Source organism: Candidatus Obscuribacterales bacterium (genome assembly GCA_019744775.1).
Classification (GTDB): Bacteria; Cyanobacteriota; Vampirovibrionia; order Obscuribacterales; family Obscuribacteraceae; genus SBAT01.
The window spans coordinates 1-230,686 of the sequence record JAIETZ010000001.1; the positions used below are offsets into that span (position 1 = coordinate 1).

The window sequence follows — 230,686 nt, forward strand, 5'->3', positions numbered from 1 at the left end:
GTGGCGGTGGGGTAGGCGCCGGTGGTGGCGGTGGTGGTGGCGGTGGTGGTGGTGGTGGTGGTGGTGGCGGTGGTGGTGGCGGTGGTGGTGGTGGTGGTGGTGGTGGCGGTGGTGTAGGCGCCGGTGGTGGTGGCGGTGGTGGTGGTGGTGGTGGTGGCGGTGGTGGTGGTGGCGGTGGCGTAGATGTACTGTCTAAGTTATTAATAAGCGTTGTCATCTGTGGAGTATCCTGTCCATTTACAGGTTCAACTCCAAACATATAACCTTGCCACCACGGCCCAGCAGACCAATACGTATATCCGTCCCACTGGGCCGAGTTGGCATGCATGTACTGAAGCATTGCGGCAAGTGAGGCACACGCTCCAGCACTTGAAGTGACTCCGATCTCACTGAGGAAAGCAGTACGATTATTTGTCTTCAGCCAGTTCGTAAAGCCACTTAGAGTAGCAACTGCATCTGCAGGGCTTAAATAATCCGTATGAGAACCCGATCCATCATAGTCCAGGTATTGATGCACATCATAAGAATAATTATTCAAAGGATCAGTAACATTGATCATCACTGACGCATTTGCTTGCACAAAATCTTTTGGGTGTCCCCAGTACGTGGACGGGACAAGAATTAGATTCGTTGCACCTGTTGCACGAATTGCGTTTATTGCAGCTTGCGATGATGCAAGCCAAGTTGTAGAAGTCATGGTCGATCCGACAGGTTCATTCATCAAACCAAAAATAACTTTGGGGTAATTTTTGTAGCGTGTGGACAGACGAGTCCAGATGTCGGCAAACATAGAATTTGGATGTCCCCCAGGAACACCTACCGTTATGCCACGGTATGCGCCGTAATTGTGTAAATCAATTACAACGGCCAAATTTCTTGAAGTTGCTTTCACTACAACTGCATCTAGTCGTCCGAGATATGTTGCATCTAAAGCACCATTGGCTGAAGGTTGAATTCTTTCCCAAAGAATCGGCACGCGGATTACCCGCATGCCTTTATTTGCAAAATAGTCTATTTCAGTATCTGTTGGAAAAATATAGTGGACCATAAATGTACCAGGTATATTTGACTCACCCCATTCCGCCCCAGAGATATTCACTCCCTCGTAGACCATTCCACCGGGAGCTGCTTGGGCTGATTTCACTGTCGCACTCAGCAGAAATACCACGAACATCATCGCAACTAGCAACGTGAATAGTAAATGGAACTTTGATGTTCGAGATCGTCTTTCTTGCCATAGGCAAGCTAATGAATGGTCTGCCATGGAAATGCTCCTCCAGGCTTACACTCAACTGCCTATCGTTGGTTTCGCGCCAGAAAGACGCAACAACGAGAGTGAAACAGTATTTGTACTTACTGAAACAGTTTGGGCGTTTAGGGGGTTGATTTTAAGATTCGATCCAGCCGTTAACTAACGTATGCCCAAAGGTCGCATCAGACTAACGTTTCCGAGATTTTTCTAATTCCAATTCGAGTTTGCACCACATGCGGTGCTACAATTAAACGGATCCAATGGAGAATTTGCACTTACTTATGAAACAACTTACAGTTACACTAAGTTTGATATTAGGCACCACTCTCGCACTTACAAATTCAATTCAAGTAAATGCTAACGATGTTTCACCACTATGGGGTTATATAGATCGTTCAGGAAAGTTAAGCATTGCAGCACAGTATCAAGATGCTTACGCCTTTTCGGAAGGATTAGCTGCAGTTCAAAAAGATGGTAATTGGGGGTTCATCGATAAGTCGGGCGCGATGGTTCTTGATCCTCAATACGACAAAGTATGCCGATTCTCCGAAGGTCTTGCTTCCATACGTATTCCATCGAGTGGTCCATTGGCAGATGCCTACAAAGACGCCACAGGTAAATGGGGTTTCATCGACAAGAGCGGCAACATGACAATTGCCCCTCAGTTTGATGATGCCGCTTGGTTTGTCGATGGTCTTTGTCCTGTTCAAAAGAACTATCTTTGGGGTTACATCGATAAGACCGGCAAATTTGCAATTGCACCGACTTATTCTCAAGCTTGTCCTTTTGCCGACGGGCTTGCAGCCGTTATCAACCAGTCCACGCAATTTTATTCTCAACATTCAGACAGTTATTACGCAAGTGATTGCCAATTTCTCTACATTGATAGAAACGGCAATCAAGCAATCGAACCGCAATTCAATCAACAAATCACCTTCTCGGAAGGTTTAGCTGGAGTAGCAGTTGGTCACTTCCAGGGCAAGGATGTGCCGGACAAATGGGGCTACATGAATAAATTTGGCAAATTGGTTATCCGCCCGCAATTCACAAACGCACATCATTTTTCTGAAGGTCTGGCAGCTGTCCAAACAGGCAAATGGAAACCAACCGGTCTAGGCACGAAATCCTGGATCGTCGGCAAATGGGCCTATATCGACAAAACTGGAAAAATAGCCATCAAGGCGCAGTTTGATGCTGCCGATCCGTTTTCGGAAGGGCTTGCTGCCGTGAGGGTAGGCCGTCAGTGGGGATATATAGACACAACCGGAAATATAGTCATTGAGCCTCAATTTGAGGGAAATTGGGAGTTTTCCGGAGGTTTGGCGCCGGTCATGATTACTCCAAGTAACAAATAAGAACCCGCTCACTTGATAAGGCTGGCGAGGAATCGCTAAAAACTTCTATAATTAGACTTCCGGCAATGCAGGGCTACTTGCCTGCCATGTTTAGTTGGAAGAGTTAGGATGCCTACTCAGAATGCCTACAAAAAATAATCCAAAGCCAGAGACCACGGACGCTATTGTTGTTCGCGGCGCGCGCCAGCACAACCTGAAAAATATCAATGTGTCTATTCCGCGCAATAAGCTGGTCGTAATAACGGGCGTATCCGGTTCCGGCAAATCGTCTCTAGCTTTCGACACGGTTTTTGCCGAAGGACAAAGGCGCTACATCGAATCACTTTCATCTTATGCCAGACAATTTCTTGGACAAATGGATAAGCCGGATGTCGATCATATCGATGGCTTGTCGCCGGCGATTTCAATAGATCAAAAATCCACCAGCCACAATCCACGATCAACTGTCGGCACAGTAACTGAAATCTATGACTATTTGCGTTTGTTGTTTGCACGCATAGGTACACCGCACTGTCCTAAATGCGGACAACTAATCAATCCACAAACAATAGATCAGATAGTCGACCAAGTTCTCGAATTGTCCGAAGGCACAAAGATTCAAATCTTGGCGCCTCTTGTAACAGGACGGAAAGGTGAATACCAGTCCCTTTTCAACGATTTACGCAAAGAAGGCTTTGCCCGCGCCCGAGTAGATGGCGAAGTAATAGCGCTGGAAGATGAAGTAAGTCTCGACAAAAACAAAAAGCACACAATTGAACTTGTTATAGACAGATTGGTTGTAAAACAATCAATTGCCTCTCGCTTGGCCGACAGTCTTTCGTTAGCTCTTAAGTGGGGTAAATCAGTTGTTCTTGTCGATGTGCTCGATGAAAAACGCCAGCTCATGTTCTCCGAACAATTTGCTTGCGCCACCTGTAATATAAGTTTTTCCGAAGTAGCTCCACGTAGTTTCAGTTTTAATAGTCCGTATGGAGCCTGCGCTGAATGCCATGGACTTGGATTTTCATACGAAATTGATCCAAAGCTAATAGTGCCGGACAACAAAAAGACTTTGCGCGAAGGTGCCATTTACCCATGGGCGAAAACAGGCAACAAGTACTATCAGCAAATTCTGGAATCTTTGGCAAAACACTATAAGTTCAGTATGGATGTTCCGTTTGACCAACTGAATATTAAACACCGCCATGCTCTATTTTATGGATCTGCCGGTGAAAAAATAAAACTTGCCCATGATTCATTCGATGGAAGCGAATGGTGGGAATACCGCAAAGAATTCGAAGGCATCATCACGAATTTAAAACGTCGCTACGAAGAGTCGCAATCGGATAAGGTAAGGGCAGATCTCGGCAATTACATGACACAGATGCCTTGCGAAGACTGCAAAGGCGCTCGTTTAAAACCGGAATCCCTGGGAGTAAAAGTTGCCGATCTTTCCATTGCTCAAGTTTGTGCATTGCCTGTAATTGATGCTATACCGTTTTTCAATAAACTGCCAAGCAAATTGAGCGCCCGACAAAAAACAATCGCTCACCAAGTACTTATAGAAGTTAACTCGCGTCTAAAATTCCTCAATGATGTCGGCTTGGATTACCTTACTTTAGACAGACAAGCAAGTACATTATCGGGCGGGGAAGCGCAGCGAATTCGATTAGCCACACAAATTGGTTCCGGGCTTTCAGGCGTTCTATATGTGCTCGATGAACCATCTATTGGATTGCACCAAAGAGACAACAATCGCCTGCTCGACACTCTGAAACATCTGAAAAATTTAGGCAACACACTTTTAGTGGTGGAGCACGACGAAGAAACGATAAAACAAGCCGACTGGATTATAGATATAGGTCCAGGTGCCGGGCTTCACGGCGGCAATTTAGTTGCCGAAGGCTCGATCGAAGACATTATGGCTGCCAAATCTTCGTCCACCGGTGCCTATATTTCCGGGCGCAAGGAAATTCCAACGCCAAGGCATAGAAGACCAGGCAGCTTATTAAGCCTAAAGATTATTTCCGCCAAACGCAATAATCTCAAAGATGTTAGCGTCGATATTCCGCTTGGGAAATTTGTCGCAATTACAGGCGTATCCGGTTCGGGCAAATCCACACTGATAAATGACTTGCTTTACGAATACCTGCGCCATCATATGGGCGGTATTGTTCCCGCACCAAATGGACTTAAGGCAGTGGAAGGTCTTGAGCATCTGGACAAAGTAATTGATATCGACCAATCGCCTATCGGCCGCACACCCAGATCAAACCCGGCTACTTACACAGGCGTGTTTGATGTAATTCGAGAAGTGTTCTCGATGACGACAGAAGCAAAAACACGCGGCTATCAACCTGGACGTTTTTCTTTCAACGTCAAAGGTGGTCGCTGCGAAGCTTGCCACGGCGAGGGCATGAACGAAATTGAAATGAATTTCTTGCCTTCTGTTTTTGTTGCCTGCGATGTTTGCAAAGGCGCTCGCTACAACAGAGAAACACTGGAAGTAAAATTCAAAGGAAAATCTATCGCTGATGTTTTAGAAATGACTGTAGAAGAAGCTCTGGAATTTTTTGCCAACATTCCAAAAGCCGAATCCAAACTTGCCACATTGCACGAAGTTGGTCTCGATTACATAAAACTCGGTCAGCCGGCGACAACTCTGTCCGGCGGCGAAGCACAGCGCGTCAAATTAGCCGAACAGTTGTCGCGTCGCTCTACAGGCAAGACGATTTATATTCTCGATGAGCCGACAACCGGTCTATCATTTGCTGATGTCGACAAGCTTTTGCACGTGTTGAACAAGCTTGTCGACTCAGGGAACACAGTTGTTGTTATTGAACACAACCTCGATGTAATCAAGCAAGCCGATTGGATAATTGACCTGGGACCAGAGGGCGGTGACCGCGGTGGGCAAATAATTGCCCAAGGCACACCTGAGGAGATTGCAAAGTCTAATATTTCTCATACTGGCCAATTTCTGAAAAATATGCTCAAACATAGGTCAGTTAAGGTATAGAACCCCTTGTCAAGCCCTCTTTGAATCCGGTTGTCACTGTGGAGGCAAAGAGCTAAACTAAGAGCCCTCGTATTTGGCGGAACAAAACCCACTCCGGGTTCAAAACATGGCTGCTACAGAAGTCCTAAATCCAGCTCAACAAGACTCAGAACAAACCAATTCACAGGCTTTATTTGAGAGCTTGCGTAAGCGTGGGCACAGAATTACCTCTCAAAGAGAGACCATTCTGCAAATCTTCCGTGAGCTGCCACACGGAACCCACCTTTCAGCAGATGAGCTTTATTGCAAGCTGAATGAGCAAGGATCACCCGTCTCACTTGCTACAACCTACAGGACACTCAAACTTTTATCGTCACTGGGTCTCTTGCGCGAACTTGATTTTGCCGAAGGTCACAAGCACTATGAACTCAAGCTGGAAGATCTCCCTCACCAGCACATCATCTGTCTAAACTGCAATCTCACACTTGAATTCGAAGATCATTTCCTGGGAGAAGCCGGCGAACAAATTGGCGCACGTTACGGCTTTGAAGTAATTGATGCGCAATTCAAAATCTTCGGACTGTGTCCAGACTGCCGCAAAGACAAAGAAGAACAAAAATCCAAGAAGCCTTCAGTAGATGATGAAAATGTCCAAAAGTAACCCCTTATCTGAATCCAAAGAAGGGCAACTTCTAACGGTTACAAATATTACAAACGAAGAAATCACCTGGCAGGCTCTAAGATTCGGACTGGAAGAGGGCAGCCAAATTCGCATCGAAAAAAATATCAACGGCGGACCAGTAATAGTATCCAAGAACAATCTAGAGATTGCCATCGGGCGTAGAATAGCCGAGTCAATAGAAACCCGAATCGCGGAGTAGAAATGGAGACAGGAAAGCTATTAGCCGAAAAGCTCCTCTGCCCAAACTGCCTTTTTATTGTTGCCGAACCATCCGTCAAAGCGACAGGCGCCTATTGCCCGCGCTGTAATACTTGGCTTGATTTAGATCCACAATGCCTTGGCAGCTGCCTTAGTTGCCACAAAATGCAGGAGGCAAATCCTAGTCCCTGCCTAACCGAAAGCCAAGCGCAGCCGATAAAACTGGAAAGAGCTTATGGCGCCAAAAATATTGATGTCAAGCGCTTACTAAATGAAACTTTGAACAGGGTTCTGGGTAAGTAACATTAGGTAAGATGGAAGTTACCAACACCACTGGCAAAGAGTCAGGAGTCTATGAGTCCAGCGCCTCAAAAACCAATCAATCCGTGGAATCTACCGGGCTATAAGGCTGGTCAGAACGTCACGGCAAAGGTTTTAGGTCCTGAGCCGGGCGGCTATTCGGTGACTCTAGTTAAGGACAGTTTACCGGGATTCCTGCCCACCGAACAGAAGCTCAAGACTGGAGAAGAAGTCCTTGGACAGTTCGTTTGCGTGACAAACAATCGCATCCTACTTTCATCAAGATTTTCCTCTATGTCCTCCATGGGAGCAGGTGGCAGTCAGAGTGCGCCATCACAATGGCAACAACAACAAGCTCCCGTTGTTGACGGTGAGAATCCGCAAGATGCCGCCTTTCGCGTCTGGGCACAGACAAACCCTCGCAAGTTTCAGCTGAAGCGCGCCATTGACCTAATAATGCCGCCTCTTCAAGCTGAGGAGGCGATGAATTTCAATATCGGTGAATATGACCTCGAGTGGCTCATAACCGATCTTGAAGGAGGCATGCGCACTGCTTGCGTCAAAGCAATTTGCGAAGACCGTCTCTCACGCGCAGCTTTGCTCATTTACAAAGGGCGCTGCGTTGGCTGCATCTATGGATGCAAGTCGATGAACGAAGCATTTCCAACTGAGCAGTCCTTGCAATTCATGCTCAATGATTTGAAAGTCACCGACACAAAAGTTCAGGTGTATGACTTACCAGAAGCTGTAACTTTGGCAATGTCGGCTCTGTTTATGGGTTATCCGGTAAACAGATCAGACGATCTCGATGCTAAATCCTACATGGACTATTTGCTTGGCTGGTTTACTGAAAAAGGTCAGACAGCCTGTTTGGCAATTCAATTACCCTCAGCTGCAGCAACATGTCTGGTATTTGTCCATGGCGGCAAGTACATAGGCGCCTTTTATGTTGAAGATCAGCACTTCTCGGAAGACATCAATTATGTTTACGGACTTTTAGAGAAGGATCCCAGTGCCACCGTCGAAGCAAGCATTCTGCCTCCGGAACTAACATCCAATGCAGTTCGCTTCGGTTATAGCCTCTCCATGTATTCGAAAGCCCAACCGTAATTCATGCTTCATCGCCGAACAAAGCTAGCGCTAATTAGTTGCGGTCTGGGCAACGTGAATCGCGGCTTCGAAATATCAACCAATCGTTGGTACGAGGCTTTAAAAGATCATCCGGAATTGGACGTTCGCTTGTATTGCGGCGGCAAACACGAAAACGGATTACCGGTTAGCAATCTGCCCAGAAATGAGGTAATCAATTTTTTGGGGCCGCTCACGCGCATCAACGAGCAGCGCTTCTGGGAATTCAGCTATGTTATTGAGCAAATAAGTTTCGCTTCCTTTTTCTGGCCGGAGCTTACAGAATGGCAACCGGACGTAGTCTGGACAAAAGACGTCCCCTTTGCACATTTCTTGCCGCATATACGCACGCTCACACGTTCCAATTACAAGATCGTCTTTTCCAATGGCGGAGCATTCAGACCTCAAACATACAAAGGTTTTGACTTCATACAACATCTGACACCAAGCTCGTACGATGAAGCAATTCTTGCCGGCTTGCCTAAGGAAGCCATGACTATTTTGCCGAACTGCGTTGGTCATGACGATAGAGCCTATGATCGAAAAACTTTGCGTCAGCGCTTAGGCTATGCCGATGACGATCTGGTCATCATCTCCATTTCCGCCTGGAACTGCTATCACAAGCGGATAGACTATCTTATTGATGAGGTTGCATCAATCAATGATCGCCGCGTGAAACTATTGCTTTGCGGTCAACCGGAAACGGACATTGCTTATTTAAAAGACCTAGCTCATAAGAAACTAGGCGACAGAATTCAATGGCTGACAATCAACGAGAGTGAGGTTACAAGCTATCTCAAAGCAGCCGACATTTTCGCCTTAGCCAGCCTGCAAGAATCCTTTGGCAATGTAATTGTCGAAGCAGCACTTGCCGAAATTCCAATCATTTGTCACGCCCACGACGGCGGCAAATATATCCTGGAAGATGACTACTGGCTAAACGACCTTTCGAAGCCATCGGCTCTAAGCGCACGTATTTTGCAATTACGCAATGATGCAACTTGCGCCAAAAAAACTGTCTTATGCGCTCAGTCAGTGCGCGAAAGATTTGCTCCTTCAGTCCTTGTTGATAAATTTGTGGAGACGATAAGACTAGCAATGCGTTTGAAAAAACAAGAATCTCTGCGCGAACTGCACGTATTGAAAGACAACTAAACCATTTAAAAATGAATCCTCGCCCGGCTGACCGTGACGAGGATTCAAAATAATCACGATACGAAAATAGTTATTTCTCGTCGCTATCAGATACAGGCAGCTCCAACTGTTCACCTTGCCAATTGCTTGAGCCAAGCGTCAGCTGTTGCATGTCAACTGAACTTTCCAGTTCATCGCCATTGATAACAGGTATCGTCAGCATCTCTTCGTCTGCAGACGATTCATGATCAGGTTTTGCCTTTAGACGGAATACTCCGGCCATCGGCTCCGGTTCTGCTTCAAATGGACTGTAAGACGGCGCATCCATTTCGTCATTATCAGAATGCTCATGCTCCATTTCCGGCTCATCATGTCTATGGTCATGTGAAGCTTCTTCTGCCAACTCTTCTTCAAAAGCATGTTCTGCTTCAGATAGGCTCTCGTCATCAGTTTCCGTATCCAGGAAACGTCCAGCCTTTGATTCAAAGCTCGCTTCGACTCCAAATCGGCCGCCTTCACGTTGAGCAGCATGTTCGGAAATAAGTTCTTCAGGAACTTGTTCCAAAATTTCCTCAGGCACTACTTCTTCAACACGAGCAATTGTCGGTTGAATGCGTCCGCCTGATGCACTGGCTGCGCGGAACACTGCAGCTTGCTGCTGCCTGCCGCCGCCACGACGATTACGTCCTCTTAACATATTCTCGTCTTCTCTTGGCTTAAGGCTAATAATCTTACGTCCGTCAACAGAAGAAATTTCCAGAACAGGCGTTACACCTAAGCCGACACAATGCGAGCAATGAACAGTAAACAGCTCACGCAAGCTTTGACCCTGACGGCGACGCGTCAGTTCCACAAGTCCTAGATCGGACAATTGTCCAATTTGCGGTTTCGCGCGATCTTCTTCCAAATGGCGCTGGAACGCTTCCAATACCATTTGTTGATCCTTTCTCGATTCCATATCGATAAAGTCAACAATGACCATGCCGCCTATATTACGCAAACGCAGCTGCCTTGGAATTTCTTGTGCAGCTTCCATGTTTGTTCTGCGCACGGTTTCTGCTTGTGTTCTAGAGGAGGTAAATCTGCCCGAGTTAACGTCGATTACTGTTAGAGCTTCGGTCGGCTCTATATTTAAGTGCCCGCCGCTTGGCAGATCAACCTTTTCAGCCAGCGCATCTTCAATTTCCTTGTCGATACCTTTCGAGACTAGAATTGGCTCCTGGCTCTCGTGGCAGAGAACTTGAGTTGTTCTTGATGCCCAGCCGGACAAGTATTGCAATGCACGCTTTTGCCCGTCTTCGCTATCTACAATGACTTCGTTGATATCGGATGAATAAGCATCGCGAATGACACGATAAAGAAGATCTTGATCACGATAGATTAACGCCGGTCCTATTGACGCTTCGGCATTAGAGACAATTGACTGCCAACGATCCCAAAGAACTTCAAAGTCTTCAAACAGTTCTTGTTCGCCTTGTCCCTTGCCTTCTGTTCTGATGATGATGCCCACACCCGGTGGCTTCAGCAGGTTAACGACTGATTTTAAACGTGATCTTTCTTTCACTTCACTTATGCGACGTGAAACAGATACTCCTCTTTCCTCAGGAACCAGAACCAAAAAGCGACCAGGCAAGCTTATTGCTGTCGAGACACGTGGTCCCTTGTGTCCTGTCGGCTCTTTTGTAATCTGTACCAATAGTTTTTGTTTTGGAACAAGTCTTTCTTTCAATGGACCTTGTCCGGGCACATCATTGGCATGCAAGAATCCCATTTTGTCTTTGCCGAGATTAACGAAAGCAGCGTCGATACCAGGCAGAATATTTTCCACGGACGCCGTGTAAATGTCTCCAAGCAATAGTTCACCGCGATTGACAAAGAACTCAACTACCCTGTCGTTTTCCAGTAATGCCCCAATGTTATCTTGTTCTGAAATAACAATTGACTTCTTCATGAGTTGTGTTTTTCCTTATTACGATTGATCGGCCATCGCTAAGGTCTTGCCGGAATCTTGTGAAACCGCAAGGCCATCGTCGAGGTCGAATAGTGAAACCCCGCCCGAAGCAAACATCCCTGTACGGGTGATGCTCCAGATCACTTTTGGCCGGTTCAAAGAAGCATCTATCAAATTCAACACATCGGTTGGTTTGACATGCATTTTCGAGCCGGTTGCCAAATCTAGTTCTAGAGTCAGTGGTGACTCCTGAACAACCTTTAGGGCAAAAATGCCTGGTTTGATGTCCGTCATTTGCTCAACGCCGGATTTGGTTGTCTTTTGGACTTCCAGTTTCGGCTTTTGCATGAGTTCATCAATAAGCGTCTTTGCACGCAAAACTTCTTCCTGAGTTAATTGACCGTTAGCGACAACTCTATAAGAAGCGCCATTTAAACCGGTCGCCAAAGATGGTGAACGCAATGCCACCATTCTTGCTCTGACTATTTGAAGTTCAGAAGGCAGCATTGAATTTACACGTTGCATAAATTCATCAGCTGCAATTAACTCAGACAATTCTATCTCCGCCACCTCAGCTAAACTTTCCTGCAATAACGGAAGGGCACTGGCAAGCGCCAATTTCGGGCTTGGGTTAAAGCCTTCCGTATGGGCAATCTCAATTTGCGCGCGGCGAATTGCTCTCACCAGCGCATGCTGCAAATCAAGGTGTCCGACAAATTTCAGATCGCCTTGTTTTTTCAATTCAAAGCGAATCTTAGTTTTCGTCGCATTATCTTTTGGCTCTTCCGGCTTCATGAAAAAGAGCGATGGGTGACTGTCGTCTTCATGTTTATAGACAGCCAACTCTTTCACGAAGGGGTTCTTCTTGAGCTGCTCCGGTCGAGGCGCAGCCAATAAGTGTGTTGTATCAAGTTCCGTGCAGACTCCACAAGCGTGGCAAGTGTTTTCAGTACAGGGAGCCGTTTCTTTAACAGCTAATGCTTTTTCCCACTCTTTAACAAGCCACCAGTCAGACAGTCCTATATGGATAACGTCCCATGGTTGTTTCGAACCGACTTCTCTATCAAGGCAAGCCAGATCTTCAAGACTAACACCAAGTTCGCAAGCCGTATCGTGCCATAACTGAGGCTTGAAACGATCGTCCCAGGCATCAAAGTGGGCACCATTGCGCCATGCCTGATAAATCAACTTGCCGACTTTTCTGTCACCGCGGGAAATGACTGCCTCCAAAAGGCTTGTCTCAGGCAAAGTGAAGTTAAGGGTAACATTGCGCAAACCCATTTCTTTCATTTTCTGACGCATGACAGTATGTCGTCTTGTTGTTTCTTGCCTGGTTATTTGAGCAAACCACTGGAAAGGCGTAAATGGCTTTGGCACGAAGTTGGACATTGTGCAGGTAAATTCGATGCCACGGCGGTATTTAACTCTATCGGTGTTGCGAATAACTCGACAACGCTCACTTGCCTCTTTCAAAATGTCCAAAATGCCAAAGAGATCTTCGTCTGTTTCAGTGGGCAAGCCAAGCATGAAATAAAGTTTTACCGATGACCACCCGGAACTATAAGCAGACTCGATTGCGGAGATAATTTGATCGTGGCTAAGTCCTTTGTTTATGACAGCACGCAAGCGTTCAGTGCCTGCTTCCGGAGCCAAGGTAATTCCGCTCTTGCGGACTACTTTCAATTCTTCGGCAACATCAAGATTCATCCTATCGGCGCGTTGGCTGGGGAAAGAAAGTGATGCGCGTTTTTGACTATGCTCGCGATTCAAGGTGGAAACAGCTTCATGTAAAGCCGTGTAGTCACTTACGCAAAGCGACAACATGGAATATTCTTGGTGTCCGGATTTTTGCAAGGACTCTTTAGACAAACGCAGCAAGTCGTCAGCACTTCTTTCACGTACCGGCAAAAATGTATAACCTGGTTGGCAGAAGCGACATCCTCTATCACAGCCACGTCTTACTTCCAGCACCTGCCTGTCATGAACTAAATTCAGATAGGAGATAGGACCTTCTGTTGGTTGATTACTATCATTCAAAGGATAGATCTGCCGATGAACACGCTCAGGAATATTAAAGTCCTTTATCGGTTTTGCCACAGGACCATCTGTATATTCATAAAGACTTGGAACATAAACTCCAGGCACATTGGTAGCCAAATCGACCAGCAGATCATGCTTGGTCAGTTCATTTTTCAGAAGATTTTCTTTGAAAATCTTGATGCGTTCCATGATGGCGGGAATTGCCGCCTCTCCGTCACCAATTACGAAGAAGTCCAAAAACTCCGCCATGGGTTCTGGGTTAACTGTGGCTGGTCCGCCGCCAAATACAAGCGGGAAAATTCCTTTTCTTTCGCTTGCGACAACCGGCATTTGCGCCATATCAAGCATGCTCAACACATTTGTATAGGTCAATTCGTAAGCCAGTGAAAAACCAATTAGTTCAAATGCGCCTAATTCCTTACGTGATTCAAAACCCCACAAAGGCAATTTTTTATCACGCAATAGATATTGCAAATCAGTATTGGGACAATAGGTCCTATCGCAGAGGAAGTCCTCTTCACGATTAACGATGTTGTAGAGGATCCGTTGCCCAAAATTAGACATCCCCAACTCGTAGAGATCCGGAAAGGCTAAAGCCATACGCACAGAAGCTACATCAAAATCCTTATGCGCAGCACCCCATTCATTTCCGAGATACTGTCCTGGACGCTCTACCTGACATAGCAATTCATCCGTCAAAATGCGGCTAAATTGCTCGGTAGAAAGATTACTCAAATAGGGATAAATGCCGGCCAATTCCTGTGGGCCGACTACTGAATTACTGATGACGTATCTCCAAAAACTTCACTGGATGTCTCATTAGCCTAACGGCAAAACCTGAGCCAAAATTGGCGAACCAGGCAATTCATCGTCTGTCTTGAATATCTCAAGACGCCTTCAACTGAAGATGTCTGAATATTTCCCGGCAACCACTAACGTGGTTTATAAAACCTTGTGACGCACCAACTTGGCGCTTCAAGGATATTTTACAACAAACAGGCTCGTTTCTAACACATCTTGGCAAGATTTACTATAATTCGCCCCTTGGCAGCCCTAACTTGAACTAGCTTAAGCGCTTACAATACTAATATGGACATTTTGCAAGAGTTTTCTAGATATTTACAGGCAGCCGACCCCCAGAGACCTGCCAAGGAAGTCTTAGCCACCTGGTTATTCGAGCGCCTAGGCAAGTCTCCTGAATCCCTTGCCGATAAAGTCCTTCACTACGAAATTTCTATAAATCAGTTGGACACCAAGCTCATAAGCCCAAAAGAGCTTGAATTGGGCTACAAATCAGACCTAGACGGCAATTACTATACCTTTTCTGCCGGCTCTGAATCAGGGCAACGGCTTTTGAATTCGCTTTACCACTATTCAATGAGCTATGAGCACCAGAAGTGGGTGCGTTTTGTCCATGATTTGCGCGCTTCGGACTTCAGCGAGCCAGGCCAGGGCGAATAGATTTAGAACTCTTAATGGATTCAAGTCGCAGGCACTTTCCAATTTAGCCGGCGTCGATGTCCTACAATAGACCCGCTGGGAGATTGAGGCAGGAAAAATGTTCAAAAAACTACTGAAGCCCACTGTAGTAGCCGTATTGGCTCTTAACCCGGTCCTGGCGGCCATTGCCGCCGAAGATCTGCGTCTACGGGACGGCATTTCTTATTATCAGGACACCGACAGCGGTTTTCCTATTCTGGCAACAAAAATAGACGACACCGAACATGAAGTAGGACGTCCTACGTTTATATTTTTTGCCGCCTCAGGAGATCTCAATTCAAATCGACAAGCTAAACGTGTGGTCGATCTCTACAAACATTTCAAGGACAGCAAAATTAAGTTCATCGTGATAGATGTTGATCACGCAAAAACAGAATCAGCCAAACAAATGATCAAGAACTTTTATCAGGGCTATATCCCCCAGGAAGTTCTGCTGGATAAAACCGGACATAAAATCTGGAGCGCCAACGGCGAAGTCGACTCAAAAACAATCGAAAGTAAAGTTGCAGCATTAGTTCAGCAGTAAGCGCAGCATGAGATGACCCAGTGGGTCATCGACGCGGTAAGGTCGCCGCAAAGCGTTTTTGTAATGCCGGATGGCGAGCAAAGGTGCAGGCGATAGCCGAAACCGGAGCCTAAAACAATCAAAAAAGGTCGAAGACTCGCTAATCTAACTTGCCGTTGGATTGCTTGTATTGAACTCGACCGATCGAGACTGCCTTGCCGGAATTTATATCAATCACGCATTGCATTCCGTTGACCATGGCAGGACCGGCAGCTACTTCAAAGCGCGCCGGCAATTGATTGATCATGCGGCGAAATACCGACTGCTTGTCCATGCCAATAACACCGTCTGTTGGTCCACAGCATCCTGCATCAGTTAAATAAGCAGTGCCACCGGGTAATACTCTTTCATCTGCTGTTTGCACGTGCGTGTGAGTGCCGACAAGAACAGAAATTTTCCCATCAAGGTGCCAACCCATCGCCGCCTTTTCAGCAGTGGCTTCGGCATGCATGTCGACAAAAATTATTTTTGCTTCTTTGCTCATTTCAGCAATAAGCCGATCTGCCACCATAAAGGGAGAGTCCAAAGGCTCCATGAATATCCGCCCTTGAATATTCAAAATACCAACTTTTATCCCTTTTGCTTCAACGATACAAAACCCCTTTCCCGGAGTTCCTTCAGGGTAATTAGCTGGGCGTAATACATTGTTGTGTTTGTCGATGAAGCTAAAAATTTCTCGTTGATCGAAAGTATGATTACCGCCTGTGAACACATTCACACCGGCTTGCGTAAGTTCTTCAATATGCCTTTCTACCACGCCAAAACCATGAGCGGCATTTTCCACATTGCAGATAATAAGATCCGGTTTGTTTACAAGCTGATTGAGATATTCAACAACGACGCGCCTTCCTGGCTTGCCGATTACATCCCCCAGAAACAAAATAGTCAGATTTTTAGATGAGTCCATGAATTGAGAATACCCTACAATTAACAGTATGGCTAGTAAATCAAGAACAGATAAATCAATATCCAGGGCAAGCGCCGTGTGCCTTTTAACCCTTTTTATTGCTTTTCAATTTTCCACCCCGGCAATCTGTAAAAAGCCGAAAGCAGGGGCACTGGTGCCGCCACCGCCACCTATTGTTGTACCTTCAGGGTTCAACATGAATTTTCCCATGGCTACTCCCGTTGAATATTTATCAGAAGATCAACTAAAAACAACCAGACAAGATGTTGTAACAAGATTGGAAGCGGCACACTCCGATTTAGTTGAAAAAGAAGAGCGTAATCAGGAATTGGAAAAGCGTGCCAAGCTTTTCTTATCGCTCATTGAAGAAGGTGTAGTAAGCAAGCGCGAATTACAAACTGCCGAAAGAGAATCCAAATCAGCCGGACAAGATTTTGCCGGCGCTCAGGAAACAGCCAAAACACTGGAAGACGAATTAGCTCGAATTGATGCACAATTGGCTCGCCTGTCAAAAAAGAAGCAGCCGGTTTCAAATAAATCGAGTCAAAGCAAAAAACAATAGTTACAACACTATAAACGAGGCTTTATTGGAAACAGAAGCAATCAAATTGTTGATCGATAAAGAATTAGAACACACGCCGCCCTAGCTAGGTGGCTTAATTAAGTGCGGCAGTACACAGTCTGTTCTTGTCGAAAGGCGCTCTCAACGGACTTCTTAAGGCGGCACAAATATCGCAGAAACGGCCAAATAATAGCCTTCATTTCATCAAGCTCATAGCGTCCGATTACGCCACGCCCGTAGAGCCGGCAAACTTCTTCCCAGAGTTTTAGCAACTTATCCGGATAGCTTTCATCCCTGGCAAGCTGTTGATATTCAACCAAATCAATCAGACCTTTTCCGTCGGCAGTTTCTCAAGTGCTGCTTCCGGAAGATGGTGTTGGCGATAACCATAGGCAAAATAAATTGCCATGCCGGCAGCCAACCAGCCAAAAAATCGCAACCATGTAATAACCGGCAAGCTAAGCATTAAGACAAAACAAAATAGTATTCCCAGAATTGGAACAACGGGAACAAAAGGACAAGAGAAGGGACGATGGCGTGCGCTGTCTGTTTTACGCAATACAAGCACTCCGCCACAGACAATAATGAACGCAGCCAGCGTGCCTATATTGGTCAATTCGGCAGCTTGTCCAATGTCCATAAATAAAGCTGTAACACCTACAAAAACGCCCGTCAAAATAGTCGGCACAAATGGCGTGCGAAAACGCGGGTGCAATTTGCCGAACATTTTAGGTAAAAGCCTATCGCGAGCCATTGCCATAAAAATTCTTGGCTGACCAAGTTGAAAAACAAGAAGCACCGATGTCATACCGGCAAGCGCACCCAGGGCAACAACCATTTCCGCCCAGGGTTGTCCACTCTGTGCAAGAGCTGTCGCCACGGGAGCTGCGTCGTTAGCATATCTTTGGTAAGGCATGATGCCGGTTAAAACAAGCGAAACGGCAGCATACAAAATGGTGCATATGAACAAACTGCCAAGCATGCCAATGGGCATATCGCGCTGTGGATTTTTGGTTTCTTCAGCGGTGGAACTTACAGCATCAAATCCGATGAAGCTAAAAAATACAATGGCCGCTCCACCCATAACGCCGGCTAAGCCACCTGGAGCAAATGGCACCCAGTTAACAGGTTTTACAAATCCTGCGCCATAGCCTACGAAAAATAGCACTATGCCGACTTTTATGATTACAGCAAGTGTATTTACCCAGGCGCTTTCTTTTATTCCCACTACTAGAAGCCATGTGATAAATGCCACGATGGCAAATGCCGGCACGTTAATGGCAATTTGATGCCCGAATAAATTCGGCAAATCAAGACTGGAGTAAAGACTTTGTTGATGCGGCTGATTTGCCATCTGCGCAATCCGCGTCATTGCAGTTGTCGTATCAGTTGTCAGCCATAACGGCAATTTAAGTCCTGTAAAAGCGTTGAAAAAATGCAAGAAATAGTCCGACCAAGAAACAGCGACAGCAATATTGCCAACCGCATATTCCAGTATCAAATCCCAACCGATAACCCATGCCACCACTTGTCCAAGTGCAGCATAAGCAAATGTATAAGCTGATCCTGAGACAGGGATAGTGGATGCCAGTTCGGCATAACACAAAGCAGCAAAACCGCAGGCAATTGCCGCCAGGATAAATGAAATTACAATGGCAGGTCCGGCAGCAGCACGGCCCATATCCGAACCGAGAATAAAGTTCATGATTGGTGTGGATAGCCAATCATGAGTTTGCCCCACGCTTCCTGCAGCAGCAGTACCAGTAAGAGCAAAAATTCCGGAGCCTATTGTGGCACCGACACCAAAAGCGATCAGATCAAAAACCGACAAAGTCTTTTTCATCATCCGCTCGGGATGATAGGCCTCGTCAATGAGCGTTTGAGTATTTTTGGTGGCAAATAAGCGCTTGACCATCGCTAAATCCTAACACCAAGTGACCTTTCTATCCGGTGATTTACTTTATTTGCTACAATCAGCCTCTAAATAACCGATCAGTAGAGTTACTACAACAAATTGAGGGCACGCATGAAAACTTGTTCACCAACTTACTTACCGACAAGCTTGCGCAATCTCCTCCTTAGCAACAGCCTCCTGATTACTATAGGCTTTGCTTCTCAAGTACAGGCACAAGTGCCTTTGCCCGGTGGATTCGGTGAACAAAACAACTCCGCTCAAGTTCAAACTCAACAAGTTCAGCAGCCCAAAGTGACAGCGCCTATACCAGGCAATATGCCAATCCAAAATCCACAGAGTGCATATCAACAATTGCCTCTCAACCATCTTGATGCGCAAGCAAGAATTGAAAGTTTGAAACAGACAATTGCTACAGCGCGTCCAACAAAAGATTTGCAGGAAAGTGTTTATCAACTTTGTGAGTGGCTAACGGATATGGCAAATGCTCACTACAAGCTTTCATCAGTTTTCGCCAAGCATGAAGCAACTAAAGCCCAAGCTGAACTGGAACGCAGACAAGCTACCAAATTCTCGCAATTAAAAAACCAGGCACAACTTTTAAAGGCAGAACTTCTCATTCGCCAAAACCGTTATCCAGAAGCTCTTTCACCTCTTGTCGATATTGTCTCCAATGAGCCAAGATCAGTTACCGGTCAACAAGCTTACAAGAGACTGCAGCAAATTGGATTCTCCGAAGAAGTGCAGCTTGAAGAACCAAAAGCAACAGCTTCTGAGAATGCAGTTCAAAGCGCACAGAATCAAAACTCAAACGAGAATAAGGCAAGTGCCACCATTAGCCGCGCCGGCACTGTATCAGTTGAAGGCTATGTCGGCAGTCCAAATAGCGCAACAAAGCCAAAAACAAGTGTCGTAAACCAGCCGGCAAAAGTGCCCGTACCTGCACCAAACCAGGCACTGCCTAACCAAATATTGAGCCCTCGCTAGATTAACTTCGTTAGGCTTTTCTCCGCTTCTTCTGTACAATCGTTATAGATATAGGAGATTAAGCATGCGCAATGCCCTGGCAGCTCTATTTATCACTGCTTCTGTAATCACCTGTGCTCAGCCGAGCTTGGCTGATCCATTTAAGCTCGAAGTGCAAGAACAAGGCTACGTTCAGCAACAGCAAGCGTATCCATCCCCACAAATGGTCAACCCGCCTATGCAGGGCGGCACGTCCTTAAACAGGCAGTCTCAGCAAGGCGACCTGGACAGCGCACAATCAATGCAACCGATGCGTGCTTCAGCCAGACAAGTTGCATTGCCCAACGACTTTCTAGGTGTCTGGAATGTTTCAGGACAAAGAACCAAAGTCGAAGCACAACCTGAATTTGCCTCGGCCGCCCAAAATGCCTTTGCACAGTCAACAAATAATTCCTGGCAGATTATAGGCAATGCCTCAAGTGGTTATTCGTTAAAGTCAAACACCGGCGCTTCCATGCCCTTAATAGTGGACAAAGTGGAAGGACAAACCGCATTCATCCGTTACCAACACCAGGTTGGCGGCACAATGGCTCAGGAAGCTGTGGTTATGCAACTGGTTTCGGGCAACGCGCAATTCAATGGTCTGGAGCGCATTTCCATAGTGAAACAAGGCATGCCCGAGCCGCGAGCCCGTGTTACCTACAAACTTGTCGGACGCCGTCGTTAGTTTTCACGCACAAGCGTTTGCTTAATTGAACTCTTCAAATCATCGTAGGCTGCAGCAAGCTCGCTATGTAGTTGCTCAGCCGTTTTTTGCGCCTTTGCTACCTGTTGATACGTGCTCGATAAAAAACGATCATCGGCTCTACCACGGGATTTTGCATAAAATGCATCCGCTTGTTCAACCTGGCGAGTTGCTTTATCCAAAACACGGGCCATCGCTTGGGTTTCCTTGAGGGATTTCAAAAGATAAAAGCCTGCCGAATCCGGTCCTCGATTTAAGCCAAATACCATCATTTGAGCCCTGTCCAGCTTCAAAGCGCCGGAGCGGGGATCGTGCTTAGCGACGCCTGTTGGGGCGGCAAAGACAAAAAAGGTAATAGGGAGCAATAAATTAAAAGCAATTATCAGCCGCGAAAAGCTTAGTTTTGGTGGAGTCATTGTAAGATGGGTCCTTAGTCTACGGCGTTAATATACGTGGGGCAGCCCGGTTATGCAATCCTCAAGTAACAGCTCAAGTAATAAAACGGTTACAGCAATTCTGTCCCTGGCATTGAGTTTTGCCTTTTTGAGCCCAAGTCTAGCGCAGTCAAACCAATACAAATTAGCCAAACCGGATGTGTCTTCCGTGTTGCCGGCATTCACTTCCGTCAATGAACTCATAACCAAAGGCAATGACGCTTATCGCAAAGGCAATCTGGAAGAAGCAATCAACTTGCTTAAGACAGCCGCGCAAAGACAACCAAAAAATGTTGCCGTCCACAACAATTTAGCCATGTGCTTGAAGAAGCAAGGTAACCTGGATAAAGCCATTGAAGAATACAAATCAGCTATTGAACTCGATTCAACAAAAGCAGAATTGTTCAACAATCTTGGCACAGCCTATTTAGCCAAAGGCGACCTGGATTTAGCTCTGCCAAATCTCTATCAAGCTATTCGTCTAAAACCCGACTATACAAGTGCTCACTACAATCTTGGTCATTTGCTCTATTACAAAGGCGATTATGCAAGCTCGGTTAATGCTTACCAGGAAGCTTTAAAACTGGATCAAAATCAAGCTTCAATTCATCGCGATTTAGGCGATGCGCTTAGCGCTCAAGGCAACCAACATGGCGCTGTAATTGAGTTTGAACGCGCTAAGAGTTTAGGTGACAATTCAACAGACAATATTCTGAGAATTGCTCGCGCCTTTGAATCCATAGACGAATACAGCAAAGCAGAAGCTGCTCTCAAACAAGCTCTTTTACAGAATGCAAATAATGCAGAACTCTTAAGCGAACTGGGCTCTGTTGAATGGAAGCAAGAAAAATATCCACAAGCAAAGACTACCTTGGAAAAGGCACTACAAGCTGATCCTGGCTATGCGCAAGCGCGCAACAATTTAGCAATTGTGCTTTATGACCTAAATGAATTTCAGCCGGCTATTGCTTTCTGGAAACAAGCACTTTTATTGAAACCTGATTTTGCTGAGGTTCACTACAATCTTGGTTGCGCTCTCTACCAATCCGGTTTGTTCAGCCAGGCCGCGGAAGCATTTCAAGAATGCCTGAAAATGAATCCGAAAAACGTAAATGCTCTTAACAACCTTGGATTATCTTTGCTGAAGCAAGGCAATCGCCAACAGGCAATTGAAAAGTGGCGCGAAGCCAAGAAACTGTGCCCTGAATGCCCGCTCATTGCAGACAATTTGCAAATTGCTGATGAAGCAACAGGTAAAGACAGATAAATCAAGATGCGCTATTATTTGTGCCGCTTTTCTGGGGAACAAGTCAATGCCCGGACAATTGGAACATTTCAACTTAGATGCCACCCTGGCGATGGTTGGTCAGGCTTTTGCCGCCCTTATCTGCCACATTGGCTTTGATGCCGCCTACCATGGACTTATCTTTGCCGCTATCATAGGTATCTCAGGAATCATCATGGGTGCCAGAGGTCTGCGTTTCGGCAAACCACTTGTGGCAGTTTGTAAAAAGCTTTCTCTTTTTTGCGTGTTGCTGATAACACCAGGACTTGCCTGTCTGACGATAACCGGGCAACTGCCATCAACTGGCACATTCCAGATTTCCAGCGCCGGGTTTATCGCCTTCTGGAGTCTTATCTGCCTGCACTTGTCGGCCGAAGAAATGAATTATCAATGGTTTTAACTAGATAATTAAGCTTGTTAGTTGTGTATAAAGTTGAGGGAAGCTAGAGCTTCCCAACCTGGCTGACATTGGAGCCTGGGCTTTACACATGGACGAAGGGCAACAACTAAAACCACAAGCAGCCGGCGATCCAATTGGACTCAAGCCGGGAGAAATCTTTTGGAACAACTACCGCGTGATAAACATCGTAGGACGTGGTGGAGTTAGTACTGTTTACAAAGCGGAAAACGTCCAGAGCAAAGAAATAGTCGCCATTAAAGTTTTGCACACGCAAAAGGTGCATGACGAAGAATTAGTTAGACGATTTGTGCGTGAAGCGCAAAACACAATGCAATTGGACGAGCCTCACGTCGTAAGAATTATCGAATGGGGCATAGACAAGCTCGAGCGCCCTTTCATGATCATGGAATTTTTGAGCGGTGAAACATTATCCAAGCGCATTGAACGCTCCAGAGGCTTGAGTTTCCACAAAGCTGTGGACATCATGGAACAAGTGTGTTCAGCAATTGCTGAAGCTCACGCCAAAGGCATTATTCACAGGGACTTGAAACCGGAAAATATAATGCTTACAGCAGCAGCCGGACGAGATGATTTCGTCAAAGTATTCGATTTTGGAATTGCTAAGAAAGAACCTAAAGACGATACTGAAGAGGGACAAGTTGCTCTTACAAAATCAGGAGCAATTCTAGGAACTCCGCAGTACATGTCACCGGAACAACTGCGCGGCAAAAAGGCCGATGCACGTTCCGACATTTATGCTCTGGGCATAATTATGTACGAAATGATTACGGGCAGACCGCCTTTCTATTCTAAAAACACAGCCGAAATAGTCGTTGGTCATTTAAATGTCGTACCTGATTCGCCATCTCGCATGCGAATTGACATGGGGATTCCAGAACAACTAAGCGATGCGGTGCTGCGCGCCTTGTCGAAAAATCCCTGGGAGCGTCCGACGACAGTGCAAGAATTTCGCCAGTCGCTGCAACGAGCAATCGAGCGCTCAGCACCAAGGCCAAGTCCTGTTATGACTGAGACTCCAATGTCTCAGGCAATTAGCCGTCAATCTATTCCGCAATCGCCTGTCATGCCGGCACAAATGCCTGGCGATCCGGTGCGTCGTGTTTGTCCTAATTGCAAGACTCTTAATACTGGAGCCAATTTCCGTTACTGCTTGAAGTGCGGACAAGATAATATGAATCGCTGGCTGCCATACAAAGAAAAAGGCGTTGGTAAAGATCATAGTGATCTTGTCAGCAAATTTTTCAACATACGCATCCTGATTCTCGTTCTGCTCTTACTTGTGGTCTTTCAGGGCTATCAGTTTATTGCCAAGCCGGTTGATTTAAGCGGTAATTACAAAGCAACATTTGATCATCAACTCTTTGCCAACAATAAAGATTTCAGTGACGCATTGGCGAAGAAACTCTGTTTTGATAAGGCTGAAGTCGTCTTGAGTCAAGACGAAGATCAATTGGAAGGCGTCATAAGCACCAAGTACGGACAAGGTGCTCTTAAAGGTTCCGTTACGGTAGTTGATCCGCTCATTGTCGCCTATGAGGCAACTTGCTCCATCAGACGCCCTGAAGGACGACTAGACTTGGAAATAAAAGGCTCTTTCAATAAGCTTCTTAGAAGCGATCTCTGGCGGCTAAGCGCAAACTTCTTCGGCAGGCAAAAGACAGCAGTTGATACGGTACGAATGGAACTCGAATAAAATGAAGTTGCTCTGGTTGGTTTTGACCATTGCTTGTTTTGCAGGCGTCCCCGTTGAGGCGCAGAGTGACGACAACGGGCCGCCAATTGGCACTACGTATCCTAACAAAGGCACCTTAGGTCCAAGCTTCTACGGCGGATCAACCTTTTACGGGCGACAATATGTAACACCGTTCGGCACAATAAGCACGCCGACACCGTTTGGTTACGGACAAAACTACTACACCGTAAATACACCGAGAGCCAATTACCGCTTCTGGCGGTCACCATCAGGCTATTACTACCCCTGGTATCACTATCCGTCAGGCTTTGTGCCACCATACGGGTGGGCTGTGCCGATTTACATTTATCAAGGCAATATGCAGCCTCAAAAGCCGCCTATCTCGCAAATCTTCACCGACATGAAAACCTTTCTTAAACAATCACAGAATGAAGGAAAGCTCCAAGCATCTGATTATGCCCAGTTGAATAAACGGCTGAATGATCTGCAAAGCAAAGCCGACTATCTGAAATTCCAGGAAGGCGGAAGCGTATCAGATTCAACCGACGAAGACATACGTACGGACTTAGAGAACTTCTCAAAAGAAGCATCATTTCGTCTTAAGAACTAAACGGTAACGCCAAGCTTTTCGGCAATTATTGATTGCAAGTCTTCTTGTACCGCGGACATTGCGCGTCCAGCGTCAATAACACGCCATCGTTGCGGCTCTGCTTTGGCTAGCGCCAAATAACCATTTCGAACTCTCGTGTGAAAATCTGTTGCTTCGCGCTCAAGTCTATCGTGTCCGCTCGGGTGCAATCGTGAAAGACCCGCTTCGCTGTCAATGTCAAACAAGATCGTCAATTCAGGCATTAAACCGCCGGTGGCAATTTCATTCAGTTGTCGAATAAGACCGAGATCAATATTTCGACCATAGCCCTGATAAGCTAGAGTTGAATCGACATATCTATCACAAAGAACAACAAGTCCCTTCTTCAAGGCAGGTCCAATTATTTCTGAAACATGCTGTGCGCGATCTGCTTGATAGAGCAAAAGTTCAGCAACAGGAGAAACATCGCCCTCAGAATGTAAAACGATGCGTCGTATTTGTTTGCCCAAGGGCGTGCCACCCGGATCGCGGGTAATTATGTATTGGCAATTGACGGAATCCAAATACTTGGAAAGTAATTTCAACTGCGTGGTTTTTCCAGCGCCGTCAGGTCCTTCGAGGGATATAAAAATTCCGGAGTTCGACTTTACCATCGACGGAATTTTAACAGGATGTGCATGTTATGATCGCTTCAAACTATTTAGTTTTGTCGGCCGACTGACTTTGTTTTTCAAGCAAAGTCAGCACCAATCAGGTTTTTAGCAAAGCGGAGAATTTTTCTATATGACTCAGACTTTAGTAGAACCAAAAGTCAAGGTAGATCGAAAGTGGCAACTCTGGATAGATGGAAAATTTGAAGACGGAGAAACGGAAAGAGAGCTTTACAACCCGGCAACAGGTAAAGTTCTGACGAAAGTATCCGAAGCCTCCGGCAAGCAAGTAGAAAAGGCAATCAAAGCTGCCCGCAAGGCTTTTGATAAAGGACCTTGGCCGAGACTAACGGCAGCCGAGCGCTCACAGTTTCTCTTTAAGATTGCCGACAAGTTGGATGAAAACAAAGAAGAGCTGGCTCAGCTTGAAACATTGAATGGTGGCAAACCGATTCGTGAATCTCGCTATGACATAGGCGATGCAGCTAACTGCTTCCGTTATTATGCAGGACTTATAACCAAGCCATCCGGTCAACAAGTTGATGTGCCGGCACCATCTTTTACAACTGTAGTTAGAGAACCAATTGGTGTTTGCGGTCAAATAATTCCCTGGAATTATCCATTACTCATGGCTGCCTGGAAATTGGCTCCGGCACTAGCTGCAGGAAATACTTGTGTGCTAAAGCCCTCAGAATACACACCGCTTACTGCTGTCCGCCTTGCCGAAATTCTGAACGAATTGGAATTGCCTGCAGGTGTGGTAAACATTGTTCTTGGTGGCGGTTCGAATGTCGGACAACCGATTGCTGAAAGTACATTAGTCGACAAAATTGCGTTTACCGGCAGCGTGAAGACAGGCAAACTAATAGCATCAGCTGCTTTGTCGAACTTGAAGAAAGTGACATTGGAATTAGGCGGCAAATCACCAATGGTTGTCTTTCCTGATTTCGATCTCGATATTGCAGTCGACTATGCGCTCTTTGCTATTTACTGCAATGCCGGTCAAGTATGTTCAGCCGGCTCGCGCATGATTGTCGAAGAATCTATCTATGACGACTTCGTCAAAAAGATGGTTGCCCGCGCTAAGAAAATTAAAGTTGGACCAGGTCTTGATGAGAATACGGAAATGGGTCCGCTTGTTAGCGAAGCGCAACTCAAACGCGTCATGGAATACATTGAGGTAGGCAAAAAAGAAGGCGCCAAATTAGAAGTCGGCGGAGAGAGAGCTACAGGCAAAGATCTATCAAACGGCTATTTCGTAAGTCCAACAATTTTCAGCAACGTAAAACCGAACATGCGCATAGCCCAAGAAGAAATTTTTGGACCTGTTGTCGTCATAGAAAAATTCAAAACTGAAGACGAAGCAATTGAATTAGCAAACGACAGCCAATACGGTTTGGCTGGAGCTGTTTTCAGTAACGACATTACACGTGCACACCGTGTTGTGAAAGCAATTCGCGCAGGAATTACTTGGGTGAATGTGTATCACAACACTTATGCAGAATGTCCCTGGGGCGGCTACAAACAAAGTGGCTGGGGTAGAGAACTTGGTGTTGCCGGTCTCGAGGCATACACTGAGCTCAAGCAAATAAACATCAATCTTGATCCACAACCCGTTGGTTGGTTTGCAGAGTAATCGAGATTCAATAACGCTTTATTATCTTCATTCGTAGGGGCGCATTGCATGCGCCCGTGTTCCACGTTGTCAGAAGACACTTGTCAATAATGTAAGTTTTATCAAGCTTATCCTTTCTCAAAGGCCCAACTGCTGCCGGTTTCCGTTGCTTACAAAATAAGCACAAGTCAAGAGGGGCAATAACTTCTTGGCATGAGCTTCCACCATGTTAAAATTGCGGTCCATTGAGCTTTCCGCCGGTATTCATGAAACAGAGACGGTATCAAGCAATTACACTTTCCCTGACGGCTTTACTTAGCTGGCAGACACTGTCGCCTGTATTTGCCCAAGATTCTCTCGATTCGGCTCCAAGCCCGGATAGCATCCCGTCTGATCTGACCATTCACAACGTCACGGTTGAAGGCAACAGACTTATTCCGACAGAAGACATTCTCAATGTCGTTAAGACAAAACCCGGAGACAAATTCGATCGCGATCAGGTAATGACTGACTTAAAAGCGGTCAACTCTATGGGCTATTTTGACGATCGCAATTTGCAAGTTGTCCCGGAATTAAATTCAGGTGGCGTACTTCTCAAAATCCGTGTGCAAGAAAATGCGCCTGTAACGCAATTCGCCTTCCAAGGCAACAACGCTTTATCCACAGAAGAAATTTCCAAATCCTTCTCAGATCAATTAGGCAAACCGCAGAACTTAAATCAACTGTCTTCAGCAATTGATAAAGTCGAGCAAACCTATCATGAGAAAGGTTATTTGCTGGCGCGTGTTGTTGATGTAAAAGACGATCCTGACGGCAGTATCGGTATGACCATCAACGAAGGCGTAATTGAAAAGGTTGAAATTGTCGGCAACCATAAAACAAAAGACTTCATCATTAAAAACGCTATCAAAGTCAAACCCGGTTCCGTGTACAACGAGCGCGATCTAACAACTGCCTTGCGCAAGTTGTACGCCAATGGTTATTTCCAGGACATCAGAAGATCGCTTACGCCAAATCCGACTGACCCAAACAAGTACACGCTTAAGGTGGAAGTTGATGAAAAACGCACCGGCTCAGTAGGCTTAGGTGGTGGGGTCGACACAGTTGCCGGTCCATTTGGATCATTTAGCGTATCTGACGCCAACTTCCGCGGACGCGGACAAGTTGTGCAAATGAATGCGCAAATTGGTTCAGGCATGTTGAACTCGTTGTCGAACACTGTGAACAACGGCGGCAACAAATTCCTCTCCAACAGACGTACTTATCAGTTGGAAGGCTCGTGGATCGAACCGAACTTAATGGGAAGCAAAACATCACTTGCCTTAAATGCCTTTGCCCGAGATTTCAACTCGATGACGATTGATTATTCTCAGCAGCAGACTTTTGGTTTAGGCGCTACATTTACCAGACCTCTAGCTAAACACACAACAGCCAATTTAGGTTTACTTGGTGAAACAACCAAACTCTTCGATGTAGGAAATTTCGCCAATAACATGAACACTACTGAGTATCTAACTCAGCAAGCCCTTCAACAAGGCTTCACCAATAATCCGACAACCGCCTACCAAATGGCCAATCAGGTGCGCAACCAACAACTGCAAGGCGGCACTTATGCAACTTTTAGCCCGTCAATACAATATGACACCAGAGACAGCATGTCCGATCCGCATAAGGGATCAGTTGCACGCCTATCAGGAGGTCCTTCTCTGGGCTTGGCTGGACCAAGTTTTATGCGCTTGGGTGCAAGCGTTAGCAAATACGTACCAGTAACAAGAAATTCAAATCTTGCTTTCAACTTCCAGGGCGGTGCCGCGATGGGCGGCATGCCGCAATTTGCCATGTATCGACTAGGTGGCTATAACGGACTGCGCGGTTATCGTCAGTTCACTGATCTGGGAACTGGCTCTTCAATGCTTATGGCCACTGCGGAATATCGTTTCAAAATTCCTATGCCAAAAGGCAGCGGTTCTTCTGTTTATAACTATGTCGCCAACAAAGTAAATAAGCACGCAAGACTCGCATTGTTTACCGACGCCGGAGCTGTCGGTGGCAATGCCATGACAAACGACTTTTTCCAAAGAGGAACAATTGGTGCCTCGGCTGGTATCGGATTGCGTCTCAATTTGCCGATGGTCGGCGTAATCAGACTTGACTACGGTTTCCCTCTGTTAAGTACGGCTTTGGGCAAGATGACACCACGCTTTACAGTCGGCTTCGGAGACAAATTCTAGCTTGCCCATTACAGGGTGTTAATAGTGTGCAAATCACACTGGATGAAGCCTCTCCAATATTGTAAACTGTGCCCGTCGTTAATGCATGTGTGCACATGCCTGAGACATATCTTTTTGGAGAAAGAAATGCGTAACTCTCATAAGTTGCTTTCCATAGCCTTACTTGCCGCTACTATGGCTCTGCCAGCTAGCGCCCAACAAGCCGCTACAAAGATGTCGATTGGTCTTATTGACCGCGAAAAGCTGCTAACAAGCTACAGCAAAGCAGAAGCTGCTGCTAAAGATTTCAAATTGGCTCAAGACCGCGTACAGAAGATCATGGAAGATGGTCAGAAGCAGTACGACGAAGCCAAGAACGCCCACAAGCCACCAGCAGAATTGGAAGGCTTGAAGAAGCGCTTGGAAACCACCGTTGATGATGAAATGAAGAAGCTATCCGCAAAAGCTCAAGCCTTGGAAACACAATTGGAAGCTGACGTAGATGCTGCCGTTAAGGCAGAAGCTGCCGCTCGCAAGATTGATGTTGTGATGATCAAGCAAGCAGTCTTCATGGGCGGAACAGATATCACTGAAGGCGTACTGAAGCGCCTAACAGCAGGTGCTCCTGTTTCCACTGGTGCTGCCACAAGCAACGCCACCACGAAGTAAGGCACCGGCAAAAGCAAGTTCTATGAATTTGCTCTACACAAATTACTGCAAAGCCGGGTCGTTCAAGGCTCGGCTTTGCAATTTAGGAGATAAGTTATGAAGTTGCCGCAAGAGCTGAAGCTAAAAGACTTGGCCTTTTTCATTGGTGGAAAAGTTATAGGCGATGGTGATACGAAAGTATCAACATTTGCCATGAATCCGCTGGCTGCCAAAGAAGGTGATTTAGCAGTACTATTCGACAAGGCATATTTAAAGCGCATTGACGAGTGCAAAGCATCAGCAGCAATTGTTCCATCAGGGACAAAGTGCTCCATACCTCATATCGCAGTTGATCGTCCGCTACTAGCGATGCAAAAAATGCTGGGCGCCATGCAACCAAAACGCTTCATTCCTCCTAATGGAATTCATCCATCTGCTGTTATTGATGAAACTGCCACCATCGGTGAAAAGGTAGCAATCGGTCCGAATGTTGTTATTGGCCCCGGTTCAACAATTGGGGACAATACAACAATCATGGCCAACTGCGTAATCGGCGGCAAAGTAAACATTGGCCGCAATTGCTTATTACATCCAGGTGCCTTAATTGCAGATTACGTGCAAATCGGCAATCGTGTAATCATTCAGCAAGGTGCAAGCATTGGCTCCGATGGTTTCTCCTACGTCACTGAAAAAATGTCCAATATCGAGCGCAGACTGGCAGGTATTACACCGCTGTCAAAAGAGCAAAACAGCAACCTCAAAATTCCAAACATCGGCAATGTAATTATTGAAGACGATTGTGAGATAGGTGCAAATGCAACAATAGACAGAGCAACTGTCGGCTCCACAAAAATTGGTGCCGGTACCAAGGTGGATAACTTGGTCATGATTGCTCACAATTGCAATATCGGCAAGGATGTTTTGGTTATCGCGCAATCAGCAGTTGCCGGCTCTTGCAAAATACACGACAGAGCCATTCTTGCCGGGCAAGTCGGGCTCAAGGACCACATCACAATTGGTGCTGACGCAATTATCGAAGCACAAGCCGGCGTATTGTCCGACATTGCTGAAGATGCCGTTGTTGTCGGCTCACCGGCATTACCTGCACGTGAACACTTAACCAACGTTGCCTATGGCAGAAAAGGCGAGCAAATGTACAAACAGCTGCGCGCCCTGCAAAAGAAAGTTGATGAGTTAGAAGCACAACTTAACGGCAAAGCAATGGCGACGGCAAAGTAGAGGATTTATCTATGCAATCCAAAGTATTGGACAGAAAACCAATTACGTTTGAATCCAAAGGATTGACCTCCGGAAAAACCGTCAAAGTTGAGATCAATTTTGAAAAGCCAGGTCACGGCATTGTTTTTCAATTACCCGGTGGCATAAATGTTCCGGCTAACGCCGACAGCGTCGTCAATACTTTGCGAAACGTTGTGCTCGGTAAAGACTCCAATCGTCTATGCATCGTAGAGCATTTCTTGTGCGCCACAAGCCTCTTTGGCTTGACCGACCTGCTTGTAAAAGTAGATGGCCCGGAAATGCCCTTAGGCGACGGTAGCGCCAAAATCTGGTTTGACTTATTCGAATCAAATGGACTTAAACCAGAACCACCTGCGGCAACAGTCGAACTCAAAGAACCGGTTACTTGCGGCAAGGGCGATAGAATGCTTTTGGCTATTCCCGATGAAACATTTTCAGTCACTTACCTCATGGACTGGAACCATCCCAAGATAGGCAAGCGCTGGCAGACTTGGACAAGTGCCATGGCTCCCTCGGAAATATTCAATGCCAGAACTTTTGGTTCACTCAAGGAACATGAGATGCTTGGTTTGAGTCAAGATGTGGTAAGCCTAACAGCCGATGGTTTCACACAGCCATTGCACTTTGAGGATGAACCTGTCAGACACAAGCTTCTTGATCTAATAGGCGACCTGGCACTTTGCGGTATCAATCCACTGACGATAAAAGCTCGTTTCATCAGCATCAAAGCTGGTCACGAGATGGATGTCGTTATGGCTAAAAAACTAAAAGACATACTCAAATAGTCGGAGAAAAAATATGAACAATACATCCAAGCTAGCAACACTAGCATTAGCTTTAGCTTTGCTTGGGCAACCTGTCCAGGCAGAACAAACAGCCAGCGAGTCAAAAGGCGTCAGTCTCACAATCTACAATCAGAATTTCGGCTTAGTTAAAGATGTCCGAGCAATTGAATTGAAGGCAGGACTAAATGACGTTCGTTTTGAAGATGTAGCCGCCCAAATCGATCCGACATCTGTTAGCTTTCGCTCTTTGACAGCACCAAATTCGGTAGTTGTCAGAGAACAGAATTACCAATACGACCTTTTAAACCCAAACACTATTCTTGCTAAATCTATCGGCAAACAAGCCAGATTTCGTCAATTCCTAGGTAATGGACAAATAAATGACATTACAGGAACACTTCTGAATGCTCCCCAAGCAACAATTGCCGATGGCAACGGCAATTTGTCCATGACCACCCAAGGACTGGTAATCAAAACCGCCGATTCGATAATTCTAAATCCGGCAGGACAAATTGAATTGTCCGGACTACCTTTAGGATTAGTTTCCAAGCCGTCGCTGCTCTGGAAAATTGAGACTAATAAACCAGGAAATCACGAAACAGAAATTGCCTATCAAACTCAGGGGCTAAATTGGCATTGCGATTATATTGCCGTAGCCAATGAAGACGATACCAAGGTTGATCTAACAAGCTGGGTGACTTTGAACAACACATCCGGGGCCAGCTATAAAGATGCCGCCCTAAAATTAGTGGCAGGAACTCCGCATCTAGTGCCTGTTCCTGCGCCCCGTACAATGGCATTTTCGGCAGGTGCGAGCGATATGATGATGGCCAAAGAAAATTTTGCCGAGCAGTCCTTTGCTGAATATCACCTATATAAGTTAAATGGTGTGAGCGACGTTAATCAGAACGAGACGAAGCAAATAAGCCTGTTCAACGCCGCTGACATTCAAGCAACAAAAACACTGGTCACAGAGTCCCAGCCGATTTTTTGGCAGCTGCCTGATCAAGACGACAAGCAACCAGTAAATGTAAAACTGGAAATAAAGAACAACAAGGCAAATAATCTAGGAATGCCTCTGCCTCAAGGAAAAATTCGCGTCTATAAAAAGGACCAGGACGGTTCCCTGCAATTTGTGGGCGAGGATTCAATAGGCCATACTCCCAGGGACGAAAGCATAAAACTGCAACTGGGCACTGCCTTTGATGTTATTTGTGAGCACAAACAAATGAACTTCCAGCAGGTCTCGGATCGTATAAGTAGACTGTCCTGGGAAAGTAGCTTGCGCAATCAAAAGGACAAGCCAGTTACAGTTTTAGTTGTAGAGCACGCGCAAGGGCAATGGAAAATCCTAAATTCCAGCCAGCCCTTTGAGAAAAAGGACGCACGTACTTTTGAGTTCAAGGTACCTGTACCAGCTCATGGCGCAGCAAAAGTAACCTATCAAATTGAGATCAAGAATTAGGTTTAGTCTTGATCTCTTGATCTATTGGCCAGACTCGCCCTGCGTAGCAGAGCTATTCGACTGAGTTGACTCTGTCGTTCTCGTTTCTGTAGCAGGAAACAGAAACAAATTGAGTAATTGTGTTGCCTCAGATAAAGCCTCAGCGTCTAATGTTCCTATTCGCAAGGAAATCCTTAGAGATCAAGATCCTTAAGAGTCTTGTCTTCAGGTGTTTCTCGTCGTGGTACAGGCGAAGATACAGGAGAAGATACAGGACCGACCCCCGGTTCTATGACGCTCGGAGCCTTTGCTGGAGCCGCTTTCGGCATCTTGACTCCTAATGTATATGACTTATACAATGTGCCATCCAGATAGACTCTAAATTCATAACCGGATGATGCACCACCGGCACTAAATTGAAACGGTCTTGTCTCATCGCGAGACAAGGGAATTTCAAATTCATCAATAATTCTTCGTTCTTGCTGCCAAATGACTCTGCCTGATGCGGGATCGTATAAATCTGCTTTCAGCGAAAGTGTACTTATTTGATCTGGTCCTGGGTTCCAAACATTGCCCTTAATGGAGGCAACGCCACCTGAAAATGAGATATTGACACCACGCAAAGCAACCTTACCGCCGCCCATAGTCGTATCCATTTCCTTAGCTTGCTGCAAGTAACCGTAACCTGTGTCAGATTCGCCTTTATCAAGCAATTCTTTTCCGCGTCTTTCAAGAAGAATTGCCAGTTTTTGCTTTATCAAGTCTGCTGCGGGTTCTTGCCCATAGAGAATCATTGCCTTTTGATATTGATCAATTGCCAAATCCAGATCACCTTTTCGTTCATAGATAGCGGCAGTTCTTTCAAGATTTGCCGGACGCTCGACTGAAGTATTCAGCTTGGTCAAATAAGAAAGTGCCTTAGCGTCGTCACCTGAAGAGGCATATTTGTCAGCTAATTTTTGATCGATGGTAACAAGTCTTGCGTCCGCCTCAGCATAACGGCTTCCTTCAGCAAGCTGCTTAACCTCTTCCCAGCATTGCAAGGCCTTTTCCAGATCGCCATCGCGCAAGGCAATGTCTCCCCAGAGGGCATCTAAGTCGGCAAGCTCTCCCCGTTTTCCCGGCACTCCCGCCTGAGCAAGTGGGCGCAAAAGTTCAATCGCCTTTTCAAATTGTTCACGTTGCCTGTAGTAATTGGCCAATTCCGAAGCTAACTGTGGTTCGGCTATTACACTTACGCCCTGCTGTTGGGCTTGGGTAATCAACTGCCAGGCTTTGTCTACTTGATCGCAGCCAACATATGCGCGAGCCAGAGATAAAAGAACGCGTGGATTATTCGGGTGCGCGGCAAGTGCCTTTTCAAAGGTCTTAACGGCAAAAGCATATTGTCCATTGGCCAATTCCTTTTGTCCTTGAGAGACCATAAGATCAGCATCTGTCGGTCTGTTTAAAAAGAAAAATGTGCCGCCGGCAAATACAACAATTATGGCTACCGCTAATAGCACTCCCAAACCGACGGGAATATTGCTTCCATGCAACTTGTTTTTGAGACTGCCACGCTTTTGATGGTGATGTCGAGCATGGTCATGATTTTCATGAATATGCTCGCCTTCAGCTTGAGCCGCTGGAGGCTGCCCGCGTAAGAGACGATAGTCTTGAACCTGATCTCTGTTGCTGCTTACTTCTTGCTTGCCGCCTTCGACTTGGTGAGCAAGTGCCGCTCCACAGGAGACACACTCCTTATAATGAGCCGGCAAAAATAATCCACAAGAATGACACTGCATTTAGTAAAAAGGGCGGGTTGCCCCGCCCTTCCTTTATGATTCCGTCGAAATTACTTGATCTCGACTTTGGCTCCAACAGCTTCAAGCTTTTGCTTGATCTGTTCAGCTTCTTCCTTCTTAACCTTCTCTTTGAGCGGCTTTGGAGCTGCATCAACGAGGTCCTTAGCTTCTTTCAAGCCGAGGCCGGTTACTTCGCGGACGATCTTCAGAACTTCAATCTTCTTATCGCCAACGTTAGCCAAGATTGCATCGAAATCGGTGCGCTCTTCAGTTCCACCAGCAGCTCCGCCGCCAGCAGCACCCGGCATTACAGCCATTGCCATAGGAGCAGCAGCTGTTACACCGAATTTGTCTTCCATTTTCTTTTTGAGATCTGCAGCTTCGAGCAAGGTCAAAGAACCAATTTGATCGAGCAAATCATCAACTGATAGTTTAGTTGCCATTGTTTATCTCCTTAGATAAATGTCTTAACGAACGGATTCCCTAATTGCGCTAAGCCGCGTTGTTTTTCTTCGCGACTTCCTCAGACATGACAGCGATATCGCGGATGATCGCCTCTAGCATGCCAGCAATATTTCTGGCGCCAGAATCCAATCCACCCATGATGCTGGCCAAAAGTTGCTCTCTGGATGGCAACTCGGCAAGGTTTTTGACCTCTTTTTCCGAAATGACATTACCTTCAAGCACCGCACCACGAATCTCACCCTTCTTCAAATCCTTGATGAAGTTCACTGTGGTTTTTGCAGGAGCAGCTGGATCGTCTAAACCGATCACGAGGGCTGTTGGGCCCTTAGCTAAATCCTTTACCGAAGCAAACGGACCATCGTTGGATGCGATTTTGATGAGTGTATTCTTCGCGATATGGCATTTGGCATTGTCCTTATCCAACTTGCGGCGGAATTGCTGAAGCTCAGCCACCGTCAAGCCACTAAGGTCCGTAACAATGATGACTTTGCCATCATTTATTACGTCGCGCAAATCAGAGACGATCTCTTGTTTGCGTACTTTTGTAGCCATTTTCAAACTCCCCAATAAAGCAAAAATCCCGGGGTCTTTTCAGCTCCAGGATCACAAATGAGGGAGTTGCCTCCCCTTCGACATTTATCGATTTTGTGACCTCAAGCCGGCAGGTCATACGACCTATTACGCTCGGCTCTTACGAGCCTTGCACCAGACTGTCTTAAGTCCAGAAGGTAATTTTTGCAATTTCGCCATGCTTCGTCAAGGGAAAACACCGCTGCAGTGAGATATTATTAAGCGATGATCGAAATTCCTAATAATCCCTTTAGTAAGCACGTCTTCGTCTGTGTCACAGGCAAGACCTGCCCGGCACAAGGCTCCGAAGAAGTCCTGGATATCCTGCGGAAGGAAATCAAAGAACGCGGGCTGAAAAGCAAGATACGCATCAACAAGGCTGGTTGCTTTGACCAGTGCGGTAACGGTCCTCTAGTCGTCGTCTACCCGGACAACGTCTGGTACGCGCACGTCAAACCATCCGACTGCCACGAAATAATTGAGTCACATTTGCTCAATGACAAACCGGTTACGAGATTACTCTACGATGGGCGCGGCAAACATCATTTGTAGACTCCAGCTTCGACTTCGCTTGCCATCCGGCACTACTCGTTCGTTTCGCTAGGAAAACATGTTTTGTAGGGGCGCATTGCATGCGCCCGCTATCCAAAAGATATCTCTTTGTTAACGCCGCTTCATCTTAGCACTTTTCATTCTCGACACTTGATATCCAGCCTCAGCCACCACGGGTGGTGAGTTTCCCTTCAGAATTCCCTCCAGCTCTTGATTTCCTGGGTGAATTGTAATTTGTCACGTCCGAGAATCTAACTATAATTAGCGAGGTTGCTTGATTACCTGGGACAGACAAATGCTCGACGACTCAATAAGAAAATTGAGAATGCGCAAAGATGACCCGACAAGAGAGGGGCTTTACGCCAGTCGCTGGGGCATCATCAAAGCCTTGGCTCGCCAGATGGACAAGAAGAGTGGCGATCCAACTTGGCAGATACGCCGTGATTCTCTTTCTGAACTAACTGAGCAAATTATCTCAACCTACCAGACTGGTGCTAACTCAGATCGTTCGCATTGGGTTAGCCAACTGGCTCAAGACAGCGCCTCTTATGTCAGCGACTTACGCAGCGCTCAGAGTAAAAGGGCATCTGAAGAAATAAATCTACAGAAGTTCACTGAGGAAATGGTGCAAAACGCATTTACTCACCTTCGCACTTATGCCTTCGAATTCAACAACGCTGTCGGTCTGTCAGAGTTGCACGTGACTTGCACTAAACCGGACACGGTGACCGAAGTCACTCGTTACAGCGTTCGTCGCGAACCGATTGAAACGGTATCAAATTATCGAGCACGTATCTCAACTCGCTTTTTTAGTCTTATCGTACGCGGCAATGAAGGGACAGTTGAGTTTTACTTGATTCCAGTGCAAAAAGTTATCGGCATGAGTCGGACTGAAATAGCCTATAAACCAATTGCCCGCCTGATGGGTTCCCTTAATGGGTCGCAACCATCCTGGATGATTGGCGACCAAGAACTAGATTCCGAGCGCCTAGAAAACCTACTTTCGGACCTGTTTAAGGAACTCATCGAGCATAGCCGTCAATTTATTACGCGCGGGCGATAGAAACCAGCTCAGTCAGGGAAGATTTACACTGGAAAAGCCCAGAGTAAATATGTCAGAACCAATTACAGTACTCATCGTTGAGGACCATCAGGTAACGCTTGATGGTTTAAGTATGGGTTTGTCTCGCGAGCCTGATATTAAGGTTGTAGGCGCTGCCTCAGATTCAAACACCGGGCTTAATATTGCCAAAGACCTGCGCCCGGACATAATTTTGCTCGACTTGCACGTACCGGGAGACACCGGTCCTAAATCAATGGTGCAGTCTTTTCTTGCTATTCCTGGTTGCCGGGTCATTATCTTTTCCGGAGAAAGCCGCATGGCTTTCATTCAAGTCGTAATGGATTTAGGCGCTTCCGGTTATTTGCTCAAATCTGAAAGCGTCGCCAAAGTGGCTGAGACAATCAGGCAAGTGATGTCCGGCAAAAAGACTATTCTGTCCAACGAACTTGTCGTCGACAAAACGAAGCTAACTAAATCAGAAGAAGAGGTGCTTAAGTCCCTTGCCCGCGGCATGAAGTATCAAGACATTGCCGACACACGCAAAACGTCACCTGCCACAGTCAGGAAACAATGCGAGTTATTGCTCCTCAAATTAGGACTCACCAGTCGTGAAGAACTTATAGCCTGGGCCGTCAAGAAAGGCTTCGGCAGTCTGGAAAGCGAAAAATGAGTTGGCTTGATAAAGCTCTTTCGAAAATAGGTCTTGCGCCCCCAAGTCCTAGTTACCCTCAAGAAGAAAGAAGAAAGCAGGCTCGCCGCGCCTCCGATACACCGCAAACAAGAATGAAGTCAATTTGGGAGCATTCGCTGGACGAAATAGCTTCACCGCGTCCACCGGCCGTGGAAAAAGAAAAACCCACAGGACTTCGCTCACCGGGAGCAACCAAAGTCTGGTACGACCTCTGGCTTAAAGAGCTAATCAGACTCGTTGCATCTGAAAAGGCGACGGAAAAAGAAGCTGCGAATCCGGAACTAATCACGCAATCTACAAAGAGCATGATTGTCACCATCTTTGATGCCTTGACCACTTTAATCAGTGAGTTTAACGAAGCAGCCGGTGTGGCGTCACTAAAAGTGACAGTGACGGAACCGCACAAGGCACAAAACTTCTACCGCTTCCGCATCTCTACAGGCACCTGGAGTCTTACAGCTCGCGGACAAGCAGGAACAATAGAGTTCTTTCTCTTACCGGCCGGTGAGCTAATAAACATCTATGAAAATGAAACCTCGCGAAGACTTCGGGCTACCCTGCATTTAAATACACAAACTTCTCCATCTTTCTGGAGTGTTAACGGCATGCCTTTGGACGTTCACGAATCCAGAGTGCTTATTAGGAATCTATTTAAAGACTTAGTTGTGAAGTCATCCAACGAACTTCAATCAAGCACGCAGTCATTGACCCCCGCTGTTGATTTGAGCGGCGACAAAATGAGCCAGATACTTCATGACCTTGCCATGGAAAAACAAAATCTTGTCCAAAAGATAGTTATCCAACAAGAGGAAGTGCAAAAACGCATTGCTCGAGATCTGCACGACACAGTAATTTCAGATGTGATGATGCTCAAGCGATCACTGACTGAGCAATCAATGAATAAGGAAAAGGTGGTCGATACTCTGGACAGCATAAATGGAAAGCTCAGAGAAATTTGCCATGATCTTGCACCCCGTGACCTAATTGATTGGGGGCTCCAACCTGTAATAGAAGACCTCTTACAAAGGGTTGCCGAACAAACAGGAGCTGATTGTTCATTTAGTTGCGACTGCCAACTGCCTGAGCTTTCCGAAAGCGTTCAGCTGCATATTTTCCGCATCATCCAAGAATGCCTGAATAATGCAGTTAAATATTCCGATGCCAGCCGTATCCAGGTTAGAGTCGACAGAATACCCGGACAACTGTCCTTCATTATTGAGGACAACGGCAAAGGCTTTAGCCAAGATGAGGAAAGTGAACCTCAAACTTCTAAAGATGGCGGCTTTGGGCTGGGCGGCATGCACGAGAGAATTGACTTAATCCGCTGTTTTTACCCGGCTAGACTGGCTATTGAGTCTCAACCAGGAGCTGGAACCAGGGCTTCCATCATCCTAGCCATCGGTTGAAACGCCCGTGCAACTAGCTATAGCCCGGAATTATGAACAAAACGTTAACTAGAGTAGGCTGTTAGTTTTGCGCCCGGAAAGCCTTGTCCAACATAGCTTTGCTGAATTTTATACGCACTTTCGTTGACTAATTTCGGTGGATTCCTTTGACTCTTGGAAACCCTTATAGTGTTCGCAGGTTGAACGCAATGCGGCTTTGACCGCTAAGGGGAGTACGAGACATGTTAAACATTGGCAAAATAAAATTGGCGCCAACTGCCAATCCGGCAAGTAGAGAAGCTTTTTTGGATACGCGTTGGAGACATTCGGCAGACGAAATTAAAAGATACGACAAGGCATCATTTGGTTCAGGCAGCAATCGTTATTATGATGAAACAGCAGACTTAACTGAACAAATTCTATCGACTTACAATACTTGCGCCAACGGACGACGTTCCGACTGGATGCGTGATCTTGCTCGCGAATCTATAGAATTCATCGCTGATGTTCGCGGCATGCAGTACAAAGCCGTCAAGAAAGAAACTATCTTCAATCAATCCATAGCTCACATAGTGACCGAGCTTTATACAATGCTCAGAGCCTATGCCTTCGAGTTTAACCATTCAGTTGGCTGGAATGATTTATACATTACTTGTTCCAAACCCGGTTTTGTAACTGAAGTTACTCGCTACAACATTTTCCGTGAACCAGTGGAATCAGTTACTAATTTCCGTGCTCGTATGTCCACCCGCAGCTGGAGCGTAGTAATCAGAGGAAGGAAAAACAAAATAGATGTTCTGCTTATTCCTGTGTACAAGGTAATTGGATTGAGTAAAGCAGAAACCGAATTTCCTCCGATTCTCTCTTTGTCCGGAACACTTACTAAAAAACAAGTTCAATGGAGTCTCAACGGTCAACCTCTTCTAGAGGGTCAACTGGAAAACATTGCCATGGAAGTCTTCGCTGCCCTTATCACCAAGAGCAAGGAAGCCATTCAAAACAACGTTACTCCTGTAGTCGAAGACGACATGGACCAATTAGAATCTGCCTAAATCCTCCTCAATAGGCACTAGGAGAGACTGCGGTGAGTAAAATCACCGCCGTTTTTCTTCGAATTAGATTAAATCATACGCTCGTGCCACCACTTTTCTTAAATTCCTCACATGCATGAAAGCGCCATTCCATGCGCCTTTCAGCCTCCTCATACACGATTTAGTGCACGTACTTTTGCGAATTCACACCGCTTTGACCAAGCGGTATAAATATGAGCATGAAGGGATTAGCTCTCGCAAGCCACTCCCCAAAGAAGGATAAGACATCATGGCAAAGGAAGGATTGAAGCAAACGCTTCGTGCTAACCAAACAATTAACGCAGTTTTTCACGACTCAAAATGGCGCGATGAAAAATGCTCAGAAGTATATGACAAAGACGGTCTCTACCGCGGCATTCCTTACACGCACGACTACCGCAGTGCATTAAGAGAAGAAATATTGGCCAAGCATACGCCAAGCCAAGAAGCTTCTCGCTCGGACTGGATGCGCAGTCTCACTCAGACGTCGCTGTCAATGTTAGCTTCATCACGAGGCACTCGCCTGCAGGTTGTTCAACAACAGGCTAAATATGATAATTCAACAGCAGATCTAATAGGCAAAATATTCAGCATTCTTAGAACCTACGCTTACCAATATAATCACTCCATTGGTTGGTCGGAGCTTCACGTAACCTGCTCAATTCCAGGATTTGTCACTGAAGTCATGCGCTATAACATTTTGCGCGAAGCATCAGAAACTCTAACCTACTTTCGTGCTCGCCTCTCGACCAGCAGCTATAGCTTGGTAATGCGTGGACGCAATCACAAAATCGAAGTATTTCTGATACCGGTCAGCAAATCAATCGGGCTTACTCAATCTGAAAAGAACTTCAAGCCAATAGTTACATTCACTAGCCGCTTAGAAGGCAACTCCGTAGAATGGTCAATGGAAGATCAACCTCTTGTTGATGGACATATGGAATTAATTGCCATGGAATTATTCACCATGCTCATTTCTGCAAGCAACGAAAACATGCAGACTTATCAACCGGCGGCAAAAGCTGCCAGCGACCTGACCAGACTATCGCAAGAGAAGGTGTCATAGTCCCCAAAACGGAAGTGCCGGCAGGAGGTGCCCTCAGGACAATTCGTCTATTTGAGGCAGCGACCAATCCCGCCGGCTAAATTAGAGTTACCCTAGGCTCTAGCTACTTAAACTAGCACCACCAATGATATAAGACGGTCACTACTGGTTATAGTTAACGATATCAACACCTAAAAACCCTCGCCAGTATTGGCAAATAGGCTTAAGACCCAAGCGCTTTACCAAAGCAGCAGCAGGTAAAAACTCTTCACAGGGAGCGTTACAACAGGGCTTTAGCCGGCATCTGAAACAAGCGCCTGAGCGCAAGGCACACAGAGCTCCGAGTACGCACTTTCTTTGCCGATGTCGGTTGCAAATTTCCAGCAGCGTGGGCATTTTGTACCATCGGCTGGTAAAACTACAACCGTTACGCCTTCTTCGCTTAATTGCGCAAGACAATCATTTGATGACTTCATCGCATCTGGAACTAACTCACACTGCGACGTTATGAAAATAGCACTCAGCTCAGAAGCCAGGCTCAGAAGCTTTTTCTCGATGTCTTTATTTTCAATACTGATGAGAACTTTCGACTCAAGTGAGCTGCCAAATTTACGCGCGGCTCTCGCTGATTCAAGAGCTTTATTGACGACGTAGCGCACTTTTATAACGTCAGACCAAAACTCATCCAATTCAGCCTTTAGGTAGTCCGTCCTCGGTTTAGGGAAATCCGTCAGCAATACACTCTTTTGCTTGCCGCGCAGATTTTCCGGCATATGCTGCCAGATGTCTTCTGCCAAGTGAGGAGTGACAGGCACAAGCACACGCACAAGTGTATTGAGCAGTTCAGCTAATACAGTCTGTACAGCTCTTCTACTTTCAGATTTCTTGCCGCCCGTGTAGAGACGATCTTTAACGATATCAAAGTAGAAGCTGGATAGATCAACAACACAGAAGTTTTGCAGCAGTTGATAATATTTGAAAAACTCGAAGCGATCAAAGTCTTCGGTAATTTCTGTAGTTATCTCTTGCAGTTTGTGCAAAATGTATGCATCTAGCTTAGATAGCTTGTCGTATGAAACGGCGTCTTTTGCCGGGTCAAATCCATGTAAGTTACCCAAAAGATATCGAGCAGTATTACGCAGCTTTCGATAGACTTCGGACAATTGGGCAAGCAGATTCTTGCCAATCGGCACATCATCCGTGTAATTAACTGAAGCAACCCACAAGCGCAAAACATCTGCACCGTATTGTTTGATTACTTCTTCCGGCTCAACCATATTTCCGAGTGATTTGGACATTTTTCGTCCTGACTCATCAACAATGAAGCCATGTGTTAGTACCGTCTTGTAAGGCGCGCGATTATGTACTGCCACGCTTGTTAATAGAGAAGACTGGAACCAACCACGGTGTTGGTCGCTGCCTTCCAAATAAAGTTCGCACGGTGTTCCGCGCAACTCTGGTCGTTGATCGATAACAGCAGCGTGTGAGACTCCTGAATCGAACCAAACATCCATGATGTCGGTTTCTTTATCAAAGCTTGAGCTACCGCATTCGCACTTAAACTTCCCTTGCAAGAAATAGTCAGCATCCTTTTCCCACCAGGAGTCGGATCCTTCCTTTTCTACAATTGCTGCTACAGCGTCCACAGTTTCCTTAGTCAAAAGCGGTTTGCGACATGGATTACAGTAAAACACTGGTATCGGCACGCCCCAAGATCTTTGACGGCTTATGCACCAGTCAGAACGATTCTCCACCATTGTATAGATGCGATTACGGCCGGATGTCGGATGCCAGGAAACAGTATCTATAGCTTCTAAAGCTTGCTTACGAAAGCCATCAACAGAAGCAAACCACTGCTCAGTGGCTCTGTAGATAACAGGCTTTTTGCAACGCCAGCAATGGGGATAACTATGTCTGAAAGGAGCATGGAAAACAAGTTTGCCCGATTCTTTCAAAACTTCAATTATTGACTCATTGGCCTTGTTGTAACGCTGTCCTACAAATTGGCCACCTTCTTCGGTGAAGAAGCCGCGGTTATCTACTGGTGACAATACGCCTAATTTGTATTTGCCACCAACCTCAAAGTCCTCAAGACCATGCCCGGGAGCTGTGTGCACACATCCGGTGCCGGCTTCTGCTGTTACGTGATCACCAAGAATCACAAGTGATGTGCGATCGACAAACGGATGTTGTCCAGTGAGTTTTTCTAGTTTAGCGCCTTCAATTTTGGCAATTGTTTTTACATCGCCATTTGTCCAGCCATTGCTCTCACCAACAGTTGAAAGAAACGCTTCTTTCAAAGCATCGGCGACAACCAATATTCCCTGGTTGGGTGTTTGCAAGAAGTGATATTCAAATTGTGGATGAAGTGCGATACCTAAATTAGCAGGTAAGGTCCAGGGAGTTGTTGTCCAAATAACGAAGGAGACTTCTTGTCCATCTGGAAGTTGCACAGGCAATTTTGCACGGGATTCTTTTGTCACCGCAAATTTGACAAAGATAGATTCCGATGTGTGATCGGCATATTCAACTTCTGCTTCAGCTAGTGCTGTTTCGCAGTTGGCGCACCAATAGACCGGCTTTAATCCCTTGTAGAGGTAGCCAGCCTGCGCCATTTTTCCAAACACCCGCAATTGCGCCGCTTCAAATTTGGGATCAAGAGTCACGTATGGATGCGCCCAGTCACCCCAAATGCCCAGGCGACGGAAATTGACTTCTTGCCCTTTCAAGTTGGACAAGGCAAACTCTTTACATTTACGCCTCAGTTCCACCGGCGTAAAAGCTGCTTTGCCGCCTTTTACATCCTTTAGAACTGCGTTTTCAATAGGTAAGCCGTGACTGTCATAGCCAGGCACATACGGTGAATAGAAGCCCTGTTGAGCTTTGTACTTGGTGACGATGTCTTTCAACGTCTTGTTGAGAGCGTGCCCCATGTGGATTTTGCCGGCACTCAAGTAAGGCGGTCCGTCATGGAGGACAAATTTCTCCGCCTTATCTCTATTTGCAAGATTTTGCTCGTAAATCTTCTCGTCATCCCACATACGTTGGAATTCCGGCTCTCTGACGGCACTGTTGGCCTTCATGGAGAACTCAGTCTGCGGCAAATTTACGCTATAGGTCTTTTCAGCCATTTCTTACAAAACGCTCCAATGGTTATACGCCGCTATTTGGCGACGGTTAGACAAAATTGTAAACTAATTAGTCAATTACTAATAGCAATTGTGAACTTGGCATGACTACTGCTACACAATAGTGGTAGTCGTTATAAACCGTTCTAATGAGGTCCCGTGGACAAAGTCAAAAATACTGCTTTCAAAGCCGCCCAGGAAGCCGGAAAACTGCTGAAAGAACGCATGGGCAACATCAAGCAGGTCGATTATAAGAGCGCCTTCAATATCGTTACCGATGTAGACAAGGCTTCTGAAAAACTTATTTTGCAAATTATCAAGGACGCCTTTCCGGACGATGCCATCCTGGCAGAGGAAAGCGGGTCGTCAGTGCAGAAAAGCAATAGACGCTGGCTAATTGATCCTCTAGACGGCACAACCAACTACACTCATGCCTATCCGTTTTTTGCTGTCTCTATTGGTTTTGAGCTCGACGGAAAAGTCGTATTTGCCACAGTTTTCAATCCTGTTTCCAATGAAATGTTCTGGGCTGAAAGAGGCAAAGGTGCTTTTTTGAACGACAGTCAGATTCGGGTTTCCACTGTCGATAAGCTGGAAGCTAGCTTGCTCGCCACTGGTTTTCCACCAGATACAGGCGCAGAGTCCGACAACAACATCAATGAATTTGCCACCCTAACCTCAGCCTCGCACGGTGTGCGTCGCGACGGTTCTGCGGCTCTGGATCTTTCATTTGTTGCATGCGGACGCTTAGATGGTTTTTGGGAAACGAAACTTTCACCGTGGGACATAGCTGCCGGCGGTCTAATTGTTGAAGAAGCAGGTGGCAAATTGACCAATTTGACAGGTGGTCCGCTGGAATTAACCAGCGGCTATATTCTTGCCACCAATGGTCTCATTCACGATCAGGTACTTGGTTCATTGGCACAATTAAGACAAGCTACTCTCGTAAAGGAGGTATCTGGTGACTGAAAAATTATCAGTGTGCTTTATCTGGCACATGCACCAACCTCTTTACAAAGACCGAGTGTCCGGACAATACCTTTTACCATGGGTGCGCTTGCATGCCATCAAAGATTACTTAGACATGCCTTTATTGCTGAAGGAATTCAGCAATATTCGCCAGACGTTCAATATGGTGCCTTCACTGATAGAGCAACTGGAAGATTATGGTTGGCATAACGCCGTCGATAATCAATTACTACTTACGACGAAATCAGTAGATGAGTACACAACAGCCGACAAAGTGTATATCCTCACTCACTCTTTTCACACTCACCTCGAGCGTCAAATCAAACCGCATAAGCCATATTTTGAATTCTATCAACGCAGACAAAAGAATTTAGATCGCGGTCAGACTTTCCAGTCGATGGTCTCGGAATTCACCAATCAAGAATTTGCCGATATGGCTACATGGATGAATCTTGCCTGGTTCGATCCGCTTTGGTACAGCAAGATGCATGAGCTGACCAAATATCTTGACCAAGGCAAAGACTTTTCATTAGAGCAGCGCAAACGCCTAATTGAAATTGAACGCGAACTTATTCGCCAAATAATTCCTGTCTACAGGCAAATGCAGGAAGCCGGACAAATTGAAGTCATAACGTCGCCTTACTATCATCCGATATTGCCGTTACTTATTGACTCCAACGTTGCTCGATTTCCGGCACCCGGAGTAAAGCTGCCGGAAAAGCTTTATTTCCATCGTGATGACGCACGCAAACAGTTAGATAAGGCAGTAAATTTTTACGAAGACATGATGCACACTCGCCCGCGTGGTATGTGGCCATCCGAACTTGCTGTAAGTCCTCCCGCTATTGAACTCATTGCCCAAAGCGGTATCAAGTGGATTGTCCTCGATGAAGCCTTGTTGACTAAGACTACTGGACTGCCAATACTGCGCGATGATCATGGAAACTTGAACAATCCGGAACTCCTTTGCCAGCCGTATAGATTACAGATTGGCGAACAACACATAAATGTAATTTTTCGCGAAGTTGTTACATCCAACGAGATTAGCTTCTCCTATGGCGGCAGATCATCTGAGGAAGCAGCAACTGCTCTCTACATGCGCATCAAACATATCCAGCAAAAACTTTTCAACTGGCAAAGAGAAGGTATTGTGGCAATTGCCCTCGATGGAGAAAATTGCTGGGAAACATATGAGCAAGACGGTGATCCTTTCTTGCGGGAACTCTACAAACGATTGTCCGGCGACAACAGTCTCAATATTTGCACCGTCAGCGAATACCTAGACAATCACCCGGCGTCAGCAGAATTGCACAACATCCATAGCGGCTCTTGGATCAATGCTGATTATCATATTTGGATTGGCGACCCCATGAAAAACAAAGCTTGGGATTTGCTCAATCGCACAAGACATTTCCTTGCCTCGGCAATGCACAACGAAACACATTCAATGGATCAACTAACAAAAGCCTGGGAAGAAATCTATACAGCAGAAGGCAGTGATTGGTTCTGGTGGTTTGGCGAACCAAATACTTCTGCAGATGACGCCATGTTTGATCAACAATTCCGCCTGCGTTTGCAGAACGTGTACAAGATTCTCGGGCAATCTTATCCAGCTGATTTGGACATTTCCGTTCAAGAACAAGTCTATGGCAAGCCTCACACTCCTAGTGGCGTCACTCACTAGCGCATGGCATTTATCCTGCTTTTCAGTATAGTTATCCTATTTACCAGTATATTTATAATACTTTCTACAACTTGATACCAAACCAGTTGAGAATTTGAAGACTTCTATCCAGCAACTTGGCATTGTTTTCCATGCTTACTTTTAGAGTGCGTCGGTCGCGCATTGAAATAAGCGCCTTTTTCCAAACATCAACACCTGAATTTGGATCCTTGCCCTCACTAAGTAAACCATCAATTATGTCTCTTCTAGATGCTTCACACTGTCTGGCTTCTTGCAATCGAGACTGTGTTGTCTCAGCGCGTAGGAGCTTAGCGTAACTTTCAAGTATACTTGCCTCAAGAGCTTTGGCATCAGCAACCTTAGAGATCTTTTCCAACTCTAACCTTGCCGCCTTCAAACAGCTTTCTGCTTGATTCATCTTGTTTTGAACTCGGAATACTTCTCCAAGCCAACTTAAAACTCTAACTTTATCCTCAGAGTCAAACCTCTCGGATCTATCTGCTGCCTTGACCATATTGTATAGAGTCATAGCCCAGGCTTCTGCTTCGGCATATTTTCCTTGAGCAAACAATTCTTTGGAGAAGCTATGAGCATTATAAGCAACGTGCACCAGTGCATCTAGTTTCTCAGCATCGTTCGGCACTCTATCATCTGGTTGAGTTCTTCCTCTCGGATTAGATCTCCAAGACTCTAATTGACTTGTGATATCAGCAGGAAGCCTGTCGCCTTGTTCGAATTTTAAAACCCGGGGCTCAGCTGGACTCAAAGCAAACTGGTCAGCTATCGAAGCGCTTGTAGATTCCAAAGAGTCATTGACTGTTGAATTACGTTCATGTTTTGCAATCAACTCTTTGATCTTTTCATACCTAAGGGTCACTGATTCAAATTCTTCAGGAGACAATACACGACCTTCTTCGTTGCGATAGTGGTCATATAATCTACCCTCTACAACACGTCTTTCTTTGACAAGCTTGGACAATATCGCCTCAGCGGCACTTTCTGCGGCCTTAGCTTCTGAAACAACCTTACCTGGAACTCTCATCAAATCGCCGTAGGACACTTCCTTGTTCTGATCGAGAGCCCTTTTCATGGAGCCTGGAACTTCTCCACCAACCTCGACTACTTCAGTATCTGCTTGCGGTCTACCACCACGAGCATTTTGGCGATAGACAATTTCGCCGTCTCTAACTTTTGGCGCAACTCTCGCCCAACCTATAACGGAATTCTTCAATAACTCAACAGGAACCTTGCCAAAATGGAAATCAAGCTTCGTATTCATCATCGGACGTTCATTGCCATGAGCATCAGCGAAGTTGACACGCTTTATCAGATTGCCGTCGCGTACGAAAAAGACCAGTTTATCTCCAGGAATTTCTTTGCTTCCTGCATTTGCCGAAGCAAAAGCATCAGCAAGAAGTTCATTTTCCAGACGCAAATCTAATTCCATCGCGTCATGATCATCTTTGTTATAGAACTTCTTCTGTCGTGTTTGCGGCTTTTCTACTGACGTTTCGACCTGGGACTCGCTCTTGGTCTGAGACTCATGAGCTGCTTGCTCTTGCGGTACTGAATTCGTACTTTCAGACTGCCCTGCAGCAGCCTCGTCAGCTTTCTTGGCAAAATGCTCTTGCTTGGATTTAGGCAACTGCTCCTTAAATCCTGGCTCAATTCCCATTATCCGACCGTAAATACCCTCTGGTGATCCCTGAAGGCGTGCTTCGAGATCGATGTCGAGGTATTCCTTTGCACGAGCATTAATGGGAGCCGCATTCATCGTATTAGTGGTGACCGCTGACTCAGGTTTTGCCTGTTCAATCGCTTCCAAAGTTGCCGATACTGTCTCTTCAGAAACAGGTCCTAGCGCCGACTTTTCATCTTTGATAGCCAACAAGCGTTTATCAATTACTTTGCGCTGTTTCTTGTTGAGCAACCCAGTTTGTATTCCATCTGCTCTTGCCTGCTCATGCATAGCTAATTGATCTAAAAGACCTTTTTCTTCCTTCTCTAGCGCTGCTAGTGGATCAAACCTACCTGCTGGGTCAGCTATATCCTTAGCCTCTGACTTTTGAGATAGAACTTTAGCACGCAAGTTTTCAATAAATGATGCTTCTATAGAACAAACACCGTCTTCGCATTTAGGTACATTTGCCTCCACAACGACATCTGAAACCACCAAGGGTGCCTGAGGCTCCAAGGATTTGAGTTCGCGATGGACATCTGTCTTGAAATCAAACTGACTAAGCTTCTTATCTAATCGAGAAGTAAGGAAAAACTCTTTGTAATTACCACAATCGGCAAGTCGAGAAGGCACTTCGCCGACAATTCCTAGAAGTGGCCTGTTGCCAACATGTGGAGAGCCGAAAATTGCTGCTCCTTTAACGATATCGCTACCAATCAAGTTAAAGTCGACAACGCCTCTTCCAATATCCTTAAGGGGATAGTTGAAGGTCCGCCCGGCAACATGGTCATTCGTGAAAGTAACTAAACGTCCTTTTTCATCAACAAAAACAACGTAGGCATCCTCAGGATATTTGTTATCGCGTAGTCCCTTGCGAGCCTCAATGAACAAATCACGAACAAGCGGAGCATCCTTTGCAGCACGCAGAATTTCACTGGCGAAAATCTTATTGGCATTCAGAGCCCTGTCAACCCTAGCCTCAACAATATGCGGCGCGGCAGACGTCTCAATACTGCTCAACAGCATTTCAGCTAAGGTCTCGTCATTCTTTTCGCGCCTTAGCGATCGCACTTCATCCAGGAATACTCCTCTCTTTTCCTTAGGAGTATTGCTAAACAACTCCGCACCAAGGTCATCAGAAGCCTTCTTGCGGCAGACGTTAAACGCTTCTTTGTCGCGTTGTCGTTTTACAGCAGACAAATCTTCAAATGTTTCCGTATCAGCCGGTCTGCCTTTACGTATCGCCTGCTCATTCAGCAGTTGAAACGTTTCAATCTTTGGACTGAGATCTATTTCGTTGGTTTTTGTTTCAGCTTTGCTTGATGAATCGGCCGCTTTAGTAGACTCTGTTCTAGTTTCCGGCAGACTTTGATTAGCACGCTGTTGTGCCTTCTTATTTCGACGAGCTTTGCTCATCGCCATGTAGAAAGGCGACTCGGCCACATCGTGCGGATTGCCTAGCGGATGTCCACTACTTTCCAAGCCAACAGGAACAGTAGAGGCAAGCTGAGGCTTACCCTTCCAGCTAGACATAGCATGATGTATGCCGTGCTCGCCCACAAATCCTATGTGAGCGCCTAAAATACCGACCGCATTGTCTGCAACAAACTTGCCTGACAGTTTCTGAGCCCGGGAAACGTTATTTCTGTAATTGCCTGACTCATATGCGTGCTTCTTAAGATCTAGCAACTGTCCAACAGTCTGTCCGGAGTCCCAAGCAAATTTACCAAGAATACCTGTATTTATAAGTCCGCCAATAATACGGACAGGAGCAGGTCTTAGCTGGTTTGTCATCCAGGATAGACCAATACCTAAAGCCGCACCCTCACCCAACGCGCCCCACACTTCCCCAGTGCGCACACCTTCTTGAAGAGATTCGCTTGCCTGCGGCAGGAGACCTTTCGCGGTATCCAGCCAAAAATTTCCATCGGAGAAAAGACTTTGAGCCAGATTATGCTCAACTGAATGCTTATTTGCATTATCCCGTGACTCGCTGAATTTCTCTGTCATCTGCTTCCTCTGCTAAGCACAAAATCCTTGGCAGAGATAATAGAGATTCGTACCTATATAGTCACTGGGACAAACACGCTGTGATACGTGAAATTCCCACAAGATTTAATCCGGCAGGTTACTTATTGTCGAAGATATTGAAAAATGGTGAGTCTTCCGGCAAGGTAGCGCCATAATCAAGCATTTTGAGATTTCCATCTTTGTCCAGGCCGGTTTGGGCAGCGCGCTTGTGATTATCCCAAAAGACATATCCGGCGTCACTTAATTGCCCTGCCAGACGGTGCACTCGAGGATCCTTATCATTCAGCATCACAGGGTCAACTTTCTCCTGAAAATAGAAGTATGATTTTTTGGAGCGGTTCTTCTTGCAGCCTTCCTCAAATCGCTTCGACCAGAGAGGTGAAGTTCTCGGCACCTCAAAAGCTCTGGTGCCTGTAAGTTCAGTGAATGGCGCAAAGTCATCCGGCACGGCCGTCTTTGTTATCTTGAACACTGAGTTCATCAATTTTTCATCGTGAAATATTGGATTGTCGGATTGAGGTCCGTTTGTCACTTGATTCCATGCCATTTCAGGTCTGTTACTTTGAAGTGAGCTTAAAGGTCTGGGTTCCGCAGCAATAAATTTGCCGTCTTCAAAACGACCAACGTCACGAACTTGAATTTGCATTTGTCCCCGTCTAAAGACTATGGATTCTCCACCATACTCGATGTCTCCCCTCTGGCACCGCAAAGGAAGATTTTTCAGATGTCTCGCATACGTGCCGATCAAATCAGGATGAAATATATCGGTAAAATGAGTATCTTTCGATAATTCATGCAACCACTCGCTGACTGTTTTATTCTCAGCGAATACTGCTTCCGTTTCCCGAATGGCTGCCTTTACATTCTCCGGCACCACAGCTTCGCCAATCTTCTCCACTTTGATTTTGCCGGTTGGTTTTACTATAGGCTCGACGTTAGCTTCCCACCGAGGCAATTGTTTGTTCTGCATCGTATGAAGTTCAGGAGCTTTACTCATCGCCAAATGGAATGGCGACTCTGACACATGTCCACCGCTAGCTCCGGCAGGAACCATTGCAGCCACATATGGACTATTCGACTTTCGTCCGGCAAAATGAACGAGATTGTTCAAATGTGGTTCCGATAAGTGTCCTATCGAACCGCCAATGGCACCAAGAATATTGTCAGCAAGAAACTTTCCAGTTATTGCTTGTGCAGCAGTAACGCCACTTGCATAGTCTCCAGACATGAGGGCTTTGTCTTTTAGATGACCCAATTGTCCCAGAGTCTGTCCGGTATAAGCAACACCGCTAAGTCCAATAGCAGACGTAATTAGTTGTCCAACTATTCGTGTAGGAGCAGGTCTTACCGTGTTACACATCCACTTTAGACCAATGCCTAATGCAGCACCTGTGCCTATCGCATTCCAGGACTCGCCCTTGCTGAAGTCTATAGAGCGCCCAGCTTCTGAAAGAGTGCCTTTAGCAACATCAGACCAAAAACCAGATTCGGAATGCAATCGGGTATGAGCCAAGCTTTGTTCACTAGCCTTCCATCCAATTTCACGACTGCTAATTTTGTCTGCCATTGCATCCTCGAGAGCAAACTGATGGCAGAATGATAAGTATTCCCTTCTATGTTGAAACTGGGGCAATTACGCTAGAACGCGTAGAAACCGCACCAGATTTAAGGTTGCGGTTGTTTTCTGAGATTATTGAGAGGAAATAGCGGTGCACTAGCGCATCATCAGTAAGTTCTGGATGGAAGCTTGTAACCAGCAAGTTATTTTGGCGAGCCATAACTATACCTTCCTCAATCGACGCCATAACGTTCACAGATGGACCGCAGGAAAGAATTATGGGCGCACGAATGAACACAGCGTTGAATGGCTCGTCACGCAATTGTGGAATAGGTACTTCTCGTTCTGAGCTAAATCGCTGCGAACCAAAAGCGTTACGTCTGACTCTTATGTCCATCAAGCCCAAGCGCCCCTGATTGGATCCTTCAATTTCCTTAGCCAGGAAAATTGAGCCCATGCAGGTGCCATAGACAGGCATTCCAGCAAGGGCTCTTTCCTGGATGTCATCCATGATTGCATCAAAGGCTTCGGCACCTGTTAGTTTGGCAATTGTCGTAGACTCGCCACCTGGAATTATCAGTCCATCGACTGCGGCCAATTCCTTGCTACGCTTTATCTCAATAGGGTGGGCTCCACATGCGTCAAGAAGACGCATGTGTTCTGAGACCGCACCTTGCAAAGCCAGAACTCCAACTACAGGACGAGTTGTCGGCATGTTACCACCCTCTGAGAGCCAAGGCTTCTTGAGGAGTTAGACTCTTAGCTGTACGGCCGACCATTGGCTCACCCAGATTGCGGCTAACTTGCGCAAGTATTTCAGGGTCGTTGTGGAATGTTGTTGCTTTGACAATTGCCAAAGCACGCTTAGCCGGATCGCCGGATTTGAAAATGCCGGAGCCGACAAATACACCGTCAACACCAAGTTGCATCATTAATGCGGCATCAGCCGGTGTAGCAATGCCGCCGGCGGCAAAGTTAACCACAGGCAATTTGCCTTCATCAGCTACTTGATTGACCAGTTCAAACGGTGCGCCAATTTCCTTAGCGTAAGTCATACGCTCTTCAGGAGCCATTACAGTCAACTTTCTTATCTCACCAAGTATAGTGCGAGCATGACGAACCGCTTCGACAACATCGCCTGTGCCGGCTTCGCCCTTTGTACGAATCATCGCTGCGCCTTCACCAATTCTGCGAAGAGCTTCGCCCAAGTTGCGCGCGCCACATACAAATGGAATCGTAAATTCCTTCTTGTTGATGTGGTATTCCTCATCAGCAGGTGTCAATACTTCACTTTCATCGATACAGTCAACACCGAGCGATTCAAGAATTTGTGCTTCCACAAAATGCCCGATGCGTGCTTTAGCCATCACTGGAATGGACACGGCATCGATAATGCCTGCGATAAGTTCCGGATCGCTCATGCGAGCAACACCACCGGAAATTCTAATATCGGCAGGTACGCGCTCCAATGCCATAACGGCAACAGCACCGGCTTCCTCAGCTATTTTCGCTTGCTCGGCATTAACCACATCCATGATTACGCCACCTTTGAGCATTTGCGGCAAAGCTTTCTTAACTAGATTTGTACCTGTTTTGATTTGAGTAACCATTTTCTTGTACCTCAGTTTACGTTAATGCAGGATCCCTTAATAACAAGTCCTTTGAATTTCTGGTTGCTAGACGTGTCTTCAGATAAAGTCGTATAGCTTTTGCCAGTCGTTGAATACCTTCTTCAATTTTTCTTTCATCAATTTGCACAAATGATAGTCGCAAATATTCCTGTCTATCACCGGCAAAGAAAAACACATCGCCTGGAATAAATGCTGTTCCTTCTCTTTCCGCATAGGCTAAAAGATCACGCGAAGAACATCCTGTCGGCAGACGCAGCCAAAGCGACATACCGCCATCCGGTTTAGTCCAAGTAACTTCGCCATGTAAATGCTTATCCAATGCGGCAAGCATGGCATCCTTTCTGCGTCCATATAATTGCCGAACGTCTTCCAGATGCTTGTCATAGAGTCCACGCTTCAAATACTCAGCAAGCAAGACTTGCGACATAGTATTGGTTGTCACATCGCGCATGCGTTTAGTAGACCGCAGACGACCCATCAATTCTTTCGGTGCCAATAGCCAGCCAATACGGAAGCCTGGAAAAAGGGTTTTTGAAATTGTCCCTTGATGAATGACCAGACTATTCGGTCCGGAAAGTGCTCTCAAAGGTGGTGGTCCCGGTTTGCCATAATACAAATCACCGACAACATTATCCTCTAATACTGGTAATTGATAACGTTCTGCCACTTGCAGTAACTGGCGTCTTTTCTCAAGCGAAATTGTTGTTCCAGTTGGATTTTGAAATGACGGTGTCACATATAAAAGTTTTGCTCTCTGATTCACAAGCATACTCTCAAGCATGTCGACACGTAATCCGCTGTCATCAATAGGCAATGGCATGCAGCGAGCCTGGCTGGACTTAAAATCACAGAGGGCTAAGTGATATGTCGGCTCTTCAGCAATAATGGCATCGCTTGGATCAACCAGAGTCGATGTGACTATATCAATGCCTTGTTTAGAGCCGTTGACGATCAATATCTCATCGTTACCGACATCAATTCCCTGTTTCTTCAGTATTTTTTGAATTTCAGCAATCAGTGGTGGATAACCATCGGGAGCACTGAAGGCAAACAATTCGGCGAGCCTGTCCTGGCTGTTAAATCCTGCGAGAATTTTTTGGAACTCTTGCCATGGATAAAGCTCTTGATTCGGAATGGAATTGGTAAAGGCAATAGCCTCCTTAGGCAGAGGCTGCATCGGCAAACGACTAAACAATGAATACGATGCATCTTTTGAACGAGCAAACTTTTCGGACCACGCAATAGGCAATGAAACATTTGCTGTATAACTCACAGGCTTGACTGGCGGCAGACTTCGTCCACCACTTTTGACAAAAGTACCGCGACCGACATGGCTTTCAATAAGTCCGGCAAGTTGTAATTCAAGATAAGCTCTGGCGACTGTGGAACGATCTACATTCAACAAGGTTGCCAATTCCCTGTTGGTTGGCATTTTTGTACCGTCTGGCAATTGTCCGGACACGATGGCATCGTCAATCCGCCGCATGATTTGCTCATACATTGGACTCGACTTGTCCTTTGAGCTTTTGCCTATGTCAGAGAGTATACCCAGCCAATTCATGTAATTTTTCTCATTTCCATCCAGCCAATCCATCCAGCCAATTTATCTACCACTCCCAGAAACCAACCGGCTCCGCCTCCCTACCAGAGGCAATTGGCTCAGCCAACATAATCCCAGCGTACAAAGTATTGGCTGGACTGTCAATCCAGCCAATTAATCATTTGGAACGCCACTCACGCTTCTATTTAGGTATAGTGGTGCGATGAAAAAGACCGATGGAAACCTCTTACTACTTTTGACATTCCTGTCCGCAGTTTGCTTCCTGCCTCTGCTAGGCAGCTTTGGAATTTTCGACCCAAGCGACGGCTGGTATTCAGAAGGCGCGCGCGAAATGCTGGAGTTGGGTGACTATTTAACTCCCCATCTCAATTACAAGCCATGGCTGGAAAAACCCATTCTTGTCTACTGGCTCATCATTGGCTCCTACAAGTTATTCGGAGTAAGTGAATTTGCCGCTCGTTTTCCCTCCGCCCTGTGCGGTACATTGCTAGTCTTAGGAACATTTGTCTTTTCCCGCCAATTTGTCAGCCAGCGTGCTGCATTTTTAGCTGCTATTACACTTCTGTCCTCACCCTTATTTTTGGTCGTCGGACATTTTGCTTTGACCGACATGCCGTTAGCGCTTCTCGTATCAGCATCAGCCGCTTTGTTATTTTCAGCACTGCGCACAAGTCGCGCATGGCTCATTTACCCTGCATATGTAGTAGCCGGGCTAGCTGTTCTTCAAAAAGGTCCGATTGGACTTTTCCTAACCGGCATTGGTCTTTTGCTGTATCTACTCGTAACCAGCCGCTCGCCAAAGGAATTCTTGCAATCAGTTTTACGGCTCAATCCATTCGTCGGGCTTTTGATAGTCCTTGTAGTTTCACTACCTTGGTACATAACAGAATCAATAATTACCAAAGGCGCATTCTTGCAAGAATTTTTCGGCAGGCAAACTTTCTCTAGAATTTCCGGCACACTTGATCACTTATTACCATTTTGGTTTTATATTCCGGTCGTGTTAGCCGGCACTTTCCCCTGGTCACTATTCATCATTGGAAGCACAAAACAAGTTATCCAGAGCTTGAGAGATCGCTTCAACGAAAACCAACAACTGACAATTTTTTGTTTTCTATCAAGTGCTGCTATTTTTCTATTCTTCTCAATTGTGCCGTCTAAATTACCCACGTACATAATTCCAGTTCTACCGACTGCAGCCGTTGTCACTGGTATCTATATCGACAGACTCATCCAAAGAGGTCGCGTGAAAGATATCTTTTGGACCGCGCCAATAATGCTCACTCTTGCCGCCATCATGCCAATTCTAGCTATGGGAAAATTTGCTCAGGAAGCAAAGCCATTTGCATCGCTGACAATCGTCGCCATTGCTTTGGTATTGAGCTGGCTTGCTTATCTAATTCTATTAGTCAAAAACAAATTGCAAACAGCCATTATGCTTCTTACTGCCAGCAGCCTCATCGCTGTAGCAATCTGCGTACCGGTGACTCTCACTCTCTACCAACGCGCGCATCTCAAAGACTTCCAAGATCTCGTCATCTGGTGCAAGAGTGCCGACATCCATCCAATGGTTTTCACAAGCTTGAAACCATCGGCTTCCTTCTACACTCACTACGCCGTGCCACCAATTACTTCCGATGAACACTTTGCCAAACTACTCATCGAAAACAAAGACGGTATGCAAATCCTTATCAGCGACAAAAAACTACAAAATATCCGATTGCTGCCGTTCAAAACAAGTGTTCAAACAGTCAGACACGAAGGGGCGTGGAATTTAGTCAAAGTCAGTCTTATACCTTAACGCTGTCCTTCTTGGGACGCAGCTCAGTTAACCCGCCCAAATAAGGCTGTAAGGCTGTCGGTAATCTGACGCTGCCATCTGCCTGTTGATAGTTTTCCAGAATGGCGGCAAGTGTTCTGCCAATAGCCAGACCTGAGCCGTTAAGCGTATGCATAAAGCGCGGCTTGCCACCGTCAGTTGGACGGTAGCGCAAATTAGCCCGGCGCGCTTGGTAGTCGCCGAAATTACTGCACGAACTTATCTCACGATATTTGTCTTGAGCTGGAAACCACACTTCAATGTCAAAAGTTTTCTGCGAACTAAAGCCCATGTCGCCGGCACAAAGTAATGCGCGTCTGTAAGGCAGCTCAAGTGCTTCCAGAATTGCTTCTGCATCTAGAGTCAAAGCTTCTAGTTCATCAAAAGATTTTTCAGGAACGCAGAATTTGACCAGCTCAACTTTATTGAATTGATGCTGGCGAATATATCCGCGCGTGTCTTTGCCTGCAGCTCCTGCCTCACGTCTGAAATTTGGGGTGTAAGCGCAATGATTGATGGTCAATTGCTCTTCTTCTAAAATCTCATCACGATATAAATTGGTTACAGGCACTTCTGCTGTCGGCACCAAGAAAAGATCGTCTTCGGCACACTTGTACAGGTCTTCGCCGAACTTAGGCAACTGACCTGTGCCAATTAAGCAATCACGATTAACAAGAATGGGCGGAAATACTTCACGATAGCCACGCTTGCTGTGCAAATCGAGCATAAAGTTCATCAAGGCACGTTCCATCTTAGCGCCCATTTCCATGAGTACCGTGAAACGTGATTCGGCAATTTTTACACCGCGCTCAAAATCAAAGACATCAAGCTCTGTTCCTAATTCCCAGTGGTGCTTAGGATTATTTATCGCCGGGATTTTTCCCCAGGTCTTAATTTCAACGTTGCCTGTTTCGTCTTTGCCATCAGGAACACTTTCGTGAGGCAGGTTAGGAATACCCAGACGCAACGAATCCAACTCTTCCTCGAGGGCGACCTTCTCTTTTTCAATCTCTTCGCGCTTGCCCTTAAGCTCTTTGCTTTCGGCGCGCAGTTGTTCAATCTGGCTCTTGTCTGCTTTGCCCGTCTTGAAAAGCTCGGATATTTCATTAGTCCGTTGATTCAGCAATTCCCATTGAGTTTGCAAATCACGAAAGCGTTGGTCAACCTTAACAAGCTCCGCCACGCTGAATTGACCATTGCGACGAGCAAGGGCCTTTTCAACCTCGGCGGCGTTTTCACGAATTAATTTCAAATCGAGCATAGTTTTTGAACTTTTTGGATGCTCAAACGTCTTTATAGAAAGGGCGTTTGATGGAGGGTGAAATGCCATTATATACAAAGGGTAAGGCGCCTGCAGGACATCTTGCCAGACTTGGCGAGGATGCGGCTGCCGATTTTTACACAAAACAGGGATACAGAATCCTGGCTCGCAACTGGCGGGCTGGGCGTTTTGCCGAAGTCGATCTCATAGCACTCAGTCCTGATGGGCTTTTTGTCTTTGTCGAGGTCAAAACTCGTTACAAGCAGTCAGACTACAATTCCGTCCAGAACGGCTTCGATGCAATCACCTACAGAAAGCAGCAAAAAATTGTTACATCAGCCAGAATTTACCTCGCTCGCAATGGGCTATGCGAGACCCCTTGCCGTTTTGACGCAATTGCTATTGCCTTCGACAGGAAAGCTGTTTCTGAAGGTTCTGTCGGTCAACCGGAGATTATTCAGGTGCAATCAGCATTCTAACTGAGAAAAATCCAATCTACTTAGTGATTTTCCCAGTGACATGACAGTGTGCATTTGTTAGCCTGTAGAGCCCTATAAATTCTTAGATTGGTGCGCGGTGATGACTTCTAAAAACGCCCTTGTAAAAGCGTTCGAAAAACTTTTTGGGCAGGGCGAAATTCCTGCTGAAACTCACACGCCTCAAGAGCTGCAGGTGATTTCCAATCGCCTTAAGCAATTGAGAACGAGTTTTCAGAATCCGAAAGCCAAACAAAAGAACAAACCGAAAGTATTTTTTGGCGCCAGTCGCAGAGCAATAGACCTCATGCCCGGCCCTCTTGCACACAGCCAGGCTGAAACGACACAAACAGCTGACGTGAAGTTCCATCAGCTTTTAATCAACTTAGAGGGCGCCCAAGTTACAGGTTGCTTCAAAATTGTCTCGCCTATCACCAGATCGCGATCGGCTATTTTGCTTTATCGTGGACGCTCACTAGGTTGTGTTTTTGGCGAACGTACTCTCGAGCATCAAATATTTTCAGAAGAAGGTCTGGCATGCGCCCTTGAAGATCTTTCTTCACCGGACAATACACTCATTGTGCACCAGTTACCCGAAGACATAGTTCTAGCGGCAGCTTCTCTGTTTCAAGGACAGCCGCTCGGAATAAGCCACCAACAATCAGCCAAAGATTATTTCCAGGCAGCAATGGACCTGCTTCTGGAATCAACATCACCTGGTTGCATTGTCGTCAAACAAAAACATGACGATGCCATGGCAATGGTTTACATCACTCGCAGCAAAGTAGTTGGAATCTACTCCAATCGCGATGGTTGGCTCGACCCAAACCAACTAAGTACATTGTTCGACTTAACAGGCACTGACGAAGTAGAGATAAGCGGCAGCGTCCTGCTTGTACAAAATGGCGACCAAGCATATTTATTGGGCACAAGCCTTTCCGGTCTGAGCAACAGACGATTCGGAATTGGTCGTGGAGCCGACTCTTTACAAGCAAAAATTAGCGCCCGACAACATCGTTGGCACTCAAAGAAAGACAATCGAGGCTTTATCAATCAATCGCCTGAGCACGAACTATTGGCAGAATCCGGCGAATATCAGAGTATTCGCAGCATTCAAACAATCAGCTCATCAAAATACGCCTACCTAATCAAGCCGTAAATCATTGACCCGACATGCTACGATGTGGCGGTGAATAACTCGCCGAATACCAGCATTCGTCCTATTACTGCTCGCACCAATTCGCTTGGACACCTGGAAATTGGTGGAGCTGATACTACTGTCTTAGCCGAACAATTCGGCACACCTTTGTGGATTATGGACGAGGCAACAATTGCTCAGTCTGCCAACGCCTGCAAGGACGGACTCAAGGACTCTAAATATCCAGACTGGCAGGTGCTTTACGCAGGCAAAGCTTTTCTTTGCTTGGCAATGTGCCGTTTAACGGAAATGCTCGACCTGGGTCTTGATGTTGTCTCTTACGGTGAACTGCACACAGCCATGCAAGCCGGACTGTCAGGTGAGTCTGTCTATTTGCACGGAAATAACAAATCCAGAGAAGAAATTGAAACGGCTATAGCCAACAATGTTCGCATCGTTGTCGATTGCGAATCAGAACTGCATCTCATTGCCGAATTAGCGAAAGCAAAAAATACTACGGCAAAAATTCTCTTGAGAGTGACACCAGGTGTTGAGCCAGATACGCACCACTATATAAAGACAGGGCAACATGACAGCAAATTTGGTCTAGCGCTGGAAGAAGTAACCCGAATTGCCAAACAAGCTCAGACTCTTGCACCCTCTGTGTTGCTACTCGGGTTGCACGCGCATATTGGCTCACAATCACACGATATCGGTCCATACTTGGATATAGTCGATATCATGGCCGATTCTTACGCCGAGTTGAAATCTCGGGGTGTGAATTTGACTCACCTCGATGTCGGCGGAGGCTTAGGCATAACCTACACGGAGCAAGACAAAGCAACACCTATTTACGACTGGTCGCGAGCCATCGGCAAGAAAGTACAAGAAAGCTTTCAGCAAAGAAATCTCACACTGCCGAAACTGTTAGTCGAGCCAGGTCGCGCAATTGTCGGCACTGCAGGTGTAACAATCTATAGAGCCGGCAACCAAAAGGTTTTGCCGGGTGATCTCACCTATGTATCGATAGACGGCGGAATGGCCGATAATCCCCGCCCCGTTACCTATCAAGCAAAGTATTCTGCTTGTGTGGCAAACAGGAATGAAAATTCCAACGGAAAGAGGATTACCTTGGTCGGCAAGTTTTGCGAATCAGGTGATGTTCTTATCAAAAACATTCAACTAAATGCCGACACAGGAGATTTGATAGCCGTATTCAGCACCGGCGCATACAACTACAGTATGTCCTCCAATTACAATCGCACAGGGCGTCCTGCCTGCGTGTTGGTCAAGGACGGAGTTGCCAACGTTATCATCGAACGGGAAAATGCCGACGATCTGTTAAGACAAGATCGCATTCCGGATTATTTAAGGGCAAAAAAGGCGAGAAATTGTGCCGTCTGAGGCATATAATCGTTATGGTAGCCCTCATTAGGAAACAACTTCCTTAATACGGGGCGGCAAGCGGGTAGGTGACAAAGTGAATCCTCTTAAAGAGCTCACAATTGATTTCAGCATCTTGCAGACGGCAATCTCGCATGCCGATTGGCTGTCCCTAGCTAGACTCTTTATCGAGCTTTTCATCATCTTTTACGCGATCGTATGGCTCTGGGGCCGCATAAGAGGCACACAAGCCGAACGCTTAGTCAAAGGCTTGATGACACTAGTCGGCATTTGTATTGCCTCCTGGGCGCTAGGTTTCACATTAATTACATCGATTCTGCAATCCCTGATTCCCGTAGCTCTTCTGGGTATTCTCATTATTTTCCAGCCGGAGATTCGTCGAGGTTTAGGTTATTTAGGTCGCGGTAAAGCGTTTCGCATCGACCTTTCACTAAGAGACAGCGAAAAGCACAGATCACGAATGGTCATTCAAGAAATCATTGCTGCCGTTCGCGAACTTTCGCGCATCAAATGTGGTGCCCTCATTGTGGTTGAGGAGCCGGAAGCCGAATGGGACTACTTAACACCAGGCACACCTGTAAACGCCGATGTATCGCATGATCTTCTTTTGAGCATTTTCCATACTGCTTCTCCATTGCATGACGGTGCGGCAATTCTGCGCAAAGACAAAATTGTTGCAGCTGGGGTAATTCTTCCTATAACAGACAATCCTAAATTGAGTTATCGTTATGGCACACGTCATAGAGCAGCTTTGGGACTTTCCGAAATTTACGATGGGCTTTGCATTGTTGTTTCAGAAGAAACAGGAGCTATCTCTCTTGCCAGTCGCGGCATGCTTATGCGCCTCAATGACGCAGATGAATTGAATGACCCGCTTTCATACATGTACGATCACGAAAGCACAGATAGACCATCAAATCCTTTGCAATTGTTTCTCTCTGTCTTTGGCAAACCAAGGCGCGGTCCAATTGGCTTCAAAGGACAGATGGGCAGAATTATCGAAGAAAAGCCTCAAGCTGAGTCTGAAGAGCCGGAAGGCGAACCAGTCTAGCCGGCCGACAAAAGCTCGTCCACGACACGCTTAGCAGCGTCTTTGCGATTTGCTGCTTTGACAATTGGACGTCCAACCACAATGTAATGAGCACCATTAGCAATTGCGTCAGCTGGGGTTACAACCCGCACTTGATCATCCTGTCCAGCCCAAGTCGGGCGAATGCCTGGTGTAACAATTACAAAATCCCGACCACAGGCTTCTGCTATAAGCGTTGCCTCGCTAGCAGATGCAACCACTCCATCAGCCCCGGCAGATTTAGCCAACAACGCCAGCTTCTTCACCTGACTTTCAACTTGTCCGGCAATGCCAATTTCATCGTTCATTACTTGCTGAGACATGCTGGTTAATACTGTTACAGCCAGAAGAATAGGCTTGGCTCCGTTTGCCTTCGCACAAGCTTCTACGGCAGCTCCTATCATTTTCGAGCCGCCGGCGGCGTGCACATTAAACATCTTCACGTTGTGAGCGACTACAGCGGCGCTTGCAGCAGCGACTGTGTTGGGAATATCGTGAAACTTGCCGTCAAAGAAGACCGGCAACGACTCCTGGGAAAACCAGGATAAAAGAGCAAGCCCTTCTCTGCTGTAAAGCTCAAGTCCTACTTTGAACATGCCGACTTCATTACGCAGCTCGTCAGCCAGCTTTTGCGCTTCAGCCAAAGTGGGCACATCCAGCGCAACAATCAAATTCTCTTTGCCAGCCATGATTCAACCCACCAAAAATTAAGACGCGCTCATACTAGCACGCCAGGCAGGCTCGAGTGAGACTCGTATTACTTAGCGACTGCCTTATCGCGGTTATAACGCTTCTGGAAGCGATCTACGCGACCTTCCGTGTCGATGATTTTCTGCATGCCAGTGAAATATGGGTGGCAGTTGCTGCAAATTTCTACTCTAATATCCGAGCGTGTCGAACCAAGCTCGACTTTGCCACCGCAAACGCAAGTTGCGGTTATTTCGTGATACTGAGGATGGATTCCTTCTTTCATCTTTACATCCCGGGAAAAATTAATCTAGAACGAAATATCATAGCAGACGCAAAGAGGGGTCGACCAGAAGAGAAACAACCTTTTAAGATTTGCCCTGGCTACCTTTACGGGCTCTCATCAATGGCTATTCGCAGACCGAAAGGACCTTGGTCTTAATCTGGTGTTCTATACACTGCTCAAGCGATTGGCGCAGCGTAGTTTTTGCTTTCCAGGAAAAGACTTTGTCGATTTTGCTTACATCAGGAATACGCATACGTACATCATCGGCATAAACAGGCAAATGCTCGTAAGAGAGACTATAGCTTTGCGGCAATAGCTTGCGCTCTTTTGCTATTTGAACAATCAACTCTGTCAATTGCAAAATAGTGACCGGCTCCGGATTTCCAATATTGAAGGTTTCATTCACTGCTTTTGCATCCAGCGAATAGGTCGCAATAGCTTCCGCTACATCAAAAATATTGGTAAAGCAACGAACTTGTTGCCCGTCACCCAATACCTTCAATGGTTGTTGTTTTTCAACGATTATTTTACGAATCATGTCAGCGAAGACATGACTCACACCTTGATCTTCCGGTGACTCAAAGGGAGTGATGATGTTGAATGGACGCCAGATAGTGTACTTAGTATCGTATTGTTCGTGAAAAGACTTAACTACTCTTTCGCCTATGTATTTGGATAGTCCATAGGAAGTTGACATAACTTGTGAAAGATCGGCATCTTCCTCTTTGTGAGGAACAGTTTTTGATCTTTCGTAGACCATACTTGAAGAAAGATAGATAAAATGACGAATCTTGTCTGCACCATGCTTGAGTAAATTCATCGTCATCAAATTATTGTCGACGATAATATCGGCCGGTTTTTCATGAAAGCCAATTACGCCATAAACAAGTGCTGCTGCGTGAAACACAACATCAACTTGATGCTTGCTGAAAAGATCTTTTACGCTTGATGAATCAGTCAAATCCATTTGCATGAATTCGTAATTTCTCTTGCGATCAATGGTGCCGTACCTGGCAAAATTATCAACGCCGATAATGGAATGTCCAAGCTTTTGGAATTCCGGTATCACCATTTGTGCAAGCGATCCCTCGCTGCCGCTAATGAGCATTTTCATGCGATAAATCTCACAGTTCTTGTCTACCAGTCAGGCAGGTTTTAGAGTAGCACAATCCTGCTTTCTGGTGATGACGAGCCCTGTTTGGGTGGTATTATTCCAATATATACACTTGCGCAGGCAGCTTGCCGTTAGGGCTTTTAATGAGAAAACAGAAAATTGCCATACTCGGTGGTTGCGGGCACGTCGGCTTACCCTTTGGGGTGGTACTGGCGACTCTTGACGATCTTGAAGTCTTCCTTATAGACGTAGACAAAGACAAAATCGCTCTAGTTAATTCCGGACGGATGCCGTTTCTTGAAGAGAATATGGAACCAGTCTTGCAAAAGGTAATCGGCAAGACTCTCCAAGCAACAAATTCAATGGAAGAACTGGCTGATGCCGATATCGTCGTCGAAGTTATAGGTACACCGGTCGACAGCCACCTTAATCCTTTACTGAAAGAGTTATACAGTCATACCGATAATACAATTAAGCACATGAAGGATGGAGCCCTGCTCATCTTAAGAAGCACTATGTATCCAGGTGTTTCGAAGCTCATTTATGAAAGATTACAGTCACAGGGCAGAAAGATTCACCTAGCTGTTTGTCCTGAGCGTATCGCTGAAGGAAAGGCCTTAGAAGAACTCCGAGACCTACCGCAGATAATTGGTGCTTTTGAAGAGGAAGCAGCGAAATTAGCCACAGATCTATTTACTCGTTTTGCTCCGTCAGTCATACGAATAGACCCCATTGAGGCCGAGCTAGGAAAATTATTCGTGAACAGTTGGCGGTATTTGAATTTTGCCGTGTCCAACCAATTTTTTATACTCTGCCAAAAATACAATATCGATTTTTACCGAATCTACGATGCGTTTTCCAAAGACTATCCGCGTATGAAGCCTTATCCAAAAGCAGGCTTTACCGCTGGTCCATGCTTGCTTAAAGATACGCTTCAGCTCTGCGCATTTTCCAACAACTTATTTTTCATGGGAAATGCAGCAATGGTAGTCAACGAATCCATTCCTAATTTCATCATTGAGCAATTAGAAAAACACGACTTGCCAAATCTACGTGTTGCCATCCTGGGCATGGCGTTTAAAGGTGATAGTGATGATATTCGAGACTCACTGGCATTCAAGCTAAAGAATCTCTTGGAAGTCTACGCCAAGGAAGTTTTCTGCACTGATCCGTTTATCAAAAATGACAATTTTATATCACTAGACAAAGCAATCGCTTCCGCTGACGTCATCATTCTTGGAGCTCCGCACAGCGCCTACAAAAACATTTCTCTGCCACCAAACAAATTAGTTATTGACGTATGGGGATTTTGGCCGATGAAAAACCCTGTTGTTGTGGTGGACAGTAAATCTCTCGTTTCGGAAAGGACATGAACAAAGTGTCCAAGGAAACTAAACCCACAGCAACAAAAATAGACTGGTGGCAGCCGGTAATAGGCTCCAGCGAATATGACTTAACACATGAAGTGCTTAAGAGTGGTTTCCTCAATGACGGCAAAGTTACAGAACAGTTAGAGAAGGCTGTCGCTGACTTAATTGGTGCCGAATATGCAGTAGCTGTGACAAGCGGCACAGCTGCACTTTATTTAGCGCTCAAAGCATTTGATATCGGTCCCGGCGATGAGGTGATTGTTCCTGATACAACGTTTATCGCCACAGCCAATGCGGTCGTGATGACAGGAGCAACTGCACGCTTGGTCGATATTGAGAAAGACACTCTCAATATCGATCCTCAGAAGATCAAATCGGCTATCACCAAGAAAACCAAAGCAATAATTCCAGTGCATGTAAGCGGGCGACTAGCAGACATGCGGTCCATCATGAAAATTGCTGACGAACACAAACTGGTCGTTATCGAAGACGCAGCAGAAGCCTTTGGCTCAAAAAAAGACAATAGATCGGCAGGCACCTATGGTCAAATAGGCTGCTTCTCCTTTTCGCCTAATAAGACAATAACAACAGGGCAAGGCGGCATGATTGTTACCGATGATCCAGAATTACACGGAAAGCTAAGACAGCTGAAGGATCAAGGGCGTCCCTACAGAGGTACAGGCGGCGACGACTTGCATCCGGCAATTGGTTATAACTTCAAGTTGACGAACCTGCAAGCAGCCGTAGGTATCGGTCAGATGCAAGACATACAAGGCAGGCTAAAGAAGCTCAGATCCTTTTACGATACCTACAGGCATGAACTTAACGGTTTGAGTGGTATCAAGTTATTTCCGTTCAACACTGCCGATGGCGAAACGCCACAGTGGGTGGATGCTTATGTAAATGATAGGGATGCACTTACAAAACACTTTGACGCAAATAATATCGGTTATCGCAGATTTTGGCATCCATTGCACCGACAAGATCCATACAGATTGCCGGACAGCGATTTCCCAATAGCAAGCCATTCATCCGAACACGCAATTTGGATGCCTTCTTCGTTGCTATTAACAGAAGATGACATCAAAAGTGTTTGCAAAGAAATTAAGTCCGTACTTAGTTAATAGGCTGTCTAACTTCGATGCCTTCGCCGGCAGCTGTTAGTAAGCGTTCGCCTTCAACATTCAGGTAGACCTTATGGACACCTGCTGCATCAGTTACAGTACGACGCAGCTGTTCTAATCTTGTCTCAATTGAATCGCTACCGCCACCCGATGAAAAACGGCGCGAGAGATTTAGCTCAACATTATCACCAACATGCTTGAGGTCCAGCAAAATGGTGCCTCGTGGAATTTCACTGGCAAGACCCGTTTGTTCTTCTGCGGGCTCTGGTCCTCTAAGCAACTCAGAGACAGCATCTTCCAATTTATCAGTCGAAGATGTGGCGCGAGAAACAGGCACCAGGGATGGTTGCCCGTTTTGATCAGTTTTGACGAACCAAACACGCACCTGGTGTTTAGAGTCGTCCATCATAGCGTTAGAGTTAGCATCGAGGTGATTTAGGAAATTTGTACAGGCAGATAATAATGCGATTGTGCCGATTGCTGCAACTGCATTTAGTATCAGTCTGGGTTTGTTCATCTCGTGATAGTCGCTTTCTGGGCTAACGCGGAGGTTGTTTTTCTCGGAGCCAAAATAAGCTTACCATCGAAATTTATTTTTGCACCAGAAATTTTGAAATCATTCAAGCGAAATGCACGTTGTCCATTATCCATTCGGGAAAAATTGATCAACGGATTGAATAATTCCGTCACAAACTGCGCAAATTCCGCGGGATTTTCAATCTCTGATGACTGAATGTCCATGTCTTTCAAATTGAGTTTGGCACCATCTTCGACAAGATACGGAACCGCGCTAACTGTAACAGGCACGCCGGTTTCCTTTTTGCCGCCTTTGGTGACAACTGTCGCTCTAATTTTTACTTTGCCGTTTTCGATTTTCACATCCGGCTCGAGAATTTCAAGTTGCTGATTTCCTAATCCAGGCAGATCAAGTTTCATGGTGCTCAAGGAAGAAGTTACTTGCGGATCTTTGAGAGCCGCTGTTATGTCCTTTTGAGAAACGCAACCATCAAGGCTAAGTGATACCGGTGTGTTGACACCAGTTGGTTCATCCTTGCGCTTACGATAACTAAACCAGAGAGGATTTTTTGCCGTGACATGCAGATAACCTAATTCGATGCCGCGCACTCTGGCATTTCTAAAAGTGAGTTCCAGCGATTTGACTTTGCCGGCAAGTAGGTCGGTAAAGCTGTAGGACTTGATTTTGGCTTTTACCTGACCACCCAGTCTCTTCTCCAAAGCTCTGGTTGCAGCCTTGCTGGCCACAAAAGCGCTCAAGGCATTCACGCCGCTTATTTTCTGAATGAAACGACTAACCGAATGACCAACGGGAAATGGCGGCTCTTCGTCGGCAAAAGCCGGCTGAGCAACAAAAATCAGACCTAGAACTAAGCATGAGGCTAAAAGGCGCTTCCGTTCGGACATTTGGGCATCCTCGTAAGTGTCCTGAAGAGCATATCAGACACAACTGCATGGCAAAAGTTATTCTGCCTTAAATCTATTGCCCGAACCCGGAAAGTGCCGTTACTGCTTGATTTTATCGCCCAAAGCTTCTTTTAAAACTTCGTTTTGTTTGAGCAGTGCCTTCAAGTGCTCGTTGGCTACAGCCAATTCCGCCTGCAATTCTGCAACTGTCTGTTCGTGCGAAACACCAGTTACCGGATCACGTGCCGGCATCTTCGGCAGAAGCACATAGCCTAATTGCACAGCCTTCAGAGCAGCAGCTGTTCTTGTCGGTACTTTCAATTTGGCAAGAATGCACTCAATGTGTTTTTCTACCGTGCGCAGCTTCATATCGAGCTCGTCGGCAATTTCTTTGTTGCGCAAATCCAGTCTGATAAGTACTTCAATTTCTCTGTCGGTCAGGTTACAGTTCGGCAAAGAAGTAGCTGGATTCTGCTTAACCAACTGGGTAATTTTTGGATCGCAATAGGGCAGTCCTCTGGTGACCTGCTCAATTGCTTCGAATAATGTTCTAGGTCCGGATGATTTCAGGCAGAAACCACGCGAGCCTGCACGCAACAATTGGTTGTGATACTTGGTTGCATGATATGAGTCAGTCAAGACTAAGACGTTCGAATTAGGCATCTCGTCATGCACGCGACGGCATACTTCAACACCGTTCAGCACGTCTAGATCAACATCGAGAATTACAAAATCAGGCTTCATGCGTCGGATAATTTCCACGCCTGTCATACCGTCTGCGGCTTCACCAACAACATCAACCACTTCGGTTATCACTCGCTTCAGCCCAAAGCGAATTAGTTCATGTCTTTCACAAATTACCGTTCTGGGTCGGAACACTTTTGTCTCTCAATCCTTGAGGAGTCTGACTTTTAATTCTAGCAAGATTGCCCTTTGATATTGCCTTGAATGGATAGTTGTACCTACCATTCCGTCAAGTACATACCTTATTTAGTAAATATATAAACGCCTGACAGGCGATTGTTGCAAAAATCGGTCCCCTCTTGGCAAGCCTGGCTTGGCTTTTAGGGCATGGGAATACTACGGTCTCATTGGGAGAAACCCCAATAGACTACGGATTTTCAAATCGTTAAGCTGTGCTCATGTTATCGGCTCTATCGGGCAGGCAAATTGTGAGCAAAGTCAGCCTAAATTCAACTCTATCGATAGCCCTGGCTCTAACCCTGGGCATTTTTGCTGCTTATAATGCAGACGCTCGCTCGGACCAGCAGGTCAAATACAAGCGCACCGGCAAAAGCTTTGATAGCGCCCAAGAGACAGTTTTAGACCCTTCTTTGTTCAAGCGCCGTCCGGGATACCGCGAAATAGAAGCGCAGAAGAAAGAAGAAGAAGAAAAGGCAACGCAAAAAGCCATCGATGATGCCAAAAAGGCTCAATTGGATAAAGCCAACGCCGAAAAGGCACGCAAGCAAGGAGCGCTTGCCGCCAACAACCAGGGTGTGCAATTGGGTAAATCCGGACGCTGGGCAGAAGCTATTGCCGCCCACGAGAAAGCAGTTCAGCTAGAGCCGGAAAACAAACAGTTACGCATTAACTTGTCGGCTGCCTGTGTAGTTTATGGTCAAACAAAAATGGCTGCCGGTGACAACATGGCTGCCAGTGCCGCTTTCCGCAAAGCCTTGCTTGCCGCACCCGATAACGGACTTGCCGGAAAACTATTAGCAGATGCCACAAGAAAGCTCGGTCGCGATCCTGAATCAGCCGAAGCACGTATGGAAATAGGCGATCAACTGCTTGCTGCCGGTGATGTGCAGTCAGCCGTCCTTGAGTACCAAGCAGCAATGCAGCTGGAAGATTCCGGACGCACCTATGCCAAAATGGGTGATCTTGCTTTGCGTGTAGGTCAAACACCGACAGCTCTTAACTGGTATCAGCAAGCTATCGTAAAAGATCCTGATTGCGCGCAAGCTCACCGCCAATTAGGGTTGCTTTTGCTCAATCAAAAGGATTTGACAGGTGCTGTCACGTCCTTACGTAAAGCACTAATACTTAATCCGAATGATACAGCTGCAGGACAAGCACTAGTTGAACTTTGGCAAAGACAAATGGCTGCCAATCCATTACAGCCGGAAAACCACCTCGGTCTTGCCGGTGCTTATCAGTTAACCGGCAACTTCGCCGGAGCCGCTCAAGAGTATGGCAAACTGGAAGCAATTGATCCACAAAACACAAGCCTTGCTGCCGGACGAGCAAGCTTAGAACGTGCTATGGCACATGCGAGATCGGAAAAGCACAGACTTGCTGCCGAGACTCTACTTTCACAAGGTCTTAGCCGCGAAGCGTTGATTGAAATCAAACAAGCAGCAGGCGCTGAGCCGAAAAACGCTCGCTATCAATTTATGCTAGCTCAATGCTTAGAAGCAGTTAGCGATTTCAAAGGCGCACACCAAGCTTATTTGACCTGCGTATTAATTGATCCGGTCAACAACAAAAATGCCGCTGCCCGCTTGAAGCGCATGCAAGACAACATGAAAGTAATGGGCACAAGCTCAGCTGAATTGACAGATCTTGCCAATCAATTAGCTAAGGAAATGTCTGCAACACCAGCTGCCGCGCAAGCTAAAGCTGCTGCTGCTGTTCCTGCAGCTGTACCGGCCGCAGCCCCACAAATTACTGCTCCTGCAAAAAGCGCAGCAACTACAGAAAATACTGTCGCTGACCCGGCAATGGTTCAAGTAGCTGCACTTGAAGCCCAAGGCAACTACAAAGCTGCTGCTCAGCTTTTGAATCAGCTGGTCACCAACAATATGAACAATGCCGAGTTGCACCACCGTTTAGCCGTCAACTTAAAAGCAGCTGGTCAACTTGGTGAAGCGTTGTCGGAATTCCGCATCGCTGCTGCTTTCGCTCCTGGCAATGCCGAATTCGCCAAGGATTTGAGCAATGCTGTGGCAGCTAACAAAGCAAATTTATTGAGTGAAGGAAAAAGAGGGCAATAATGGCATTCTATTTCCAACCACCAGACTTAGCTGAATTCCCCAGGCGCTCCTACAGAAAATTTCTGGAGTCGACCCTGGGTGATCTGTTTTCAGAGATCTCACCAATTGCCAGCGAATTCAATCCTCGTTATGAGCTGACCTTTGTTGGAACAGACGGAAAAGTTCACTGGCGTTTTGACGATTACGCACCGGACTCCGGTTATCCAACATCAGCAGAAGAAGCCCGCCGCGCTAACATGACCCATACCAAGAGACTGGTCATGGAAGTCTGGTTGCGCGACACGCAAACAGGCGAATTGCGCAAAACCAATGCTTATGTAGGCGATGTGCCTGTAATTACTGAAAGAGGGACTTTTGTAATCAACGGTTCTGAAAGAGTTGTTTTGAGCCAGTTGGTTAGAGCTCCCGGTATCTACTTCAACGGCGATGGTCAATTGCACTTCAAAGCCCTGCTTTTGCCGGAACTTGGATCGCCTATTAGTTTTGAACTTGTACTTAGCCCACCACATGGTGGAAAAGCCAGCCGCTCACGTTGCCGTATTAAATTGCCTAAGCGCGGTGCAGTTTCTGCAACTACCTTGCTGACAGCAATGGGTGTTGATGATCAAACAATTGAAAAACGTCTTGGACTTTGGCTCACCCGCAACCGCATTGACTGGAAACCTATTACCGAACAAGAAGCTTTATCTGTTGTTGGACGTGCCTTTAAACCAGATGGCGGCGGCGGTGCTTCCGCTGGTGCCCAAGCCCTTAAGGAATTGACAGACAAGCGTCGTTATTCACTGGGCCAACTTGGTCGCCAGCGCGTCAATGGAAAACTCAATATTGAAATGGATTCCCTGCAATTGACTGCTGAGGACTTCTTGGCTGCTGTTGAATATTTGATGGCTTTGCCACACGGACATGGTCATATAGACAACATCGACTCCTTAGAAAACAGGCACTTACGTGGCGTCGGCGAAATTCTAACAAGAGCGGTTCGTCCGGCTCTTGGTCAAATGGCTCGCTCTGTACGTACGCGTCTGGAACTCCATGAAGATGATGAAATTGGCAGCCCAACAGACTTCGTTGATACGCGCGCATTTGTTAACGCCATCAACAAGTTCTTTGGCGGCAATCCGCTTGTACAGTATTTGGACCAACAAAACCCACTTTCAGAACTTTCGCATAGAAGAAGAATCACATCCTTTGGACCTGGTGGCATTGATCCAAACGCCGCTCCTGTCGAAATGCGCGACGTTCACCCCAGTCAAATTGGTCGTGTCTGCTTAGTTGAATCCCCGGAAGGCAAAAACTGCGGTATGGTTTCGTACCTGGCTACTTTCTGCCGTATCGATGACCATGGATTCATGACTGTGCCGTATAGACGTGTTGTTGAAGGCAAAGTCACGGATGAAATCTGCTACTTAACACCATCTGACGATAAGCGCTTCACGCTGGCACCACCGGATACCAGAGTGGACAATGATGAGATAGTCGGACCGCACGTCTCTGTTCGCCGCGGCGATCTCTTCTACACAGTTGCACCAAACGAAGTAGACATGATTGGTATCGCCCCGCAGGGATTTATCTCTGTTGGTTCGGCTCTAATTCCATTTCTAGAGCATGATGATGCTAACCGCGCACTTATGGGTGGCGGCATGATGCGCCAGACTTTGCCTCTTGTGCGCCCTGAGCGTCCACGCGTCGGCACAGGCATGGAAAAGACTGTTGCCCGTTCATCAGGTCACTCCGTAATTGCCAAACGTGCAGGAAAAGTAACCAAAGTCTCCGGCAAAAACGTCACAGTCAAGCAAGCCAGTGGCGAAGAAAGAAACTATCCTCTCATTCGTTTCGACAGAACCAACCAGAACACTATTCTTGACCAAAGACCAATCGTCAAAGTTGGTGATGAAATTGAAACCGGTCAGATTATTGCTGATGGTCCAGGTATTGATCAAGGTGAATTGGCATTGGGCCGCAACCTGTTAATCGCCTTCTTATCCTGGAATGGCTATAACTTTGAAGATGCCATTGTTGTACGCCAAGGGCTGATTAAAGATCACAAGCTAAGCCACGTTGAAATTGAAAAGCATACAATTGGCGTCCACCAAACATTGCGTGGTCCGGAAATTCTTACACCGGAATTGCCAAACATTGCTTTAGCTGATCTTGAGCACTTGGATGAACGCGGTATTGCCAAAATAGGCAGTCATGTCAAACCAGGCGACATTCTTATATCAAAGCTTTCGCCAAAAGAACAAAAAGCACTGTCGGCAGAAGATGAACTTCTGCAAGCAATTTTCGGCAAGGTTGCCGAAGAAATGGCTGACACATCGCTTCGCGTGCCACATGGTTCGGGTGGTCGCGTAATTGATGTGCGCATCTTCACACCGGAAACCACACCGGAATTGAAAGCCGGCTTAATCTGCGAAATAGAAGTCTTAATTGCACGCCTCTGCCCATTGGAAGTTGGCGACAAACTAGCTGGACGCCATGGCAACAAAGGCATTGTGGCAACAATTGTGCCGGATCAAGACATGCCTTACATGCCGGATGGCACGCCTGTTGATCTTGTCTTGAATCCGTTGGGCGTTCCCAGCCGTATGAATGTCGGACAAGTATTCGATACGCAGCTTGGACTCTACGCCGATATTTTGAACCGCTATTACCGTATTCACCAGTTTGACGAATCCATTGAAGCTGATGCTTCCCACAAACTAGTCACCCAAGCCCTTGCAGAAGTGCGCAAGACACCGGGTTATGAGTGGATGGGTCACGACGGCAAAGTAACTTTGTACGATGGTCGCACAGGCGAAGCTTTTGATCGTCCAGTATTAGTTGGACGCCAGTACATTCTCAAACTCAATCAACTTGTCTTACACAAGATAAATGCCCGCTCCGGTCTTGGTGGCCCATACGCAGCTGTTACACAACAGCCGGTCGGCGGTAAAGCCAATCACGGCGGTCAAAGAGTCGGTGAAATGGAAGTCTGGGCAATTCAAGCTTACGGCTCAGCTCACTTGCTCAACGAAATGATGACAATCAAAGCTGATGATATTGAAGGTCGTCACCAAGCTTACGCCGACATCGTTCAAGGAAAGCCACTCACTCAAGCTGGTCGTACTGCCGCCTTCGACGGACTTTGTTGCGAATTGCGCGGTCTAGGCTTGGAAGTAAAACTTGGACGCGTCGTTGACTCGTTTGAACCTATACAAGACAAGTCCTGTGTTGGACAGAACAAAACATTAGAACAGGAATATGGCGTGTCTGCCGTAAATCAAATGGAAGTAGACGGCGTAAAAATCCTGGAAATTCCAGCAGGCGATTATGTACCGGAGCTTCCACCGCAGTCAACGCCAATAATCACATCGTTGACCAAAGGCAGGCACGGTGCTCCTTCACAGCTCGAAGTTTCGCAGGAGCCACTAATTGACGATATTGATCCGGAAGTTGACTTTGTTTCTTCCTTTATAGATGAAGAGACCAAAGAACTATTACCGGAAGACCCAGCGACCGAGATTATAGAAACAAGTGAGATAACAGAAGTCACAGAGGAAACATCAATGCCAGAACAAGACAACGTAATTACTGAAGATGTCGAATTAGAAACAGACGTCGACTCAGAAACAGATGAAGAATGCGAAATCACCGACGAGGACATTCTCGACTTTGAACCAATAAGTCAATTAACAATGTTCCTGGCAGAAGATTCGACCCAAACGACATCCACAGCAACTCAAGAACATGTAGTCACCAGCGACAAAGATTAAGGACCCGGAGTAAGAATTATGTCACTCACAACTAGAGCCAACGCAAGCCAAAGAAGAAGTGCAATCACGCTTCTAGCTTCCATTGCCTTGACGGCACTTGTAGGTCTCTGCCCATTCAGTGCTTCAGCTCAACAGCAACCACAAACTAGTGGCATGCCTGGCGGAGTTCCTGGATCTCCATCTGGTCCACAACCTTTAGGTATGCGCCAACCAGGCGTTTTGTACAGCCCTGTAAACAATCAACCAGTTCCGCTACCTCCAGGTGATGGACCACAGCCATGGCGCGTTGAACCAGGTGATGAGATTGCTCCGCTTCCTCCTCCGACAGGATCTGCCGACAAAGGACCGGGAACCGGTTTGTCGACATATCAAGCAAAGGACCGCACTGAAGTTATGGTCTACGTAAACAACGCCATGGCGTTTGTTATCCGTCCGGATCAACTCTCAGCCTGGCAAGTTAATGAGATCAATAAGATCCTAAAGATAAACATGCTTTCCGGACAGCAACAAATCAAGGTTGCAGCAAATGAGAAGCAGGTTGAAGAAATTCAAGAACGTGTTCTCAATCCGTATCCAAATTACAAGCTTGAATCCAAATCACGTCCTTTTGTTGAATACGATCCGACAACCGGACAATCAAGACTTGTATTCAAAAATGACCCGATGAAGGCTCTACCAATGCTTAGTGGCAAGAGCAAACAAAATTCCGCAATGCAAAATCCCGAGAAAGAAAGTCTCTACGATTTTGAAGGACCGTTGCCTGTAATTCGCCCATTGTGCCGCTGGCTAATTCTAGTCGGTGTCGTGGCCGCCACCATCTGGGTTGCAACCGGTGCTCTATCTGTTGTACTGGGTCACCCGCTTGCCGGCATCCGTGTAGCTCAAGCTTTCTTCGGTCTTGGTCTACTGCTCTGTGCCTACACAATCTATAAGATAGTCATCTTGAACATGATGCACCGCAACAGCGACGTCATGAGCGCTCGCCTGCACAGACCATATGAGGCTCCGGTGCAAGATAGGTTTGTAACTCCATCAAGCTCTCCGCCTATCCCCTATCAAACACCGATAACACCAAACCGCCCAGGCATTCCTGTGGCACCTCTGGCTAAACCCTACAACCCGTAACTAGAACAAGGTAACTAATATGAAAACGTTGACAAACAAATGGACACGAGGGCAAGTTGCAAAAGCAGCATCACTCGCCATTGTCTTTGCCGTCTTTTCAGCATCGGCTGCTCATGCAGCACAACCAAAAAGCGATGTGTTTGCCCGCTCAACCAAAAAGACAGCGCAGGCAAAACCGGCAGTTAGATTCGCCACACCAACGCAATGGTTTGAAGCCGTTGATAACGCAGTGGTAAAACTAAGACCAACAGCGGCCGATGATGCCATCTTGAATCGCCCATTTAATCAAGATCCTGAACGTGTTGAAAAATGGTGCGATACAGCCGCCAAAGTAGCCTCCAACTATCGTCAGTTGGCTCGCACCATTAGAACCTTGCCGCTACCAAACGGGCTGGGCAGCGATGTTAAGGAATATCGCACCCTGGTATCAGACTGGTACGACGATGCGGCACTGGTCTTTGAAGATATGATTCGTCCACGACCGCCGGCCAATTCAATGGAAGAACTGGAAACACAGTTGAACGATATCAAACAAAGGGGACAAGCACTTGCTAGAAGCAATACCGATTTAGCCAATCTAGACAAGAGTCTGCGCAAAACATATAAGGTGCACCGAGCACACTACGATGATGCCCTAACCCAATATGTAAGCCGCAAATAACAAGTTTTATTCCAACTACTTAACTAACAAAAGAGGACAAACAAATGGCAATCCAACTAAATGAAAGAGATCATCTGATCTTCAAATTCGTCGAAGAGCATAAGGTGCTCCTGGAAAAACATATTTCCTGGTTTATCGCTTGCGATGACAAACCGGTCTTAATTCGCGACCGTCTACGCAAATTATTCTACCTGGACTACTTGCTCTGCGAGCGTCATCGTGACACTTTGCCCTGGTGGACAACTCCCACCAAGCCGCTTGTCTACATGTTGTCTCCAATGACCAATGGCCTAGTTGGCGCAAGCGAAGATCTCGTTGACCTTAATGATGCTTCTTTGCAAAGACACCTTCTGGAAGTAGCTAACTTGCGCATGCTTATGCTCATGGCCCAGAAAGACGCGCAAATAGACAATTTCGAATGGACAACGAACACCAGAAACGTTGATACATCCAAGATGGAATTAGATGCAACGGTTGCGTTTGAACGTGGCGGTGTCAGCTACAAAGCCGGCATCATCAACCACTCGCAAACGGAAGAAGAACTGGCTGGCTCAGCATCCCTCAAGGACAAAATAGAAACGACACTTGAAAGCTGCGGCGTGGACATGGTTTTTATCATATCCAGAGATATAGTTCGTCAACAAATGGTGCAAAAAGCACTTAGTGACAAACTTTCCGAAAGCACAATGAACAAGGTTCTATTCGCCACACACCAGGAAATCTACAAGTCAGGCATTGTGAAAAGCCGTTGGCAGAACGCCATGGAAAAGACAATTTCCTGCTTTGTCGAACCACTCAAAGAAAGCATGGCTACAGGTCGCATGTCTCAAATGGCATCAACCCAAGCAATTACAGCCTAGCTGCTTTTGAAGGTAAGTTTTACCTTACGTTTCATGTCGCCGCTAATCGACAATTGCCTGATCGTCCTCTCATCGCAACTGCTTTCAGACGGCGGCAGAAAACGGAATGTATAAACACCTTCAGCCAGAGTCATTTGGCAAATTCCACTATGGTCAGTAATGGCGGCGCCTTTGTTTAAGCTGGACTCTTCAATTGCGAAGAGTCCAAGCTGTCCTTCATGATGTCCATAAGGACCCCAGGCAATATGGCAGCCTGCAACAGCTTCTTCATCTTCACCGACAACTTTTATACGAACTACACAAGCACCCTGGCAGACAAAGTCTGCATCAAGTCCGGAAATAGGCACTTGGATAGGTTCCACTTTGTCTCGGTCATTGTTCAAACGAACCAAGTATCTACCTGGTTCAACCACTAAAAAATAGCTGCCGTCGGCCGCTGTGGTTGTGGCAGCCGGCTGCCTACCGCCGGCATTATCTGGTGTCATGGAAATTTTTACATCCGGACGTGCCTCGCCCTGCTTGTCTCTAATAAAGCCTTTGACGACAACTCCTTCTTTTAACTGGAAGGCAATTTCTTGGTCGGCTTCGATAATTACTGTTTTGCTTTGCGGAGCAGGCAATTTGCCGGCGCCTTTTTCTTGAGGCAGTATGGAAATCTCATAAATGCCTTGAGAAACGCTCAGTCTGAAATAACCCAAGTTATCCGTCGAGACAACAGAGGTTGATCGTCTCTCACTGCCGGCAATTTCAACTCGGCAATTAGCAACTGGACGGTTTTCAAATTCTACTCGCCCAGTTAAGCGGTAGCCCTTATTCAAAATAAATGTCTTGGTGCTGCCGGCTGCCAAATAAACAGCTTCCTCATTGGTCTCAGCCAATGGCGCAAACTCCGGAGGCTCAATTGAAATATCGTACTCGGCAGGATCTATATTGAGTTCAAACTCGCCTATCTGACTTGAGCGGCACTTTGTCTGAACAGAAAATTGGTGAACCAAGTGATTGGCTTGATTAGCCGTCGGCTTCACGGTAACAATACCTGTTGCCACCGGATTGCCTTCACCATCTTGCAAGCGACCTTTGAAGCGCGAAAGTGTCGTCAAATCAATTGGCAGATCGGCATCTCTTGTAAGTTCAACAGTGTCCACTTTGGTGGTTATTAGTCCATGGGATTTCAGCGCAGCACGCGACTCAGGATGGGCGCCGCAAGCCACTACGTAGTAGCGTCCTTTCGGCAACACCATGTTGTATCTGCCGTTTTTATCCAACAACGCAGACTGACGACCCTCAGTTGGATCTATTCCTAAAGCAATTACTTGCACTTCTGAACTTTCAACTGACGGCGGTAAGGTCACTTTACCTTTGAGAATGACGCCTGTGACAAGAGCGATGTTGAGCATCGTGTTGGCACTGACGCTCACTCCTTCAAAAATACGCGGCACATAGCAAGTATTGGAATCTGGCACAACTATTAGTCCATAGTTGCCTGCCGTAACTGAGAAATTGAAATCTCCGCTGGTACCGGTCTTAAACTCTTCGACCAGGTCTCCATCGTAAGCGGACTTACCCGCCGGGACATTTAACAGTTTGACCACGACGCCGGAGATAGGCAACCCCATATGGCGAATGCTACCGGCTAGTCTGTAAGTGACTTCGCTTGATGTCAACATCTAGAACCCCAGGCTAAGTACAATCAGCCTGATATTGTAGATGATTTCCCGGTTCCATTCACGCGTTTTGCGCCTAAAGTATTGGATACAAGATAAATTGCCTGCCCAATACTATCCACCAATTCGCTAGTCGAGTACTTATATCCACGCACATAGTCCCACGGCTCGTACCAATCCGGAGGCTTAGATATGAGGTCTCTGAAATTCTCCGCCCAGCACTGTTCGGCATCAAGAACCATGGCATAAGGCAAAAGCTTGCTGAATATATTGGCATCATCCTGAGCCAATTTAGCTACTCTGTCCCGTTCAGACATTTCCACAAAGCGCTTAAATCCAAGGCAATCGCGAAGTACTTCTGTGCCGCTTACGGTTTTGGCGGACATAAACGGTGCCATCACCAAAACAACGACCGTTGAGACAAACAGTCCCAAAGCAACAGGACCGTCCTTCACTACAAAGAAAACTCCCAGCAAACAAAGTAAAAGTGAAACCAGCATGTAGGAAATTCGCACGTTTTGCGGGCTGCCCTTAAAATACTTACGCTTAATAAGAGACTGGTAGACGCCATTGCCAATGTCAGGCAAGGATGTGGAAAAGTTTCCGCGCAAATCCGACAATTTAACAGAATCCAAATTTGGATAAAAAAGTCTTTGCATGAATTGCTGCTCGTGCACGGAAAGATTTGACTCCTTCTGAGCATTCGGCAACTTGATGAATTCGTAGTCGCGACTAGAAAGGAACTGGTAATCTTCCTTGCGCGCTTCGCGAATCTTGAAGTGTCCACGGCAGGCTAAATCAAAGAGCATCGAGACAACATCCTTGAGTTCGTAGCGTCCATGCACAAGTGCGCCGACTTCAGCTGGTGTTAAATCCTTTGGTGGAGTGCGCTGCGGCACGATTGTCTTGGATTGCTCAAGGCGACCGCCTGTCAGATACCACTGCCACAGCAACAAAACAAATGTGACAATGGGAATGATAAAGGCCATAGTCCAGGATTTGAACCACCAGACTATTTGGTTTAACGGTGAAGGTGGCGACACAAGTCCCTGGGGCAGGTAGGCATCCAATACAAGACCTTCTGCCGGCTCGAGATTATCGCCAGTAATAACTATGCCATTGGGCAATACACTAACTGCTACTTGTTCACTGCCTGAACCTGATCCCTTTTTGCACGTGGCAATGATTCCATCTGTAGATGTTCCAGGCGGCGGATAGAACGACGCTTTCACGCGTTCAATTGGGAATGGCCATTCATTGCCTGTTAAGTTCCAATAGAGTTGCGGCTTTTTGCTGAAGAAGTTAACAGCGCGTCTAATTGTGTACTGAATTCTATATGTGTGAACGCCCCGCACCATACGGTCGCGATCACCGATACGGATAATTAAGTCTTTGCCTTGCGAGCTTACGTCATAAGGGTAAGCATCACCGAATTGGTCAGACACCGAATCAATGTCGACATCCATCGTAAAGGTGTTGCCGTATGAGTTGTATCGCGTTGGAATCATCCTGTAGATGCCGGCGCGCGAAATATTTCCAAAATCAATTACTATCCGCTCATTTATCTCAAGCGAGCAATCTTTGCGCAAACGAAGTGTAGTTTCAAAATATTGAATTTTTTCGCTGAAGGGAAGTTCAGGTGCTCGGGGCTTTTCCTCTTTTTTCCCCTTAGTCTCAGCGGTCTTTTCTTTGCCTTCTTCTTTTGGCTTAGCCGGTTTCTCAACCGGCTCGGCATCTGCGTCAGAAGTTTCAGTCTGGCTGTCTGCAGACGCTGCTTGCTTTTCTTGAACTTCCTCTTGAGCGCTTAACGGTTCTGAGAGCCCAAAAATCAACGGCATAAGCATTGCAATGACTAAAGCAATGCAATTAAACCTGCCAAAACATTTTAGGGTTCCCGGGTTTTTACTCATACATTATCTGACGCGCTAGCTGCACTAGTACAATTAATACCTACCACGAACCACCGCCACCACCACCAAAACCTCCTCCACTAAATCCGCCGCCGGAGCTAAAACCTGAATTACCTGAACCGGCACTGCTATAGTCAGACGCCGGACGGGAAGCAAAAGTCTGGTCGGCAACAGACATTGTCTGACCTAGACTCTGCACAAAGTAGCCAGTGTCAAAAAATTCGCCGGGTGTATAACCTGGGCCGTACTGATACCAATCGGGCGGCTCTGTAATTAGGTCGCGGAATTTATCAGCCCAACGATCTCCAACCCCTAAAACCATGGCAAAAGGCAAAAGTCTGCCGAAAATAGTTGGATCTTCTTTGGCTAAAACTTCAATGCGCTCTTTTTCAGCCATTGAAACAAAACGCTTAAAAGCTAGACACTCAGCAGTTGCCTTAACTCCGGCACGCGTCCTTGCCGGCATAATATAAGACATTGAAAAGACGATCATGGCTGCGACGAAAAAGCCCAATCCCACAGCTATCTGGTTGCTCATTACCCAGGCAAAAAATCCGGCAAAGAAAAACAAGGGCACCATAAACCGATAGCCGTTACGAACTTTATCGGGATTCTCCTTAAAATAACCCCGGTGCTCAAGCCCTTCATAGATTTCTTCCCGAATCGACGGTAAGGAAATATAGAAATGGTTCTTTAGTCCCGAGAGAGTAGCTACATCCGACGAACCTTGAGAGAACAACGAAGTTAGAAATGTCCTTTCGTAGTCTTTCAGCTCACTCATATCCTTAGGTGGATTGGGCTTTTTAAATTCATAATCGGTATTGCTAAAGAAAAGCAAATCCACCTTCGGTATTTGCCGTATCGTGTAATAGCCTCGGACAGCGAGGTCAATAAGCGTAGCTACGACGTCCTTATTGTCACAAACTTCATCCACGACTGTACCCACTTCTGCTGGTGACATTCCTTTTGGTGGATTCCATTCAACAGAAATGGCTTTCATCGATTCGTCATCACGACCTGTGCCTAACCAGAGGTAATACATCACCAAGAATGTTGCCGAAGGAATGACAAACAGTCCCCACCAATCTCTAAGAAACCACACAAGCTCTTGAATTACCGACGGCTTCAATACGCTGCCTTGAGGGAGTCCAACGACGAAAGTCAGTCCTTGAGCTGGTTCAAGTGATTGAGCTTCAAACTCAATGTGATCAGCAAATATTTTCGACTCAGCTGGATCTGTTGAACCTAAAGAACCACGAAAGCAGGCAACGTTGATGTTATCGGTGGAGACTCCTTCCGGAGGAAAGAATGAGGCAGTTGCCGACTCAATGGGAAATGCCCATTCATTGCCTGTGACGTTCCAGTAAATTTCAGGCTTGTTATCAAAGAAGTTGACTGCTCGGCGAACTGTGTAGTGAATTTTGTAAATATGACGGCCGGTAATCACTTTGTCGACATCACCTATGCGTATGTTCAAGTCGTGATCTTGGTTGGAAATTTCTCGATTGTATGCGTTACCGGATTCATCGGTAACGCTATCTACTTTTAACTCGACAGAATAATCATTGTCGTTTCGTCTATAGCGAATCGGAATCATCCGATAAATGCCGTGCCGCTCGATAGAGCCAAAATCCATCTCGATTGTTTCCAGCACATCCAGAGAACAGTCCTTATGTAAATGAACAACTTCATCAAACGATCGAATAACTTCCTGTTGTTCAGCTCGCACCTGAGGCGCCGCCGAAAGCATTGCCAGAAAAACCAGAAACAGAAGCTTTTTAAACATGAACTACTTTGCATCCAATTAAGTTACAGCAAGACCAATATTCCCACGATGAGAGGCATAATAGTAGTTATCATTTGCGGAGATTTTCGGCATGTCATCTACCTTAGTAATTTTAGGAATCCTGGCACTTATCGTCGTCATGATGATTTCCATCTACAATCGCCTGGTTTACCTAAGGCAACAAACTAAGGAAGCCTGGTCAGCAATTGAAACAGAACTGCGCAGACGTTACGACCTTATCCCAAACTTAGTGCAAGTTGTCAGGGAGTATGCAGGGCACGAGCTAGGCACGCTGGAAGAAGTAATTCGCGCACGCAACAGTGCCGTATCAAATATTGAAAGTCCGGAAAACATCACAAAGAACGAACAGGTTTTAACTGGTGCACTCAAGCAAGTGTTTGCCTTGAGTGAAGCATATCCGCAATTAAAAGCAAACGAAAACTTTCAACAATTGCAGGAGCAACTGTCCGATACAGAAACAAGACTGTCCCAAGCCAGACGCTTCTACAATGCAACTGTGCGCGAACTAAACACGGCAATTGAATCATTTCCATCTGTCCTAATTGCCGGACCAATGGGATTTACAGGCAGACCATATTTTGGTATCGATAATGCCGACGCCTATGAACCGGTACGCATTGCCGATTTACCCGGCAGCATTCCCAGCACAGGTGAAGGACAGACAATCAAGTTGAAGGAGACGCAGAAGGAACTCGATTCGTAATTGACCTTCCGTCCTCGACTGAATTCCAACCTAAAGCAAGCATGCATTCCTTAACCACGTAAAAAGATCCAGTCGCTACTACGACATGATCTTTAGTGCATTGCTTAGAAGCAACCTGCAATGCTTTTTCCACATCGCTTACACACACGACGTCGCAACCAAATTGCTTCACCAAATTAGCAATTTGCGAAGATGACATCACTTGCCTTTTCGCGGCAACTTCCGTGGCAATAACAAAATCATTCGGGCGCAAAAGATTTGAAAGCAATCCTTCAACATCTTTATTGGCAAAAGCACCCAGTATAAAAATGCGTTGCTTGTCGGCAAAGTTTTGATCAAGGGCGGACCGCAGTGCCTTTGTTCCTGCCGGATTGTGAGCGCCATCCAAAATCAAATTACGTTCGGGCAAATACTGCAAACGACCTGCCCAATAAACATCTTTTAGTCCGGAAATAACAATTTCTTTTGTGAGAGAAGGCACTGCAAATCGCTTATCGTGCCTCGCTGCATCGATAACAGCTACTGCGACCAAAGCGTTTGTTCTTTGGTGTTTACCGACAAGAGACAGCTCATCTAAAGCCGATTCAATCCAGGGCATAGATGAAAGATCTTGAGGCAGCTTTGTAATCGGCGCATCTTTTGCACGGGCAGCAGACTCAATTTCTTTCAGCGCATCCCCAATTGCAGCAGTAACTATCGGCACAGCAGGCTTTATGATACCCGCCTTCTCGGAAGCAATTTGACTTACAGTGTCACCAAGTATTTGCGTGTGATCAAGATCAACGTTGGTAATTGCAGTTGCTACAGGCTTCGACAAAACATTTGTTGCGTCATAACGCCCGCCCAAACCAACTTCAAAAACAGCAACATCAACTTTGTTTTCCACGAAATAAATAAAGGCCATCGCTGTAAGAAACTCAAACCAAGTAAGCGGTCCCATCTCCGGATACTTGCTGCCGAAAGCTTCCGACTCAAGGCGCAATCTGGTTGCCAGTTCGGCAAATTCATCATCAGAAATAGCTTTGCCGTTTAAGTGAAATCTTTCATTCCAACGTAGTAAATGTGGGCCGGTAAAACAACCAACTTTCAATCCGGATGCATGTAAAACACTTTCCAGAATTGCCGATGTTGAACCTTTACCATTGGTGCCACCAATATGTAGGCTGACTAGCTGGTCTTGAATATTTCCAGCGTCCTCCATGAATTTCTGCATGCGTTCCAAAAGAGGCCGCGTAGAGGCGGACAGGCTCTCAAGATAAACGACTGATTGCAGATAATTCATAGATTCAGATTAGCACCGATATAAAATAATTGCTTCAAGACTTACTCATGAGGCGATATGGCTTTATACACCCGTGAAGATACGCAAACTTCCAAGCGCATTTATGAAGGCGCCATTATAAATCTACGTGAAGACACACTCAAGAACCCACACGGCAGTTGCGTGCGGGCAGTTGTTGAGCACAATGGCGGGGTCTTTATTGCCTGCCAACCTGAGCCTGACAAAGTAATTCTTATCAAGCAATATCGTTACTCTATAGATGAAGTGCTTATTGAGCTTCCAGCCGGTCGCATAGAAATAGGCGAAGACCCATTGCCCTGCGCGCAGCGAGAACTCATTGAAGAAACAGGCTACAAAGCATCTAACTGGCGTGAGCTTTCTCGCATGTTCACGGCACCTGGATTTTGCGACGAGATTTTGTATTTGTATCTTGCAACAGATATAACTTTTGTCGGCAAGAATCTTGATCACGATGAGGAAACAGAAGTAATGATCGTGCCTGTCAAGGAGGCTTGGCAGTTGGTTACAGAGGGAAAAATTCGTGATGCCAAGACCATTGCCGGGCTTGGTATGTTGAGAGAATTTTAGTTTTTGATTTGTTATACTTATCCGCTGTTATTGGGCTGACCCGTCTTGAATACGGTAAGCTGAAGCCGGATAACCAGTGCTAATCAAGAGCACTTACAAGCAGCGACAGTAAAAGAGGAACACGGACACAATGGACAAGAAGAACAACATAAACATGCCAATCGTTGGAATGTTGATTTTAGGAGTTCTCGGCGCAGTAATTACATCTGCATCTTGTGCCGTCATTACTCACTGGCCATTGCCGGTTTCAGTAGTCCCTTACTTCGGCGGCGGACAAGGCTTCTGGTGGGGATTAGTTACAGGCTCAATCACCGGACTGATCATCGGCTACCTCGTCGACGAGAAGCACTTTAGCGATACAAAATACTAAGTTTATTGTTCTAATCAAAGGAGGCAGTTGCTTAAGCAGCTGCCTCCTTTGTCATTTATACAATGAGGGCTAACTAGCCGCGTTCAATGTAGCGATGCTGGGTAGCTTCAGGTTTCAGTGCATCGACTAACACTGGCACACACTGGGTTGGATCACAGGTCGTGCCGCACGTGAAGCAATCAAAGAAGACTGTTCTAGACTCTGGATATGTGTGCAAACTTGCATGACTCTCAGCAAGTACGGCAAAAGCCGTGACACCTTGAGGTTCAAATTTTTGAGACTCTAGTTTCATGACTGTCGCACCACTGGCGACTGCTGCTTTGTTTATCAGCTTGCGCAGTTGTTCTTCGTCATTAAGGAGATCAGAAGCGCAATTAAACAACGTAAGCAACAGGTGCATGCCTTTTGCTTCGTGTACAACAGATGCGGCAACGGATTGCGCAATGACGTTGTTTTCAACTACCATCGTTAAGTCCTCATTCCTGTTAAGTCAAGTTCGTTTACTGCTCTAACTACCACGTCTGCAAGACGGTCTAAGAAGTAATGGTCATGGGCACCGACAAATCTAATCGGCTGACCACCAAATTGGCTTTTGAATCGCGAGAATTTGGCATAGCTGTTTCTCGGTGCCATAAACTGATCGTAGCCATAAAAATCATAGATAGAACTTCCGGCTGACCTCGCCTCAGTAATTGCCGCCCACTGCAATGCATAACCAGCCATAAGGTTGCGCTTCTTGTTAGTTATCCCGCCGTACAAATAAGTTGATCTCTGCCCATATGAAACAAGCATTAATGCACCAAGTGTTTCACCTTCATACTCGGCAAAAAGCAATTTGACCATACCAGTTGCAGCAAGTGAATCCCATAATGTGGTGAAAAACTTAAATGGTTCAATCAAGAATTGATCTCTCGATGCTGCTTCTTGCAAAACGGAGTAAAAACGGCGAATCGCTTCTGGTGAATTGTCTTCTTTTACGATAACGCCACGGCGATGCGACAAGCCGATGTTATAGCGAGCCTTCGGGTGCATTGCCTTTAAAATGTCTTCTGCCGCCCCTTCGATGTTTAAGTAAAGAGTTTCTCGCGGCACAAGATCCACAGGAGCGCGACCGAAGTCGGCAAATGTCACCGGTCCGGGAAATTGAACGCGCGGCTCTATGCGCACGGCCATAGTGTCAAAAGTTCCGGTGCTTGATTCTGCTGCTTTCAGAAGCAAACTCAATCCTTCTTGAGCACGGCTTTTATCATTCCAAGGAAGCACAGGACCTTCCGGCGCCATAAAAAAACCCGCACCCTTGTTATGGTGAGACGTGTAAAAAATTGCCCCACCGACAAGGTCTTCGCCTTCTCTAAGTCCAAGGTGCAAATACCTCATACCTTGACGGCGTTTAAAATCCGCCCAAGCAAGACTCTGCATAAACCCACTTGCCGAGTTTACGCGCACGAGAGCCTCCCACTGCTGAGCAATGTCCCAAGAAGGGTCTAGATTATTTAGTCTTTCAACCTTCATTGATGGACCACTCAGCCTCCCATACGAGCAAGCAATTTAGTAGCAGCTGCAACTTCTATAGGCATTTGTGTCAGTTGATTGTTAATGCCATCAAGACGGCGTTGTGTTCGCTTAATTGCGTTATTTAGACGTCTTGTAGATTCACCTTGATCAAAGTTTTGTCCATTAATAGAAAACGATCCCGGACCAGTATTTACTTGGCTTAAACGCTCATTAAGCATTTGCAGTCGAGATTGTCCTTCCGCTTGATCTTGGAGCAAGCTATTTCTAGTTGCATCTGATTCTTTGACTAAAGTATTGAGATAACTCACAACCACAGCTTTGAATTTCTGCGGATATGGCGCTCTTAATTTTGTCTGTCCCTGATCGCTGTACCAACCTTGACCATCCATATAAATGATGGAGCCGTCTGTCCGCTTAAGTACGAGGAAATTACCATCAGGCGTCAGCCAAGCGCTATTGAATAATTCCATTGCGCCAGTCACGGGAGCAGGCACTGGTGTCGGTGGTTGATCAGGAGCGGGAAAATTCTGCGCTGCCTTATTCAATAGAACAACAGCATCTTGAATGTTACCGACTTCGGTATTGGCATCATTTCTGTCCTGGTCGTTGAAACCAAGTTGCCCACCCATGCCGGCAGCAGACTGTTTTGATTGTCCGGCTGACTGTAGTCCCAGAGACTGCCTGCGAATTTCAGAAGCAATGTGATATGACATATAAGGATCAGTAGCTAAGGAAATCATGGGCGTACCAGTTGCTTGATCAACAACTTGAGTGCCATTGCCTGATACTAAAAGGTACGCTTGATCGGTGAGACGCACTGCAACTTGTCCATTCGGCAAAATGTCGGCATCGTCACCTAAGCGATAATCAGACTGTGCAGACTGCGACGACTCAGCGGCACCTTGCGGCATCTCATTATCATTGCCCCAGTTGTAGTTATTCACATAGGTATTTTGATAGTTATAGTTGCGCGCTGGATATTGCGAGCCTTCCTCATCAACTGCTTGTCCGGAATTGGCGCCAATATTTACGTTGAGAAAACCAGGACCGCCGGCATAGACAGGCACTCCCCAGCCACCCCATCCCCAACCACCCCAGCCCCAGCCTGGTCGTGCCCAACCGCCCCAAGCACCACCCCAGCGATGACCCCAGTGACCATAATGATCAAAGTGATGATCAAAATCATGATCGCCGTGGAATCCACGATCTCCAGCGCGACCTGCGCCGGCAGCACGTCCACCACGATCGCCGCCACCATCATGGGCGCCCTTACCATATGCAGTGTCGGGATAAATCAAATTGCCGATGATCACAACCAAAGTGACAATTGTCAGCACACGCATGCCGACACTAAGAAGAGCAGAATAGTCACCTGTCCATTCAACAAGTCGTTCTTTTAAATAGACAAGTTCCGACACTAATTGCTTAGGAAGCTCAGCAGCTCTTGCCAGCAGTCTTTCTACTAGTCCTGCTAAATCAATTGATTCTAAAAAGCGAACCGGTTGAGCCAAGAAGTCGTTAATCATGCTGCGCGTCTGAAAGCGCTGTAACGACGGCACTAATCCAACAACACGTTCGTATAAAGCATCAACTTGTAATTCGGCCTTCATTGGCTCGCCACCATTAACCGTTAATGCGTAGCGAATCTCAGGCGAAAGAAGATTAGTGCTGTTATCAGCTTCCGGCAATGGCAGACTCAACAAATCAACATTCAATGAATCCCAAATTGGTCCTGAGAAATCGGTGAGCGTCTCTGCGTTAAATAAATAGTGCAGCAATATATCGCTGTTCTGACAAGCAGGCTTAGACTTGCTTTGATATGTCGCCATTTGCTGCGGAAAATGGAAAAGTTTACGCAAATGTTCGACGTCTTTTAATGCTCGACGCGGCTTTGGTAACACCAACTTACGCTCAATTTCTGCCGGTGTGATTCTCACGGATGAGGCAAGCAAGAATCCCCAGTCGTGTCCGTAGCCTTGTTCAGCAAAGGAAGGCATTACAATTCGATAGGGACTGCAATTCAATCCACCAACTAACACACTATTGATAATCGACCAGTAAGCAGACGGAGTTGACGAAGGAGAAGCGGCATTGACTGCAAGCACTCCCTCAGTGGTCAAAAGCTTTTTGAGTTTGCCATACCACTCAACGCTATGGATGCGTGTCTCTGACGCCTTCTGCGGTACAGTCAGATCGCTAATGATCAAATCATAAGTGATACCGCTCTCAATTGCTGCGTCAGCAAAATCCCAAGCATCTTGCACATGCACGCGCACACGAAAATCATCAAGGCTTGATCTGTTGAGAAACGCCCAGTCCTTACGAGCCAAAGCTAAGACTTCTTTGTCGTAATCAACTAAATCAATTCGCGAAATCGTCTCCGACTTCAACAATTCCCGCGCAGTAAGTCCGTCGCCCCCACCAATTACAAGCACGCGCAGATTTCCGTCATGTTTTCTTGATTCGGCTAAGCCAAGTGCAGGTAATGCCAAACATTCGTGATAGATGTGTTCGTCACGACTATCAAACTGCAAATCACCATCGATAAAAAATGCCAGGGTGCCATCATTGCGACGTTCAAGTAGGACAGACATTGCGCCTCCCATAGGTAAGCCGATGCCTACATTGTACGTATTTAATGATTGCGAAGAACTGTTGACAGCTCAATTGTACTAAGAGCGTTACGATTGAGTTTTCTTCTTGCCGACTTGCACTTTTTTGTGTGACCGAAATGCAAAGTAGATGATCACGACGACTGAAGATGACCAGACAAAATTGAAAAAACCCTCGTAGAATTCCTTCCACATAAATACCTTGGCAATTTCAGGCAAGAAAGAATTTCCATAGTTTTCCGGACTGTATCTCACTACGACTGCTCTTCCCGGTTTGAAAGTCTTGGGAAATTCATACCAGAATTCCGGATTAAGTGCCGACATGTGCAGCGGCTCTTGAACGCTGCCGTGATAAAGAGTGCCGTCGGCAGTATAGGTGTAGCCGATAAAGCACGCACGATAAGGAGATGCTTCAGGTTGCTCCGTCGCACCCAACTCCTGAGTAAAGGCCGCTTCTATCTGCGTGGATTCGATTACACCTTCAGTACCAGGCCAATCGTGTATTTGCAGACCCTGCCAAGCCCACCAGGCAGTCGGCGTAAAACAGATGACGAAGATAAACACGCCAACGATGGCAAGAATAATTCGATTCCAATGTCTGCGCATGCAATCTCACCTCTACCTACTAGGACTTTACCAAAATATAGGCTTGCTCGATAGCAATGCTTTCAATCTGCTGCCGAAATCGGAAACTTTTTTCTACAATTGGTTATCAAGAGAATTAACTCCAACCCCTCAAGCTTAAGCCTACTCAAGGCATCGGAGTCCATGAGCGGTTAAACTACCTCCTCGAGCTTCTTGATAAGACAAGCTTGGACAAATTTTTTGGAGGATCTCCCAATGAAGGTGGAAACGCCACAGAAAAAGGAAACGGCCGTGACAGAACACGAAAAACATCCTAAGGCGCCCAAGCAGGAAATCATCAAGAAATTTCCGGTCAAGGTCAATCTAGAAAATTACGAAGAAGCTTATGCCAATTTTGACTGGGCAGATGCGAAAAAAGAACTCTCCTATTTTGCCGGCGGCAAAATAAACGCCGCCTACAACGCTGTCGACAGACACATGCACGACGGTCGTCGCAACAAAGTTGCCCTCTACTGCATCGACGCCAAAAACAAGCTCGAGAAATACACCTTCCAAGACATCTACCACTTGTCCAATCGCATGGGCAATGCATTGAAAGATCTCGGAGTCAAAAAGGGCGACAGAGTATTTGTATTCTTGCCCCGCATACTTGAACTCTACGTTGCCACTATTGGTATTGCCAAAGTCGGTGGTGTAGTAGGTCCTCTATTTTCGGCATTCGGTCCGGATGCCTTGCGCGACAGACTGCAAGACAGCCAAGCTAAAGTGCTCATCACCACTCCTGAACTCAAAGGCAAGATTGACGGCATCAAAGATCAATTGCCGGATTTGGAATACGTCGTCGTTGTTGGTGCAGAGCAAAGTAAACTTGGCCCAGGTGAATTGAGTTTTGATGCATTGATGAAAGAAGCATCCCCTGAACTCAAATGCGAACAGCTTGATCCAGAGCATCCGCTCTATTTGCTTTACACCTCAGGTACAACCGGCAAACCAAAAGGCGTTTTACACGTACATAACGACATCATCGGACATCACATGACGTCCAAATGGGTGCTTGATCTTCGCGATGATGATGTTTACTGGTGCACGGCTGATCCAGGTTGGGTAACTGGGACTGTATACGGCATTTTTGGACCTTGGTCCAATGGCGCATCCGTTGTTACCTACGAAGGTCGCTTCGATGCTCAAAGCTGGTACGAAGTAATTGACCGCATGCGCGTTACCGTCTGGTACACAGCACCAACGGCCTTGCGCATGTTGATGAAAGCAGGCGATGAAATTGTTTATCAAAACAGTCTCAATAGCTTGCGTCATATCTTGAGCGTTGGCGAACCATTAAACCCCGAAGTTGTACGTTGGGGCATGAAAGTTTACGGACTGCCAATTCACGACAACTGGTGGCAAACAGAAACCGGCATGCAACTAATTGCTAATTTGCCTTGTATGCCGATTAAGCCAGGCTCAATGGGCAAGCCATTGCCGGGCGTAGAAGCCAACGTCGTCGACGACGAGGGAAATCCAGTCGAGCCCGGTCAATTAGGACGCTTAGTTGTCAGACCAGGCTGGCCCTCTATGCTGCGTGAAGTCTGGCGCAACGAAGAGAAGTTCAACGAATATTTCCGCATTAAAGGCTGGTACTTCTCCGGCGACAATGCTTGGATCGATGAAGAAGGTTATTTCTGGTTTGTCGGTCGTGCCGACGATGTGATCAACACGGCAGGGCATAGAGTCGGGCCATTCGAAGTTGAATCCGCACTAGTTGAACACCCGGCAGTAGCCGAAGCCGGCGTTATTGGTAAACCGGACAAAGAGCGCGGCGAAATTATCAAAGCCTTTGTTGTCCTCGCCAATGGTTTTTCAGAATCATCAGATCTTCTAGACGAGATCAAGGAATTCACAAAGAAGAACCTCGCTGCTCACGCTTATCCTCGCGAAATTGAAATCCGTGACACACTGCCCAAGACTCGTTCCGGCAAAATTATGCGACGCTTATTGAAGGCGTGGGAATTAGGGCTGCCGACAGGCGATACATCTTCACTGGAAGAAGACTAAGTCTCAGAGGTCAGCTTGCGAATTTGGGTTGACGCTGATGCTTGTCCAACAGCAGTAAGAGACGTTATCGCAGTTGCTGCGCACAAACACGGCGTGGCTACAGTTTATGTCGCCAACAAAAAGCTCGCGGTGCCGGTTTCGCCTCATATCAGTTTCGTTCAGGTAGCGCCAGCTTCCGATGCAGCAGATGTCTACATTCAAGACAATGCTGAAAAGTTCGACTTAGTCGTGACCCAGGACATTCCCTTAGCACATGCTGTCGTCACTAAAGGTGCGGTTGCCATAAGTCCGCATGGTGAAAAATTCACACCAGACAATATTGGTGAGCGCATATCAATGCGCAACCTCATGCAAGACTTGCGCGACAGCGGAACCATAACGGGCGGTCCCAAACAATTTTCTGAGAGAGACAAACGCGAGTTTGCCAATACATTCAACAATGAATTGGTCAAACTGCTTCGGATGACATCCAAGTAAAGGAGAATAACAGTGACGACAAAATTGGGAGGTAAAGTAGCCCTAATTACTGGAGCCTCTTCAGGGATAGGCGAGGCAACAGCCCTGGCTCTCTCAGCAGAAGGCGCCGATATTTCATTGGTTGCCCGTCGAACACACAGACTGGAATCAGTTGCACAAACAATTTCCACCAACAAGGGCAAATCGCTGACCATTGCTGCAGACATAACGGATCCCAAAGAAGCGCTGCGAGCAGTGAATGAAACAAGAGAACATTTCGGACGCGTGGACATTCTGGTTAATAATGCCGGCATCATGCTGCTTGGACCAATTGACGGAGCCAATATTGAAGATTGGCAGCGCATGGTGAATATCAACATCATGGGGCTTATGTATTGCACCCATGCCGCTTTGCCCATCATGAAACAGCAAGGCGAAGGTCACATCATCAACATGTCATCAGTAGCCGGGCGCATAATTACCGGCGGCTCGGCTGTATACAACGCCACCAAATGGTACGTGAACACTTTCAGCGAGGCTCTCCGCCAAGAAGTTTACCAAGACAAAATACGAGTGACGAGCATCGAACCTGGCGCTGTAGCAACAGAGTTAACCGACCATATTACGGTGCCTGAAGTAAAAGACCGCATCAAGAAATGGATAGGCTCAATGCGCGCACTAACCGCCAAAGACATCGCCGACACGGTTGTCTTTGCTGCAACGCAACCACCACACGTCAGTATCAATGAAATTCTCGTCCGCCCAACCGACCAGAGTCTATAACGGTTATTGAAGTTCCCAGATGTATGAACCAAATGGTTCCAAGGACACTTCCTTGCTTAAATCTGGCGAATCCGCTGACGAAACATTCGAAGCAATTAGATTGCCTTTCTTCTTTGTTATGGCTTTAGGCAAGTCAAGCTTTATCTTTTGAGGCGCGTTACTCATATTGAGTGTTACCAGCACATTGCTTGAATCTTTTGTTCGCAGGTAAGCCAGAATATTTTTGTCGGTGGTATTAAGTGGTATATAAGCACCATCGCGCAAGGCCGGGTTTGTGCGTCTTGCTTGAATCAGCTTTTTGTAATAACTGAGTATCGAATTAGGATCTTTTTCTTCAACCGCTACATTGTGAGTCTTGTACTTAGCTGTTACGGGTAGCCACGGCTTAGCCTGACTGAATCCTGCATTTGCTTCAGCAGTCCACTGCATAGGCGTCCGTTCGCCATCCCGTCCTTTTTCTTTGGGCCAGCCGATTTTTCCGATTGGATCGTAGACTTCTTCGACCGTTTGCGGATCGCGATTTTCCATACCCAACTCCTCTCCGTAATAAAGAATTGGCGTGCCTCTCAAGGTAAGTAACATCGTCGCCATTAGCTTAGCGATTTGGTCGTTATGAATGCCATCACCATATCGAACATAGCTGCGTTTAGTATCGTGATTATTGAATAGATAGACGGGCCATCCTTGTGCCGGATTAGTGTCCCATTCTTTAATACGCGCGCGGAAATCCGGTGCGGACAACTTATTGATGTATGCAAACTGGAAATTCATCGGCAATTGAATTTCATCCCCATTTTTACCGTACATCAAGCACAAATCAGCCAAATCCTTTCCGAAAGTTTCGCCTACAAGCACGCGATCATCAGGATAACTATTGAGAAGCGTACGCAAATCACGCAACACATCGTGTATTTCCAGTGAATGGTCATTATTCTCATTAGCCATATTAGGGTCGCCATAAGCGTTTTTACCCGGTAAAACCTTATTGTCTTTCAGATTCGGATCTTCATACAGCGTGGTAATGGCATCGAGACGAAATCCGGCGACGCCTCTGTCGAGCCAGAAGCGCACAGCATCAAACATTGCCTTTTTCACTTCAGGATTACGCCAATTGAGATCTGGCTGTTCTGGATAGAAGAAGTGGTAATAATACTGCTTAGTTGCCGGATCAAGAGTCCAGGCAGAGTGCCCAAAGATAGACTGCCAATTATTCGGTGGCTGACCATTTTTTCCATCACGCCAAATATACCAGTCACGTTTGGAATTTGTTTTTGACGAGCGCGACTCAACAAACCACTTATGCTCATCCGAAGTATGATTCATCACTAAGTCCATGATGATTTTGATGTTACGCGCTTTAGCCTCTTTGATGAGTTCATCAAAGTCAGCCAGAGTCCCATATTCAGGCGCAATATTTTCGTAGTCGGAAATGTCATAGCCAAAATCGACTTGCGGAGATGGATAGCACGGTGTAATCCAGATGGCATCAACACCAAGATCTTTCAAATAGTCGAGCTTTGATACAATCCCTTTGATGTTTCCCACACCGGCATTTTTGGCATCAGCAAAACTGCGAGGATAGATCTCATAGAAGACAGCATGCTTCCACCAAGGTTCCTGACTAACCGGCGTCGTAACGGCAACTTGCGAATCGGCGCTTGCCGCAGTTGAAAAACACAGCGTGGCTGCCACCGGGATAAGCAGTGACTTCAATAGACTATTCTTCATTTACTCTTCTCTCTTTTACAGTTTCTGTATAGTGCCGGAGCCGGAAATTTGTTGGTTAACCTTTGCCGGATTGCCATGAATCTTTATCGATCCTGCTCCGGAAATATTTGCATCAACTGACTGATTGGCAAAGATATTGGCATTGCCGGAACCTGAAATTGTTATGTCACAATTCTTGCTTTTGAGTTCAGTCAATTCAACATTTGAAGAGCCGGACAATTCCATGTCCAAATCATCCACCTCACCTTGAGCTTTGACTTTGGATGATCCAGCTGTATCGAGCTCAAACGATTTAGAACTGACACCAGCAACTACCGCATTGGTTGATCCATTGAGTTCTAGTGACTCCAGTTTCGGCACGACAATGTGCACAGATAAATGAGTAGGCTTAGCATCGTCTTCGACAGAAATTGTCAGCTCATTGTCATTTACAACCGAATCCACATCAGCCATGCTGTCTTTGTTGCATTCGATGGTCACGCTCTGTGGCGAACCCACTTTGATGTCCATTTCCAGTGCACCACCTGCTGTAATTTTGGAGAAATCAGGCAGTTTTCGTTGCTCAGTGACAACATCCGAGCGATCTTCAGACGAACATGCCGTACAAGCTAGAACACATGCTGCAACTGTTAGTAAGCGAAGTACCACGACTTATCTCCTTGATAATTCACAAAAGATGCCCTGTCCCAGAATATCGGCTAATTAGCCTTATACAAATATGATTATGTTAATACTGGTAGTATCAGTTCAGCAGCTACTCACGAATGAAGGAAACAACGTGACCATTGTTTCCTTCAAAATCTCCCGTCGTGCTAACTACCAAATAGGTAGAAAGTTAGCGACTCCATGTCTGCGGTTACGACGCATTTGCTCCAGATACCAAAGCTGCTGAGCTTGGGCATTGAATCCTGGAGCGAATCCTGAAGGCGCTGCGTCCATACGTCCGCCGAACTGTCCTAGCGCGTGGACAGGTACTGTGCCTTTGATGGTTCCTGTGGCATCATAAAATTCGCCGTTTGTGCTTTGTAGCCAAACTGGGCCCTGCCATCGTGGATCCCATGACGGATATGATTGTGCGAAACTAGGAATGGCACTTCCTGCCGTGATTGCCAAACATAGAATCAAAGCTGGATTAATAATTTTCATAGATTTGACCTCTAGTCTTGAGTGCGGCTCCTATGTACCTAGATGGTCAGCCGCCGCTCATGGTTCCATGAGGCGGGGAAAATTCGTAGAAACTTAAGAAGTTAGGCAAGACGTTTTTTGCGACGAATGCGGATGTACTCTCTGAAGTAGTTATCCGAACAACTTAACTGACTTAAACTTACCTTCGGTCTCGGGATCCTTTATCCTATACACATCGTAGAAGCATACTCATTACATCGACTTAGTTGGGTCCACCCCGGCTTGCAAGGATGTGTTTTGTAGAGCTTTCTAAATTTGATCAACTTGACTTCTCTAAAATTTGAACTTTTTGATGGGGTCAAACGTCTATATATAAAGGGGACAGGGTGTAACCATGAGCGTAGACATAACAGTCTCAGACGATCAAATTGAACGCTTACCACCACAGTCGGTTGAAGCCGAGCAGGCGGTCTTAGGTGCCCTGCTGGTAATGGGCGATGCCATTACCCGTGTTCTTGATATCCTTCATCCCGAATACTTCTATCGCAAGACTCACCAAGTTATCTATGCGGTGATGCTCGACCTCTTTGAACGCAATGAACCAATTGACATCGTAACGACCTCTCAGGAGCTGAAAGACCAGGGCAAGCTTGAGACAGTTGGTGGTCGTCAATTCTTAGCTGATTTGGCGATGTCGGTTGCCACTACAGCCAATTTAGAATATTACGCGCACTTAGTGCACGACAAAGCCATGCTGCGCAATCTAATCAAAGCCGGCACGGAAATTGTCACCACAAGCTATGAAGAAACAGATGCCGACGCTGCTATCGATAAAGCAGAGCGCCTGATCTTTTCACTTGCTGAAAATCGCGACATGAAACAGCTTGTGCCGATTGGTGACATCGTTGGTGATTCATTTGCCAAAATCGAAGAGCGCTATACCAATCGCGATCAACTAGCGGGAGCACCGTCTGGTTTTTACGACCTAGATGCGATGACTTCCGGATTCCAAAATTCTGATCTCGTCATCTTGGCAGCCAGGCCTTCAATGGGAAAAACCGCATTCGTCTTAAATATTGCGCAGTACGTGGCTCTGGAAAAGAATTTGCCAGTCGCTATCTTCTCTCTCGAAATGTCGAAAGAGCAGCTAGTTCAGCGTATGCTTTGTAGTGAAGCTGGAATTGATGCCACTAGACTCCGTACCGGCAATTTACAAAACAACGACTGGACTCGCTTGTCGATGGCAATGGGCAGACTTGGCGAAGCCCCGATGTATATCGACGACTCAGCTGTCGTAACCGCCCTCGAAATTCGCGCAAAATGCCGCAGACTTAAAGCGGAGCAGAAGAATCTCGGCATGATCATCATCGACTATATTCAGTTGATGCAGGGACGTAAAGCTACAGACAATCGCGTGCAGGAAGTATCGGAAATTTCACGCAGCTTGAAGACGCTTGCACGTGAATTAGAAGTGCCTGTAATTGCCTTGTCTCAGCTATCTCGCGCGGTTGAAGCAAGACAGAATAAGCGTCCGATGCTTTCAGACTTGAGAGAATCTGGTTGTCTAACTGGTGACACTCTCATCTACCTTCCAACAACAGGAAATTACAAGAGAATCGACGAACTAGTTGGAACAAAAGGATTTAGCGTCTTAGCAATCAACACCGATACTTGGAAGCTCGAACGGCGGAAAGTATTGAATGCATTCTCTACAGGCACAAAACCAGTGTACAAGCTCACAACAAAGCTCGGACGTACCATTAGAGCAACGGCAAATCACAAATTCCTGACGATCGATGGATGGCACCGCTTAGATGAGCTCAGTTTGGGATCTAAGTTGAGCCTGCCGAGAACTCTGCCTTCTCCTAGTACTGCGTCCATTACTCTTGATGAACTCGCATTGCTGGGATATTTAATTGGAGATGGCTGCACGTTAGCCAACCACTCTATTCAATACACAAGCGCTGATCTCGATTTAGCAGAAGATGCATCTCGTGTAGCCACCGCAATATTTGGCAATAGCCTTTCACCGAGAATAAAGAAAGAGAGAAATTGGTATCAAGTATACCTGTCGTCAGCTGAGCGCTTAACGCACGGAAAACGCAATCCAGTGGCTAAATGGCTCGATCAGCTCGGCATATTCAATCTTCGCTCCTACGAAAAGCGGGTTCCATCAGTCGTCTTTTCACAACCAGCTGAACACATTGCCCATTTCATCAGACATCTATGGGCAACAGACGGAACGATCTTCATTTCGGAAACAAGACCAATACCAACGCTGTTCTATGCGACCAGCAGTAACTTATTGGCGTATGACTTGCAAGCTCTATTGCTTAGACTGAACATAAATGCAATCATCCGAAAAGTTCCGCAAATTGGAAAAGGACGGGATCAGTATCACCTGGATATAAGCGGCAAACAAGATATAGAGCGATTCCTAGAGGTAATTGGAATCGCTGGTCAACGCAAACAAGAAATGGTATCACGTGTAGTTACTCACCTGGAAAATAGATTCGCAAATACGAATCGAGACGTCATTCCCAAAGAGGCTTGGAAGTTATTAGTCGAGCCAGCCAGACAAGTCGTCGGCATGAGTAGTCGGCAAATGCAAGCAGCTATTGATACAGCATACTGTGGCACAAGCTTATACAAATCAGCACTCAGCAGAGCTAGAGCTGAGCGGGTTGCCCAAGCTGTTGGCTCCGATCAATTACATAAACTGGCAACGAGTGATGTTTATTGGGATGAGATTACATCTATCATTCCTGATGGCGAAGAAGAAGTATATGATCTAACAGTCGAAGGACTGCACAATTTTGTTGCAAACAACATCATCGTTCATAACAGTATTGAGCAAGATGCGGATATCGTTATGTTCATCTATCGTGACGAATACTACAACCAAGAATCGGACAAACGCGGCGAAGCTGAAATTATCATAGCTAAACAACGTAACGGCCCGACTGGCACGGTAGACCTGCTCTTCCAATCGACAATTACGCGCTTCTTGAACAAAGTGCATAATTCCGGTTACAGCGAAGTCTAGTTAACAGGCACCCAGATGATATCGTGACTCGTATGTCCCAGATGCGACTGCGTGTCAAATGTCAGGCTGTCTAAATCCATAAGACCGAGTGCGTCTGCTGCTTCGCTCGTTACAAAAAGCTTTTTACCATCGGGAGTAAGTTCCAGATTGCCCGGAAATTCCAAGTCCAGCGGCAGACGGACATCGCTTAACTTCTGATTGGTTTTCAAATCAAAAATACTAATGGAGTTATCGCGAGCACAAGCAACGAATAGTCTCTCATTATCACGACTCAAAGCAAGTCCTGTGGGTGCATTGCCTGTTTGCAGCGTCGCCAGAACTTGCTTGGTGCCTAAATCTACGATAGACAACGTATTAGAAAGTCGATTGGTTATATAAACGCGCTTGCTGTCATTACTAATCGCCATCGCAGTAGGCATACCACCGACTTTCACAGTTCCATTAACAGACTGGTTACCGGTCGAAAGTATAGTCAACTGTCCGGAAGCGGCGTTCAAAACCAGCAAGTAATAGCCATTGGGTGTAACAGCTAAACGACCCGGACCAGGCGGTACTTTTGTACGCAGCAAAACCTTCTTGGAAGCAGCTTCAATAATAGCTATGTCGTTAGTGCCACTCTCCGCTACATAAATAAGTTGTCCATTGGGCAGAGTAGCTATGCCTTTAGGAGCACTTTTAGGTTCGAGATCTATTTGACCAACAAATTCCCTCTTGCTGGGATCTAGAATAAGCACACGTGCTTTTGCTTGATCTGAAATATACAGGTGATTGCCGATAGCAACCATTTGCGAAAGCGTTCCTTCCGTTGGAAACTCAGTTAGCTTATTCAACTTATGATCATCAAGGAGGGTGAGAGTGCCCGAGTGAAGCGAATTTACAACGTAGACACCATGATCTGAAATTGGTGTTTTTGCGTGATGGATAGTTACCGGTCCTGATTCAAGCTTTGTCAGTTCAGCCTCATCGACAACCTTAATCTGCAAGTCACCAATAAGCTCCTTGTACTCTTTGGGCAATACAAAATTCTCAGGTACTATCAAGTCAGATGGGAAATTGCCTGTAAAAATGCGTTTGCGAGTTTTTTCAGTCAAACTTGGCGGCAAAACAAAAGTATTTACATGCCCCTTCTTAACAACTTTGAGGTAGCACCAACCATTGGTGTAAACGACCAATTCGGGTTTTGTCTTATCAGGATAAGTAAATTCCTCTTGTGGTTTCGACCACTTAGGAACATTGATGCCGCCAGGTATAACGGGCAACATCAGGTCACCGTTCTTCAACTCAATCGCCCCATCAAGGCGAATTTTGGAACCCGGAAAATCCTGCTCCACCAGCTGTTTGAAATCAGCTGATAGTCTTGTCGCATTCGCCGCATTAGCCAGAATGGCAATTAGGGGAATGGCCGACAACAGAGCAAAAATTCGTCTTTCAAACATCAATCAGGTCTTTATTCCGAACTTCTTTTTTCAGAACCACTGTCTGAATCATCCCTCGTGCGGAAAACATCAGCCAGTTTATCTATTATAGAAGGGTCCTTCTGTTTTTTATTTTTGAAGCTCTTTTGCTTAGGAGCTTCACTCTTTTCTGGCATAGGTGCCTTTTCTTCTTTCTCAAGATTCAATTTGTCACCACGCAGCTCGGCAAGTTGTTCTAAAAGTCGTCTCTCAACTGCAGAAAGCTTAGTCGGTGTTTCTACAATTACATGCACCAACTGATCACCTCTAACGGTTGGGCTATTCAGATTCGGCACGCCGAGTTCCTTCATAACAAGCACCGTGCCTGTTTGAGTTCCGGCAGCTATCTTGAGTGTCTTAGCACCTTCCACACTGGGCACCAGTATTTCACAACCGAGGGCAGCTTGTGAAAAGCTTACCGGCTGGCGCACATGAATTGTTGTACCTTCGCGAATAAAGTCTTGATGTTCCTCTACGCTGACAACAACATAGACATCACCAGGTGGTCCATTACGTTTGCCAAAGTCACCGGCATTTGGTACGCGTAAGCGCAAACCACTATCAATACCAGCTGGAATATTCAATTCAATTTCGCAAGACTTGCGTACTTGTGCTCGGCCCTTGCATCCGGTACAAGGCTTCTCAACGCGCATGCCTTCGCCCTGGCAATTTGGACAGGTAATAATTTGCGTGAACTGTCCCAAAAATGTCGATGTCGCTTGTCTTATTTGACCAACGCCTGCACAAGTAACACATTTAACAGGTGTATGTCCTGCCGCGGCTCCTGTGCCTGAGCAAGCCGTGCAATTTTCCAGGCGCTTTATCGTAATTGTTTTCTTGACGCCAAAAACAGCTTCCAAAAAGTCCAGATGCAGTTCGACTTTTAAATCCGAGCCGCGTTCAACAGTACTCCTTCTGCCGCCGCGAGCGGTGCCGCCAAAAAACTGGCTGAATATTTCGCTCAGGTCGGCAAATGCCCCTAAGTCGACGCCATCAAAGCCACCCATACCGCCGGACAATCCTTCATGTCCATAACGATCATAAAGAGAACGCTTATTATCGTCCGACAAAACTTCGTAAGCAGCAGCAAGCTCCTTGAAGGCAGCTTCGTCCCCACTATCCATGTTGTCCGGATGGAGGTGTCTGGCTTTGTTGCGGAACGCTTTCTTGATTTGATCAGAGCTTGCGTTCTTAGACACGCCGAGAATTTCGTACAGGTCACGATTGGTCATGATAGCCATAGATTACCGCAATTATGTTGAGCTTGTGTCGTCGAGTTTTTCTAAATAGTCATTAACGGCCTGTTCAGAAGATGCATCTGCTTCATCCAGACTGTAAACACCACTGTCTCTCAACTCATCCGAAGGTTCTTCCGAAGACGCATTTTGCTGTTCTTGCAATTCAGCCAATTGGCGTGCTTGCTGTTCTTCAGCACTTGCCCTGTTACTTGCTACGTTAACCAAAGCCGGTCTGACTACCTTATCGCCCAGAACATAGCCACGACGAAGTTCCTGCATCACATAACCGTCAGGAAATTCTGTGGTTTCAATTTGTTGAACTGGCTCATGCAAGCGTGGATCAAAAGGCTGACCAACAGGCTCCATGGCCTTAATGCCTGCTTGATCCAAACAACGACCCAAGCTATTGAAGACAACTTTCAAGCTATCCAAAATCTTATCGGCAGGCATGGAATCATTAAGACTCATCTGCGCGCGATCGACATCATCCAAAGCCGGCATTAATGCCTCAACCATTTTCTTGACGCCCATGGTTTCCAATTCATGACGATCTCTATCCGAACGGCGTCTGTAATTTTCAAAATCGGCAGCCATACGCTTGTAGTGAGTATCGGTTTCGCTTAGCTTTTCACGCAAGTGCTGCACTTCAGTGGCCAGTTGCTCGCAACTTGGGCAAGCAGTAGCAGCGTGCATTCCAGATTCGGCTGTCTTCATTTCCATCTCCGAGGGGTTTGACTCAACTCCGGCATTTAATGCTCGGAAAAAGGCTTTCGCGTCGTTCATGCGCGAACCGCCAGCGGAGGGTGATTCTTGAGCCGAATCTTCCATCGGTGCGGAAGACTCTTCTTCAGGTAGCTCTTGATTTTTGTTGGTATCGGTCATCGAACGCCAACTTGCCTCCGTTTCATCTATAATTTTATGTCCGATTAGCAGTATTTTTCCCTAGCTTTATCTTTTACCAGCTTTGTACTTCTAATTAATTAGGTGAGAAACACTTGTAAACAATCACTCGATAGCTCACCAGTGCCTGCCAAGGCATAGTGGAAGGCTTGTCCAGCATACGTCCGAGAGGAACATTAGAATATGTTAAGTGTTGAGTCCAGGCATGTCCAAACCTATTACAGCCAAACTGCCCGCCTGGTTATATACGCCCAAGGCGAACTAACTAAAGGCAAGGCGAAGACAGCCGAAGGCGTCCTGCGCTATGCCAAAAATCCTGTCGTGGCGGTAATCGACAGCAAAGAAGCCGGTAAAAAAGTGGGGGATATCACCTGGATATCCGATTCACAAGTACCAATAGTCAGCTCCGTCAAAGAATCACTTGCCTACAAACCCGATGCTCTTCTAATAGGTGTTGCCTGGTCGGGTGGCAGATTGCCCTCAGAATGGCGCGCCGACATCATGGAAGCACTGAAGTCCGGCATGGATGTAATAAACGGACTGCATGACTTTTTATCCGATGACGAAGAAATTGCCAAAGTAGCAAGAGAAAACGGCCGCAACCTTATAGATGTGCGACGTCCGCCGGAAAATTTGCCAATTGGAACAGGCAAAGCTATAAACACAAAAGCAATGACGGTATTAACCGTCGGCTCTGATTGCTCAACAGGCAAAATGACTGTTTCTCTAGAGCTCGATGCCTTAGCAAAGACTCGCGGCTATAAATCGCAATTTGTAGCTACAGGACAAACAGGCATAATGATTCATGGCTGGGGAATTCCTCTTGATCGCGTAATCGGCGATTTCATGGCTGGAGCCATTGAGGAATTGGTTGTTGAAGCCGGCAAAGACAACGAATTTGTTTTCGTTGAAGGTCAAGGCTCAATAGTAAACGCCAGTTTTTCCGGCGTGACGCTTTCGCTTTTGCATGGAAGTTGCCCAAAAGCAATGATTCTCTGCCACAAACCAACACGCTCAGAAGACACTGCAGGATTCAAGTTGTGGAGTCTATCCAAACTGATACCACTTTATGAACAAATGGCTGCCTGCATGCGACCATCAAAAGTTGTCGGCATTGCCTTAAACACATACGGCATGGACGACAAAGCAGCTGCTAAGGCAATTGAGGATGCAGAAAAGGAAACTGGCTTGCCTACAACTGATCCTGTGCGATTTGGATCGGACAAACTATTAGACGCTATCCTAAAACACCGGGAGAAAGTATCGTGAAGACTATGGTTTCAAGCATAGAACTTAAATTCGAACCACTGATTTTGGAAACAGCTCATCCATTTGGTATTTCTTATGGAACATCCAAAACAACAGAAAATATTCTCGTTCGTTTGCGCTGGCAGGAATTCGAAGGTCTAGGTGAAGCAGCTCCCGTCTCGTACCACAATGAGAGTCTGGCAACTGTCAATGCTGTTTTAAAAACCTGGCAAGACGCAGATATCTTAGGCAATGATCCGTTTGCTATTGCCGACATTGCTCAGCGTCTGGATAAATCAATCGCCGGCAATGCTTCAGCTAAAGCAGCTGTAGAAATGGCCATGCATGATCTAGCCGGCAAGATAGCCGGACAGCCTATATATAAGATGCTTGGACTTTCCCAATTGAAAGCACCGATGACTGATTTCACAATTGGAATCGACAGCTTGGATGTTGTGGAAAAGAAAACAGCCGAAGCCGTTGAAGCGGGCTATAAAATGCTCAAAGTTAAACAAGGCACTGATTACGACAAAGAGATAATCAAGCGCGTACGCAAGTTGGCGCCCAATTTACCGTTACGAGTAGACGCCAATGGTGCCTGGACGGTAAAACAAGCTATTCACATGTCGCATTTTCTTGCCGAGCACAATATCCAGTTCATTGAACAACCACTACCCAAGTACGCGCCTGTTGAAGAGTTTCGCCTAGTGCGCGAAAACTCGCCTGTTCCAATCTTTTCAGACGAGAGTATTTGCCGCGCCAATGATGTTGCTCGCTTTGCCGGTGCAATCGATGGCGTAGTTGTGAAATTGGCCAAAACAGGCGGTCTTTTAGAAGCGCTGAAAGTTATCCATACGGCACGCGCTCATTCAATGCAAATCATGTTTGGTTGCATGATCGAATCATCAATTGGTGTAACAGCAGCGGCTCAACTTGCCGGACTTGTTGATTATCTCGATCTCGATGGTGCACTCTTGTTGGCTCACGATCCTTATCTAGGAGCTGAGTATTGCGATGGTTACCTGAAACTATCCGACAGACCCGGACTTGGTGTAATTCCTCGCTAAAAGGCGCATGCACCACCCCTACAAACAAACATTTTGCTGTAAAGGAAAAACATGTCTAAAAAACCGGCTCTTATCATAGGCATACTCTGCATCATTGTCGGGGTAATCGGGGTAGTCATCCAAATATTTGGCGACTCAGGTCATGGACCAGAAATGGGACACATGCAGACTGAGGGCAAGGACTTAGTGCAATGGCAGACTCCGGAGACTTTTGCAAAAATGTCCGGCACACCGGTAAAGCCAGTTTTGTATGATTTCTCGGCAGTTTGGTGCGGACCATGCAAGAGGCTAGCAAATGATGTCTTCGGTGATGCGGAAACCGCCACTTTCATCAATAACAACTTCACGCCGGTGCAAGTAATGGAACCAGATGGTTTTGCTCCGCAATCAGTCAAAGATATGCAGAACAAATTCGGCATCACAGGATTTCCCACACTTATCGTGCAAGGCAAAAGCAAAGATCAAATGCGTTCGATTGTCGGCTATCCAGGTAAATATGCCACGATAGACTTTCTCAAGCAGTCGCTGACAGAAGTACAACAGTAAGGAAGTTTCTATTGCGGATTTGGCACTGCCTGCTCTGTGGCAGGGATTGGACCAGTCGGTGCAACTGTTGACGTTTCGCCAGGCTTTGCACCCGGTGGCAGCGCGCCTAATTTCGTCTGATCAGCAAGTAGTGCCTGGAACTCAGGTGCAAATTCAATTTTTGCTGTCTTGCGCTGATCTTCCAACCATTTGGTTACGTATTCGCCACCTTTTGCCATGACGATATTTGCTTTCAAGTATTCGCGCACATCAGCCATTGGTGCCGGTCCTGCCGGTTCGTGACCTGTAACCTTCATGATGTGAAAACCAATAGGATCTTGCAACATCTGCGGCATTACTTCTCCGGCTTTCATTTTCCAGAGGATGTCGGCGATTTCTTTCGGCAACTGTGACTTTTGACGATAGCCAATGTCACCACCTGAACGTGTCTTTTGCGCACGGGGATCATTTGCATTGGCCAACTGGGCAAAACTTGCGCCGGATTTTGCCTGCACCATTACCGTCTCCGCCTTAGACTTTTGCTGCTGAAGCACTTGCGCCGCACCTTGCTCGACTTGAGCTTCCGTCCAAGTCGGCTGCGCACGCTTCACTTGTGTCTTCAGGCTCATGATAGGACCATTGTCCTGCATCGGGGCCGGAATAATAATTTCACTCAAGCGAATGCGCTCAGGCATTTGAAACACTTTTAGATTCTTGTTGTAGAGCTCACGAATCTCATCGTTGCTTACTGGCGCTTTCTGACGCAAGCGATCGATGTACAAGGTAATCACTTCTTGCTTGAGAAGTTCTTTGTTCAATTCGTCTTTCGTAAAGCCCGTCAATTGCGCAATTTGATTGTAATTCGGCGTTTTCTTAAACTGGCTGAATTGATTATTCGCCTTGCGCACTAATCCGGCATTACGCCCTGCATCATAAAGCATCTGACGATTGACCAACTCATTGAAAAATGTTTGCTGCAAAACTATTTCAGCAGCTTTGAATGCCAAACCCACATCAAGAATTTGTTTATCGAAATCAGCTTGCGTTAGTTTGTTTTCGCGCAAATAACGCTCAAACGATTTTGCATCAGCTGCTTTATTCTGACGAGCAAGAGAAATAAGTCTTGTCTTTTCGCCCTCTGTAAGAGTCAATCCATTCTTCTTGGCGCTCTCAAGCAAGCCCGCGCGCATCTGTGGATTGGACGAGACTGCCGCTTGCAACTGAATCTCTTCCAACTTAAATCCACGGCGATAATCGTCCACAGTAATTGGCGAACCAGCTACTTTGCAGATAAGTGTCGTGCCGGACATCTTTGCCAGATCCAATTTGGGAGTCGCAGTCGCTGCCGCTTTCTTTTCCTCAACAGGTTTAGCTGTTTTCTCAGGGGCTTTCGAGCAACTGGTCAAGGAGACCAAACAAAGAGAAATGGCAAGCAAAGCTACGTGTCGTTTCATTCCAGTATCCTAGAGTAGTAAATCCGGCATTTACGCCGCAGACGGCGAACTATGCCCAACCATAGCACTTAATAGTTCTTCTAGCAAATCCAGCTGTTCAGCAGGCGTCATATCTTGTGTGCGGACCAAAATATATGGCGAAGAACCATGACCACCTGCCGAACCAGGTTTATAAGTGGTGCGCGTTGCCAGGTGCTTGGGCAAGCGATTTTGAATTGCCAGCCATGCTTGCAAGCGGAAATCAACAGCCAGACGCGAGCCCGAACCCATAGGATCAGGTTTGACTGAACTTACATTAGCCTTGCTTGCCTTGAGACGAAGCCTGACAACTGCTACCAGCTGTTGCGTTTCAACAGGCAATGCACCAAATCTATCTCGCCATTCTTCAGTGAGTATGACGAGCTCACGCTCAGATTTCACGTCGGCCAGACGCTTGTACTCAATAATCTTTTGGTCAGCATCAGCCATGTACGATTCCGGAATAAAGGCTGTGACGTTGATATCAATTTGAGTATCCAGATCGCCTGCGGTTTCTTCGCCCTTCAATTCAGCAACCGACTCTTCAAGCATCTTGCAATACAAATCGAAACCGATTGCCACCATGTGACCATGTTGCTCAGCGCCGAGGATATTTCCCACACCGCGAATTTCCATGTCTCGCAAGGCAATTTGATAACCGGATCCTAAATGGGTCAGCTCACGAATAGCTTTCAATCTGCTTTGAGCAGTTTCGGAAAGTACTTTGTTCCCTCTGAAAAGACAATAAGCATAAGCCTGTACATCTGATCTGCCGACACGTCCACGCAACTGGTACATCTGCGCCAGTCCTAGTTTGTCGGCTTCATCAACGATGATTGTATTGACGTTAGGAATATCCAATCCGGATTCAATAATTGTCGTACAAACAAGAATGTCCGTTTGATGCGCGTAAAAATCAAGCATCACCGCCTCCAGATCGCGCTCATTCATTTGTCCATGACCAATAGCAATTCGTGCTTCCGGAACAAGTTCTTTAACTTCCAGTGCAACATTTTCAATTGTCTCAACTCTATTGTGGACAACATAGACCTGCCCGCCTCTTTCCAATTCGTGAAGAATAGCAGTGCGCAATAATGCCGGTTTGTATTCACCGACAAATGTCTTAATCGGCGCTCTATTTACAGGTGGCGTGTGAATGAGCGACATATCGCGCGCACCGGATAGGGCCATATACAGAGTTCTTGGAATTGGCGTTGCCGACATGGTCAAGACATCAACCATGACGCGCAAATGCTTGAGCTTTTCTTTGTGGGCAACACCAAAACGCTGTTCTTCATCGATGACCACAAGACCGAGATCTTTGAAAGCAATATCTTTTTGCAACAGTCTATGTGTGCCGACAACCACATCGCACTCACCGACAGCCAGGCGCTGAATTACTTCACGCTGTTCTTTTGCCGTGCGGAATCGGCTGAGCAAACCAACCTTTATTGGATAAGCCGCAAATCTTTCTACAAGAGTATTGAAGTGTTGTTGCGCCAGAATTGTCGTCGGCACAAGCACTGCCGCTTGCTTGCCGGACATTACCATCTTGAAGATTGCCCGAACGGCAACTTCTGTCTTGCCGAAGCCGACATCTCCACAGATCAGGCGATCCATTGGTTTGTTGGATTCGAGATCCTTTTTACTGTCGACAATTGCTTGCCATTGATCAGGTGTTTCCTCAAATGGAAATGCTTCTTCCATTTCATACTGCCAGGGCGTATCCGGCGGGCAAGCGAAGCCTTCTTGCTTGGCGCGTACCGCATACAGGTTGGTCAAGTCCTCAGCAACCTGCTTAATTGAACGCTTAACGCGTCTCTTGGTTGATTCCCACTCGGCACCACCCATTCTCGATAAACGAGGCGCAACGCCGCCTGCTCCACGATAACGGGAAAGCAAGTTGACTTGATCAACAGGCACATAAAGTCTGTCGTCACCAGCGTATTGAATAGAGAGAAACTCACGCTCTTGTCCATCGAGAGAAACTCTTTCAATGCCGACAAACTCGCCTATGCCCTGCTTAGCATGCACCACAAAATCGCCGACTTTTAAGTCAGTGACTGAGTAAAAACGTTCATGAGTTTTGTCGGCAACCGGCCGTCTATAGGTTGTTGGTTTTCTCTTGACGCCAAACAACTCTGCTTCTGTTACAGAGACAATTTTTACATCGTCTAAACGAAACGCACCAACAAAGCCTTGTCGTGTTACCCACACTTCATTTTGGTCAACAACATAGGGAGTGCCTAACGAATCTACTTTAGGCTCTTGTGGCGCTTCTAATTTGCCGTTGCCGTCACCGGATTCAAAAGCACTCTTGCCGTCATGGCTTAAATCATGACCGGCCACGTAAGAGGCAGGACAATCCCACTCTTTCAATAAACCAAGCACCCGCTGAGCTTGATCGGAAGTGACAATTACGCGATATCCCTCACGGCGCCAATGACGCACCTTTTCTACAAACTGCGGAATCTGCCCGTTGAAACGCTCAATGCCGTGACAAGCAAAATTAACCGAGTCAACTTGTTCACCATCTTCACCAAATGTCGGCATCGAACTTATGAAGGCTCTTTGCTGAGCCTTGAAAGTCTCTACTATCTCATTGACCTTAGGATGCAACAAACGCGGCAACGGCAATAATCTGCCGGCGGCAAGTCCCTCATCAAGCGCATCTTCAAGCTTTTGTTCATAGCTCAACAACGACTGAGAAACAGTTTCCCATTCATCGGTAAAGACAAGCGCATCTTCAGGAACATAATCGAGGATAGTAGCAAAATGTTCATGGATAAAAGGCGCGTAGTATTCAGTGCCTTCCGTGTATTGTCCAGCTTCAATGGCCAATACGTCGTTTTCAACTACAGTACGCAAAGTATCGAACGCTTCGTCAGACAAAGTCTCGCCGGCCTTGTCGACTGCCTTTCGCAAAACAGCTGCAATATTTTCATTGTCGGACAAAACAACCCACCAGCGCGGCGGTACCAGTACTGATTGCAATTCATCATGCGAACGTTGGCTTTCAACATTGAATGTACGAATTGATTCAACTTCGTCACCAAACAACTCAATTCTTACAGGCGATCCAAATGACGGAAAAATATCTACGATGTCGCCACGAACGCTAAATTCACCACGAACACTAACCAGATGCTCTCTGGTATAGCCAAGCTTCACTAAATGTTCGGCTAATTTCTGAGACTCAATGCTCAATCCAACATTTAGAGAAAGTGTTTCTCTGGACAAAGTGTCCTTATCAAGCACTCTCTGCATAAGTGCTCTGGCAGGCAATACAACAAATGATGTTTTATCTTCACTGCGCAACAAGTGCTGCAACACTTCCATCTGTTGAGCTGTAGTATCCGGGCTGCTGGCTACTTGTTCATAAGGCGAAATTTCCGACGCCGGATAGAAGTAGACAGGATATCGGCTAAAGTTACTTAATTCTTGATAGTAGCGAGCCGCTTCATGGTTGTCTGATGTCACTAAAAAGAACGGACGCTTAATCTGGTTGTGCAAAAGCGCCAGAACCAAAGACTTCGCAGAATCAGTTAAACCGGTAATTGTCAGTTCCGCCATCGCCTTTCTAGCAGTGCGCGCAATTAGTCGCGCATACTGGCTGGAATCAGTAAAACGTTGCCTGAGTGAGTTAGATAGAAGGCTTTCTGTCATCAGTTGGAATTAAAGGACACAAATCCCCCACCTCGGATAGACCGAGCCGGTAGGTATTATTGGTTTAGCCCCGAAAAATCGGGATCTTATGATCCTAGCACAGCCCATCACCCTCTTCCACAGCTGTTAAGCAAGCTGTTAAGATAGAGCCGTGAATAGGGCTTCCTTACTAGTTTTAAGTCTCATAGTTTCCAGCTCATATTGTTCGGTATGGGCTGGCGAATATTCACCGGAAGTAGCCCGTTTTCTAAACGAAGGGGACGCTCTGTTGCGCCAAGGCAAGATAGGCGCTGCTCGCCAGGATTTTGAAGATGCTCTTAAGGCAAATCCAAATTGCCCTGAAGCCCACGACGGCATAGGACGCTGTTTTTTAAGAGATGGTACCCTGGACAGAGCGGCTACCGAATTCCGTGCGGCGCTCAAACTTGATCCATTGAATGTGCCCAGTTTAAATAACTTGGCTAACGTTCTTTATCATCAGTCCAAATACGACGAAGCTATCGTGTTTTACGAACAAGCACTGAAAATCTGTCATAACAATGATCCGGAAATTTTGACTAATCTAGCCAATGCTCAGAGATCAAAAGGCAATAATACTGAGGCTATCGCCAACTATCGATTGGCTATTAAGAACAGACCCGATTTTCTTGACGCATACAACAATCTTGCCTTGGCTCTATACGACGAAGGCAAATACCCGGATGCATTGGCAGCAATTCGACAAGCGTTGAAAATAGACGGACAATGCGCTGACGCTTATTACAATCTGGCACTAATTCATCGCGCCACAGGCAATTTCACTGCCGCGCGTGAAGCAGCAAATGAATCTTTGAAGTACGAGAAAAATCCGGAATTTGCTGAAAGCACAAAGCAATTGGTAGACAAACTCAATCAGGTAGAAGTTGCCTACGGAAATTTGGAAAAAGGTACAGGACATATTCGTCAGGGACAGTGGGACAAAGCAGAAGAGTCTCTCAAAGCCGCTTCGCCGTTGCCCGAAAGACAAAAGACAATAGCCTTAAACAATTTGGGCATCGCTCTCTTTCGCCAACATTTGTTCAAGGATGCCGCCCAGACATTTGAACGAGCAATTGCTGCAGGGCACGGCAATAAGGCACAAGCAAACTTCAACCTGGGACAAGCGCGTCTCTATGACGGCAACAAAGCCGGTGCTAAAGCAGCTTTTCAAAAGGCGATTGCCGAATCAAACGGGAAGCACGCCCTTGCCCATAATTTACTGGGTGTGATGTATAAACACGAAAACAATCTGCAAGCGGCAATTAAAGAATACGAAACGGCATTGGCGGTTGGCGCACCACCTGTGGTGCATTACAATCTCGGTCTCGCTCTTCAACAAGCAGGCGTCTACAGTGAGGCAATTAAGCACTACGAGGCTTACCTGAAAAAGGCGCCCCACGGTCTCAATGCCGCCTCGGCCAGGCAGGAAATTCAGATTATTGAATCTCAATGAAGCCGTTTAGCCGCCTGTGTCCGTGTTATGATATTTCCCTTGATAACCTCCCGCTAATCTGGCGGGGACAACAGCATGGACACAAATCCCGAAATAGCCCAAGTTCTCGAAGAATACTGCCAGGTTGCTAAAACAAAGCAGCCGTCCAAGCCTGCGCCCGGCAAAAAGCGGGTAGCTGTCTGTATGTCCGGCGGCGTCGATTCTTCAGCAACGGCACTTTTGCTGCAACAGGCAGGCTACGACGTAGTGGGAATGACCGGCTGGCTTATTAAGTCCGGCAGTCGCTGCTGCGACACAGGCATGATTGATGCTGCTCGTGTTTGCGAGCAAATTGGTGTCGAACACCACGCAGTCGACTTGCGCGAATTGTTTAAGTCCCAAATTCTAGATGAATTCCCTAAGTCTTATGCCGAAGGAAGGACACCTCTTCCCTGCAGTGTCTGCAACACAGTAATTAAATGGGGAGCCTTATACAACTACGGCAAAAAAATTCTGGGAGCAGATTACATAGCGACAGGACATTACGCAAGAATTGTCGAGACTGAATCAGGTGCAGCCCTTGCTCGCGCCAAAGATCCAAGCAAAGATCAGTCTTATGTATTGTGGGAATTAACCCCTGAACAATTGGCGAGTACTCTTCTACCTTTGGGCGAATATACAAAGGAAGAGATCCGCAAAATTGCCCAAGGATATGGTTTAGCCTCGGCAAATCGCCCTGATAGCCAGGATCTTTGTTTCATCCCGGTAAATTCCACCATTCAAGAATATCTGAGCAATTTCCTGCCCGAGTCTCCTGGTCCAATCATTCACGCAGTAAGCGGAGCCAAACTGGGTGAACACAAAGGCACGCACAATTACACGATAGGACAACGACGCGGCTTGGGTATCTCGTCACCTGATCCTCTTTATGTGACCAAAGTGGACCCAGCCAATAAAACAGTTTTTGTCGGTCCAAAAGAATGCCTTTTGGACTCAGAGCTGACTGCCTCCAAAGTTAACTGGATAGGCAAGTCACCAGATGAACCAATTGAAGCTCTAGTGAAGATTCGCTACAACAGCCCAACCGTCAAAGCAACAGTTCACCCCTTGACTTCTTCGCAAGTCCGGGTAATCTTTGCCGAACCTCAGCCGGCAGTCACGCCAGGGCAGGTTTTAGGCATTTACGATTTGAGCGATACCTATGTATTGGGCGGCGGTTGGATAGACTAACCGGGCGCATACAATGCGCCCCTACAACGACTAAGAATCCGTGGATTAGATCACGCGGTTGTAAAGTTGCTCGCGCGTTATTAAGCCGATATAATCGAATTAGGGTCGGTTTTTGAGGCTGCAAGTGCGGATGGGATTTAGGCAACCAATAGTTATCTTTATGTCGATAACAATGGTTGTGCTCGCCTGCCTTTACGTGTCAACTGATTCTGCTGATGCTCGCGTGCAGAGTAAGTCCAGCCGTTCAAAAACCAAACATACCGTCACCATGTACAGCGGCAAGAAAAAACGCACAGTTGCAGTTGCCGGCAGTCGCAGCAGAACAAGAAGCAGAGGCAAACAGGGTCGCAAGCGGCATGTAATTGCCACTCCTAAAGTGCGCTACGCATACCCGATAACCATGTTTCTCTGGAGCGCACCGCATTTTGATCACACACCTGTCGATGATGCACTCAAGCAAAAGATTCGTTATGCATTTCTAGCCGGTACCGCAGAGAAGTTTCCAGCTCGCAGTTTAGTCAGAGCCGAGTTGGTCGAACACTATCCTCTGCGCGGCGGAATTTTCTATAGACGCGAAGCTGTTAAATATGTAGTTATACATTCAACCGAAACCGGAATTCCAATGGGCGGAAAGCGCGTCATTGATAGCTGGAGTTCTGTCGGACGCCGACACGCCGGAGCGCAATATGTCGTCGATCGTGATGGCATGATATACCAAGCAGTTGATCCGGATTTAGCAACAGTACACGTCAACATATTTAAGACTTTACCGGGAATAAACAACGACAACAGCATCGGGATTGAAATGGTGCACACCGGAGCACAGACTTACACACCGGAGCAGAAAGCATCTGTCATTCGTTTGGTTTCGTACTTACAAGATCGCTACAAAGTCACAGACGAAAACGTCATTACTCACCGTTACGCTCAGCAAGGCGACCATACAGACCCAGTGGCATTTGATTGGGATCGCTTCTTACGCGACAAAGCCGGTTTTAGAAGACAGGCAGTTGTAGCTAAGATGAATGAAATGGTAGACGAAGCCGGTAAGTGGTGGAACCAGAACGTGCCGGGAGCACCCATTTATCAACACCTCGAAAAAATGCTACCCATTCCAACCAGCAGCCAGAAACCAACGCAACCTTCTAACGCACCTATTCCAGGCCCGTTATTGCCACCAGTTTCGGCGTCCACACTGCGCGGACCGATTGAGGTTGATCCCGATATTCTTAACATGGAAGGCGACGTCATCCAGCAATGCGCAACGGGCATGGAAGCTGATGGCGGCGGTTTAGTCAAAGAAGTGAAACCAGCAAATAGCAACGCTGTGCAGAATAATTCTGTCCCCAACAACACGCAACAAGCGCCGACGCCGGGGCATCCTCTATTCGGCATACCCTAACTCGAAACTCAGAAGCGATGCGTATTCGTCGCCTCCGCATCCAAGTTCACTTTCAATCAATTCTATCTTTTCAATTTGCTGTGTCAAAGGAACGCATTTTGAAACAAGCCAATCGGGCAATTCGACTGCATTAGCTTTTACCGACTCACGCTCCAGCCTAGCAAGAGTTATGTGGGGACGATACTCACGATGTCCAGGTTTGCTCACATAGGGCTTTAATTGTGTTTGAATCTCAGCGGCAATTTCCATTACTCGATCGGGAATTACACTCGGTGTCATCACAACCATGCGCGGGCGCTTAGCAGAGGGCCAAAATTCTACCTGATCAAAGTTTATTGAAAGCTTGCTGAACTTCGACACCGTTGATTGAAGCTTAGCCGTGATCTCGTCCAGTTTGCCTTCAACATCGCCGAGAAACAGCCAAGTCAAATGCAACTTAATTGGTTTTACGATACGTGCACGACAATGCCATTGCTTCTCTAGTTCAGCCTTGCGTTCTGAAAGATATCCTAAAACTTCTTGCTGAGCAGGACTTAAATAAGTCCCGACAAACAGACGCCTTGTCTTGTTCTCAGGACTCATCGGCACCGACGCGGCCGTAGAAGCCGCGATCTTCAGCGACAAGCTTATGAATGTACTGGCTGACAGAGCGTTTGCCAAATGTACTGGCGTAGATTTCTTGCAATCGATCTCTTACATACGGCAAACCAACTTTGTCGGCATAACGCAATAGCCCACCTCTAAATGGGGGGAAGCCCAAACCAAAGACGGTTGCCACATCAACCTCGCGAGCGCGCAAAACAATTTTTTCTTCCAGGCAACGCGCTGCTTCATCGATCATCGGCAGAATTAGACGCTCTTGAAGTTCCAAGCATTTTTCCGGAGAAACTTTATCGGGCGATATTACAACTTTGAAATTGCGCTCAAGATCAGGGTTGTAGCCTTTCTTCCTGCCTGATTCATCCCAGACAAATATGCCGATTCCATCGCGCTTGCTGCGCAAACCAGCCTTCACTGAATCATACATTTTCGGAGGTGGAGTCATGCGCTCACCCAGTCCGGCATGAAGTGCATCAGCAATAGCAATTACTAAATACCAACCAATTTCATCCAACAATTCAAACGGTGCAATTGGCATTCCAAATGCCAATGCTGCTTCATCGATCCAATTGAGCGGAACATTTTCCTGCGTAAAGCGAGCCACTTCTTCAAGGTATGTTCCAAGAATTCTATTTGCTAGAAATCCTGGTGTGTCTTTTACGGAAAGCGGTATCTTGCCCAAACCAGCGACAAATGTTGAGGCCGCACTGACAGCATCTTTATTTGCTTGCGGGTGTGAGACGACTTCAACCAGCTGCATGCGATCGACAGGCTGGAAGAAGTGCAAGCCTATAAATCTGCTGGCATCAGCTGCTGGGGGTATTGTCGAAGCAACCGACAGTGCCGATGTATTGGTAGCTAATACACACTTGTCCGAGACAACTTTCAGAACGTCTTGGAAAACAGCTTTCTTTACTTCAACATCTTCAAGACTGGCTTCTATGATCAGGTCACAAAGGGCCAAGTCCTGCGAATTGACCGTGCCGCGCAATTTGCCTTCATGCGCGCTTGTATTTGTCGCACGCTCTCTTTTTCGTGCTTGTGACGCTTTGATTTTCTCGACAGATTCATCAACACGACTTTGATCGCGGCCTTTAAGGCTAACATCATAGCCATGTGCATAAGCCAATTCTGCAATTGCCGTGCCCATAGTACCGCTGCCGACTACACCAACAGTGGCGATAGGAGGAAGCGCAGACTTCTTCGATTGGGACAAAGCGCTTGCTTTATAAAATTCTGCTGCAAGCATAATGGACATCAAATTATGCGTAGTCTCACTGGTACATAACTCGGCAAATGCTTTTGCTTCCATCTCCAGCCCAGCCGCCATCCCTTGCGCTAAGCCGTCCTTCATTACCTCGACAGCTTTTGGAGGTGCTGGATAATGCCCTTTTGTAGTAATACGCAATGAGCGTTCGGTTATAGCAAATAAGGTTTTTACTTTGTCGGCATTATAATCAGCCGGCAATTCTTCTGTTTTGGCAACTAACGGCTTCAATGCATTTAGTCCGCCACCGGCCAACTCAAGAGCCAACTCTTCACCGCGAGCCATAAGCTCATCACTAGCAACAATTTCGTCAATCAAGCCAATTTCCAACGCACGACTGGAATCAAATGGCTCACTGCCGAGAATGACTTCTAAAGCTGTTTTTGGTCCAAGCAACCGAGACAAACGCTGCGTACCACCCAAGCCTGGGATAAGGCCAAGACGCACTTCGGGCATGGCAAATACTGTGATTTGATCATTGGTTGCTATGCGTTTGTGGGAGCTCAAGATAAGCTCAACGCCGCCACCCAAGCAAGCACCATTGATCGCAGCAACCAGTGGTTTTTGCAAATTCCTGGACTTGTTCAACATGGCTTGACCCATACGGCAAAGCTTCATTGCTGCTGCAGCATCTGCAAACCGGCGCACTTCGCCAAGATCGGCACCCGACAAAAATGTATCGGCTTTGCCGGACATAAAGACAACCGCTTTTATATCATCATCAGCGGCAGCATGATCAACGGCAGCTTCCAACTCTTCCAGCACAGATGCGTTCAAAACATTTGAACGTCCAGGACAATCCAACAAAAGAATTGCCACGCCGGATTTTTTCTTAGTCAGGGTTACTTGCTGCCTAACTTGCGTCACTGATTTACCTTGCGTCATTTAAAAACAGAACTCCTGCTACTTATCCGATTTCGCGGACAAGCCCTTCATCAACATTGCCACTCCTAATGCCAGCGGCAAAAGCATCATGATCAACCCCAAGAAACTTATAGTCGGGAAAGTCATTACCAATTGAGACAGCACAGCAAAGAATATCAATGCACAACTTGCAGCAGTGACTATCCAACCGACCTTTGATTTTGAGTTGTAGAAAATTAGTCCCAAACCAATGAGCAGGGGAATTACTACAAGCCCAAACCCTTGTCCGCCAAAACCCAACCAGGACAACCAGCCCGATCCCACCTTGACATGATTGAAAAACATCAAAACACTGGTCAGCAGTAGACCCAAACCAATAAAAATGTTTAATTCAGAGCCAATGCCTGTGGTACTCAACTGAGTGCTTTCCGGCACTTTCAAAACCGTCTTAGCCTCGTCTTCATTGGTTGAATAATCCAGGGAGGCTTCCAGTTCGTTCAGCTTGCGCTGAATTTCGTCATCTTGTCTGCCCATTGGCACCTCTGTCTCGATTGGGGAATTTTATCAGATTCCATATTGTTCCGGTTTCGGCTTTAGCCTTCACCCTGCTCATCGCAGCTCTTGCCTCACTTCTGAGGATCAGCGGGCAACATACAAACTTCACGAAATCTTTGGGCAATGGGCATGCGCCAACCGGAGCCAAATGACTGTGCTGTAACCTTTAAGCCAGGCGCTGCTTGGTTACGCTTGTACTCATTGCCGTTTATTCGATTGACAACATCGAGAACTACTTCTTCTTTGTAGCCCAATTTGACTATTTCCTCGATGCTGCGCTTCTGTTCAACATAGGCGTTGATAATGCCATCTAACACCACATATGGTGGCAAGGAATCCTGGTCCAATTGTCCGGGCCGCAATTCGGCAGAAGGCGGCTTCTCGATGGTGGACAGAGGAATGATTTCCTTATTGGCTGCTTCATTTATGTAGCGCGCGACATCATAAACCATCATTTTCGGCAAATCGGAAATGACCGCCAAGCCACCGCACATATCGCCATACAAAGTGCAATAACCAACAGCAAGTTCTGACTTATTGCCTGTTGTTAAAACTAGATAACCAAATTTATTCGAGATAGACATGAGAATCATGCCCCTAATTCGTGCTTGAATATTTTCTTCCGTCACATCCTTTTTCGTCTGCGCAAAGGTTGGCTGCATGATTTTGTCGAACGCAGTCATTGGCTCAGCAATTGGGATAGTTTGAAATTCAATTCCCAGATTCATCGCCAGATCACGTGCATCACTTACGCTATGCTCGGAGGAATACGGAGACGGCATAGCAACGCCAAGAATATTCTGCGGTCCGATTGCAGCAGCAGCAATTGCTGCCGTTACCGCCGAATCAATGCCGCCGGACAAGCCAATAACGGCTTTTTTAAATCCGCACTTGCGCATGTAATCAGCAGTCCCCAGAACAAGCGCTTTGTAAATATTGACCGTCTTATCTTCCGGAGAATCTTTTATTTCACTTTTGCCCGCGCCAATATCGACCAGCAATAAGTCTTCTTCAAAAGCAGCCGCGCGCGCGATCAAATCACCATCGGCATTAACAACAATCGAACGACCATCAAAAATGAGTTCATCATTGCCGCCGACTTGATTGACATAAACAACAGGAATTCCCCAGCGCATAGCTTGCGCGCGCACCAATTCGTGACGGATGTGTTCTTTGCCGGCCGTAAACGGCGAAGCGGAAATGTTGACCAACAATTCCGGTTTTTCCTGACAGACCTTTTCAATTGGATCTATTAAGTAACGTGGTTTGGGAAACAGCTCGCGGTAGTTCCAGATGTCTTCGCAAATGGACATGGCCATTTTTTTGCCTTCAATTTCACACGTGCAATATTTAGATGCCGGCTCGAAATATCTGTCTTCGTCAAAAACATCATATGTAGGAAGCAAAGACTTGTGTTGCACGCACTTGACTCTGCCTTCTTTGATAAAAGCACAAGCATTATGAACAGGACGCCCGTTACCGGGATTGGGATCAACAAATCCAACAAGAACGGCGATGTCGGCCAATTCCTCAGCAATACGTTTGAGCCCTTCCAGATTGGACTTAATAAAGTTGGATTTTAAAAGGAGGTCTTTCGGCGGATAGCCGGTAATTGCCAACTCAGGAAAAATGACCAAGTCGGCACCCTTAAGTTTTGCCTGGTGCCCAAAGGAGATGATCTTTTCAACGTTGCCGCTGATGTCACCGACGGTGGGGTTAATTTGGGCTAGGGCTATCTTCATGTCGTTATTGTAAACAGGAATTTGGGAATGAAGTTTCCAAGAACCGGGAAACTTGTCTCCTGGCTCCTCATGACTATAATGGATTTATTGGCACCTGCGGCTGGAGACCAACAATAGATGAAGAAAATCTTCCTGCTACCAGTCGTGGCAGCTTACATCTCGTTTTTGACGATGTTTTTACCAGTCCTGGCTGAGCCGATTAAGGCACCCGGACTGGCATCGGGAGCCGGGCTTTGGGTTAATCTTTGGAATTATCCCGACGGCGATGTGGACGGTTATTTTGCCCATTTACATGCTCATGGTGTGCGCAACTACTTCATTCAGACTTCGCGCAGCAATACCGAAGCTCTTCGTGAGCCGTCAAAATTTGCCGCCATTATCGATGCCTGTCACAAAAACAATATTCGAGTAATCGCCTGGTCGTTTTCCGAGTTACACAGCCCTATCACGGATGCCGACAAACTTATTTATGTAGCCAACTTTGTGACACCAAGCGGTCAAAGAATTGATGCTGTTGGTGCCGACATGGAGTCTAATGTCAGCTCCGCAAACATAGAGACATATGTACAACGAATTCGTCAGGCTTTAGGACATGACTATCCCATAGTGGCTATTGTCTACAGCCCTTTAAATAGAGCGCAACAAGCCGGTATCACTCCCTGGAAAACAATCGCCAATAACTTCAATGTAATTGCGCCTATGACTTATTGGTCCGGCAAAATGAATACAGTTGATCCATATACATATGCAATCAACAGCATCGCCAAAATTCGTCAGTTGAGCGGTCGCTCCGATGTTGATATTCATATGATTGGCGACGGCATGGGCACTGATTTGCAGCAAATTCTGCAATTCCTCAAAGGTTGCCAGGCAGCCGAAGCCACCAGCGCCAGTCTTTATCCCAACCAGAAGGTTACAGATGATCAACTCCTGGCGCTTCACAAATACACTGATTACATCCAGCCAAATACACGTTTCCGCCTCAAGTGTCTTAAGTCACTAAAAACTTCAGCATCTATTGTCGAGCCGTTTAATTCAGACCCGACGCTGCCTATTTCGCGGTCTGATTTCTACAAATTAGTTGTAACAAGACTGCACATGTTTGCAGGCGCAGAGTCGGTGCAATCAGGCTTTGATGCCTATCAATTCCTCAAGAAAATAGGACACCTGCCCGGATCATTTGCCGCCATGCCGACGCCTGAGTTTTTAAGCCAGCCTGTTTACCCGCGAGAGGCATATGCACTTTTAGCTATGGCAGTTGAACAGAACTTTAGGGCAGCCGCCCAGGGTACTGCTATTACCAACCAGCCAAAAAAGGCGCCCAAACGTTTGGACAGCATTTTCACCCAACCAGCTCAAGCCGCAGGCATTCTTAAACCAATCAATTATTTAGATGCCGCCCAAATGGTTGTCGAGGCCCGTTCAGGGCTCAAGGCTGCCCGCAGGCCTTAATTTCCAAGGCAAAATAAGTCGGAAATATAAGTCAACAATCGAAGACACTTGCTGGTAAAAAGCCTCTATCAGGGGGTAGATTGGAAGTATGAGAGCCATAAACAAATCGAGTCTGCCTATGGAAAACTCCAGGACAGACTATTTTTGTTTATTGACATATCTCTGTTTTATATCCTCCCCACAAAAAGAAGACTGGAGGTGTGACGATGGAAGTCACGGTCACCGGAAGAAATATCGAACTAACAAATGCACTAAAGGACTATTTAAAGGACAAACTGGGCAGAGCTCAGAAGCACTTTGATCACCCGCTGGATGTAACAGCACTTTTAAGTGTGGCAAAAAATCCATCCATCCCGGATAACCAAACAGCTGAAATCACAATCAAAGTAAACGGTTCAATAATTAGAGGACAAGAGTCCACCGAAAATATGTACGCCTCAATTGACCTTGTCGCCGACAAGATTGAGCGTCAATTGCGTAAGTTCAAGACCCGCTACTACCATAAAGGCAACAAGATTCGCGATACCGAAATTCACGAAGAAAACGATGTCTCCGGCTTGCCGGACAACGACGAAGTAGTGAAAAAGGAAATTGCTTTTGAGGAGATAAAACCTCGCATTGTCCGCTCTAAGAAGTTTCCACTTAAGCCGATGTCTCCGGAAGAGGCATGCAGCCAGATGGACCTTCTGGGACACGACTTTTTTATGTTCATCAACTCCGATACCGGTCACGTAAACACGGTATATCACCGTCGTGACAAAAATTACGGGCTGATTGAACCTAAAGCGTAACCAGGGGCTAATCCTAAAGCACAGTTAGGAATAACCCTAGATAAATAGGGCACGGTTAATGCCATAATTCAGAGCCTGATAAAAATTATCAGGAACATTTTCTTGCGATCTATATTCTGAAACAATATGGTTTTCAGCAGAAATATTATGGCTAAAATCCATTATTGGGGCATATCGGAAGTACGGACGTCAAAGGCAATCCCCCGAAAGCAAGACTCATGCACAAACGAATTCTATTGCTGGCAATTTCGGCAAGCTTACTTTTAGCTGGACCCTTATCCACAAGTCCAATGGTTTTCGCCGCCAGCGACCCACGCCTGGTCGAATTGAACAACGAGGGAGTGCGCGCCCTTAATAACAACAACTACCAGTTGGCGATTCAAAAGTTTGAAGAAGCTCTCAAGATAGACAAGGACTACAGCAAAGCCAAGGAAAACCTGGCTATTGCTTATAACAATTACGGTTTGTCTTTGATGAGCAATCCAAAAGAAGCAATTAAGCTCTTTCACAAAGCACTTTACCTGTCACCGGGAAATTCAACGTCTATGAATAACCTGGACGGTATTATCGGATATTTGAACAAAAACCCTAACTCGGCAAAAGATAGAGAAGCTCTAGGTGATGCCGCGCGCCTTGCCGGAGACTTCCAAGGTGCAGCTGTTGAATTTGAAGCTGCCGCACGCATTCAAGCAAATCCCAAAGTTTACTCCAAACTGGGCGATACCTATCGGGTACTGGGAGATTCAGATAGATCCGTGCAAGCCTATCAGAATGCTTCACGCTCGGGAGACAGCGCCGATGTACAAGTAAAACTTGGGCAAGCTTTTCAGGCTAAAAAAGACTTACCTAGTGCTCTTGCCGCTTACGACAAAGCACTGCGCTTAAAACCGGATGATCCGGATGTCTTAGATGCATTAGTCACTGGATGGGAAGAAGCACTTAGAGCGGATCCTATGTCTGCATCCAACCACATCGGCTTGGGTCAAGCTTTGCAGTACCGTGGCGATTTTGATCAGGCTGCGGCCGAATATCAGCAAGCTTTGCGTTTTGACAAACAGAATGCTCTGGCAAATCGCTTGTTGGGCGAATTGGATTCAGCCAAAAAGCGCGCAGCTCTGCAGAAACACATAAACGCCGGAGTGGACTTACAGACACGACAACTCTATGACCAGGCACTTGAAGAATACAAACGAGCCTTGGAAATGGATCCACGCAATGCCAATGTCTACGTCAACATCGGTACTGTTTATCAAGCAAGAGAAGATTTTGAGAAAGCAACGGAAGCCTATAACAAGGCTATGGCTATTGATCCCAATAGCGTGCCGGCACAACAAGGCTTAAAGGCAGCGCAGGAACAATTGCAGCGCAAGAAGATAGCCAACGATGTTAAAGAAGCACTCGACTTGTACAAAGCCGGTAAATACGATGAAGCTATCAACAGATACGAAGCGTTGCTGCGCATCAACCCAAAAGATCCTGTCGCGCACTTTAACCTTGGTGCAACGTATCAAGCAAAAAAAGACATAGATCAAGCCATTGCTGAATACAAGCAAGCAATGAATTTCGATTCCAAAAACGACGACTACAAAAAGGCTTTGGAAACCGCTCTTGAATTGAAAGCGCTGCCAATCGAAGAAGCTGCAGAGAAAAAGCACACGGCAAAAGACTACAGAGGGGCAATCGAACTATACAATCAAGCTATAACCATTCGCCCGAAAAACGCCCCGTGGTGGTACAACCTTGCCGGCGCGCAATACGCTTTTGAAGACTACCCTGCTGCCAAAGAGTCTTACAAAAAAGCTCTTGAACTAGATCCAGTCGGACAGGCAGACAACGCCTATCGTATCGCCATCATTGACGAACACTTGGGTGCCGGCGCCTTGGCTTTAGCAGCATATCGCAAATATGCCGCAGAGCATCCAACGGGTCAATTTGCCACCCTAGCGAAAGAACGCATGAAGGCTTTGTCGGCAAATATTCAAGACACGGTAAAGATCAAAGGCGAGCGCGAACTGGCTATGATCAAAGATGCCGAGGAGGCTTATCAAAAAGCTGTTGATCTAACTAAACAAAAGAATTTTGACGAAGCCCAAACACTGTTTCAAAAGGCAATTCAATTGCAACCAAAAGAAGCAGCATATGTCTCCGGCTTAGGCTCAATGTATCAAGAGAAAGGTGACATTGACGAAGCAATTAAATATTATCAACAAGCAGGCACCATTGATCCTAAAAATTCTGCGTTCAAGACTTTGTTGGAGCATGCCTTTGCTCTAAAAGCACAACCCCTGGTTGACCAGGCTTATCAGAAATTCAAAGCTAATGAATTTACAGCGGCAATTGATCTCTATCGCCAAGCGCTATTGATTGTTCCAAACAATGCAAACATCTGGACCAACTTAGGTGCTGCTTATCAAGCTTCCGATGATTTCTTTAGGGCACGCGATGCTTACCAAAAAGCTATTCAATTGGATCCAAAAGGTGAGGTGGAAGATGTCTATCTAATTGCCGCAATTCACGAGCACTATAAACAAGGGGCAGAAGCTCTCGCCACCTATAAGAAATACACAACAGAAGCTCCAGTTGGAGCTAATGTCGAACCAGCAAGAAAGCGCATACAAGCATTGACGGCAAATCTTGGCGCTACTGAAAAGCTGCTCACCTCAGGCGAGAAGGATACTCTCAAGCAGGTGAGCGAATCTTACGATCAAGCCTTGAGCCTGCAACAAGCCGGCAAATATGACGAGGCTTTACCGTTATACAAAAAGGTCGTAGAACTAGCACCACGAGACGCCGGCTATGCCTATTCTTTTGGTACGCTCTATCAAGCAAAAGGTGACTTACCGCAAGCAGTAATGTGGTACGAGAAAGCAATTAGTCTTGATTCGAAGAATACTGATTACAAACAAGCCCTCTCAGCAGCCATAGCACTAAAAGCTCAACCATTTATTGAAGACGCCGAAAAGAAACATACGGCAGGAGACTTTACCGGAGCTATCGAGTCCTACAAGAAAGCGTTGGAAGCCACTCCTAACGACGCTCACACGTGGTCCAACTACGCAGGAGCCCTGCAGGCAAGTGATGACTTCGGCGGTGCACGCGGCGCCTATTCCAAGGCAGTTGAACTTAATCCAAAAGGAGAAGTCGAAAGCTTCTTTTACTTAGCTGCTCTTGATGAACACTTCGGTCAGGGACAAAAAGCACTAACAGAATATCAAAGATACGTTACCGCTGCGCCTCACGGCAGCAACGTCGCTCTTGCTCAAGCTCGTATCAAAGCCTTGTCACTTGATCCAACCAAAGTCGAAAAACTTGCCACATCAAAAGAAAGACAGCAGCTAGCAACGGCAGGAACCGCCTACCAGGATGCGATTCAATTGCAACAAGCATCCAAGTTTGATGAAGCCATCGCCAAGTACAAAGAAGCGATTGCTGTGCAGCCAAACGAAGCTTCTTATTGGTACAGCATGGGAACAGCATATCAGGGCAAAGGCGACATAGACGGTGCAGCAGAAGCATATGCTAAAGCGTCTGCACTGAATCCAAAGGAAAAACAATATTCCGACCTAGTGTTATCACTTAAGGCCGGCAAGGCTGGTTCTATTACAGATGAAGCAATTGCAAAACATACTGCCGGTGACTTTGCCGGTGCTATTGAACTCTACAACAAAGCCTTGGCAATTACACCAAACGCCCCTCGTACCTGGAGCAACTTGGCCGGAGCATATTCAGCAATAGACAATTTCTCACAAGCACGCAGCGCCTATCAAAAAGCCGTTGATCTAGATGCTAAAGGCGAAGCGGATTCTTGGTTCTACTTAGCTTCACTGGACGAGAACTTCAACCAAGGACCAAAAGCTATTCAGGAATATCAAAAGTATTTGCAACTTGCTCCTAACGGCAATTCAGCTCAATACGCCCGTGAAAGAGTAAAAGCACTGACAGCCAATCCAACTGCTGTCCAACGCATGCAAACATCAAGTGAGAAGGCAAAAGCCGGAGAAGCTAGAGCCTCTTTCGATCACGCCGTCCAATTACAAATAGACGGCAAACTCGACGAAGCTATTGCTGAGTACAAGAAAGCTCTGACAGTCGATGCTAATGATGCTTCCGTTTGGTACAGCATGGCAACTGCGTATCAGGCAAAAGGAGACTTGGATGAAGCTATAAATGCCTACACCAAAGCCATACAGCTGAATCCCAAGGAAGCCAGCTATCGTCAGTATTTGACACAAGTCAAACAATTGAAGGCTGATCCATTTATCAAATCAGCATACGAAAAACAAACAACTGGTAATGACTTAGACGGTGCAATCGCTGATTATTTGAAGGCAATTTCCTTCTACGAAGACGGTAGCTCACACTTCAGTTTGGCTACTGCCTACCAAGGCAAGAATGACTATGCCAAAGCTCTTGCCGAGTACAAGAAAGCCTTGCAGATGGATCCCAAGCAAGTTGAAGCCTACTATTACATGGGTTCAATTTACGAAGCGTTGAATCAACCGGCCTTAGCCGTAGGCGAATACAGAAAATATGTGCAAGTTGCACCAACTGGACAAAACTCAGCTGATGCCAAAGAAAGAATCAAGCAACTAGCTTCGGTGAAGTAAGTGAGACATTGGTCTCTTGCTTGTTTAGTCCTGCTCTTTTGCACAAGTGTTTATGCAAAAGAGCCTTTGACACCAGCAAAAACAGACTACTTTGATCTTTTGTCATCTGATGGATGGCTCATGCGCTGGCCGAAAAAGAAATTGCCGATTAAGATCTATCTGGAAGACGGTTCATCTGTCTCAGGCTATCGTTCACAATTCAGAGATATATTAATCAGTTCATTTTATTCCTGGAGTGATGCCAGCGGAGGCAAGCTAAGTTTTGTTCGCGCGGCAACTGAAAAAGAAGCGGATATTATTTGCACTTGGACCAAAACCTGGAATGACGGTATCAATTTACCTGCAGGAAAGCCAAATGCCGGCTCAAGCATTTATGAGGAATTCGATGAAGCCGGTGTCGGCAATATAGTCTTGCTCAAAGTGCGTATAAAACTTCCGACGAGACGGGCTAACGACGGCGCTGTCGTCACAGACGCGGAGATGAAATGTACCTGTCTCCACGAAATAGGACATGCGCTAGGGATTGATATTCACTCGGCTAACAGCAAGGACATGATGTTCCGGTTTAACAATGCTTTTAAGGTTAAGCCAAATCTATCTCAGAGGGATGTTCACACAATTCAAAAGTTGTATAGCACTTTAGATTAGAACTGGTATTATTGGCCCATGAAAAAGGCAGTCTCGACCCATACGCTTCAAAAATATAAGCAGTCTGGTCGCAAAATTGTGGCTCTGACCGCCTACGACTATTCAACAGCCAAAATGCTCGATCAGGCAGGCGTAGACTTGATTCTGGTCGGCGACAGCCTGGCAATGGTGGCTCTGGGACATAAGACAACGCATGCCGTAACTGTCGAAGAAATGCTTCATCACACCAAAGCTGTAACTAGGGGTGTCGAAAACGCATTTGTCGTGGCTGACCTCCCTTTTATGAGCTACCAAGTGGACTTAACCCAGGCAATTACGAATGCCGGACGATTTATTAAAGAAGCTGAAGCTCAAGCCGTTAAGTTGGAAGGGGCTACTGAGTTAAACATAGAAATTATCACCCGCCTAGTTGGTATGGGTATTCCTGTGATGGGACATCTAGGGTTTACGCCACAATCAATTCATGGATTGGGCGGAACACGAGTGCAAGGCAAGAAGGCCGAAGAAGCAGTAAAGCTAATGAAAGATGCTGTGGCATTGCAAGATGCGGGTGTATTTAGTCTTGTGCTGGAAATGGTGCCTGCATTTGTGGCAAAGCTTATTACAGAAAAGCTGACTATACCAACTGTGGGAATTGGTGCCGGTAATGCTTGCGATGGGCAAATTCTTGTCACTGACGATTTACTTGGAAAATACACCGATTTCCATCCACGTTTTGTCAGACGCTATGCGGAATTCTCCAAAGACAGCCAGCAAGCAGTTGCCAACTACGCAAATGATGTAATGAATCAAACTTTTCCAAGTGATGAAGAGTCGTTTTCTCTAGCTAAATCCGAAGAAGACGAATTGCTTGAATTGCTCAACGCATCAACACTACCAACGTGGCCGAGCATTTAATGCAAGCTACTATGCAATTAGTTGAAACAGTCAACGACCTAAAGAAATGGAGACACGGCAAATCCGGGCGCGTGGGCTTCGTGCCGACAATGGGTGCCTTGCACGAGGGACATATGTCACTGGTGCGCCGCGCCAGACAAGAATGCGAATCCGTAATTGTTTCCATCTTCGTCAATCCATTACAGTTTGGACCCTTGGAAGACTTGAACAAGTATCCGCGCCCACTGGAAAAGGATCTTGAACTTTGTCGCAGCGAAAACGTTGACCTTGTGTTTCACCCGTCAGTTGAACAAATGTACACGCCTGGAGGTGGCGAAACAACCAAAGTCGTGCCACCGACAGCACTTACATCAAAGCTGTGCGGTACATTTCGTCCTGGACACTTCACTGGTATCGCCACAGTTGTTTTGAAATTGTTCAACATGGTTGAGCCAACCGTAGCCTATTTCGGCGAAAAAGACTATCAGCAGCTGATGGTCATTCGTAAAATGGTAGCTGATTTGAACGTCCCTGTAAAAATTGTCGGCGTACCAACCCATCGAGCCGAAGATGGGTTAGCACTGAGCTCCCGCAACGTCTATTTAACAGAAGAACAAAGATTTCTAGCACCCGAGTTGTACAACATCCTCTGTAAAGTACGCGATGAGACATTAAGCAAGGGCGTGTCACTCAAATACTCACTGGCTCGCTACCGCGAAATTATACGGCAGCTTCCAGGGACGGAATTACAATATCTGGAAGCATGCGATGCTGATACGCTTGCTGAACTCGAAGAAGCACGCCTACCAATGGTCATACTTGTCGCAGCAAAACTTGGCAAAGTACGACTTATCGATAATCTGATCGTGCGGGACTAGTCTCTTTGACAGTCGCTAATTGCGCTGCATCAACTATGGCATTGGCTTTAATTACTTTCGCATACCACTTGCCGCTGTCTTTTACTGTGCGCTTAAGTGTTTTGTAGTCGACATGTGTGACACCGAAGCGCTTGGAGAAGCCATGCGCCCATTCGAAGTTGTCCATCAATGACCAGACGAAATAACCGCGTACATCGACTCCGTCGTTGATAGCGTCGCGTACTGCAGTCAGGTGATCTTTGATGAAATTGAGACGACGTGGGTCGTGCACTTGTCCGTCTGCGGAGACTTCGTCTTTAAAGGCAGCGCCGTTTTCAGTGATATAGACAGGGGGTAATTGATATTCCGATTTCATGCGATTGAGCAAGCCACGCAACGATGGTGCGTGTACTTCCCAACCCATTTCAGTGTATTCGGAGCCCTTTATTTGTTCGACGTTTCCTTTTTCATTGACCAATGTGCGGAAGTAATAATTGACTCCGACAAAGTCCAGTTTCTGCGAGGTCAGCGCAAAATCTCCCGGCTTCACATCAGGCACATTAGCTCCGTATGCGCTCCAGGCACCTGTCGGGTAATGAGCTTTCAAAATTGGATCAAGGAACCAACCACTGCCTGTTTCCCAAGACATTTGAGCAGCTCTCATATCACCAGGTGAATGTGTCTCAGCTTCTGCAGGAGACAAACTAAACACAATCCCCACTTTGGATTTTGGTTGATCGGCACGAATTGCTTGTACAGCCATGCCATGTCCAACCATAAGATTGTGTGCAACCTGCAATGTAATCTTCTCGTCCTTAATACCAGGAGCGTGTTCACCTGTGTTATTACCCAGGAAGGAAATCACCCATGGTTCGTTGATAGTCATCCAGTTATGAACGCGATCTCCGAGGCGACGTGTCATGCATGCAGCATAATCCGCGAAGTAACCTAATACATCTCTATTAGTCCAACCGCCTTTGTCTTGCAGTGCTTGCGGTAGATCCCAGTGGTACAAAGTGACCCACGGTTCAATTCCGGCGACCAACAATGCGTCAACTACGCGATCATAGAAATCGAGTCCAACCCAATTAACAGGACCGGAACCATTTGGTATCACACGCGGCCAAGAAATGGAAAAGCGATAAGCCTTGATGCCCATATCACGCATGAGCTTAATGTCTTCAGCAAAACGATGATAGTGATCGCAAGCAATGTCGCCTGTGTCTCCATCACGCACTTTGCCGGGAGTATGACTGAATCTATCCCAAATGGACTCGCCTTTTCCGCCTTCGTTCCAGGCACCTTCAATTTGATAGGACGCAGTTGCTGCTCCCCAAAGGAAATGTGGTGGGAAGCTTAGTTGCGTTGAGTTCATTTGATTCTCCTTTTACGTATCTTCGATGTCTTCGTCATCGTCGACATCAATCTGGACTAAGTCTTGGCGGATTTTACGTCTGGATGTTTCTCTATATCTTTGCGACAAACGTGGAACAGCTACGCCTTTTCCTTCTTTGCCGCCGACTTTTTTGACTGCCGCTTCTACCTTGGTTGAAGTGTCCTTGCGCTGCCTCTTTTCATGCTGCGCCTCAGCCACCACTTGTGCGTAACTTTCATATCGCTTTTCGTTGACTTTGTCCATATTGGAAAGGACATTGCATTCGTGCTCAACCAGATGCAAACAATTAGAGAATTTGCAGTCTTCTGCCAGCTCTTTTATTTCAGGAAATTCTTTGCCCACCTGCACAGGCTCCGGATAACGCAAGTCATAGACACTAAAACCAGGCGTATCAGCTATCCAGGTAGCCTCTCCCTTTCTGCCTAACTCAACTGAATACAACTCACTACATGTGGTCACATGGCGCCCAAAGCCGGTCTCTTCCTCACGCTCATCAACTTTGAGTTTCAATCCCGGATGCAAAACATTGAGCAGGCTGGACTTACCCACGCCCGAAGGACCGCTTATGACTGAAATCTTGCCTTCCAGGCACTTCATCAAGTCCTTCAGTCCATTTGAGGTCATAGCGGAGGTAATTATTACCGTATAACCCAATTCCTCATAAATTTTTTGTAAAGGTTCGATCTCTGTTTTTGGCAGCAAATCCGCCTTATTCAGGCACAGTACAGGCATGCACTTCGGCAGCTCCAGCTGGAAATGCACTAGATAGCGATCACATAGGTGAAGGCTCCACTCACGGGGAGACAATGACTGTACAATTACAACCTGGTCCACATTAGCCAATGGCGGGCGGGTTAGCACGTTGTGCCTTTTCCTGACCGCCACGATTACTGCGGTGCCGTTTGCAGTCGAGACTTCATCGAGTTCTACCCGATCGCCTGTGATTATTGAAGTCTTCTCTTTCTTCAGCCTGCCCCTGGCCTGGCACACAAACGTTGAAGCAAGTAAGTCCACATAGACCAGCCAACCACCGGCATGGCCTCGTAATACTACCCCTTCAAGCGGCTGACTCAATAGACCTCCCAGTCCAATTAGGCTACGCTTCTAGGATACAGCTAAAAAGAGATTCTCCCACCATATAATTAGGACATTCGGCAAAGATGACTACGGCAACCATGGAAAGCGAAAAACTAAAAACCAACTCCCAAAGCACTGTCAGCCACATTCGTAACGTGGCAATCATTGCCCACGTCGACCACGGCAAGACAACCCTTGTGGACGGCTTCTTGCGCCAAACAGGCGTCTTTCGCGAGAATCAAGAAGTAGTCGACTGCGTCATGGACTCCAATGACCTGGAGCGCGAGCGCGGCATCACTATTTTGGCTAAAAACACAGCCGTTAAATACAAAGATTTCGATATCAATATCGTGGACACGCCTGGACACGCCGACTTCGGTGGCGAAGTTGAGCGTATTCTCGGTATGGTGGACTCGGCATTGCTCGTAGTCGATGCAGGCGAAGGTCCGATGCCGCAGACACGTTTCGTATTGCGCAAAGCACTTGAGCGCGGACTGCGTCCTATCGTTGTAATTAACAAAATAGATCGTCCAAACATTGATCCGCATATTGCCGTCAACAAAGTATTCGATCTTTTCATCGAGCTAGGTGCAGATGATAAACAACTCGACTTCCCTTATGTATTCGCCTCCGGTGTCAAAGGCTTTGCCAAAAAGCATGTAGAAGATGAAGGTGTTGATCTTCGTCCATTATTGGATTTGATGGTTGAGCATTGCCCACCGCCAACAGGCAATCCGGATGAGCCATTGCAAATGCAAGTAACAATTTTGGACTATAGTGATTACTTGGGTCGTATTGCTGTCGGTCGTGTCTACAACGGCACCGTATCGGATGGTGAGCAAGTCGTCCTTATGAAGGAAGACGGCACACAAGTAAAAGGTAAAGTCAGCAAACTCTTCGGCTTCCACGGACTGAAGCGCCTGGAAATTCAAAAAGCCTCAGCTGGACAAATTGTCGCCTTATCCGGTTTTGCCGGCTGCAACGTAGGCGACACAATTGCTTCGGCTGCCGAGCCCTCAGCCCTTGTGCGCATCAAAGTAGACGAACCGACAATGAAAATGGCTTTCATGGTCAATGACAGCCCATTTGCCGGACAAGAAGGAAAATTCGTCACATCAAGGCAAGTAAAAGAGCGCCTCTATCGTGAGCTCGAGACAAACGTAAGCTTGCGCGTGGAAGACACCGAAGACACCGATACATTTATGGTCAGCGGTCGCGGTGAATTGCATTTGGGCATCTTGATTGAAACAATGCGTCGCGAAGGATACGAATTCCAAGTATCACGTCCGGAAGTTATCGTTCGCAAGATTGAAGATGTTGATCACGAGCCATTCGAGCGCCTTATGATTGACGTACCGGAAGACTTCCTGGGACCAACAATGGAAGCTTTAGGTACTCGAAAAGCCGAATTGCAAAACATGCACGTCGACCGCAACCAGGCACTTCTGGAATTCGTCGTGCCGACACGCGGCTTAATTGGTTTCCGCAGCCTATTCTTGCGCTTAACCAAAGGCAACGGCGTTATGAACCACGCTTTCTTGGAATACCGTCCATGGGTTGGCGATATTGCTCGTCAACGCAACGGCGTTCTTGTTGCCTGGGAAACCGGTGACACCACAGCTTATGCTTTAGGCGGCGCTGAAGATCGCGGCGTATTCTTCATCACTCCAGGAATTCGCGTATACGGCGGAATGATCGTCGGTGAAAGCACACGCCCGCAAGATCTCGATATCAATGTCTGCAAGGCAAAGAAATTGACCAACATGCGTAGTGCCAATAGTGACGTACTCGTCACCCTACAAGCGCCAATGGAAATGGGACTCGAGAAATGCCTCGAGTACATCGAATCTGATGAACTCGTAGAAATTACACCGAAGTCCATCCGCATGAGAAAGCGCGAACTACCGAGAAGGTAGTTTATTCAACGCCCGAACGCGAGATATCTTGCACTACCTTGCTTAATCCAAGTGTGATGCGGGAAAGTGCTGGATAGTTTATTTTGTCCGGTGTATCTGTTGGTTTATGGTAATCAGGATAACGAAATGGTGCAGTGTCCGTCACCATCACAGCTCTGTAGCCTTGGTCCCAGAATGGTTTGTGATCTGACCAACCAACTCCCGGCACCTTGTCATAGATGGCTCCGCCATCTATAGGGAATGATGTTGTCTGTCTAAAAACTCCCACGCATTTGTGTACAAGAGGGCGTGAATTCAGGTCGCCGACAATTCCTATGAAGTTGCCTGTGTTTGGATACAACAGATCAAATGGACGTGGATAACGTTGACTGCCTGGTTCATCGGAGAAATAACCCATTGTCTCCAGGGACAACATGGCTATGATATTTTCATTGGCATCGCCTGCGCGGTCAGCATAGACTTTGCTGCCCATATTGTCTGTTCCCCAATAAGGATTCTCTTCATTTGGGAAAAACACAAATCGAATTGTACGATCGGATTTTTGCTTGGCTAACAAGCGAGCAATTTCCAAATTGCCGGCAACACCTGAGGCATTGTCGTTGGCGCCTGGACAGTTGGGCACGCTATCGTAATGCGAGCCGAGGACAATAATTTCCTTGGGATAGCGATCACCTAGAATCTCCGCTTCCAAGTTGACCATTAGTTTTCCGTCAGTGAGAAACTCTTGTATTTTTGTCTTATAACCATACGACTCGAGTTGTTTGTCGATATAAATAACAGTCTTTTTCAATGAGTCAGCGGTCGAAATATTACGCTCACCAATATCACCGGCAAGATAAGTTATGTGCTTTTGCAGGTCGGCGGAAATTTGTTCTTCTTGCTGACTGAGCGGCAAAAATTTGCCCGTATAACATTTACCCGGCAAATCGGTCATGTACCTAATAAAAACAAACACTGTCAAACCTGCTACAGCCACCAGTGTTATTGCAAAAACCGCCAACGAGCGCATATCAGACCTCAATAGTGAGCATCGTGGGCGAATCTCAAACAATGTTGAACGCCCGTACCGAACTAAATATACAGGATTAAGAGCAGCACCTATAATCTTAGTAAATTTGACAAGGGAAAACTTGATGTCAGGAGACGGCAGGATAGTAAAAGCAACCGAATCCTACGCTTTGATGCGCTGGCTATTTTTGCGCATGCTGGGAATTGTTTATATTGTCGCTTTCCTATCCCTTTGCGTTCAGATGAAAGGGCTCATTGGTTCCAACGGAATACTGCCGGCTCATATACTTATGGAAACTGCCGGAAAAGCCGGAGTTACCTTTTGGCAATTACCGACAGTTGCTTGGATCAATAGCAGCGACACGGCACTGCAACTGATACCACTTATAGGCGCGTTAGCGGCATTGCTTGTCACGCTTGGATTTTTCACCGCACCGGCGTTAGCATTGTGCTGGCTATTCTACCTTTCCATTATGACAATCGGCGGCGATTTTCTCATGTTCCAGTGGGATATCCTGCTTCTGGAGACAGGATTCCTGTCCATCTTCTTTGCGCCCTGGCAATGGTATGAATTCCCCTGGAAAATCCGCGGCAAAGAAGGTGCGTTTGGACAGCCACCAAGAATCATCTTATTTCTCATACGACTTCTATTATTTCGGTTGCTATTTGAGTCCGGACTGTGCAAATTAGCCAGCGGTGACCAGACTTGGCAGAACTTAACTGCACTTACCTATCACTACCAAACACAACCATTACCCACGCCTTTAGCTTGGTTCGGCAATCAATTACCACTTTGGTTTCAACAATTTTCTTGTGGTTTCGTCTTCTTCGAAGAGCTTCTTGTGCCTCTGCTTGTATTTGCACCTTATCGGTTTCGACTAATAGCCGCCGGACTTATGTTTTTCTTGCAGTTTTTAATTGCATCAACCGGAAATTACGCTTTTTTCAATTTACTGACAGTTGTGCTCATTTTCTCTCTGCTGGATGATGCCGCAATATCAAGGTTAATGCCGGCAAGTATAAGAAAGCAGACGCAGCAGTTTGATAACACCAGGGGTCCTAAAAAGACTCAGCGCGCAGCATCCTATGTTTGCCTGGGTCTCTTGATGGTCATAGTACTGTGCCACTTCACGCGTTCTGTTTCTCCGTTTGGTTATTTACGAGAACAAGCTAACGAAATCCTGGCTTTGTCAGCACCATACCAATTTTTCAATCGATACGGACTATTTGCCATCATGACCACATCTCGCCCGGAGATAATCATCGAAGGCAGCGAAGACGGCAATGTCTGGAAGGAATACGAGTTTTACTTCAAACCAGGTAATGTAAAGTGCGCGCCGCCTATCGTGGCGCCGTATCAACCCAGGCTGGATTGGCAAATGTGGTTTGCCGCACTTTCGGATTACGGCAGTAATCCATGGTTTATGGCGTTTGTCAGACGGTTGTTGGATGGACAACCTGATGTTCTCGCACTACTTAAAACAAATCCTTTTCCCGACAAACCCCCTCATTACATAAGAGCGATGACTTTCGACTATCGCTTCACTGGTTTTGACGAACAAAAAGCGACGGGCGCCTGGTGGCACCGCGTCGCCAAAGGTGTTTATTTTCCGGTTGCTACTTTAGGCAGTAATTGAAGTCGACTACTTACGTCTCAATTGCGTCGAGAAGTTGTATTGATCTTCAATGAGCTTAAGTTTCTTCATCGTGCGTCTGTTGTTGATTGCATCAGAAACATTTCTCATGCGCCTCCACATACAGGCATCCATTGCACAGAAGATTTCTTCGTTGTACATAGCAAATTCAAGGTCGCTCAAATAGCCTGCTTGATAGTGCTCAAATACTTTACGCTGCAAAGCAAGCGCCGCTTGCTCATAAGGTGATGTTGGTACAGGCCAGTTCGGCGCAATTAACTGCGCGTTTGCCGGTACGGTAAATAGTAAGCCTGAAATAACTGCTAAGGTGGCTGCGCCTAGACGCAATGCACTGTTCTTCATGATTCCTCCTTACGTAATCAACCAGAGAGTTAAACCCCCTGGCTATGATTTACCAACATCTTGGCAGCCCCAAGCGGTAAAACCCACCAAAGCAGCGCATCTTTACAATGCTTCTGATTTTATCTAACGCAAGTGAATCGATAGACAGTCAATTGCCGATAAGATTTTTGCGGCTGCAGAATAATCGATGGAAAACCTGGCTGATTGACTGCGTCGGGAAAGTGCTGCGCCTCAAGGCAAAACCCCGCGTGCTTACCGTAGGCACCGCCATTGCCTTCTATTGAACCGTCCAGATAATTGCCTGAGTAAAACTGCAAGCCCGGCTCAGTCGTCCACATCTCCATCAGCCTACCTGAGTCTTTGTGATAGACACGGGCAGCCATGGAGACAGAATCGGTCTTATTGAGCACATAATTATGGTCATAGCCATTGTCGGTCTGTCCAATTCGCGCGCCTATGAGTTCCGGCTGGACAAAATCAAAAGGAGTGGCATCGACTGACCTAATTTCACCAGTAGGAATAGCGTCGCGTCCGATAACCGTGTATTCATCAGCATTGACCGTCAGCTCATGATCTAAGATGTCACCGCATCCTGCACCATTAAGATTGAAATAACTGTGATGAGTCAAATTTACAGGCGTCGCTACATCCGTTGTCGCTCGGTATTCGATTCGCAATTGATTGTCGGACGTCAAAGCATAGGTAACTTCCACCACCAACGTACCAGGAAAGCCGCCTTCCAGATGTGGACTCTCTCCGCTTAGAGTTACTGCCGGCTCGGAGTCATCCTTCATTGAAATAATCCGCCAATTTTTTCGATTCAGCCCTGCTCCACCGCCATGGAGAGTATTTTTGCCGTCATTGGCGTCAAGGCGGTAACGGACACCATCATGTTCAAACTGCGCTCCGGCAATACGATTGGCGACAGGTCCAATGATGCAACCAAAGTATGGGTGTTCTGCAAAATATGGCTCCGGATTATCAAATCCAAGAACCACATTGGCACTATTTCCAAAGCGATCGGGAACATGCAACTCAGCTAATGTTGCGCCGTAAGAAAAAATCTTTGCAGACATGCCGCTGTCATTTATTAGTGACAGCACGTCTACAGTTAAACCCTTTACGATTTGTTTATCGCGAGTTATCAATTAGGTGGCTCCGCATCAGCGGAATAGATTATCACGTCCGGCTTCTTGACGAATTGCTACGGCGGCTTGCGGCATGTCTCCTTTCTTCGCAAGCACGCCTTCCAGTTTCTTCCCAGCTTCAGCGGCAGGCACAGGATGATCTAGTCGGATCTTCAACTTTTGGCTCATCGGTTTGTACTAGCAACTTTTTGTGACGAATTTCTAAGAGTGGGTCGCTGCGCCTGTTTGCGCCGATATTCCCAAACAGGGAAATCCTAGTAAAACTTTTCAAGGAACAAGACACCAGAATCACTGCATTTAGTGATTCTGGTGTCTAAAATTGTCCAATTTTCCTCAGTAGATGTAGAGCATCTCTCGGAATTTCGGCAGAGGCCATAGTGAATCGTCAACTACTGACTCAAGGTCATCCGCTATTGATCTCACTTCATTCATCGCCGGTATCACTTTTGATTCGTAAAACTTAGCGTGATCGAAAAGATCCGAATGTGCTTTCTCGTCTTTCTTGTTGAGCTTGTCCAAAGTATCAATGGCCGCCTTCAATTGCGATATCTTGTGAGTCAAATCTTCAAGCATCCTGGTTTGACCACTGATATCTACATTGCTAAGGACGTTTTTCGTAGCGATAACTGCTCCGGCAAGCTGCGTTTGATAAGCAATTGCTGCCGGCATAATCATCGTCGTTGCGATATTGCTTGTGAGCAATGCTTCGATGTTGACCGTCTTGCAATACGACTCAAGCTGAATGTTATAGCGGCTGACCAATTCTTCTTCATTGAGCACTGAATGTGCCTTGAAGAGTTCTTTGGTTTCCTTATCCACAAAACGCGGCAAAGCCTCAATAGTGTTATGCAGATTTGGCAGTCCACGCTTGGCTGCTTCCTTATGCCATTCTTCGCTGTAATTGTCGCCATTGAAGATGATGCGCTTGTGCTCGGTAAGTGTCTTTTGCACAACTTCCTGAACAACATCGTTGAGTGGGCGTCCACCCTTTACGCCTTCTTCAATCTTGGCGGCAAGATAGTGCAACGAATCAGCAACGATTGTGTTTAAAACCGTGTTGGGAAATGCTAATGACTGACTGGAACCAACAGCACGGAATTCGAACTTATTGCCGGTGAAAGCAAACGGTGATGTGCGATTGCGATCGGAGGCATCTCTCGGCAATGAAGGCAGAGTAGTAACGCCTATTTCGATATTGCGAACACCTTTGGCTCCCGACCCACCATTACCGGATATCAATCCTTCGATAATGGCATTCAATGTGTCACCAAGATAAACACTTAGAATTGCCGGAGGCGCTTCGTTAGCACCCAGACGATGATCGTTACCGGCTGAAGCGATGCTAGCACGCAGAAGACCGCCGTATTTATCCAGCGCTCTTAAAATTGCCGTCAACACACAAAGGAATTGCGTATTTTCATGCGGTGTATGACCAGGCTCCAAGAGATTGTTGCCCAAATCATCGGCTAAAGACCAGTTGTTGTGCTTACCGCTACCGTTAACACCAGAAAAAGGCTTCTCGTGGAAAAGACAGCGCAAACCATGCTTCTGTGCCATCTTACGGAAGACTTCCATCAGAAGCATGTTGTGGTCGATGGCAATATTTGCTCCTTCAAAAACAGGAGCCACTTCAAATTGCGCAGGAGCAACTTCGTTGTGTCTTGTTTTGACTGGAACACCTAATTTATAAAGCTCAGCTTCGGCATCCATCATGAAGGCCAAAACGCGCTCTTTAATAGAACCCCAATAGTGGTCTTCCATTTCCTGACCTTTTGGCGGCTTGGCACCAAAAAGTGCACGTCCGGCATTAATCAAATCAGGGCGCAATAGATAAAACGATTCATCAATCAGGAAATATTCCTGCTCAGCACCAACCGTGCAAGTAACCCGCTTGGATTGTTTATTGCCTAAAGCGCGCAGCAAACGCATAGCTTGCTTATTGATGGCATCAAGTGAACGTAAAAGCGGCGTCTTTTTGTCCAAAGCGTGACCACTGTAGGCACAGAATACCGTTGGAATACAAAGAGTCTTGCCCATTGTGCTTTCCATTAAGAAAGCAGGGCTAGTCGGATCCCAACCTGTGTAGCCTCTAGCTTCAAAGGTTGAGCGAATTCCACCTGAAGGGAAGCTCGAGGCATCCGGCTCACCTTGAATAAGAGTTTTTCCGGAAAATTCTAGAATCGCGCCGTCATCACCTGCCGATACCAAAAATGAATCATGCTTTTCGGCAGTCAATCCGGTCATTGGTTGAAACCAGTGAGTGTAATGAGAAGCCCCGCGTCCGATTGCCCAGTCCTTCATGGCATTAGCAACAATGTCGGCAAGAGATGGATCGAGCGGTTCACCTTCCTCGAGCGTCTTCATCAAGGTACGAAACGCTGCTTTAGGTAGAAGGGCTCGCATTGCTTGGCGATTAAATACATTAACGCCAAACATTTCAGCGACGTTTGCCGCCGGCTTTTCAAAAGAATTACGAATGAGGTTCCTGCTGTGCATATTCTGAATTGCTTGCTTACGAAGAGCTGCGCCTTTCATTTTCCTCCTTCATCCCTAAGGGAAGTTGACCGGCTGGTTTCCAACTGGTGTACCGTTTTTTTGCCGATGATCTATTATCGCGCAGTCGTATCAAGATTCCATCAAATTCCAGCACTTAGAATCCAATTGCTTTCAAAATGACACGTTTTTTGCGTTGACCATCGAATTCCGCGTAGAAAATTTGCTCCCAAGGACCTAAATCCAGCTTTCCGCCGGTAACAGGGATGACAACCTGGTGTCCGATAAGCATGCGCTTCAAGTGAGCATCGCCATTGTCCTCACCTGTTTGATGATGGTGATAGTCAGGATTAACAGGTGCCAGCTCTTCAACCCAGGCGTCAATGTCCTTAATGAGTCCGGACTCCCAATCATTAACATAGATGCCGGCTGTTATATGCATGGCCGACACCAAAATCATTCCTTCCTTAATTTGGCTCTCGTTTAAAAAATCGGCTACTTCATCTGTAATTCGAACGTAATCCCTACGCTTTTTTGTATTAAACGATAGGTATTTAGTATTAGATTTCAAATTTTATCCCCCAAAATAGTTATCGCCCTTATTTTCCAAATTAGGCTTGAAGTCTATAATAGATTTAATGGATGCCAAGGGTTCGTTAGTTTGAAACATTAAATGGGCAATCACCATTTGTGATGAATCAACTAGTAGTACTTTTGGGTTATAGGCGGATTAAGGGGGCAGTATTGATACTGGGAATTTATGCGAGGAGCAAAGACACCTAGATCAAATAAAGGTCTTACCCTGGTTGAATTACTGGTGGTAGTTATTATCGTCGGCGTTTTAGCCGCTACCGCACTGCCTAACTTCTTTGGTGCGTCGACCAAAGCAAAAGAGTCAGGCGTTAAGATTAACGCTCACACCACTCACGTTGCTGTTGAATCCTATGCGACGGATCATTCCGGAGTCTATCCAACAAGCGTTGGTGACTTCACCTATTACTTCCCGGGCGGTGACGGCGCTGCCGGAGGTATTCAAGGCGACAAGCTGAAAAACCCATTTGATAATTCGACAGCTTACCCAACTGATGGTTCACCAGCATCATCTCAGGGTGAAATTGCCTACGAAGCAAACGTACCACGGGACGGAGCCTACACTGTTACAGGCTATGGTCAAAACGCCATTGTCATAACGCTGCAACCATAAGATTTTAAATTAGCTAACCACAGGCTTGCGATCGTCGGTTTCATTTTCGATGCCCGGATGCAACTTGCGCAATTTCATTTTTGCCTCTTGCTCATTTGGATTGAGCTTAAGTGCTTTCTGATATGCGGCAAGAGCCTTGTCATTTTTGCCTTGTGCTTCTTGCAGGCGTCCCAGGTGCAACCACAACTGGGGATATGTCGGGCACATTTCAACGGCTTTAGCGAATTCGTCTTCAGCCTTAACCAAGTCACCGGCAGATTCTGCAAGCCATCCTAAATCAACATGTAAGGCTGCCGCTTCCGGCTCCAATTGAACAGCCTGATTCATCTGCTGCATGGCACGTTTCGGCTGACCATGCTCAGACAAAAGAAACGCAAAATCGGCATGAGAAAAACCATCTTTAGGATCACTGGCAAATGCAGTTGTGTATTCTTTTTCCGCTTCGGCAAAATCACCGAGATTGGCATAAGCGAAAGCTAGCGAGCGGCTGTATTTCGCATTATCGGGTGAATAAACCAATGCCCACTTAAACTCGGCTACGGCATCCTTCCATTTACGCACGGTCGCATTTGTCAGACCAAGCTCGTAATGCATTTTGGCGGCCTTAGCATCCAAGTCCTTGCATTCTTGAGCAGTAAACGGAATCGGTTCACCAAGTCCAATTACGACGGTGAACTCAGCAAAAGACCGGAGCGGATTAGTGGTCATCAAGCAAACCAAACACAAATTTCTGTGCGCAGCTTTGAAATCTGGATAAAAGCGAATTGCCTCTTCCAACTCAATTTGAGCTTGTTTGAATTTCCAGTGACGAATGTAATAGCTGGCCAAATAATAGTGTTCGGCAGCAATAAGCTTCTTTTGCTCCGTCTCTTCTGCAGGAGGTAGCTGAGCTACAGCCCGGCTCATAAAAGCCATTACTATAAGAACACATACTGCCAGACCGGCAATTGAACTGCGGCTTTTTAACATGCAGAATTTCCCTCAGACCCCATTATGCCACCGGCATTTTGCAATTACCGCAGGGTAAACCCCGTTTTTATCGCTCCGGTTTCGTTCCACTCCACCTTCGCTTGCCGTCCGGCACTTCCCTGTACGCTCCACTGCGACCGCCTCATCGGCGCTCTTGTTACGCTCCCTAGACAGCCAGGATGGCAATGCCATGCGCTTCGGCAAATTCAATCATTTCCTTTTGGTCAACAATCATTGTGTGACCGGCTTCGACAGCAAGGATGCCACCATTACCTTTGCTGGCCATAGCCTCCAATGTGCTCATGCCGACAGTGGGCGTGTCAAATCGCTCATCACGATTTTCCTTTGCCACTTTCACTACGACTATTGGCCCTCTTGCTAGATTAGCACCACGACGAATTGCTTCATCGGTACCTTCGACAGCTTCAATGGCCATGATCATTTGATCTTTAACCACTACTGTTTGACCAATATCAAGACGTGAAACTTCTTTGGCTAGTTTGAAACCAAAATCGATATCGACATATTCTGTTGCTGTCGGTTGACGCTTAGTAATTGGCCCGTATTCAGGAAACAAGTGACGCAAGAAGTCAGACTGCGACAAGACGCGCATATCGTGTCTATCGAGAAAATCACCCATTGCTCTCTGAATGGTGTCATCATTGAAGTTTTGCAACTTCGACAATTCACGCACTGCCATCCAGTCAACTTTGTGCAAATTCTGCAAAATATTCAGCTTCGGAATTTTGCCGATGAAGACAACGTCTCTTACACCGGCATTTTTCATCAAGTTGTAGTTGCGTCCCAATTGTCCGGGTGCCACCACATGCACTTTCTCGCAATGGCATTCAACTCGTGCTTGTGCTTCTTCCGAGAGCGCAAGAGCAAATATCTTATAGCCTTTCTCTTTGGCAGAGCGAGCCAGCATCTCAGGCAATTTGCCCTCACCGGCAACAAGACCTATAAGCTTGGTGGAATTTTCAGTGACTGTTGCTTGCGGACTCAACACGACTACTCCTTACATGCGATACAGCAATGATGCCTTTAAAGCTTGCCAAGTTTATCATTTTCGGTCTTTCCCTTCCGCCGCAATCGTCTAAGCCTAGACCCTTTCATAAGACAGGACCGGCTTGACATCAGGGATTCAATAGAATTAAACTGGGCTCATAAACACGATTCAGGTTATATATAAGTAGCCCGGTCTGTGGGAATTCGTTACGTTTCGTGGGGAAATCATGTCTAAAGTCTTCGCGCTCTTTCTCGCCCTCGGCATTGCCGCCCCAGTCCTCGCGCAGGACGGCAGGCAGGCAGACCCCAACTTCAAACACTTTTACATGGCTCGCCAGCAGGTGCAAGTCATAGACGAAAGCCCGATTATTACAAATCAGACAGGTGGCGGCGGAGCCGGTGGAGCAAACGCCCCAGCTGCAGCTCAACCATTGCCTAGAGCCAGCTTCCAGTCTTATTTCCAGGGCTCGCCCCAAGCACCCAACAACCTGCCCAAAGTATTCAACGGCGTACCGCCAAAACTACCGCCAGCGCCTAATGCCATGAACGCCCAGCCAGGCAAGCTGAAACCGAAAAAGGCTCAAGCCAAGTCGACATATCCAGGACTAAAAGCTTATAAGCCCTATAGCGGCTATGGCGGCTCAACACCCTCCACTGGCGACTCTTCAGGCACTTCCAGCACCTCCAGCAACGTCCACGGCAGCGTGCTGCACTGGCGGCGGAAGTATTAAGCGCCGCTCCTGACCAAATATCCTTTTGTGGTAGTATTAAAAACCTTCTGCCCGTAGCCCAGCTGGATAGAGCGCATGGCTACGAACCATGAGGTCGCAGGTTCGAATCCTGCCGGGCAGGAATTTTTTATCTATTTCAAACTAATGTAAGTCATCCAATGTTGGCTAAATTGAACATACCAAAATTAGGATAATGGACGAATAGCGCCGTCCCATAATCTTCATTTTGCTATAGCTGACCATTTATACTCTGATATCAGATTTCGTAAGGAAGAGTTATGCCCAAAAAATTATCAGGACAGAAGCTCAATTCGCCACTCACCTTTGTGTGGGGAACTTTCTGTCGAAAAATTCTCACGGATGCAGGAAAACAACGAGAAACAAGTCTGATAGGCATTCTGCCAGGGCTCACAATGACCATTGAAACTGACGCAAGTTCGGATATTACAGATTTTGCCGTACCATTTGCAGTCTGGGCACACGCCGTGTTCAAACTTACTGACAAAATAGAGACCACAAAAAAGATAAAACTGTGGGCAATGATTACTCCCCCAAAACAGGAACCGATAAAACAAGAATTGGACCTTGAGCTTAAACCTGGTCACGAATTTTCACAAGTCAATCTCCAATTACTGATGACAGAGCTGCGAAAAGGTATGTTGGTATCAGAAGGACAAAATAGGCTTAAGGTTTCATTTCGATACGAGACAACGGATTTAGGCACTATTGAATTACCTATTAAGGCTCTCATTAAGCGGGTTAACACCAAATAAATCATGGCTATTGACTCATTCTATATCAATCAACTATCCGGCGAACCTTATCCAGACACATTTGTCAATGCTGCAGTGAGCGGACAAGTCATAAAATTCCGTCCTTCAAAGACGAAACGAACCGACAAAAGATCCAAGCATCAAACGGCACATATCAAAACTGGACACCGTGGACCACTCAAAATAGATACAGCCGTACTACCATCAGATACTAGCATATCGGAACAATCGAGTCTTACGATTTCTGTTTCAGGCAGCAGACACCACCTCACCACTGTAAACACTCCAAGCCCCAACTATGTTTTCAAAGCAATTACAATAGCGACTGAATCTACAAGCGCAAGATTTGAATCACTCAGCACCGAATGCACAATCATTGATAGCAATTTAGTAGAACAGTTTTTGACAAAACATAATTACCTTGCAGCTTTTATACATGAATGCATAGCTAAAATACGTACCAAATTTAAAACCGAAGAACTGCACCTAAGCTTATTGCACAATCCGGAAGAACCAGATTCAGATCATTTAGTTCTTAAGATATACACCTCCCTTCCATTTGAAGAGGCAATCAAACGTCGTGATTCACTCTATGAATGGTGGCTACCAAACTCTGAGCGTAGCAGCAACTATCTATCATTGAGGCTTGCATTCTAGATGGTCTTTGATTGGCAGCAATATTTGGACTTAGCCAAAGAACAACAAGTCGCCGCCAATTTAGAGTCCGGCGGGAGCCAAGAAGCTAAGTTACGTTGCGCAATAAGTAGAGCTTATTACTCTGTTTTCAATATAGCTAAAGCTTACTTAAAAGACAGAGAAAATGACTTTGCTCTCAACTTAGCAGAACGCCAAAAAGGCGGTGAACACTTTTCACGCGACGAAATAAGAGAGGCCGAGAACAGCCTCAGGAGCATACACGGGCACTTACGCAATCGATTTAAAAAAGCACTCGGACAGGGCAAGAAGGATGGATATCGACAAAGTATTGCTAAGATACTCCAAGAACTTTGCGACGAACGAGTAGAGGCAGATTACGAAAGTAATTATTCTCCAAAACCCCAGACGCTCAAGAAACAAATCAATGATGCAGAACAATTGCTGACCTATTTAAAAAAATTAGCAGAACTCACCTGAGTTTAAAATCAAGAGAGCAGTCGACAATTAATACTAGTCATCCATTAGGTCGCAGCTTCGGATCCTGCCGGGCAGGAATTTCTTAGTCCGAACCACAAGCCACACATGACTCCGAGCGAGGTTCATTGTGTACGGAAGCTGGCATCTCATTCGTAAGCTTCTTGATTGTGGCAAAGCCTGGTGCGACCTTTTGCAACTTGAATTTGCTTCCCAGCAGTTTTGGATTGTTGCTGTGCAGACTAGCCAAAATTGAAAACGGGATTTCATGTCCGGTGTTTGCTTCAGTTATGTCTATGACTTCTGTTGCATTAATGCCGACAAGATCTTTTAAGAGCGATCTTGGTTCACCAAGTCTTTCGTAACCGCCGTGAGCCAGAGCGGAATACTTGAGTGGTTTATCGTTGCTGGAAATATAAATGCGTGTCTGCTTAGCGTTACCAGTAAATTCAGTTGTATGCTTGAGAAACGATCTGGCATCAACGTCAGCATTAGACATAATCACTTCGCGGTAAGGCTTGAGCTTGGCAATATTTGAACGAATGGCTCTGCGCACTAAAGCTTCGTCGACAAATTGAGCACCCATGCTGTGTCCTAAGAGCGTTACGGTATTTGGTTCGGCAATAGTGTCAATCTTATTTAGAAATCGGCAGAAATCATCGGTTGTTTGCTTGACTCTTGTTTCATTCTGCAAATAACGTCTGAAGCCTATAGGCGACACCCAGTCATATAGCAACACTGGCGAGCCCATATTCGCCGCTACTTTAGCGGCTCGTTTCATGGATGTATCAAAGTTTGCGCAGCAACCATGTACAAAAATTATGCTGTCGCCTGTGCCAGCGCCTGCGGCATAATTTTTGAACGCTGTGACAATCTTATCTGCGGCAATTTGATTATCCGGAAGCAAAACGTCTTTCACCGTAGGCATTTGTCCGGCATTTTTCGAATGCACTAGTCTCCAGCAATTGCGGTTCAGGTTAACCGGAGACAAATCAATCATAACTGGTGCAGGTACCACCATGTTTTTGACACCAAAGAGAAGACCCTTGTTGTTTGGGTCGTCAGAATAGGAGATAGCGCCATTGATACCGTCGTAGACTCTATTGGTGGCATAAAACACCGGCACAACAAGCCAGTCTTTTACACTTAGCGTCTCATCCTGTTTTGGCGTGCAGGCAGTCAGGCACACAAGTACAAATGCGACCAACAGACAAGCGACGCGCATAGAAGTAGGTTCCTATTTCGCTGGTTTAGCGGCCACGCGTTTATCAGTATTGCCATCGCGTACAACTCTAAAGCAAGAGTCAGCCGACATTATCGTGTCTGATTTAAGACGAGTCATTTTCGAGAATGCGTTACTGACGCGGCTGCGTTGTCCGGATTTTTCGGTTGTAAGTTTCAAGCCGTCTCCTGGTACATCATAGAAAGACATGCTGTCCATGAGTTCAACAGGTATCTGGTGACCAATAAGTCCACTATCAAGCGAAGTGAAATCAATGGTCTGCATTCTGTGCTTAGTCTTTTCGATTAGCTCTTTGAGGCGTTGTTCGTCAGCGCTATCTTCAGCAGTCGTCTTTGCCTGAGCCGGCGTCATCAAAGAGGCGATAGAGTCGGCGCACTCGCCCAAGCGGCAGTAGCCACCATGAAGAATTTGCGAAAAGGCAAGTGCTTTATCACGGCGCGACATGTAGAGTCTAATTTTCGCTGTCCCTTTTGTGCTGAGGTAGCGACGGGCATAATGTTTGACCAGTCCCTGGTCGACATCCGGACAAACCAAGGCGACTTCAAGAACATACGGTCTTTCTCTAAGAAGAGGAGTACCGCGTACAACCAGACGGCTACCCATAGAATGAGCAAACACTCTTAGTTTTAGATCTGGGTGCGACAGGCAAAGTTTCTCAAGCTCTATAAGAACATCGTTGAAATGCTCTTGGCTCCACTCGTTGTTATTCTCATCCGAAGAATACGATCTTAGTTTAGCCACTGATGGCCAAGAATAAAATACAACCGGCGTTTCATATGTGTAGCTGAAGCGTGCAGCAGTATGCCATGCGGAATCAAAACTGTTTTTGTAGCCATGAGCAAATAGCAACACATTTTTGTGTGTAGATTTCTCACCGGATGCAGCTAATTGTGAATAGAACTGACTCTGTATCGAGGCAAAATCTTTGCCTTCAATAAGATTGAGTTTGACTGCACCCAACTTTTCACGAGCGCCAGCTGGTGCCCAACCCAAAGCAGTAAGATTAGGAGTTAGTTGCTTGCCCGCCTTGTTTTCGACTACGCAATAGCCTGTGCCCATAAATGGGTCATGCTGGCATTCGGCAATGTATTTGCGGTGTGGTCCGAATTGCGGTCCCTTTTCAGGGTCATTCGACTGCAAGTTTCTGTCGGTGACAAAGTAGAGAGGGACACGAACAAGCTTGGGGGCTGTCTGAGCATGGGACGGCTGGCACATGTAAAGAGCAACCAGTACGAGCCAAATAGACCGACCTGTAAGAGCCAAAAACCGCGAATTTACCATACTAAAGGGTCTCCTATCTCCGGCAGTTTCTCCCGCCAAAGCATGACAAACTGGCAGTTTAACACGCGACGGCAGCCCAATTGGCGCCACTTCTGCTCATACCCCTAAAGTTCGTCTTATGAAGCCTGGAGGCTTAAGTCAAGTTTAGAAGGGGTGTCCGGCGTATTTTCCGCAGATTCTGCCGTATTGTCACCCTGGTCTAAGCTTCATTACTAAATTAAGCTGGCAAAAGGATCAGGCAGGAGTGCGCCATGGGCGAATACGGAAGCAATTATTCAGCAGAGCAGTTACCAAAAACTGCACTCGACTATCATCAGCAGCAAAGTGGCGAAAGATTCACCGACTATGTTTTGCCTGGGCACTACAAAAGCAAGCCAGTCACACTGCAGGGCGGAGTAAGCGACTTCGGTACTGGAACAGGAATTCAAGGACAGGGCACTCTAGATAAAGCTACGGTTCCCGATGCACCACTTAAGGGAAATGTTCAAGATAGTCAATTCAGGTTGAATGTCCAAGACAATGGTGGCATTCCAACTTACTGTCTACGCATTGAAGATAATCGAAGGGATTTAGATCGTGATGTATTCAAAAGCCCCTTTACCGGACAGGTCTATCACAACGTTTTCATAAAGCAATCCGACTTGGCTATCGTTAACCAAGCCAGGACTGTCGGAAGCAGGGAAATGGTCAATCTTTACGACAAGACCGGACACATAATTTGTCCTGTACTTGCAGGAGCTGTTGGCGGCTGGTTTCCAGTTGGCTATCAACCATCCACGGTAGTCTTGAATATTTACGATGCACCAAGCATGAATAATCAGACTTACTCTGCAACTTCTACAACCAATCACAAACACTCAGAAGAGTTACAGCGTCTAAAAGACAAATACAAGAAATGTAAGCCTTTTATTCAGGGACTTCTGAATCAAATCCGCTAAGAAGACTTATGTCGCGACTCCAAATTCTCCCACCGAGCAAAGAGTTGTTCCACTATTACTTCAGCTTCGGTTAGTTCCTTCATACACTCCTGCAATTTCATGTGATCATGAGCAATGGCTGGATCATGCATACGCTCTTTTAAAAGTGCTACTTTCGATTCCGCCTTTTCAATCTTTTCGCCTATCGTATTGAGTTCTTTTTTCTCAGAAGTCGATAGCGGCTTTTTACCTTGATCGGGTGTCGAATTGCTTGTCGACAACTTTTCACTTGCGGTAGATTGACTCTTACTTTCCTTTGCTAATTGAGCCTGCTTTGATTCCCATTGCGAATAATCGGCAAAGTAGGACGCACCACCTTTGCCGTCTAACGCCAAAAGTTGAGTAGAAATAGTGTCCAACATGTATCTATCGTGTGTCACCAACACGACAACGCCTGGAAAATCCTCAAGGCTTTCTTCCAGCACCTCGAGCGACTGGATGTCTAAATCATTTGTTGGTTCATCAAGGATAAGTACGTCAGCCGGCTGCAACATAAGTCGAGCAATGAAAATTCTTGCTTGTTCACCACCCGACAGATAGCTCACCGGAAGATTCAATTGTTCAGGCTTGAAAAGAAATTTTTTCGACCAAGTAGCTACATGTATAGAGCGATCTCGATAAGTGACAGTATCACCGCTGGAGCATAGCGCTTCTTTCAAAGTGATGTTCTGCGGAAGCTGTTCACGATTCTGGTCAAACCAAACGACCTTAAGCGCATCAGCGCGCTTAATTGTTCCCGTGTCCGGCTCGACTTTGCCAGCCAGTACCTTGAGCAGCGTTGTTTTACCACTACCATTGGTGCCCAATAATCCTAATTTGAGTCCAGGTGTCAGTACGAGATCAAGATTACTGAATAGTTTCTTCTGCGCATATGACTTTGCAATTCCTTTGCAGACGACAAGTTCCTTAGTCTTTCTGCCTGATGCATTGAAATTGATATCGACTGCGCTCGTTGAATTGCGTGCTTTTACTTCAGCTAATTCCTCAATGAGCTTTCCGGCTTCTTTTATACGGTGCTGAGATTTGGTTTGTCTTGCTCTTGCACCGCGACTAAGCCAGGCAATTTCTCGACGGACTTGGCTGGCTAGCGCTTGTTGCTCATGATTTTGAGCCACCATATATTCTTCACGCGCTTGCAAAAATTGGCTGTAAGGGCCTGACACACTCAAGTAGCCTTCTGCATATTGCGCATTGAGTTCAATAGTCCTATTAGTGATGTTTTCTAAAAAACTCCTGTCGTGACTGATTACAGCAAATGGTATTGAAGAATTTTGCAGAAACTCTTCCAGCCACAAAACACCTTCCAAATCAAGGTGGTTAGTCGGTTCATCGAGAATGAGAAATTGAGGCTCTTCAGCAAGCGCCACTGCTAAAGCAAGACGCTTGCGCCAACCACCTGATAATTGCGCGACAGGTAAATCAAAATCGGCAAAACCAACTCTGGTTAGCCATAATTCAGCCTTGGCATTGCGGTCTGCATCGCTTATTGCTTCTGTTATCGAACCGGTGACAATCTGTCTTGGACTTTTAGCATCAGGAAATATGTTGGTCTGCGCAACATACGCCACTTTTAGATGCTTGCGTCGAACAATTTCACCAGCGTCAGATTCCACCAGTCCAGCGATAATCTTGAGAAGCGTGGACTTACCGGAGCCATTCGGTCCAATAATGCCCACTCTATCCTCATCGCCGATAGTCAGAGATAACTCTTGAAAAAGAGGGCGATGGCTATAGGATTTGGTTATAGATTGGCAACTAATGACGGGCGGCATGGCAATCGAAACCTCAGTTGGGACATTATCCCATGAATTATTTGCTTGCCAGCCACTGCTTCAATCGCTTAACGAATATTTTCTGATCCGGATGCAAAAGCCTCTGGGCTTTCCTTATAGAGACAAATATCGCGTCATCTATCTCCCAACTGGTACATTCAGGGCGCAGAGATTTAGCTCCCTTTGCGGCAAAACAATATACTCGCTTGCCTGATTTCTGGTAGTCGCAGTATCCCAAATCGTAGAGCTTCCGGCATATGACACCGGTCTCTTCGTAAAGCTCACGACGCGCAGCGTCTTCAAGGTCTTCGCCTTTATTCAGCTCACCTTTAGGGATACCATACGGCTTGTGACGGTTGTAGTTGCCCGAGGGATGGACAATGAGTACTTCAAGACCTTTATCAGTTTCTCGATAAACCAATACGCCTGCTGTGACTTTCATTGATGCCGTGCCTCCACAAGAATTAAAACACAGAGTTACTCACATGCAAAGCATGGAACTCTATCTTTTAGTAATTAGCAGTTACGCTACTTCTAATAGCACATACAAACACTAATCGTTCAGCATCACTTCCTAAGCGTGGTGTCGGCATAGAATAGCTCGGCATATACGGGAAAATGATCGGAGCCCATAGGCATTCCTATTACCCTTTTTGTGCAAACTAGATTGGGTGTTGCCAGCACATGGTCAATTGGAATGAGAAAAAATGGATAAAAGGGCATAAGAGACGGCCAAGAGCATTGCACGCCAAACCCTTGCATTGAATTGTAAGTGCCGCTGTCATGGACAAACTTGTCGAAATCCGAAGAATATGGCGTGCAGTTCAAGTCCCCGGCTATGACACAGCAGTCCCCAAATTTTTCACGCAGCTTAGCTACGGCGGCAAATTCACCATTGCGAACATGCAAGTGAAGCGGACTCCCTGGAGGCAAGGTGTGGATGGAGAGTACCGATACCGGTTTGCCGTTTAGCGCATATTGGCACCAAACAGCAGGCACTGGCGGATCTCCCAGCTGCAAAATTTCACGACTCTGCATCGGCAATTTGCTTAATTGGGCAATTCCAAAATTATCGTCATGGGGTTCAGCAACAGCAAATGGATATTCTTTTGAAAGCGAAGACTTAAGTTCCTCCACCCACCAGTTGTCTACTTCCTCAAAACAAATCACATCCGGTTGATACTCCCTTATTCTTTCCACTACGCCGCCTATATTTCGATTTGCCGTATTTACGTTAATAGTCATTACTGCAAGACGCCGCGAATGGTCATATGCAATGTGTGGTCTGGGAAAATATAGCGGCAATAATTTATATAGACAAATTAGAACAAAGGGCGCGACGATAAGGCACAATTTCCAGCGTCTGCGAAGAGCCAGAATAACAAGCAGAACCAGCAATACGATAAAGTACTGAAGGTAGAAGTGGCTACAGAGTTCAGAGAACCATCCCGTCGAGCTAAACAAGCCGGCAAAAGCTAACGTCATCAAAATCGCTGAATGGAACATGTAGAACATGTCAAAAGTCTTGCGCTTGTATGACATTGTCTATCTTCGCTAGCGATTGTTGCCTGAGATGATGTCAGAGCGACCGCGCAAGTTGTCTGTCTCTGATCTGCGTCCCAGATAGTAAAGCACGTAAGCGTATTTGCGCATGTACGGCACAACATTTATCGAATCCGGTCCATTTATGCGTCTGGACATCTCCAACGCTTGATGGAGTACAGGAGCAGCGGCAGAGAAATTATGCGCGTCGGCATACAAACAACCGAGGGCAAATTTGGCACGAGCTTCCTCGCCATACTTGGACGGAGCTTCATCCCAGAGATGCTGCGCCTTGCGGTAAAGCACTTCGGCTTCCTTGTACTTCTTTTCTTTGATAAGACATCTGCCTAACTTGTCGATACGCGAATAGACTTCCCAACTCTCCGGCGGAAGAATCCTTTCGGTAATAGTTAAGGCATCCTTCAAATTGGACTCAGCTTGAGGATAATCTTCTGTTTCCAGAAATAGAGTACCCAAATAATCGTGAGCAACTGCCAGGGATAAGTGCTCTTTTCCAACAGCCATTGCTTTTACGTCCAATGCAGCCTCAAAGAAACGCTGCGACATGTCGTAATTTTTGGCTATTCGATAATGGTAGCCGAGATCTTCGCAGACAATAGCCCAGTCCAATGCCGGACTGCGTCTTTTAGGATCAGCAAGTCCTACCCATGCTTCAATTGCTTCGCCTGGCTTCAGCCTTACCTTGCCCTTATTCTTCCAAACAGGCTCCTTCATTTTGCCGCCGACTAAGAAAAGCACTTCCTCGGCAACAGGATCAGCTTTTGACCTTGTGCCATAGAGCATATAGAAGCGACAAAGAGAACCCAAAGCCGGAATAAGTTCGTCGCTCTCCACACCCCAGGCTCGCTGCTTAACTAAAACAGCCTCCTCCAAATAAGGTTCAGCAAGCTGGAACGTCCCCCGAATAGTGTAGTAGCGTCCCACCTGATCAAGAGTTTGGGCTATGCGTATATCGCTTGGATCAAACTTTCTGGCTACTTCTAGGGCTTCCAAAAGTGTTGGCTTAGCTATCCAGTACTCGCCTTTTTCCACAGCCTGAACGCCGGCTTTATAAAGCTTCTCCCACTTCTGGACGTTCTCAGATACTGCGTACGCAGGAAGCGTCCCAGCGGCGCAGAATAACGCCAAGCATAGAGCGATAAAACCTTTTCTGCCCCTATTTACCATGGGCAGTACATACCCGCCTTTACAAAAAGGAAAACGCCTTTTTGCAAAGGCGTTTACGTCTCATAACATTTAATTCGGCGACCCGTTAGGGCCGCCGGTCACAAAATTACTGTACTTGCTTGTCGTTGAGTTCCTTGCTGACCCTTTGATTCAATTGGTCAATTTGAGCCACCAACATATGCTGCTCGGCATAAGACATTCCATGATTGGACTGTTTTAGCCTTGCTTCCAATGACTCAAGCTCTTGCGCTTGACGGATAAGGTTATTTGCTTCGCGTTGGGTCAAACGACCGGAAGCAATCCCTCTCTGGATACGCTGCATGATGAAAGACTGGCGCTCATCAATAGATCCACCACCATGATGATGATGGCGACGGGCAGTATTGCTACGTCCATAACGCTGCCCTTTTTGAATAGCTATATTTACTTGATTTTCAAGCGTATTCAGCGAGTTGATCAAACTGCGCACATCTCTATAGCTAAGCGTGCCGTCTGCCAACATGGAATTTTCCGTGTTGGTAATGGCATTCAACTGGTTGCGGAAGTTTCTTGCTTCCGACCAGCTAAGTGTACCTGCCATTGCAGCTTGATTTATGTTTGCGTCAATCATCGCCTGTTTCGTGTCAACATTGGCACGGAAGCGTGACTGATCACCTGGGTTACCGGACATATTGCCGCGACCATAGCGATTAAACCAGGCGGAGTTATAGCTGCTGTTTCCGGCTACGGTTGAATTGTCCAAATAAGTCTGCAATTTAATTGTGAAAGTGTTGTATTCATTCAACAAATTCTGAATCGCCCAATCGCTTAGTTTGCCTGAAGCAAGATACTGACCTTGCAGATTGGCAATGCGGTTAAGATCGGCTTTCAGCTCAGTTTCTTCCTGTCTTGAAAGCTGTCCTGATGCAACACCGGATTGAATTTGAGAATCCAATTGCGCTTGTCTGGTATTCAAATTGGTGATTACCACCGACTGATTAAGTGACGAACCACCGCTTTTACCAATAAATCCTCTTATCATGTCCAGGTAATCCTGGGCCTGACAAACTGGCATTGTGAGAATAACAGCGGCAATAGCTAAACTGCCTGCGATTTTGATTTTCATCTAAACGGTCCTTTACTAGTATTTGTGTAATTAACTTGAAGGCAAAATTTTGGAAATGCCATCGTTAATCGGACGGTCACCAGAGAAACCGAGGGAATAGCTTACTACCTCACCATCTTTGTTGATAAAGATAATTGTTGGTATTGGGCTCACCTCATATTGATCCATGAGCTGCTCGTTGGATGGATCATCCACGTTAATGCTCATGAATTGAATCTTGTCGCCATATTGGGTCTTAGCCTTATCAAATATCGGCTTGAGTTGTTTGCATGGTTCGCACCAGCTGGCATAAAAATCCAATACTGCCGGCATTGCACTTGTACCTGCAACTCCTCTTTGTCTCATCAATAGTCCAAGATTTGCAGCAAGCAATCTTGTTGCTGCACCGGTTTTTGGACAAACCATATTTTGCGGCATGGCCATAAGCAATTTGTTTGCTTGCTGGGCATTTGCCGAACCTTTACCGGTGCGAATTGCTGCTCTAAATTGTGTACGGGCACTGACGAGGTTTTTCGTCTTCACGTAAGCCTTGCCTAAGCACAAATGCGCTTCACAAGAATTTGGCTGAGCCTTAACTGCTTGCTCCAAAAGTTTTACAGCCTGAGCACACTGCCCTTGGGCTAATTTTGCTTTCCCTGCTTCCAATGGTGAAAGTGGCACTGCTTGTGCTGCAGTAATTGCAAATGCGGTTATGGCAATTGCCAGTTGAAGTTTAGACGGACGAAACATATTTTGTCTCCTGCTAGTCACAGTGTTTACGAATGGGTGCCTACTGCTTGTTTGTGTGTTAGATGTGCATCAATCCAATCAGTAACAACTTTGAGCACATCATCCGGGCATTGATTTGCTTCGAAAATCAAATGCTCCGAGCGTGGGACTAAAATCAATTGTCTATCACGAGTGCCAAGCTCGTTATAAAGTTCGACAGTGCCTTCAGGTTTTACAAGGTGATCCTTACAACCCTGCACGATGAGCACCGGTCTATCAACAATTGCCTTGGCGCTATCATGATTTTGATTCATGAAGCCCTGAAACTGCAAAAGTTCTCTTGCAGAAATGTTCAATCTATCGAGCGGATCGTTAAGCCAGGCATCACGCAATTCTTGTTTTTCAGTTGCTTGTTCAACTACACCTTCACCAACATTGAATGGTTTATCAGGCGATGACAATAAATGGACAGCTACGCGCAATGCCGTACGCTTTTGCTGGAATCTATCTCCGGAAGGTACGGAAGAAATAAGTCCGCTAACTAATTCCGGATACATCGAAGTGGCGCGCAAAGCTATCGCTCCACCCATTGATTCGCCGACTAAAAATATCGGCAAATGCGGGTAGACTCGGTGAAGCACTTTCAATGTCGCCTTCACATCAGCTAGGCAACCATCAAAATCTACGCTTTCACGACCCTTGGCAGCCATCCAGGAACCAAAGCCTCTCACATCAATTGCACACACGGCAATTCCTGAATCAGCCATGCGCTTACCGAAATCTTCATAGCTCTTGTTATAGAGTCCTAATCCATGAATACAAAGAAGGACACAGCGGGCAGGCTTGTCCGGATTTTGCCAGGTAATCATCGGCGGCGTCGTACGACGCTTAATTGCCGGCTTTTTCTCTTCAGCAGGCGGTTGAATGGCTTTCTTCTTACCAATCAACTTGGCGGACTCTTCAGCACTTGGCATAGGCGGCTTTATTACGTAAATTGCCGAAGAGTTTTCCGGGATTTTCAGGTCTTTGATGTCGACTTGCTCAGCGGAGTCATGAACATGCTCAACCTGAGTACTCGTAGTATCAGCAACCCCTTGAGAAGGGTCTTGTGCAAAAGCTCCATTGGAAACGCACGCCAAAATAGAAGCCGCTATCAAGCTAGCGAGCCTGGATGGACGTTTGCTTAAGTCCTGAGTCATCAGTTCTCAAGTCCTACACGATACCTACTTAATATAGGAGCATATTGTCTCAACTTTAAGTAGAAATATGCTCAATCTACTGAGAACCTTAACATCATGTTTTTGTAATTCAGCAACACACACTTGAAAGCTATAATTTCCTAGCAGATTATCTGCACTAGAAACCTAGTTATAAAGGGTGTACTAAGGTATGTCCCGCGCGGGCGTCACTATCTGTTGTTTAGCCGTCAGTTTGTTTGCCTTGAGCAAAGAAGCTAAAGCTCAGTCATTGGCACCGCCTCCGGCGGCAATTCCTGCACGCACTGAAACAAATCTGATACCAGGAACAGTCCAGGCTGATGTTGTGCAACAGACTCTCAATGCAGTTGAGCAAGCATCTCCCGATACGATGCCTATTGATCTGGTGCCGGTACAGCTTCCTTCTCGAACAAACCCGATGCAGTATGCCAAAGAAGGCATCCTCTTTCATTTGCCGGCACGCATGTTTTTAACAGGCACTGTAGAAAACAGCCTGCGTTTGGAAACAAATATTTTTCAAACTAGCAGCCACTACAGGCAAGACATGATTTACCGCATACTGCCCAATATCACTATGGGTTATGCGCTTTCCCGCAAGACACGCGTATCGGCAAATTACTTCTTCTTGCGAGATCAGTACGCATTTCACAATTCACTGATGAGTCGCAATATTCATTCGGTTGGCTTTGAAGTTGACAGGGATTTCCAACTAACGCCTAAGACCACACTTACAACAGGGCTATTCAACAGGCAATTGTTCATGACGGGCTCGCAGCCATTCACCGATATTCTGCCATCGGTGACATTAGTGCGTCGTGTCGGTCAATCAACCATTCTCTACAGCAGTATCATGGGTCAGTTGCGTTGGCGAAATATGTTCACCCGCTGGCAGGAAGGTGACCAGTTTTACACCATTGGTGCAATCTATCGAAAAAACCTATGGGCGCTTTCTGCCAACACAACTCTGGTCAGCAGCTTTGGTGTGCCAAGCCTTCGCGGTGGCGCCAACAACCAAGTCTTCATTTCGACCTTTGAAATAGACCGACAACTAACACGCAAACTTCCTATCATCGCTTTCGTGCGCGCACAACCTATCTTCAACATAGGCGCCAACCAAAGCCCCGGATTTGCCGGAGTCAACTTCCGCGTCTACGGCGGACTACGCATGGATATCTCCAAACCGGCACTATTCCCACCAAAAGTCGGCAAACAATACCAGTTAGCTAAAGCCGGCGAGTTGAATTAACTTACTTTGCTTCACCAATAAGTTGAAACGCAGCCCAGTAGCGTGGATTAGCGCGTATAAATGTTGGTGAACTTGGATCAGCCATCGATCCCTCCATTGTAGAAATGGTCTGCAATTGCGCTTCTCTAAGCGCTTCTGCTTTGCCTTTACCAGCCAACAAAGTCTTGTAAAAGACTTCCATTTGGAATTCGGCAATTACATCATCTACATTCCAATGACTGACGATTACCGAAGGCGTGCCTGCTGCAATAAAAGCACGCGATAAACCAATGACGCCGTCGCCTGTTATTTTGCCGCGTCCAGTCTGGCAGGCAGACAAGACAATCAGCTTCGACTTCAGCGGCGGCAAGCTAAGAATATCCTTGACCGTCATGAAGCCATTGTCATTGCCATCTTTGGCTAAGACCAAGCCTGATAAAGTCGGCTGTTCTTCATTAATAATGCCGTGACAAGCCATGTGCACAACCGACGACTTAGGTGCGGTGCTCACAAAAGTTGCTCGTGTTGCATCGACTCCCAATCGTTTAGTAGATTTAGCAGCGCCGAATAATTCAGCAGCTTTAACAACTTCTTTTTCTGCGTATGGCAACGAACCCAAAGTCGCAAATATTTCTGTTTTGGGATTGCCAAAGGCCATCAGCGTATTATCGTTGAGTGAAGAATCGCGCAGCTTGGCAGTAGACTGCAATACGGAGACTGCAGGCACAACGGACAGTACAGAGTTTTCTACAACAAACTTACCTTGTTGGTTCATCAAAGCCGCAAATGGCACCAGAAATAATGGGCCATGCGGGATAATAATTAATTGCTTGCCCGCTAAAAGTGGTTCTGCCGATCCCAGCAAAAGCTTATGCATTTGCTTGAGCTTTGCTTGACGCAATTGCCCTTGCTTTTTGATTTCTTCAAGGGATTTCGGTTGAGCTATGAGCAGGTTGTACAGCTCAACAACATTCTTGCGCAATTGCTTTTGTGATATAGGTTGCGCCGGCAACAAACGGATTGAGCCATTCGCATCAATCAACCAAACAAGCAATTTATCCGGCAATGAATAGAATTCCAAACAGACTGCATTATGATCAACTACTTGTTGCTTCAGCTCAGCCAGAGACAGAGCTTTGGAAGTTACATTGTTTGCCGTCGAATATTCTTGTGACAAATGCGTAAGATCGGACGGCAATACTTTTGAATTTAACGAATCTTCTCCGCCATTGGCACTTAGTGAGTGCGCAACACCTTGTCTTGCCGCCAGCAAATCAGTAAATGCACGTGCTCTACTTCTCTCAGCAATCTCCAGAGCCTCCTCTGCATGTCCTTGTTGTACAAGCAAATCAACAAGCTCATAAAAGCAATCTTGACGCAAATCCAAATTGAATGTTTTAAAAGTATCGCGAGACAATTGGCTTCTTTCCTGTTCAGCCATCTCCGCTGCTTGTCTCAAGGACGCTAATGCCGCGTCGGTTTGCCCAAGAGCTCGATAGGCTTTACCTAATCCAAGATGACAATCCCAGCGAGCTTCCGTGTTGCCTGCATCAGCCAATGCAATAGCCTTATTGTAAGAATCAATTGCCTTGTCCGGCTGCGAACTAAGCAAGTAAGCAAGTCCTTCTCCACGCAATGCCTGACCTTCCAGGTTTTTATCGCCTGCGCCACGGATTAAAGAAAGAGCTGATTGATAATCAGCAATGGCTTCAGCGGACTTGCCTGAAAACAATTTCGATTGTCCCAAGTTATAGGCTAATATTGCTTGCCCTTTTTTATCATTGAGAGATGCTAAAAGCGCCGATGCTTCAGCAAATATCTTATTAAACTCGGCTATTTTTCCGTTGTCTAAATAGGCAACAGCTAAATTATTTGCTGCAAGCGCTTTAGCTCTCGTGTCGGCAGAAGCAGCCAGCATGGCATAAGCCTGCTCATAGTTCTTAATTGCCAAATCAAGCTGCCCTAGCGACTTATAGCACATGGCTAGGTCAGTCGTGAGAACTGCTTTAATCGTTCCTGATTTGCCACTATCTTTTCCAAGCAGCGCATAAGCGGCGAGATACTTATCGAGAGCTTGCTCAACATTGCCACTGACAAATTGAACGTAACCCAATTCGGACAAGACTGCTCTTGTTCTATCGGAGTTTTTCAATGCCTTGGCAGATGACAGTGCATCGCTCAAGATTTTGTTTGACTCTTCAAACTTTCCTTGAGCGGTACTGATGGCGGCTAAACTAGTTTGGCAATCTATCAATAGCAATTTCGACTGCACATCGTCCTGCGTTAACACCTTCTGTGCTTCTTGTAACTGAGCCAATGCCTCGTCATATCTTGCCTTGCCGGCAAGTAGTTGACCTGACGCCATTAATGCCTTGCCTTCAGAAGCAGTGTCAAAATCCTGGTTGAATTTCTCCTTTGCGTGTCGATAATTGTCCAAAGCATCATTCACAGATCCCAAATCTGCCTGAACGCGTCCAATTTCCATGTATAAGCGTCCCATTTCCGCATCTGATCCGCTTTGTTCCACAATCGGTAAAGCTTTGTCTAAATAAGACATAGCCTCTTTTAGATGATTTTGAGATCTCTCAACAACAGACAGGTTCATAAGCGCATTGGCAGTAATGGCGGCCATATTATTCGCCTTAGCATCAGCATAGGCTAGTTCATAATATTTCTTCGCCTCGACAAGATTTCCTTGTTGCATAGACAACGAGCCAAGGCTAATCGTGATTGATAAAGCGTCGTCTATCAACTGGAACTGCTTTGCCGTCGCTAAAGCTTCTTCATATGTCTTGCGTGCATCATATGTCTGATTGTTAGCTACAAGTATGGTCGCTAGTGCTGACAGGCTACGCACAAGTGGAGAATGCCTTTTAAGAGATTTTTCCATCTCCACTGCTTGCTGCATCAAAGCAATAGCTTGAGGCAAGTTACCGCTTTCATAAGTGGCCTTTGCTGCGTCGTAAAGTTTATCGGCCTGCTTAACAGGCGAATCTGTTGTCGAGGCAAATGTAGAAACAAAGGGCCCAATCAATATTAGGCTCAAAACTAGGCTAAAAATTCTACGCATTATTTTTGAGTAGAATTTTGAGTTTCAGCTATAAAGCCTTGCGTGCCATTCATGTAGTTGAGAACGGCTGCCATTTTAGACACATCACCAAGGATACGTCTTTCCTTTGTGCCTGTTTCCTTCTGCGTCATGTCGGCAATCAGCACACTTGTGTTAAGCAGACTCTCGACAGAATATTGACTTACCGCCATATGACCGTTTTCCATAACTTTGGAATAACGTCTGCCTACACCATCGGTTGGTCTAAGTTCTTTTCTTGTCAATTTTCGCTCACAGGCAATAACTTCATAGCCTGGCTGAATGCAAACCGTCGGATCTGCAGGTCCGGCAAAAGGGCCCTGATCAAGTTTAGCCATGATGGAATCGCCACGACCCGTAAGGTTGAATATTCTCAGCACACCGTTATCAAGACTTATTTGCGCATCACCATTAGCTGACACTGCAATCGTTCCAAACGGAGTCTTTATCAATGCAAGATGCGATGGCTGTTTGACAGAGACAAGAATAGATCCGGATTTCAGTTCGAAGGAAAATGGGCTTAAGCGATCACATTCCGATCCGCTTGCTGTCTTGATGATAATCCAGTCAGTTGATCCTTTTGCGTCTTCCGGCTTTGGAAAATTCTTGTCGGAAACTTCATTGACACCATTAAGCGCCAACGGACTATCAAAGGAACCCTTGAAAGGAAGATTGCCTGTCGTGTAATTAGGCGTAACAGGCGTCACATCTGTCGGCACCACAATTGGTGGCGTATAGACCTGATTATTAGACGGCGGAATGAACATCACCGGCGGAGGCGGTGGTGGAGGTGGTGGTGGCGGTGGCGGTGGTGGAGGACTCCATGAAGGAGGAGGCGGTGGCACCGGAATATAGTCGTATGGACCGTCTTCCAAACTAAGCTGCGCGCTGACAGGCAAGCCAACCAAAATACTGAACGCCAATGCAGGCAACAATAACCATCTAAATAATTTCATGGTGGTAATTAAACACCAGATAGTCAAGCAATAAATTATAGAAAGTTAGGTTGTCCGCTATTTCGGGCAATTCCTACACTTGACAAGTATTTTTGTTACTTCTTTTCCGGTGAGCGAATATGCTCCGGACGAAAGCCATTGCCGATGACAGCTGCCGGAATACCCCTTAGAGGCGGGATAAGATTCAAAAGTTTCACGGGCCATGGTGCGCCTAAAACCGTTGTACCTTCAAGAGTCGGCTTAACGACATTGTTTTGTACGGCAACTTGAAAGTCCTGTGTTGCAACAGTTGGAAAAGTACGTCTGTCCTGGACCTTCTTCAAGTCCTCTTCAGTGCAATTACCCTCTGAAAGCGGCTTGTACAAGATATTTGCAGCAGCCACCGCATCTTGAACAGCTAAGTTAATACCGACTCCACCCACTGGGGACATGGCGTGAGCAGCATCGCCAATGAAAAGCAATCCTTTGCGATACCACTTCTTAAGCCTGTTTACTTGCACTGTCAGCAATTTGATTTGATCCCAGCTTTTCAGTTCGCCAACTCTGTCTGCGGTAAAGGGCACTATCTTAACTACACGCTTCTGAAATGATTCAAGTCCTTCGCTTTGCAGTTTTTCTAAAGCATTTTTGGCAATAATATATCCGCATTGCCAATAATCCCCTCGGTTGAGCATGACAAACATAACACCGGGTTGAATACGTCCTAATGTCTGAGGCGGATCAGATGGCAGTCTGGACAAACGCATCCATAGAACATCCATTGGCGCACCAAGATCTTGCAGCGGCAATTTTGCCTGCTCTCGTAAAATTGAGGCACGCCCGTCGGCTGCTACTACAAGATCAGCCTTTATTCTAATTTCACCATCCGGACCTTCGGCGACAATACCTGTTATTTCTCCATTCTCTTCAATCAACTGAGTTGCCTTAGTACTCATTCGCACGGAAAAGCCTAAATACTTCTTACCTTGATCGGCTAAGAAATCCAAGAAATCCCATTGAGGCATAAAGGCCACATACTTGCACTTGGTAGGCAAATAGGAAAAGTCAGCCATAGTGACAAAGTCTGTACCAATCTGACCACCCAATTGAGAAACCTTCTGGTGCGGAAGTGCTAAAAACTCATTTAGAATGCCCAACTCGTACATAAGTTCTAAAGTCGAAGGATGAACAGTATCGCCGCGGAAGTCGCGCAAAAAGTCCCCATGCTTTTCCAATACAACAACTTCCAAGCCTGCGCGCGCCAATAAAAGCCCCAACATCATTCCAGCCGGGCCGCCACCCACGACACAACACGTCGTCTTGATTTCTGTCATTTTCGAATCCTATACAGAAATGCCTAGCTCAACCCATCAAAATACGAGAAGAACACCCCATGAGGATCGTGCTTCTTACGTAATACTTCCAGTCTCGACCAGTTTTCCGCTTTATACGATGCCTTAGCATATTCCGGATGACCGACCGTGTTTGTCTCTGAGACATAGTGCCCGACAATAAGTGGAGTCAAAAGTTTCATACACTCTTCATGCCAAGCCTGATTTCTGGCATCATCACTTTCGTTGTCCCACATTGTCCACGGCCCGCCATACAGCTTGCCAGTCATAGAAAACGCTGCATCCAAAAGAGGCGCAGGTACATTCTTGCCTGTGAATATGGCAAACATCAAAACGGTCTTTGGTGATTCAAGTTTTTGAAAATGCTCTTTGGTTGCCCTAAACAAATCAGCCAATTCGGCATTTGAGAAAAGTGCATCCACACGGCAGCGTAAATCTCCCGGCCAAAGTGCGCCGGATGCATCAAATAGTTTTTCAAAATCCGTCTTTTCAGCAATAGTCTTCTGCAAACATTGAGCCATCAATGGACAATTATTTAGAGGCGCCAGAGCATCCTTTGCTTCAGCTTCCGTATCAGCAAAGACTGTGCCTGTAACTAATGCCACTTTGCCGTTATTTGCTTTGCATTGCTCAGCCAACTCAGACGGCGCCTGAACAGCAAAAAGACTAAGCTCGACCGAGCTAGGTAATTGACTGGCCAGTGGTCCTAGCCATTCGGCAATTTCAACAATTTTGTCGTACGGATAGTAGAAGACACTAGCGGCAATATACTGAGGCAAAGGATACAGCTTCAGATGATAGCGCAGACAAACTGCAAATAGTCCAGGGCCAGCTCCACGTGCCGCCCAAAAATAATCTTGGTTTTGATCTTTGCTGGCGGTTATAAGCTCACCGTCAGATGTGACCATTTCAATCGCTTCAATGCTACCTACACCTGGTCCCCAAGTGCCTTGATTCCATGCCATGCCACCACTCAATAGATAACCGCTCATCTTTACCGGCGGACAATGTCCTGTCGGATAGGACAAGCCCTTAGCATTAAGTGCCGCTTGCATGTCCCTGTTGCTGACGATAGGTTCTGTGACGGCAATGCGTTTTTCCGTATCTATGGAAATAACTTTGGTCAAATTGGAAAGATCAATCATAACTCCCGAACTACGAATAGACGGTGCACACCAGTTGTGCCCTCCGCCGCGCACCGCAACTTTCAATTGATTTTCCTTGGCAAACTTTATGACAGCAATAACATCATCGTCGTTGGTGACTTTAGCCACCAATTGCGGTGCGCGCTTGGGATTTACTGCCAACTTATTCCAGAGTTCTCCATAGACAGCGCTATTGAAGCCTTCATCTTTAGGCGTAAACAATTCACCTTTAAAAGACTTTTTTAGAGCCGTAATATCGAGCTCTTTTTTTCCATACAACCCTCTGGCAATGAGCTCGGCATTAACACCGGGAGCTATAAAGACTGAGCCGGCAGCGGCTGCCAGACCTCTAGCAATAAATAAACGACGTGAAAGTTTACATTCTGCCACGATAATGCCTCCCCAGGTGTTCCCCTAACATGCCCCTGAGAGCGCAATATCTATATTAAACAGAGCCTTTGTAACGGAACTTTTATGACGAAAGAGGCATACCCCTCATGACCCTTACTGAACTTTGAGGATGCGACAATGAATTCACCACAAAAAATTGTCTTACTAATAGGCATTAAATTGGCGGTTGCCACCCTTATGTACGTACCATGGAACCACGACGACGGCGAAAAACAATCAGTCGGCTACGGTCTATTAAACCAGCCTCCGGTAGCACAAGAACAGCATGGCATAAATATTCTCGGCCTAAAAATTGACGCCTCTGAAACAGTCAAAGGCAACGAAGTTGATACTTCGCGTGTGATACCAATGAGCTATCAACACCGGCAACGTTTTCATAAATGAATATTGCTTGTTTGAAAAGCGGTTCTGCATCTCCCGGACGTTTTTCCACACGATACAATTCAGCCAAATTATTTAGTCCATTAGCAAGTTCAATGGATCCAGGCTTTATCCTTTGATAAACAGCCACAGACCAGGCGCAATTTTCATGATCACTCATGACTCCTTAATGTTTGATGTGTCTTCCAAGTCCATGGCCGTGGGCTAAGACGCCCGCCTGATGGGGTTTGTTCCCCTCAGTGCAGAGACGTACATAGGCAAGAGCAACCTGAATTTTTTCCAAGAAACCACTATCGACCTTGCTTGACAAGCTGCAGTCGGTACAATTACCGGCTAGTGACGGTTTCACAGAAGGTATTAAGCATGAAGATCAAGCCTTTGGTCATTGCATTGATGATCCAAGCCCCCTTTGTAATTTCCATTGCCCCGCAACTTCCAGCTCTCGCACAACCACAAATGCAAACGCCTGGACAAGGACAACCGTATGAAACTGGCGTAGCCATGACGCTTTTCCGTGTCCAGAACGGACCAAACGGCCAGGTCTACATTAATCAACAAGGTCAAGCAATTCCATTGCCGGGAGCCGGTGTCAACAGTCCAGCTGTTGCAATTTATAGTGGTTCTCACGGCGGTCAGTGGTATGTAGATCAAACCGGTCAACAAATCGATTTGCCGCAAGAAACACCATATGCTTACGGCGGACAAGGACAACCTCCTTATTATGGCGGCGGCTATGGCGGACAGGCTTATGGTCAACCATATCAAGGCGACTATTCGCCGCAAGGACAATACGCGCCTCAACAAGGCTATGCTGAGCAAGATCAATACAATCAACAAGCTCAGCAACAGCAGCAACCCCAAGTCAACGTCGAGCAAAATTCCGGCGGTGGTTCAAGTGGTGGCAGCGCGCTTGGCACAGGACTTGCAGCAGCAGCCGGTGGCGCCTTGGGCGGCATGGCCGGAGCTGCTATGACTGATTCACTATATGGTATGCCTTACGGAACACCGATGTATGGCGGCGGCGGATACGGCGCGTATGGCGCTGCGGGCCCGTACTACAACGGTGCAGGCGGCAAGCGTGTGTATGTCAACAACAGCACAAACAACTACAACGCCGAATGGCAAAATCAACATAATTGGTACAACAACCAAGTCAATAATCCTGACGGTAAGTACCACAAAAATAATTGGTCCGGCAACAATCACGGTATTCCGCAAAACCAAGACCCGGGACGTCTCTATTCACAAAACCCCAATGCCGGTGGCATGAACAATGCTATGCGCGATGATGGTCGTCATCGTCAAGACGGCATGGGCGGCGACGAGCGTCGTGACGATGGCGATGGCGGTCAACGTCGTGAAGGCGGCGACGAGCGTCGTGACGATGGCGATGGCGGTCAACGTCGTGAAGGCGGCGATGGCGGTCGACGTCGCGAAGGCGGCATGGGCGGCGAACGTCGTGAAGGTGGCGGCGCATTCCATGGTGGCGGCAGAAGAAGGTAATACCCTTTCATGCCAATCAAGCGTAAATTCGCATCCAGGCTAATTGCCTTAGCAGCGATACCGTGTTTAGCACCGGTATCGGCTGCGCAAATACCGGCTGGTCAAATTGCTAAGCAATTAGTTAAGTCTGAGGATCAAATAGCTGTTGCGCCGCAATCAACCGTGCGTAATCTTTCATCAGACACAATTGATTTAGCTACTAAATTGAACTTGCTGCCAAAACTTGTTCATCTGGAAGAAGAGCGACAAAACACATCCAGCGACAGCCAGTTTTTTAAACTTGCGGCGCTGAAACAAGATCTTTTTTACGAATTGATGGATTACGAATACGACATTCGTATTGCCATGAATCGCATCGAAGCGGAAGTTGATAAAGCAAATGACAAATATGCATTACTTGCTGAAAAGCGCGATCGGGCAATTCGTCTAAACACCTACGCCAACCTAGTAAGCGGCGGACTTACAGGCATCATAAGCGGCAGCCTGGACTTGGGACAGGTCAATTACATAGCACCAAGCACAATAGACACAATTGAAGGTGTCATTCAAACCGGATTGTCAGCCTGGGGCTTGCATGAACTGCGAGGAGAACACAAGCTGGAGCGAGGCGTACCAAATATTCTCTCGTCACTCTTAGAGAGCAATACTGATGCAAGAAAATATTTCCCATCAAGTGTTTGGGTGTATTTGAATTCAGTACCGGAAAACACGCTAACAGGTAAAACTCGCCGAGAATCGCTTTTGGACAGATGGGACAAAATTGGTTTTGGTTCAAGAGGTTTAAAAAAAGGCAGCCAGCAAGATCGTATGACCAAAGCAGCCGGCATAACGCAAAACCCGCACAGGCTAACAGTACGACTTCTGGAAGATCGCATGGCCATGCTTATTGATTTACAAACTGCCGTTGCTGAAATGGAAACGAACTTGCAAGAAATCCTGCAATTTGTGCGCGGCACACGCAGCTTAGCTCAGAACACTCGCTAATTAAAATACCGAGTTGCCGCCAAGCAGTTTATCTGCTAACTGGTGCTCTAATTTTTCCACTTGCTTCATGTCATCAACAATGAGTACAGCCTGATTGTAGACAGCCGGTCCTAGATCTTTTGCCGGCGGCGAAGCGATAGTAGATTGGATTTGGTCATAACGACTTTGCACGTCGTTGATTACTGAACCAATGTTGTCCACATCGGATTCAATAGCCGGATCTTGTTTGCGCAATGCTTGCAAATCGTTATTAACTGCGGCAATGTATTGCGACAACTGCGCCATACGCTTATTGAGTTCGTCTACTTGCGCTTTGGCATATGGCGATCTTTCAATTTGAGAATACTGCTTCATCGAAGGGCCCATCACCATCCAGCCTTGATCTTCTGCATCTTCCACGTATGCAGCTAAAGGACTTAACTGTTTGGCGCTGTCTCCAAGATACTGCGCAATGATACCCAACCAATGAGAATCGCGTCCGAACAATTTGAGATCAACGACCGCACCAACTGTCTGCGGCGTAGCATTTTTCAAATTTACTATACGAAAAATAGCAGTTAAATTTTGATCGACAGTTGCCAGATATCGCTTCATATCGATTAATTTGCCTGCCATTACTTCTGCATCAATACTGCCGCCTGAATTGATTTGATTGTAAAGAACTCCATAGTCTGCTTTAACGCTGTCCATCACTTCGTGCGCATCGGAAATTAACGGCTTAATGGCATCAGCTTTTTCCGGAGGAATATCCATTGAATCCATATCTTCTTCAACGACAGCAATTAAACTACCGATGTTTGACACTGCCGACACCACATACTTAGTGCGAGCCTCGGCGAAGTGACCGCTATAAATTTTGAAATTCGGAGTCGCCAACGTAACAGGATTGGTGCCTACAGCCGGCAACAATACGGGATACGAGACATCAAGCATAGAGTCTTGCAAAAACTTGGACAAATCATTGATGTCCTTAGTCAGCCTATTGCTGTCTCTTTGAATTTGCCCCATGCTCACAAGAGATTTAACTACTCGCCCTTCCATTTTTTTGAAGTAATCAGGTGGAAGTTGGCTATTGGGAGCATTCGTGTCGGCAGGTGCAACTGTGTTGGGAATTGTATTGGCCGGCAAATCAACTGCCTGACCAAAACTTGCCGGACTAAAACAAATAGTGGCAGCCAAGAAAAGGGCTGCAGACCGATAAATACGAGAAACATTTTTGGCACAAATATTCACGACAATACTCCGCTCCGAGATTATTCGGATATAGAGTACCAGCATGACAACAAAATCTAGAAGGATACACCGCGCGTTTTAGTTTTGCCGAAGCGGGACATTTCACCCGTCAGCTCCTCAATTCTCTTGAGAATATCGCTTGTTTCACCTTCCAATACAGCATTGCGAACATTATTCATTGCTTGGCGCACAGCAGCTTGTTCTGCCAACAGTCTTCTGGCGGCATTTTTAGCAAGCATTCTTTCTGCATCAGAAAGATAACATTGAGCCTGCATTGTCGCCTCATTGCGTTCAGAGACCATTGTCTCTTCGGCAGATTCAAGGCTGGCTTGCTCAGCAAGTTCCTTCAATTCTTCTCTTGTTAGTCCTTGTGTTCGTACTAGTTCTATATCGACCTTTTTGCCTGTTTGGTCATCGACCACATCAACACAAAAAATGCCGTCTACATCAACGCTAAACGTAACCTCGTATTCAAGCGAACGAGGTGAAGCCGTGCGTGGCAATGGAATGGAAAAACGAGCAATTGATTTATTCTCGGAAGCTTTGTCGCTTTCACCTTGAACAATATGTCCCTTAATTGCCTTTTGCTTGTCGGTATTATTTGTGAGAACTACTTTCTTCTTAATTGGAATATGCGTGTTGCGCCTAAACAGATTGGCCACATGACCATGCGGCGTCTCAATGCCTAAAGACATGGGCACAACATCTAACAGCAAGATATCATCCAATTCACCAGCCAAAATGCCGCCCTGAATGGCTGCACCAACAGCCACTGCCTCATCCGGGTTTACTGCCCGCAAGGGGTCCTTTTGAAAGATATCACGAATAAGCTGCTGAACGGCAGGAATTCTTGTTGTACCACCAGCTAATAGAATTTGATCAACGTGGCTGACATTCAGTTTGGCATCCTCCAGAACTCTTTCTACAGGCAGCTTGGCTGCTTCGACCAAATGCTTTGTCATGCGATTAAAGTCAAAAACAGTAAGAACAGCCTCAAAGTCGACTGGATGCCCTTTATGATCTTCGGCAATGAAAGGCAGTTTTATGAGAGTAGAACTACAGCTCGATAGTTCTATCTTTGCCGCCTCCGCCGCTTCGCGAAAACGCTGCAATGCCACAATGTTATTTTCAATGTCGATGCCACTCTGTTCTTTGAGCTTAGTTTTCATCCAGTCAATAATTACTCTGTCAAAATCGTCACCACCCAATTGCATGTTGCCGTTTATTGCCTTGACGTGCAAAACATGATCGTGGATTTCTAGTACAGTGACGTCGAATGTACCACCGCCAAAGTCGAATACAACGACTCGCGAAGTCTGATTGATTTTGTGCAGTCCATAGGTCAAAGCACTACTTGTCGGCTCATTGACGATACGAACAACATCTAGTCCGGCAATAAGTCCGGCGTCCCGCGTAGCCAAACGCTGAGCATCATCGAAATACGCTGGAACAGTAACAATAGCTTTTGAGACTTTCTCGCCTAGATAATCCTGGGCCTGCTTCTTGAGCTTCTGCAGGATAACGGCAGAGATCTGTTCCGGAGAATACACGCGATGGTCGAGAACTATTTTGTCCTTCGTACCCATGTGTCTTTTAATTGACTCAATCGTTCGTTCAGGATTCATAACTGCCTGACGCTTAGCCAATTGGCCGACAAGCTTATTGCCGTCAGGGGTAAATGCAACAACACTAGGCGTTGTAGGATAACCTTCCGAATTCGGAATAACAACAGGCAAGCCGCCCTCAATGACAGCTACGCAGGAGTTGGTCGTGCCTAAGTCGATACCGATAATTTTGTGACTCATGGCTGAAGCACAGGATTCGCGAAAATCCTGTTCCCCTATTAATCGTGCTTATGAAGACATACCCAACAGGCTAAGAGTCCTAATATATTTTAGTGAAAGTTAACCTAGTATAACTAAATACGTATATTTAAACTGAAACACCATTTTTGCCGGCGGAACTCTTCAAATACTGGGCAACTATGCCCTCAAGGTCATGCGTTTTACGGGTAATATCAGCCGTATCGGACTCTAAAACAGCGTTGCGCAATTGGTTGATAGCCTGTCTGACAGCTTCCTTCTCCGCCTGCAGTGTCTCATCACCATTTTTCGACAGCAACTCTTCGGTATTTGTAAGTACTACCTGAGCCTGTGCTGATGCATGATTGCGCTCAACGGCAACCCTTTCCGTATCCGCTTCTGCTTGAGCCTCATTGGCCAGTTTTTCCAATTCTTCTCTGCTCAAACCATTGGTGCGGATCAACTCTACTGTAGCTTTGTTACCGTCTTTGTCGAGAACATCACAGAAGAAAATACCATCCACGTCAATACTGAAATTCACCTCAAATTGCAGCGATTTAGCAGGCGCCAGATCCGGTAAAGGAATGGAAAAACGAGCAATTGACTTATTTTCCCAGGCTTCCTCCGACTCACCTTGAACAAGGTGTCCGCGTATCGCTGTCTGCCTATCGGAGTTATTGGTCAAAATGACTTTCTTGTTGAAAGGAATTACCGTGTTGCGCTTGAAGAGATTTACGACCTTACCATCAGGCTTTTCTATGCCCAATGACATTGGAATTACATCCAGAAGGAGTATCTCATCAAGTTCACCAGTAAGAATTCCACCTTGAACGGCCGCACCCATTGCCACTGCCTCGTCGGGATTGACGGCTCTTACAGGATCTTGATTGAACATATCTCGAATAAGTCGCTGCACCTGAGGTATGCGCGTAGTGCCACCGGCAAGAATGATGCTGTTAATGTCTGAGAAGGTTAATTTAGCGTCCGCTAAAGCCTTTTCTACAGGCGTCCTTGCCGATTCAACCAGATTCTTAGTAAGTTTTTCAAATTCGTCTATTTTCAATTCCGCTTCAAAGTTAATTGGCGAACCATCGGCACCAGTTGCCAAAAACGGTAATTGAATATTTGTTGAAGAACGACTGGACAACTCAATTTTTGCAGCCTCTGCAGCTTCTTTGATGCGTTGCAACGCAACAGGATTAGTTTCGGGATCATAGTGCAATTGAAACTTCAAACGTTCTTCGATCCATTTGCCTATGATTCTGTCAAAATCATCGCCACCCAGCTGGTTGTTACCGTTGGTTGACTTCACATGTAACACGCCTTCACTAATCTCTAAAATGGTAACGTCAAATGTGCCACCACCAAAGTCAAAGACAACTACTTTCGATGATGTATTGACCTTGTGCATGCCGTAAGTCAAAGCGCATGCGGTAGGTTCGTTGACTATGCGCACTACATCCAGTCCGGCAATTTGTCCTGCATCTCGTGTTGCCAATCTTTGTGCATCATCAAAGTATGCCGGAACCGTAATAATTGCCTTTTCCACGCGTTGCCCTAAGTAATCCTGGGCCTGCTTCTTGAGTTTTTGCAAAACATGCGCGGATATTTGCTCGGGTGAAAATGTCCTGTGGTCCATTTCCACTTTGTACTTGCTGCCCATATGGCGTTTAATTGACTGAATCGTCCTCTCCGGGTTCATTACGGCCTGGCGTTTAGCCAACTGCCCGACCAATTTTTCGCCGTCTTTGGTGAAAGCGACAACAGAAGGCGTTGTGTTATAGCCTTCCGAATTAGGTATAACAACGGCCCGCCCTTGCTCAACAACTGCAACACAAGAGTTAGTTGTTCCCAAATCAATACCGATTATTTTCTCAGCCATGCTGCCAGCCCCGCCTGCCCGATGAATTTATACCCAGGTCTAGGCTCTAATATTACGGATTCTTATAAAAGGTCCTTAACATGCCGCATAACCCTAAAAACGCCCATAAGAAGCTCCAGCAGACCTAAGAGTCGGCCGGAGCTGGGTGGTAGGGATAAAAACCTTTGCCTAAGACCCATTATAAAAACCAAGGGATAAGTTAGGAATTCAGAAAAACCCCAGCAGTTTATAGGGATAAAACCAGATCTTTAAAACGGGCGGATTTTACCCGGGAACATTAGCCGAAATATCCTCATCGTTAGCGTCGCATCCGCACCCCAAAATAGTAGGGCTAACCATGCAATTTATTAAACAGTTATCGCTAGCTGTGGTATTTATTGCCACAATCCATGTGGTCCTAGAACCTCTTAGCCGCGAAATGAATGGTGTCGTTGATTTGTCCGGCAGATTTATGCCGTTCAGTTTTGCAAATGCCGGAACCGTTCTTACTCTACCAGCATCAGCTGTTGGTTTTCTTGTCGATCCTGTAACACTTAAGATCAAAGGCATGATGACAGTCGAAGGTACATTGTTCGACACCCGTGGTAATCACCTTCATTTGCCGTCCGGCATATCTATCATCGCTACACAGCGCACGGCTCATCGCCGCGCTCGTTGCGCTTCAGGTTTCACACTCAGGTAAGACTCCGTTTGATCATTCGTATCGTCCGCGGTTGTGACGAATGTTGCGGCTGGGTGAGTTGATTGTAAGTTGCGTAGCTTAACAATTGCATATGATCGAGAAAGAATTCGTTTGTCAGGCGCATTTCTGGCATTATGAGCGCTAAAATTTTGGGATTGCAACTCAACGAGGTAGGTCATGGACAGAAGATTCCAGGGAAGACTCTTAGGACTATTAAGTTCAACCGTGCTTGTAAGCTCACTGGCAGCGCAAGCACAGGTTCCGTTACCGGGCACCACTCAGACATCTACAACTCCGGCGCAGAAGGATATTCTCACTGGGCAAATCAGACAGAATGTTGTCACGGCTGAAAAATTGCTTTCGCAGGGCAAATATTCCGATGCTGAAGATATGTTCCGTCAGATGCTCGTTAGCAATCCAACGGATATGGTGGCAACTGTCGGTCTTGGCATGGCTCTTGCCAAGCAGTTTAAGCTTGATGGCGCAGATGACATGTTGGATCGCGTATTAGCTGCCGATCCAAACAATGCAATTGCACACGCAGGCAAGGCTACAGTCGCCTTAAATCGTCTGCAATCATCATCCGGGTCTATTCGTTCACAGCGCGATCAAATTTTGCAATACGCTGAAGGCGAAGCAAAGCGTGCTTGCTCGTTGGCACCGGCTGATGCTGAATGTCACTACACATTAGGTGCGGTACTCAAGGAAGAAGGACGTCTTGACGAGGCTTCTTCTGAATTGCGTAATGCCATTAGCTTTGATCCTAACCATTCGTCAGCCTATGCTGCTTTGGGTAAGATTCAACTGGATCAAGGCAATATTCCACAAGCAACAGACAATTTACGCCGTGCTGTTGATTTGAATTCCGGCAATTCCAGTGCTCACTATGGACTGGGTGTTGCTTATTTGAAGCAAGGCATGATAGATGAAGCTTTGAAAGAGTTGAACATTTCACTTTATCAATTCCCGAATAGCGCACCTGTGCATTTAGCGATGGGACAGGCCTATCAAAAGCAAGGCAATGACGCTGCTGCTCTTAAAGAGTATCAATTGTCCATTTTGACCAAGCCGGAAAACGCTGAGCCTTATATGAATATGGCGCAGATTCATGAAACTCGTGGTGACTTGGAGTTGGCTTTGGCTGACTTGCGTTCAGGTCTTGCCCAGCTTCCATACAATGTCGATTTGCGCATGAACATTGCCGACGATTTGGTAAAGCTGGAAAAGGCTGATGATGCAATTAAGAGCTACCAGACAATTTTGAGCATGAGTCCAAATAACCCGCATGCAGTTAAGGGTTTGACGCAAGCTCTGACCATCAAGGCTCAAAAGGCCGCAGCTGGAGCATTGCTTGCTTCAAATGACTATGAGTCGGCTCTGAAGACTTTGGGCGAAGCTATGAAGCTCAACCCGAATGATATGGAATTGCGTTTGGCACAAGCTAAATTGATGTCGCTTGCCGGCACCAAGCTTGACTTGAGCCAACTACCGCAGCCGACAAATGACGGCGAGCGCATAGCTTACGCTGAAGCTCTAATGGCACAAGGTGAATACGATAAAGCGTCTTCAACCGTGTCAGATATCTTGAGCCGTCAAAGCGATCCGTTGCAAGTTCTGGCAGTAGCTGATTTGGCAACAATGATTGATGACCTGGACAATGCAGATGCTGCATTTAAAAAGGCTCAAACACTGGGTGCCAACGCTGACAGAGTAAGTCGTGGATTTGCTCAAGTATCAAAGCTCAGAGCACAAGCTGTTAACGATGTAAAAGTCGGCAACGAATTGCTCGTTAAAAAGCAATACGAAGGTGCAGCACAAAAATTCCGTGAAGCTATCGCCACCAATCCAAGATTGGTAGATGCTCACTTAGGCGCTGCCAAAGCTTTGGAAAAAATGCCGAAGCCTTCGCCTGCCGTACTTAACGAGTCAGCCCAGCAATACAAACTGTATCTTTCCTTGAAGCCACCTCTGACTTCCAAGGAACAACAGAAGATGCAAGATCTTATTGCTAGACTAAGCTCTAAGGCTGCCAAATTAGCGCAGCGCTAAAAAGAAAAGGGCGCATGCAATGCGCCCCTACGAAAACAAATGAGAAGGGTCGTCTGCAAAGACGGCTCTTCTTTTATGCAAAAGATTCTATACAGGAAATGCGGTTTCGATTTTCGGGAAATCAATTTCCGGCTGCACGGTCAAATTGAAGTAGTTGGTGAACTGATTGAGAGCAACTACTGCGATAATTTCTGCAATTTCCGCATCAGTAAAACCTGCTTCTTTCACTTGAGCAATGTCATCATCTTTCATTTCGGCGTCAGTTGTCACCATTTGGCGCACGAATTTTAAAGCGGCGTTCCACTTATCATTGTCCGATCGCTGATCCCGAGCTAATTTCAACTCTTGTTCCGTCATACCGATGGATTTTGCAATTGCCATGTGCGCAGACAAGCAATACTGGCAGACATTTATTTCAGCTACAGCAATGGCAATTAGTTCTCTCAATTTTGGCGGCAAAACCCCACCATCAAGAGCGCGACTGAAACTCATATAGCCTTCTAAGACAGCTGGTGAATTGGCCATATGCTGAAAAATATTCGGCACCTTGCCCAACTTCTTGTTGATGGCATCGTATATGTCCTTTACCTTGCCAGTGGCAGATTCAGGACTTATAGCGGCAATTCGACTCATGTTCAATTCCCCCCTATGGCTCTTTAGCCTTATGCCCAGCGCCGGGGAAATAGCAACTAATTCATTTCACGTAACTTAATACGCTTTCTTCTCTTCCAGCCCTTGCGGCTTTTCAGCTTGAAGCAGACGAAGGCTTTCAATTGATCAACTGTCAAATTACGAGCCAGTGTCTGCCATAGAACCTTTCTTGGCTTGCTCCTCACGCCGGCAGCCAGGTCGAAATACTCCAAGAGCTCAAGAGACTCTTCACGCCAAAGTAATTGCGCAAGCGCTAGTTTATCGAGACCTCTATTAGTAATTGCCGGCCACACTTCATAGGAATGTGGCTTGCCGTCTTTCAGACCAACGGCGATAAGACCCCAGCATTGAGGGACAATTTTGACCGCTTCTTCAACATGCCTTTCGTCGGCAACTAGGGTCATCTTTTCAAAGACCTTACCGTAATGCTCCTGCTGTCTAGGTAGACGCAGCAAATTATCAGCGGCCGACTTAATCTCATAGCCATGCAGCATGTCGTTTATAACAGCCACGTCGACTCTTACTTCACCGCGCAGAAGCTCTAATTCATCAACAACACGACTACCTGGTTTATCGCCAAGAATTTTGCGTATTTCTGTCTGGTAAAGCAAACGCCTTACATCCAGCTCTTTCATATTTGGTATATCTGCCGCCATTTGCAGCAAGGATATTACAAAACAATTGAACTGGCAAAACTAATTAACAGACTAGGACCAAGAGCGCTCTTCGGCTAGTTCGGTAATTTCACCAAGCTCACCTTCGAACACTCCGGTGACCGACTTTTTGATGGTGGCACAAATGGTATCCAAGGGTAAGTCATTGGCATCATCGCCAAAGGGCTGCTCAACTTCTTCAGCTAGAAGCTCAAGAGCAACTACGAAATAGGCTGAAGCCACAACGGCATAGACGGTCCAGTTGTCCAAGGTAGGCACTAAAAGCCAGGGCAGGAAAAGGAAGTAGAAGCAAAGCCCGCTCCATATAAGGAATTTGTATGAGCCGGCAATTGGCGATTTCAGAATACGCTCACTGGCGCCAAGTGCATCCATCAATGAACGAGCATGCCTGTCAATTTGCAGAAGCTCCAATCCATCTACGGCATTTGATTTACGCCATTCATGTAATTGCTGGTAGATAAGCCTGGCTATCTCTACAGGTTTATTATCACTGCTGTCTGCGACAAATTCAGTGTAAGGTGCATCTGCTGTAACTTCGCCGCCTCTTAGATGGTCCTTGAGCGCAAAAGCAAAGCTGGTTATTAAGCGGGAATAGCGGGCGCCCTCTTCAGCATTCGGCATAGCGTATTCGTAGCTCTTAATTGCCAAATTGCGCAGATCATTAACCAATTGTCCCCAGACTTTTCTGGCTTCCCACCAGCGATCGTAGGCGCTATTGGTTCGAAAAACCAAAAGCACACCCATAACCACAGAGGACATAAGAGCAGCATCAGCATCCAGGAGTTTCTTGGCTGGAAAGCCATGATCGTCCGTGTATTGCACGAAAAGGCTGTAGGCAACGACCACGGCCATGCAGAACCAAAAGGTCCTGCCACCTGGAACCAAATATTGAAATGCCAAACCAATCTTCTTCATGTTTGGAATTCTAGCAGAAGGTGACCTGACAGGTGCCTTATTGATAGGAGCCGCGAGAAGCGGTTACCAAGCTCAAGCTGGCGCCGGCTTTGACTATCTGGTCGATAGTGGACTTGTCCTTAGGCTTCTTGCTGTGAACAAGCTTGCCTATCAGGGAGTGTTTCTCAAGCAAGGAAAGCGTCGAGAATTCGCCATATACCGCTTGTTTGTCGGCAAAGGTTATCTTCTCCATACGGCGTCTAGCTATTCCGTCTGCCTTTGTATTGGATACAGCCTGATCATCGGCACCGATTACGAGTTCTTGTCCGGCACGCAATTTCACATACTTGCCATTGGACAAGACGGTAACTGCACCTATCGAACGCTCACCAAGGTTGCGCACCTTGAGTACGCCCTGCTGGTAGCCGACAAGGGCGATAACACCGCGGCCTACTGAGACAGTGCTATCCCAAATACTTACATCGATTGGTTTGTCGGCATTAACAAGCACTTCTCCGTTGTAGAGAACAACGTTCTGCTTGTTGGAGCCCATCTCAACCCAGCCGACATAACGCAGTGTTCCTTGTGGAACATCAAGAGACATAAGCTCTTGCGCTGCTTTGCCAACATTACCTGGCGACACGCTCGTATAGGCTACCGGCACAATCACGCCATCAGTATATGCATAGGAGATTGTGTCACCACGCATTGACGGATGAACGAAACCAATGTGGTTCTCGGAGCCAAGAGTGTGCAACAAGTGGTTGATGCTTGAGCGCATTCCTGGTGTCAGATTGTAGTTCTCACTGCTCAAGAGATTGGTCACAAACGGTGATGTTGTCGGATTGAAGTTGCTCGTATTTGAGCTCAATCCATCAACTGGACCCAGTTGTAGACCTGATCCATAGACAGTATCGGATGCACCGACACTAGCTATTTGCGAGCTGACAACATTCATTTCCAGACCCTGGGCGATATTCTGAGTTGAACTTTCGCCGTTGTGGGTGACATCGAATGTGTTGCTACCCATCAAGCTGGCAACAGTTACACCGCCGAACTGATCTTGTTTGATGCCCGCAGCTGAATTTCCAGCAACGTTGATGGTGCCATGTCCTGTTTGTACAGAGATAGGATCGCCACCGGCAATTACCGTCAGACTGCCTTGCTGCAAGGTGATTTGATGATCACCGGTGAGCATGAATATCGTACCCGGAGCAGCGAACACTACTGTTTTGTCATCACCAGGCAACACATATGGTTGTGATGGGTTGGTGACAATAATCCAAGCGCCGTTCTCTTCAGCTGTCTGCTCATTCATTTCGATGATGTCTGTGTACTCTTCGTTAGGACCATCAGGTACGCGACCTCTAGTTCTATCGGTTTCCACAGTGGCATTACCGGAAATGAATGGAGTTATCGGCTCGATATCTGCATATGGATCGGTAATTTGCAATTGAGTATTGCGAGGACCGATTTTCGGGAAGAATTGCGCACAGTTGACGAAATTACATCCGATAGCAGTGCCTAATCCAACAAAAGTGTTCCAATCCAAGTAGCCTGCTTGTTTATCCGCTAGGGTCAAATCTGAGTAGTTTAGATTACCCATATTTAGGTATTCCCCACCGAGTATCATCGCAAGTCCACCTGCCCCACCAATGTTGAGGTCGTGGTCAGGTCCAACGTGAATTCCCACTTTACCGGAGAAAAAGTCACTGGCGCTAGCCGTGATTTGGGTACCTGGATCCAACCAAATATCATATTCCGTAATGCTGCCATAGTTAGAAGTAGCCTTGGACAGATCTAGATAGATAATCCCACCAGTCGGCCCGCTCTTGCTATCCAACAAACCGTTAGCTTGGATACGAGTTTTCGATTTGTCCGGATCAGAATTTAAGCGTAGCGCTCCACTTAAGTAGATGTCGATGCGTCCGCCTTTTTCACCGTTGGCGAGAATGGCGCCTGCTGTTCCGTTTGTATCACCTGGTCTTAGAACGACGTTGAAGGTATCAGTTGTGGAAGTTTCGATACGGATATAACCGCCGTTACCACCAATACTGGATACATCGATACTGGCTCCATTGTCGTTAACCAAGGTAACAAGCAAGTGTTCACTTGGATCGATGATGGTTCCGCCGTTGGCTCCGTTGAAACCACGGGCATCGAGAAGTCCTACTGTAATGTTGCCCTTGGCGAACAAACTGATGGTGCCACCTTCATTACCTGCACCATACCCTTGAGACAAGAGTCTTGTGTTTGGTCCATAAATGTCGCCGCCATTAGCATTCAAGGTTATTGTTCCGCCGGATGTACCGCCGAAGAATGGATAACTCGATACATTGATGTTTGAACCAAAGGTCAAATCACCTCGTTGTGTCGTTATGGCAACAGTGCCACCACGTACACCCGAGATGAAGATCTCACCAGTCAAGCGTCTCATATCAACATTGACGCTCGTTCCAAAACCACCGCTATTGAATACGACATTATCGCCGGCAATAAGTGATCCACCGTTGGCGCCACCATCTATATTGATAGAACCAAAGAAGCCGGCATTGAATGTTGCATCGTCACCTACAAGGATGAACGATCTTCTGCCTGTCTGAATATCAATCGAGCCACCCAAGAGTGAAGCACTGATTGTCAGATCACCACCAGCAGCAAGAGTTGACCTTGCACCGGTTGTGATGTTGACGTCGCCGAACCAGTCGGCGTCAATTGTCATATTGTCGCCGGCAGCAAATATCGATCTGCGTCCAGTATTGATTTCGATAGAACCGAAATCTCCACCTTCGATACTCATATCATCGCCGGCAGCAAATACTGAACTTCTACCGGTGTTGATAGCAATTGATCTATCAGCATCGATATTCATATCGCGACCAGCAGCAAATATTGAGAGTCTGCCAGTGTTGATATCGATGTAACGGTCGGCATCAATGTTGATATCTCTGTCGGCACTTACTACTGATAGACGTCCAGTCTGAATGTCTATTGAACGATCAGAAGTCATGACCAGATCTCTGCGAGAAATCATCGCTGAAAGATCACCGGTTCTAACATCCATCGATCCACCGGCATTAAGGACTAGATTTTGTCCAGCTGTCATTACTGAGAGATCGCCGGTTCTGAGATCCAGGTGTCTACCAGCATTCAATACCAAGCTATCACCAGAATTCATCACTGAGAGATCGCCTGTTCTAACATCCATTGATCTACCGGCAGTCAATGTCAACTGGTCACCAGCTTCCATAACTGAAAGATCACCAGTTCTGACATCCGTGTTTCTACCGGCGCTAATGATTAAAGCGGCACCAGCGGTCATTGCTGACAAGTCGCCAGTTGTAACATCGACTGATCTGTCGGAATTGATAATCATGTTGCCGTCAGCAGTCATTGCTGAAAGATCACCAGTTGTGACATCAATTGATCCATCGGCATCAAGCTTCAGGTTTCCACCGACGGTCACGGCTGAAAGCTCAGAAATTGTAACGTCTATAGATTCACTAGCGTTAGCCGTCAGATTTCCATCAACGTTTACAGCCGACAGATTAGCAGTGGTGATACCTATTTCAGTTCCTGTAAGCACAGCATTACCGGAAACGGTAAGAAGTGAAACTTCACCCGTAGAGACATTGAGAGGTGCACCGTTGGCAGTGAGCGTTAAGTCATTGCCGACAGAGAACAATGTTGTATTACCGGTCATGAGGGTCAACGAACCATTGGTTACAGTGGCCGTTAAGTTATTGCCTACGTTAAAGAGCGACGTATTACCGGTCGATATGATCAAAGGACCATTGTTGCCAGTCAGAGTCGCATCATTACCTACATTGAATAACGAAGTATCACCAGTCGTGATGTTTGCCGAAGTGCCGGCATTAATCACAAGATTGCCGCCTGCAGAGAACAATGAAGTGTCGCCTGTGTGGATATCCACCAAACCATCTGCATTAAGCATCATGTCACCACCGGCTGTAAACAATGAAGTTTCACCAGTTGTTATCGTCAACGCATCACCGGAGCTTACGGTTATATCGTCACCTGCAAAAACTGTGGAGCCTTGTCCAGTAAGAATTGATACTGAACCGCCATCGGCAGCATTCATTGTTATGTCACCAAGAATGGCGCTCAAAGCCGAACCTTCATTCAATACAACAGACAAGGCAACATCATTGGTATCAAGAACAAAGTTGCCTGTAATAGCAGTCACTTTGGAATCTTCACCAAGTGTCAAAGATTCAGTAATGAACTGAATACTTGCACCTGTAACTGTTTGATTATTTAGAACACCAATTGCGCCGCCGGCTTCAACTCTTACGGTCGAACCAAACGAAGTAAGCAAGTCTACGGAATCATCTTCCAATATATAGACCGCACCAAGTGTTTGAAATTCAAGTTGATCGGCATTGATGTAGATAGGTTTAGCGTCTTCACCAATTGCACCAAAGCCAGATTTCAAACTGACTTTGTCAGCAATTAGCTTGCTGCCTGTTGTGTTCTTGATGCTTCCCAAGGAAGCAGCAGTGACTTGAATAGTGCCAATTGTTCCATTAGTTGCTGCAACTACGCCATCAATTGTGATGGTACCTGGGCTGAGCAGCTGACCAGTGGTGACCAGGCTAAAAGTCTTACCATCGCCAGCAGATGAAGGCTTCAGCGTTACATTACCGGCATTTGTCAAATAGACATTACCGGTGGTGTGGGCGTGCAGCTCGTCAGCATCCGTAGAGATAGCAGCGTTGCTCGCACCAATGTTGCCACTGACGGAGCTGAGCTTAACTACGTCGGCTTCAAGGATGCCAGTTTGGCGCGAAATATTACCAGCACCGTCAGCTTCTAATTGAATTAGATCAATAGCACCAAACAACGAATTATCGTCAACATCACCAGCAAGTGTAATCGAACCATTATTGATGGTCGACAACTTGAAGGTCTTGTTGCTTCCTGCAGATGATTCAAGGAGTGTGACGCTGCCGTCATTGCGGACGTAGACATCACCTTTTGTATTCATGCTGAGGTTATCGGCATCAGTATAGATGCGCTGATTGGAAGTACCAATTGTGCCGGTGCCCGATGTCAAATCAACACGTGTAGCAACGAGTACGCCGTTAACGCGGGTAATATCACCGGCGCCATTAGCATTCAAGTTAATTTTAGCGAGCACGCCCGATGAAGCAGTAACGCCACCATCGATTTTGATATCGCCGTTATTGGTTGTCACCAACTCATAGGTCTTGCCGTTGCCGGCTGTTCCTGCAAGCAATGTCACGTCACCGTTATTGCTTACATAAACGTTGCCGCCGGTGCTGGTTGCTTTCAATGTATCGGTCAAGGTTTTAACACGGGCACTCGATGTACCAATGTTGCCGCCGGCAACAACTAAGTTGACGTTCTTAGCATTGATCTCACCACTGGTGTACAACATATTGCCACTGTCGAGAATGGTTACGTTGACGGTATCAATACGCGAAGTTGCAGAATTGATATTGCCATCGAATGTGACATTGCCTCTGTTGGTCAAGTCAAATATGTTGTTCTGACCAGCTGTTGAAGCCTTGATTACAACGTTACCTTCGTTATGTAGGTATACTACGCCCTTGCTTGTAGTCTTAATCAGACCGGTCGCCATGATGATGCGCTTTAGAGGATCGCCAATATCACCATTTTGAGTGTTCAATTCAACAGATGTACTCGTTAGAATTCCATCGGTCTGAATAATGTCACCATTGTTTCCGGTCGTGAGCTTAGTCAAACCAGTAACGTTCAGGTGATTACCCAAAGTAATATTACCGTTGCTTCCAGCAGCTTGAAGCTCCAACCCTGCTCCGGCCGTCAGGATACCTGTCGTCACGATGTTGCTGCTTGAACCTGTGGTGGTAGCTTTGAGCAAGAAAGTGGTTGTGAAAGTGCCCAGTGAAATATTACCGGTATTAGATAGGATGAGGCTTTCACCTGTGCCAGTAATACTCAAGTCGCTAGAAGTATTGATGATTCTTACACCGCCCGTTGAGCTGACGATAATTGCGCTTGTCTTGGTGACAAGTCCACCAGCTCCGCCATTGATACCACCGGTATAAGCCAATAAGTTAAGCGATGGAGCCTGCAGCGTTTTACCAGCTGTCTGCGTTATAGCGCCGTTACTTCCTGATGCCCAGATGTAGCTGGGTGAACCTGCTGTTACGTTGGAAAGCAATGCAACTGTGCCGCCATCTACTGTAATTAGTTTGACAAAGCCTGTCGCAGTCAAATTGCCGGCTACGTTAATGTTGCCATTTTGAACAAACATCAAGTTGGTGCCACTCCATGGTCCTACATTGATGGAGTGGGCAGCATTTGAGTTGAACAAATAAGCGCTGCCTGTTGTGGTGAAGGTTATGTTGTTTGCAATTGAATAAATTGGTCTTTGTTCAGTACCAAAATTCCCGGAACCGGAAACCATCTCCAATGTCGGGGTGGAGATAATGCTGTCGATTTGCGTTATGTTGCCGGCACCAGAAACAGTCAATTTCACTTTATTGCCTGCAGTACTTGTGGTCGACAAGTTCTTGCCCAATTCAATGTTGTTGCCGTTTTGTGCGGTCAAATTGATACTGCCAGTTGCATAAACTGGTCCTGTAACTTCAATCTTGCCATTAGCAGTTAAATTCAAGGTGCCTGCAGTTGATGGCAGATTTGCCGTGGTGCCAAGTTTGACACCGCCGGTCATCGTGAAGTTTGCAGTGCCTGTTGTACCAATAACTAATTGTCCGGCGTTGCTGGAATTCACATTGATACCACCTGTACCGGCATAGACACCTAGCATTGGCGCATTCAAGGTATTAACAGAAACAGATGAATTAGCAGCCGCTGCCCATAGGGTTATGGAATTGCTTCTGCTCAAAGACGTCATCGAGATATTGCCGTTGTTGGACACCAATACCAAGTTCGGTGCAATCAATTTGGAGATGCCGTTATTATCGTTTGTGATTGAGTTGCCTTGTATTAGGTATAGCGAACCCTGCGTACCTAAAGTCGTAACGTTAGCTTTAACCCAAACGTTAGAGATACTCTTAAAGACACCGGCAACTGTGGTTACTGGTCCATTAATAGTCAAATCACCAGCAGTTGCATCAATTTGTATGCCAGAAGCATAGGATTCAAGCAGCGAAACACTACTGGCTGAGTTAGAGATGTAGGCTAGACCATTTGTCCTAACTGACAAAACAGCGGCATTCATCATGATTGGGTTTATTGACTGACCGAAACTGCCATTTGATGAGAACAAGTTGGCAGCGCCTGTGGTTATAAGCCCAGTACCTACGTTGCCATCAGAAATTAGATATACGGTTCCCGGAGCAATCATATTGCCACCAGTTGTGGTAGTGACCGTATTCAGTCCGATGGTGCCTGCTCTATCAGTTCCTGTATGAGCTTGTGCAAAGACTAACGACGTTTTGCTAGATCCCAATGAGACATTATTGAGTTCAATATTGCCGCCTGTCGATGTACCACCACCAATAACCATCCATGTTTGTTGGTTGGCGCCGGTACCGTAATTCAATGTAGCGGCATAATCACCAGCAGCCACAATGATTTGACCATTTGGTCTAGTGGCGCTTGTGCCCGCATCGATCTTTGCGCTAAGCGGTGCGTTGCTTGCAGTTATGTCACCGGAAGCCAAAATTATGAGATCACCAGGAGCATTGTAGGTAGAACCACCGGCAAAAAGGTTGGTTGATCCAGTTGATAGATCAAGACTGCCGCTGCCGTTTTTAATAACAGTTACCCCTGTTGTTGCAAGTACTTTGCCCAATCCGCCGCCGATGTTCAAACCGTAGTTTGTATTCCAGCTTAGACGTCCAAAGACAACCGGCTTAATTAGGTAATTGACACCATTTTGTTGTGTCAAGAAAGTGACCGATCCGCCGGCTACTGTTGCTTGGTTGATGTTCGGTCCGGCTGGTCCACCTGTTACCGTGACGGTCGGAGACTGAACAAATACCGAACCACCTCTGCCCAGATTAGCAAATGCCGTGTATTGATATTGACTTGTCTGCACAAGCGTCAGAGACTGTCCGCCAAGCGCATTGATAACACCATTAACTGTGACGCTTGTTCCGGCAACTAGGTTGATGTTGCCGCCATTAGACACTGGTCCTTGACCTAGGGTTCCTGCTCCACCGTATGTCGAAACACTTCCGCCTGTCGGCATTGGTGTGGTTGGGAATGGTGAACACAAGAAGCATGGATTGACATTCGATCCTGTTCCACTCGTGCTGACAAAGTCACCACCTGTAAAACTAGGTACAACAATGTTAGCTGCAGCGGCGAGGAAACTTATAGATGTTTGCGTTACTGCATTGTCGATGACCAACGTAGAGGTAACACCTGAAACACCAAAGTGGGTTTCATAGCCGGTTGTGCTGCCGTGATCATCTATATAGAAGCTCATTCCATTAATAGGTACAATTCCGCCGCCGGAGATTAGATCGCGTGCATCTTTGTACAAAGTCGTAGCAACGGTTATATCGTCAACGGTTATGCCCAGTCCCAAACCGGTTCCAACACTATACTGCCCACCGTTTAGGATAGCGTTCAAACTTAGTCCAAAGTAGGTTGAGCCAGCACCATTAGAACCGTTCAAACCGTTCTGTCCAGGAGATCCGGGAAGTCCGCCGGTGTTACCGTAGCTGACGATATCGCCGTTAACAGTAATGCTGCCATTGCGAGCAAGCACGTCTATGTCGCCACCGTCACCGCCATTGCCACCCATGCCGCCATTTCCGCCAAAGCCACCAAGTCCGCCATCAGATCCGACATTGCCTATGCTAAAGCCAAGTGTCGCATTGACAGTGACGCCTGTTCCGGATGGCTGACCGTTCATACCGGCATCACCCATGAAGCCGACACCACTCGAGCCGCCGTTGCCGCCGTTGCCACCATTACCACCGGCTCCGCCACCGCCACCGGCACCACCTGTGGTGTTGAGGGCTTTAGTTGTGCCACCAGCACCAACAGTTACGTTGCCCAATTCAGAACTTATGAAAATACGTCCACCGGCACCGCCGGCACCACCGACTCCGCCAGGAGCCACAAAACCACCGGTTCCGCCAGTTCCGCCGCTTCCGCCAACTACTGCGCCGCCGCCATTAGAACCACCGTTGCCGTTGCCGCCGTTGCCGGAGCCACCGCCGGTACCACCGTTACCGCCAGAAGCAGTGATATTTCCTGTTAGAGAAATATTGGTCGTACCTGTAATTTTGAATTTACCACCGTTGCCGCCATTGCCGCCGAAGCCACCAGCTCCTGCACTACCGCCATCCCCACCGTTGCCGCCGGAACCACCATATAAGAAGGTATCTGCGCCGCCGCCGGATGCACCACCATTGGCGCCATTGCCGCCTGCACCGCCATTGCCACCATTGCCACCCATGGCGCTGAAGTTTACGCCGCCTATGGTCGTTGAGCTGGTGAGTGTTACGGTAGAACCATTACCACCGAGTCCGCCTCCGGAACCGGATCCGCCGATACCGGCATTGCCGCCGTTACCGCCGCTACCACTCACAATTCCGCCCGTACCACCGACGCCATTACCACCGGTTCCACCGACTCCGCCCCAATTACCGTTGCCGCCTTGTCCACCGTTAGCAGTAATCGTCGTGACATTAATTGCATTAGCTGTGATATTTATGTTTCCTGCGTGGCTGCCATTACCACCTTTTGCGGCATTGCCGCCATCTCCTGCAGCACCAGCATTACCACCGTCACCGCTGGCACCGGCACCATAAGCTGTACCACCGCTGCCGCCATTGCCACCATTGCCGCCGTTACCGCCGCCACCACCAATACCACCGACGTTGCCATTGGTATTGAGATTAGTCGCAGTGACCGTTCCGCCAGAAGTTATATTAATAATGCCGCTGATACCGGCATTGCCACCTGTACCACCATTGCCGCCATCACCACCCGCAGCGCCGTGACCGGCGTCCCCGGCGTTGGACGCAACATATGAGTCGCCACCATTACCACCGTTACCGCCTTTGCCACCATTACCACCAGCGCCACCATTGCCACCGGCTCCGCCGTAAAGCGCGACGTTGGTTAAATTGACATTTCCACCGGCATTAATTGTTAGGTTGCCACCATTGCCGCCATTACCGCCACTGCCGCCGTTGCCGCCGTTGCTACCGGCTAAACCGCTGCCGCCGTCAGAGTAGGCGCCACCATTACCACCATTGTTACCGTTTAGACCATTGAAACCTGCAAAACCAGTTGCACCCAATCCGCCCACAGCTTCAATTCCGCCTGTCGTTACGGTGCCTGAAGCAGTAATCGTGACATTACCGGCATTGAAACCATTTTGACCAGAAAATTGTCCATTGAGACCAGTAGTCTTAATAGATCCGGTCGTTACGTTGCCTGAATTGCTGCTTCCAGCGTTGGCAGTCAAAGTAATGTTCTTGCCCACAGTTTGCAGGTTCAGCCCACCCAACTCAATGTCTCCACCAGTTGTGCTTGCACCGGTAATGTTGTATGTCGGTGTCGCACCGCTGCTGTTGCCTTGGTTGCCTGTTGGCGTGCTGAAAGTTACGCCTGCGGCAATGGTCAAACTACCGAAATTGCCATAACCAATACTCAACGTTTGTCCGCTAGGACCAGATACTGTTACGTCCTTTCCGGACAAGAAAACCCAATCTTGTCCTGGAGCATTTGTTACTTGGGTGAGAATTGACGGTGTGATATTCAGATTGTTATTTCTGTCCCAGAAAATCGGGTCACCGGTTAGATTCAAGTTAGCTAGATCAAAATCGCCTTCGTTGACACCAGCATAAGCAGCGCCGCCTGTGATACTGACTGGTCCGGCGATACTATTTGCATCCACATATACATCGCCATCAGGGCTTGTGAAGCTAACCGATGAACCGGATATGTCGCCACCAATCAAATTAAGCAAAGCTTTGGTTACGTAATCGTTGTTAGCATCTTTGATTGAACCCAAAGTGCTGAAAGAAACAACATCCTTTGCGCGAATCTGACCAAGCATGTTTTGAATATCGAGATTCGTTCCAGCAAGATTGTGCACGGAAAGGCTTCCGTTTAAAGCTTGCATGATGCCTGAGTTCATGACTGAAGCGGTGGCTAATTGCAAATTACCCTGCATAGCAGCAATTGTTCCGCTGTTGATGATGCTGGCTGCTTGCAACGTAGCATTTTGAATTGCAGACAAAATGCCGGAGTTGGTTATGCTACCGCCTGCTTGCATGGCCAAATTACCGGCAGAAGATATGGTGCCGGTGTTAACTATGTTATTGAGGGCCGTAAAAGACAAACTGAAGTTGCTGACCAACGAGGACACATCCAAATTGAGTCCAGGAATTCCCCCCTGGGGAATAATGGATGTGATCAAGCTGTTGTTATATATATTGTTGGCGGAAAATGCACCTATCGTGACGCTCGGGTTTGTTGAATACGCGTAAATTGAACCATTGTTGGTGATGTTGCCATTTACGTTGACGCCGCTAGCAAAGTTCGCAAAGTCGATAGCCATTGTCTGTCCATGATCGACAGAAAGATTTGTTATTGGTGCGTTTCCGCCCACGGGTCCAGCATTCAACTGATCCGGAGTTAGCTGTGTAGTGCTAACTGATACGGGAGGCTCGCCTTCAGCAAATGCATAAGGAGACAATATGGTCGCCGCCACAAATGCCAATGTACTTAAACCAGCCAGCAATTTTCTTGCTTTAACTGTCAGTAGCTTGTTATTCATTTATATGATTTCCCGTCGTCACGTCAATTCTGTTTCCAAGAAGTCCTGCGCGCCAACCGTCGGCACTTTTTGGAAGTCAAGAGTATAACATCTTGACAGACACCTTGAAATCCTTATAACCATTAATATCTGCTAGTTTTGGGGGGGTAATACGAAGGACAATGAGACTTTTTAATATTCAAAATTGAACTTTTTGGCCCCCAATTACGTATTAGATATGTAGAGCAAACGTCTCTAACTCATAGAGGGAGATTGAAAATGAGAATTGTAAACTTACTAGCAGCCTCAGTCGTAACAATTGCCGCAGCAATCCCCGCAATCGCCGACGAGGCAACGATTGCGCGCTGTCCGATGGGCGCAGGACACGGACGAATGCACGGTGAGTGCGACAAATTCAGACGACTTGATCTAACAGACGAGCAAAACGAGAAGCTTTATCAGCTCAAGGAAAAATTTGCCGACCAGATAGGCACAACCAAAGTTGAGATCAAAAAAGAGCGCAGAAAGATGCGAGATCTTTTAACCCAGCCAACAATCGACCGCAAAGCTGTGGAAATTACGCAAGGCAAAATAAACAGCCTAAAAACAAGTCTCTGCAATGCCAAAGTATCCTTCAAGTTAGACGCCAGTGAAATCCTCACAGCCGAACAGCGTAAACAACTGCGCTACGGATCTTTTGGCTCCGGCTGGGGTAAGGCAGGCACAAAAGTAAGTGATTCCGACACTGAGTTCATACTTTTAAGTCTCCTACCAGATGCTGATTCAGACATCGACAACGACCTCAACTAAGCATTAACAGTCAATCCTGCGAGGTAGCGGCACTGTCGCTACCTCGTCTTGTATCAGTCTCTTTGCAAAATTCCTGAAAGCGTTAGTGAAAATGCCCACTGGGTAAGAAATTTTGGGCATGTCCGTAGGGAGAAAAAACATGCAAGGCAATTTGTTTCAAAGCATATTTCTGACGGTAATATTGAGCACCAGCGCATCTTACGCTGCCATACAAAAAATTCCACCGCATGCGAAATTACAATCAACTGCAACAAATATCGCATCTGTTAAGGACCTCAATTGGCTAAAAGGGAATTGGACAGCCAAGGGCACTAAAGGCTCCGTACAAATCCAGACAACGCCAGTAGGCGACGATAAGTACATCTACATGACTTTCATGGATGACAAAAATGCTGCCGGCGAATTGCAAGTAATTGGCTGGAGCCCAAAAGCAAAGACTGTTATTTCCTGGAGTTATGACAGTGACGGCGGATTCGGCAAAAGTCTTTGGAAAAAAGACGGCAACGACATTGTGGTCAAATCAATTGCCGGTCATCCGTCAGGAAGAAAGGGGATGGCCAGATATCGCCTGCATAAAATTGACGACAACAGTTTCAGCTGGAAATCAACCATGAGATCCTACGACGGCAAAAGAATTCCTGATACGCAAGAAGTAATTGTGACTCGCACACAATAGCTCACAGAGAAACACGCGGAATACCGGCGGAGACACCCCATGATCACAAGAGAAAAATTTGCAAGAGAAAAATTCGCAAATGCAATGATAGTTGCTTTAGCACTCACACTTAGTCTTACCCAATTAGCCTACACCAGAGGCGGCGGCGGCGGACACGGCGGTGGTGGTTATGGCGGTGGCCGCGGTGGTGACGGCTTTCGCGATGGCGGCTTTCGCGACGGGGGCGACAGAGGTTCTGATCGCGGCGACGGCGGGGACGATGGGCGTGGATTCGGACGCAACTTCGGTGATAATTTCGGACGCATTGATGATGCTGATGCCTTGCAAGGTCGCATGGACAGAACGCCTGATGACTTAGCACGCGATGATGCCGAATTGGACAGAGAAGCAAATCATCTTTGGAATCAGCCCATGGATAGTCAAAGATCGATGGCTACTGATGGCGGCTTCGGGCGCATAGCAGGCGACGATGCGCGCAGTATGATTCCAGAAGGAAATAAGACGCAAGCCATATCGCAAAGCACGTTGTCCAATCGCGGCAATTCTGTGAGAAATGCCTTTAACAACAACAATGCCTTTGGCAGAAACTGGTGGAACAACCGTGATGGTCTCTGGTACGGTCCCTGGCTCGATGATGGTTGGGGCTGGGGCTATACAGGTTGGGACGGACTCTCCGGATTCTGGGGAGATGACTATTCTGATGCTCCGGTTGAATACGACTACGGCAACAACATTACTTATCAGGGCAATGATGTTTACTATGGCAGCCAAGACGTAGGAACAGCAGAACAGTACTATGATGAAGCTTACGCGCTTGCTCAAACAACACCAATTTACTCGGCTACAAATCCACAACAAAAAGCACAAATGACCAAATCAAACTGGAAACCGATGGGCGTATTCTCACTTGTACAGGGCAACCAAACTGACTCTACTGAACTATTTCAAATTGCCGTCGGCAAAGACTATTCTATTCACGGAAATTACTACAACACACTAACCAACACAACAAAACAAATTTCCGGCGCAGTCGATAAAAAGACCAAGCGCGCAGCCTGGACAATTGACGGTTCTAAGGATGTTGTCTACGACACGGGTGTAGCCAACTTGATGAAGGCAGAAAGCCCAATACTTGTTCACTTCGGCAAAAACAAAACAGAGCAATTTGAACTTGTGAGACTCAAACAAAACCAGGCCAAAGTATAAATATCTAATTTATTTTGCTTTCACTGTTTTTTTCGGCTCCGGCTTAGCTTTTGGTTCCTTGGCTTTGTCCGCTTTTGTCTTATCCGGTTTTGTCTCGGAAGTGGTTTCTTCTACAGGTTCTTCTCTACCTGGGACAAAACGCCACTTAACTTGCTTACTCACATCTTCTATAGGATTGCCGCCGGACATAGGCAACATACGCACCTTCAAACCAGCATTTAAATCAAGTCGCTTCAAATCAATAGAACGCAGATTTTGGTTTTCATAAGTGCGAAAATACATAACATTGTTTGCCAGATCTTTAATGAGTGCCCACTGCGTGTAATCGCAATGATCAAGATCACCCGGTTTTGCTCGCACATCTCCTACTGGAATATCCACTGCATTGAGAATATGCTGAGCAAGAATAACGCCATCAAGCGCTTTATCAACTGGTTTTGCAAAATTGACCATTGCAATAGTTCTCACAAAACGAGACGGAGGAGTCCAGTCACCAGGCACACCGAGAAATCCTGAGCCCTGCCCAGGTGGCGCCAATACTGTGCCGCGCACTTCAATAGAAGTAGGGTTCGCCGGTTTGAGCGTCAAGTAATTGCGCATGTTTATCGACTGCCAATCAAATGGCGGTGCGTTAGTTAAAACACCATTGGGATTGTCGTAAAACTTCTGTTGACCATCGACAAATTCCAAGACAGCATTATTGCCTTTTGCATCGTGCAGGGCAAAATGCATTGTCGAGATTCCACCTAATTGTTCTAGCGGTTTGCACCAGACTTTTACCTTGGGCAAATTCGCTTTTACTTCCGCAACAGTAGAGAAATTACCTAAAATCCAGTGTCCTAAATCAAGCGCATCGAGTGTGATTTTATTGTCTTTAGGAGCTACCGTCTGATAAGTGGTGTACTCGGGAAGCCAGAGAGCGCCAACTGAAAGTCCTTTTTCATTCATGCCGTCAATGGCTACATCAATGTCCAGAGCGTCAGCTGCTACATAACCGTATTTCGATAGCCACTTGAGTGCGGCCTTACCATCAGGCGTGCGTGACGTGTGGTCCTCGCCGCGAGCATGAACTCTCAACTGAGACTTCAAATCAACTGCCCATTCCATCGAGCGACCAATAATTACCGAGTTATCCTTTGTCTTAACCTGAAAGTCCGTACAGGCTACAGCCGGCAAATGACTAACAAGAGACAGGCTTAAAAATACGCCCGGCAATTTGCCAAAAACACCTTCAAATGCACGCATATTTGTCCTCCTGCCGCCTATGTACCCCGTTAAATAAACGCATGCAAAGGAATTACGTGATAAGAAAAGAAATTTTAAGCCGGCGTGGTATGTCATTACCATCATGCCTAAGAAAATAGATTTGTCAGCTTCCGATTTAATCCAACTTTTGAAGTTGGAAGAGCATCCTGAAGGCGGCTATTACCGGCAAACTTACAAATCCTACGAGCTCATTCCTCGAGAGGTTTTGCCGCCACGCTACGAAAGTCCCCGCTCTTATGGGACTTCTATCTATTACCTGCTTACTAAAGAGACTTGTTCCAGACTGCACAAAGTTGCATCTGATGAAACATTCCACTTTTATTTCGGCGCCCCTGTAGAAATGCTTCTACTTTTTCCGGACAACAGGGCAGACATAGTTGTTTTAGGTCACAACATATTAGCTCGACAACAACCGCAATACACGGTTCCAAAAGGAATTTGGCAGGGCAGCAAAATACTGCAAGATCCCGATTATCCGGATTATGCTCTTATGGGCACAACTGTGGCACCTGGCTTTGAATACGATGACTTTGAACTGGCTAAACGTGCTGAACTTCTAGCCGAGTACAAAGAATTTGAAAAACAAATACTAGACTTGACGTAATTGCTTACTGAACCAGTATGCCGCCGGCATCCACAATTTTTCTGCCTAAATTTACTTTGTCATCACGGGAAGCCGGCGAGTGGTCTTCAAACCAGTCTCTAACGCTGTCGACAACAGCTGCGCGCAAGAACGAAGTCTCTAATTGCAAGTGTCCGTAGCTGCCCAGCCAACGTACAGTTTGGTCATCAGACGGCATTGCGGATGTTAGGTGAGTCACCATATCCGGTACCACACAACGATCAGAGCTTCCTTGAATAATCAACACAGACATATGTGACGGCACGGTCTTACCATATTTAGCTGTCTTCTCGACGAATTCATCAGTAGACAAAAGATCAAATAGCGGCACTTTCTTCAAGATGAGCGGATCATCAAGCATTTCGTTAACAACTTCTTGTCTTGCCGAAACAAGACTCGTAATGAAATGGTGTAGGTCCAGCTCATGATGCTTATTAACAAGCGCTTTCATCCCGGAACCAATGTCGGAAGGCGACATATACATTGCAGGATTTACTTTCACAGCAGGAGCCGACAAAATCATCCCCGTAACAAGTTCAGGATGTTCTCCGGCCAAGCGTACGCAAAATGTACAACCCAGGCTCTCACCAAGAACTATAAGCGGAATATCGGGATATTTCTCTTTGAGCAATTGAGCTAATTTGACTAGGTCCGCATAGCTCTTTTCGTGATTGATTTTGGTTTTGTCGTCGCCTTTAGTGCTATAACGCTTTTCCTCATCGAATTTACAGCGACCGAATCCCCGCATATCCGGTGCGGCAAAAACAACACCTTCACTGGCAAGCGTTCTTGCCAATACTCTATAGCGTCTTCCATGAAGCGTCAGTCCGTGAATACCCAAGCAGACTACTCTGGGCTCTCTATCAACAGGCAGCCATTGATAAACAGGCAAATTCAAGGACTGTCCAAGTTCGCTGTCCTCAACATAAGTAAATTTGCTTGCCATTTCAGGGCTAAGCGTATCCTTAATAGATGGAATGGTCAGTTCAGCGCCTCTTACGGACGGAATAGCGACAGCCATTAATGCCAGCGATATGGCCAGGGACTTAAAAGGTTTCATGGAATCTCCAGACGAGGAAGCCTTGATGATAAGAGCTGACCGCCACTTCCAACAAGAGTTATTAGCTAAGACTAATCAAAATTAGTAAATTGGTAATTAGGGTATTAGATGAATGGCAACAAAAGGTCGAGAGTCATGCAACGCTTAGGTTTACTTTTAGCTTGTCTTTTGACCATCAACTGTCCGGCGACTGCCGGAGAAGATGATGACAGACATCGTTCAAGACGGCACAGGCACAGCCATTACGTAAACGGCATAAGAAATTTCCGCGCAGTGCATCCATGGCTTTTCCGCGGTGGTAAACCACCTCCTCAAGCATTCGAAACAATAAATAAGATGGGCGTTACGACTGTTGTAGATCTGCGCGATAGCGTCAAACTGGCTAATGCAGAAAAGGTTCTCTGCAAGCGTTACGGAATGAAGTTCGTACATATTCCCATGTCGCACCGAGTGGCGCCGACAAAGCAACAAATAGACGAATTTCTCAAGGTAGTAGCAATAGCAAAAGAACACACAGGAAAAGGCTCCGTTTTCGTTCATTGCACCATGGGCGATGACAGAACCGGTTGCATGGTGGCTATATCACGCATGGCACAAGATGGCTATACATTTGACGAAGCCTTTGAGGAGATGCTGCATTTTGGCTTCCACAGGCATTTTGATACCTTAGCGTCTGCCGTTAGAGAGTATGCCGTAAACCATAACAAAATGACGAGCAAATGATCTTCTACGGTGCATCGCTCAGTAAGTCCTGCAAGAAACCTCCTGCCAAATACATAAGTAGAAATGCCGCAATGAAAATGACGGCAGTAATAATCATTTTTCGCTTCCTTTGTCTTTCAGAAGCTAGACTGACGCGATCCAACTGAACTCCTTTAGTCAGCTTTTTAAGATCGGCGATAATCTCATCCATTGATTGATATCTGTCCTCAGGCTTTTTCTCCATTGCCTTGAGCATAATCATTTTTAGACCAGTGGAAACGCCGAGGCTCTGATTGATAGCTGGTGGCGCTTCACTTATGTGCTTATTGGCCGTATCCACAAAGGTTTCACCGACAAATGGCGGCACGCCTGACAATGCCGCATACATCACACAGCCAAAAGAATAAATATCCGATCTTTGATCAACACGCTTGCCTAAAGCCTGTTCAGGACTCATGTAGAGAGGTGTGCCTAAAACAACACCGGTTTTGGTTAGCCCCTGGCTTTTTATTACATCGCCATCATCGGTCAAAACTTTGGCTATACCAAAATCAACTATTTGAACTTTAGTGTGTCCTTCCCCGCCACTTCTGGCAAGCATAATATTTTCCGGCTTCAAATCTCGGTGCACGACTGAGTGCTCATGCGCAAGCGCTAACGCCTGAGCAATTTGTAGAAATATGTGCACAGCTTCCGTTTGTTCTAAAGGACCGTCACGGCGAACTTTACGTTCCAGACTAATTCCATCGATCCAATCCATTACTAGATAAGGCACGTCTTTATTTATACCGAAGTCGTGCACCTGACAGATTGAGGGATGCTTGAGAGAGCTGGCCGATTTAGCTTCACCAATAAAGCGCTGGCGCATTTCCTCGTCGTAGGCACATTCCTTGCGCAAAACCTTTACGGCAAAATTGCCGCCCGTATAACGGTTCTTAACCTTGTAGATTGCACCCATGCCTCCTTCGCTTACCTTTCCGATTACGTGGTATTGCTCGGGGAGTATGGGTAACTGATTGTCATTGTCACTGACCATATCTATTTTTCCGGATTATTCTCAGTTGCTTCAACTGGTTGCGGCAACGCAACTTGTGGTGGTAGAGGATCGGCACTAGTCGATGTTACAGAAGATGCAGCCGGACTAGATTCAACGACGGGTGCAACATTTTCCACTACCGGTGGCGCCAGAGTTTCAGCAGTTGCCGGTTTTGCAGTTGTTTCAGCAGTTGCAGGTGCTTCCGGTGTTGCCGTCGCTGGCGGTGCGCTAACAGTTTCGCTGACTGGCGGCTTTACCTCGACAGCTGTCGGCAATACTTTGCCAGCGCCGGCATTTTGTGTAATCGACAAATCAACTTTGTCGGCTTCCTCGTTCTTTTTCAAATTGCGCAACACTTTGCTATAGGTTCTAAGCGTCACCATTCTCTGCACTTGCGGCAAACTTGGATATTTCGCGTAGAGTGCAACTGAATCTTTCAATATAGGTTCGGCAGCGGCATAGTCATGCTTATCCAAATAAAGTCCTGATAAGTCAGCTTGCATTTTAACAATAGCTCTTTCGTCAGGACGACTTGCTCCTTTGTGATAGTCGACAATTGATTTTTGATATCCGATTGCTTGATCAAGTTTTTTCTGTGCTTTGGTTGCCGTAACCAACTTTTGCAAAACGGGCACGCGTGTTGAACTTTTAGCTCCATCTCTCAAAGTAACAACCTGCAAGACGTAGGCAAAAGTTTTCTCCGCATTCGCCCATTGCTTAGCTACTTCGTACCGGCATCCCGATGACCAATATTGGTTAATTGCCTGAGTCTGCGTATCAAAAGCGGCTTTCTGAGCAGCAGTCATTGCTTTAGTTGCCTTTTGAAACGATTTGTTCAAAGCATTCTTGTGACCAAGTCCTGCGGACATTCCGGCTCCGGCACCAGTGCCTGCAGCACCGGCACGCAAATCACCAAATTCCATAATGCTCTGCGCCTTAGCAGGCAGCAAACAGAGGGACAAAAGCAAAGCAGAAGATATTGCAGAAGATCGCATAAGTTCGCCCTATCGCCAGAAAGCTATACCCCTATTATGCATTTCATAATCGAAGGGCGTAGGCTCTTCACTAAATACGTTACGCGCATGTATCCTAAAGTTATGGTCGTTTTAAGGAGTCATTTATGATGAGAGCCATTTTGAGACTGGTACTCACAGCTTTGGCCTTTGTAGCAGTGCTGCCGATGATTCCCGGTATAGACTTTCACGGCAGCTTCCTATCCGCCCTTTTAATATCGCTACTTTTCGGCTTAATGTTGTGGCTTATTGAACTCGGTGTCGGCTTAATCGCTGCTTTATGGACGGTTGCATCCCTGGGCTTGGCTCTTTTGTGGCTGATTCCTCTATGGGTGATTGGATTCTGGGTTTTGCCGGCTCTCGCACTTTTATTAACTGCTCACTTTGTGCCACAACATTTAACGATAACAGGCTTCTGGCCGGCAGCACTAGCCGGATTGGTAATGATGCTAATAGGTCTTGTCACAAGTAAAACATTCAAACACAGAGCAAAAGACTGATAATGAAAATCCCGGCATTACTGTTGGTCATTTGTGTGTCTGTTCTTGCCGCTCAAGCGCAAGAAGGCAAGCCCTTTGAATTAAAAGCTTCTGAAAGCAAACTTTACATAGATCCTGACTGGGCAACATCAGACACCGAAGACAAACTCTTACCGGATAAATTGGCACCACTAATTCCCGGGCATCGCCTGGCTGAACAAGGCCAAATTCAAGAAACTGCGGTGACTAAAGTGAAGCTAAAAGAAGACGTCAATCACGGCGAAATTCCAGTGGGTGTATTAGGAGCGTATACCGAAGGTGATGACGGCACGATTACAAAGATTCTTCCCGGCAGTGATTTATTACGTCTGGGTGTTGTCGTAGGCGACAAGATACGAAAAATAGACGGTGCTGTCCACACAAATGCCGACAATTTTCGCAATGCTTGCCGCGGTTTACCTGGGTCAACGATGATTTTAACGATAGAGCGCAATGGACAAACAGCGCCATATATTATTAAGCGCACCGATGCGCGCCTCTATACAAATGACAGCGACGGCTATTACAAATGGTGCGTTGAGCAAATCAAACGCTGGTGAATCAAGCCGCTGTTGCTTGCAATGCTAAAGGATTAGGAGTCGGTTCAGCAATTTTCTTCATCGTGTGACTGTCTGTATGATGAAAGGCTTCATCTCTGCCTTTTATCATCATCACGGTGTCTTCATCATAAGACCAGGTACCGTCATCATTGATTGTTACTTTGATGCGGAATTCAACAGTCTTGTAGGCGTATTCAAGAAAAGGGTTAGACGAAATACCATTTGTCACAACTCCATGTTCTGCCACAAGCTCAAACGATTTGGCGTCTTTGGCTGCTTTACCGATAGCCAAAACCGTTTGTCCACGCGGTATAGCTACTGTGTGAATGACCGTTTCTGTTGCCGGCTCCCAGAGCCAGTAACCAACTTGATCATGGAATGTTTTTACTTCGCCGGGCTTAGTTATATGCGTGTGATAGCGCAATCCGTAAAGAAGTTGCGGTCCATTAAGTGCTGGATCAATCGGCTGCAATTCATATCTCTCCACGTAGATATTTCCCTTCTTGCCGGTTGCCACCGGGTGAAGGTCACTGCCATCTTCGCCATGCCAAATTCCAGCCATTCCCGTTAATGGACCGAGATTTTTCAAGGTGTCTATATTGACATTGCTCGGTTCTGTAAAAATATCTTGAGGAAAGTCGCTCATAGTGTCTCCTTCGGTGCGTCTCCATTACCTTTTACCACGCAAATTAGCCAGGCAACGTAAATATTGCCGATAGTTCATAGATTTTTGGCTATTTTCAGGAATTTAACTGGGTAGAATCTAGATAGACCTCCTGAAAGGCTCGCTATGACCGATCTCACGCTAATTAGGGATCTAGGTTGCGTGTGGCTCGCCGCACTCCTAGCAGGCTTTTTCTGCATTCGTTTCAAACAGCCTGTTATTGCCGGTTACGTACTGGCCGGAGTAGCAATCGGTCCCTACGGGGCATCCTTAATAAACAATACTGAGCAGATTGAAACGCTGGCCGAATTAGGCGTAGCGCTGCTCTTGTTCGTTTTGGGACTAGAAGTCTCATTTAAAAAGGTCTTTTCGTCAGCCAAGCGTGTTTTGGCCGCTGCGCTCAGTCAGCTGATAGTTACAATTGCCTGCGCCTGGCTATTTGCTCAGGCGACAGGTCTAGTTACGGCAACTGATGACGGTTTCATCTTCGGCTGCATTTGTGCTTTATCAAGCACTGTCGTCGCAAGCAAATTGCTATCGGAAAGAGCCGAGGCAGATTCGGCACATGGCCGGCTGCTGGTGGCAATTTTGCTAATTCAGGATATTTCTCTTGTGCCTATAATTGCCCTATTACCTGCATTAAACCAAGCTACGATAAGTTCAGTGGCAACATCCTTTGCCTTTTTGCCGGCATTGCTCATGGCACTCTTCAAGGCAACTCTTCTTATGTCCATTGTTCTTCTTGGTGCAACAAAAGTAGTGCCATATCTTTTGAAATGGGTGACAAGAACAAATTCTCGTGAAGTGTTTTTATTAAGCCTCATTACTTTGTGCGTAGGCATTGCCCTTTCAAGCCAGCAACTAGGTCTATCACTAGCATTGGGCGCATTTTTAGCAGGCGCCATGATTAGTGAATCCCCCTATGGACATCAAGCACTGGCCGATCTTTTGCCCGTTAAAGATCTCTTCTCTACAGTATTTTTCGTATCTGTCGGCATGTTGTTAAATCCCTCCTTTTTAGTCGAGCATCCGATACAAGTATTTCTCTTCGTGTTGTTAATTCTCGTTGGTAAAGCAACAGTAGGTACACTGAGTGCCAGAACGGCAGTAGCTAGTTGGTGGAGTGCAATTCTTGTCGGTGTGGGCTTAGCGCAAATTGGGGAATTTTCTTTCGTGTTGGCAACGGTTGCTCATTCACTGCAATTCTTGCCCGAAAGCGTCTACGACTTGTTTTTAGCCGGTGCGGTCATCACGCTCATCGTTTCGCCGCTTCTAATGACCATCGTGCCAAAACTTCTCTGGCGATATGCGGCCACACATGTAACTGTCGACAAAAATCTGGAAGACACGATTACCACTAGCATAAAAGACCACGTAATTATTTGCGGGTACGGCAGAATAGGACGCAATGTAGGCATTGCTTTGCGCAGTCTCAATATTCCCATTGTGGTAATCGATATGAACAGTGAAACAATCGAGGAGTTGGAGCGAGAAGGTATCCCATGCATCTATGGCGATGTCTTCGGGCGTCAGGTACTTTTAAAAGCTGGAGTGAATAGAGCTGCTGCTCTTGTCCTGACTGTGCCGGATCCTATTGCCACCATGACCATCATTTCTTTCATCCGCCACCAGAACCAAGACATAAAAATAATTGCTCGCGCTCATAGATCGGACGACATTGAAATCTTTCGTGCTATAGGTGCGAATGCTGTTGTACAGCCGGAATTTGAATCAAGTATTGAAATTACAAAACTAGCACTAATGAGTTTAAGAGCCGATCATTCAGTTATAGAAATGGCCCTCAAAGAGATTGAAACCGAGCGCTACAAAATCTTCCAGCATGATTTGCCGGAACTGCCGGAGCTGATTCTCAGCAACGAAAGCGAATCATTTTCGGGCAATTGGTTTGCCATAAATGATCTGGATGCCGGTTTCGATCTTCGCAAACAAACTATAGGCTCCCTGGATATCCGCAACCGAACAGGCGCCACGGTGCTTGCTATTAAACGAGACAACCAAACAATTGCCCATCCACCACCTGATGAAGTAATTGGTCAAGGAGACGCATTGTATGTGGCGGGCAACTCCGAACAATTACAAGCCTTCGAGACATTGCTCAAGGCTTATCGTTTTTGTCCCAATTTAGAAACTTAGTTATTCTCTAATTGCTTTTCAATATCGGAAGCTATGTCCTTGGGCTCGACATTGGAAGCATAGCGCTTAACTACATTGCCGTGCCTGTCCACAAGAAACTTGGTGAAATTCCACTTGATTGCCTCGGTTCCCATAATACCGGGGGCGGAACTGGTCAAGTACTTGTACAACGGGTGAGCATTTTCTCCGTTAACGTCGATTTTTTCAAACATCTGAAAATCAACGCCATAATTCTTTTGACAAAAGGCACCAATTTGAGTACTGTCTCCCGGCTCTTGCTCACCAAACTGGTTGCAAGGGAAACCCAAAACCTTCAATCCCTTGTCTGCGTATTTTTTGTTCAATTCCTCAAGTCCTTTAAACTGAGGTGTAAATCCACACTGGGAAGCTGTGTTTACAATCAGAACTACATCACCTTTGTATTTAGATAGGTTTATTTCTTTGCCGTCTAAGCCTTTAGCTTGAAAATCATAAATAGTCATATGCTTCTGTCCCATGTGTGTCTTGTCGTATTTAGCTGTTTTTCCTATTGCCTTTGTCTCCGCGGCCTCGGCAGCCTGAACAAATAGAAATGCCGAAATGAGAACCATAATTGTGTTTTTCATGGCGTAAATTGTGTCATACGAAATACCGCTTTACTTCAAATCTTACTCACTTGTGTGCTTGAATTGTATTGTTCTCAGAGGAGTCTACAAATGCTGTCAGCCTATCTATTAAGCCGCGACGCAAGATGTTATGAGTGCGACAGAAAACTTCTTGCCGGCGAAGTTGCCAAACTAACTCACGAGAGCGAAGAACGCGAACTATTTTGCGCTAAATGCGCGCAGTTGGACAAGCTGGAAGTGCTGAATAAAGGCAATGCCAAACTGACACGCCTGGCAAGCAAGTATTCACAGGTAAAGTTTGCGCTTCTAAAGTGGTCTCCGCTTTGGAAGGCTTACGAACGGCAAGGACTTCTTCTTGAGCCTGAGGCAATTGCCAGAGCTAAGTCGGAGCTTACTTCTTAGAGGCTACCTGGCGAGCACGTGATTTAAATTGATGATGCTCAAGATACTCTTCATAGGTGCCTGGGAAATCCACAATTCCTTTATCAGTAAAGGAAAGTACTCGTGTAGCCACGTCAGAAATCAAGTCTCTGTCATGGGATACAAGAAGCACCGTCCCAGGATAATTTGACAGCCCTTCTGCTAAAGCTGAAACAGCTTCCAAGTCAAGGTGATTTGTCGGTTCATCGAATACCAAAATTGGATTTTTCACCATCATCATTTTGGCCATGAGCAAACGTGCAGCTTCACCACCGGATAGTGCCTCAGTCCTTTTCAATGACTCGTCACCGGAAAATAACATGCGCCCTAAAAGCCCACGCACAAATTGAATGTCGCCTTTTTCAGAAAACTGCATGAGCCAATCAAGAGCAGTCATTCCACCTTGAATGTCATCATGATAATCCTGCGGGTAATAACTCCAGGAGGCATTATCTCCCCACTTCATGGTGCCGGCATCTGCTTTGATTTCACCAAGCAAAAGACGCAGAAGAGTTGTTTTGCCCACACCGTTTGAACCGATGATGGCAATCCTGTCACCGCGCTTAATATCCAAGTTGAAATTCTTCAAAATAACTTTGTCATCGAAAGACTTGTTCATGCCGCGCACTTGGAGTACTTCACGTCCCATAGGCTTTTCTTGTTCAAAGCGAATAAACGGTCTTTGGATATTAGATCTTTTAAGTTCTTGAGGAGCCAGACGAGCAATTTCTTTCTTACGGGACTGCACTTGGCTTGATCTTTGACCGGCGGCAAAACGAGCGACGAACTCTTGCAATTGCGCTACCTTCTTTGCCTTGTCGCGATTTTCTTGCTCAATCGTTTCGCGCGCCTGTATTTTCTGAGTGACCATGTCGTCATAGTTACCCGGATAGATAATGATGGTGTCATAGTCAATGTCGGCAATATGTGTGCAAACTGCATTGAGGAAATGTCTATCGTGAGAAATAACTATGAGCACACCTTCGTAATCGTGAAGGAATTCTTCCAACCAGTGAATTGAATCGAGATCCAAGTGGTTTGTCGGTTCATCCAACAATAACGCCTGCGGTCCGGCAAAAAGAGCTTGAGCCAGAAGAACGCGGAATTTGAAATCTGTTGCCAGCGTGCTCATCAGATTTTCGTGCTTCTCGTCTTCAATGCCTATACCGCGCAGAATTTCTGCAGCTTCAAATTCAGCCGTGTAACCATTTTCATCGGCGATGACTTGTTCCAGTTGAACTAGTCTATCTATCTGCTCAGGCGTGTGCTCAGACAATTCACAAAGAGCATCGCGCTCCTTGAACGCCTTCCAGAGAACATCATTACCCATAACAACAGTGTCGATGATGCGCTCATTGTCGTAGGCAAACTGGTCTTGTTTAAGAACCCCTACGCGGCGCGGACGATTGATCACACCGGAGTTGGTCGGTTCATATTCGCCAGAGAGAATTTTCATGAAAGTCGACTTGCCGGAACCATTGGGTCCGGTTAAGCCATAGCGATTGCCCGGGCTGAACTTGGCAGAAACATTGTCGAACAATGTTCGAGCGCCATAGCTTTTGGAGACTTCAGTTACAACAATCACGATGAATCCTCTAAAACACTGCTGGACCGGCATTTCCCGTCTAGCGATACTAAAAGTGGATATTATACTTGTTTCCAAGCACCCGCCCAAATTTTCCACATTTAATTTTTCGAATTGCCGGAAGAAACTATCCGACAAGGGCACGCCCTTGTCATGCTAAGATCGCCACTTTCGTGGGGAACCTATGCGTCTGAAAGTTCTATCACTTGCGTTTTGCTTTGCGCTTTCCTTTCCAAGCGCAATGGCTCAGGGCCAGTCACAATTGAGTCCTCAGACTTTGGAATTATTCAACGAAATTGAACATCAGTATTTTGGACGTAATTACACAACCGAGTCTTACGATGCCCGCGCCCAGCGCATTGAAAAAATCATGTTCGGCGACGTGCAGGCTGGCGACCCCAATCAAAGAGTAGCCAACATCGTCAGCTTTGTTTTGCAGGCAAACACAGATACACCTGACTCACCAAGTGATGCAGTTGTAGATACAGGTGATGAGTATCCGCATATCACAAAATTAGAAAGTCTCATTCTTGGTCAGACACATCCGACAGGCGATATAAAAGAAAGACTGGCAAGGCTAGAGACAAAAGCTTTTGGCAAGTCTTCTACCAATGTTGACTTAAGCGCCCGCACCGATGCACTTGATCTATATGTACAGAAGACATTGCATCAAAACCCTTTCAAACTAAATGCTTCAGCAGACGCGGACAATTCACAGTCGACTACTCAACAAACAAGTTCTGCTGCAGACGATGATCAACCAGACTATCCACATATAGATACCCTGGAAAAACAAATCTTGGGCGCTACCTATATAGGGCAACCACTTGTCGATCGTTTAAGCCGCATGGAAGTTAAAGCGTACGGGAAAGCATCACCCAACCCTGATCTTAGTCAACGAACAGATGACCTTGATACCTATGTTGAAAATGTCTTGCATATAAAATCGTTCGAACAGACACAAGAAAGACCTGATGACAGCCGAACAACCTATCAGCAATCGCAACCGAACTCCCAAAGGAAAAAACAGATTGCCGCTTTTGTCGCCAACTCTCTTTTAGGAATGGCCGGGTTGGGTTTTCTCGGTGTAATGCCACCAGGCATGTCCCCTATCAGCAGGCGTGATGATGAAAGTGTTAGTCAGGGATCATCAGCTCCTCAAGAAGATCCTCTTATCACCCAGCCAAACGTGCCGCCCTCCAATACAAGGATGATTACCAAAGTTGGTTGGTGCGAAATGCATACTTACGGACATACATCACAAAATCTGCATCTGATTGATAGATTGACTCAGCTGAATCAAACATTGAATTACGCGCCTGGACAAACCGGCATGGACTTAATGGATGATATGGATGCGCTTATCAAGAAAGTTTGTCAGCGCCAGGCGTCAGCACCCAACGTAACTCAATAATTCGTTTGGTAATTCGTTTGGTAATTTCTTCGCTGGAAAATTGACGCAATTTACATTTATTAGACACATTTAGTGTAGAATTTGAAAGTTCTTTAACCCAATAGGACTTTTGGATAGCATGTACATATACCGTCAGCGTCATAGTGTTGCCACCACACTTCTAGCCTTAGCAATTTCGATGTCAGGTTGCAGTTTGATGCCCAACTTTGACAATTCAATGAAAGATGGAAGAAACGCTCTTTCAGAAGGGCAACTCAATCGCGCTGAGCAGCACTTTCAACAGGCAATTGCCGAAGCGGAAAAATCCGGCAAACACACTCACCAGGTTGCCGTTGGCAAAGTAGGTCTTGCCGACACATATGTAGAACAAGAAATTTATGACGATGCTGAAACCTTGTACGAAGATGCTTTGGAAATTGAGGGCACCGATAACAATGAAACAACAGTAAAAATCTATCATGGGTTAGGAAAGCTCAACTGCAAGCGCCAAACTTTTGCGCTTTCGGAAAAATATTTGCAAAAGGCGCTGAAGATGCAGCTTGAACTTGACTCGCCCGACGAGATCGAAACAGCAAATATATATACCGACCTAGCTGATCTCAATTTGCTAAAGGGCAAGCCAACTATAGCCAAAGAAAATTTTGAAAAGTCCTTGGAAATTCTTGAAGGACTTGAGAAAAAACAGTACAAATTGCAGGAAAAGGTAACAGCAGCATTGGCAAATATTGCCGCTGACGATCAGGATATGGATGCGGCCCAAGATTACAAAAAGCGTCTAACAGATTTGCAATTGGACCATGCAAAAAATGTCATGTCAGTCTTGCCTTGGGTCACCAATAAACAGGCACAACCGGCTGATACCAACAACTCAAACGTCGCAAATGAATCGCCAAGCACGGATACCAATACTGATTCAGTTAAGGATTCGGACAGCTCAGACAAGCAAAATGAGCCTGCCAATAAAAGCGAAGATTAGTAATTTGTTCTACAATGCAATTAGAAACCCTAGGCAATATGCCAATGGGCTGCAGGCAACAGAGCCATGCTCCGAGCCTGAAGGACGCCATTTGAATGGCGTCCTTACTTTTGTTCTAGTTTAGATACGACAGCAAATTAATTGCCTTTGGATTCTTGCAAATCTTCTTCAAAGCGACAGCTTCTATTTGCCTAACGCGTTCCTTGCTGATGTTCATGAAGGTAGCTACTTCCTGCAAAGTTGCCGGCTTTCTATCCTTAAGTCCATAACGACGAATTATCACTTCCTTTTCGCGTGGACTTAATGTGGACAAAAGTTTAAGCACCTCATTAGTAACTCGTAGGAGTCATCTTCAATAACGAAATCATCCTCCTCAAGATAATCTTGCAAGGTGTCAACTTTGATTTGTCATAATTCTTGCCCGTACAAAAGCCACGCCAAAACAGCGCCACAAGGACGCACGAGGCGACGATTCAGCCGCCAATTTCCATACTAACAAGTTTGTCAAAAGCGCGCTTGGATTCACAGGAACAGCTCAATATCCCCTTATAATATTGTCGATGAAATTCAATAAGCTTCTACCTGCAGCACTTGTTTGGCTTGTTTTTCTAGCCAATCCGGCTCCGGCAGAAGTCATTTTGTCCAAGTTTTCCGGTAAGGTCGTCCATGACTTTACCGTCTTAAATGCCGGCTCCTTACTAAGAGTTGAAGTTTTAACCCCTTTAGACACCAGCTCGGCAAAACTTGGTGACAGATTAGAATGCCGAATTATCGACTATATCTCTGTAATTGGACACCAGGTAGCCTGCCCAAAAGACATTGTCACCGGCAAGATAGTGAGTATTTATCGTCCGAAAAAAACTATCAAAGCTTATATCCCAGGCAGGACGTTTTTAAATGCCGATGCCAGAGTCGGTCTTAATTTCGACACAATAACAACAAAAGAAGGCATTCACACAACAATTTCAGCTAAGCCCGCGCCTAAAAGCAGGGTCACAAAATACTATCCTTCCAAGATTGATATTGTGGTTGATAGAAACGGTGAATACGAAACTAAATACGACACAAAAAAACTACTTGCCGTCGATGCTGCAATTACCGCCGCCTCATTTGCCGCCGGCCCTGCTGGGATTCTTGTGGCGCCGGCACTGAGCGGAGCAGCCGGTGCAGTTTCTTCAACATTTGCCCAGGGACGTCCGTTAGAAAAATCAGAAAAGACAAATAAACCGCGCGACATTGCCGTCAGTGTCGGCAAAGGTCTGCCGGGCGGCAGCATCGTCTCCGGCGTAACCACACGTGGAGCACATTTATTTTTAGAAAAAGGGGATCAATTGCTTTTGATTCTCAATCAGGACGCCTATTTCTATAGAGGGGCAAATAACAGGTGAAACAGTCAATTCCGTTACTAGCATTATTATCTCTAATTCTACAATTGCCCTCTTACGGACAATACACGGTAATTGACGCGAACCCCGGCGGTCCGACAGCTGAGACCGTGGCTCCTGTTAAGCCAATACTTTACCCACAACTTACAGGCAGCGTAGAAACCGATGAAGTAAGTCTTTCTAAAGGCTCACGATTTCGAGTGAGTTTAATGACAGATGTGAGCAGCCAGACAGCGACATTAGGCGACACAGTGGAAGCAAGCTTAGTTGACGATTTGACGATAAACGGTATTACGGTCGCCAAGAAAGGTGATGTCGTCACAGGACAAGTAACCGATGTCGCCCGAGCAGAGAGGACAATTAAGTCCTATATCCCGCGTCATCATTTTCTTGATCCCGAAGGTCGCCTGGCAATAACATTTCTCAGCCTGCAAAACAAATCAGGGGCAACTTCAATATCAGCGACATTAGCCCCACAAACTGAAATTGAATCTGCAGGTTCAACCTTAAGGTTGATAGTAAATAAAGGCGGCGATGCTGAAGTTAAAAGCATTACTACAAGATATCTGGTCGCTGACGCCGTGTTAGCAGGCGGTCTCGTGGCAGCCGGTCCAATTGGATTAGCGGTAGCACCTGCAGTTACAGGAATTGCCGGTGCGATATCTCCGTCGTACGCGCTGGGCCATCAGGTAGAAGCCGGTGAATCACACAGCCGGGTCAAAGATTTTCTCCTGGGCGCCAGCCGCGGTGTGCCCGGTGGTGTCATTGTCTCCGGAATTGCTACACATGGCGAAGACATCAAATTAACTAAAGGCGATGAGCTTGTTGTCGAACTTAGCCAGGATGCCTTTTTCAACCGCTAATTGAGCCAAGCTTGCCGCGACAAAATTAGCATCGATTAACCGCAACCTCCATATTTTCTCCACAATCTCCATCGTTACTCCACTTGGGCTACCTAGGATGGTTGATGAAAGTCACGAGTCCATGAGGGTGGACATTTGTGAGGTCATGATGCAATGGTATCAACTCGGCTGGGGAAAATTTTGTTGGTCTGCAACGCCTACTTGCTTATGCACTGCCCCCAAGCAAGCGCAGACACTACAAACGGGTGTTCCCGCTCGTATGCACCTTCCGACGCTACGATCACCCGCAAAACAACCATAGAGCCAACCCGTGTTCTAGGGCGAATCCCACGTCTATCGTTGGTACCCATTGCGCATGTCCGCGGCGAACTATTTCTCAAAGATGAGATTTTATTCGGCCAGCCAACAATGTCCTTGCTGAAAAGCGAGGGCATTGTCGCCGAAAAAGGCAGACATGAAAGTCATTTGGTTTTAGGCTCAGGCAGTCTCTTACTGGCGCCAAAAAACACCATTGATATTTCCGTACCCAATGCAGAAATAAACGTGGCGGCAGGCGCCATAGTTTATATACGCACTAAAGGTACTACCACCGCGATTCTCAATCTACACGACGACAGAGTAAATGCAGTGAATGTACTTTCAGCCCATACTCGCTATTACCTTCCACCCGGGCGCGTTATGCTCGTCACAGAAGATCGTTATACGGATTTCGATAATGCAAATCCATGTCCTGGTCTCTGGTATAAAACTGTCTACACGCATGAAAGCACAGAAGGCATAACAAGGCTTGTATCACAATTTTCACCACTATCAGCAGCCTGGATATTGCCGTCTGTCAGACATTTGATATTAAACAGGAGCAGTCACGGCAATAAGATAATGAAAACTTGCGCAGCGGTAACTGTAATGTCGCGCGATCACAAACAATTTAGATACAAGCTTGATGATCATGAGCGCAGTCCTGTTCTTTTAGTTTCGGGCAAATTGCAATCACAAAATGATGAAGAGACTAATACTTTGGAAACCTGGAAAACCAATGTACAGGGTAATTCACGCGGTGACGAATTGATCTCATTGCTTGATGCAACTAATGAAAAGCTATCACAAGACGCCAACGATGCCGACTCACTATATTTAAGAGGCTATTTATACGGTGTTGTCGGCTGCACAACCTGGGCTATCCAAGATTTGACAAAAGCAATTGAGAAAAACGAAGACTTTGCCGACGCTTACAAAGAACGCGGCATTTGCTATATGGACAACAAGAATTTCGATGAAGCATTGAAAGACTTAAACCATGCACTCGAGCTGGATCCAACATCAGGAGATGCTTTGCTTGCCAGAGGACGCCTTTATATGCTCACCTCGCAACCAGACGCAGCGTTGACCGATTTAACCAGGTGTACGGAAGAGTCAGTTAAATTCACACCGGCGCTGCCAGGAGAAATGCCGGGGAATTTTTACAATGCTCCAGAATACTATTTGAGCAATTGCTATAAAGCTTTAGGTAACGAAGACAAAGCCAAAGAGCATTTGGAAAAAGCTCAGGTAAGCGACGTTCAAGCATCTGTTCCTGACACTGACTACTTGCACCGTTTTGCCGACAAGCCCGCTGAAACACAACCCAGTCAATAGTTATAGCTCGTAGCGATAGCCCACTCCATACACTGCATGGATAAGTTCTTGTCCGGGCAAGACTTTAGCGATTTTCTTGCGCAAGTTTTTGATATGACTGTCAATAACTCGATCGTAGACATACTGCTCTTGCTGGTAACAAAGCTCCAACAGCTGCGAACGAGAATACACTCTTCCCGGACGGCTTATAAGAAGTTTCAGCAAGCGAAATTCAGTACCAGTTAAATCAAGCGGAACGCCATTGACGGAAATTCGTGATTTTTCATCATCGACATAAAACAGCTTGCCTGTTGTTTCCTTGGCTTGCTGGTTAGACCGGCGCATAACAGTTTTCACACGCGCCACGACTTCTCGTGGGCTAAATGGCTTGCAAATGTAATCATCGGCTCCTAAGCCCAATCCTAAGAGCCTATCGAGTTCATCTACGCGTGCACTGATAACAATTATCGGCACTTCTGAAAACTTGCGAATCTCACGACAAATTTCCAGCCCATCGACACCAGGCAACATGAGATCAAGCAAAATTAGATCCGGCGTCTCTTTTTTCACATCAGCCACGACACCAGTGCCCTTATCAATGTGCACAGGTTCATAGCCGTCTTGGCGCAGATAATCCATGAGGATTTCGGCAATCCTGTGCTCGTCTTCAACAACCAATACTTTTGGCTTATCCGGCATCTTTGTCATTTCCAGCTAAAGGCAATTTCAATTCAATCTTCAAACCACCCAGTACTGAAGGAGCTGCGGCAATTTGTCCATCATGCGCCTCGACAATACTTTTACAAATAGCAAGTCCCAATCCTGCTCCACCAAAGTCTCGACTGCGAGAAGATTCAACGCGGAAAAATCTTTCAAAAACTTGCGGCAAAGCTGCTCTTGGCACAGAGGGAGCCGAGTCTTCAATTTTTAAAATTACATCCTTGTCTGTAACATCGGTACTGAGTTTTACAACGCCGCCAGCATCCGTATATCGCAGGGAATTTTCCAGAAGGTTCATGAATACTTGTTTTATTCTATTGCGATCTGCATTGATTACAATTTCACCTTCGAATAGCTCGCTGGTATCAACGGACAAGTTCTTCTCCTTGAAGCGCTCTTCAAAAGTAAATAAAACATCTTGCAGGCAGACAATAATATCCATAGGCATCAAGGTATCTGTAAGCTTTCCTACATCAAAGCGGGCAAGCCAATAAAGGTCATCAACCAATTTACTTAAGGACATTATTTCCTTGTGCAAGACAGCTAATGTTTTTGGGTTGGCTTGTTGAACACCATCCTGGAAAGCCTCTACTTGCGCTCGCAAAATAGCTATCGGCGTGCGCAACTCATGAGATGTATCAGACACCCACTGCTTGCTCTTTTGATCTTGTTTCTCCAAAGTCTCAGCAAGGAAATTGAAGTCCTTGGCTAATTCGCCAATCTCATCTGACGAAGAAGTATCCAGGCGCGTGCTGAAATCCAACGATGCCAATTTATGTGTACCTTTTGAAAGGGCCTTAATGCCAGCCAATAAATGGCTGGAAAGCATCATAGAGGCTATAGTAGCCGCACAAAAGCCGGCTAAAGCAATGAGCAACAAATTTTTGTTTTGCTCATCGACAAAATTTGATTCAATCTCGCTGTAGAGAGAAGTTCCAGGAGCCAGTGCCAAATATCCTACTTGTTTGCCGTCAACAGTAAGCGGCAAATTGGCTATCGCCAAATTTGCCGAACCTTCTCCCCAGAGTCGGTTCTTGTCCGCATTGAAAAGAGATACTCTATGCAGCAATTCCATAATATGAGGGGGTATTCCCAAAGGGTGAAAGAGCAAGAAATGATGTCGAGTTGGTGCATGCGGAGTATATGAGGTAGAACGCTCAGCAAAGTCGTCGTCTGTTCGCGGTCCTAATTCCTCACGCCGCTTTTCATCCATGGCTTCTTTCGGAGCCATGGCTCTTTGCATTTCGCGCCAAACAAGATCCGGATCTGTTTCTAGAAATTCCCAATTGCCGTGTTCTTTGTAAAGTTTTTCGATATGACGAGCCACAGGCTCAACTTTTCTCAACTCCACGCGCGCCAGGTACCTACCAAAGCCGGTGCCAATACTTGCTTTGGTCAAAGCAACAATCAGTCCAATAACACAAGCTGTTACCAGAATTATTGTAAAAAAGAGCTTTTTAGTGATTGTAAGCTTCATCGGCTCAAGTATTAGGGAAGCAAGCGGAGGACCTCTCCGGTATGCCATTATCCTCCCGAATACTCTGTGCAGCAAGCATGGCCGACTGCAGAGTTTCTCCATGTCTCGATACCTCCAAATAAAGCACACCCAGTGATTCACAAAGGTGAACTTCCGTTTTGCATGACCATTTAATTAATCCCAATTGCAACTTATGTTCAGCTTTCTGAATCCAACGCTTCAACTGACCGTCCCAAGTCCGTTCATAACAACTCACCGCCAATTTATGCCAGGGCGTAAATACTGCGCATAATGCTCTTAAATGAAAGGGCAACGGCAGAAACTTCATAGGCGTTAAATCCTGCCAGTTAGTCACTGCTTCCACGAAAGGCGTTAAGCCAACTGCCAGTACAAACGCATCCAACAATGAATCCGGCTTACCTGCACGATTGTAAAATGCCACCAAGTCATCATTGAGCGTGAATGCTACACTGGCACCTTTATCGCTAAACAAATAGAATTGCCCATAAGGATCCAATGTGGTTTCCAGATAGCGCTTTGTCTCACCGGCATTATTTTTACCAACTCGACAATCAAATTCCAGGCGGCTTCCAACTGAAAGCTTGAAAGCTTTTTTCAATGCATGATTGCGTATTGGAGCAATGACCGTTTGTTTTTCTTTGGGAATAACATTCAGTGCGTAATAAGCTGAGCCTCCAGCAGGAACAATGACGTCTGTTAGGTGAAATGGCAGCGTGCGGCTACCCAGGCGTGGACTTTCCTGAACATGCATGTGCACATGCGGTTGTGGTGACCTTCCGGAATTACCACACAAGGCAAGCACCTGTCCAGGGACAAGATAATCGCCTGCTTTTACACGCAAGCTGTCCTTTTGTAGGTGGGCAAGAACAACATATTTCCAAAATCCAATTTCAATAACGATGTAATTACCAAAACTGTTCACCGTATCGACCTGTCCAGGTAGATTGTCGGCAAAACCGTCAAAACATTCAAAGACACGGCCATAAGCAGGCGACAAGACAGGTTTTGCATAACAACGGAAATCTGTGACGCCTACCCCATCATCTTTGTAGCTTACGCCATTCTCAAATTGAAAAAAATCCAGCGCATATCTAAGACTACCTTTGTGCGTATGGGCACCATCAAACCCCTGATAAACTTGCCAGGCACCGGCAAAAGGCGCCTTCAATGCGACACTGCGCGGATCGACACCTCGTACATACGCAATTTTCATTTGCTCGATACTTTTTTCAGCAAGACATGGGCTCGTCAACCAAAATCTTGCCCATGGTCCACCTTGCTGAGGACTAAATGCCAATATGACAGCATAGGTAGTGACAACAAAGGGCAACGCCAGCGCCGGCAAATGCAAAATCCACATAACCTGATTGAAACTTATCGTTAAAAAACAAGCGACTATGCCACTGGACAGCGCCACGGCAATGCTGCGCTTACCAGGCACCGTGTACAAACCACCAATTATGCATGCAGTCAAAACCGCATTCATTTGCGCAACCAGATATAAAAGTGAATCCGTCCCCGCCAAATTAAGTATGCGAAAGATGAGCAGGCAAACAATTATTTGGGCCAGTCCAATCAGAGCCAAATAACGTGACGAAATGGCAAATGCAAGAAAAGTGAGGATACCACCCAGCGCTGTGCCACTATAGTAAACCGCTCCAAAGGGCGCCAAGAATTTGAAAGCAGATAAGGTGTTGTTTTCAACACCGGCAAATACAGTTTGATGACTAGCTGGAGAAAGCAAGTTATAGCCTAAAGGCAAAAGCAAATACGCAGCCACAACATAGGGCATGCCTAGAAGAGGCAACTTAAATACTCTGGTTAGCGAGTCTTGTAAGACTGCACCGGCAACAATAACCAGTGTCGCTCCTAAAGCTACTACAAAAACAGACTGCCAGGAAAATGCATACAGCGAACCTAATAACATGCCCAGCAAAATACCGTTGACAGTGTCCAGTCTTTCGTAATCGCGAGGCAAAGAAAACAGTCTTCTAAGGGCAATTACAAACAGCCCGCCAAGCATGCCCATCAGTCCCGTGGCTGGAATTAGAAAACTGACGGCAAATAAGAGCAATTTAGAAAGCGTCTTATCCAAAGAGAAAAATGATCCATAACCGTCTAATAGACTGGCAAACGTTTCCGCTATTTGTCTTGCTATTAACTTTGCCGTATTCATGAAGCAGCCTCAATATGCTTTCCCAAGCGGCTATGTTTGTTGAGATCCAAAAAAGGCACGCTTAAATGCTTGGGCAAATTATCTTGTGCACACATGACTGACAAATCCTCTGCTTTGCGAATAACAGACACCTGTCCATCTTCATGCACCAGAACTACATTTGGGCGGTATTCAATAAACTGCATCCATTGGGTGTTGTTGTATGCGCCTACAGATTCGACGACCAGCAGGTCACCTGCCGTTAGGGGCGGCAGGTGAATGCTGTGACGCACTACATCAATATTCATACAAAGCGGTCCGTACAAAATAGTGTCTTCAATGGGGCCTTGGCATTCCTTAGTCAGTTTCACCTGATGGTTGTACCAATAGGCAGTGAAAAGCAAATTAGTACCGCCATCAAGAATTACTGCTTTGCGCCCGTCGGACAGCCTCTTTGTGCCGACAACAGTCGTCAGCAAGACTTGCGTATCATCAACAATTGCCCGTCCAGATTCAAATATCAAGCGAGGCAATGGGCGCCCGGCTGCCAGTCTATATTTCGTACCCTCACGCAGAGCGCTGGTCACCGCATTGACATAGTCATTTACGGATGGCACTGCTTGTTCCGGTGGTAAATAAATTCCCTTAAGAGCGTTTTGTGAAGGGAAACCACCACCAATATCTATGTATTCAATTTGAGTGTCGTCATTTTCCACTTCACGCATAAATTCGCACATAATGCGTACTTGTTCGGCATAGGCACGTGGCTCCAAAATAAATGTGCCGATATGGCTATGCAAACCAACGAGTTTAAGATGAGGACTTAAGGCTATCCATTTCGCAGCAAGATAAGCTTGTCCACTTTCCAAATTGAAACCAAATTTCCCCCATGGCTCTGTAAAGCCGGTATCAAAGTTAAGTCTTAAGGTAACCGGCGCAACCAAGTTTAGCTCGGTGGCGACGGCTTCTATGTTATGCAATTCATCAAGGTGATCCACATGAAGATGTGCTCCTTCGCGAATTGCCTTTTGTAAGATGCGCTTAGACTTATTGGGACCATTGAAAATAATTCTGTCTCCAGGCACACCTAGAAGTCTTGCCTTTTCATATTCAAACTCCGATACAACCTCAGCCCACGATCCTTCCTGGTGGAGAATATTACAGATAGCGCTTGTGTAGTTAGTCTTGTAAGACCAACCATGAGTAACAAGACTGTAGCGTCTTTCAAAAGCACGCTTGAGACGCCTTACGTTTTCGCGAATCTTCTTTTCAGAAGTGACATAAAGTGGCGAACCATATTTTTCAACCAGATCATTCACGTTTACGCCAAATACTTGGTCGGTAATATTGTCTTGGTGCGTACGTTTACCGAATTTGTTTATTTCACCTATCCTATGCGGTTGAATAAATGGTGGTTCCCAGACACTTGAGTAAAGATCTTTCATGAATGTCTCCTGTTTTAGCCTGCTTCTGAGGTTACAAATTGTTGGGCCAGTCTTCCTTGAACAAGCATTGATTCGAAATCTTCCAGATCAACTATTAGTTCTTGTGCATGCCGAATAAAAAACGTACCTGCTTTAGCAGGCGGCAAATCGAGATTTACTTCACCGGCCAAAAGCTTTAAAACTACAGAAGGCAAATTTCTGCCTGCAGCATGGCTCAAGTAGATCCACGAAGGAAAACGTGGATTAATTTCAATCAAATGAATTTTGCCATCTTCCGTTTTCATAACTTCTACTTCAAATGGGCCTGACCACATTAGGGCTTTGACGATCTTTTCAGCCATTTCAGCAATTGCGTCATCAACTACGGTTACACCAGCCCAGGCTTTGCCTTTATCGGTAAGAGCGCGTTTGCGCATCATTACAGCTCCGATTAGGTTACCTTTGCCATCGCCGACTCCTGCCAAATCGAACTCGTCACCGTCCACCATTTTTTGAACGAGCACAGGATAGCCCCAAGCTGCGACCAATCTATTGAAGATGGCTTTCGCTTCGTGTCCATTGTGAGCAATACCGGCATCATAAAAAATGCCTTTCACGACAAGCGGATATTTCCATCCATCTGCTTCGCACTTATCAAAAAACCCAATATTGGAAATAATCTTACATTCGGGATGATTGATATCAATGGACCGGCAAAATGCGCTCAGGTGATCTTTAGCGCGCAAATTGTACTGGTCTCTGCTCGGGATAAGCATGGCGATTCCTAATTTGGCTAAAGCCGGCTTGATACGGCTGAAATTAGGTATCTCGGCATCCAGACAAGGAATAATGGCATCCAATCCGACATCTTGATGAATTTGCAAAATCCTATCAAGTAGCGCTCTTTCACCTGCTGACGGATAGGGGATGAGATAGCTGCCGGAACACAACTCTTTTGAGTACAGTCCGGCATCAAATACATCATAGCCAAGACCAATAACTTCACCTGTGAAATTTGCACATTCACGAATACAACGTGCCACTGCCATGCCCGGTCCGGGATTCTCTGCGCGGGCATTAATACCTGTCACGGCAACATTGGCATTGCGCCACTGTCTCTTGCTAAAAATTGTCATAGATATCTCTCCAGTTGCAACAAGAACGCCTCAACAGAAGTTGCCGCAACTTCATAGGTGACGCCATACTGCTGCGACAGGCAATTCGCCGTATCTTCAACACTCGTTCCTTTCTTCAAAAGATTGAGCGACATAAGTCCTGTACCGTTCAAGGAAAAGCTCTGTCCTGTTTGAGGATCAAAGACAAAACCACTATCACTTACGGCAAGTTTTCTAAGTCGCTCGCTGGGACAAATATTATTGGCTGTCATGTCTGTACTAACTCCTTTCATGCCAACTGCATCTTACAAAGGGGGCATGGAGAGAGGATGGAATCTATGGAGAAATTGTGGAGACCGGCTAAATCTTGGCTAAATAAGCAGGCTCGTAAACTTTCCTAATAGTATTTATATGTCACCCAGTGTGGCATTATTATTTATATGGGAATATCAGGGGTGGACGCTGGCTTAGGAATACAAAATGACGGCCCAGGTTCTTGCCGACAAATATGAAATCTTAGACGTGCTTGGCACGGGCGGCATGGGCGTTGTTTATAAAGCTCGCCACCTGCTAATGAAGCGCATCGTGGCAATTAAGATGCTCCACGAGAGCCTTACCGCCAACGAAGTCATGCGCAAACGGTTTGAACAGGAAGCTCAAGCCATTTCAGCCTTGAACCACCCTAATATCCTCACCGTTTACGATTTCGGGGTAACTGAGGACAACAAGCCTTATCTGGTTGTCGAATTCCTTGAAGGCACAAGCCTGGAAGAGATCCTTAATGAAGAAGGAGCACTAGATGCCAGCCGCGTTATGCACATTTTCAAGCAAGCCACATCAGGGCTTGCCCAAGCTCACGAAAAAGGCATTATTCACCGGGATCTAAAGCCGGGCAACATCATGCTGATAAATGTCGGCGACCAAAAGGACTTTGTCAAAATCGTAGATTTCGGCATTGCCAAATTGGTTCAAGAAAGCACTGAGCAAAATATCGGCTTAACAGCAACTGGAGAAGTCTTCGGCAGCCCGCTCTATATGAGCCCGGAACAGTGCCGCGGGCGCAAACTGGACCCACGCTCAGATATCTATTCTCTTGGTTGTGTTATGTACCATGCCCTATGCGGCAAAAGGCCATTTTCAGCCCAAGACTTGCCTGAATGTCTCTACAAACAGGTGCATGAAACTCCACCTAAGTTTTCCGAAATCGCTCCGGAATTGAATATTCCTGAAGGACTGGAAAAGGTGGTTAACAAAGCCATGGCCAAAGAGCCTGATGATCGTTTCGACAACATGACCGATTTCAGGCAAGCAATTGAAGCTGTTGAAACCGGGCAACCGCTGGATATCTCTATGCCTCCTTCTAAGCCAACAGGCACAACAACTGTAATTGCCACACAAGCGCATGGCGTGCACATAACAGCAGGCACGCCCACCGGTGTAAGCGGCAACACCATAGTGCCTGAGTCCGCACAAGCTGCCGGCCCTCAGGTCGCTAGCACCAAGCCGAAGAATAAAAAGCTAATTGGTATAGCAATTGCCGCAGGTGTGATTATTGCCGGCGGCGGCATAGCTTATTTAGCAACCAACAGTCCCACGGCGCAATACGAGACCTTCATGAAAAAAGGCAAGGCTGCCTTTGACGCGCATAATTATCAACTTGCCGAAGAAGCCTTCCAAGGTGCATTACAAGTCTCTCTCTCATTTGGGGCAGACAGTCCGCAGCGCTCGGATGCCATTGATGATCTTGGACAGATCTACATGAACCAGAAGAAGTACGACAAGCTTTATCAATTAGCTACACAAACCAACCAAGTCGCCAGATGCATATCCAGTTTCAGTCGCGAATTGGATGGACTCAGAAAACAAGGCGCCGATAAGACCACACAAGCTGCGGACCTCCTGCAATTGCTCGGCAAATTGTCGGAAAAAGAAGGAGACTTTGCCCGCGCTGAAGGTTTCTATACGGACGCGTTGACCATAAGAAAAGGAATTGCCGTCCAAGCAAGTGCCATTGAGGACAAGGCAAAAGCAGCCGCAGAGCAACCTCTGCCCGAACAAAAAATAAAGAAGGCAACGCAGGAAAGAGAAATCAGATCATTGAGCACTCACATAACTCAAGTGCACAAGCAAAAGATTCTCCATCCAAAGCCTATTGCCAAATCCAAGCCAGTTAAGGTTAGTCCTTTCCCAACTTTTGACGTAACAAGACCAATGACGACTCCAGCACCTACTGTTGTTATTGAGGACAAACCGGAAGTATCTAACGATCAACCTAAGAAACGTGGATTTTTTGGTAGCATCGGACACGGCGTAAAAGAGCTATTCCACAAAGACAAGTCGAAAAATTCGACAAAAGAATAGTCGTCGTCCGTACTTTTGGGATGGGCAACCTAGACGGGCATAATTGTATGCCCGAAGACAGCTTCTGATACCAGCGTCTTGCGCTTGTCTAGATACTCATGCACGGCAGTAATAAATGCCGCATGGCTCCATGTCAGAGGCGAAACAGACAAAGGTTCGTTTGTATACGGATTGACCTGCTCAGCCAAAACTCCTGAAGGCAAAGCATGGTCAGCTACCCATTCAAGTAATTGCACTGGTTCTTTCAAATCCTCCGGCTCTTTAGCACTAGCTATGCCATAGTTAGCCAGCCAAATTGTGCAGATAAACCAGGGATTGCCAGGCACATTACCAACGTCTTGCGACACCTGGTGATAGTAGTCATTTTCATAACGAGCAACGCCACCAACATCTGTTTTTATCCAGAGGCGCTCGCGAACTGCTTTCATTGTGTCTTTTACTTTGGTGTCGAAGACAGACAATCCGGAAAAAGCAAAGATGGCATACATGGCAGCGTCAATGGTCATATCGAGGTCATAACCATCAGCGGTGCGTGTGGCCATGCGGCAGAAACGCCCATTTTCTTCAGACCACATGTGCTTAACCATCGCCGTCTGCACTTCTTCAGCCACCTGATTGTAGTGATGATAGTCATCCATTTCACCCAGTGCATGAGCAAAATTGGCAGCTGCCTGCAGTCCGGCAATCACACTACAAACAGTAAACAGATGCACGCCATAGCGTTCTTCCCAGAGATCGTGAGAAGGCAGAGGAAGTTTTGTCTTTTCATCGCGGAATGACACCAAGAAATCAGCTGCGCTTTTAAGCAACGTGCCAAATAAAGAGCGCATAAATTCCACATTGCGAAACTTGCGGAATGACTGCCACATAGACCAAATTACAAGAGCCGTTTCGTCTTCCTGAATAGGCAGATCATATCTGCCGTCGCGAGTCCAGGGGTGCCAACTGGAAGCCAGAGATTTATCCGGATTGTATTTATGCAACAAGTAACCTTCCGGTTTAATTACCTGATGACAGAAATTGAAAAATCGTTCTACCAAATCACGAAAACCGGCTCTGCTTAAGGCATAAGCAACAAGTGCGCCGTCGCGTGGCCACATATAAGAATAAGTGTCTCGGGCAAACTGCGCTATGTCCCAGTCATTTGCGGCAATAATTGCCCCATCATCATCAATTTGCGTGCGAATAACGAGCAAACTGCGCTTGTACAGGTCGACAATTTTAGTTGGCAACCCTTGAAAATCAATGGGTTCCGGATTGACCCAGAGACGCCAGTAGTTCTGGTTGCGCGGGACATAAGAATGCGCGCCATTTTCCTTCACTATCACATTTAACTTTTGTACTTCTTCAAATGACTTACCAAAACACATCCAATAGTGGGCAACTTCTTCTCCGCGCGAGGGAACGCTTAATGATATGCGCACTGTGGAATCGACAGAGCCTTGAGATATAGGATTTCCGGACAGTTCACCATCTTCTGCATCTCGCCAGGTGCCTTCGCAACCATTTACTTCCTTGTTGCCGCAGCACCAGCCATCAATACCGTGCTTATTTGGAGTCGAGCCACTAATTAAAAACCAGCGATATTTCTTGTAGTGGACAACCGATTCGGTTGGTGGATGGTAGTAAGCTGTGTCGCCCACCTCATTTTCCGAAATATGGAAATCATGATGAAAAAACAGGCGTACTTGTCTATTTTGCCCGCGCAAGTCTTTGATTTTTATCTGGCGAACATAGACATCATCTGTATAGTCAACCAAATCATGGCAGGTTACTTGCAATCCCAGTCTGTCATTACGCAAAACGACTTCCGTGACAAGCGTTTCTTTCATGTAATGCCGTTCAATATTCCAATCGGAGCCGACCCAGGAAAATTCACCGTCAGCCCAGATGCCAAAGTGATTTACATGCCCTCTTGTTTGGTTTTCTTGTCCAACGTGAGGATAGTAAATATCGCGCAGATGATATTCCTTGTCGAAATTGATTAGCACGCGTCCATTTCCAACCGGCAAATCACGTGGCATAGCTATTCTCCTCAAAACATAGACGCTAAGGCGGAAGCCTACTAAGACTTTGTGCCAAAACTCACATCTCAACTAAACTGTTTATGAAGTTTCGTACAAAATATATACTCGATGCCTACAGCAGTTCCGGATATTCGGTAAACACTCTAATTAGTTCAGCTACGGACCATGCCTGGGCAACACAACCACGAGGCAACTGACCTACGCCATTTTCATCAGCATCAAATATTTCCGAAACAAAGCCCACACAGCCGTTTGAGAGTATATGCCTACGAATAGGCAAAAGGTGCTCTTTGATACATTTCCAGTTCTCATCTGTCTTGCCGTACACTTTCACACGCGCATCAACCCAAGCACCAAATAAAAACGGCCAGACAGTGCCCTGATGATAGGTCATATCCCTATCGTATTGATTGGCTGAGTCCTTACCATCTCCGTATCGCAGGTGATAGGCAGGCGCATTGGGTGAAAGTGTCCGCAAACCCATAGGTGTGAGAAGCTCACGCTCAACGCAATCCAAAACCGACTTTGCCCTTTGCCCGCTTACGAGTTCAAACGGCAAGCTTATGGCAAACAGCTGATTTGGTCTAATGCTGGCATCCTTGCTGCCATCATTGTTGATGACGTCATACAAACAACCCAAATCTTCATTCCAAAAGGACTCAAAGCCTTTTTGCACACAATCGGCAATATCCAGATACATTGTCCGTCTCTGATTAGCATCACCACTCAAAGCATGTAAGCAATCAAGTATGCGCAAGAAGTTGTACCAGAGCGCATTTATCTCAACCGGTTTTCCAATGCGAGGAGTGACTGCATAATCGCCGCAACGCGCATCCATCCACGTAAGTGCATAACCCGGCACACCACCTGTCACCAAGCTGTCGGCATGATCGACATGCAAGCAATAGCGAGTCCCTGCTATATGCCAGTCTACGACACTGTCTAAAAGCGGTAATTGTTCTTTGACGAATTGACTGTCATCAGTCATTAAGTAGTAACGATAAAGAGCCCAAGCCCACCAAAATGTCGCATCGGCAGTGTTGTATTGCGGAGTCATGCCCGAATCTGGAAAGTTATTGGGTAGCATCCCTTCACTTAAATACTTGCCAAACGTTCTAAGGATGCCTTTTGCAGTATCCAGTCGACCGGTAGCTAAAGCCAGTCCCGGCAGACTGATCATCGAATCACGTCCCCAGTCGTTAAACCAGTGATAACCGGCAATTATCGATGGAGAATCAGTGGATGCTCTTTGAACCACAAAACTGTCAGCAGCAAGAATTAGCTGTTTCAAATCCTCAAACCCGGACGAACCATTAGCTGCTGATTCAAGAATAGCTAATTCTTGCCGAATTTCATTTAAGTGGGGATTCACCTTGGAGGCATTGTGCATCAGTTCTTTGTGATAGCCGGCAATTTGCTCAACTATTTGATCAATGTCGTCGACGTGGTGAGGCGCGTCAGCCGCCAAACTTGCGCAAATGGTAATAGACTCACCGTTGGACAGATTTACTTTTATTTCTCCTGCATGCAAATTGTCTTCTGAGTCAGGCAGTCCTCTTTCTTTCTCTCGGGGCCAAAAGTAATTCCAATACCATTCTTGATGCTCACGATATTCGCCGTGGTTGAAGGAAACTACAAGTTCAGGAGCCTCTGAGTTGGCTTTCATACTGCATCTTGTCTGGGAATTATTAGTCCACAATGACTGCTCGAACAGGCGTCCTGTATCACCATGCGTTTCGCCATGAAAATCACGGTCATTAATAAGCAAATGGAGGGACAACTCAATTGGTTTGTAGCCAATCCACGAATAGCCAACATATACAGCCTGCTTTCCAGGCAACATCGCTACTTGTTTAATGAGAAAACCATGAGCTATAGAATAAACCCAGGTAGGAACAGGATAAGGGCTAAACCCAACAACTTTCTTGTAGCCTTCAGGAGCTACAGATCCTGATGACCAGAAATTTGTCGCCAGTTGTCCACCCTCTTCCTGAGAATCCGTCGGTACAACGACTTCGTCAATTCGCGAAAGCATCAGCGTTCGACTTACAGGTGGATCGAGTGCGGGCACAAAGAGTCCGTGATAACGGCGAGTGTTGGCTCCCCAGATATTGGCCGAAGCATATGACCCAAGACCATTGGAGATAAGCCACTCTCGTCTGTCATCTGCAACTTTGTTGCTTACATCAATTTTGGGAATGTTTAAACTGTAGCGACTGCTGCCGGCTTCATGTCTCAACCATTGGGCGATATCAAAATTCGGCAGAACATCTGCCTTGTCCTCAATTACACTTGCCATAATCGTTAACCCTGCACGAAGGATGTCCGTGTCCCCAGTAAGTCTTGCCCAGAAATAGGGCTTTCGTCCCACTGGAATAAAATTCCGATTAACTTCTTAACCTTTTGCCTGGTTTATCCTTGACAGTCTGCTCTATGGCTGCGAGCATTGATGAATTGAGGTTTTGCCGTGATTATCTTCCCGGACAATATTGTTCGTCGTATGGCTATTTTTGCTGTTGCCGTCAGTTTGGTGGCGGAAATTACCATTTCGCCTACAAATTTGGCTCACCGTTCAAATCAGGTAAAGGCATCAGAAAATGCTGCCGGAAATTTCCAAAGCTACCAATCGAGTCTGTTTAACGGTCACATGTAACATGGTAAAACGTAAAGGCAACTGTTTAAGCTGCCTTTAGATCGTGCGCGGTTGCGTATTATTTGTCTTGCTCAATTTCCTGAGGCAGCAGATCAGATCTTCTGTAGCCCATAAGCCAATAGACATTTCCAGTTTTCAAAATAGTAAATGCAAACCATTTACAGCGAAATGTGAAAGACATCGTTCCTCCTTGCTTAAAACGCGACTTTGGTTGTTTCGCGTAGTGCTTCAAGCAAAATGCCTTTAGAACAATGTGCTATGCCATCTACCCTGCCGAACTTTGCCAGAACCATTTGCATACATGCGATGATGTCACCGCCGTCGGTGGCATCAATTACACAAAAATGCACACCTAAGCTGTCGGCAATGAGAGCCAATTGGCTACCATGATTGCCGGCCAAAACCACACGAACTCCTCTTGCTGTCAGATTTTGTGCGATAACACAGCCTTGTTGTCCCAGAACATCAATTACTAAAACTACCGGCTTATCGCTTTCTCTAACATGATCGTTGTCGGAATTGCTTATCATGTTTGAGCGCCTCCCTCGCTTGACTCCACCTTACTGAAAAGGTGTGCACGTTTCGTGGAAGTTCTCAAAATAAGACTACGTGGGACTTTCAGGCGCCTCAGGTTAGTTCTTAAATGTGCAATTTTCGTGGAATTTAGTGTTTATGCGGGTTTGGACAACAGGTTGATTCGCAAGTATTGGAGGCTGCAGGCATTGAGCCCACGCACAATGAAGTCTCTCCATTTAAGCGCTCTAGTATTAGTTGAACGATCATTTGCACAAATTTCTTGCTTGTCCCAACAGTAGCGGCACGCACCATATTCATACCAAGTTCATCGGCAAGATTTTTTGCTTGCGTATCCAAGTCAAACAAGACTTCCATATGATCGCAAAGGAATCCTATGGGCATAACAATAACGTCGTCAGCACCTGATTCCTTCAAGTCTTTCAAAGCATCCAAAATATCCGGTCCAAGCCATGGTTGCGTAGGTGGCCCGCTACGGCTTTGAAAAGCCAGTCTGTAACTTGCATGTCCAGCGGCTTCTGCAGTCAAACGGCAAGTCTCTTCTAGCTGTTGTTTGTAATGGCAGGTGTCAGCCATTGATAGAGGCAGACTGTGCGCGGTAAAAACGACATGTGACTCCAGTCGTTTTTCCACAGGAATTTTTTCCAATGCCGCGCGAAGATTTTCGGTATTGGCTTCAATAAAGCCCGGATGATTGAAAAACACTCGCAGTTTTTCCACAGTCGGACAGGAATCACCTACAGCAAGTTGAGCAGCTTCAATGTTTTCCAGATATTGCCGGCAGCCCGAATAGGACGAATAAGCCGAAGTGACAAATGCCAGAGCATTTTTTCTACCGTCTGCTTTCATTTGGGCAAGCGTGTCGGCAAGCATAGGATGCCAATTTCTGTTGCCTAAATAGATTGGCAAGTCAATGCCCTGGCTTTTGAGTTCGTCATCTACCGCCTTCAGAAGCTTTTTATTATTCTCATTTATTGGGCTTATGCCGTCGAACACCTCATACTGTTTAGCCACCTGCAGCATGCGCTCTCGCGGCACATTTTTGCCGCGCAAGACATTTTCCAAAAATGGCATCACATCCGCCATTTTCTCCGGACCACCAAAAGACACTATAAGCAGGGAGTCGTATTTCATAGCCAACCGTTGCATGGAGAAAGCAATGCTAGCAAATGTTAAGGGCACATGCAATGCGCCCCTACAGCAGATATTAAAGCGACAATACCCAGGCGTTAACCTGAGTATTGCCCACTGATGAAGGCTCTTTAGTGACGCTCCGGTTGCGCTCTTCGCTTCACCTTCGCTTGCCGTCCGGCTCGTCCATTTTCGCTCAGCTGCGACCGGCTCCTCGCCGCTCTTGCGCCGCTTCGCTTGTTTTTACCGGAGGGGTCTTTTAAGAAAGTTGCGCCGATACCGAAGTACCCGCGCAACCCCCAACAATCACTACCAGTTAAATACTATTCAACAAGGTCGAACTATTCAATCACCTCAGTGGGAAAACCACGTAGTCAAAGAAGAACCTTTAATGTGACTTTGGTTGCCCCTGGTTAGAAGGTTCCTCTTCGGATTCGACCATTTCCTTCAATTGCTCTCTCAACTTGCTGACAGAAGCCACATAGGCCGGCTTATTCAGCGACAGTCTGATACCGCCAAAGAGACGAAAGTCAAAACCACTCAAACCAGGCGTGCCATTGGCCCCCCAGTTCCAGATAGGCTCGGCTCTGATGAATGCCTGCAATGCGGGCATTTTTTTACTTACCGGTCTGGACAATTCCATGGTCAATATATTCAGAGAGTTGCTGATAGGCGGAATAGCACCACGAGTGCGAAAGTTGTTGACCAATGTATCGGTTGCCACAAAAGACCACTGTCCACGCCTATATAGAAATCCCAAGGTATAGAAGGGATCAAGTTCCCTGGTAGCACCGCTGAAAAACCCCTTGCTGCGTCTTTGCAAAAGAGTACTGCCGAACAAAACAAGTTTTGGCGACACAACACGAGTAATAGTAATTGACGGCAACAAATCGCCCTGACGCAAATGTTTTGCTTGCCACAATTCTCGCGCTTGAAAGTCAGCTTGAATATTAGTGCGTGATCCAAGCGGAATATCCTGCCGAAATCCCAGAGACAAGGACTGTGTTGTCGGCTGAGTAAGTATGTAATGTTCGGTAAAAACATCTTTGATTACGAAGTGGTTGCAATAGACACTAGTGTATTTAAAAATGTTGTAGCCGAGGGATGTATTCGGCATTACCCGAAACACGTAATCAGCAGCATATGGCTGTTTGGTAAAAAAGACGTTGGTTTCCAGTCGTTGACTTACTTCAGTGCTGGATGTGAACCACATGCGCCTGGGCAGTTTTTGAAACAAGCGGAATTGCAAATCCGGATTAATAAGGGCGCGTCCTTGATCATCGGCTACAGGCGTAATATCCGTTGGTAAAAATGTGCGCACAGGATTGATGTTGCCCTGAGCAATTAGAGTGGCACCTTGAGAAAATCCGCTTTCGTTAGTTTGCGTCCCGGCTGCTTGAGCACCAGCAGGCAGCACAAAGAGACACCAGATAGCCAGTGCCCAAAGCCAAGCAAATTTCAAGCACCCGGTAGTACTCATGCTCTTCCTGGGTGGGAATGCCGTGAAAAGCTCACAGCGAAATCATCCAGACAGGTCTGCCCGAGACGATCCTAATTATTTTAAGTCATTAACTGAATTCAATTGATTTATATATGGCCGATTTCGCCAGGCTAAAAAATCTGAATGTTTTGCCACATAGGCAGTGCATATATAAATGGTTAAAAGGGCGACTTCTGCGCCTTGTAAACACCTGAACTTGAAGTTACTTGGAAAAGAATAACCGCATCGTGAAGCATTGAATCAGCTATTTTCCTTGCTTTTCGATCAGTGGAGAGTAATAGCTGTCTAAGAGGTTGAATCTTCACAACGGCCGACGGAATTGAAAATTCGGTCACACAAGCCGTCACCCCATCGCTTACCTCTTGCCAAACTGGATTGCGATAACCCACTCCGAATCCTGGGTTAACCGAATCCAGTTCACGAGTATTTTTTCTAGTCAAAACCGTTTGCTTGCCTGGAGTAAGCGTAATGAATTTTTCACCAAAGTGAACGGTAACGCCACCCTTCTTATCGTCATGAAGGTTGTAAACTGCTACATCATTGCCTGTTTCCATGACAAATACCAAAGAATTAGCAGCTATGTGGACAGTACCTTCATGCGTTCCAACAGTTATGTCATGGTTAGGCGAAAAGAGAATATTCCCTTTGTTCAGGTCAAAGTGGTTGCCCTCGGTGGACTTACCACTTTGAATCCCTTGACTGGTCAACTGGCTAACATATGCGCCGTCAAAATCGGCATTGAAAGAACTAACGCCGGCAATTACTCCGCTATCCAGCAGCGTAATATCTGTAGCCAATTTAGTTCCAGGAACATTTGCCGTGCTCAAAGAAGCGGCACTTTCCGGTATCGAAAAATCAAAACCACTTTGACCGGAAGCGGCATCCGTCGGGGTCGAAGGTGTTGGCGGCGGAATTGGTGTAGCAGGGTTTTGTTCCAGAGAGTTGAGGATTGATGTCTGACTATACGTAATGAATCCTGCATTTACCGGTGACAATGCCAGTGTCGTTTGATCTAAATTACCCAGACGCACTACCTCACCACCCAAAATATTACCTGTTCCACTTAAATTGAGATTTTGACCAGCTCCTGAATTGATGCCCACTATGCCGGAATTGTCAGCCGCGTTGGTGGCACTGATGAAAC

Annotated in this window: 184 protein-coding genes and 1 tRNA gene (1 of these 185 cut by a window edge); 91 read left to right on the forward strand and 94 right to left on the reverse strand. The window is 46.4% G+C overall.

What is annotated here, in order from left to right; translation table 11 throughout:
• Nucleotides 1-1,264: glycoside hydrolase family 5 protein (locus tag K2Y22_00005; protein ID MBX9876814.1), on the reverse strand; the 1,264-nt coding region annotated here is incomplete at its 3' end.
• Between the two features lie 269 nt (nucleotides 1,265-1,533).
• Between K2Y22_00005 and K2Y22_00010 the strand changes: the two genes are divergently transcribed.
• The 6 genes from K2Y22_00010 to K2Y22_00035 all read left to right on the forward strand — a co-directional run bounded on the left by K2Y22_00010 (nucleotide 1,534) and on the right by K2Y22_00035 (nucleotide 9,047).
• Nucleotides 1,534-2,607 (forward strand): WG repeat-containing protein, encoded by a 1,074-nt coding sequence (locus tag K2Y22_00010; GenBank protein MBX9876815.1) that lies wholly within the window; start codon nucleotides 1,534-1,536, stop codon nucleotides 2,605-2,607.
• Nucleotides 2,608-2,728: 121 nt separating this feature from the next.
• Nucleotides 2,729-5,605, forward strand: a complete 2,877-nt coding sequence (gene uvrA, locus K2Y22_00015) for an excinuclease ABC subunit UvrA (protein MBX9876816.1) — start codon at nucleotides 2,729-2,731, stop codon at nucleotides 5,603-5,605.
• A 106-nt stretch (nucleotides 5,606-5,711) separates the two neighbouring features.
• The gene (locus tag K2Y22_00020) at nucleotides 5,712-6,245 is read left to right on the forward strand and encodes a transcriptional repressor (GenBank protein MBX9876817.1); all 534 of its coding nucleotides are present in this window, start codon (nucleotides 5,712-5,714) and stop codon (nucleotides 6,243-6,245) included.
• The gene (locus K2Y22_00025) at nucleotides 6,232-6,465 is read left to right on the forward strand and encodes a ferrous iron transport protein A (GenBank protein ID MBX9876818.1); all 234 of its coding nucleotides are present in this window, start codon (nucleotides 6,232-6,234) and stop codon (nucleotides 6,463-6,465) included. Before K2Y22_00020 ends, K2Y22_00025 begins: the two co-directional genes overlap by 14 nt.
• A gap of 353 nt (nucleotides 6,466-6,818) precedes the next feature.
• Nucleotides 6,819-7,874: a hypothetical protein gene (locus tag K2Y22_00030; protein MBX9876819.1), complete on the forward strand. Its 1,056-nt coding sequence runs from the start codon at nucleotides 6,819-6,821 to the stop codon at nucleotides 7,872-7,874.
• A 54-nt stretch (nucleotides 7,875-7,928) separates the two neighbouring features.
• Nucleotides 7,929-9,047, forward strand: coding sequence for a glycosyltransferase family 4 protein (locus tag K2Y22_00035; protein ID MBX9876820.1), 1,119 nt, complete (start codon nucleotides 7,929-7,931; stop codon nucleotides 9,045-9,047).
• Between the two features lie 70 nt (nucleotides 9,048-9,117).
• Here K2Y22_00035 and K2Y22_00040 read toward each other — a convergent pair whose 3' ends face one another.
• Nucleotides 9,118-10,977 (reverse strand): Rne/Rng family ribonuclease, encoded by a 1,860-nt coding sequence (locus tag K2Y22_00040; GenBank protein ID MBX9876821.1) that lies wholly within the window; start codon nucleotides 10,975-10,977, stop codon nucleotides 9,118-9,120.
• 18 nt (nucleotides 10,978-10,995) lie between these two features.
• Nucleotides 10,996-13,752, reverse strand: coding sequence for a TIGR03960 family B12-binding radical SAM protein (locus tag K2Y22_00045; protein MBX9876822.1), 2,757 nt, complete (start codon nucleotides 13,750-13,752; stop codon nucleotides 10,996-10,998).
• 354 nt (nucleotides 13,753-14,106) lie between these two features.
• Here K2Y22_00045 and K2Y22_00050 point away from each other — a divergent pair, with 354 nt between their 5' ends.
• Both K2Y22_00050 and K2Y22_00055 read left to right on the forward strand, forming a co-directional pair.
• A complete protein-coding gene (locus tag K2Y22_00050) occupies nucleotides 14,107-14,478 on the forward strand; it encodes a hypothetical protein (GenBank protein ID MBX9876823.1) in 372 nt (123 codons plus the stop codon).
• 97 nt (nucleotides 14,479-14,575) lie between these two features.
• Nucleotides 14,576-15,043 (forward strand): hypothetical protein, encoded by a 468-nt coding sequence (locus K2Y22_00055; protein ID MBX9876824.1) that lies wholly within the window; start codon nucleotides 14,576-14,578, stop codon nucleotides 15,041-15,043.
• A 139-nt stretch (nucleotides 15,044-15,182) separates the two neighbouring features.
• Here K2Y22_00055 and K2Y22_00060 read toward each other — a convergent pair whose 3' ends face one another.
• Nucleotides 15,183-15,971 (reverse strand): TIGR00282 family metallophosphoesterase, encoded by a 789-nt coding sequence (locus K2Y22_00060; protein MBX9876825.1) that lies wholly within the window; start codon nucleotides 15,969-15,971, stop codon nucleotides 15,183-15,185.
• Between the two features lie 226 nt (nucleotides 15,972-16,197).
• On the opposite strand from K2Y22_00060, the gene K2Y22_00065 reads away from it, so the two are divergent.
• Complete coding sequence (locus K2Y22_00065; protein MBX9876826.1) at nucleotides 16,198-16,551, forward strand: hypothetical protein; 354 nt, start codon at nucleotides 16,198-16,200, stop codon at nucleotides 16,549-16,551.
• Nucleotides 16,552-16,649: 98 nt separating this feature from the next.
• Here the strand turns inward: K2Y22_00065 and K2Y22_00070 are convergent, their stop codons facing one another.
• Together K2Y22_00070 and K2Y22_00075 are read right to left on the reverse strand one after the other, a co-directional pair.
• Complete coding sequence (locus K2Y22_00070; GenBank protein ID MBX9876827.1) at nucleotides 16,650-16,871, reverse strand: hypothetical protein; 222 nt, start codon at nucleotides 16,869-16,871, stop codon at nucleotides 16,650-16,652.
• Between the two features lie 5 nt (nucleotides 16,872-16,876).
• The gene (locus tag K2Y22_00075; GenBank protein MBX9876828.1) at nucleotides 16,877-18,466 is read right to left on the reverse strand and encodes an amino acid permease; all 1,590 of its coding nucleotides are present in this window, start codon (nucleotides 18,464-18,466) and stop codon (nucleotides 16,877-16,879) included.
• Between the two features lie 111 nt (nucleotides 18,467-18,577).
• Between K2Y22_00075 and K2Y22_00080 the strand changes: the two genes are divergently transcribed.
• Together K2Y22_00080 and K2Y22_00085 are read left to right on the forward strand one after the other, a co-directional pair.
• Complete coding sequence (locus K2Y22_00080) at nucleotides 18,578-19,450, forward strand: hypothetical protein (GenBank protein ID MBX9876829.1); 873 nt, start codon at nucleotides 18,578-18,580, stop codon at nucleotides 19,448-19,450.
• A 64-nt stretch (nucleotides 19,451-19,514) separates the two neighbouring features.
• Nucleotides 19,515-20,156 carry a hypothetical protein gene (locus K2Y22_00085; protein ID MBX9876830.1) on the forward strand — a complete coding sequence of 214 codons (642 nt, stop codon included), beginning with the start codon at nucleotides 19,515-19,517 and terminating at the stop codon, nucleotides 20,154-20,156.
• On the opposite strand, the gene K2Y22_00090 is transcribed toward K2Y22_00085, so the two are convergent.
• Nucleotides 20,153-20,590, reverse strand: a complete 438-nt coding sequence (locus tag K2Y22_00090) for a hypothetical protein (GenBank protein MBX9876831.1) — start codon at nucleotides 20,588-20,590, stop codon at nucleotides 20,153-20,155. The genes K2Y22_00085 and K2Y22_00090 overlap by 4 nt on opposite strands.
• A 52-nt stretch (nucleotides 20,591-20,642) precedes the next feature.
• Here K2Y22_00090 and K2Y22_00095 point away from each other — a divergent pair, with 52 nt between their 5' ends.
• The 4 genes from K2Y22_00095 to K2Y22_00110 all read left to right on the forward strand — a co-directional run bounded on the left by K2Y22_00095 (nucleotide 20,643) and on the right by K2Y22_00110 (nucleotide 24,617).
• A complete protein-coding gene (locus K2Y22_00095; GenBank protein ID MBX9876832.1) occupies nucleotides 20,643-21,875 on the forward strand; it encodes a tetratricopeptide repeat protein in 1,233 nt (410 codons plus the stop codon).
• A gap of 46 nt (nucleotides 21,876-21,921) precedes the next feature.
• Complete coding sequence (locus tag K2Y22_00100; protein MBX9876833.1) at nucleotides 21,922-22,293, forward strand: hypothetical protein; 372 nt, start codon at nucleotides 21,922-21,924, stop codon at nucleotides 22,291-22,293.
• 88 nt (nucleotides 22,294-22,381) lie between these two features.
• Entirely contained in the window at nucleotides 22,382-24,007 is a 1,626-nt protein-coding gene (locus tag K2Y22_00105) for a serine/threonine protein kinase (protein ID MBX9876834.1), read from the forward strand.
• Between the two features lies 1 nt (nucleotide 24,008).
• Nucleotides 24,009-24,617, forward strand: a complete 609-nt coding sequence (locus K2Y22_00110) for a hypothetical protein (protein ID MBX9876835.1) — start codon at nucleotides 24,009-24,011, stop codon at nucleotides 24,615-24,617.
• On the opposite strand, the gene tmk is transcribed toward K2Y22_00110, so the two are convergent.
• Nucleotides 24,614-25,249, reverse strand: a complete 636-nt coding sequence (gene tmk, locus K2Y22_00115) for a dTMP kinase (GenBank protein ID MBX9876836.1) — start codon at nucleotides 25,247-25,249, stop codon at nucleotides 24,614-24,616. The two genes, K2Y22_00110 and tmk, sit on opposite strands and share 4 nt — an antisense overlap.
• A gap of 130 nt (nucleotides 25,250-25,379) precedes the next feature.
• On the opposite strand from tmk, the gene K2Y22_00120 reads away from it, so the two are divergent.
• The 6 genes from K2Y22_00120 (at nucleotide 25,380) to K2Y22_00145 (ending at nucleotide 33,229) form a co-directional block, all read left to right on the forward strand.
• Complete coding sequence (locus K2Y22_00120; protein ID MBX9876837.1) at nucleotides 25,380-26,882, forward strand: aldehyde dehydrogenase family protein; 1,503 nt, start codon at nucleotides 25,380-25,382, stop codon at nucleotides 26,880-26,882.
• A 245-nt stretch (nucleotides 26,883-27,127) separates the two neighbouring features.
• Complete coding sequence (locus K2Y22_00125; protein ID MBX9876838.1) at nucleotides 27,128-29,092, forward strand: BamA/TamA family outer membrane protein; 1,965 nt, start codon at nucleotides 27,128-27,130, stop codon at nucleotides 29,090-29,092.
• 126 nt (nucleotides 29,093-29,218) lie between these two features.
• Complete coding sequence (locus tag K2Y22_00130; GenBank protein MBX9876839.1) at nucleotides 29,219-29,740, forward strand: OmpH family outer membrane protein; 522 nt, start codon at nucleotides 29,219-29,221, stop codon at nucleotides 29,738-29,740.
• 96 nt (nucleotides 29,741-29,836) lie between these two features.
• Complete coding sequence (gene lpxD, locus K2Y22_00135; protein ID MBX9876840.1) at nucleotides 29,837-30,958, forward strand: UDP-3-O-(3-hydroxymyristoyl)glucosamine N-acyltransferase; 1,122 nt, start codon at nucleotides 29,837-29,839, stop codon at nucleotides 30,956-30,958.
• A gap of 11 nt (nucleotides 30,959-30,969) precedes the next feature.
• Nucleotides 30,970-31,764: a UDP-3-O-acyl-N-acetylglucosamine deacetylase gene (locus tag K2Y22_00140; GenBank protein MBX9876841.1), complete on the forward strand. Its 795-nt coding sequence runs from the start codon at nucleotides 30,970-30,972 to the stop codon at nucleotides 31,762-31,764.
• A gap of 13 nt (nucleotides 31,765-31,777) precedes the next feature.
• The gene (locus K2Y22_00145; GenBank protein ID MBX9876842.1) at nucleotides 31,778-33,229 is read left to right on the forward strand and encodes a DUF4139 domain-containing protein; all 1,452 of its coding nucleotides are present in this window, start codon (nucleotides 31,778-31,780) and stop codon (nucleotides 33,227-33,229) included.
• A 173-nt stretch (nucleotides 33,230-33,402) separates the two neighbouring features.
• Here K2Y22_00145 and K2Y22_00150 read toward each other — a convergent pair whose 3' ends face one another.
• From K2Y22_00150 to rplJ, 3 genes are all read right to left on the reverse strand, one after another.
• Nucleotides 33,403-34,965, reverse strand: coding sequence for a tetratricopeptide repeat protein (locus K2Y22_00150; protein MBX9876843.1), 1,563 nt, complete (start codon nucleotides 34,963-34,965; stop codon nucleotides 33,403-33,405).
• Between the two features lie 77 nt (nucleotides 34,966-35,042).
• On the reverse strand, nucleotides 35,043-35,435 hold the full coding sequence (rplL, locus tag K2Y22_00155) for a 50S ribosomal protein L7/L12 (protein MBX9876844.1): 393 nt from the start codon (nucleotides 35,433-35,435) through the stop codon (nucleotides 35,043-35,045).
• A gap of 49 nt (nucleotides 35,436-35,484) precedes the next feature.
• Complete coding sequence (gene rplJ / locus K2Y22_00160) at nucleotides 35,485-36,009, reverse strand: 50S ribosomal protein L10 (protein MBX9876845.1); 525 nt, start codon at nucleotides 36,007-36,009, stop codon at nucleotides 35,485-35,487.
• Between the two features lie 243 nt (nucleotides 36,010-36,252).
• Between rplJ and K2Y22_00165 the strand changes: the two genes are divergently transcribed.
• From K2Y22_00165 to K2Y22_00190, 6 genes are all read left to right on the forward strand, one after another.
• Entirely contained in the window at nucleotides 36,253-36,579 is a 327-nt protein-coding gene (locus K2Y22_00165; GenBank protein ID MBX9876846.1) for a (2Fe-2S) ferredoxin domain-containing protein, read from the forward strand.
• A 295-nt stretch (nucleotides 36,580-36,874) separates the two neighbouring features.
• The gene (locus K2Y22_00170; GenBank protein ID MBX9876847.1) at nucleotides 36,875-37,642 is read left to right on the forward strand and encodes a hypothetical protein; all 768 of its coding nucleotides are present in this window, start codon (nucleotides 36,875-36,877) and stop codon (nucleotides 37,640-37,642) included.
• A 49-nt stretch (nucleotides 37,643-37,691) separates the two neighbouring features.
• Nucleotides 37,692-38,312: a response regulator transcription factor gene (locus K2Y22_00175; GenBank protein MBX9876848.1), complete on the forward strand. Its 621-nt coding sequence runs from the start codon at nucleotides 37,692-37,694 to the stop codon at nucleotides 38,310-38,312.
• Nucleotides 38,309-39,739, forward strand: a complete 1,431-nt coding sequence (locus K2Y22_00180) for a sensor histidine kinase (GenBank protein ID MBX9876849.1) — start codon at nucleotides 38,309-38,311, stop codon at nucleotides 39,737-39,739. Before K2Y22_00175 ends, K2Y22_00180 begins: the two co-directional genes overlap by 4 nt.
• Nucleotides 39,740-39,960: 221 nt before the next feature.
• Complete coding sequence (locus K2Y22_00185; protein ID MBX9876850.1) at nucleotides 39,961-40,770, forward strand: hypothetical protein; 810 nt, start codon at nucleotides 39,961-39,963, stop codon at nucleotides 40,768-40,770.
• Nucleotides 40,771-41,038: 268 nt separating this feature from the next.
• A complete protein-coding gene (locus K2Y22_00190) occupies nucleotides 41,039-41,854 on the forward strand; it encodes a hypothetical protein (GenBank protein ID MBX9876851.1) in 816 nt (271 codons plus the stop codon).
• 272 nt (nucleotides 41,855-42,126) lie between these two features.
• On the opposite strand, the gene ileS is transcribed toward K2Y22_00190, so the two are convergent.
• Nucleotides 42,127-44,964 carry an isoleucine--tRNA ligase gene (ileS, locus tag K2Y22_00195; GenBank protein ID MBX9876852.1) on the reverse strand — a complete coding sequence of 946 codons (2,838 nt, stop codon included), beginning with the start codon at nucleotides 44,962-44,964 and terminating at the stop codon, nucleotides 42,127-42,129.
• A 156-nt stretch (nucleotides 44,965-45,120) separates the two neighbouring features.
• On the opposite strand from ileS, the gene K2Y22_00200 reads away from it, so the two are divergent.
• Both K2Y22_00200 and K2Y22_00205 read left to right on the forward strand, forming a co-directional pair.
• Nucleotides 45,121-45,930: an inositol monophosphatase gene (locus K2Y22_00200; GenBank protein MBX9876853.1), complete on the forward strand. Its 810-nt coding sequence runs from the start codon at nucleotides 45,121-45,123 to the stop codon at nucleotides 45,928-45,930.
• Nucleotides 45,923-47,614 carry a hypothetical protein gene (locus K2Y22_00205; GenBank protein ID MBX9876854.1) on the forward strand — a complete coding sequence of 564 codons (1,692 nt, stop codon included), beginning with the start codon at nucleotides 45,923-45,925 and terminating at the stop codon, nucleotides 47,612-47,614. Before K2Y22_00200 ends, K2Y22_00205 begins: the two co-directional genes overlap by 8 nt.
• Nucleotides 47,615-47,678: 64 nt before the next feature.
• On the opposite strand, the gene K2Y22_00210 is transcribed toward K2Y22_00205, so the two are convergent.
• The 5 genes from K2Y22_00210 to K2Y22_00230 all read right to left on the reverse strand — a co-directional run bounded on the left by K2Y22_00210 (nucleotide 47,679) and on the right by K2Y22_00230 (nucleotide 55,998).
• Entirely contained in the window at nucleotides 47,679-51,302 is a 3,624-nt protein-coding gene (locus tag K2Y22_00210) for a hypothetical protein (protein ID MBX9876855.1), read from the reverse strand.
• A 118-nt stretch (nucleotides 51,303-51,420) separates the two neighbouring features.
• On the reverse strand, nucleotides 51,421-52,890 hold the full coding sequence (locus tag K2Y22_00215; GenBank protein ID MBX9876856.1) for a hypothetical protein: 1,470 nt from the start codon (nucleotides 52,888-52,890) through the stop codon (nucleotides 51,421-51,423).
• A 46-nt stretch (nucleotides 52,891-52,936) separates the two neighbouring features.
• Entirely contained in the window at nucleotides 52,937-53,596 is a 660-nt protein-coding gene (gene pdxT / locus K2Y22_00220) for a pyridoxal 5'-phosphate synthase glutaminase subunit PdxT (protein MBX9876857.1), read from the reverse strand.
• Between the two features lies 1 nt (nucleotide 53,597).
• Entirely contained in the window at nucleotides 53,598-54,491 is an 894-nt protein-coding gene (gene pdxS / locus K2Y22_00225) for a pyridoxal 5'-phosphate synthase lyase subunit PdxS (protein MBX9876858.1), read from the reverse strand.
• Nucleotides 54,492-54,507: 16 nt separating this feature from the next.
• Entirely contained in the window at nucleotides 54,508-55,998 is a 1,491-nt protein-coding gene (locus tag K2Y22_00230) for a PLP-dependent aminotransferase family protein (GenBank protein ID MBX9876859.1), read from the reverse strand.
• Nucleotides 55,999-56,275: 277 nt separating this feature from the next.
• Between K2Y22_00230 and K2Y22_00235 the strand changes: the two genes are divergently transcribed.
• Nucleotides 56,276-57,874 carry a glycosyltransferase family 39 protein gene (locus K2Y22_00235; GenBank protein ID MBX9876860.1) on the forward strand — a complete coding sequence of 533 codons (1,599 nt, stop codon included), beginning with the start codon at nucleotides 56,276-56,278 and terminating at the stop codon, nucleotides 57,872-57,874.
• On the opposite strand, the gene serS is transcribed toward K2Y22_00235, so the two are convergent.
• Complete coding sequence (gene serS / locus K2Y22_00240; protein MBX9876861.1) at nucleotides 57,864-59,153, reverse strand: serine--tRNA ligase; 1,290 nt, start codon at nucleotides 59,151-59,153, stop codon at nucleotides 57,864-57,866. The genes K2Y22_00235 and serS overlap by 11 nt on opposite strands.
• 62 nt (nucleotides 59,154-59,215) lie before the next feature.
• Between serS and K2Y22_00245 the strand changes: the two genes are divergently transcribed.
• The 4 genes from K2Y22_00245 to cdaA all read left to right on the forward strand — a co-directional run bounded on the left by K2Y22_00245 (nucleotide 59,216) and on the right by cdaA (nucleotide 63,222).
• Nucleotides 59,216-59,632 (forward strand): YraN family protein, encoded by a 417-nt coding sequence (locus tag K2Y22_00245; protein ID MBX9876862.1) that lies wholly within the window; start codon nucleotides 59,216-59,218, stop codon nucleotides 59,630-59,632.
• A gap of 100 nt (nucleotides 59,633-59,732) precedes the next feature.
• Nucleotides 59,733-60,788: a hypothetical protein gene (locus K2Y22_00250; protein ID MBX9876863.1), complete on the forward strand. Its 1,056-nt coding sequence runs from the start codon at nucleotides 59,733-59,735 to the stop codon at nucleotides 60,786-60,788.
• A gap of 30 nt (nucleotides 60,789-60,818) precedes the next feature.
• Nucleotides 60,819-62,171, forward strand: coding sequence for a diaminopimelate decarboxylase (gene lysA / locus K2Y22_00255; protein MBX9876864.1), 1,353 nt, complete (start codon nucleotides 60,819-60,821; stop codon nucleotides 62,169-62,171).
• A gap of 76 nt (nucleotides 62,172-62,247) precedes the next feature.
• Nucleotides 62,248-63,222: a diadenylate cyclase CdaA gene (cdaA, locus tag K2Y22_00260; GenBank protein MBX9876865.1), complete on the forward strand. Its 975-nt coding sequence runs from the start codon at nucleotides 62,248-62,250 to the stop codon at nucleotides 63,220-63,222.
• Here the strand turns inward: cdaA and pyrF are convergent.
• The 3 genes from pyrF to K2Y22_00275 form a co-directional block, all read right to left on the reverse strand.
• Nucleotides 63,219-63,929 (reverse strand): orotidine-5'-phosphate decarboxylase, encoded by a 711-nt coding sequence (gene pyrF / locus K2Y22_00265; protein ID MBX9876866.1) that lies wholly within the window; start codon nucleotides 63,927-63,929, stop codon nucleotides 63,219-63,221. The genes cdaA and pyrF overlap by 4 nt on opposite strands.
• Before the next feature lie 68 nt (nucleotides 63,930-63,997).
• A complete protein-coding gene (rpmE, locus tag K2Y22_00270) occupies nucleotides 63,998-64,213 on the reverse strand; it encodes a 50S ribosomal protein L31 (GenBank protein MBX9876867.1) in 216 nt (71 codons plus the stop codon).
• A gap of 124 nt (nucleotides 64,214-64,337) precedes the next feature.
• Complete coding sequence (locus tag K2Y22_00275; protein ID MBX9876868.1) at nucleotides 64,338-65,327, reverse strand: NAD-dependent epimerase/dehydratase family protein; 990 nt, start codon at nucleotides 65,325-65,327, stop codon at nucleotides 64,338-64,340.
• A 143-nt stretch (nucleotides 65,328-65,470) separates the two neighbouring features.
• Between K2Y22_00275 and K2Y22_00280 the strand changes: the two genes are divergently transcribed.
• Both K2Y22_00280 and K2Y22_00285 read left to right on the forward strand, forming a co-directional pair.
• Nucleotides 65,471-66,700 carry a nucleotide sugar dehydrogenase gene (locus K2Y22_00280; protein ID MBX9876869.1) on the forward strand — a complete coding sequence of 410 codons (1,230 nt, stop codon included), beginning with the start codon at nucleotides 65,471-65,473 and terminating at the stop codon, nucleotides 66,698-66,700.
• Nucleotides 66,697-67,821: a DegT/DnrJ/EryC1/StrS family aminotransferase gene (locus tag K2Y22_00285; protein ID MBX9876870.1), complete on the forward strand. Its 1,125-nt coding sequence runs from the start codon at nucleotides 66,697-66,699 to the stop codon at nucleotides 67,819-67,821. Before K2Y22_00280 ends, K2Y22_00285 begins: the two co-directional genes overlap by 4 nt.
• On the opposite strand, the gene K2Y22_00290 is transcribed toward K2Y22_00285, so the two are convergent.
• The 3 genes from K2Y22_00290 to K2Y22_00300 all read right to left on the reverse strand — a co-directional run bounded on the left by K2Y22_00290 (nucleotide 67,814) and on the right by K2Y22_00300 (nucleotide 70,122).
• Complete coding sequence (locus K2Y22_00290) at nucleotides 67,814-68,338, reverse strand: GerMN domain-containing protein (protein ID MBX9876871.1); 525 nt, start codon at nucleotides 68,336-68,338, stop codon at nucleotides 67,814-67,816. The genes K2Y22_00285 and K2Y22_00290 overlap by 8 nt on opposite strands.
• Nucleotides 68,335-69,243, reverse strand: coding sequence for a hypothetical protein (locus tag K2Y22_00295; protein MBX9876872.1), 909 nt, complete (start codon nucleotides 69,241-69,243; stop codon nucleotides 68,335-68,337). Before K2Y22_00295 ends, K2Y22_00290 begins: the two co-directional genes overlap by 4 nt.
• A 99-nt stretch (nucleotides 69,244-69,342) precedes the next feature.
• A complete protein-coding gene (locus tag K2Y22_00300; GenBank protein MBX9876873.1) occupies nucleotides 69,343-70,122 on the reverse strand; it encodes a response regulator transcription factor in 780 nt (259 codons plus the stop codon).
• A gap of 293 nt (nucleotides 70,123-70,415) precedes the next feature.
• Here K2Y22_00300 and K2Y22_00305 point away from each other — a divergent pair, with 293 nt between their 5' ends.
• The 5 genes from K2Y22_00305 to K2Y22_00325 are packed head-to-tail and all read left to right on the forward strand — an operon-like array spanning nucleotide 70,416 to nucleotide 78,640.
• The gene (locus tag K2Y22_00305; GenBank protein MBX9876874.1) at nucleotides 70,416-72,242 is read left to right on the forward strand and encodes a tetratricopeptide repeat protein; all 1,827 of its coding nucleotides are present in this window, start codon (nucleotides 70,416-70,418) and stop codon (nucleotides 72,240-72,242) included.
• Nucleotides 72,242-75,994, forward strand: coding sequence for a DNA-directed RNA polymerase subunit beta (locus tag K2Y22_00310; protein MBX9876875.1), 3,753 nt, complete (start codon nucleotides 72,242-72,244; stop codon nucleotides 75,992-75,994). Before K2Y22_00305 ends, K2Y22_00310 begins: the two co-directional genes overlap by 1 nt.
• A gap of 18 nt (nucleotides 75,995-76,012) precedes the next feature.
• On the forward strand, nucleotides 76,013-77,119 hold the full coding sequence (locus K2Y22_00315; GenBank protein ID MBX9876876.1) for a hypothetical protein: 1,107 nt from the start codon (nucleotides 76,013-76,015) through the stop codon (nucleotides 77,117-77,119).
• 19 nt (nucleotides 77,120-77,138) lie between these two features.
• A complete protein-coding gene (locus tag K2Y22_00320) occupies nucleotides 77,139-77,780 on the forward strand; it encodes a hypothetical protein (GenBank protein MBX9876877.1) in 642 nt (213 codons plus the stop codon).
• Nucleotides 77,781-77,824: 44 nt separating this feature from the next.
• Nucleotides 77,825-78,640 (forward strand): hypothetical protein, encoded by an 816-nt coding sequence (locus K2Y22_00325; protein MBX9876878.1) that lies wholly within the window; start codon nucleotides 77,825-77,827, stop codon nucleotides 78,638-78,640.
• Here K2Y22_00325 and K2Y22_00330 read toward each other — a convergent pair.
• The 3 genes from K2Y22_00330 to K2Y22_00340 all read right to left on the reverse strand — a co-directional run bounded on the left by K2Y22_00330 (nucleotide 78,637) and on the right by K2Y22_00340 (nucleotide 84,000).
• The gene (locus tag K2Y22_00330; GenBank protein ID MBX9876879.1) at nucleotides 78,637-80,307 is read right to left on the reverse strand and encodes a carboxypeptidase-like regulatory domain-containing protein; all 1,671 of its coding nucleotides are present in this window, start codon (nucleotides 80,305-80,307) and stop codon (nucleotides 78,637-78,639) included. The two genes, K2Y22_00325 and K2Y22_00330, sit on opposite strands and share 4 nt — an antisense overlap.
• Before the next feature lie 23 nt (nucleotides 80,308-80,330).
• Nucleotides 80,331-82,142: a DUF2207 domain-containing protein gene (locus K2Y22_00335; protein ID MBX9876880.1), complete on the reverse strand. Its 1,812-nt coding sequence runs from the start codon at nucleotides 82,140-82,142 to the stop codon at nucleotides 80,331-80,333.
• Nucleotides 82,143-82,254: 112 nt separating this feature from the next.
• Nucleotides 82,255-84,000: a DUF2207 domain-containing protein gene (locus K2Y22_00340; protein MBX9876881.1), complete on the reverse strand. Its 1,746-nt coding sequence runs from the start codon at nucleotides 83,998-84,000 to the stop codon at nucleotides 82,255-82,257.
• Nucleotides 84,001-84,091: 91 nt separating this feature from the next.
• On the opposite strand from K2Y22_00340, the gene K2Y22_00345 reads away from it, so the two are divergent.
• A complete protein-coding gene (locus K2Y22_00345) occupies nucleotides 84,092-84,724 on the forward strand; it encodes a LemA family protein (protein MBX9876882.1) in 633 nt (210 codons plus the stop codon).
• On the opposite strand, the gene K2Y22_00350 is transcribed toward K2Y22_00345, so the two are convergent.
• On the reverse strand, nucleotides 84,687-85,937 hold the full coding sequence (locus tag K2Y22_00350; GenBank protein MBX9876883.1) for a bifunctional folylpolyglutamate synthase/dihydrofolate synthase: 1,251 nt from the start codon (nucleotides 85,935-85,937) through the stop codon (nucleotides 84,687-84,689). The genes K2Y22_00345 and K2Y22_00350 overlap by 38 nt on opposite strands.
• A gap of 126 nt (nucleotides 85,938-86,063) precedes the next feature.
• Between K2Y22_00350 and K2Y22_00355 the strand changes: the two genes are divergently transcribed.
• A complete protein-coding gene (locus tag K2Y22_00355) occupies nucleotides 86,064-86,594 on the forward strand; it encodes an NUDIX hydrolase (protein MBX9876884.1) in 531 nt (176 codons plus the stop codon).
• 130 nt (nucleotides 86,595-86,724) lie between these two features.
• Nucleotides 86,725-86,964: a hypothetical protein gene (locus K2Y22_00360; GenBank protein MBX9876885.1), complete on the forward strand. Its 240-nt coding sequence runs from the start codon at nucleotides 86,725-86,727 to the stop codon at nucleotides 86,962-86,964.
• Nucleotides 86,965-87,037: 73 nt separating this feature from the next.
• Here K2Y22_00360 and speD read toward each other — a convergent pair whose 3' ends face one another.
• From speD to K2Y22_00380, 4 genes are all read right to left on the reverse strand, one after another.
• Nucleotides 87,038-87,430 carry an adenosylmethionine decarboxylase gene (speD, locus tag K2Y22_00365; protein MBX9876886.1) on the reverse strand — a complete coding sequence of 131 codons (393 nt, stop codon included), beginning with the start codon at nucleotides 87,428-87,430 and terminating at the stop codon, nucleotides 87,038-87,040.
• A 2-nt stretch (nucleotides 87,431-87,432) separates the two neighbouring features.
• On the reverse strand, nucleotides 87,433-88,476 hold the full coding sequence (locus K2Y22_00370; GenBank protein MBX9876887.1) for a peptidoglycan bridge formation glycyltransferase FemA/FemB family protein: 1,044 nt from the start codon (nucleotides 88,474-88,476) through the stop codon (nucleotides 87,433-87,435).
• 11 nt (nucleotides 88,477-88,487) lie between these two features.
• On the reverse strand, nucleotides 88,488-91,073 hold the full coding sequence (locus K2Y22_00375) for a hypothetical protein (GenBank protein ID MBX9876888.1): 2,586 nt from the start codon (nucleotides 91,071-91,073) through the stop codon (nucleotides 88,488-88,490).
• An 87-nt stretch (nucleotides 91,074-91,160) separates the two neighbouring features.
• Entirely contained in the window at nucleotides 91,161-91,697 is a 537-nt protein-coding gene (locus K2Y22_00380) for a DUF3592 domain-containing protein (protein MBX9876889.1), read from the reverse strand.
• 234 nt (nucleotides 91,698-91,931) lie between these two features.
• Between K2Y22_00380 and acsA the strand changes: the two genes are divergently transcribed.
• The 3 genes from acsA to K2Y22_00395 are packed head-to-tail and all read left to right on the forward strand — an operon-like array spanning nucleotide 91,932 to nucleotide 94,967.
• Nucleotides 91,932-93,728, forward strand: a complete 1,797-nt coding sequence (acsA, locus tag K2Y22_00385; GenBank protein ID MBX9876890.1) for an acetate--CoA ligase — start codon at nucleotides 91,932-91,934, stop codon at nucleotides 93,726-93,728.
• 15 nt (nucleotides 93,729-93,743) lie between these two features.
• The gene (locus tag K2Y22_00390; protein MBX9876891.1) at nucleotides 93,744-94,205 is read left to right on the forward strand and encodes a YaiI/YqxD family protein; all 462 of its coding nucleotides are present in this window, start codon (nucleotides 93,744-93,746) and stop codon (nucleotides 94,203-94,205) included.
• Nucleotides 94,206-94,217: 12 nt separating this feature from the next.
• Complete coding sequence (locus K2Y22_00395) at nucleotides 94,218-94,967, forward strand: SDR family NAD(P)-dependent oxidoreductase (protein MBX9876892.1); 750 nt, start codon at nucleotides 94,218-94,220, stop codon at nucleotides 94,965-94,967.
• Nucleotides 94,968-94,970: 3 nt separating this feature from the next.
• Here K2Y22_00395 and K2Y22_00400 read toward each other — a convergent pair whose 3' ends face one another.
• The 3 genes from K2Y22_00400 to K2Y22_00410 form a co-directional block, all read right to left on the reverse strand.
• Nucleotides 94,971-96,695 carry an alpha-glucosidase gene (locus K2Y22_00400; GenBank protein ID MBX9876893.1) on the reverse strand — a complete coding sequence of 575 codons (1,725 nt, stop codon included), beginning with the start codon at nucleotides 96,693-96,695 and terminating at the stop codon, nucleotides 94,971-94,973.
• 15 nt (nucleotides 96,696-96,710) lie between these two features.
• Complete coding sequence (locus K2Y22_00405; GenBank protein ID MBX9876894.1) at nucleotides 96,711-97,343, reverse strand: DUF2807 domain-containing protein; 633 nt, start codon at nucleotides 97,341-97,343, stop codon at nucleotides 96,711-96,713.
• A gap of 168 nt (nucleotides 97,344-97,511) precedes the next feature.
• Nucleotides 97,512-97,841 carry a hypothetical protein gene (locus K2Y22_00410; GenBank protein MBX9876895.1) on the reverse strand — a complete coding sequence of 110 codons (330 nt, stop codon included), beginning with the start codon at nucleotides 97,839-97,841 and terminating at the stop codon, nucleotides 97,512-97,514.
• A 373-nt stretch (nucleotides 97,842-98,214) separates the two neighbouring features.
• Here K2Y22_00410 and K2Y22_00415 point away from each other — a divergent pair, with 373 nt between their 5' ends.
• Nucleotides 98,215-100,866, forward strand: coding sequence for a replicative DNA helicase (locus K2Y22_00415; protein MBX9876896.1), 2,652 nt, complete (start codon nucleotides 98,215-98,217; stop codon nucleotides 100,864-100,866).
• On the opposite strand, the gene K2Y22_00420 is transcribed toward K2Y22_00415, so the two are convergent.
• From K2Y22_00420 to K2Y22_00430, 3 genes are read right to left on the reverse strand one after another with little or no spacing between them, the layout of a single operon-like run.
• Nucleotides 100,863-102,302: a YncE family protein gene (locus tag K2Y22_00420; protein MBX9876897.1), complete on the reverse strand. Its 1,440-nt coding sequence runs from the start codon at nucleotides 102,300-102,302 to the stop codon at nucleotides 100,863-100,865. The two genes, K2Y22_00415 and K2Y22_00420, sit on opposite strands and share 4 nt — an antisense overlap.
• 11 nt (nucleotides 102,303-102,313) lie before the next feature.
• The gene (gene dnaJ, locus K2Y22_00425; GenBank protein MBX9876898.1) at nucleotides 102,314-103,552 is read right to left on the reverse strand and encodes a molecular chaperone DnaJ; all 1,239 of its coding nucleotides are present in this window, start codon (nucleotides 103,550-103,552) and stop codon (nucleotides 102,314-102,316) included.
• Between the two features lie 21 nt (nucleotides 103,553-103,573).
• Nucleotides 103,574-104,440 (reverse strand): nucleotide exchange factor GrpE, encoded by an 867-nt coding sequence (locus tag K2Y22_00430; protein ID MBX9876899.1) that lies wholly within the window; start codon nucleotides 104,438-104,440, stop codon nucleotides 103,574-103,576.
• A gap of 201 nt (nucleotides 104,441-104,641) precedes the next feature.
• Here K2Y22_00430 and K2Y22_00435 point away from each other — a divergent pair, with 201 nt between their 5' ends.
• Genes K2Y22_00435 through K2Y22_00445 form a run of 3 tightly spaced genes read left to right on the forward strand, consistent with a single transcriptional unit; the run spans nucleotide 104,642 to nucleotide 107,319 of the window.
• On the forward strand, nucleotides 104,642-105,727 hold the full coding sequence (locus K2Y22_00435; GenBank protein ID MBX9876900.1) for a DUF1611 domain-containing protein: 1,086 nt from the start codon (nucleotides 104,642-104,644) through the stop codon (nucleotides 105,725-105,727).
• Complete coding sequence (locus K2Y22_00440) at nucleotides 105,724-106,773, forward strand: dipeptide epimerase (GenBank protein ID MBX9876901.1); 1,050 nt, start codon at nucleotides 105,724-105,726, stop codon at nucleotides 106,771-106,773. The genes K2Y22_00435 and K2Y22_00440 overlap by 4 nt, the downstream gene beginning before the upstream one ends.
• Before the next feature lie 51 nt (nucleotides 106,774-106,824).
• Nucleotides 106,825-107,319, forward strand: coding sequence for a thioredoxin fold domain-containing protein (locus K2Y22_00445; protein MBX9876902.1), 495 nt, complete (start codon nucleotides 106,825-106,827; stop codon nucleotides 107,317-107,319).
• An 8-nt stretch (nucleotides 107,320-107,327) separates the two neighbouring features.
• Here the strand turns inward: K2Y22_00445 and K2Y22_00450 are convergent, their stop codons facing one another.
• Nucleotides 107,328-108,752 (reverse strand): peptidylprolyl isomerase, encoded by a 1,425-nt coding sequence (locus tag K2Y22_00450; protein MBX9876903.1) that lies wholly within the window; start codon nucleotides 108,750-108,752, stop codon nucleotides 107,328-107,330.
• A 30-nt stretch (nucleotides 108,753-108,782) separates the two neighbouring features.
• Nucleotides 108,783-112,343, reverse strand: coding sequence for a transcription-repair coupling factor (gene mfd, locus K2Y22_00455; protein ID MBX9876904.1), 3,561 nt, complete (start codon nucleotides 112,341-112,343; stop codon nucleotides 108,783-108,785).
• 244 nt (nucleotides 112,344-112,587) lie between these two features.
• On the opposite strand from mfd, the gene K2Y22_00460 reads away from it, so the two are divergent.
• The 3 genes from K2Y22_00460 (at nucleotide 112,588) to K2Y22_00470 (ending at nucleotide 116,518) form a co-directional block, all read left to right on the forward strand.
• Nucleotides 112,588-113,907 carry a tetratricopeptide repeat protein gene (locus tag K2Y22_00460; protein MBX9876905.1) on the forward strand — a complete coding sequence of 440 codons (1,320 nt, stop codon included), beginning with the start codon at nucleotides 112,588-112,590 and terminating at the stop codon, nucleotides 113,905-113,907.
• Nucleotides 113,908-113,982: 75 nt separating this feature from the next.
• Nucleotides 113,983-115,116 (forward strand): tRNA 2-thiouridine(34) synthase MnmA, encoded by a 1,134-nt coding sequence (gene mnmA, locus K2Y22_00465; GenBank protein ID MBX9876906.1) that lies wholly within the window; start codon nucleotides 113,983-113,985, stop codon nucleotides 115,114-115,116.
• Between the two features lie 160 nt (nucleotides 115,117-115,276).
• Entirely contained in the window at nucleotides 115,277-116,518 is a 1,242-nt protein-coding gene (locus tag K2Y22_00470) for a peptidoglycan recognition protein family protein (protein MBX9876907.1), read from the forward strand.
• On the opposite strand, the gene thpR is transcribed toward K2Y22_00470, so the two are convergent.
• From thpR to K2Y22_00490, 4 genes are all read right to left on the reverse strand, one after another.
• On the reverse strand, nucleotides 116,501-117,100 hold the full coding sequence (gene thpR / locus K2Y22_00475) for an RNA 2',3'-cyclic phosphodiesterase (GenBank protein MBX9876908.1): 600 nt from the start codon (nucleotides 117,098-117,100) through the stop codon (nucleotides 116,501-116,503). The genes K2Y22_00470 and thpR overlap by 18 nt on opposite strands.
• Entirely contained in the window at nucleotides 117,090-119,270 is a 2,181-nt protein-coding gene (locus tag K2Y22_00480; protein ID MBX9876909.1) for an enoyl-CoA hydratase/isomerase family protein, read from the reverse strand. Before K2Y22_00480 ends, thpR begins: the two co-directional genes overlap by 11 nt.
• 18 nt (nucleotides 119,271-119,288) lie before the next feature.
• Nucleotides 119,289-119,783: a hypothetical protein gene (locus K2Y22_00485; GenBank protein MBX9876910.1), complete on the reverse strand. Its 495-nt coding sequence runs from the start codon at nucleotides 119,781-119,783 to the stop codon at nucleotides 119,289-119,291.
• A gap of 92 nt (nucleotides 119,784-119,875) precedes the next feature.
• Nucleotides 119,876-121,546 (reverse strand): NAD+ synthase, encoded by a 1,671-nt coding sequence (locus tag K2Y22_00490; GenBank protein ID MBX9876911.1) that lies wholly within the window; start codon nucleotides 121,544-121,546, stop codon nucleotides 119,876-119,878.
• A gap of 117 nt (nucleotides 121,547-121,663) precedes the next feature.
• Between K2Y22_00490 and K2Y22_00495 the strand changes: the two genes are divergently transcribed.
• From K2Y22_00495 to panC, 6 genes are all read left to right on the forward strand, one after another.
• Nucleotides 121,664-122,998: a hypothetical protein gene (locus K2Y22_00495; protein ID MBX9876912.1), complete on the forward strand. Its 1,335-nt coding sequence runs from the start codon at nucleotides 121,664-121,666 to the stop codon at nucleotides 122,996-122,998.
• 206 nt (nucleotides 122,999-123,204) lie between these two features.
• The gene (gene raiA, locus K2Y22_00500; GenBank protein ID MBX9876913.1) at nucleotides 123,205-123,789 is read left to right on the forward strand and encodes a ribosome-associated translation inhibitor RaiA; all 585 of its coding nucleotides are present in this window, start codon (nucleotides 123,205-123,207) and stop codon (nucleotides 123,787-123,789) included.
• A 218-nt stretch (nucleotides 123,790-124,007) separates the two neighbouring features.
• Complete coding sequence (locus K2Y22_00505; protein ID MBX9876914.1) at nucleotides 124,008-128,396, forward strand: tetratricopeptide repeat protein; 4,389 nt, start codon at nucleotides 124,008-124,010, stop codon at nucleotides 128,394-128,396.
• The gene (locus K2Y22_00510) at nucleotides 128,397-129,044 is read left to right on the forward strand and encodes a matrixin family metalloprotease (GenBank protein ID MBX9876915.1); all 648 of its coding nucleotides are present in this window, start codon (nucleotides 128,397-128,399) and stop codon (nucleotides 129,042-129,044) included. It abuts the gene before it with no gap.
• Between the two features lie 18 nt (nucleotides 129,045-129,062).
• Nucleotides 129,063-129,941 carry a 3-methyl-2-oxobutanoate hydroxymethyltransferase gene (gene panB / locus K2Y22_00515; GenBank protein MBX9876916.1) on the forward strand — a complete coding sequence of 293 codons (879 nt, stop codon included), beginning with the start codon at nucleotides 129,063-129,065 and terminating at the stop codon, nucleotides 129,939-129,941.
• A gap of 11 nt (nucleotides 129,942-129,952) precedes the next feature.
• Nucleotides 129,953-130,798 (forward strand): pantoate--beta-alanine ligase, encoded by an 846-nt coding sequence (panC, locus tag K2Y22_00520; protein ID MBX9876917.1) that lies wholly within the window; start codon nucleotides 129,953-129,955, stop codon nucleotides 130,796-130,798.
• Here the strand turns inward: panC and K2Y22_00525 are convergent.
• The gene (locus tag K2Y22_00525) at nucleotides 130,770-132,152 is read right to left on the reverse strand and encodes a beta-glucosidase (GenBank protein MBX9876918.1); all 1,383 of its coding nucleotides are present in this window, start codon (nucleotides 132,150-132,152) and stop codon (nucleotides 130,770-130,772) included. The genes panC and K2Y22_00525 overlap by 29 nt on opposite strands.
• Nucleotides 132,153-132,164: 12 nt before the next feature.
• Complete coding sequence (rsgA, locus tag K2Y22_00530) at nucleotides 132,165-133,247, reverse strand: ribosome small subunit-dependent GTPase A (protein ID MBX9876919.1); 1,083 nt, start codon at nucleotides 133,245-133,247, stop codon at nucleotides 132,165-132,167.
• 101 nt (nucleotides 133,248-133,348) lie between these two features.
• Between rsgA and typA the strand changes: the two genes are divergently transcribed.
• Nucleotides 133,349-135,166 (forward strand): translational GTPase TypA, encoded by a 1,818-nt coding sequence (typA, locus tag K2Y22_00535; protein MBX9876920.1) that lies wholly within the window; start codon nucleotides 133,349-133,351, stop codon nucleotides 135,164-135,166.
• Between the two features lies 1 nt (nucleotide 135,167).
• Here the strand turns inward: typA and K2Y22_00540 are convergent, their stop codons facing one another.
• Nucleotides 135,168-136,175, reverse strand: a complete 1,008-nt coding sequence (locus tag K2Y22_00540) for a M20/M25/M40 family metallo-hydrolase (protein ID MBX9876921.1) — start codon at nucleotides 136,173-136,175, stop codon at nucleotides 135,168-135,170.
• A 124-nt stretch (nucleotides 136,176-136,299) separates the two neighbouring features.
• Between K2Y22_00540 and K2Y22_00545 the strand changes: the two genes are divergently transcribed.
• Nucleotides 136,300-137,811: a lipase maturation factor family protein gene (locus K2Y22_00545; GenBank protein ID MBX9876922.1), complete on the forward strand. Its 1,512-nt coding sequence runs from the start codon at nucleotides 136,300-136,302 to the stop codon at nucleotides 137,809-137,811.
• A 6-nt stretch (nucleotides 137,812-137,817) separates the two neighbouring features.
• Here K2Y22_00545 and K2Y22_00550 read toward each other — a convergent pair whose 3' ends face one another.
• From K2Y22_00550 to K2Y22_00570, 5 genes are all read right to left on the reverse strand, one after another.
• On the reverse strand, nucleotides 137,818-138,171 hold the full coding sequence (locus tag K2Y22_00550; GenBank protein MBX9876923.1) for a hypothetical protein: 354 nt from the start codon (nucleotides 138,169-138,171) through the stop codon (nucleotides 137,818-137,820).
• A 119-nt stretch (nucleotides 138,172-138,290) separates the two neighbouring features.
• Nucleotides 138,291-139,319 (reverse strand): galactose mutarotase, encoded by a 1,029-nt coding sequence (locus K2Y22_00555; protein MBX9876924.1) that lies wholly within the window; start codon nucleotides 139,317-139,319, stop codon nucleotides 138,291-138,293.
• A 15-nt stretch (nucleotides 139,320-139,334) separates the two neighbouring features.
• Complete coding sequence (locus K2Y22_00560; GenBank protein ID MBX9876925.1) at nucleotides 139,335-139,487, reverse strand: hypothetical protein; 153 nt, start codon at nucleotides 139,485-139,487, stop codon at nucleotides 139,335-139,337.
• 165 nt (nucleotides 139,488-139,652) lie between these two features.
• Nucleotides 139,653-141,854, reverse strand: a complete 2,202-nt coding sequence (locus tag K2Y22_00565; protein MBX9876926.1) for a glutamine synthetase III — start codon at nucleotides 141,852-141,854, stop codon at nucleotides 139,653-139,655.
• Nucleotides 141,855-141,969: 115 nt separating this feature from the next.
• On the reverse strand, nucleotides 141,970-142,383 hold the full coding sequence (locus K2Y22_00570) for a secondary thiamine-phosphate synthase enzyme YjbQ (protein MBX9876927.1): 414 nt from the start codon (nucleotides 142,381-142,383) through the stop codon (nucleotides 141,970-141,972).
• 189 nt (nucleotides 142,384-142,572) lie between these two features.
• On the opposite strand from K2Y22_00570, the gene K2Y22_00575 reads away from it, so the two are divergent.
• Entirely contained in the window at nucleotides 142,573-143,016 is a 444-nt protein-coding gene (locus K2Y22_00575; GenBank protein MBX9876928.1) for a prepilin-type N-terminal cleavage/methylation domain-containing protein, read from the forward strand.
• Between the two features lie 9 nt (nucleotides 143,017-143,025).
• On the opposite strand, the gene K2Y22_00580 is transcribed toward K2Y22_00575, so the two are convergent.
• Together K2Y22_00580 and lpxI are read right to left on the reverse strand one after the other, a co-directional pair.
• Complete coding sequence (locus K2Y22_00580) at nucleotides 143,026-143,985, reverse strand: tetratricopeptide repeat protein (protein ID MBX9876929.1); 960 nt, start codon at nucleotides 143,983-143,985, stop codon at nucleotides 143,026-143,028.
• A gap of 166 nt (nucleotides 143,986-144,151) precedes the next feature.
• Nucleotides 144,152-144,994: a UDP-2,3-diacylglucosamine diphosphatase LpxI gene (gene lpxI, locus K2Y22_00585; GenBank protein MBX9876930.1), complete on the reverse strand. Its 843-nt coding sequence runs from the start codon at nucleotides 144,992-144,994 to the stop codon at nucleotides 144,152-144,154.
• 226 nt (nucleotides 144,995-145,220) lie between these two features.
• Here lpxI and K2Y22_00590 point away from each other — a divergent pair, with 226 nt between their 5' ends.
• The 5 genes from K2Y22_00590 (at nucleotide 145,221) to K2Y22_00610 (ending at nucleotide 147,631) form a co-directional block, all read left to right on the forward strand.
• Complete coding sequence (locus tag K2Y22_00590) at nucleotides 145,221-145,724, forward strand: hypothetical protein (protein ID MBX9876931.1); 504 nt, start codon at nucleotides 145,221-145,223, stop codon at nucleotides 145,722-145,724.
• A gap of 47 nt (nucleotides 145,725-145,771) precedes the next feature.
• Nucleotides 145,772-145,845: transfer RNA gene (locus K2Y22_00595), tRNA-Arg, on the forward strand.
• 157 nt (nucleotides 145,846-146,002) lie between these two features.
• The gene (locus tag K2Y22_00600) at nucleotides 146,003-146,497 is read left to right on the forward strand and encodes a hypothetical protein (protein ID MBX9876932.1); all 495 of its coding nucleotides are present in this window, start codon (nucleotides 146,003-146,005) and stop codon (nucleotides 146,495-146,497) included.
• A 3-nt stretch (nucleotides 146,498-146,500) separates the two neighbouring features.
• The gene (locus K2Y22_00605) at nucleotides 146,501-147,154 is read left to right on the forward strand and encodes a hypothetical protein (protein ID MBX9876933.1); all 654 of its coding nucleotides are present in this window, start codon (nucleotides 146,501-146,503) and stop codon (nucleotides 147,152-147,154) included.
• A complete protein-coding gene (locus tag K2Y22_00610) occupies nucleotides 147,155-147,631 on the forward strand; it encodes a hypothetical protein (protein MBX9876934.1) in 477 nt (158 codons plus the stop codon).
• 82 nt (nucleotides 147,632-147,713) lie between these two features.
• Here K2Y22_00610 and K2Y22_00615 read toward each other — a convergent pair whose 3' ends face one another.
• On the reverse strand, nucleotides 147,714-148,853 hold the full coding sequence (locus K2Y22_00615; GenBank protein MBX9876935.1) for an alpha/beta hydrolase: 1,140 nt from the start codon (nucleotides 148,851-148,853) through the stop codon (nucleotides 147,714-147,716).
• Between the two features lie 12 nt (nucleotides 148,854-148,865).
• Nucleotides 148,866-150,152: an alpha/beta hydrolase gene (locus K2Y22_00620; GenBank protein ID MBX9876936.1), complete on the reverse strand. Its 1,287-nt coding sequence runs from the start codon at nucleotides 150,150-150,152 to the stop codon at nucleotides 148,866-148,868.
• Nucleotides 150,153-150,403: 251 nt separating this feature from the next.
• Here K2Y22_00620 and K2Y22_00625 point away from each other — a divergent pair, with 251 nt between their 5' ends.
• Complete coding sequence (locus K2Y22_00625; protein MBX9876937.1) at nucleotides 150,404-151,090, forward strand: hypothetical protein; 687 nt, start codon at nucleotides 150,404-150,406, stop codon at nucleotides 151,088-151,090.
• Here the strand turns inward: K2Y22_00625 and K2Y22_00630 are convergent.
• From K2Y22_00630 to K2Y22_00660, 7 genes are all read right to left on the reverse strand, one after another.
• Nucleotides 151,087-152,901, reverse strand: coding sequence for an ABC-F family ATP-binding cassette domain-containing protein (locus K2Y22_00630; GenBank protein ID MBX9876938.1), 1,815 nt, complete (start codon nucleotides 152,899-152,901; stop codon nucleotides 151,087-151,089). The two genes, K2Y22_00625 and K2Y22_00630, sit on opposite strands and share 4 nt — an antisense overlap.
• A gap of 37 nt (nucleotides 152,902-152,938) precedes the next feature.
• Nucleotides 152,939-153,343, reverse strand: coding sequence for an NUDIX domain-containing protein (locus K2Y22_00635; protein MBX9876939.1), 405 nt, complete (start codon nucleotides 153,341-153,343; stop codon nucleotides 152,939-152,941).
• A gap of 125 nt (nucleotides 153,344-153,468) precedes the next feature.
• On the reverse strand, nucleotides 153,469-154,443 hold the full coding sequence (locus K2Y22_00640; protein ID MBX9876940.1) for an endonuclease/exonuclease/phosphatase family protein: 975 nt from the start codon (nucleotides 154,441-154,443) through the stop codon (nucleotides 153,469-153,471).
• 12 nt (nucleotides 154,444-154,455) lie between these two features.
• Nucleotides 154,456-155,631 (reverse strand): tetratricopeptide repeat protein, encoded by a 1,176-nt coding sequence (locus K2Y22_00645; GenBank protein ID MBX9876941.1) that lies wholly within the window; start codon nucleotides 155,629-155,631, stop codon nucleotides 154,456-154,458.
• A 106-nt stretch (nucleotides 155,632-155,737) separates the two neighbouring features.
• Nucleotides 155,738-156,736, reverse strand: coding sequence for a hypothetical protein (locus K2Y22_00650; GenBank protein ID MBX9876942.1), 999 nt, complete (start codon nucleotides 156,734-156,736; stop codon nucleotides 155,738-155,740).
• A gap of 30 nt (nucleotides 156,737-156,766) precedes the next feature.
• Nucleotides 156,767-157,465, reverse strand: coding sequence for a tetratricopeptide repeat protein (locus K2Y22_00655; protein MBX9876943.1), 699 nt, complete (start codon nucleotides 157,463-157,465; stop codon nucleotides 156,767-156,769).
• A 26-nt stretch (nucleotides 157,466-157,491) separates the two neighbouring features.
• Nucleotides 157,492-158,643, reverse strand: a complete 1,152-nt coding sequence (locus K2Y22_00660; GenBank protein ID MBX9876944.1) for a lysophospholipase — start codon at nucleotides 158,641-158,643, stop codon at nucleotides 157,492-157,494.
• Nucleotides 158,644-158,833: 190 nt separating this feature from the next.
• Here K2Y22_00660 and K2Y22_00665 point away from each other — a divergent pair, with 190 nt between their 5' ends.
• Nucleotides 158,834-159,907 (forward strand): hypothetical protein, encoded by a 1,074-nt coding sequence (locus K2Y22_00665; protein MBX9876945.1) that lies wholly within the window; start codon nucleotides 158,834-158,836, stop codon nucleotides 159,905-159,907.
• A 1-nt stretch (nucleotide 159,908) separates the two neighbouring features.
• Here the strand turns inward: K2Y22_00665 and K2Y22_00670 are convergent, their stop codons facing one another.
• From K2Y22_00670 to K2Y22_00685, 4 genes are all read right to left on the reverse strand, one after another.
• The gene (locus tag K2Y22_00670) at nucleotides 159,909-162,920 is read right to left on the reverse strand and encodes a CHAT domain-containing protein (GenBank protein ID MBX9876946.1); all 3,012 of its coding nucleotides are present in this window, start codon (nucleotides 162,918-162,920) and stop codon (nucleotides 159,909-159,911) included.
• Between the two features lie 35 nt (nucleotides 162,921-162,955).
• Complete coding sequence (locus tag K2Y22_00675; protein MBX9876947.1) at nucleotides 162,956-163,930, reverse strand: hypothetical protein; 975 nt, start codon at nucleotides 163,928-163,930, stop codon at nucleotides 162,956-162,958.
• A 95-nt stretch (nucleotides 163,931-164,025) separates the two neighbouring features.
• The gene (locus tag K2Y22_00680) at nucleotides 164,026-165,243 is read right to left on the reverse strand and encodes an FAD-dependent oxidoreductase (GenBank protein ID MBX9876948.1); all 1,218 of its coding nucleotides are present in this window, start codon (nucleotides 165,241-165,243) and stop codon (nucleotides 164,026-164,028) included.
• 23 nt (nucleotides 165,244-165,266) lie between these two features.
• Nucleotides 165,267-166,796 carry an FAD-binding oxidoreductase gene (locus K2Y22_00685; GenBank protein ID MBX9876949.1) on the reverse strand — a complete coding sequence of 510 codons (1,530 nt, stop codon included), beginning with the start codon at nucleotides 166,794-166,796 and terminating at the stop codon, nucleotides 165,267-165,269.
• A 138-nt stretch (nucleotides 166,797-166,934) separates the two neighbouring features.
• On the opposite strand from K2Y22_00685, the gene K2Y22_00690 reads away from it, so the two are divergent.
• The 3 genes from K2Y22_00690 to K2Y22_00700 all read left to right on the forward strand — a co-directional run bounded on the left by K2Y22_00690 (nucleotide 166,935) and on the right by K2Y22_00700 (nucleotide 169,685).
• Nucleotides 166,935-167,201, forward strand: a complete 267-nt coding sequence (locus K2Y22_00690) for a hypothetical protein (protein ID MBX9876950.1) — start codon at nucleotides 166,935-166,937, stop codon at nucleotides 167,199-167,201.
• Nucleotides 167,202-167,561: 360 nt separating this feature from the next.
• On the forward strand, nucleotides 167,562-168,701 hold the full coding sequence (locus K2Y22_00695; protein ID MBX9876951.1) for a hypothetical protein: 1,140 nt from the start codon (nucleotides 167,562-167,564) through the stop codon (nucleotides 168,699-168,701).
• Nucleotides 168,702-168,710: 9 nt separating this feature from the next.
• A complete protein-coding gene (locus K2Y22_00700; GenBank protein ID MBX9876952.1) occupies nucleotides 168,711-169,685 on the forward strand; it encodes a hypothetical protein in 975 nt (324 codons plus the stop codon).
• Here the strand turns inward: K2Y22_00700 and K2Y22_00705 are convergent, their stop codons facing one another.
• The 3 genes from K2Y22_00705 to dnaK (K2Y22_00715) form a co-directional block, all read right to left on the reverse strand.
• The gene (locus K2Y22_00705) at nucleotides 169,686-170,918 is read right to left on the reverse strand and encodes a hypothetical protein (protein ID MBX9876953.1); all 1,233 of its coding nucleotides are present in this window, start codon (nucleotides 170,916-170,918) and stop codon (nucleotides 169,686-169,688) included.
• Nucleotides 170,919-170,974: 56 nt separating this feature from the next.
• A complete protein-coding gene (gene dnaK / locus K2Y22_00710; protein MBX9876954.1) occupies nucleotides 170,975-172,723 on the reverse strand; it encodes a molecular chaperone DnaK in 1,749 nt (582 codons plus the stop codon).
• A gap of 127 nt (nucleotides 172,724-172,850) precedes the next feature.
• A complete protein-coding gene (gene dnaK, locus K2Y22_00715; protein ID MBX9876955.1) occupies nucleotides 172,851-174,602 on the reverse strand; it encodes a molecular chaperone DnaK in 1,752 nt (583 codons plus the stop codon).
• A gap of 337 nt (nucleotides 174,603-174,939) precedes the next feature.
• On the opposite strand from dnaK (K2Y22_00715), the gene K2Y22_00720 reads away from it, so the two are divergent.
• Nucleotides 174,940-175,284: a hypothetical protein gene (locus K2Y22_00720; GenBank protein MBX9876956.1), complete on the forward strand. Its 345-nt coding sequence runs from the start codon at nucleotides 174,940-174,942 to the stop codon at nucleotides 175,282-175,284.
• A gap of 177 nt (nucleotides 175,285-175,461) precedes the next feature.
• Nucleotides 175,462-177,333: a tetratricopeptide repeat protein gene (locus K2Y22_00725; GenBank protein MBX9876957.1), complete on the forward strand. Its 1,872-nt coding sequence runs from the start codon at nucleotides 175,462-175,464 to the stop codon at nucleotides 177,331-177,333.
• Between the two features lie 87 nt (nucleotides 177,334-177,420).
• Here the strand turns inward: K2Y22_00725 and K2Y22_00730 are convergent, their stop codons facing one another.
• The 4 genes from K2Y22_00730 to K2Y22_00745 form a co-directional block, all read right to left on the reverse strand.
• Nucleotides 177,421-177,966 carry a peroxidase-related enzyme gene (locus K2Y22_00730; GenBank protein ID MBX9876958.1) on the reverse strand — a complete coding sequence of 182 codons (546 nt, stop codon included), beginning with the start codon at nucleotides 177,964-177,966 and terminating at the stop codon, nucleotides 177,421-177,423.
• A gap of 56 nt (nucleotides 177,967-178,022) precedes the next feature.
• On the reverse strand, nucleotides 178,023-178,619 hold the full coding sequence (locus K2Y22_00735) for a sce7726 family protein (protein MBX9876959.1): 597 nt from the start codon (nucleotides 178,617-178,619) through the stop codon (nucleotides 178,023-178,025).
• Nucleotides 178,620-178,691: 72 nt separating this feature from the next.
• The gene (locus tag K2Y22_00740; GenBank protein MBX9876960.1) at nucleotides 178,692-179,573 is read right to left on the reverse strand and encodes a hypothetical protein; all 882 of its coding nucleotides are present in this window, start codon (nucleotides 179,571-179,573) and stop codon (nucleotides 178,692-178,694) included.
• Nucleotides 179,574-179,610: 37 nt separating this feature from the next.
• Complete coding sequence (locus K2Y22_00745; protein MBX9876961.1) at nucleotides 179,611-191,295, reverse strand: hypothetical protein; 11,685 nt, start codon at nucleotides 191,293-191,295, stop codon at nucleotides 179,611-179,613.
• A 258-nt stretch (nucleotides 191,296-191,553) separates the two neighbouring features.
• Between K2Y22_00745 and K2Y22_00750 the strand changes: the two genes are divergently transcribed.
• From K2Y22_00750 to K2Y22_00760, 3 genes are all read left to right on the forward strand, one after another.
• Entirely contained in the window at nucleotides 191,554-192,084 is a 531-nt protein-coding gene (locus tag K2Y22_00750) for a Spy/CpxP family protein refolding chaperone (GenBank protein ID MBX9876962.1), read from the forward strand.
• A gap of 118 nt (nucleotides 192,085-192,202) precedes the next feature.
• On the forward strand, nucleotides 192,203-192,760 hold the full coding sequence (locus K2Y22_00755) for a hypothetical protein (GenBank protein MBX9876963.1): 558 nt from the start codon (nucleotides 192,203-192,205) through the stop codon (nucleotides 192,758-192,760).
• 39 nt (nucleotides 192,761-192,799) lie between these two features.
• Complete coding sequence (locus tag K2Y22_00760; GenBank protein ID MBX9876964.1) at nucleotides 192,800-193,966, forward strand: hypothetical protein; 1,167 nt, start codon at nucleotides 192,800-192,802, stop codon at nucleotides 193,964-193,966.
• 9 nt (nucleotides 193,967-193,975) lie between these two features.
• On the opposite strand, the gene K2Y22_00765 is transcribed toward K2Y22_00760, so the two are convergent.
• Nucleotides 193,976-195,211, reverse strand: coding sequence for a choloylglycine hydrolase family protein (locus tag K2Y22_00765; GenBank protein MBX9876965.1), 1,236 nt, complete (start codon nucleotides 195,209-195,211; stop codon nucleotides 193,976-193,978).
• A 103-nt stretch (nucleotides 195,212-195,314) separates the two neighbouring features.
• Here K2Y22_00765 and K2Y22_00770 point away from each other — a divergent pair, with 103 nt between their 5' ends.
• Nucleotides 195,315-195,836, forward strand: a complete 522-nt coding sequence (locus tag K2Y22_00770; GenBank protein ID MBX9876966.1) for a cupin domain-containing protein — start codon at nucleotides 195,315-195,317, stop codon at nucleotides 195,834-195,836.
• A gap of 4 nt (nucleotides 195,837-195,840) precedes the next feature.
• Here the strand turns inward: K2Y22_00770 and K2Y22_00775 are convergent, their stop codons facing one another.
• Nucleotides 195,841-196,914, reverse strand: a complete 1,074-nt coding sequence (locus tag K2Y22_00775; protein MBX9876967.1) for an alpha/beta hydrolase — start codon at nucleotides 196,912-196,914, stop codon at nucleotides 195,841-195,843.
• A gap of 135 nt (nucleotides 196,915-197,049) precedes the next feature.
• Between K2Y22_00775 and K2Y22_00780 the strand changes: the two genes are divergently transcribed.
• Nucleotides 197,050-197,637, forward strand: a complete 588-nt coding sequence (locus K2Y22_00780; protein ID MBX9876968.1) for a tyrosine-protein phosphatase — start codon at nucleotides 197,050-197,052, stop codon at nucleotides 197,635-197,637.
• A 4-nt stretch (nucleotides 197,638-197,641) separates the two neighbouring features.
• Here the strand turns inward: K2Y22_00780 and K2Y22_00785 are convergent, their stop codons facing one another.
• Nucleotides 197,642-198,652 carry a serine/threonine protein kinase gene (locus tag K2Y22_00785; protein MBX9876969.1) on the reverse strand — a complete coding sequence of 337 codons (1,011 nt, stop codon included), beginning with the start codon at nucleotides 198,650-198,652 and terminating at the stop codon, nucleotides 197,642-197,644.
• 2 nt (nucleotides 198,653-198,654) lie between these two features.
• The gene (locus K2Y22_00790; protein MBX9876970.1) at nucleotides 198,655-199,647 is read right to left on the reverse strand and encodes a hypothetical protein; all 993 of its coding nucleotides are present in this window, start codon (nucleotides 199,645-199,647) and stop codon (nucleotides 198,655-198,657) included.
• Nucleotides 199,648-199,772: 125 nt separating this feature from the next.
• Here K2Y22_00790 and K2Y22_00795 point away from each other — a divergent pair, with 125 nt between their 5' ends.
• Nucleotides 199,773-200,165 carry a phage holin family protein gene (locus tag K2Y22_00795; protein ID MBX9876971.1) on the forward strand — a complete coding sequence of 131 codons (393 nt, stop codon included), beginning with the start codon at nucleotides 199,773-199,775 and terminating at the stop codon, nucleotides 200,163-200,165.
• 2 nt (nucleotides 200,166-200,167) lie between these two features.
• Complete coding sequence (locus K2Y22_00800) at nucleotides 200,168-200,743, forward strand: hypothetical protein (protein ID MBX9876972.1); 576 nt, start codon at nucleotides 200,168-200,170, stop codon at nucleotides 200,741-200,743.
• A gap of 1 nt (nucleotide 200,744) precedes the next feature.
• Here K2Y22_00800 and K2Y22_00805 read toward each other — a convergent pair whose 3' ends face one another.
• Nucleotides 200,745-201,389 (reverse strand): heme-binding beta-barrel domain-containing protein, encoded by a 645-nt coding sequence (locus tag K2Y22_00805; protein ID MBX9876973.1) that lies wholly within the window; start codon nucleotides 201,387-201,389, stop codon nucleotides 200,745-200,747.
• A 144-nt stretch (nucleotides 201,390-201,533) separates the two neighbouring features.
• Between K2Y22_00805 and K2Y22_00810 the strand changes: the two genes are divergently transcribed.
• Nucleotides 201,534-203,561 (forward strand): cation:proton antiporter, encoded by a 2,028-nt coding sequence (locus K2Y22_00810; GenBank protein MBX9876974.1) that lies wholly within the window; start codon nucleotides 201,534-201,536, stop codon nucleotides 203,559-203,561.
• Here K2Y22_00810 and K2Y22_00815 read toward each other — a convergent pair.
• Nucleotides 203,558-204,043, reverse strand: a complete 486-nt coding sequence (locus K2Y22_00815; protein MBX9876975.1) for a glutathione peroxidase — start codon at nucleotides 204,041-204,043, stop codon at nucleotides 203,558-203,560. The genes K2Y22_00810 and K2Y22_00815 overlap by 4 nt on opposite strands.
• A gap of 213 nt (nucleotides 204,044-204,256) precedes the next feature.
• Here K2Y22_00815 and K2Y22_00820 point away from each other — a divergent pair, with 213 nt between their 5' ends.
• Nucleotides 204,257-204,568 carry a hypothetical protein gene (locus K2Y22_00820; protein ID MBX9876976.1) on the forward strand — a complete coding sequence of 104 codons (312 nt, stop codon included), beginning with the start codon at nucleotides 204,257-204,259 and terminating at the stop codon, nucleotides 204,566-204,568.
• Here K2Y22_00820 and K2Y22_00825 read toward each other — a convergent pair.
• Nucleotides 204,558-206,171 carry an ATP-binding cassette domain-containing protein gene (locus tag K2Y22_00825; GenBank protein ID MBX9876977.1) on the reverse strand — a complete coding sequence of 538 codons (1,614 nt, stop codon included), beginning with the start codon at nucleotides 206,169-206,171 and terminating at the stop codon, nucleotides 204,558-204,560. The genes K2Y22_00820 and K2Y22_00825 overlap by 11 nt on opposite strands.
• A gap of 184 nt (nucleotides 206,172-206,355) precedes the next feature.
• Here K2Y22_00825 and K2Y22_00830 point away from each other — a divergent pair, with 184 nt between their 5' ends.
• Nucleotides 206,356-207,585 carry a hypothetical protein gene (locus tag K2Y22_00830; protein ID MBX9876978.1) on the forward strand — a complete coding sequence of 410 codons (1,230 nt, stop codon included), beginning with the start codon at nucleotides 206,356-206,358 and terminating at the stop codon, nucleotides 207,583-207,585.
• A gap of 118 nt (nucleotides 207,586-207,703) precedes the next feature.
• Nucleotides 207,704-208,561, forward strand: coding sequence for a tetratricopeptide repeat protein (locus K2Y22_00835; GenBank protein ID MBX9876979.1), 858 nt, complete (start codon nucleotides 207,704-207,706; stop codon nucleotides 208,559-208,561).
• Between the two features lie 115 nt (nucleotides 208,562-208,676).
• On the opposite strand, the gene K2Y22_00840 is transcribed toward K2Y22_00835, so the two are convergent.
• Complete coding sequence (locus K2Y22_00840; GenBank protein MBX9876980.1) at nucleotides 208,677-208,874, reverse strand: hypothetical protein; 198 nt, start codon at nucleotides 208,872-208,874, stop codon at nucleotides 208,677-208,679.
• 247 nt (nucleotides 208,875-209,121) lie between these two features.
• On the opposite strand from K2Y22_00840, the gene K2Y22_00845 reads away from it, so the two are divergent.
• From K2Y22_00845 to K2Y22_00855, 3 genes are all read left to right on the forward strand, one after another.
• Nucleotides 209,122-209,949 (forward strand): hypothetical protein, encoded by an 828-nt coding sequence (locus tag K2Y22_00845; GenBank protein MBX9876981.1) that lies wholly within the window; start codon nucleotides 209,122-209,124, stop codon nucleotides 209,947-209,949.
• Complete coding sequence (locus K2Y22_00850) at nucleotides 209,946-210,809, forward strand: hypothetical protein (GenBank protein MBX9876982.1); 864 nt, start codon at nucleotides 209,946-209,948, stop codon at nucleotides 210,807-210,809. Before K2Y22_00845 ends, K2Y22_00850 begins: the two co-directional genes overlap by 4 nt.
• A 408-nt stretch (nucleotides 210,810-211,217) precedes the next feature.
• On the forward strand, nucleotides 211,218-212,444 hold the full coding sequence (locus K2Y22_00855) for a tetratricopeptide repeat protein (GenBank protein ID MBX9876983.1): 1,227 nt from the start codon (nucleotides 211,218-211,220) through the stop codon (nucleotides 212,442-212,444).
• Here the strand turns inward: K2Y22_00855 and K2Y22_00860 are convergent, their stop codons facing one another.
• The 6 genes from K2Y22_00860 to K2Y22_00885 are packed head-to-tail and all read right to left on the reverse strand — an operon-like array spanning nucleotide 212,445 to nucleotide 219,607.
• Nucleotides 212,445-213,122: a response regulator gene (locus K2Y22_00860; protein ID MBX9876984.1), complete on the reverse strand. Its 678-nt coding sequence runs from the start codon at nucleotides 213,120-213,122 to the stop codon at nucleotides 212,445-212,447. It abuts the gene before it with no gap.
• Nucleotides 213,112-214,668: a HAMP domain-containing protein gene (locus tag K2Y22_00865; GenBank protein ID MBX9876985.1), complete on the reverse strand. Its 1,557-nt coding sequence runs from the start codon at nucleotides 214,666-214,668 to the stop codon at nucleotides 213,112-213,114. Before K2Y22_00865 ends, K2Y22_00860 begins: the two co-directional genes overlap by 11 nt.
• Complete coding sequence (locus K2Y22_00870; protein ID MBX9876986.1) at nucleotides 214,625-216,817, reverse strand: urea transporter; 2,193 nt, start codon at nucleotides 216,815-216,817, stop codon at nucleotides 214,625-214,627. The genes K2Y22_00865 and K2Y22_00870 overlap by 44 nt, the downstream gene beginning before the upstream one ends.
• Complete coding sequence (locus tag K2Y22_00875) at nucleotides 216,814-218,241, reverse strand: alanine racemase (GenBank protein MBX9876987.1); 1,428 nt, start codon at nucleotides 218,239-218,241, stop codon at nucleotides 216,814-216,816. The genes K2Y22_00870 and K2Y22_00875 overlap by 4 nt, the downstream gene beginning before the upstream one ends.
• A gap of 14 nt (nucleotides 218,242-218,255) precedes the next feature.
• Entirely contained in the window at nucleotides 218,256-219,356 is a 1,101-nt protein-coding gene (locus K2Y22_00880; GenBank protein MBX9876988.1) for an ATP-grasp domain-containing protein, read from the reverse strand.
• A complete protein-coding gene (locus K2Y22_00885; GenBank protein MBX9876989.1) occupies nucleotides 219,353-219,607 on the reverse strand; it encodes a PqqD family protein in 255 nt (84 codons plus the stop codon). Before K2Y22_00885 ends, K2Y22_00880 begins: the two co-directional genes overlap by 4 nt.
• Nucleotides 219,608-219,815: 208 nt before the next feature.
• On the opposite strand from K2Y22_00885, the gene K2Y22_00890 reads away from it, so the two are divergent.
• Nucleotides 219,816-221,696, forward strand: coding sequence for a serine/threonine-protein kinase (locus K2Y22_00890; protein MBX9876990.1), 1,881 nt, complete (start codon nucleotides 219,816-219,818; stop codon nucleotides 221,694-221,696).
• Between the two features lie 29 nt (nucleotides 221,697-221,725).
• Here K2Y22_00890 and K2Y22_00895 read toward each other — a convergent pair whose 3' ends face one another.
• Complete coding sequence (locus K2Y22_00895; protein ID MBX9876991.1) at nucleotides 221,726-223,720, reverse strand: glycoside hydrolase family 15 protein; 1,995 nt, start codon at nucleotides 223,718-223,720, stop codon at nucleotides 221,726-221,728.
• A gap of 115 nt (nucleotides 223,721-223,835) precedes the next feature.
• The gene (locus K2Y22_00900; GenBank protein MBX9876992.1) at nucleotides 223,836-226,022 is read right to left on the reverse strand and encodes an amylo-alpha-1,6-glucosidase; all 2,187 of its coding nucleotides are present in this window, start codon (nucleotides 226,020-226,022) and stop codon (nucleotides 223,836-223,838) included.
• Between the two features lie 168 nt (nucleotides 226,023-226,190).
• Between K2Y22_00900 and K2Y22_00905 the strand changes: the two genes are divergently transcribed.
• Nucleotides 226,191-226,376 (forward strand): hypothetical protein, encoded by a 186-nt coding sequence (locus K2Y22_00905; GenBank protein ID MBX9876993.1) that lies wholly within the window; start codon nucleotides 226,191-226,193, stop codon nucleotides 226,374-226,376.
• A gap of 194 nt (nucleotides 226,377-226,570) precedes the next feature.
• On the opposite strand, the gene K2Y22_00910 is transcribed toward K2Y22_00905, so the two are convergent.
• The 4 genes from K2Y22_00910 to K2Y22_00925 all read right to left on the reverse strand — a co-directional run.
• Nucleotides 226,571-226,906, reverse strand: a complete 336-nt coding sequence (locus K2Y22_00910) for an SDR family oxidoreductase (protein ID MBX9876994.1) — start codon at nucleotides 226,904-226,906, stop codon at nucleotides 226,571-226,573.
• 133 nt (nucleotides 226,907-227,039) lie between these two features.
• A complete protein-coding gene (locus K2Y22_00915) occupies nucleotides 227,040-228,044 on the reverse strand; it encodes a ferrochelatase (GenBank protein MBX9876995.1) in 1,005 nt (334 codons plus the stop codon).
• Nucleotides 228,045-228,429: 385 nt separating this feature from the next.
• Nucleotides 228,430-229,521 carry a hypothetical protein gene (locus K2Y22_00920; protein ID MBX9876996.1) on the reverse strand — a complete coding sequence of 364 codons (1,092 nt, stop codon included), beginning with the start codon at nucleotides 229,519-229,521 and terminating at the stop codon, nucleotides 228,430-228,432.
• Nucleotides 229,522-229,700: 179 nt separating this feature from the next.
• Nucleotides 229,701-230,686, reverse strand: the 3' end of a protein-coding gene (locus K2Y22_00925; GenBank protein MBX9876997.1) for a hypothetical protein. The gene runs 7,918 nt beyond the window's last position; 986 of the gene's 8,904 nt are visible here — the last part of the coding sequence; the start codon falls outside the window, past its right edge; it ends in the stop codon at nucleotides 229,701-229,703.

Bases quoted from the DNA above. Each gene is read 5' to 3' on its own strand.
- K2Y22_00010 (MBX9876815.1), top strand. From the start codon at position 1,534: ATGAAACAACTTACAGTTACACTAAGTTTGATATTAGGCACCACTCTC.
- uvrA (MBX9876816.1), top strand. From the start codon at position 2,729: ATGCCTACAAAAAATAATCCAAAGCCAGAGACCACGGACGCTATTGTT.
- K2Y22_00020 (MBX9876817.1), top strand. From the start codon at position 5,712: ATGGCTGCTACAGAAGTCCTAAATCCAGCTCAACAAGACTCAGAACAA.
- K2Y22_00025 (MBX9876818.1), top strand. From the start codon at position 6,232: ATGTCCAAAAGTAACCCCTTATCTGAATCCAAAGAAGGGCAACTTCTA.
- K2Y22_00030 (MBX9876819.1), top strand. From the start codon at position 6,819: ATGAGTCCAGCGCCTCAAAAACCAATCAATCCGTGGAATCTACCGGGC.
- K2Y22_00040 (MBX9876821.1), bottom strand. From the start codon at position 10,977: ATGAAGAAGTCAATTGTTATTTCAGAACAAGATAACATTGGGGCATTA.
- K2Y22_00050 (MBX9876823.1), top strand. From the start codon at position 14,107: ATGGACATTTTGCAAGAGTTTTCTAGATATTTACAGGCAGCCGACCCC.
- K2Y22_00055 (MBX9876824.1), top strand. From the start codon at position 14,576: ATGTTCAAAAAACTACTGAAGCCCACTGTAGTAGCCGTATTGGCTCTT.
- K2Y22_00065 (MBX9876826.1), top strand. From the start codon at position 16,198: ATGGCTACTCCCGTTGAATATTTATCAGAAGATCAACTAAAAACAACC.
- K2Y22_00075 (MBX9876828.1), bottom strand. From the start codon at position 18,466: ATGGTCAAGCGCTTATTTGCCACCAAAAATACTCAAACGCTCATTGAC.
- K2Y22_00080 (MBX9876829.1), top strand. From the start codon at position 18,578: ATGAAAACTTGTTCACCAACTTACTTACCGACAAGCTTGCGCAATCTC.
- K2Y22_00085 (MBX9876830.1), top strand. From the start codon at position 19,515: ATGCGCAATGCCCTGGCAGCTCTATTTATCACTGCTTCTGTAATCACC.
- K2Y22_00090 (MBX9876831.1), bottom strand. From the start codon at position 20,590: ATGACTCCACCAAAACTAAGCTTTTCGCGGCTGATAATTGCTTTTAAT.
- K2Y22_00095 (MBX9876832.1), top strand. From the start codon at position 20,643: ATGCAATCCTCAAGTAACAGCTCAAGTAATAAAACGGTTACAGCAATT.
- K2Y22_00100 (MBX9876833.1), top strand. From the start codon at position 21,922: ATGCCCGGACAATTGGAACATTTCAACTTAGATGCCACCCTGGCGATG.
- K2Y22_00105 (MBX9876834.1), top strand. From the start codon at position 22,382: ATGGACGAAGGGCAACAACTAAAACCACAAGCAGCCGGCGATCCAATT.
- K2Y22_00110 (MBX9876835.1), top strand. From the start codon at position 24,009: ATGAAGTTGCTCTGGTTGGTTTTGACCATTGCTTGTTTTGCAGGCGTC.
- tmk (MBX9876836.1), bottom strand. From the start codon at position 25,249: ATGGTAAAGTCGAACTCCGGAATTTTTATATCCCTCGAAGGACCTGAC.
- K2Y22_00120 (MBX9876837.1), top strand. From the start codon at position 25,380: ATGACTCAGACTTTAGTAGAACCAAAAGTCAAGGTAGATCGAAAGTGG.
- K2Y22_00125 (MBX9876838.1), top strand. From the start codon at position 27,128: ATGAAACAGAGACGGTATCAAGCAATTACACTTTCCCTGACGGCTTTA.
- K2Y22_00130 (MBX9876839.1), top strand. From the start codon at position 29,219: ATGCGTAACTCTCATAAGTTGCTTTCCATAGCCTTACTTGCCGCTACT.
- lpxD (MBX9876840.1), top strand. From the start codon at position 29,837: ATGAAGTTGCCGCAAGAGCTGAAGCTAAAAGACTTGGCCTTTTTCATT.
- K2Y22_00140 (MBX9876841.1), top strand. From the start codon at position 30,970: ATGCAATCCAAAGTATTGGACAGAAAACCAATTACGTTTGAATCCAAA.
- K2Y22_00145 (MBX9876842.1), top strand. From the start codon at position 31,778: ATGAACAATACATCCAAGCTAGCAACACTAGCATTAGCTTTAGCTTTG.
- rplL (MBX9876844.1), bottom strand. From the start codon at position 35,435: ATGGCAACTAAACTATCAGTTGATGATTTGCTCGATCAAATTGGTTCT.
- rplJ (MBX9876845.1), bottom strand. From the start codon at position 36,009: ATGGCTACAAAAGTACGCAAACAAGAGATCGTCTCTGATTTGCGCGAC.
- K2Y22_00165 (MBX9876846.1), top strand. From the start codon at position 36,253: ATGATCGAAATTCCTAATAATCCCTTTAGTAAGCACGTCTTCGTCTGT.
- K2Y22_00170 (MBX9876847.1), top strand. From the start codon at position 36,875: ATGCTCGACGACTCAATAAGAAAATTGAGAATGCGCAAAGATGACCCG.
- K2Y22_00175 (MBX9876848.1), top strand. From the start codon at position 37,692: ATGTCAGAACCAATTACAGTACTCATCGTTGAGGACCATCAGGTAACG.
- K2Y22_00180 (MBX9876849.1), top strand. From the start codon at position 38,309: ATGAGTTGGCTTGATAAAGCTCTTTCGAAAATAGGTCTTGCGCCCCCA.
- K2Y22_00185 (MBX9876850.1), top strand. From the start codon at position 39,961: ATGTTAAACATTGGCAAAATAAAATTGGCGCCAACTGCCAATCCGGCA.
- K2Y22_00190 (MBX9876851.1), top strand. From the start codon at position 41,039: ATGGCAAAGGAAGGATTGAAGCAAACGCTTCGTGCTAACCAAACAATT.
- ileS (MBX9876852.1), bottom strand. From the start codon at position 44,964: ATGGCTGAAAAGACCTATAGCGTAAATTTGCCGCAGACTGAGTTCTCC.
- K2Y22_00210 (MBX9876855.1), bottom strand. From the start codon at position 51,302: ATGACAGAGAAATTCAGCGAGTCACGGGATAATGCAAATAAGCATTCA.
- K2Y22_00215 (MBX9876856.1), bottom strand. From the start codon at position 52,890: ATGGCAGACAAAATTAGCAGTCGTGAAATTGGATGGAAGGCTAGTGAA.
- pdxT (MBX9876857.1), bottom strand. From the start codon at position 53,596: ATGCCGACAACTCGTCCTGTAGTTGGAGTTCTGGCTTTGCAAGGTGCG.
- pdxS (MBX9876858.1), bottom strand. From the start codon at position 54,491: ATGGTTACTCAAATCAAAACAGGTACAAATCTAGTTAAGAAAGCTTTG.
- K2Y22_00230 (MBX9876859.1), bottom strand. From the start codon at position 55,998: ATGCGGCGGATTGACGATGCCATCGTGTCCGGACAATTGCCAGACGGT.
- K2Y22_00235 (MBX9876860.1), top strand. From the start codon at position 56,276: ATGAAAAAGACCGATGGAAACCTCTTACTACTTTTGACATTCCTGTCC.
- serS (MBX9876861.1), bottom strand. From the start codon at position 59,153: ATGCTCGATTTGAAATTAATTCGTGAAAACGCCGCCGAGGTTGAAAAG.
- K2Y22_00245 (MBX9876862.1), top strand. From the start codon at position 59,216: ATGCCATTATATACAAAGGGTAAGGCGCCTGCAGGACATCTTGCCAGA.
- K2Y22_00250 (MBX9876863.1), top strand. From the start codon at position 59,733: ATGACTTCTAAAAACGCCCTTGTAAAAGCGTTCGAAAAACTTTTTGGG.
- pyrF (MBX9876866.1), bottom strand. From the start codon at position 63,929: ATGGCTGGCAAAGAGAATTTGATTGTTGCGCTGGATGTGCCCACTTTG.
- rpmE (MBX9876867.1), bottom strand. From the start codon at position 64,213: ATGAAAGAAGGAATCCATCCTCAGTATCACGAAATAACCGCAACTTGC.
- K2Y22_00275 (MBX9876868.1), bottom strand. From the start codon at position 65,327: ATGAAAATGCTCATTAGCGGCAGCGAGGGATCGCTTGCACAAATGGTG.
- K2Y22_00280 (MBX9876869.1), top strand. From the start codon at position 65,471: ATGAGAAAACAGAAAATTGCCATACTCGGTGGTTGCGGGCACGTCGGC.
- K2Y22_00285 (MBX9876870.1), top strand. From the start codon at position 66,697: ATGAACAAAGTGTCCAAGGAAACTAAACCCACAGCAACAAAAATAGAC.
- K2Y22_00290 (MBX9876871.1), bottom strand. From the start codon at position 68,338: ATGAACAAACCCAGACTGATACTAAATGCAGTTGCAGCAATCGGCACA.
- K2Y22_00295 (MBX9876872.1), bottom strand. From the start codon at position 69,243: ATGTCCGAACGGAAGCGCCTTTTAGCCTCATGCTTAGTTCTAGGTCTG.
- K2Y22_00310 (MBX9876875.1), top strand. From the start codon at position 72,242: ATGGCATTCTATTTCCAACCACCAGACTTAGCTGAATTCCCCAGGCGC.
- K2Y22_00315 (MBX9876876.1), top strand. From the start codon at position 76,013: ATGTCACTCACAACTAGAGCCAACGCAAGCCAAAGAAGAAGTGCAATC.
- K2Y22_00320 (MBX9876877.1), top strand. From the start codon at position 77,139: ATGAAAACGTTGACAAACAAATGGACACGAGGGCAAGTTGCAAAAGCA.
- K2Y22_00325 (MBX9876878.1), top strand. From the start codon at position 77,825: ATGGCAATCCAACTAAATGAAAGAGATCATCTGATCTTCAAATTCGTC.
- K2Y22_00330 (MBX9876879.1), bottom strand. From the start codon at position 80,307: ATGTTGACATCAAGCGAAGTCACTTACAGACTAGCCGGTAGCATTCGC.
- K2Y22_00335 (MBX9876880.1), bottom strand. From the start codon at position 82,142: ATGCCGTTGATTTTTGGGCTCTCAGAACCGTTAAGCGCTCAAGAGGAA.
- K2Y22_00340 (MBX9876881.1), bottom strand. From the start codon at position 84,000: ATGTTTAAAAAGCTTCTGTTTCTGGTTTTTCTGGCAATGCTTTCGGCG.
- K2Y22_00345 (MBX9876882.1), top strand. From the start codon at position 84,092: ATGTCATCTACCTTAGTAATTTTAGGAATCCTGGCACTTATCGTCGTC.
- K2Y22_00350 (MBX9876883.1), bottom strand. From the start codon at position 85,937: ATGCAGAAATTCATGGAGGACGCTGGAAATATTCAAGACCAGCTAGTC.
- K2Y22_00355 (MBX9876884.1), top strand. From the start codon at position 86,064: ATGGCTTTATACACCCGTGAAGATACGCAAACTTCCAAGCGCATTTAT.
- K2Y22_00360 (MBX9876885.1), top strand. From the start codon at position 86,725: ATGGACAAGAAGAACAACATAAACATGCCAATCGTTGGAATGTTGATT.
- speD (MBX9876886.1), bottom strand. From the start codon at position 87,430: ATGGTAGTTGAAAACAACGTCATTGCGCAATCCGTTGCCGCATCTGTT.
- K2Y22_00370 (MBX9876887.1), bottom strand. From the start codon at position 88,476: ATGAAGGTTGAAAGACTAAATAATCTAGACCCTTCTTGGGACATTGCT.
- K2Y22_00375 (MBX9876888.1), bottom strand. From the start codon at position 91,073: ATGTCTGTCCTACTTGAACGTCGCAATGATGGCACCCTGGCATTTTTT.
- K2Y22_00380 (MBX9876889.1), bottom strand. From the start codon at position 91,697: ATGCGCAGACATTGGAATCGAATTATTCTTGCCATCGTTGGCGTGTTT.
- acsA (MBX9876890.1), top strand. From the start codon at position 91,932: ATGAAGGTGGAAACGCCACAGAAAAAGGAAACGGCCGTGACAGAACAC.
- K2Y22_00400 (MBX9876893.1), bottom strand. From the start codon at position 96,695: ATGAAGAATAGTCTATTGAAGTCACTGCTTATCCCGGTGGCAGCCACG.
- K2Y22_00410 (MBX9876895.1), bottom strand. From the start codon at position 97,841: ATGAAAATTATTAATCCAGCTTTGATTCTATGTTTGGCAATCACGGCA.
- K2Y22_00415 (MBX9876896.1), top strand. From the start codon at position 98,215: ATGAGCGTAGACATAACAGTCTCAGACGATCAAATTGAACGCTTACCA.
- K2Y22_00420 (MBX9876897.1), bottom strand. From the start codon at position 102,302: ATGTTTGAAAGACGAATTTTTGCTCTGTTGTCGGCCATTCCCCTAATT.
- dnaJ (MBX9876898.1), bottom strand. From the start codon at position 103,552: ATGACCAATCGTGACCTGTACGAAATTCTCGGCGTGTCTAAGAACGCA.
- K2Y22_00430 (MBX9876899.1), bottom strand. From the start codon at position 104,440: ATGACCGATACCAACAAAAATCAAGAGCTACCTGAAGAAGAGTCTTCC.
- K2Y22_00435 (MBX9876900.1), top strand. From the start codon at position 104,642: ATGTTAAGTGTTGAGTCCAGGCATGTCCAAACCTATTACAGCCAAACT.
- K2Y22_00445 (MBX9876902.1), top strand. From the start codon at position 106,825: ATGTCTAAAAAACCGGCTCTTATCATAGGCATACTCTGCATCATTGTC.
- K2Y22_00450 (MBX9876903.1), bottom strand. From the start codon at position 108,752: ATGAAACGACACGTAGCTTTGCTTGCCATTTCTCTTTGTTTGGTCTCC.
- mfd (MBX9876904.1), bottom strand. From the start codon at position 112,343: ATGGCGGAACTGACAATTACCGGTTTAACTGATTCTGCGAAGTCTTTG.
- mnmA (MBX9876906.1), top strand. From the start codon at position 113,983: ATGGACACAAATCCCGAAATAGCCCAAGTTCTCGAAGAATACTGCCAG.
- K2Y22_00470 (MBX9876907.1), top strand. From the start codon at position 115,277: ATGTCGATAACAATGGTTGTGCTCGCCTGCCTTTACGTGTCAACTGAT.
- thpR (MBX9876908.1), bottom strand. From the start codon at position 117,100: ATGAGTCCTGAGAACAAGACAAGGCGTCTGTTTGTCGGGACTTATTTA.
- K2Y22_00480 (MBX9876909.1), bottom strand. From the start codon at position 119,270: ATGACGCAAGGTAAATCAGTGACGCAAGTTAGGCAGCAAGTAACCCTG.
- K2Y22_00485 (MBX9876910.1), bottom strand. From the start codon at position 119,783: ATGGGCAGACAAGATGACGAAATTCAGCGCAAGCTGAACGAACTGGAA.
- K2Y22_00490 (MBX9876911.1), bottom strand. From the start codon at position 121,546: ATGAAGATAGCCCTAGCCCAAATTAACCCCACCGTCGGTGACATCAGC.
- K2Y22_00495 (MBX9876912.1), top strand. From the start codon at position 121,664: ATGAAGAAAATCTTCCTGCTACCAGTCGTGGCAGCTTACATCTCGTTT.
- raiA (MBX9876913.1), top strand. From the start codon at position 123,205: ATGGAAGTCACGGTCACCGGAAGAAATATCGAACTAACAAATGCACTA.
- K2Y22_00505 (MBX9876914.1), top strand. From the start codon at position 124,008: ATGCACAAACGAATTCTATTGCTGGCAATTTCGGCAAGCTTACTTTTA.
- panB (MBX9876916.1), top strand. From the start codon at position 129,063: ATGAAAAAGGCAGTCTCGACCCATACGCTTCAAAAATATAAGCAGTCT.
- panC (MBX9876917.1), top strand. From the start codon at position 129,953: ATGCAATTAGTTGAAACAGTCAACGACCTAAAGAAATGGAGACACGGC.
- K2Y22_00525 (MBX9876918.1), bottom strand. From the start codon at position 132,152: ATGAACTCAACGCAACTAAGCTTCCCACCACATTTCCTTTGGGGAGCA.
- typA (MBX9876920.1), top strand. From the start codon at position 133,349: ATGGAAAGCGAAAAACTAAAAACCAACTCCCAAAGCACTGTCAGCCAC.
- K2Y22_00540 (MBX9876921.1), bottom strand. From the start codon at position 136,175: ATGCGCTCGTTGGCGGTTTTTGCAATAACACTGGTGGCTGTAGCAGGT.
- K2Y22_00545 (MBX9876922.1), top strand. From the start codon at position 136,300: ATGTCAGGAGACGGCAGGATAGTAAAAGCAACCGAATCCTACGCTTTG.
- K2Y22_00550 (MBX9876923.1), bottom strand. From the start codon at position 138,171: ATGAAGAACAGTGCATTGCGTCTAGGCGCAGCCACCTTAGCAGTTATT.
- K2Y22_00560 (MBX9876925.1), bottom strand. From the start codon at position 139,487: ATGAGCCAAAAGTTGAAGATCCGACTAGATCATCCTGTGCCTGCCGCT.
- K2Y22_00565 (MBX9876926.1), bottom strand. From the start codon at position 141,854: ATGAAAGGCGCAGCTCTTCGTAAGCAAGCAATTCAGAATATGCACAGC.
- K2Y22_00575 (MBX9876928.1), top strand. From the start codon at position 142,573: ATGCGAGGAGCAAAGACACCTAGATCAAATAAAGGTCTTACCCTGGTT.
- K2Y22_00580 (MBX9876929.1), bottom strand. From the start codon at position 143,985: ATGTTAAAAAGCCGCAGTTCAATTGCCGGTCTGGCAGTATGTGTTCTT.
- K2Y22_00590 (MBX9876931.1), top strand. From the start codon at position 145,221: ATGTCTAAAGTCTTCGCGCTCTTTCTCGCCCTCGGCATTGCCGCCCCA.
- K2Y22_00600 (MBX9876932.1), top strand. From the start codon at position 146,003: ATGCCCAAAAAATTATCAGGACAGAAGCTCAATTCGCCACTCACCTTT.
- K2Y22_00605 (MBX9876933.1), top strand. From the start codon at position 146,501: ATGGCTATTGACTCATTCTATATCAATCAACTATCCGGCGAACCTTAT.
- K2Y22_00610 (MBX9876934.1), top strand. From the start codon at position 147,155: ATGGTCTTTGATTGGCAGCAATATTTGGACTTAGCCAAAGAACAACAA.
- K2Y22_00615 (MBX9876935.1), bottom strand. From the start codon at position 148,853: ATGCGCGTCGCTTGTCTGTTGGTCGCATTTGTACTTGTGTGCCTGACT.
- K2Y22_00620 (MBX9876936.1), bottom strand. From the start codon at position 150,152: ATGGTAAATTCGCGGTTTTTGGCTCTTACAGGTCGGTCTATTTGGCTC.
- K2Y22_00625 (MBX9876937.1), top strand. From the start codon at position 150,404: ATGGGCGAATACGGAAGCAATTATTCAGCAGAGCAGTTACCAAAAACT.
- K2Y22_00630 (MBX9876938.1), bottom strand. From the start codon at position 152,901: ATGCCGCCCGTCATTAGTTGCCAATCTATAACCAAATCCTATAGCCAT.
- K2Y22_00635 (MBX9876939.1), bottom strand. From the start codon at position 153,343: ATGAAAGTCACAGCAGGCGTATTGGTTTATCGAGAAACTGATAAAGGT.
- K2Y22_00640 (MBX9876940.1), bottom strand. From the start codon at position 154,443: ATGTCATACAAGCGCAAGACTTTTGACATGTTCTACATGTTCCATTCA.
- K2Y22_00645 (MBX9876941.1), bottom strand. From the start codon at position 155,631: ATGGTAAATAGGGGCAGAAAAGGTTTTATCGCTCTATGCTTGGCGTTA.
- K2Y22_00650 (MBX9876942.1), bottom strand. From the start codon at position 156,736: ATGAAAATCAAAATCGCAGGCAGTTTAGCTATTGCCGCTGTTATTCTC.
- K2Y22_00655 (MBX9876943.1), bottom strand. From the start codon at position 157,465: ATGTTTCGTCCGTCTAAACTTCAACTGGCAATTGCCATAACCGCATTT.
- K2Y22_00660 (MBX9876944.1), bottom strand. From the start codon at position 158,643: ATGACTCAGGACTTAAGCAAACGTCCATCCAGGCTCGCTAGCTTGATA.
- K2Y22_00665 (MBX9876945.1), top strand. From the start codon at position 158,834: ATGTCCCGCGCGGGCGTCACTATCTGTTGTTTAGCCGTCAGTTTGTTT.
- K2Y22_00675 (MBX9876947.1), bottom strand. From the start codon at position 163,930: ATGAAATTATTTAGATGGTTATTGTTGCCTGCATTGGCGTTCAGTATT.
- K2Y22_00680 (MBX9876948.1), bottom strand. From the start codon at position 165,243: ATGACAGAAATCAAGACGACGTGTTGTGTCGTGGGTGGCGGCCCGGCT.
- K2Y22_00690 (MBX9876950.1), top strand. From the start codon at position 166,935: ATGAATTCACCACAAAAAATTGTCTTACTAATAGGCATTAAATTGGCG.
- K2Y22_00695 (MBX9876951.1), top strand. From the start codon at position 167,562: ATGAAGATCAAGCCTTTGGTCATTGCATTGATGATCCAAGCCCCCTTT.
- K2Y22_00700 (MBX9876952.1), top strand. From the start codon at position 168,711: ATGCCAATCAAGCGTAAATTCGCATCCAGGCTAATTGCCTTAGCAGCG.
- dnaK (MBX9876954.1), bottom strand. From the start codon at position 172,723: ATGAGTCACAAAATTATCGGTATCGACTTAGGCACGACCAACTCCTGC.
- dnaK (MBX9876955.1), bottom strand. From the start codon at position 174,602: ATGGCTGAGAAAATAATCGGTATTGATTTGGGAACAACTAACTCTTGT.
- K2Y22_00720 (MBX9876956.1), top strand. From the start codon at position 174,940: ATGCAATTTATTAAACAGTTATCGCTAGCTGTGGTATTTATTGCCACA.
- K2Y22_00725 (MBX9876957.1), top strand. From the start codon at position 175,462: ATGGACAGAAGATTCCAGGGAAGACTCTTAGGACTATTAAGTTCAACC.
- K2Y22_00730 (MBX9876958.1), bottom strand. From the start codon at position 177,966: ATGAGTCGAATTGCCGCTATAAGTCCTGAATCTGCCACTGGCAAGGTA.
- K2Y22_00735 (MBX9876959.1), bottom strand. From the start codon at position 178,619: ATGAAAGAGCTGGATGTAAGGCGTTTGCTTTACCAGACAGAAATACGC.
- K2Y22_00740 (MBX9876960.1), bottom strand. From the start codon at position 179,573: ATGAAGAAGATTGGTTTGGCATTTCAATATTTGGTTCCAGGTGGCAGG.
- K2Y22_00745 (MBX9876961.1), bottom strand. From the start codon at position 191,295: ATGAATAACAAGCTACTGACAGTTAAAGCAAGAAAATTGCTGGCTGGT.
- K2Y22_00750 (MBX9876962.1), top strand. From the start codon at position 191,554: ATGAGAATTGTAAACTTACTAGCAGCCTCAGTCGTAACAATTGCCGCA.
- K2Y22_00755 (MBX9876963.1), top strand. From the start codon at position 192,203: ATGTCCGTAGGGAGAAAAAACATGCAAGGCAATTTGTTTCAAAGCATA.
- K2Y22_00760 (MBX9876964.1), top strand. From the start codon at position 192,800: ATGATCACAAGAGAAAAATTTGCAAGAGAAAAATTCGCAAATGCAATG.
- K2Y22_00765 (MBX9876965.1), bottom strand. From the start codon at position 195,211: ATGCGTGCATTTGAAGGTGTTTTTGGCAAATTGCCGGGCGTATTTTTA.
- K2Y22_00770 (MBX9876966.1), top strand. From the start codon at position 195,315: ATGCCTAAGAAAATAGATTTGTCAGCTTCCGATTTAATCCAACTTTTG.
- K2Y22_00775 (MBX9876967.1), bottom strand. From the start codon at position 196,914: ATGAAACCTTTTAAGTCCCTGGCCATATCGCTGGCATTAATGGCTGTC.
- K2Y22_00780 (MBX9876968.1), top strand. From the start codon at position 197,050: ATGCAACGCTTAGGTTTACTTTTAGCTTGTCTTTTGACCATCAACTGT.
- K2Y22_00785 (MBX9876969.1), bottom strand. From the start codon at position 198,652: ATGGTCAGTGACAATGACAATCAGTTACCCATACTCCCCGAGCAATAC.
- K2Y22_00790 (MBX9876970.1), bottom strand. From the start codon at position 199,647: ATGCGATCTTCTGCAATATCTTCTGCTTTGCTTTTGTCCCTCTGTTTG.
- K2Y22_00795 (MBX9876971.1), top strand. From the start codon at position 199,773: ATGATGAGAGCCATTTTGAGACTGGTACTCACAGCTTTGGCCTTTGTA.
- K2Y22_00800 (MBX9876972.1), top strand. From the start codon at position 200,168: ATGAAAATCCCGGCATTACTGTTGGTCATTTGTGTGTCTGTTCTTGCC.
- K2Y22_00805 (MBX9876973.1), bottom strand. From the start codon at position 201,389: ATGAGCGACTTTCCTCAAGATATTTTTACAGAACCGAGCAATGTCAAT.
- K2Y22_00810 (MBX9876974.1), top strand. From the start codon at position 201,534: ATGACCGATCTCACGCTAATTAGGGATCTAGGTTGCGTGTGGCTCGCC.
- K2Y22_00815 (MBX9876975.1), bottom strand. From the start codon at position 204,043: ATGACTATTTATGATTTTCAAGCTAAAGGCTTAGACGGCAAAGAAATA.
- K2Y22_00820 (MBX9876976.1), top strand. From the start codon at position 204,257: ATGCTGTCAGCCTATCTATTAAGCCGCGACGCAAGATGTTATGAGTGC.
- K2Y22_00830 (MBX9876978.1), top strand. From the start codon at position 206,356: ATGCGTCTGAAAGTTCTATCACTTGCGTTTTGCTTTGCGCTTTCCTTT.
- K2Y22_00835 (MBX9876979.1), top strand. From the start codon at position 207,704: ATGTACATATACCGTCAGCGTCATAGTGTTGCCACCACACTTCTAGCC.
- K2Y22_00845 (MBX9876981.1), top strand. From the start codon at position 209,122: ATGAAATTCAATAAGCTTCTACCTGCAGCACTTGTTTGGCTTGTTTTT.
- K2Y22_00855 (MBX9876983.1), top strand. From the start codon at position 211,218: ATGTCCTTGCTGAAAAGCGAGGGCATTGTCGCCGAAAAAGGCAGACAT.
- K2Y22_00860 (MBX9876984.1), bottom strand. From the start codon at position 213,122: ATGCCGGATAAGCCAAAAGTATTGGTTGTTGAAGACGAGCACAGGATT.
- K2Y22_00865 (MBX9876985.1), bottom strand. From the start codon at position 214,668: ATGGCATACCGGAGAGGTCCTCCGCTTGCTTCCCTAATACTTGAGCCG.
- K2Y22_00870 (MBX9876986.1), bottom strand. From the start codon at position 216,817: ATGAATACGGCAAAGTTAATAGCAAGACAAATAGCGGAAACGTTTGCC.
- K2Y22_00875 (MBX9876987.1), bottom strand. From the start codon at position 218,241: ATGAAAGATCTTTACTCAAGTGTCTGGGAACCACCATTTATTCAACCG.
- K2Y22_00880 (MBX9876988.1), bottom strand. From the start codon at position 219,356: ATGACAATTTTTAGCAAGAGACAGTGGCGCAATGCCAATGTTGCCGTG.
- K2Y22_00885 (MBX9876989.1), bottom strand. From the start codon at position 219,607: ATGACAGCCAATAATATTTGTCCCAGCGAGCGACTTAGAAAACTTGCC.
- K2Y22_00890 (MBX9876990.1), top strand. From the start codon at position 219,816: ATGACGGCCCAGGTTCTTGCCGACAAATATGAAATCTTAGACGTGCTT.
- K2Y22_00895 (MBX9876991.1), bottom strand. From the start codon at position 223,720: ATGCCACGTGATTTGCCGGTTGGAAATGGACGCGTGCTAATCAATTTC.
- K2Y22_00900 (MBX9876992.1), bottom strand. From the start codon at position 226,022: ATGGCAAGTGTAATTGAGGACAAGGCAGATGTTCTGCCGAATTTTGAT.
- K2Y22_00910 (MBX9876994.1), bottom strand. From the start codon at position 226,906: ATGATAAGCAATTCCGACAACGATCATGTTAGAGAAAGCGATAAGCCG.
- K2Y22_00915 (MBX9876995.1), bottom strand. From the start codon at position 228,044: ATGAAATACGACTCCCTGCTTATAGTGTCTTTTGGTGGTCCGGAGAAA.
- K2Y22_00920 (MBX9876996.1), bottom strand. From the start codon at position 229,521: ATGAGTACTACCGGGTGCTTGAAATTTGCTTGGCTTTGGGCACTGGCT.